Annotated in this window: 164 protein-coding genes and 1 pseudogene (1 of these 165 only partly in view); 44 read left to right on the forward strand and 121 right to left on the reverse strand. The window is 53.8% G+C overall.

Annotation, left to right across the window (positions count from 1 at the left end):
• On the reverse strand, positions 1 to 2,000 hold the 5' portion of the coding sequence (locus tag ABIC80_RS16630; RefSeq protein ID WP_429177990.1) for a Tex family protein. It extends 337 nt beyond the left edge of the window; only the first 2,000 of its 2,337 coding nucleotides appear in the window; the start codon lies at positions 1,998 to 2,000; its stop codon lies off the left edge, out of view.
• A gap of 101 nt (positions 2,001 to 2,101) precedes the next feature.
• Entirely contained in the window at positions 2,102 to 2,575 is a 474-nt protein-coding gene (gene greB / locus ABIC80_RS16635) for a transcription elongation factor GreB (protein ID WP_023482054.1), read from the reverse strand.
• 217 nt (positions 2,576 to 2,792) lie between these two features.
• Here greB and ompR point away from each other — a divergent pair, with 217 nt between their 5' ends.
• Positions 2,793 to 3,512: a two-component system response regulator OmpR gene (gene ompR, locus ABIC80_RS16640; protein ID WP_006177890.1), complete on the forward strand. Its 720-nt coding sequence runs from the start codon at positions 2,793 to 2,795 to the stop codon at positions 3,510 to 3,512.
• A complete protein-coding gene (gene envZ, locus ABIC80_RS16645; RefSeq protein WP_054802631.1) occupies positions 3,509 to 4,861 on the forward strand; it encodes a two-component system sensor histidine kinase EnvZ in 1,353 nt (450 codons plus the stop codon). The genes ompR and envZ overlap by 4 nt, the downstream gene beginning before the upstream one ends.
• Before the next feature lie 42 nt (positions 4,862 to 4,903).
• Here envZ and bioH read toward each other — a convergent pair whose 3' ends face one another.
• Positions 4,904 to 5,674 (reverse strand): pimeloyl-ACP methyl ester esterase BioH, encoded by a 771-nt coding sequence (gene bioH, locus ABIC80_RS16650; protein WP_429177864.1) that lies wholly within the window; start codon positions 5,672 to 5,674, stop codon positions 4,904 to 4,906.
• Positions 5,675 to 5,712: 38 nt separating this feature from the next.
• Between bioH and gntX the strand changes: the two genes are divergently transcribed.
• The 3 genes from gntX to gntT all read left to right on the forward strand — a co-directional run bounded on the left by gntX (position 5,713) and on the right by gntT (position 8,890).
• Positions 5,713 to 6,396, forward strand: coding sequence for a DNA utilization protein GntX (gene gntX, locus ABIC80_RS16655; protein WP_429177865.1), 684 nt, complete (start codon positions 5,713 to 5,715; stop codon positions 6,394 to 6,396).
• Between the two features lie 58 nt (positions 6,397 to 6,454).
• A complete protein-coding gene (gene nfuA / locus ABIC80_RS16660; RefSeq protein WP_023481993.1) occupies positions 6,455 to 7,030 on the forward strand; it encodes a Fe-S biogenesis protein NfuA in 576 nt (191 codons plus the stop codon).
• Between the two features lie 543 nt (positions 7,031 to 7,573).
• Positions 7,574 to 8,890, forward strand: coding sequence for a gluconate transporter (gene gntT, locus ABIC80_RS16665; protein ID WP_042712874.1), 1,317 nt, complete (start codon positions 7,574 to 7,576; stop codon positions 8,888 to 8,890).
• 313 nt (positions 8,891 to 9,203) lie between these two features.
• On the opposite strand, the gene malQ is transcribed toward gntT, so the two are convergent.
• Entirely contained in the window at positions 9,204 to 11,285 is a 2,082-nt protein-coding gene (malQ, locus tag ABIC80_RS16670; protein WP_429177866.1) for a 4-alpha-glucanotransferase, read from the reverse strand.
• A 9-nt stretch (positions 11,286 to 11,294) separates the two neighbouring features.
• On the reverse strand, positions 11,295 to 13,688 hold the full coding sequence (gene malP, locus ABIC80_RS16675) for a maltodextrin phosphorylase (RefSeq protein ID WP_429177867.1): 2,394 nt from the start codon (positions 13,686 to 13,688) through the stop codon (positions 11,295 to 11,297).
• Positions 13,689 to 14,202: 514 nt separating this feature from the next.
• On the opposite strand from malP, the gene malT reads away from it, so the two are divergent.
• Positions 14,203 to 16,908 carry an HTH-type transcriptional regulator MalT gene (gene malT / locus ABIC80_RS16680; RefSeq protein WP_429177868.1) on the forward strand — a complete coding sequence of 902 codons (2,706 nt, stop codon included), beginning with the start codon at positions 14,203 to 14,205 and terminating at the stop codon, positions 16,906 to 16,908.
• Positions 16,909 to 16,911: 3 nt separating this feature from the next.
• On the opposite strand, the gene ABIC80_RS16685 is transcribed toward malT, so the two are convergent.
• From ABIC80_RS16685 to glpE, 3 genes are read right to left on the reverse strand one after another with little or no spacing between them, the layout of a single operon-like run.
• A complete protein-coding gene (locus ABIC80_RS16685; RefSeq protein ID WP_023482097.1) occupies positions 16,912 to 17,670 on the reverse strand; it encodes a DeoR/GlpR family transcriptional regulator in 759 nt (252 codons plus the stop codon).
• A gap of 17 nt (positions 17,671 to 17,687) precedes the next feature.
• On the reverse strand, positions 17,688 to 18,518 hold the full coding sequence (gene glpG, locus ABIC80_RS16690) for a rhomboid family intramembrane serine protease GlpG (RefSeq protein ID WP_200135364.1): 831 nt from the start codon (positions 18,516 to 18,518) through the stop codon (positions 17,688 to 17,690).
• A gap of 58 nt (positions 18,519 to 18,576) precedes the next feature.
• Complete coding sequence (gene glpE / locus ABIC80_RS16695) at positions 18,577 to 18,906, reverse strand: thiosulfate sulfurtransferase GlpE (protein ID WP_054802635.1); 330 nt, start codon at positions 18,904 to 18,906, stop codon at positions 18,577 to 18,579.
• A gap of 188 nt (positions 18,907 to 19,094) precedes the next feature.
• On the opposite strand from glpE, the gene glpD reads away from it, so the two are divergent.
• On the forward strand, positions 19,095 to 20,600 hold the full coding sequence (glpD, locus tag ABIC80_RS16700; RefSeq protein ID WP_263753805.1) for a glycerol-3-phosphate dehydrogenase: 1,506 nt from the start codon (positions 19,095 to 19,097) through the stop codon (positions 20,598 to 20,600).
• A gap of 51 nt (positions 20,601 to 20,651) precedes the next feature.
• Here glpD and gntU read toward each other — a convergent pair whose 3' ends face one another.
• From gntU to ABIC80_RS16725, 5 genes are all read right to left on the reverse strand, one after another.
• Complete coding sequence (gntU, locus tag ABIC80_RS16705; RefSeq protein ID WP_367164805.1) at positions 20,652 to 21,992, reverse strand: gluconate transporter; 1,341 nt, start codon at positions 21,990 to 21,992, stop codon at positions 20,652 to 20,654.
• Positions 21,989 to 22,522 carry a gluconokinase gene (gntK, locus tag ABIC80_RS16710; protein ID WP_054802636.1) on the reverse strand — a complete coding sequence of 178 codons (534 nt, stop codon included), beginning with the start codon at positions 22,520 to 22,522 and terminating at the stop codon, positions 21,989 to 21,991. Before gntK ends, gntU begins: the two co-directional genes overlap by 4 nt.
• Before the next feature lie 136 nt (positions 22,523 to 22,658).
• Positions 22,659 to 23,654, reverse strand: a complete 996-nt coding sequence (gene gntR, locus ABIC80_RS16715; protein ID WP_042712859.1) for a gluconate operon transcriptional repressor GntR — start codon at positions 23,652 to 23,654, stop codon at positions 22,659 to 22,661.
• 104 nt (positions 23,655 to 23,758) lie between these two features.
• Positions 23,759 to 24,454: a pirin family protein gene (locus ABIC80_RS16720; protein ID WP_023482050.1), complete on the reverse strand. Its 696-nt coding sequence runs from the start codon at positions 24,452 to 24,454 to the stop codon at positions 23,759 to 23,761.
• Positions 24,455 to 24,576: 122 nt separating this feature from the next.
• The gene (locus ABIC80_RS16725) at positions 24,577 to 25,614 is read right to left on the reverse strand and encodes an oxidoreductase (protein ID WP_312424310.1); all 1,038 of its coding nucleotides are present in this window, start codon (positions 25,612 to 25,614) and stop codon (positions 24,577 to 24,579) included.
• A 237-nt stretch (positions 25,615 to 25,851) separates the two neighbouring features.
• Between ABIC80_RS16725 and ABIC80_RS16730 the strand changes: the two genes are divergently transcribed.
• Positions 25,852 to 26,460, forward strand: a complete 609-nt coding sequence (locus ABIC80_RS16730; protein WP_200580542.1) for a bactofilin family protein — start codon at positions 25,852 to 25,854, stop codon at positions 26,458 to 26,460.
• Positions 26,461 to 26,677: 217 nt separating this feature from the next.
• Entirely contained in the window at positions 26,678 to 27,169 is a 492-nt protein-coding gene (gene yhhY, locus ABIC80_RS16735; protein ID WP_429177869.1) for an N-acetyltransferase, read from the forward strand.
• Positions 27,170 to 27,204: 35 nt separating this feature from the next.
• Here yhhY and ggt read toward each other — a convergent pair whose 3' ends face one another.
• Positions 27,205 to 28,965, reverse strand: coding sequence for a gamma-glutamyltransferase (ggt, locus tag ABIC80_RS16740; RefSeq protein WP_305207321.1), 1,761 nt, complete (start codon positions 28,963 to 28,965; stop codon positions 27,205 to 27,207).
• Between the two features lie 123 nt (positions 28,966 to 29,088).
• On the opposite strand from ggt, the gene ABIC80_RS16745 reads away from it, so the two are divergent.
• Positions 29,089 to 29,643, forward strand: coding sequence for a DUF2756 family protein (locus ABIC80_RS16745; protein ID WP_429177871.1), 555 nt, complete (start codon positions 29,089 to 29,091; stop codon positions 29,641 to 29,643).
• Here ABIC80_RS16745 and ugpQ read toward each other — a convergent pair.
• The 12 genes and pseudogenes from ugpQ to ABIC80_RS16805 form a co-directional block, all read right to left on the reverse strand.
• The gene (gene ugpQ, locus ABIC80_RS16750; protein WP_200580546.1) at positions 29,640 to 30,380 is read right to left on the reverse strand and encodes a glycerophosphodiester phosphodiesterase; all 741 of its coding nucleotides are present in this window, start codon (positions 30,378 to 30,380) and stop codon (positions 29,640 to 29,642) included. The genes ABIC80_RS16745 and ugpQ overlap by 4 nt on opposite strands.
• The gene (locus tag ABIC80_RS16755) at positions 30,377 to 31,450 is read right to left on the reverse strand and encodes a sn-glycerol-3-phosphate import ATP-binding protein UgpC (RefSeq protein ID WP_076769382.1); all 1,074 of its coding nucleotides are present in this window, start codon (positions 31,448 to 31,450) and stop codon (positions 30,377 to 30,379) included. The genes ugpQ and ABIC80_RS16755 overlap by 4 nt, the downstream gene beginning before the upstream one ends.
• Position 31,451: 1 nt before the next feature.
• On the reverse strand, positions 31,452 to 32,297 hold the full coding sequence (ugpE, locus tag ABIC80_RS16760; protein ID WP_200135357.1) for a sn-glycerol-3-phosphate ABC transporter permease UgpE: 846 nt from the start codon (positions 32,295 to 32,297) through the stop codon (positions 31,452 to 31,454).
• On the reverse strand, positions 32,294 to 33,181 hold the full coding sequence (ugpA, locus tag ABIC80_RS16765) for a sn-glycerol-3-phosphate ABC transporter permease UgpA (protein WP_042717163.1): 888 nt from the start codon (positions 33,179 to 33,181) through the stop codon (positions 32,294 to 32,296). The genes ugpE and ugpA overlap by 4 nt, the downstream gene beginning before the upstream one ends.
• Before the next feature lie 97 nt (positions 33,182 to 33,278).
• Positions 33,279 to 34,595 (reverse strand): sn-glycerol-3-phosphate ABC transporter substrate-binding protein UgpB, encoded by a 1,317-nt coding sequence (gene ugpB / locus ABIC80_RS16770; RefSeq protein WP_305207318.1) that lies wholly within the window; start codon positions 34,593 to 34,595, stop codon positions 33,279 to 33,281.
• Between the two features lie 282 nt (positions 34,596 to 34,877).
• Entirely contained in the window at positions 34,878 to 35,033 is a 156-nt protein-coding gene (locus ABIC80_RS16775; RefSeq protein WP_023482078.1) for a type I toxin-antitoxin system Hok family toxin, read from the reverse strand.
• 377 nt (positions 35,034 to 35,410) lie between these two features.
• Positions 35,411 to 35,566, reverse strand: coding sequence for a type I toxin-antitoxin system Hok family toxin (locus ABIC80_RS16780; RefSeq protein ID WP_023482078.1), 156 nt, complete (start codon positions 35,564 to 35,566; stop codon positions 35,411 to 35,413).
• Positions 35,567 to 36,151: 585 nt separating this feature from the next.
• Positions 36,152 to 36,865: a high-affinity branched-chain amino acid ABC transporter ATP-binding protein LivF gene (livF, locus tag ABIC80_RS16785; RefSeq protein ID WP_023482055.1), complete on the reverse strand. Its 714-nt coding sequence runs from the start codon at positions 36,863 to 36,865 to the stop codon at positions 36,152 to 36,154.
• A gap of 1 nt (position 36,866) precedes the next feature.
• A complete protein-coding gene (gene livG / locus ABIC80_RS16790; RefSeq protein WP_023482112.1) occupies positions 36,867 to 37,634 on the reverse strand; it encodes a high-affinity branched-chain amino acid ABC transporter ATP-binding protein LivG in 768 nt (255 codons plus the stop codon).
• Positions 37,631 to 38,908: a high-affinity branched-chain amino acid ABC transporter permease LivM gene (locus ABIC80_RS16795; protein WP_023482077.1), complete on the reverse strand. Its 1,278-nt coding sequence runs from the start codon at positions 38,906 to 38,908 to the stop codon at positions 37,631 to 37,633. Before ABIC80_RS16795 ends, livG begins: the two co-directional genes overlap by 4 nt.
• Positions 38,905 to 39,831, reverse strand: coding sequence for a high-affinity branched-chain amino acid ABC transporter permease LivH (gene livH / locus ABIC80_RS16800; protein WP_023482039.1), 927 nt, complete (start codon positions 39,829 to 39,831; stop codon positions 38,905 to 38,907). Before livH ends, ABIC80_RS16795 begins: the two co-directional genes overlap by 4 nt.
• Positions 39,832 to 39,917: 86 nt before the next feature.
• A pseudogene (locus ABIC80_RS16805) lies at positions 39,918 to 40,198 on the reverse strand (hypothetical protein); the annotation flags it as partial.
• 463 nt (positions 40,199 to 40,661) lie between these two features.
• On the opposite strand from ABIC80_RS16805, the gene panM reads away from it, so the two are divergent.
• Complete coding sequence (gene panM, locus ABIC80_RS16810; RefSeq protein ID WP_094422424.1) at positions 40,662 to 41,045, forward strand: aspartate 1-decarboxylase autocleavage activator PanM; 384 nt, start codon at positions 40,662 to 40,664, stop codon at positions 41,043 to 41,045.
• 142 nt (positions 41,046 to 41,187) lie between these two features.
• On the opposite strand, the gene ABIC80_RS16815 is transcribed toward panM, so the two are convergent.
• The 6 genes from ABIC80_RS16815 to ftsY form a co-directional block, all read right to left on the reverse strand.
• The gene (locus ABIC80_RS16815) at positions 41,188 to 42,291 is read right to left on the reverse strand and encodes a branched-chain amino acid ABC transporter substrate-binding protein (RefSeq protein WP_139569052.1); all 1,104 of its coding nucleotides are present in this window, start codon (positions 42,289 to 42,291) and stop codon (positions 41,188 to 41,190) included.
• Between the two features lie 241 nt (positions 42,292 to 42,532).
• A complete protein-coding gene (locus ABIC80_RS16820; RefSeq protein WP_429177873.1) occupies positions 42,533 to 43,798 on the reverse strand; it encodes a 4-aminobutyrate--2-oxoglutarate transaminase in 1,266 nt (421 codons plus the stop codon).
• Positions 43,799 to 43,946: 148 nt separating this feature from the next.
• Positions 43,947 to 44,804 (reverse strand): RNA polymerase sigma factor RpoH, encoded by an 858-nt coding sequence (gene rpoH, locus ABIC80_RS16825; RefSeq protein ID WP_023482062.1) that lies wholly within the window; start codon positions 44,802 to 44,804, stop codon positions 43,947 to 43,949.
• Between the two features lie 266 nt (positions 44,805 to 45,070).
• Entirely contained in the window at positions 45,071 to 46,129 is a 1,059-nt protein-coding gene (gene ftsX, locus ABIC80_RS16830) for a permease-like cell division protein FtsX (protein WP_429177875.1), read from the reverse strand.
• Entirely contained in the window at positions 46,122 to 46,790 is a 669-nt protein-coding gene (gene ftsE / locus ABIC80_RS16835) for a cell division ATP-binding protein FtsE (protein ID WP_023482101.1), read from the reverse strand. Before ftsE ends, ftsX begins: the two co-directional genes overlap by 8 nt.
• A 2-nt stretch (positions 46,791 to 46,792) precedes the next feature.
• The gene (ftsY, locus tag ABIC80_RS16840) at positions 46,793 to 48,283 is read right to left on the reverse strand and encodes a signal recognition particle-docking protein FtsY (RefSeq protein WP_429177876.1); all 1,491 of its coding nucleotides are present in this window, start codon (positions 48,281 to 48,283) and stop codon (positions 46,793 to 46,795) included.
• A gap of 190 nt (positions 48,284 to 48,473) precedes the next feature.
• Here ftsY and rsmD point away from each other — a divergent pair, with 190 nt between their 5' ends.
• The 4 genes from rsmD to zntA all read left to right on the forward strand — a co-directional run bounded on the left by rsmD (position 48,474) and on the right by zntA (position 52,367).
• Positions 48,474 to 49,076 (forward strand): 16S rRNA (guanine(966)-N(2))-methyltransferase, encoded by a 603-nt coding sequence (rsmD, locus tag ABIC80_RS16845; RefSeq protein ID WP_094423010.1) that lies wholly within the window; start codon positions 48,474 to 48,476, stop codon positions 49,074 to 49,076.
• A complete protein-coding gene (locus tag ABIC80_RS16850; RefSeq protein ID WP_223284346.1) occupies positions 49,066 to 49,335 on the forward strand; it encodes a DUF1145 family protein in 270 nt (89 codons plus the stop codon). The genes rsmD and ABIC80_RS16850 overlap by 11 nt, the downstream gene beginning before the upstream one ends.
• Positions 49,336 to 49,457: 122 nt before the next feature.
• Complete coding sequence (locus ABIC80_RS16855) at positions 49,458 to 50,084, forward strand: lysoplasmalogenase (RefSeq protein ID WP_023482129.1); 627 nt, start codon at positions 49,458 to 49,460, stop codon at positions 50,082 to 50,084.
• 75 nt (positions 50,085 to 50,159) lie between these two features.
• Positions 50,160 to 52,367 (forward strand): Zn(II)/Cd(II)/Pb(II) translocating P-type ATPase ZntA, encoded by a 2,208-nt coding sequence (zntA, locus tag ABIC80_RS16860; RefSeq protein ID WP_429177877.1) that lies wholly within the window; start codon positions 50,160 to 50,162, stop codon positions 52,365 to 52,367.
• On the opposite strand, the gene tusA is transcribed toward zntA, so the two are convergent.
• Positions 52,364 to 52,609 (reverse strand): sulfurtransferase TusA, encoded by a 246-nt coding sequence (gene tusA / locus ABIC80_RS16865; RefSeq protein WP_042713262.1) that lies wholly within the window; start codon positions 52,607 to 52,609, stop codon positions 52,364 to 52,366. The two genes, zntA and tusA, sit on opposite strands and share 4 nt — an antisense overlap.
• Before the next feature lie 188 nt (positions 52,610 to 52,797).
• Here tusA and ABIC80_RS16870 point away from each other — a divergent pair, with 188 nt between their 5' ends.
• Positions 52,798 to 53,463, forward strand: a complete 666-nt coding sequence (locus ABIC80_RS16870; protein WP_042713185.1) for a 7-cyano-7-deazaguanine/7-aminomethyl-7-deazaguanine transporter — start codon at positions 52,798 to 52,800, stop codon at positions 53,461 to 53,463.
• 72 nt (positions 53,464 to 53,535) lie between these two features.
• The gene (locus ABIC80_RS16875) at positions 53,536 to 54,093 is read left to right on the forward strand and encodes a DcrB family lipoprotein (RefSeq protein ID WP_042713186.1); all 558 of its coding nucleotides are present in this window, start codon (positions 53,536 to 53,538) and stop codon (positions 54,091 to 54,093) included.
• 68 nt (positions 54,094 to 54,161) lie between these two features.
• Here the strand turns inward: ABIC80_RS16875 and ABIC80_RS16880 are convergent, their stop codons facing one another.
• Entirely contained in the window at positions 54,162 to 55,352 is a 1,191-nt protein-coding gene (locus ABIC80_RS16880) for an MFS transporter (RefSeq protein ID WP_429177878.1), read from the reverse strand.
• A gap of 147 nt (positions 55,353 to 55,499) precedes the next feature.
• Here ABIC80_RS16880 and ABIC80_RS16885 point away from each other — a divergent pair, with 147 nt between their 5' ends.
• Positions 55,500 to 56,549: an AI-2E family transporter gene (locus ABIC80_RS16885; RefSeq protein ID WP_200580559.1), complete on the forward strand. Its 1,050-nt coding sequence runs from the start codon at positions 55,500 to 55,502 to the stop codon at positions 56,547 to 56,549.
• On the opposite strand, the gene arnF is transcribed toward ABIC80_RS16885, so the two are convergent.
• The 8 genes from arnF to ABIC80_RS16925 all read right to left on the reverse strand — a co-directional run bounded on the left by arnF (position 56,546) and on the right by ABIC80_RS16925 (position 64,823).
• A complete protein-coding gene (gene arnF / locus ABIC80_RS16890) occupies positions 56,546 to 56,932 on the reverse strand; it encodes a 4-amino-4-deoxy-L-arabinose-phosphoundecaprenol flippase subunit ArnF (RefSeq protein WP_429177879.1) in 387 nt (128 codons plus the stop codon). The two genes, ABIC80_RS16885 and arnF, sit on opposite strands and share 4 nt — an antisense overlap.
• On the reverse strand, positions 56,929 to 57,267 hold the full coding sequence (gene arnE / locus ABIC80_RS16895; RefSeq protein ID WP_429177881.1) for a 4-amino-4-deoxy-L-arabinose-phosphoundecaprenol flippase subunit ArnE: 339 nt from the start codon (positions 57,265 to 57,267) through the stop codon (positions 56,929 to 56,931). The genes arnF and arnE overlap by 4 nt, the downstream gene beginning before the upstream one ends.
• The gene (gene arnT / locus ABIC80_RS16900) at positions 57,264 to 58,904 is read right to left on the reverse strand and encodes a lipid IV(A) 4-amino-4-deoxy-L-arabinosyltransferase (RefSeq protein WP_429177883.1); all 1,641 of its coding nucleotides are present in this window, start codon (positions 58,902 to 58,904) and stop codon (positions 57,264 to 57,266) included. Before arnT ends, arnE begins: the two co-directional genes overlap by 4 nt.
• Positions 58,901 to 59,803, reverse strand: a complete 903-nt coding sequence (gene arnD / locus ABIC80_RS16905) for a 4-deoxy-4-formamido-L-arabinose-phosphoundecaprenol deformylase (RefSeq protein ID WP_429177885.1) — start codon at positions 59,801 to 59,803, stop codon at positions 58,901 to 58,903. Before arnD ends, arnT begins: the two co-directional genes overlap by 4 nt.
• A gap of 2 nt (positions 59,804 to 59,805) precedes the next feature.
• Positions 59,806 to 61,785, reverse strand: coding sequence for a bifunctional UDP-4-amino-4-deoxy-L-arabinose formyltransferase/UDP-glucuronic acid oxidase ArnA (arnA, locus tag ABIC80_RS16910; protein ID WP_429177887.1), 1,980 nt, complete (start codon positions 61,783 to 61,785; stop codon positions 59,806 to 59,808).
• Positions 61,782 to 62,765 carry an undecaprenyl-phosphate 4-deoxy-4-formamido-L-arabinose transferase gene (arnC, locus tag ABIC80_RS16915; protein ID WP_094422440.1) on the reverse strand — a complete coding sequence of 328 codons (984 nt, stop codon included), beginning with the start codon at positions 62,763 to 62,765 and terminating at the stop codon, positions 61,782 to 61,784. The genes arnA and arnC overlap by 4 nt, the downstream gene beginning before the upstream one ends.
• Before the next feature lies 1 nt (position 62,766).
• The gene (gene arnB, locus ABIC80_RS16920) at positions 62,767 to 63,903 is read right to left on the reverse strand and encodes a UDP-4-amino-4-deoxy-L-arabinose aminotransferase (protein ID WP_312424327.1); all 1,137 of its coding nucleotides are present in this window, start codon (positions 63,901 to 63,903) and stop codon (positions 62,767 to 62,769) included.
• Positions 63,904 to 64,313: 410 nt separating this feature from the next.
• Positions 64,314 to 64,823, reverse strand: a complete 510-nt coding sequence (locus ABIC80_RS16925; protein ID WP_042713196.1) for a phenolic acid decarboxylase — start codon at positions 64,821 to 64,823, stop codon at positions 64,314 to 64,316.
• 98 nt (positions 64,824 to 64,921) lie between these two features.
• Here ABIC80_RS16925 and ABIC80_RS16930 point away from each other — a divergent pair, with 98 nt between their 5' ends.
• The 9 genes from ABIC80_RS16930 (at position 64,922) to ABIC80_RS16970 (ending at position 73,146) form a co-directional block, all read left to right on the forward strand.
• A complete protein-coding gene (locus ABIC80_RS16930; protein ID WP_023482027.1) occupies positions 64,922 to 65,782 on the forward strand; it encodes a LysR family transcriptional regulator in 861 nt (286 codons plus the stop codon).
• A 195-nt stretch (positions 65,783 to 65,977) separates the two neighbouring features.
• Positions 65,978 to 67,549 carry a nickel ABC transporter substrate-binding protein gene (gene nikA, locus ABIC80_RS16935; RefSeq protein WP_429177889.1) on the forward strand — a complete coding sequence of 524 codons (1,572 nt, stop codon included), beginning with the start codon at positions 65,978 to 65,980 and terminating at the stop codon, positions 67,547 to 67,549.
• Positions 67,546 to 68,487 (forward strand): nickel ABC transporter permease subunit NikB, encoded by a 942-nt coding sequence (gene nikB / locus ABIC80_RS16940; protein WP_042713198.1) that lies wholly within the window; start codon positions 67,546 to 67,548, stop codon positions 68,485 to 68,487. Before nikA ends, nikB begins: the two co-directional genes overlap by 4 nt.
• Complete coding sequence (gene nikC / locus ABIC80_RS16945) at positions 68,487 to 69,320, forward strand: nickel ABC transporter permease subunit NikC (RefSeq protein ID WP_288879899.1); 834 nt, start codon at positions 68,487 to 68,489, stop codon at positions 69,318 to 69,320. Before nikB ends, nikC begins: the two co-directional genes overlap by 1 nt.
• Positions 69,320 to 70,084, forward strand: coding sequence for a nickel import ATP-binding protein NikD (nikD, locus tag ABIC80_RS16950; protein WP_429177890.1), 765 nt, complete (start codon positions 69,320 to 69,322; stop codon positions 70,082 to 70,084). Before nikC ends, nikD begins: the two co-directional genes overlap by 1 nt.
• On the forward strand, positions 70,081 to 70,872 hold the full coding sequence (gene nikE, locus ABIC80_RS16955) for a nickel import ATP-binding protein NikE (protein WP_429177891.1): 792 nt from the start codon (positions 70,081 to 70,083) through the stop codon (positions 70,870 to 70,872). The genes nikD and nikE overlap by 4 nt, the downstream gene beginning before the upstream one ends.
• Positions 70,854 to 71,267 (forward strand): nickel-responsive transcriptional regulator NikR, encoded by a 414-nt coding sequence (gene nikR / locus ABIC80_RS16960; RefSeq protein WP_429177892.1) that lies wholly within the window; start codon positions 70,854 to 70,856, stop codon positions 71,265 to 71,267. Before nikE ends, nikR begins: the two co-directional genes overlap by 19 nt.
• Before the next feature lie 74 nt (positions 71,268 to 71,341).
• Positions 71,342 to 72,136, forward strand: coding sequence for an SDR family NAD(P)-dependent oxidoreductase (locus ABIC80_RS16965; RefSeq protein ID WP_429177991.1), 795 nt, complete (start codon positions 71,342 to 71,344; stop codon positions 72,134 to 72,136).
• Between the two features lie 17 nt (positions 72,137 to 72,153).
• Positions 72,154 to 73,146, forward strand: a complete 993-nt coding sequence (locus tag ABIC80_RS16970) for an alpha/beta fold hydrolase (RefSeq protein ID WP_076769375.1) — start codon at positions 72,154 to 72,156, stop codon at positions 73,144 to 73,146.
• Between the two features lie 40 nt (positions 73,147 to 73,186).
• Here the strand turns inward: ABIC80_RS16970 and ABIC80_RS16975 are convergent, their stop codons facing one another.
• From ABIC80_RS16975 to ssb1, 41 genes are all read right to left on the reverse strand, one after another.
• A complete protein-coding gene (locus ABIC80_RS16975; RefSeq protein ID WP_429177893.1) occupies positions 73,187 to 75,079 on the reverse strand; it encodes a methyl-accepting chemotaxis protein in 1,893 nt (630 codons plus the stop codon).
• 318 nt (positions 75,080 to 75,397) lie between these two features.
• Positions 75,398 to 75,898 (reverse strand): hypothetical protein, encoded by a 501-nt coding sequence (locus ABIC80_RS16980; protein ID WP_429177895.1) that lies wholly within the window; start codon positions 75,896 to 75,898, stop codon positions 75,398 to 75,400.
• Positions 75,899 to 76,002: 104 nt separating this feature from the next.
• Positions 76,003 to 76,305, reverse strand: a complete 303-nt coding sequence (locus ABIC80_RS16985) for a hypothetical protein (RefSeq protein WP_326899443.1) — start codon at positions 76,303 to 76,305, stop codon at positions 76,003 to 76,005.
• A 221-nt stretch (positions 76,306 to 76,526) separates the two neighbouring features.
• A complete protein-coding gene (locus tag ABIC80_RS16990) occupies positions 76,527 to 76,847 on the reverse strand; it encodes a hypothetical protein (RefSeq protein ID WP_326899441.1) in 321 nt (106 codons plus the stop codon).
• Between the two features lie 421 nt (positions 76,848 to 77,268).
• Positions 77,269 to 77,664, reverse strand: a complete 396-nt coding sequence (locus ABIC80_RS16995; RefSeq protein WP_429177897.1) for an Imm50 family immunity protein — start codon at positions 77,662 to 77,664, stop codon at positions 77,269 to 77,271.
• Between the two features lie 196 nt (positions 77,665 to 77,860).
• Positions 77,861 to 78,313 (reverse strand): hypothetical protein, encoded by a 453-nt coding sequence (locus ABIC80_RS17000; protein WP_429177899.1) that lies wholly within the window; start codon positions 78,311 to 78,313, stop codon positions 77,861 to 77,863.
• Between the two features lie 88 nt (positions 78,314 to 78,401).
• On the reverse strand, positions 78,402 to 79,013 hold the full coding sequence (locus ABIC80_RS17005; RefSeq protein ID WP_429177901.1) for a hypothetical protein: 612 nt from the start codon (positions 79,011 to 79,013) through the stop codon (positions 78,402 to 78,404).
• A 240-nt stretch (positions 79,014 to 79,253) separates the two neighbouring features.
• The gene (locus tag ABIC80_RS17010) at positions 79,254 to 79,949 is read right to left on the reverse strand and encodes a hypothetical protein (protein ID WP_429177903.1); all 696 of its coding nucleotides are present in this window, start codon (positions 79,947 to 79,949) and stop codon (positions 79,254 to 79,256) included.
• 527 nt (positions 79,950 to 80,476) lie between these two features.
• The gene (locus tag ABIC80_RS17015) at positions 80,477 to 80,893 is read right to left on the reverse strand and encodes a hypothetical protein (protein ID WP_429177905.1); all 417 of its coding nucleotides are present in this window, start codon (positions 80,891 to 80,893) and stop codon (positions 80,477 to 80,479) included.
• Between the two features lie 78 nt (positions 80,894 to 80,971).
• Positions 80,972 to 81,346 carry a hypothetical protein gene (locus ABIC80_RS17020; RefSeq protein WP_429177907.1) on the reverse strand — a complete coding sequence of 125 codons (375 nt, stop codon included), beginning with the start codon at positions 81,344 to 81,346 and terminating at the stop codon, positions 80,972 to 80,974.
• A gap of 143 nt (positions 81,347 to 81,489) precedes the next feature.
• A complete protein-coding gene (locus tag ABIC80_RS17025; RefSeq protein WP_429177909.1) occupies positions 81,490 to 82,008 on the reverse strand; it encodes a hypothetical protein in 519 nt (172 codons plus the stop codon).
• 33 nt (positions 82,009 to 82,041) lie between these two features.
• A complete protein-coding gene (locus tag ABIC80_RS17030) occupies positions 82,042 to 82,482 on the reverse strand; it encodes a hypothetical protein (protein ID WP_429177911.1) in 441 nt (146 codons plus the stop codon).
• Positions 82,483 to 82,660: 178 nt separating this feature from the next.
• The gene (locus ABIC80_RS17035; protein WP_429177913.1) at positions 82,661 to 83,017 is read right to left on the reverse strand and encodes a hypothetical protein; all 357 of its coding nucleotides are present in this window, start codon (positions 83,015 to 83,017) and stop codon (positions 82,661 to 82,663) included.
• A 142-nt stretch (positions 83,018 to 83,159) separates the two neighbouring features.
• The gene (locus tag ABIC80_RS17040) at positions 83,160 to 83,516 is read right to left on the reverse strand and encodes a hypothetical protein (protein ID WP_429177914.1); all 357 of its coding nucleotides are present in this window, start codon (positions 83,514 to 83,516) and stop codon (positions 83,160 to 83,162) included.
• 96 nt (positions 83,517 to 83,612) lie between these two features.
• Positions 83,613 to 84,110 carry a hypothetical protein gene (locus ABIC80_RS17045; RefSeq protein WP_429177916.1) on the reverse strand — a complete coding sequence of 166 codons (498 nt, stop codon included), beginning with the start codon at positions 84,108 to 84,110 and terminating at the stop codon, positions 83,613 to 83,615.
• A gap of 113 nt (positions 84,111 to 84,223) precedes the next feature.
• The gene (locus tag ABIC80_RS17050; protein ID WP_429177917.1) at positions 84,224 to 84,517 is read right to left on the reverse strand and encodes a hypothetical protein; all 294 of its coding nucleotides are present in this window, start codon (positions 84,515 to 84,517) and stop codon (positions 84,224 to 84,226) included.
• A gap of 626 nt (positions 84,518 to 85,143) precedes the next feature.
• Positions 85,144 to 85,467 (reverse strand): hypothetical protein, encoded by a 324-nt coding sequence (locus ABIC80_RS17055; protein ID WP_429177918.1) that lies wholly within the window; start codon positions 85,465 to 85,467, stop codon positions 85,144 to 85,146.
• A gap of 63 nt (positions 85,468 to 85,530) precedes the next feature.
• On the reverse strand, positions 85,531 to 85,764 hold the full coding sequence (locus ABIC80_RS17060; protein ID WP_429177920.1) for a hypothetical protein: 234 nt from the start codon (positions 85,762 to 85,764) through the stop codon (positions 85,531 to 85,533).
• Positions 85,765 to 86,016: 252 nt separating this feature from the next.
• A complete protein-coding gene (locus ABIC80_RS17065; RefSeq protein ID WP_429177922.1) occupies positions 86,017 to 86,460 on the reverse strand; it encodes a type IV secretion protein Rhs in 444 nt (147 codons plus the stop codon).
• A 104-nt stretch (positions 86,461 to 86,564) separates the two neighbouring features.
• Positions 86,565 to 86,942 (reverse strand): Imm50 family immunity protein, encoded by a 378-nt coding sequence (locus ABIC80_RS17070; RefSeq protein WP_429177924.1) that lies wholly within the window; start codon positions 86,940 to 86,942, stop codon positions 86,565 to 86,567.
• A gap of 112 nt (positions 86,943 to 87,054) precedes the next feature.
• Positions 87,055 to 87,357, reverse strand: a complete 303-nt coding sequence (locus ABIC80_RS17075; RefSeq protein ID WP_429177926.1) for a hypothetical protein — start codon at positions 87,355 to 87,357, stop codon at positions 87,055 to 87,057.
• Between the two features lie 143 nt (positions 87,358 to 87,500).
• On the reverse strand, positions 87,501 to 87,842 hold the full coding sequence (locus ABIC80_RS17080; protein WP_326899406.1) for a hypothetical protein: 342 nt from the start codon (positions 87,840 to 87,842) through the stop codon (positions 87,501 to 87,503).
• A 234-nt stretch (positions 87,843 to 88,076) separates the two neighbouring features.
• Complete coding sequence (locus ABIC80_RS17085) at positions 88,077 to 88,604, reverse strand: hypothetical protein (RefSeq protein ID WP_429177928.1); 528 nt, start codon at positions 88,602 to 88,604, stop codon at positions 88,077 to 88,079.
• A gap of 184 nt (positions 88,605 to 88,788) precedes the next feature.
• Positions 88,789 to 89,241 carry an SMI1/KNR4 family protein gene (locus tag ABIC80_RS17090; RefSeq protein WP_429177930.1) on the reverse strand — a complete coding sequence of 151 codons (453 nt, stop codon included), beginning with the start codon at positions 89,239 to 89,241 and terminating at the stop codon, positions 88,789 to 88,791.
• Positions 89,242 to 89,902: 661 nt separating this feature from the next.
• Positions 89,903 to 90,262: a hypothetical protein gene (locus tag ABIC80_RS17095; RefSeq protein WP_429177932.1), complete on the reverse strand. Its 360-nt coding sequence runs from the start codon at positions 90,260 to 90,262 to the stop codon at positions 89,903 to 89,905.
• A 131-nt stretch (positions 90,263 to 90,393) separates the two neighbouring features.
• On the reverse strand, positions 90,394 to 90,906 hold the full coding sequence (locus tag ABIC80_RS17100) for a CPCC family cysteine-rich protein (protein WP_429177934.1): 513 nt from the start codon (positions 90,904 to 90,906) through the stop codon (positions 90,394 to 90,396).
• A gap of 262 nt (positions 90,907 to 91,168) precedes the next feature.
• Positions 91,169 to 91,465 carry a colicin immunity domain-containing protein gene (locus ABIC80_RS17105; RefSeq protein WP_429177935.1) on the reverse strand — a complete coding sequence of 99 codons (297 nt, stop codon included), beginning with the start codon at positions 91,463 to 91,465 and terminating at the stop codon, positions 91,169 to 91,171.
• Positions 91,466 to 91,543: 78 nt separating this feature from the next.
• On the reverse strand, positions 91,544 to 91,864 hold the full coding sequence (locus ABIC80_RS17110; protein WP_429177936.1) for a hypothetical protein: 321 nt from the start codon (positions 91,862 to 91,864) through the stop codon (positions 91,544 to 91,546).
• 287 nt (positions 91,865 to 92,151) lie between these two features.
• On the reverse strand, positions 92,152 to 92,490 hold the full coding sequence (locus ABIC80_RS17115) for a hypothetical protein (RefSeq protein WP_326899391.1): 339 nt from the start codon (positions 92,488 to 92,490) through the stop codon (positions 92,152 to 92,154).
• 329 nt (positions 92,491 to 92,819) lie between these two features.
• Positions 92,820 to 93,200 (reverse strand): hypothetical protein, encoded by a 381-nt coding sequence (locus ABIC80_RS17120; protein WP_429177938.1) that lies wholly within the window; start codon positions 93,198 to 93,200, stop codon positions 92,820 to 92,822.
• A 265-nt stretch (positions 93,201 to 93,465) separates the two neighbouring features.
• Positions 93,466 to 93,903: a tetratricopeptide repeat protein gene (locus tag ABIC80_RS17125; protein ID WP_429177940.1), complete on the reverse strand. Its 438-nt coding sequence runs from the start codon at positions 93,901 to 93,903 to the stop codon at positions 93,466 to 93,468.
• A 140-nt stretch (positions 93,904 to 94,043) separates the two neighbouring features.
• Positions 94,044 to 94,487, reverse strand: a complete 444-nt coding sequence (locus ABIC80_RS17130; protein ID WP_429177942.1) for a hypothetical protein — start codon at positions 94,485 to 94,487, stop codon at positions 94,044 to 94,046.
• A gap of 1,731 nt (positions 94,488 to 96,218) precedes the next feature.
• Positions 96,219 to 96,635, reverse strand: a complete 417-nt coding sequence (locus ABIC80_RS17135; RefSeq protein ID WP_429177944.1) for a hypothetical protein — start codon at positions 96,633 to 96,635, stop codon at positions 96,219 to 96,221.
• A 438-nt stretch (positions 96,636 to 97,073) separates the two neighbouring features.
• Positions 97,074 to 97,793, reverse strand: coding sequence for a hypothetical protein (locus ABIC80_RS17140; RefSeq protein ID WP_326899380.1), 720 nt, complete (start codon positions 97,791 to 97,793; stop codon positions 97,074 to 97,076).
• 1,018 nt (positions 97,794 to 98,811) lie between these two features.
• Positions 98,812 to 99,240 carry a hypothetical protein gene (locus ABIC80_RS17145; protein WP_326899378.1) on the reverse strand — a complete coding sequence of 143 codons (429 nt, stop codon included), beginning with the start codon at positions 99,238 to 99,240 and terminating at the stop codon, positions 98,812 to 98,814.
• Between the two features lie 329 nt (positions 99,241 to 99,569).
• The gene (locus ABIC80_RS17150; protein ID WP_429177946.1) at positions 99,570 to 100,106 is read right to left on the reverse strand and encodes a HEAT repeat domain-containing protein; all 537 of its coding nucleotides are present in this window, start codon (positions 100,104 to 100,106) and stop codon (positions 99,570 to 99,572) included.
• 600 nt (positions 100,107 to 100,706) lie between these two features.
• Entirely contained in the window at positions 100,707 to 101,177 is a 471-nt protein-coding gene (locus ABIC80_RS17155; RefSeq protein ID WP_429177948.1) for a hypothetical protein, read from the reverse strand.
• Between the two features lie 762 nt (positions 101,178 to 101,939).
• Positions 101,940 to 102,428, reverse strand: a complete 489-nt coding sequence (locus tag ABIC80_RS17160; protein ID WP_429177950.1) for a CPCC family cysteine-rich protein — start codon at positions 102,426 to 102,428, stop codon at positions 101,940 to 101,942.
• 315 nt (positions 102,429 to 102,743) lie between these two features.
• On the reverse strand, positions 102,744 to 103,283 hold the full coding sequence (locus tag ABIC80_RS17165; RefSeq protein ID WP_429177952.1) for an SMI1/KNR4 family protein: 540 nt from the start codon (positions 103,281 to 103,283) through the stop codon (positions 102,744 to 102,746).
• A gap of 315 nt (positions 103,284 to 103,598) precedes the next feature.
• Complete coding sequence (locus tag ABIC80_RS17170; protein ID WP_429177993.1) at positions 103,599 to 103,847, reverse strand: RHS repeat-associated core domain-containing protein; 249 nt, start codon at positions 103,845 to 103,847, stop codon at positions 103,599 to 103,601.
• A gap of 716 nt (positions 103,848 to 104,563) precedes the next feature.
• Positions 104,564 to 105,097 (reverse strand): single-stranded DNA-binding protein SSB1, encoded by a 534-nt coding sequence (gene ssb1, locus ABIC80_RS17175; protein ID WP_023478365.1) that lies wholly within the window; start codon positions 105,095 to 105,097, stop codon positions 104,564 to 104,566.
• 256 nt (positions 105,098 to 105,353) lie between these two features.
• On the opposite strand from ssb1, the gene uvrA reads away from it, so the two are divergent.
• Positions 105,354 to 108,179, forward strand: coding sequence for an excinuclease ABC subunit UvrA (uvrA, locus tag ABIC80_RS17180; RefSeq protein WP_042712659.1), 2,826 nt, complete (start codon positions 105,354 to 105,356; stop codon positions 108,177 to 108,179).
• Here the strand turns inward: uvrA and ABIC80_RS17185 are convergent, their stop codons facing one another.
• The 8 genes from ABIC80_RS17185 to dnaB all read right to left on the reverse strand — a co-directional run bounded on the left by ABIC80_RS17185 (position 108,180) and on the right by dnaB (position 115,364).
• Positions 108,180 to 108,533 (reverse strand): MmcQ/YjbR family DNA-binding protein, encoded by a 354-nt coding sequence (locus ABIC80_RS17185; protein WP_263753486.1) that lies wholly within the window; start codon positions 108,531 to 108,533, stop codon positions 108,180 to 108,182.
• Between the two features lie 3 nt (positions 108,534 to 108,536).
• The gene (locus ABIC80_RS17190; RefSeq protein ID WP_263753487.1) at positions 108,537 to 108,953 is read right to left on the reverse strand and encodes a secondary thiamine-phosphate synthase enzyme YjbQ; all 417 of its coding nucleotides are present in this window, start codon (positions 108,951 to 108,953) and stop codon (positions 108,537 to 108,539) included.
• Between the two features lie 98 nt (positions 108,954 to 109,051).
• On the reverse strand, positions 109,052 to 109,762 hold the full coding sequence (aphA, locus tag ABIC80_RS17195) for an acid phosphatase AphA (protein ID WP_042712656.1): 711 nt from the start codon (positions 109,760 to 109,762) through the stop codon (positions 109,052 to 109,054).
• A gap of 174 nt (positions 109,763 to 109,936) precedes the next feature.
• The gene (gene tyrB / locus ABIC80_RS17200; protein ID WP_429177954.1) at positions 109,937 to 111,130 is read right to left on the reverse strand and encodes an aromatic amino acid transaminase; all 1,194 of its coding nucleotides are present in this window, start codon (positions 111,128 to 111,130) and stop codon (positions 109,937 to 109,939) included.
• A gap of 95 nt (positions 111,131 to 111,225) precedes the next feature.
• Entirely contained in the window at positions 111,226 to 112,230 is a 1,005-nt protein-coding gene (locus ABIC80_RS17205) for an AAA family ATPase (RefSeq protein WP_429177956.1), read from the reverse strand.
• The gene (gene pnuC / locus ABIC80_RS17210) at positions 112,227 to 112,784 is read right to left on the reverse strand and encodes a nicotinamide riboside transporter PnuC (protein ID WP_181162180.1); all 558 of its coding nucleotides are present in this window, start codon (positions 112,782 to 112,784) and stop codon (positions 112,227 to 112,229) included. Before pnuC ends, ABIC80_RS17205 begins: the two co-directional genes overlap by 4 nt.
• A gap of 12 nt (positions 112,785 to 112,796) precedes the next feature.
• Positions 112,797 to 113,876, reverse strand: a complete 1,080-nt coding sequence (gene alr, locus ABIC80_RS17215; protein WP_429177958.1) for an alanine racemase — start codon at positions 113,874 to 113,876, stop codon at positions 112,797 to 112,799.
• A gap of 81 nt (positions 113,877 to 113,957) precedes the next feature.
• The gene (gene dnaB, locus ABIC80_RS17220; RefSeq protein ID WP_023478500.1) at positions 113,958 to 115,364 is read right to left on the reverse strand and encodes a replicative DNA helicase; all 1,407 of its coding nucleotides are present in this window, start codon (positions 115,362 to 115,364) and stop codon (positions 113,958 to 113,960) included.
• A 61-nt stretch (positions 115,365 to 115,425) separates the two neighbouring features.
• Here dnaB and ABIC80_RS17225 point away from each other — a divergent pair, with 61 nt between their 5' ends.
• Positions 115,426 to 116,409: a quinone oxidoreductase gene (locus ABIC80_RS17225; RefSeq protein ID WP_242388386.1), complete on the forward strand. Its 984-nt coding sequence runs from the start codon at positions 115,426 to 115,428 to the stop codon at positions 116,407 to 116,409.
• A gap of 228 nt (positions 116,410 to 116,637) precedes the next feature.
• Here the strand turns inward: ABIC80_RS17225 and dusA are convergent, their stop codons facing one another.
• Entirely contained in the window at positions 116,638 to 117,675 is a 1,038-nt protein-coding gene (gene dusA / locus ABIC80_RS17230) for a tRNA dihydrouridine(20/20a) synthase DusA (RefSeq protein ID WP_369811773.1), read from the reverse strand.
• Positions 117,676 to 117,939: 264 nt separating this feature from the next.
• Between dusA and ycaC the strand changes: the two genes are divergently transcribed.
• Positions 117,940 to 118,563 (forward strand): isochorismate family cysteine hydrolase YcaC, encoded by a 624-nt coding sequence (gene ycaC, locus ABIC80_RS17235; protein ID WP_429177960.1) that lies wholly within the window; start codon positions 117,940 to 117,942, stop codon positions 118,561 to 118,563.
• Between the two features lie 42 nt (positions 118,564 to 118,605).
• On the opposite strand, the gene traF is transcribed toward ycaC, so the two are convergent.
• The gene (gene traF, locus ABIC80_RS17240) at positions 118,606 to 119,871 is read right to left on the reverse strand and encodes a conjugal transfer protein TraF (protein ID WP_376746627.1); all 1,266 of its coding nucleotides are present in this window, start codon (positions 119,869 to 119,871) and stop codon (positions 118,606 to 118,608) included.
• Positions 119,872 to 120,202: 331 nt separating this feature from the next.
• On the opposite strand from traF, the gene zur reads away from it, so the two are divergent.
• On the forward strand, positions 120,203 to 120,718 hold the full coding sequence (gene zur, locus ABIC80_RS17245; RefSeq protein WP_023478461.1) for a zinc uptake transcriptional repressor Zur: 516 nt from the start codon (positions 120,203 to 120,205) through the stop codon (positions 120,716 to 120,718).
• A gap of 249 nt (positions 120,719 to 120,967) precedes the next feature.
• Here the strand turns inward: zur and ABIC80_RS17250 are convergent, their stop codons facing one another.
• The 4 genes from ABIC80_RS17250 to ABIC80_RS17265 form a co-directional block, all read right to left on the reverse strand.
• Entirely contained in the window at positions 120,968 to 121,177 is a 210-nt protein-coding gene (locus ABIC80_RS17250; RefSeq protein WP_023478538.1) for a CsbD family protein, read from the reverse strand.
• A 133-nt stretch (positions 121,178 to 121,310) separates the two neighbouring features.
• Positions 121,311 to 122,645, reverse strand: a complete 1,335-nt coding sequence (gene dinF, locus ABIC80_RS17255; RefSeq protein ID WP_200134488.1) for an MATE family efflux transporter DinF — start codon at positions 122,643 to 122,645, stop codon at positions 121,311 to 121,313.
• A 75-nt stretch (positions 122,646 to 122,720) separates the two neighbouring features.
• Positions 122,721 to 123,335: a transcriptional repressor LexA gene (lexA, locus tag ABIC80_RS17260; RefSeq protein WP_023478391.1), complete on the reverse strand. Its 615-nt coding sequence runs from the start codon at positions 123,333 to 123,335 to the stop codon at positions 122,721 to 122,723.
• A 108-nt stretch (positions 123,336 to 123,443) separates the two neighbouring features.
• The gene (locus tag ABIC80_RS17265; protein WP_429177962.1) at positions 123,444 to 123,812 is read right to left on the reverse strand and encodes a diacylglycerol kinase; all 369 of its coding nucleotides are present in this window, start codon (positions 123,810 to 123,812) and stop codon (positions 123,444 to 123,446) included.
• A 132-nt stretch (positions 123,813 to 123,944) separates the two neighbouring features.
• Here ABIC80_RS17265 and plsB point away from each other — a divergent pair, with 132 nt between their 5' ends.
• Positions 123,945 to 126,365, forward strand: coding sequence for a glycerol-3-phosphate 1-O-acyltransferase PlsB (plsB, locus tag ABIC80_RS17270; protein ID WP_042712639.1), 2,421 nt, complete (start codon positions 123,945 to 123,947; stop codon positions 126,363 to 126,365).
• 343 nt (positions 126,366 to 126,708) lie between these two features.
• Here the strand turns inward: plsB and ubiA are convergent, their stop codons facing one another.
• From ubiA to malK, 5 genes are all read right to left on the reverse strand, one after another.
• Entirely contained in the window at positions 126,709 to 127,581 is an 873-nt protein-coding gene (gene ubiA / locus ABIC80_RS17275) for a 4-hydroxybenzoate octaprenyltransferase (protein WP_128483849.1), read from the reverse strand.
• A gap of 12 nt (positions 127,582 to 127,593) precedes the next feature.
• Positions 127,594 to 128,091, reverse strand: coding sequence for a chorismate lyase (gene ubiC, locus ABIC80_RS17280; protein WP_023478465.1), 498 nt, complete (start codon positions 128,089 to 128,091; stop codon positions 127,594 to 127,596).
• 181 nt (positions 128,092 to 128,272) lie between these two features.
• Complete coding sequence (gene malM, locus ABIC80_RS17285) at positions 128,273 to 129,220, reverse strand: maltose operon protein MalM (protein ID WP_429177964.1); 948 nt, start codon at positions 129,218 to 129,220, stop codon at positions 128,273 to 128,275.
• 109 nt (positions 129,221 to 129,329) lie between these two features.
• Positions 129,330 to 130,649 (reverse strand): maltoporin, encoded by a 1,320-nt coding sequence (locus ABIC80_RS17290; RefSeq protein ID WP_429177966.1) that lies wholly within the window; start codon positions 130,647 to 130,649, stop codon positions 129,330 to 129,332.
• A gap of 170 nt (positions 130,650 to 130,819) precedes the next feature.
• Positions 130,820 to 131,929 carry a maltose/maltodextrin ABC transporter ATP-binding protein MalK gene (gene malK / locus ABIC80_RS17295; RefSeq protein WP_023478364.1) on the reverse strand — a complete coding sequence of 370 codons (1,110 nt, stop codon included), beginning with the start codon at positions 131,927 to 131,929 and terminating at the stop codon, positions 130,820 to 130,822.
• Between the two features lie 370 nt (positions 131,930 to 132,299).
• On the opposite strand from malK, the gene malE reads away from it, so the two are divergent.
• From malE to malG, 3 genes are all read left to right on the forward strand, one after another.
• Positions 132,300 to 133,490, forward strand: a complete 1,191-nt coding sequence (malE, locus tag ABIC80_RS17300) for a maltose/maltodextrin ABC transporter substrate-binding protein MalE (RefSeq protein WP_124970671.1) — start codon at positions 132,300 to 132,302, stop codon at positions 133,488 to 133,490.
• Positions 133,491 to 133,614: 124 nt separating this feature from the next.
• Positions 133,615 to 135,159, forward strand: coding sequence for a maltose ABC transporter permease MalF (gene malF, locus ABIC80_RS17305; RefSeq protein ID WP_429177967.1), 1,545 nt, complete (start codon positions 133,615 to 133,617; stop codon positions 135,157 to 135,159).
• A 14-nt stretch (positions 135,160 to 135,173) separates the two neighbouring features.
• On the forward strand, positions 135,174 to 136,064 hold the full coding sequence (gene malG, locus ABIC80_RS17310) for a maltose ABC transporter permease MalG (protein ID WP_023478487.1): 891 nt from the start codon (positions 135,174 to 135,176) through the stop codon (positions 136,062 to 136,064).
• 75 nt (positions 136,065 to 136,139) lie between these two features.
• On the opposite strand, the gene psiE is transcribed toward malG, so the two are convergent.
• Complete coding sequence (gene psiE / locus ABIC80_RS17315) at positions 136,140 to 136,550, reverse strand: phosphate-starvation-inducible protein PsiE (RefSeq protein ID WP_023478361.1); 411 nt, start codon at positions 136,548 to 136,550, stop codon at positions 136,140 to 136,142.
• A 137-nt stretch (positions 136,551 to 136,687) separates the two neighbouring features.
• Here psiE and ABIC80_RS17320 point away from each other — a divergent pair, with 137 nt between their 5' ends.
• Both ABIC80_RS17320 and ABIC80_RS17325 read left to right on the forward strand, forming a co-directional pair.
• On the forward strand, positions 136,688 to 137,197 hold the full coding sequence (locus tag ABIC80_RS17320) for an N-acetyltransferase family protein (RefSeq protein ID WP_429177969.1): 510 nt from the start codon (positions 136,688 to 136,690) through the stop codon (positions 137,195 to 137,197).
• 9 nt (positions 137,198 to 137,206) lie between these two features.
• Positions 137,207 to 137,668 (forward strand): acyltransferase, encoded by a 462-nt coding sequence (locus ABIC80_RS17325; RefSeq protein ID WP_042712628.1) that lies wholly within the window; start codon positions 137,207 to 137,209, stop codon positions 137,666 to 137,668.
• Positions 137,669 to 137,703: 35 nt separating this feature from the next.
• On the opposite strand, the gene ABIC80_RS17330 is transcribed toward ABIC80_RS17325, so the two are convergent.
• From ABIC80_RS17330 to pgi, 5 genes are all read right to left on the reverse strand, one after another.
• Positions 137,704 to 139,800, reverse strand: coding sequence for a YjbH domain-containing protein (locus tag ABIC80_RS17330; protein ID WP_263753499.1), 2,097 nt, complete (start codon positions 139,798 to 139,800; stop codon positions 137,704 to 137,706).
• 2 nt (positions 139,801 to 139,802) lie between these two features.
• Positions 139,803 to 140,540, reverse strand: a complete 738-nt coding sequence (locus ABIC80_RS17335; RefSeq protein WP_429177971.1) for a capsule biosynthesis GfcC D2 domain-containing protein — start codon at positions 140,538 to 140,540, stop codon at positions 139,803 to 139,805.
• The gene (locus ABIC80_RS17340) at positions 140,537 to 141,175 is read right to left on the reverse strand and encodes a YjbF family lipoprotein (RefSeq protein ID WP_042712624.1); all 639 of its coding nucleotides are present in this window, start codon (positions 141,173 to 141,175) and stop codon (positions 140,537 to 140,539) included. The genes ABIC80_RS17335 and ABIC80_RS17340 overlap by 4 nt, the downstream gene beginning before the upstream one ends.
• Before the next feature lie 64 nt (positions 141,176 to 141,239).
• Positions 141,240 to 141,482, reverse strand: a complete 243-nt coding sequence (yjbE, locus tag ABIC80_RS17345) for an exopolysaccharide production protein YjbE (protein ID WP_071789442.1) — start codon at positions 141,480 to 141,482, stop codon at positions 141,240 to 141,242.
• Positions 141,483 to 141,926: 444 nt separating this feature from the next.
• Positions 141,927 to 143,576, reverse strand: coding sequence for a glucose-6-phosphate isomerase (pgi, locus tag ABIC80_RS17350; RefSeq protein ID WP_054804247.1), 1,650 nt, complete (start codon positions 143,574 to 143,576; stop codon positions 141,927 to 141,929).
• Positions 143,577 to 143,940: 364 nt separating this feature from the next.
• On the opposite strand from pgi, the gene lysC reads away from it, so the two are divergent.
• Positions 143,941 to 145,290: a lysine-sensitive aspartokinase 3 gene (gene lysC, locus ABIC80_RS17355; RefSeq protein ID WP_288876498.1), complete on the forward strand. Its 1,350-nt coding sequence runs from the start codon at positions 143,941 to 143,943 to the stop codon at positions 145,288 to 145,290.
• 375 nt (positions 145,291 to 145,665) lie between these two features.
• Here lysC and ABIC80_RS17360 read toward each other — a convergent pair whose 3' ends face one another.
• From ABIC80_RS17360 to ABIC80_RS17370, 3 genes are read right to left on the reverse strand one after another with little or no spacing between them, the layout of a single operon-like run.
• Positions 145,666 to 146,451 carry a nucleotidyltransferase domain-containing protein gene (locus tag ABIC80_RS17360; protein ID WP_429177973.1) on the reverse strand — a complete coding sequence of 262 codons (786 nt, stop codon included), beginning with the start codon at positions 146,449 to 146,451 and terminating at the stop codon, positions 145,666 to 145,668.
• An 11-nt stretch (positions 146,452 to 146,462) separates the two neighbouring features.
• Positions 146,463 to 147,689 carry an RtcB family protein gene (locus tag ABIC80_RS17365; protein ID WP_200134479.1) on the reverse strand — a complete coding sequence of 409 codons (1,227 nt, stop codon included), beginning with the start codon at positions 147,687 to 147,689 and terminating at the stop codon, positions 146,463 to 146,465.
• Entirely contained in the window at positions 147,679 to 148,824 is a 1,146-nt protein-coding gene (locus ABIC80_RS17370) for a slipin family protein (RefSeq protein WP_042712612.1), read from the reverse strand. Before ABIC80_RS17370 ends, ABIC80_RS17365 begins: the two co-directional genes overlap by 11 nt.
• Positions 148,825 to 149,297: 473 nt before the next feature.
• Here ABIC80_RS17370 and rtcR point away from each other — a divergent pair, with 473 nt between their 5' ends.
• The 3 genes from rtcR (at position 149,298) to ABIC80_RS17385 (ending at position 152,396) form a co-directional block, all read left to right on the forward strand.
• A complete protein-coding gene (gene rtcR, locus ABIC80_RS17375; protein ID WP_042712610.1) occupies positions 149,298 to 150,884 on the forward strand; it encodes an RNA repair transcriptional activator RtcR in 1,587 nt (528 codons plus the stop codon).
• A 149-nt stretch (positions 150,885 to 151,033) separates the two neighbouring features.
• Positions 151,034 to 151,975, forward strand: a complete 942-nt coding sequence (panS, locus tag ABIC80_RS17380; protein WP_429177975.1) for a ketopantoate/pantoate/pantothenate transporter PanS — start codon at positions 151,034 to 151,036, stop codon at positions 151,973 to 151,975.
• A gap of 148 nt (positions 151,976 to 152,123) precedes the next feature.
• Positions 152,124 to 152,396, forward strand: coding sequence for a DUF3811 domain-containing protein (locus ABIC80_RS17385; protein ID WP_042712605.1), 273 nt, complete (start codon positions 152,124 to 152,126; stop codon positions 152,394 to 152,396).
• On the opposite strand, the gene rluF is transcribed toward ABIC80_RS17385, so the two are convergent.
• Positions 152,397 to 153,266, reverse strand: coding sequence for a 23S rRNA pseudouridine(2604) synthase RluF (rluF, locus tag ABIC80_RS17390; protein WP_128483860.1), 870 nt, complete (start codon positions 153,264 to 153,266; stop codon positions 152,397 to 152,399).
• Between the two features lie 246 nt (positions 153,267 to 153,512).
• On the opposite strand from rluF, the gene ABIC80_RS17395 reads away from it, so the two are divergent.
• Positions 153,513 to 153,791, forward strand: coding sequence for an addiction module antidote protein (locus ABIC80_RS17395; RefSeq protein WP_429177977.1), 279 nt, complete (start codon positions 153,513 to 153,515; stop codon positions 153,789 to 153,791).
• 28 nt (positions 153,792 to 153,819) lie between these two features.
• Here ABIC80_RS17395 and ABIC80_RS17400 read toward each other — a convergent pair whose 3' ends face one another.
• The 4 genes from ABIC80_RS17400 to metH all read right to left on the reverse strand — a co-directional run bounded on the left by ABIC80_RS17400 (position 153,820) and on the right by metH (position 160,793).
• Positions 153,820 to 155,451: a Na/Pi cotransporter family protein gene (locus ABIC80_RS17400; protein ID WP_429177979.1), complete on the reverse strand. Its 1,632-nt coding sequence runs from the start codon at positions 155,449 to 155,451 to the stop codon at positions 153,820 to 153,822.
• Positions 155,452 to 155,622: 171 nt separating this feature from the next.
• On the reverse strand, positions 155,623 to 156,099 hold the full coding sequence (locus tag ABIC80_RS17405) for a hypothetical protein (protein ID WP_288877206.1): 477 nt from the start codon (positions 156,097 to 156,099) through the stop codon (positions 155,623 to 155,625).
• The gene (locus ABIC80_RS17410) at positions 156,074 to 156,850 is read right to left on the reverse strand and encodes a hypothetical protein (protein WP_305207073.1); all 777 of its coding nucleotides are present in this window, start codon (positions 156,848 to 156,850) and stop codon (positions 156,074 to 156,076) included. The genes ABIC80_RS17405 and ABIC80_RS17410 overlap by 26 nt, the downstream gene beginning before the upstream one ends.
• A gap of 256 nt (positions 156,851 to 157,106) precedes the next feature.
• Positions 157,107 to 160,793: a methionine synthase gene (metH, locus tag ABIC80_RS17415; protein WP_429177981.1), complete on the reverse strand. Its 3,687-nt coding sequence runs from the start codon at positions 160,791 to 160,793 to the stop codon at positions 157,107 to 157,109.
• A gap of 192 nt (positions 160,794 to 160,985) precedes the next feature.
• Here metH and iclR point away from each other — a divergent pair, with 192 nt between their 5' ends.
• Entirely contained in the window at positions 160,986 to 161,813 is an 828-nt protein-coding gene (gene iclR / locus ABIC80_RS17420) for a glyoxylate bypass operon transcriptional repressor IclR (protein WP_023478496.1), read from the forward strand.
• Between the two features lie 118 nt (positions 161,814 to 161,931).
• Positions 161,932 to 162,948 carry a hypothetical protein gene (locus tag ABIC80_RS17425; RefSeq protein ID WP_429177983.1) on the forward strand — a complete coding sequence of 339 codons (1,017 nt, stop codon included), beginning with the start codon at positions 161,932 to 161,934 and terminating at the stop codon, positions 162,946 to 162,948.
• Here the strand turns inward: ABIC80_RS17425 and aceK are convergent.
• From aceK to ABIC80_RS17450, 5 genes are all read right to left on the reverse strand, one after another.
• Complete coding sequence (gene aceK, locus ABIC80_RS17430; protein WP_429177984.1) at positions 162,945 to 164,693, reverse strand: bifunctional isocitrate dehydrogenase kinase/phosphatase; 1,749 nt, start codon at positions 164,691 to 164,693, stop codon at positions 162,945 to 162,947. The two genes, ABIC80_RS17425 and aceK, sit on opposite strands and share 4 nt — an antisense overlap.
• Before the next feature lie 84 nt (positions 164,694 to 164,777).
• On the reverse strand, positions 164,778 to 166,088 hold the full coding sequence (gene aceA / locus ABIC80_RS17435) for an isocitrate lyase (protein ID WP_042712589.1): 1,311 nt from the start codon (positions 166,086 to 166,088) through the stop codon (positions 164,778 to 164,780).
• 153 nt (positions 166,089 to 166,241) lie between these two features.
• Positions 166,242 to 167,843, reverse strand: coding sequence for a malate synthase A (gene aceB / locus ABIC80_RS17440; RefSeq protein ID WP_429177985.1), 1,602 nt, complete (start codon positions 167,841 to 167,843; stop codon positions 166,242 to 166,244).
• 246 nt (positions 167,844 to 168,089) lie between these two features.
• Positions 168,090 to 169,019: a homoserine O-acetyltransferase MetA gene (gene metA / locus ABIC80_RS17445; protein ID WP_042712586.1), complete on the reverse strand. Its 930-nt coding sequence runs from the start codon at positions 169,017 to 169,019 to the stop codon at positions 168,090 to 168,092.
• Positions 169,020 to 169,152: 133 nt separating this feature from the next.
• The gene (locus ABIC80_RS17450) at positions 169,153 to 169,581 is read right to left on the reverse strand and encodes a YjaA family stress response protein (RefSeq protein WP_429177987.1); all 429 of its coding nucleotides are present in this window, start codon (positions 169,579 to 169,581) and stop codon (positions 169,153 to 169,155) included.
• Positions 169,582 to 169,714: the final 133 nt, after the last annotated feature.

Here is a 169,714-nt window from a genome sequence, read left to right on the forward strand (position 1 = left end):
AACGCGCCGAAGTTGGTGACGTTTGTCACCGCCCCTTCCAGCACCATGCCCGGCTGGAGATCGTTGAGGGTTTCAACGCCTTCCGCAAAGGTCGCGGTTTTGAACTCCGGACGCGGATCGCGGCCCGGCTTCTCCAGCTCTTTGATGATGTCGGTCACCGTCGGCACGCCGAACTGCTCATCGGTAAACTCGGACGCTTTCAGCTTGCGCAGCTCGCTGCTGTTGCCCATCAGATCGCGCAGAGATTGCTCAGTCGCTGCCAGAATGCGCTCCACCACCGGGTAGGTTTCCGGGTGAACGGTAGAGGCATCAAGCGGGTTATCGCCATGGTTGATACGCAAAAAGCCCGCGCACTGCTCAAAGGCTTTCGGCCCAAGGCGGCTCACTTTTAACAGCTGCTGGCGGTTCTGGAACTGACCGTTTTCATCGCGCCAGGCGACAATGTTCTGCGCCATCATGCGGGTTAACCCGGCCACGCGCGTCAGCAGCGGCACGGAGGCGGTATTAAGATCGACACCGACGGCGTTCACGCAATCTTCCACCACCGCATCGAGTTTGCGCGCCAGTTGGCTCTGGCTAACGTCATGCTGATACTGGCCGACACCGATAGATTTCGGGTCAATCTTCACAAGTTCAGCCAGCGGATCCTGTAAACGACGGGCAATCGATACTGCGCCGCGCAGGGAGACGTCCAGATCCGGGAACTCCAGCGCCGCCAGCTCAGAGGCGGAGTAGACCGACGCCCCCGCTTCGCTGACAATCACCTTCTGCGCCGTCACTTTCGGGAACTGTTTCTGCACATCGAGGAAGAAGCGCTCGGTTTCACGCGAGGCGGTGCCGTTACCAATCGCCACCAGCTCAACGTTATGCTTTTCGCACAGCGCCGCCACGGCCACCGCCGCTTTTGCCGCCTGCCCGGTGTGGGGGTAGATGGTGTCGGTGGCGACCAGTTTACCGGTGCCATCGACCACCGCCACTTTTACGCCGGTACGTAAACCGGGATCGAGACCCATGGTAGCGCGCAGGCCAGCTGGCGCGGCCATCAGCAGATCGTGCAGGTTGCGGGCGAAGACGTTGATCGCCTCATCTTCTGCACGCTCACGCACGGTGCCCATCAGCTCTGTCTCCAGATGCATCAGCACTTTAATGCGCCAGGTCCAGCTCACCACGCCTTTACGCCAGCTGTCCGCCGGAGCGTTATTCAGGCGCAGGCCAAGGTGGTCGATAATAATTTGCTCGCCGTGGCTCTCTTTTGGCGGCTCATCGAACTGCGGATCGGCGTTCAGCGAAAGTTGCAGGATGCCTTCGTTACGCCCGCGGAACATCGCCAGCGCACGGTGAGAAGGGACGGTGGAGAGCGGTTCATGATGATCGAAATAGTCGCGGAACTTAGCGCCCTCCTCCTCTTTCCCGGCGACAACCGTCGAGACGAGATGGGCGTTCTTCCACAAGTAGTTACGCACTTTCGCCAGCAGCGCGGCATCTTCCGCGAAGCGCTCCATCAGGATATAGCGCGCGCCGTCGAGGGCCGCTTTGCTGTCGGCAACCCCTTTGTCAGCATCCACGAAGGTCGCTGCAAGGGCTTCAGGATCCTGCGACGGATCGTTCCATAGCGAATCGGCCAGCGGTTCGAGACCGGCTTCAATAGCGATCTGCCCGCGCGTGCGGCGTTTCGGTTTGTAGGGAAGATAGAGATCTTCGAGTTCAGTTTTGCTCAGGGTGCCGTTAATCGCCTGCGCCAGTTCATCGCTCAGTTTGCCCTGCTCGCCGATCGATTTCAGGATCGCCTGGCGGCGCTCTTCCAGCTCGCGCAGGTAGCCGAGACGGGTTTCAAGTTGACGCAGCTGCGTGTCGTCCAGACCGCCGGTCACCTCTTTACGGTAACGCGCGATAAACGGGACAGTGTTGCCTTCATCAAGCAGGCGAACGGCGGATTCCACCTGTTCGGTTCGTGCCTTAAGTTCACCCGCAATAATGCGGCAGAGCGAATCATTCATCATGGCTTTCATCATCTTCTGAACAAAAAATCAGGGGACAGTTATACGGACTGACACAGCAAAATGCCAGCCATCGGCGGGCGCTCTCAGACTCATCCGGGCACTTATTTCACGTAGACAATCTCGTTGACGTACCAGGTCGCTTCACCACCCGGTGTCTGCACCACCGCCACATCGCCGACCTCTTTTTTCAGCAGTGCGCGGGCCATCGGCGAATCGATGGAGATGTAATCTTTGCGGCCGAAAATTTCGTCGTAGCCGACGATGCGAAAACGCAGGGTGTCACCATCGTCGTTTTCAATCTCCACCCAGGCACCAAAAAAGACCTTTCCTTCCTGTTGCGGCGAATAATCGACGATTTTTAAATTTTCGAGGCATTTTGTCAGGTAGCGCACGCGACGATCGATTTCGCGCAGGCGTTTTTTGTTGTATTGATAATCAGCGTTTTCGCTGCGGTCGCCGAGGCTTGCCGCCCAGGTGACCTTTTTTGTCACTTCCGGGCGCTCCTGACGCCAGAGAAAATCGAGTTCCTGCTTCAGTTTGTCGTAACCTTCACGGGTAATCAGGGGCGTTTTCATTGATGGGCCTTATTTATGTCTTCGCTGCACTTTACAAACGGAACGCGGTAAGGTGCGGATTAATCATGCTTTATGTGATGCAATATGCATATAAGCTGCTGTTAAATATGCTTTGTAACAATTTCGACTAGAATGTATACCAGATTTCGCTGGTCGTTAACGCGCACTTTTTTAGAATACGGAAACATTATTGTCGGAACCTTTGGGAGTAAAAACAATGCAAGAGAATTATAAGATTCTGGTCGTGGATGACGATATGCGTCTGCGCGCATTGCTCGAGCGTTACCTTACTGAGCAGGGCTTCCAGGTTCGTAGCGTGGCTAACGCGGAACAAATGGATCGTTTGTTAACCCGCGAATCCTTCCATCTGATGGTGCTGGATCTGATGCTGCCGGGCGAAGATGGTCTCTCTATCTGCCGCCGTCTGCGCAGCCAGAGCAACCCGATGCCGATCATTATGGTGACGGCAAAAGGCGAAGAGGTTGACCGCATTGTCGGGCTGGAGATCGGTGCCGACGACTATATTCCCAAACCCTTCAACCCGCGTGAGCTGCTGGCACGTATCCGCGCGGTGCTGCGCCGCCAGGCTAATGAACTGCCGGGTGCCCCCTCTCAGGAAGAAGCAGTTATCGCCTTTGGTAAGTTCAAACTGAACCTCGGCACCCGCGAAATGTTCCGCGAAGATGAGCCGATGCCGCTAACCAGCGGTGAGTTTGCGGTGCTGAAAGCGCTGGTCAGCCATCCGCGCGAGCCGCTGTCGCGCGATAAGCTGATGAACCTGGCGCGCGGTCGTGAATACTCAGCGATGGAGCGTTCCATCGATGTGCAGATCTCCCGCCTGCGCCGTATGGTGGAAGAGGATCCGGCGCATCCGCGTTATATTCAGACCGTCTGGGGCCTGGGCTACGTATTTGTGCCGGACGGCGCTAAAGCATGATGCGAGTGCGTTTCTCGCCGCGAAGTTCCTTTGCCCGCACGCTGCTGCTCATCGTCACTTTGCTGTTCGTCAGCCTGGTGACGACGTACCTGGTGGTACTGAATTTCGCCATTTTGCCAAGCCTTCAGCAGTTCAATAAGGTTCTCGCCTACGAAGTTCGTATGCTGATGACCGATAAACTGCAGCTGGAGGATGGCACGCAGCTGGTGGTGCCCCCGGCATTTCGCCGCGAGATCTATCGCGAATTAGGCATCTCTCTCTACTCCAACGAGGCGGCGGAAGATGCCGGCCTGCGTTGGGCGCAGCACTATGAGTTTCTGAGCCAGCAGATGGCGCAGCAGCTCGGCGGCCCGACTGAAGTACGCGTTGAGGTGAACAAAAGCTCGCCGGTGGTGTGGCTGAAAACCTGGCTGTCGCCCAATATTTGGGTGCGCGTACCGCTCACGGAAATTCATCAGGGCGATTTCTCCCCGCTATTTCGCTATACGCTGGCGATTATGCTGTTGGCTATCGGCGGCGCGTGGCTCTTTATCCGTATTCAAAACCGACCCCTTGTTGACCTTGAACATGCCGCCCTGAAAGTGGGGAAAGGGCAGATCCCGCCGCCGCTGCGGGAGTATGGCGCATCGGAGGTGCGCTCGGTGACCCGCGCCTTTAACCAGATGGCAGCGGGCGTCAAGCAGCTGGCGGATGACCGCACGCTGCTAATGGCAGGGGTCAGCCACGATCTGCGCACGCCGTTAACGCGTATTCGTCTGGCGACGGAGATGATGGGTGAAGAGGATGGCTATCTGGCTGAATCCATCAACAAAGATATCGAAGAGTGCAACGCGATTATCGAGCAGTTTATCGACTACCTGCGCACCGGCCAGGAGATGCCGATGGAAGCGGCGGATCTTAACGCCGTGCTCGGGGAAGTGATTGCGGCGGAGAGTGGCTACGAACGTGAAATCGATACCGGTCTGCAAGAAGGTGAAATCATCGTGCGCATGCATCCGCTCTCGATTAAACGCGCGGTCGCCAATATGGTGGTCAACGCAGCGCGCTACGGCAATGGCTGGATCAAAGTCAGCAGCGGCACAGAGCTGAACCGCGCCTGGTTCCAGGTGGAAGATGATGGTCCGGGCATACAGCCTGAGCAGCGCGAGCACCTTTTCCAGCCGTTTGTACGCGGCGACAGCGCTCGCAGCACCAGCGGCACCGGTTTAGGCCTGGCGATTGTGCAGCGTATTGTTGATAACCATAACGGGCTGCTGGAGCTGGGCACCAGCGAGCGCGGCGGGCTCTGTATCCGCGCCTGGCTGCCGATCCCGGTCGTTCGCCAGAACGGACAGCTCAAAGAGGTGTAAACCTGTAGCGCTTTGCCCGGCAGGCAAAGCGCTTTTCCCCTTCTATAACTTCGCTTTCAACGCCAGTAACGCGTCGCAAAAGGCTTGAGGGTGCGACACAAACGGTGCATGCGCCGCTTTCGGGAAGATAATCGACTCGCTTGCGGGCCACATCTCATCGAGCAGCGGCACAATCTTACGCGGAACCAGACCATCAAGATGACCATACAGACGCAAAAACGGCAGCGACAGGTTCTGTAATTCCTCGCGCAGATCGACCGTCTTCAAAATCTCCAGCCCGCCGTTCAGCATCTCTGTTGTTGGCATATCCAGCGATAAGACGGCGCTTTTCAGCAGGCGCGCATCCTGACGCGCGGTGTCGCTGCCCATGGTTTGCAGCGCCAGAAAGCGCTCAACAGTGCGCTGAAAATCCTCGCTAAGCTGGTGCTGAAAACCGGCCAGCACTTCAGGTTTAATTCCCGGCCACGCGTCACGCGCGCTGAAACAGGGCGAGGAGGCGACGGTAACCAGCGCGCTCACCCGTTCCGGTGCCTGTAGCGCAACCTGGCTTGCCACCAGCCCACCGAGGCTCCAGCCGAGCCATATCGCCTTTTCCGGTGCGTGGGCTAAAACGCACTGTGCCATCTGCGCAAGGGTCTGCGCGCCAAAACCGCGGCTGCGGCCATACCCCGGTAGATCGACCAGGTGCAGCGTAAAATGCGAGCTGAGTTCCGCCGTAATGCAATCCCATACTTGTGCATTCAGTCCCCAGCCGTGCAGCAGCACAAGATGCGCATCTCCTTCGCCTTTGGTTTGCCACCAGATGTCACTCATCAGTTATCGTTCTCTTCTTTCACACAAGGAGGTGCCACATGCTAACAGTGCCGGGATTGTGCTGGCTATGCCTGATGCCATTAATGCTCAGCCACTGGGGCATCTGCTCGCGCTGTACGCGAAGCCTGCAACGACGCGAAAAAGTTTGCCCTTTGTGCGGTTTACCCGCCGCCTGCGAACGGCTTCCCTGCGGGCGCTGTTTACGCCGTGCGCCGCCCTGGCAGCGGCTGATTGCCGTTAGCCGCTATGCGCCGCCGCTCAGCCTGCTGGTGCATCAGTTTAAATTCCATCCGCGCCCGGAGATGGCCCCCGCGCTGGCGCGCCTGTTGCTGCTAACGGTACACAGTGCGCGGCGCATCAATGCGCTGCCGCCGCCGGATATGCTGATGAGCGTGCCGCTGCATGGCCGTCGCCAGTGGCGAAGAGGGTTTAACCAGAGCGATCTGCTGTGCAGAAGCCTTTCGCGCTGGCTGCGCTGCCCTTACCCGCGTGCGGCGCTCAGGCGACAGCGGGCGACGCCGGTTCAGCATCAGTTAGCGGCACGGCTACGTAAAAGGAACGTGAAAAATGCCTTCCGTCTTGAATTGCCGGTGGCGGGTCTCCATATCGTTGTTGTGGATGATGTCGTCACTACCGGCAGCACGGTCGCAGAGATCAGCCAGCTGCTTTTACGCAGCGGCGCAGCCACTGTTCAGGTCTGGTGCCTGTGTCGAACCTTGTAGACCCTCGATGATGGGCGTATTATAACCGAGTAAAATAGTCAACTATTAGGCCATTGCTATGATCCGTATTTCCGACGCTGCCCAAGCGCACTTTGTCAAACTGCTGGCGAATCAGGAAGAAGGGACACAAATCCGCGTATTTGTGATCAACCCAGGCACGCCAAACGCAGAGTGTGGTGTCTCTTACTGTCCGCCGGATGCGGTCGAAGCCACAGATACCGCGCTGAAATTTGAACAACTGGTTGCCTATGTCGATGAGCTGAGCGCGCCGTATCTGGAAGATGCGGAAATCGATTTTGTCACCGACCAGTTGGGCTCTCAGCTGACGCTGAAAGCTCCGAACGCCAAAATGCGTAAAGTCTCCGACGACGCCCCGCTGATGGAGCGCGTGGAGTATTTACTGCAATCGCAGATCAACCCACAGCTCGCAGGCCACGGCGGTCGCGTTACGCTGATGGAGATCACCGATGAAGGCTACGCCATTCTGCAGTTTGGCGGCGGCTGTAACGGGTGTTCCATGGTTGACGTAACCCTGAAAGAAGGCATCGAGAAGCAGCTGCTGAACGAGTTCCCGGAACTCGCCGGCGTGCGCGACCTCACCGAGCACCAGCGCGGCGAGCACTCCTACTACTAAGCCTGTCTGCGCTTTAAGTATATTGCCCGGTGGCGCTTCGCTTACCGGGCCTACTCCTTTATGTAAGCCCTGACGGGTTAACCTCTATCCGGTAAGCTGCTCCACCTATTCCCGTAGGCAGGATAAGGCGTAGCCGCCATCCGGCAACCAAACCGCTTCAACCCACAAGCCTGCTCCCCCGCCCCGTAGGCCGGATAAGGCGCAGCCGCCATCCGGCAATCAAACCACTCCATCCCAGTAGCTTTTTCCTCCCCCCGTAGGCCGGATAAGGCGCAGCCGCCATCCGGCAAATACCCCCCGCTTTTGCTCCGCTGTTAGTATGACGAAGCTCTCACTTCTTACATTTTGATCCGCCGGGTGATTCTCTTTATCGGGATGTTACCCGTATCATCCCGACCGGCACCGACAAGATAAAAAACATCCGACTACAATTTTCAGCAATGGATGTAAGCCGAAACGGTGCCGCAGCGCGATTTCACCTTTTGAAAACGGCTGCCCGAAAACACTGACGTTACCCATAACAAATTAAAGGCCAGGTAAATCATGCCATTAGTCATCGTTGCTATCGGTGTTGCTCTCCTACTGTTACTCATGATCCGTTTCAAAATGAACGGGTTTATCGCTCTGATCCTCGTCGCGCTTGCCGTGGGGATGATGCAGGGCATGCCGCTGGATGCGGTGATTAAATCGATCAAAGCTGGTGTTGGCGGAACGCTGGGTAGTCTTGCGCTGATCATGGGCTTCGGTGCCATGCTGGGTAAGCTGCTGGCGGACTGCGGCGGCGCGCAGCGTATTGCCACCACGCTGATTGAAAAGTTTGGTCGCAAGCATATCCAGTGGGCGATCGTGTTAACCGGTTTTACCGTCGGTTTCGCCCTGTTCTACGAAGTAGGTTTTGTACTGCTGCTGCCGCTGGTCTTTACCGTTGCGGCTTCCGCGCGCATTCCCCTGCTCTATGTCGGCGTGCCGATGGCAGCGGCGCTCTCCGTGACGCACGGCTTCCTGCCGCCGCACCCGGGCCCAACCGCTATCGCCACTATCTTCCATGCTGATATGGGTAAAACCCTGCTCTACGGCACGCTGCTCGGCATTCCGACAGTGATCCTCGCCGGCCCGGTTTACGCTCGTTTCCTGAAAAATATCGATAAACCGATCCCGGAAGGGCTCTACAACTCAAAAACCTTTAGTGAAGAAGAGATGCCGGGCTTTGGCGTCAGCGTCTGGACATCGCTGGTGCCGGTGATCCTGATGGCGCTGCGCGCCGTGGCGGAGATGGTGCTGCCAAAAGGCCACGCGCTGCTGCCCTACGCTGAGTTCTTCGGCGATCCGGTGATGGCGACAATGATTGCGGTGCTGATTGCGGTCTTCACCTTTGGCCTCAATCGCGGCCGTTCGATGGACGATATCAACGACACGCTGACCAGCTCGATCAAAATCATCGCCATGATGCTGCTGATCATCGGCGGCGGCGGCGCGTTTAAGCAGGTGCTGGTCGACAGCGGCGTGGATAAGTACATCGCCTCAATGATGCATGCCACCAACCTCTCTCCGCTGTTTATGGCCTGGTCGATTGCCGCTGTGCTGCGTATTGCGCTCGGCTCCGCGACCGTCGCGGCGATTACCGCAGGTGGTATCGCGGCACCGCTGATCGCCACAACCGGTGTTAGCCCGGAACTGATGGTGATTGCCGTTGGCTCAGGGAGCGTGATCTTTTCCCACGTTAACGATCCGGGTTTCTGGCTGTTTAAGGAGTATTTCAACCTCACCATCGGCGAAACCATGCGTTCGTGGTCCGCGCTGGAAACCATTATTTCAGTATGTGGCCTGGTGGGCTGCCTGCTGTTAGGCATGGTGGTCTGAGGCAGGGATTGCCGGATGGCGCTTCGCTTATCCGGCCTACGAATATGATTCGGTGTGGCTGAAACCACTTGCCGGATGGCGCTTCGCTTATCCGGCCTACGAAGGTGATTCGGTGCTGCTGAAATCACGTGCCGGATGGCGCTTGCGCTTATCCGGCCTACGAAGGTGATTCGGTGCTGCTGAAACCAGGTGCCGGATGGCGCTTGCGCTTATCCGGCCTACAGGTTCGCTGTTACTGAAACGGCGTAGGCCGGATAAGGCGTAGCCGCCATCCGGCAACATACCCGGCGCATCACGCGACCGGGCATTTTTATTACCGTTTTCCGGCGGCCTTACGGCGACGATCGAGATCCTTAATCAGCCTGTTCACCGTCTCATCGGCAAACATCTCCTCCAGCGAAACCGCGAGCTTACGCCGCCAGTTTTGATACTGATCGCTGGTACCGGGCACGTTAACCGGCGACGACATATCCAGCCAATCCTCCGGTTGCAGCCCCAGCAGAGCGCTGTTGCTGTCCGCAATATAGCGCTGCAAACCGCGATTGAGGATCGACGACATCGGCATGCGTAACGCCTTTTTCCCCGCGCGCTGCGGCAAGCAGCCGTGCTGATGCAGCGCCGTCAGCAGCCCCTGTTTGGCCTGCTCACGATCGTCATATAAACCGCTCAGCAGCTCCTCATCCGGATAGAGGCCCAGCGTTTTGCCAAGGGTTAAATCGCCGCTCTCCCAGTAGCCGCGCAGGGTCGGCAGATCGTGGGTGGTGGCAACCGCCATCGACTGCGCCGGCCACGCTTTGGGAGCATGGAACACCTTATCGTCATTTTCGAAATAGAGCACTTTGTAGGAGTAAACGCCGCTGCGCCGCAGCTTGCCGACGATCTCCTGCGGAACAGTACCGAGATCTTCGCCAATCACCATGCACTGGTGACGGTGACTCTCAAGGGCGAGGATCGCCAGCAGATCGTCAACCGGATAGTGAACATAGGCCCCCTGATCCGCCGTTTCGCCGTAGGGGATCCACCACAGGCGCAGCATCGACATCACATGATCGATACGCAACGCGCCGCAATTTTTCATATTTGCGCGCAGCAGATCGACAAACGGCGCATAGCCACGCGACTGCATGACGTGCGGATCCATCGGCGGTAAGCCCCAGTTTTGCCCCAGCGGCCCGAGAATATCTGGCGGTGCGCCAACGGAGGCTTTCAGGCAGTAAAGCTCACGATCGCACCAGGTCTCTGCGCCGCCTTCCGCCACGCCAACCGCGAGGTCGCGATAGAGGCCAATCGGCATCTGGTAACCCTGGCTGGTTTGCCAGCACTCAGCGAACTGGGTAAATGCCAGCCACTGCAGCCAGAGGTAGAAATTGACCTCATCGGCATGCTGCTGGCAAAAGGCTTTAACTTCCGGGCTGTCGATGGATTGATAACCCTGCGGCCAGGCTGGCCAGCCCCAGCGCAGCGGATCTTCCTGCACCTGGAACGCGTGCAGCGCATCGAACGCCGCCTGCCAGTAGAGGCTGTCCCCCTCCTGCTCCACGAATGCGCGGAAGGCGGCGAACTGCTCATCCTCCTCACCGCGCTGGCTGAAGCCTTGCCACGCCATGCGCAGTGCCGTCAGCTTGAGCGCAGTGACCGCCGAATAGTCGACCCACTCGCTCTCGCGGGCAGCGCGCAGCGCCTTCTGGGTGGCGGCTTTTTTCCACCACGCCAGCGCCGCTTTGCTCTGGGCAAAATCCTCTACCGCGCTAACGTCGATATAGATAATGTTCAGCCAGCGGCGAGAGGACGGGCTGTAAGGGCTGGCGCTCTCAGGGTAAGCGGGATAGAGGGCATGAATCGGGTTGAGCCCGATAAACGCGCCGCCGCGCTCGCCGACGCCTGTGAGCATCTGTTTCAGATCGCCGAAATCGCCGATCCCCCAGTTGTTTTCGGAGCGCAGCGTGTAGAGCTGCACGCAGGCTCCCCATAATTTTTTACCGTCACGCAGCGCCTGCGGCTCATAACAGCGGGCGGGCGCGATAATCACCCGGCACGTCCACTGCTGCTTTTTCTGCGTCAGCGTCAGAGCGTGGTAGCCCAGCGCCAGGCCGCCCGGCAGCGGCAGATCGTCACCGCCGCTTATCTCGCCCTGGTAGATTTTTCCCGCTTCGGTCGTCAGCTGCCACTGGTATTGCCCCTTGCCGGAGACCACCAGCCGCTTCTTTTTACCGTGAATAAACACCTGTACCGCTGGCACAGGCGCAGCATTTACCGTCGCCGGGACAGGGTGCATCGCATCCAGTAACCGCTGTTTGGTCTGCGCACTGATGGACTGCGGTTTACCGTGCGCATTGATGTAATTTGGGCTGATTCCTGCCGTCAGCGCGGCCTGTTCCAGACGTTTACTCTGCATTGCGCTTCCTTAACGTTTTGCCTGCCAGATGCGGGTCTGGTAATCGCGGATCGAGCGGTCAGAGCTAAACATGCCGCAGCGCGCGGTATTGAGGATCGCCGCACGCGTCCAGGCCTCCTGGTCGCGATAGAGCACATCAACCTGCTTTTGCGCCTCGACATAGGCGGCGAAATCCGCCATCACCAGGTAGGGATCGCCGCCCTGTTTGCAGATGCTGTGCAGCATCTGGTCGAAGGCATGCTTATCGCCGCCGCTATATTTTCCGCTCTCCAGCTCTTTCAGCACCGCATCCAGCAGCTTATCTTTTTTACGCCACTTGACCGGGTCGTAACCTTTCGCTTTTAACGCCTTCACCTGCTCAACGGTGTGACCGAAGATGAAGATATTCTCTTCGCCCACCTGCTCAGCAATTTCAACGTTAGCGCCATCCAGTGTGCCGACCGTTAATGCGCCGTTGAGCGCCAGCTTCATGTTGCCAGTACCGGAAGCCTCTTTGCCCGCGGTTGAGATCTGCTCGGAGACATCCGCCGCCGGGATCAGTTTTTCCGCCGCCGAGACGCAATAATCCGGCAGGAACACCACTTTCAGCTGGTCGCCAATCGACGCATCGTTGTTAATTACGTCTGCCACTTTGTTGATAGCGTAGATGATATTCTTCGCCAGGTAGTAACCCGGCGCCGCTTTTGCACCAAACAGGAAGACGCGCGGCACGCGGTTCGCCTGCGGGTTTTCGCGGATCTCCTTATAGAGCGCAATGATATGCAGCAGGCCAAGGTGCTGGCGTTTGTACTCATGCAAGCGCTTGATCTGGATATCGAAAATTGCTTCAGGGTTGATCACAATACCGGTGCGCGCTTTAACAAATTCCGCCAGCCGCACTTTGTTTTGCCGCTTAATGTCGCGATAGTGCTGGCGAAACGCCGCATCGTCGGCGTACTTCTCAAGATTGATTAATTGATCGAGATCGTTGGCCCACTCTTTTTTCAGCGTCTTATCAAGCAGCGCGGCCAGCAGCGGGTTGCACTGTTTGATCCAGCGGCGCGGCGTAATGCCGTTGGTGACGTTATGGAATTTGCCCGGCCACAGCTGGTGGTATTCCGGGAAGAGATCTTTCACCACCAGATCCGAGTGCAGCGCCGCCACGCCGTTAACGGCAAAGCCGCCGACCACGCAGAGGTTGGCCATGCGCACCTGTTTGTCATGCACCACCGCCAGTTTTGCCCACACCGCTTTATTACCCGGCCAGGTCTGCTCAACCTGCGCTTTAAAGCGCTCATTGATGCGTTTGATGATCTGCATATGGCGCGGCAGCAGCGCTTTCACCAGCGACTCATCCCAGCGCTCCAGCGCTTCCGGCATCAGCGTATGGTTGGTGTAAGCAAAAGTACGGCTGGTGATCGCCCAGGCGTCATCCCAGCTCAGCTGATGCTCATCAAGCAGCACGCGCAGCAGTTCAGGAATGGCGATGGTTGGGTGGGTGTCATTCAGTTGGATCACTTCGTAATCCGGCAGTTGCGCCAGCTTGCGTCCGGCCAGGTGATGACGACGCAGAATATCTGCCACCGAGCAGGCGCACTGGAAATATTGCTGCATCAGACGCAGCTTCTTACCGGCCTGATGGTTGTCATTCGGGTAGAGCACTTTAGTGAGCTTTTCAGCGTCGATACCCGTCTGCTCCGCGCGCAGGAAGTCGCCGTCATTGAATTTGGTGAGGTTAAACGGATGCGCGTGAGTTGCCTGCCACAGACGTAGCGGCTGGGTAATGCCGTTGCGGTAGCCAATCACCGGCAGATCCCAGGCTTCGCCTACGAGGGTAAAGGCCGGTTGCCACTGCCCCTCTTTACTCACTTTGCCGCCAATGTTGACCTGCACATCCAGCTGTTCGTTGTGGCGGAACCATGGGTAGCTGCGGCGGTGCCAGTCATCCGGTGCTTCATGCTGCTGGCCGTCGACAAAGGATTGGCGAAACAGCCCGTACTGGTAGTTGAGGCCATAACCTGTGGCGGGCTGGCCGACGGTCGCCATTGAGTCGAGGAAACAGGCCGCCAGACGCCCCAGCCCGCCGTTACCGAGCGCCGGATCGATCTCCTCTTCCAGCAGATCGGTCAGGTGGATATCGTGCGCCTGTAATACGTCGCCGACCGCCTCATACCAGCCGAGGTTAAGCAGGTTGTTGCCCGTCAGGCGACCGATCAAAAACTCCATCGAGATGTAGTTAACGTGGCGCTGCTCCTTCGCCGCTTTTGGCGCAGGCTGCGCCGCCAACAGTTCCGCCAGCGCGCCGCTCACCGCATGCCACCACTGGCGAGTTGTCATTTCCGTTGCAGAGTGAACCCCAAAACGCTGCCACTGGCGCGTCAGGGCCGCTTCAAATTGCGCTTTATCAAACGTTGGCTTTGTCATAAAAATCCGGGTCCTATGTGAAGATAATCGACATTAGCGCTAGTGTGCAGATCTACGGGAATCACTTCCTCATCCTGGCGGGGATTAGACAGGGAGGAGTAGCGGGGATGAGCGAAAAAATGTGATCGCCGCCACCTAAAATTTTTATCGCACGGTGAGCCAATAATGAAATGCCGTTTCGGTAATAAATTGTTTTACGCGCACAGAGAACGCGGCGAAATAATATTTTATGCGCGGCGAGGTTACCGTTTCGCTAATTGCACGTTGCTTTTAGGCGACCCATTAATATGGCCTATTTTTCTACGGAAAATTTGCCCGTTTTTACGCCGCCGCCCGCCCTGCCTGGGCTGAATTTATTCGGCCCATAAATAGAACTGTGACATAGTGCAAATTCACAATCGTCAGATCCGGACATAACTTGCAATATTTCCTCATCTGTCCGAACGTATTGAGATTAATTACGAAGCACAAAAAAAATCGCATCTCAGTTCTCCCTCACAGTGAAGTGATAACTATGTTGATTCCGTCCAAATTAAGTCGCCCGGTTCGACTCGACCATACGGTGGTGCGCGAACGTCTGCTGGCGAAACTTTCCGGCGCCAACAATTATCGGCTTGCGCTGGTAACCAGCCCTGCGGGCTACGGCAAAACTACCCTCGTATCGCAATGGGCGGCGGGGAAAAGCGATGTCGGCTGGTTCTCGCTCGATGAGGGAGATAATCAGCAGGAGCGCTTCGCCAGCTACTTTATCGCCGCAGTGCAGCAAGCGACCGGCGGGCATTGCGCCAGCAGCGAAGTGATGGCGCAAAAACGCCAGTACGCCAGCCTGCCTTCACTCTTCTCACAGCTGTTTGTTGAACTGACCGAATGGCAGCGCCCGCTCTACCTGGTGATTGATGATTACCATCTGATTACCAACCCGGTGATCCACGATGCGATGCGTTTCTTCCTGCGCCATCAGCCGGAAAACCTGACCCTGATTGTGCTCTCGCGTAACCTGCCGCAGCTGGGGATTGCCAACCTGCGCGTGCGCGAACAGCTGCTCGAAGTGGGCAGCCAACAGCTGGCCTTCACTCACCAGGAGGCGAAGCAGTTTTTTGACTGCCGCCTGAATGCGCCGATCGAAGCGGCTGAGAGCAGCCGGCTTTGTGATGACGTTGCCGGCTGGGCCACGGCGCTCCAGCTGATCGCCCTCTCCGCCCGGCAAAACCACAGCGCACCGCATCACTCCGCGCGCCGCCTCGCGGGCATTAACGCCAGCCATCTCTCCGATTATCTGGTCGATGAAGTGCTCGATAATGTCGATCCCGCCACCCGCCAGTTCCTGCTCAAAAGCGCTCTGCTGCGCTCGATGAACGATGCGCTGATTGTGCGCGTCACCGGCGAAGAGAACGGGCAGATGCGGCTGGAGGAGATTGAGCGTCAGGGGCTTTTTTTACAGCGCATGGATGACTCCGGCGAGTGGTTTAGCTACCACCCGCTGTTCGGCAGTTTTCTGCGTCAGCGCTGCCAGTGGGAGCTGGCGACGGAGCTACCTAATATTCACCGCGCGGCAGCCGAGAGCTGGATGGCGCAAGGTTTCCCGAGCGAAGCGATCCACCATGCTCTGGCAGCGGGCGACGGCGTGATGCTGCGCGATATTCTGCTCAATCACGCGTGGGGTCTGTTTAACCACAGCGAGCTGAGCCTGCTGGAGGAGTCGCTAAAAGCGCTGCCGTGGGAGAGCCTGCTGGAGAACCCGCGGCTGGTGCTGCTGCAGGCGTGGCTGATGCAAAGCCAGCACCGCTATAGCGAAGTGAACACCCTGCTGGCACGCGCCGAGCAGGAGATGACGACCCAGATGGATGCCTCGCTGCATGGCGATTTCAACGCCCTGCGCGCCCAGGTGGCGATTAACGATGGCGATCCGGTGGAAGCAGAACGGCTGGCGATGGTGGCGCTCGACGAACTGCCGCTGGCTAACTACTACAGTCGGATTGTCGCCACGTCGGTGCATGGCGAAGTGCTGCACTGCAAAGGCGAGCTGGCCAATTCGCTGGCGGTGATGCAGCAAACCGAGCAGATGGCGCGCCGTCACGATGTCTGGCACTACGCGCTGTGGAGCCTGATCCAGCAGAGCGAAATCCTCTTCGCGCAGGGCTTTTTGCAGGCCGCGTGGGAGATGCAGGAGAAAGCCTTCGCGCTTATCCGCGAGCAGCATCTTGAACAGCTGCCGATGCATGAATTTTTACTCCGCATTCGCGCCCAGCTTCTGTGGGCGTGGGCGCGGCTCGATGAAGCGGAAGCCGCCGCGCGTCAGGGGATGGAGGTGCTCTCTGCACTGCAACCGCAGCAGCAGTTGCAGTGCCTGGCGCTGATTGTGCAGGTCTCGCTGGCACGTGGCGATCTGGATAACGCCCGCAGCCATCTGCACCGGCTGGAGAACCTGCTCGGCAACGGTCAGTATCACAGCGACTGGGTGTCGAACGCCGATAAAGTGCGAATGATCTACTGGCAAATGACCGGCGATAAAAACGCCGCCGCGCAGTGGCTGCGCCAGACGCCAAAACCAGCCTTTGCCAATAACCACTTCCTGCAGAGCCAGTGGCGCAACATTGCCCGTGCGCAGATCCTGCTGGGGGATTTTGACCCGGCGGAGATGGTGCTTGAGGAGTTAAACGAAAACGCGCGCAGCCTGCGCCTGATGAGCGATATCAACCGCAACCTGCTGCTGCTCAACCAGCTTTACTGGCACGCCGGGCGCAAAAACGATGCCCAGCGCGTGCTGCTTGAAGCGTTGCAACTCGCCAACCGCACCGGGTTTATCAGCCACTTTGTGATTGAGGGTGAACCGATGGCGCAACAGCTGCGCCAGCTCATTCAGCTCAACACGCTGCCGGAGCTGGATCAGCACCGCGCCCAGCGCATTCTGCGCGAAATCAATCAGCATCACCGGCATAAGTTCGCCCACTTTGATGAGAGCTTTGTCGAGCGCTTACTGACGCACCCGGAAGTACCGGAGCTGATCCGCACCAGCCCGCTGACCCAGCGTGAATGGCAGGTGCTGGGGCTTATCTATTCGGGATACAGCAACGAGCAGATCGCCGGTGAACTGGCTGTCGCCGCGACGACCATCAAAACCCATATCCGCAACCTCTATCAGAAGCTGGGCGTTGCCCACCGTCAGGATGCGGTGCAGCACGCCCAGCGGCTGCTGAAAATTATGGGTTATGGGGTATAAGGGCTAGCAGAGTTCCAGCTGCACATTGTTGTGGCTGATCACCTGCATCACGCCTGCGGGCGGCATCACATCGGTGTAGACCGCATCGACAAGGCTGATGCTGCCCATATTCACCATCGCATTACGGCCAAACTTCGAGTGATCCACCACCAGCATCACATGGCGCGAGTTCTCAATGATCGCGCGCTTGGTGCGCACTTCATGGTAGTCAAACTCCAGCAGCGAGCCGTCTGCATCAATGCCGCTGATGCCCAGGATGCCGAAATCGAGGCGGAACTGGGAGATAAAATCGAGAGTCGCTTCGCCGACAATACCGCCGTCGCGGCTACGCAGTTCGCCGCCCGCCAGAATGACGCGGAAATCCGACTTCTTCATCAAAGTATTAGCGACGTTAAGGTTGTTGGTGACCACCCGCAGTTCGCTGTGGTCGAGCAGCGCATGGGCGACCGCTTCCGGCGTGGTGCCGATATCGATAAACAGCGTCGCGCCATTGGGGATCTGCTCGGCCACGCGGCGGGCAATACGCTCTTTTTCCGCCGCCAGCGTCGTTTTCCTGTCGTGCCACGAGGTGTTTTCAGAGCTGGAAGGCAGCGCCGCACCGCCGTGGTGACGCAAGATTTTGTTCTGATCGGCCAGATCGTTCAGATCGCGGCGAATTGTCTGCGGGCTGACGGAGAACTGTTCGACCAGCTCTTCGGTGCTGACATATCCCTGTTGTTTAACCAGCTCGATAATCGCGTCGTGACGCTGTGTCTGTTTCATCATGTGTCCCTGGATAATTATGTTCGTTTTCGCACATTCTGCGAGTCCACCAGCGCCATCGCCAGGCCAATAACAATCCCTGCCGTATGCGCGCCGCTGGCAATGGCGAAGCCGGTTAAGCCGAACCATTCCGCCACCATCAGTAACACCGTAAAGATAAACAGGCCGTTCGGCAGCGCTACCTTCGGTTGCGGGTCGCGTATGCCGCGCAGCCAGACATAACCGATCAGCGCATAGACCACCCCGGAGAGGCCGCCGAACCAGGGGCCGGTAAGCTGGTGCTGCACAAAACCGCTCAACAGCGCGCTTATCAGCGTGATGACTACCAGCTTGCCGCTGCCGAGCCGCTTCTCCACTGCGCCGCCAAGATACCACCACCAGAAGAGGTTAAAGAGGATGTGCAGCAGCGAAAAGTGCATGATCGCGTGGGTGAAGTAGCGCCAGGCTTCAAAGCGCAGGCTCTCATCCCATGGCCAGGCGAGCCACGCCATCACGACTTCATCACCCATCACGTTCATCAGCAGGAAGACGATAATGCAGAGCACGGAGATGGCGATAGTGAGCGGTCCGCCGCGCTCGCGCAGGGCGGCTGAAAGAGGGAAACGGCGGTAGTGCAAACCGCTGTCGGTCTGGCCGGATTGCCAGCTTGCCGCCAGATAGCGCGGATCGGCAGGGTTTTCCAGAAAGCGCGCCAGCTCTGTGCGCACGCGTTCGGCCTGGCTTTCGTCCGCCAGCCAGATGTCGGTCTGCTCATGGTGCTGGATCGTCAGGATAACGCCCTGAGTCTGCATATAGTCGACAAACGCCTGGGCGACGCGGGGGTTAGCAAAAGAGGTAATCATCAACATGACGGGCGTCGCTTAGTCCATACAAAGAGAGACAGTATAGCGGAGAGTCGCGCTTCGCCTAAAGCGTGCCGTGCTCGACTTCTGCCGGGAAGTGGCGATGCCACGCATCGAAACCACCATCAACGCTGTAGACCTCTTCATAGCCCTGCTGCAACAGATATTGCGCGGCACCTTTACTGCTGTTGCCGTGATAGCACATCACCATCACCGGCGTGTCGAAATCGTTGTCGCGCATAAACGCGCCCAGCGTGTCGTTGGTGAGGTGAAACGCGCCCGGCGTATGGCCCATCGCGAAACTCTGCGGATCGCGGATATCGACCAGCACGGCCTGTTGCTGCTGCAATTTCTGGTGGGTCTCTTCGACATTAATACATTCAAACTGATCCATGGCGTTCTCTTTATTGACACGAATTATGGCTAGGCTGCGACAAGTGTACGTCGTGACCCCGGTGATGCGCCATTATGTTATGCATATCACTCTAAATTGTTTTTTTGATGTTACCAAAAGCGCGTTCCTTTGCTATTATGAGCGATATCGAACATTTTTGAGCTTTTACGAAAGTGCGTGAGGATAGCATGGAAACCAAAGATCTGATTGTGATAGGCGGGGGCATTAACGGTGCCGGTATCGCGGTTGACGCCGCAGGGCGTGGTTTATCCGTGCTCATGCTTGAGGCTCAGGATCTCGCCTGCGCGACCTCCAGCAACAGCTCTAAATTGATTCACGGTGGCCTGCGCTACCTTGAACACTACGAATTCCGCCTGGTGAGCGAAGCGCTTGCCGAACGTGAAGTGCTGCTGAAAATGGCACCGCACATCGCCTTCCCGATGCGTTTCCGCCTGCCGCACCGCCCTCACCTGCGCCCGGCATGGATGATTCGTATTGGTCTGTTTATGTACGATCACCTGGGTAAACGCACCAGCCTGCCGGCGTCGAAAGGGTTGCGATTTGGCTCAGAATCGGTGCTGAAACCGGAAATCGTGCGCGGATTCGAATATTCCGACTGCTGGGTCGATGATGCGCGCATGGTGCTGGCGAATGCGCAGATGGTTGAGCGTAAAGGCGGGAAAGTGATGACCCGTACCCGCGCCACCAGTGCGCGTCGTGAAAACGGCCTGTGGGTGGTGGAAGCGGAAGATATCGATACCGGCGAAAAATTTAGCTGGAAAGCGCGCGGTCTGGTCAACGCCACCGGCCCGTGGGTGAAAGAGTTCTTTGATGACGGCATGAAACTGCCTTCGCCATACGGCATTCGCCTGATCAAGGGCAGCCACATCGTGGTGCCGCGCGCCCATGCGCAGAAGCAGGCCTACATCCTGCAAAACGAAGATAAACGTATTGTCTTTGTGATCCCGTGGATGGATGAGTTCTCTATTATCGGTACCACCGACGTTGAGTACCACGGCGACCCGAAAAACGTGAAGATCGACGAAGATGAGATCAACTACCTGCTCAATGTCTACAACGATCACTTTAAGAAACAGCTGACGCGTGACGACATCGCCTGGACCTACTCCGGCGTGCGCCCGCTCTGTGATGACGAATCCGATTCGCCGCAGGCGATCACCCGTGATTACACGCTCGATATTCATGATGAAAACGGCAAAGCGCCGCTGCTGTCGGTCTTCGGCGGGAAACTCACCACCTACCGTAAGCTGGCGGAGCATGCGCTGGAAAAACTGACGCCGTACTACAAAGGCATCGGTCCGGCGTGGACCAAAGAGTGCGTCTTGCCCGGCGGCGATATCAACGGCGATCGTGAGGATTATGCGGCGAAACTGCGCCGTACATACCCGTTCATCAGCGAATCGCTGGCGCGCCACTATGCCCGTACTTACGGTAGCAACAGTGAACTGATTCTGTCGGGTATCACCAGCCTTGATGGCATGGGCGAGCACTTCGGTCATGAGCTGTATGAAGCCGAACTGCGTTACCTGGTCGAGCATGAATGGGTACGTCGCCTTGACGATGCCATCTGGCGTCGTACGAAACTTGGCATGTGGCTGAGTGAAGAGGAGCAGGCGCGTGTCGCGCAGTGGCTAACGCGCAATAACAAAGCGGAACTCTCTTTAGCTTCTTAAGCGTTAACATAAAAACCCGGTGGCCTGAAACCACCGGGTTTTCTTTTGCCTTTAGCTCAGCAGCGTAAAGGCGATCATCCCGATAATCGCACCGGTGGTCCCGAGGATGGTTTCCATCATTGTCCAGGTCTTCAGGGTTTGCGCTTCTGTCGCGCCAGTAAAGCGGCCATAGAGCCAGAAACCGGCATCATTCACATGGCTCACCACAATCGAACCGCCCGCGATACAGATGGAGAGTGCCGCCATCTGCGCGCCGTTGAAGTGCAGCTGTTCAATAACCGGCATTACCAGACCGACTGCGGTCAGACAGGCGACCGTTGCGGACCCCTGGATAATGCGCACCGCCGCCGCCAGCACGAAACAGGTCAGGGCAATCGGTAGACCCATGCCGGTTAACGCTTCACCGAGCGCTGGGCCAACGCCGGAATCGACCAGCACCTGTTTGAAGACGCCGCCCGCACCAATCACCAGCAGAATAATCCCCGCCGGTTGTAGCGCCTGGCCGCAAATCTCCATCACCCGATCTTTTTCCATCCCCTGACGCACCGCCAGACCGTAAATCGCTACCAGACAGGCAACCAGAATGGCGGTGAAGGGGTGACCGATAAACTCCAACCATTGATAGAGCGTGCTGTCTTCAGCCACGAAACGCGCGGCGATGGTTTTCATCCCCACCAGCACCAGCGGCAGCAGGATCAGCGCGAGGCTGAAGCCAAACGACGGCATTTTGCCTTCGCCGAGATGCGGCTCGCTAACATCGTCCGGAATATGCAATTCAACGTGGCGGCTAATAAAGTTGCCCCACAGCGGCCCGGCGACCAGCATGCCCGGGATCGCAGCGCAGAGGCCAATCAGGATCATCCAGCCGAAATCTGCATGCATCTGCGAGGCGAGCAGCATCGGCGCAGGCCCCGGCAGCAGAAATGCCGCCGCTGCCGCAACGCCTGCGAACAGCGGGATCACCAGTTTGACCAGGTTAGTGCCGGTGTGGCGCGCCATCGAGAAGGCAACGCTTATCAGCAGGACAATCGCCACTTCGAAGAAGAGCGGCAGGGCGCAAATCAGCCCGGCGAGGCCAATCGCATAGTGCGCGCGGCTGTGTCCGAAGGAGTTAAGCATTTTGACGGCGATTTGGTCCACCGCACCGGTCTCATGCAGGATTTTGCCGAACATCGCGCCAAGCGCTACCACAATGGCGAGGAACCCGAGCGTACCGCCCATCCCCTTTTCCATGGTCTGCGCGATTTTCGTTAGCGGCATACCGGAGAAGAGCCCGGCACCAATCGACACCACCATCAGCGCAACGAAGGCGTGCATTCGCGCTTTCATCACTAAAAACAGCAGCAGTAAAACAGAACCGACGGCGGTTAATACCAGCGTTAATGTACTCACTGCTCACGGCCTTTGGTTATCACTTCAATGGTGCTGGCGACCACGCCATCAAGCGGTTGGTCAATGTTCACCACCAGCACATCGCGTTCATCTTCGCCCGGCTCCTGCAGCGTTTCGAACTGGGTGACCAGCATCTGCGTTTTGAAGAAGTGGCCTTTACGCGCTTTCAGGCGGCTTTCGATAACATCGAATTCGCCCTTCAGGTAGATAAAGGAGAGGTTAGGATTACCGGCGCGCAGCTGGTCGCGGTAGTGCTTTTTCAGCGCCGAGCAGACGATCAGCGACACTTTGTTGGTGCGCTGCATAGCGAAGGCGGCATCGTTCAGCGCCTGCAACCACGGTTTGCGGTCATCGTCGTTCAGCGGCTCGCCGGAGGCCATCTTGTTGATGTTGCTCCGCGGATGGAGAAAGTCGCCGTCGAGAAACGCGGCTTTAAGCTGATACGCGACTTCGCTGGCAACCGCTGATTTGCCGCTGCCTGAAACGCCCATCAGAACGAAAACATGGTGATCAAGGTTTGTTGTGCTCAAAGGGAAGCCCCCACGGGTGCAAGAGTGATTGTTACGGGTAACTGTTATCGGTAACATTGTCCTGTCGCGATCCCAGAGAAGCAATATCCACAGCGGTCAGAGATAAATAAGTGTGAGCTACTTCAAATTTGTCAGACTAAATAGATCCACCCGGTGACAAAGTGAAACCTAAATCTAACATCTTTGGCGTAACTGCTTCACCACGGATACGCGCCAGCAGCCGTTCCGCACCAATGCGCCCCATGCGCTCACGCGGCGTCAGCACGCTTGCCAGACGCGGCTCCATCACCTGACCAATGTCATGCCCGTGGAACCCGGCAATCGCCATATCTTGTGGGATCTTCAGCCCCAGACGCTGGCACTCAAACGCGGCGCCGACGGCAAGGTCATCGTTAGTACAGAAAATCCCATCAAGCTGCGGATACTCGCGGCGCGCCTGGCGCATTAACTCAATGCCGGCGGTATAAGAGGAGGATTGTTCCACCATCACACTGTACGGCGTCAGCCCCGCATCCAGCATCGCCTGCTCGTACCCCTTCTGTTTGATGATAGTACGTTCATCCAGACGTGCACCGAGATAGGCAACACGACGATGGCCGCGCGCAAGAATGGCGGCGGTAATTTGCCTGGCGGCCTCAAAGTTATCAAAGCCAACGGCGATATCGAGGCATGGAGATTTGCTGTCCATCAATTCCACAACCGGAATGCCCGCCACTTCGATCATTTTCAGCGTGCGCGGCGTGTGGGTGCGTTCGGTGAGGATCAGTCCATCGATGTTCCAGGAGAGCATCGACTCCAGCCGCTCCTCCTCCATTTCCGCTTTGTAGCCATAGTGCGCCAGCATGGTTTGATAACCGTGCGCGTCGGTGACGCTTTCAATGCCGCGAAGCACTTCAGCGAAGACCTGGTTCGTCAAAGAGGGGAGAAGCACGCCAATGGCGCGGCTGGTGGCGTTGGAGAGAATATCGGGTGCGCGGTTGGGGATATAACCCAGTTCATCAAGGACAGCGGCGATTTTGCCCCGTAAAGCGACGGAAACCTGTTCCGGGTTACGCAAAAAACGGCTGACCGTCATTTTGGTCACGCCTACGCGATCGGCCACATCCTGTAGTACGGGTCTTTTCTTTTTCATCGCCCTGATAATTTACGCAAAAGAGAGGGGTGCGCAGTTTATCACGGACAATGCGCAATCCTGCGGTCAAAAACCCCAGGATTGCGCGATTTATTTACGCCACATCACACCGGCGGCAGATCGAAGAGCAGGATTTCGCTATCGCTGTCGGCATGTACTGAGATCGCCTGCTCATCCCAGATAGCGAGGCCATCACTGGTGGTCGCTTTGGTGCCATTAATGGTGACTTCACCTTTTACGACCTGGATCCAGACGCGGCGTTCGGCGGCGATCTGATGTACAGACTGCTCATCTTTCAGCAGTGCCCAGCGGTAAAGCTCCATATCCTGATGCACTTTCAGCGAACCGTCGCGCGCATCCGGCGAAAGCACCAGCTGTTTGCCCTGCGTAGCGTCAAAGCGGCGCTGCTCGTAGCGCGGCTCGATGCCGTTAGTTTCCGGAATGATCCAGATTTGATACAGGCGCAGACGATCGGTTTTGCTCGGGTTGTACTCAGAGTGGCGTACCCCGGTACCGGCGCTCATGATCTGGAATTCGCCCGCCGGAACCTGCTCTTTGTTACCCATGCTGTCCTGATGCTCTACCGCACCTTCCAGTACATAAGTCAGGATTTCCATATCTTTATGCGGATGGGTCCCGAAGCCCTGCCCCGCATCGATAACATCATCGTTAATCACGCGCAGCGCTGAAAAACCCATGAAGTTCGGATCGTAATAGTTAGCAAACGAGAAGGTGTGCCAGGAGTCCAGCCAGCCATGGTTAGCGTGTCCGCGGTCATTTGCTTTGCGTAAGAAGATCATCTTGTTTACCCCGTCTGTTTTCGATGGGGTAAGTGTGGACGCAATCATTGCCCAATCATAGAGGGTGAAAATTGACTCCTCTGTTCAAAAAAAGTGAACAAGCGCAGAGGAGCCATTCAGCCTTAGTTGGCGAGGGTTATCGTGGCAGGTGACGCCTGCTCAAACGCGCGTTCCAGCAGCTCGAGGTTGGTAAGAACGTCAGTTTCCTTGACGTAATTTTCCGCGCCGTTCGTCAGCGTTTCATAGAGCGCATCGTAGACGCGCCCGTAGTCGCCTGGCTCGGGCGAAATCTCTTCACGCACCGTTTCGCCCGCCTCGTTGACGTACTCCAGAATGCCCACGCTGTCATCTGCGGCAAAGCCCGCATCGCCCGGCATGATATTCGCCTTCAGGCTGGTCTCCTGCTGATCGACGCCATATTTAACGAACGAGCCTTTACGGCCATGGACGATAAATTTCGGGTAATCGATTTTGACCAGATGGCTGGTTTTCACAATCGCTTTCAGATCGCCATAGAAGAGTTGTGTTTCAAACGTATCGTCAGGATTGGCTTTATTGCGCAGGCTGCGAATGTCGTACGCGGCATGATCCGGGCGGCCAAACAGCGAGATAATCTGATCCATGGTGTGCACGCCAAGGCCATAAAACGAGCCATCCTGCGGCAGACCCGGCTTGCTTTCCGCTTGTGGGCGGTAGTAGTCAAAATGACTTTCGATCTCGACGATTTCACCCAGTTTGCCGCTCTCAATCACCTTTTTGGTGGTGAGGAAGCAGGAGTCGAAACGGCGATTTTGATACGGCGTCACCGTCAGGCCTTTGCTTTTCGCCAGCTCAAATAGCGTGATCGCTTCAGCCATGGTCGGCGTGAAAGGCTTCTCGACCAGCACGTTTTTACCCGCTTCCAGCGCGCGTTTTGCATAGTCGAAATGGCTATCAGCATGGGTACAGACGATCACCAGTTTGACCTGCGGATCGTTAAGCACTTCATCCAGATCGCTGGTGAAGTGGATGTGCTGATAATCAGGATGTTGCTCCTCTGGCTTCGGATGGCGGCGGAAGATGTGCGCCACGTGCCAGCTGGCTTTACGGTTAAGAACATAAGGCAGGTGATAACGGGTGGTGCTTTTACCAAACCCAATAAATGCGCAATGTAGAGTCATCGTGTCGTCCTTTGCAGAATATCTCTCTTTACCTTAGACCAGGCGCGGCGAGAGCTAAAACCAGAAGCTTCTATTTATCGATTATTGTTATGTTTTTAAGCCATTTATAAATTCCGATTTTTCCTCCACGCTCTTGATCGCCACCCCTAATTCCCGCATAAAACACGCGGCAATATCCTTTTGCCCCTTTCATAAGTCAGAAGCACCCACCACGCAGGGAGTTGCGCGCAATACAGCATGGATAAGCACTACTGGTATTTAAATCTCGCTCTTGCTTTTTGGGCCTTCGCGCTGGGGAGCTGGTGCATTGACGCACGGCTCTGGGCACTGGTTGCGGCATCGCTAACGCTTCTCGGCTTCTTCTTACACTTTGTACAACATCAGGTTAACGCTATGTTTGGTAAAGAGAAAACCCCAAAAACGCCCCCACTACAACCGATTGCAGCCTCACTGATTAACGAAAAAGAGGCGCTGCGCGATGAGAAGCAGAACACGGTTGTTGCCAGCGGCACCAACTTTGTCGGCAACATTACCTCGAACGGGCAAGTGCATATTTACGGCACGCTTACCGGCAATATCGAAGCGAAAGACAACATTATCCGCATCATGCGCAACGGCGTGGTTGAAGGTAACCTCTCCTGTCGCGAACTGTTTATTGATGGCACGGTAAACGGCGAGTGCAGCAGCGACACGCTGAATATTGAGGAGAATGGCAACATCAACGGTACGCTGACCTACAGCGCGTTGACCATCAAGAAAGGTGGCACCTTCTCAGGCCAGGCGAAACTCACTGCGCCGATCGCGAAATTAAGCGTTGAGAAAGAGAAGAAGCGAGCCGCTGAATAGCAGGTAAAAAAAAGCCAGCACCCGGCTGGCTAAGAAATACTGGAAGCAATGTGAGCAATGTCGTGCTTTCAGGATTACCGTACGGTTTCCCTGAACGCATGGCAATAATAATCATTATCATTCGCACTTGTCTACCCCCTGTGACAAAAAATGGCAGTTGACGCTTCGCCTGAAAGACCGGAATGTGAAAGCTAACCCAACCAACAGGAGAAGCAGGATGAGCGAGACAGTGATACGCCACGCTGAAATGCACGATGTCGAACCGTTACGACAGATTTACGCGCAGCCCGAGGTGTATCAAAACCTACTCCAGCTACCTCATCCCTCTTCCGACCACTGGCATAAACGCCTGACGCCGCAGCCGGGACGCCGGGATCTGATTGCCACGCTTGATGAGCGGGTAGCGGGCCATCTCGGTTTAATGGTCGAGCAGAACCCGCGTCGCAGCCACGTCGCCAGCTTTGGCATTATGGTTGCGCCTCAGTTTCAAAACCGCGGCGTCGCCAGCGCGTTAATCAACGAGATGGTGCAGTTGTGTGATAACTGGCTGCGCATCGACCGCATTGAGCTGTCGGTGTATGCCGATAACGCACCCGCGCTGGCGGTCTACCGCAAATTTGGTTTTGAAGTGGAAGGCACGGCGAAACGCCACGCCCTGCGTAACGGCGAGTATGTCGATTCGTACTATATGGCGCGTATGAAGGGCTAAAAGATCCCTCTCCCGGTCGGGAGAGGGAGATTTCTTTAATATCCTGCGGTTAAATCATCTACCGAACGCGGATCGGACGCACCATACAGCGTGCCATCCGGCCCAACCATAATGCTCTGCGTACTGCCCATTGAGGCTTTCACCGCAACTTTCTGCCCCTTCTGCTCCAACAGTTTCAGGGTGTCAGGGCTGAAGCCCTTCTCTACGCGCAGTTCGTCCGGCAACCACTGATGATGGAACCGTGGCGCATTGGTCGCTTCGGCAACGTTCATTCCATAATCGATGGTATTCACTACCATTTGCAGCACGGTAGTGATAATCCGGCTGCCGCCAGGGCTACCGGTGACCAGCCAGGTTTTACCATCTTTCAACACAATAGTTGGCGACATGGATGAGAGCGGACGCTTGCCGGGCCCGATAGCATTCGCATCGCCGCCCACCAGGCCATAAACATTTGGCACGCCCGGTTTGGCGGAGAAGTCATCCATCTCGTTGTTCATCAGAATACCGGTATTACCGGCCACAATGCCGCTACCAAACACGGTATTCAGCGTATAGGTCACCGCAACGGCATTCCCCTCTTTATCCACCACCGAGAAGTGCGTGGTCTGGTTACTCTCATAAGGTTCCAGCTTGCCAGGGCGGATCTGGCTGGAGGGGCGCGCTTTATTGACATCAATCTGTTCAGCAATCGATTTGGCGTACGCTTTGTTGGTTAGCGCCTGCCACGGCACTTTGACAAAATCGGGGTCGCCGAGGTATTCAGAGCGGTCGGCGTAGGCATATTTTTCCGCTTCCGCCATTACCTGCATCGCATCGGCGCTGCCGAAGCCATATTTCGCGAGGTCGAAATTCTCCAGGATGTTGAGGATCTGAATGATATGGATCCCGCCAGAGGATGGCGGCGGCATAGAGTAGACCTGATAACCGCGGTAGTCGCCGCTCACCGGCGTACGCTCAACGGCTTTATAATTCGCCAGATCCTCTTTGGTGATCAGCCCGCCGTTTTTGCTCATCTCCTGGGCGATCTGCTCTGCCGTTGTGCCTTTATAGAAACCATCCGGCCCCTTTTCAGCAATCAGCTCAAGGCTCTTCGCGAGGTTGGCTTGCACCAGCTTGTCACCCTTCTTCAGCGGCTGGCCCTCTTTCCAGAAGATCGCCTTGCTGGTGTCGTGATTTGGCAGCACTTCACTGCCGTAGGTTTTGAGATCGTCCGCCAGCGCATCGTTAACCGTAAAGCCCTGCTTCGCCAGTTTGATGGCAGGCTGCACCACCTTTTTCAGCGGCAGCGAGCCGTACTTCTCCAGCGCCAGCGAGAAGCCGGCGACCGTGCCGGGCGTACCGGAAGCGAGATGGGAGGTCAGGGATTTTTTGCTGTCCGGGTTGCCCTGCTCATCAAGAAACATATCGCGCGTGGCGGCTGCGGGTGCCATTTCGCGGAAATCGATCGCCGTGACCTTGCCCTCTTTGGTGCGGATCATCATAAACCCGCCACCGCCCAGATTGCCCGCCTGCGGATGGGTCACCGCCAGCGCATAGCCGACCGCGACCGCCGCATCGACCGCATTACCGCCCTCTTTGAGGATCTCCACACCCACGCGGGTCGCGGCTTCATCCACAGAGGCCACCATCCCCTGATGGGCTACTACCGGATGAAAGACATCGGCTTCTACCCCATACGAAACGGGGGCTGGCGCGGGTGCCTGAGCAGGCGGCGGCGCAGCGCCGACACTGAAACATGCTCCCGCCGTCAGCGCGGCGATTGCCGCCCAACGCGCAAACTGCTGTTTGATCATCGTCGTTCTCCACAAAGAAGGGCTACAGTTCCCGCTTAAGTCTGGTTCACAATGCGCAAAAAATCATGGTCATGCAGGAATGCGACTAAACTTAGGGGCAGGCCTCAACGGGAGGAGATGAGAATGAAACGCCTTGTAATTGTGGCAGCACTGCTGCCGTTTACCGCTTTCGCACAGCCGCTTAACCCGACAAATAACCCGAATCAACCGGGGTATGTCGTGCCAAGCCAGCAGCGGATGCAGACGCAAATGCTCAACCAGCAACAGCAGCAGCAAGGGTTACTGAAACAGCAGCAGCAGACTCAGAGCCGCCAGCAGCAACAGAACCTGCAAATGCAGATGAACGATAATTCACAGCGAATAAGGCAGGCTCAGCCGGGGGAGCTCGACCCCGCCCACCAGCAAGTGCTCCCCAACAGCAACGGCGGGATGTTAAGCCAGGGCAGCAGTAGCGGTGGCGGGATGCTCAGTCAACAGAGTAGTAACAACGCAGGAGCGTTGAACCAGAGCAGCAGTAACGGGGGCGAAATGCTAAGCCAGGAAAGCGGCGGCGGCGGAATGTTACATCCGCAAAACAGCGCCAGCGGTTCGACCCTGCAGCAGCCGCATATGCTGCCGCAGACCCAAACGCAAAGTGGCGGCATGCTGCACAGCACACCGCAAACCACTACGCCTTAAGCGCCAAAGTGGGGCCCGATAGCGTCAATATTATCCGTACAGATGCAATCGACGCCCCACGCCAGCAACTCCGCCGCACGCGCCGGTTGATTCACCGTATAAACCAGGATGCGCAGACCGGCGTCGCGTAGCATGCGAACGCGCGCTTCATCAAGCAATTTGTGGTTGAGATGAATAGAGGTGCAGGCCAGGCGATCGGTCACCTCCTGCCAGTCATCGCGCCAGGCATCCAGCAGCAGACCGCGCGGCAGTTCCGGTGCGGCCTGTTGCGCCGCTTCCAGCGCATCGATCTCAAACGACGAGAGCAGCGGCGGGGTCATCTCTGACCACAACTCGCGGGCAGCAAGCGCAACGGCTTTGCCCGTCAGCGGGCCGGTTCCGGTCGTCGGTTTGATTTCAATATTTGCCATCATGCCATGCTGCTGGCAGCGCTGCGCCACCTCCGACAGCAGCGGCAACGTCTCGCCTTTAAACTCGCCGCTGTACCAGCTCCCGGCATCAACTTTCAGCAGATCGCTCCACGCCAGCTCGCCCGCCACGCCCCAGCCATTGCTGGTGCGCTCCAGGTTGTCATCATGCAGCAGGAAGATCTGCCCATCTTTTGATAATTTGGCGTCAAATTCGATCATTGTGTGGCCATATCTGGCGCCGACATCGATCGCTGCCAGGGTGTTTTCCGGGGCCAGTTTTCCACCGCCGCGATGGGCGACGATGCGGGGATAGGGCCAGTTATTCATACGCGTTGTCCTGTTTCACCATCGAATAAGTGCAGGTGATGTTCCGCCAGATGCAGCCACAGCGTGCTGCCGGGTGCCGGGCGCTCCTGATGCGACAGACGCGCCACCAGTTTCTGCTCACCCCAGCGGCCATGGGCCAGATTATCCGCGCCGAGCATCTCCAGCGTATCCATCACCAGCGGTACGCCGCCTGCGGCTTGTGAGCTTAGCGCAATATGTTCCGGGCGGATACCCAGCGTCATTTTCCGCCCGGCATAACCGCGATAGTGCCAGTTAATCGGCAATGCCATGCCGCTTGCCAGTTCAAAGTGAGTGCCGGTCTGGCTGATGTGCCCATCGAGTAAATTCATCGCCGGGCTGCCGATAAAGCTCGCGACAAAACGGCTGGCGGGCTTTTCATACACCTCAACCGGCGTACCGATCTGCTCGGCGACGCCTTTATTCATCACCATCACGCGCTGTGCCAGCGTCATCGCTTCCACCTGATCGTGGGTGACATAGAGCGAGGTGGTGTTAAGGCGGCGATGCAGCTGCTGCAACTCAAGGCGCATCTGCACGCGCAGCTTGGCATCAAGGTTGGAGAGCGGTTCATCGAACAGAAAGACCGCCGGATCGCGCACAATCGCGCGGCCCATCGCCACGCGCTGGCGCTGACCGCCGGAGAGTTCGCGCGGGCGACGTTTCAGCAGGCCTTCAAGCTCCAGAATACGCGCCGCTTCCGCCACGCGTCCGGCAATATGCGCTTTGCCCATACCGCGGATTTTCAGCCCCCAGGCCATGTTCTCCTCCACGCTCATGTGCGGATAAAGGGCATAGTTCTGGAACACCATCGCGATACCGCGATCTTTCGGCTCCTTCTCCGTGACGCGCTGGCGGTCAATCCAGATATCGCCGCCGGAGACGCGCTCCAGCCCGGCAACCATGCGCAGCAGCGTCGACTTTCCGCAGCCCGACGGGCCAACCATGACAATAAATTCGCCGTCGGCCACATCCAGCGTCAGCGGCTCAATCACCTGAGTTTTGCCGCCGTCCCAACTTTTTGTCACTGCCTGTAATTTTAGAGATGACATCTTATTTCTCACTGTCGACCAGACCGCGCACAAAGGCGCGCTGCATGGTTAAAACGATAACAACCGGGGGGATCAGCGTCAGCAGCATCGCGGCCATCACCTGGTTCCACTGCGTCGTGCCCTCGCCGCTCGACATCATCCCTTTAACGCCCGCCACGGCGGTGCCAAGGTTGACGTCGCTGATGATCAACAACGGCCATAGATACTGGTTCCAGCCGTAGATAAAGGTGATGACGAACAGCGCCGCAAGATTGGTGCGCGACAGCGGCAGCACAATGTCGCGGAAAAAGCGCATGGGCGAGGCGCCATCAATGCGCGCGGCTTCGATTAGTTCATCCGGCAGCGTCATAAAGAACTGGCGGAAGAGAAAAGTCGCGGTAGCAGAGGCCATCAGTGGCAAGGTCAGGCCGGTATAGCTGTCGAGCATCTTAAGATTGGCGATCACTTCCACCGTCGGGAAGATGCGCACCTCTACTGGCAGCATCAAGGTACTGAAGATCATCCAGAAGAAGAGGTTTCGCAGCGGAAAACGAAACCAGACGATGGCGAAGGCCGAGAGGATCGAAACTGAGATTTTCCCTACGGTTATCACCAGCGCCATGATGAAACTGTTAGTCAGCATCAGCCAGAAGGGCGCGCTGTGGGGACCGACGCCGTTAATCCAAATCGCGCGCAGGTTCTCCCACAGATGGCCGCCGGGGATCAGCGTCATCGGCGTGTCGTACACCGCGTTATTATCAAGCGTGGCAGTGACAAACGCGACGTAGAGCGGAAACAGCACCACCGCAACGCCTAAGATAAGCATGATATGGCTGAACAGCGTCAGCCCTGGGCGATTCTCAATCATTGGTAGCGCACCTTACTTTCGACATAACGGAACTGCACCACCGTCAGCACAATCACCAGCACCATTAGGATCACCGACTGCGCCGCAGAGGTGGAGAGATCCAGCCCGGCAAACCCTTCGCGGTAAATCTTATAGATAAGCGTAGTGGTCGCCTGCACCGGGCCACCGGCGGTCGCCGCATCGATAACCGGGAACGTATCGAAGAAGGCGTAGACGAGGTTGACCACCAGCAGAAAGAAGCTCACGGGTGCGATCAGCGGCAGTGAAAGCTTGAAGAAACGGCGAATGGGTCCAGCGCCATCAATGGCAGCGGCTTCCACCAGCGAGCGGGGAATGGATTGCAACGCGGCGAAGAAGAAGAGGAAGTTGTAGCTGATCTGCTTCCAGACCGAGGCGAACACCACTAAAAACATCGCCTGACCACTGTTCTGCGCATGGTTCCAGTCATAGCCAAACTGCTCAAGAAAGTGCGTAATCAAGCCGCGTCCGGGATTGAACAGAAAGATCCACAATACGGCGGCAACGGCAGGTGCCACGGCATAGGGCAGCAGCATCAACGTCTGGTAGATGCGGCTGCCGCGCACCACGTTATCCACCAGCGCGGCAAAGAACAGCGAGACCAACAGGCCGCTGAAGGTGACCATCGCGCTAAAACGGATTGTTGTCCAGAAGGCGTCGAGGTAGTAGCTGTCGTGGAACAGCGCGGTAAAGTTATCCAGCCCGACAAACTGACTGGAGAGACCAAAGGGATCGACGCTCTGCACGGAGTACCACAGCGCTTCGCCCGCAGGCCAGAGAAAGAAAATCACTGTAATCGCCAGCTGCGGCGCGACGAGCAGATAGGGTAGCCAGCGTGAACGAAACACCGGACGGGATGCGGACATAGCAAGACTCTTTTTGAAAATGCCGGGGGGCGGCAACGCGATAGATTGACCGATTTACAGGCCGGACAAGCGCTGCGCTTATCCGGCCCTTAATACATTAAGACTTGGTCGACTGCTGGAAACGGCGCAGCAACTGGTTACCGCGCTCAACCGCAGAGTCAAGCGCCTGTTGCGGGGTCTTCTTACCGGTCCACACGCTCTCCAGCTCTTCATCAAGCACGGTGCGGATCTGCGGCATATTGCCCAGACGCAGCCCTTTGGTGAAGGCCAACGGCGGCTTGTTCAGCATCTGGCGCGTGGCGATATCCGCCCCCGGGTTTTTGTCATAGAAACCCTGCTGGCGCGTCAGATCGTACGCGGCCTTGGTGACAGGCAGATAACCGGTTTTCTGATGCCACTCGGCAGCGATTTCTGGTTTAGTCAGGAAGTCGAGGAACTGCGCCACGCCTTTGTAAGTCGCGTCATCTTTGCCCTTCATTACCCACAGGCTGGCACCGCCGATAATGGCGTTTTGCGGCGCGCCCTTCACGTCGGCGTCGTAGGGCATCATGCCGACCCCGTAGTTAAATTTCGCATAGTGGCGAATATCAGCCAGCGAACCGGATGAGGCGGTGGTGATGGCGCAGTCGCCGTTATAGAACTTCTCGGTGGATTCATCTTTACGGCCAAAGTAGCTGAATTCGCCTTTCTTGTTCAGCTCTTCCAGCATGGCGATATGTTTCACCTGCTCCGGCTTATTGAACTCCAGCACCGCATCGGTACCGTCAAAACCGTTGTTTTTAGTAGCGACCGGCAGACCGTGCCAGGCGCTAAAGTTCTCGATCTGGATCCAGCCCTGCCAGCCGCTGGCGTAACCGCACTTCATGCCCGCCGCTTTTAGCTTCGCGGTGTAGGCCGCCAGATCCTGCCAGGTCTTTGGCGGTTGATCCGGGTTCAGGCCTGCTTTTTTGAAGGCATCTTTATTGTAATAAAGCACCGGTGTGGAGCTGTTAAACGGTTGAGAGAGCAGATGCCCGGTTTTTGAATCGGTGTAGTAACCCGCAACGGTCGGCACAAACTGGCTTTCGTCAAAGGTGATACCGGCATCTTTAAAAACTTCGTAAACCGGCTTAATCGCTTTCGAGGCCATCATCGTCGCGGTACCAACCTCGTAAACCTGCAGCAGCGCCGGCGCATTGCCGGTGCGGAAGGCGGCAATGCCCGCGCTCAGGTTCTGCTCGTAGTTGCCTTTATAGACCGGAACGATTTTGTAGTCAGGGTGGGAATCATTAAAACGTTGCGCCAGGGAGTCGACCTCTTTGCCTAACTCGCCCTCCATGGAGTGCCAGAACGGGATAGTGGTTACGGCCATGGCATTGCCAGCAAAAACAAATCCCAGCGCCAGACCCAAAGCTGTATGTCGTAACGTCGTCATTGTGCTCTCTCTTGTTATACGGGATGCGCGATATCACGCGTTTTGTGCTCGCGAGGTAACATGACACGCTCGAATGACAGAAAAATAACTTTTTAATTACAAAAGCATGACAGCCAGGCGTCAGGCAGATGTCGTGCAAGTGATGGAAAGATGAAGGAAAAATGGCGGTTCAGACAAAGGGCTTCCCGGCGAACCAGGAAGCCCTTTAAGCGGCGCTCGAAGGCAACGCTGCAACAACATCATCGCACCTGAAAGGCAGGGATTGCTCCCTGCCCCAGGTCGCTACTTACCGGATTCGTAAGCCATCAAAGCCGCCACCTCTCTCTCCTTGTCCCGGTAGCGAAGCTCGCACAGGGATTTGCGGGTCAGATAGGTGAATATCAGCAGCGTGAAGCAGAGAATAAACACGCAGCAGATAAAAGTTTGCGGGATTTTCATCGCCTATAACTCCTTGCCTTTCAGCAGGTAAGAGGCTACGCTGACGTTGTTGATGCGTTGGTGTAGCCTCGGGTTAATTGAAAAATTGACTCGGGGCTTTCATCTTTCTGCCTCACAACATTTCTGCGTATTACTTCTAAATGCAGCCCATGAGGCAAAAAGCCTCAAGCGCCGCCCGCATCATATCCCGGCCACACGCCATACTTCATGGCTGAAATATATTTTTCAGATTTAAACCCGATCGCTTATGTTACTGTTTTCGATAATAAAAAAGGGCTTCCCGGCGAACCAGGAAGCCCTTTAAGCGGCGCTCGAAGGCAACGCTGCAACAACATCATTGCACCTGAAAGGCAGGGATTGCTCCCTGCCCCAGGTCGCTACTTACCGGATTCGTAAGCCATCAAAGCCGCCACCTCTCTCTCCTTATCCCGATAGCGAAGCTCGCACAGGGATTTGCGGGTCAGATAGGTGAATATCAGCAGCGTGAAGCAGAGAATAAACACGCAGCAGATAAAAGTTTGCGGGATTTTCATCGCCTATAACTCCTTGCCTTTCAGCAGGTAAGAGGCTACGCTGACGTTGTCTATGTGTTAGTGTAGCCTCGGGTTAATTGAAAAATTGACTCGGGGCTTTCATCTTTCTGCCTCACAACATTTCTGCATAACTTCTTAAAGCACAGCCATGAGGCAAAAAGCCTCAAGCGCCGCCCGCATCATATCCCGGTCATACGCCATACTTCCTGGCTGAAATATATTTTTCAGATTTAAACCCGATCGCTGATGTTACTGTTTTCACTAATAAAAAAGGACTTCCCGGCGAACCAGAAAGCCCCTTATTTGCGCAGCTTCACTTCCTTGCCTTTCAGCAGGTAAGAGGCTACGCTGACGTTGCTGATGCGTAAGTGTAGCCTCGGGTTAATTGAAAAATTGACTCGGGGCTTTCATCTTTCTGCCTCACACCATTTCTGCATAACTTCCTGAAGCACAGCCATGAGGCAAAAAGCCTCAAGCGCCGCCCGCATCCTGTTGCGAACCCTTTCGCTGTACATGGCGGAAGTGCATTTTTCAGAAAAAAACCGGCCCTTGCGAGGCCGGTTTTTATGTTTTTACTTCAACGTGTTAGCCGCCGAGGTAAGCACTTCTCACCGCTTCATTCGCCAGTAGCGCATCGCCGGTATCTTCAAGCACCACATGCCCGTTCTCCAGCACATAGCCGCGATCGGCGAGCTTCAGCGCCTGGTTAGCGTTTTGCTCCACGAGGAAGATAGTCATTCCCTCTTTACGCAACTGCTCAATGGTGTCGAAGATCTGTTGGATGATAATCGGTGCCAGCCCGAGGGACGGCTCATCCAGCAGCAGTAGGCGCGGCTGGCTCATCAGCGCGCGGCCTATCGCCAACATCTGCTGTTCACCACCGGACATGGTACCGGCGCGCTGTATGCGGCGTTCATGCAGACGCGGGAAGAGTTCATACACCCATTTAATACGCGTCTGGTATTGATCGCGGTGGGCGAAAAAGCCGCCCATTGCCAGGTTCTCTTCCACGGTCATACGCGAAAACACGCGGCGGCCTTCTGGCACGATCGCGACCGCTTCACGCATAATCTTCGCCGTTTGCCAGTCGGTAATATCTTTGCCGTCGAATACCACGCGGCCGCTGGTAGCGCGCGGATCGCCGCACAGCGTGCCGAGCAAAGTGGTTTTCCCCGCACCGTTGGCACCAATCAGGGTCACAATTTCCCCCTGATTAATATGCAGACTGACCTCGTGCAGCGCCTGGATTTTGCCGTAGTGGGCGCTAACTTTGTCGAAAGATAACATTGCGTTTTCCATCTTATGCCTCACCCAGATAAGCGCGGATCACGTCCGGGTTATTACGAATCTCTTCCGGCGTTCCGTTGGCCAGCGGTGTTCCCTGGTTAACGACATAAATCCGGTCGGAAATGCCCATCACCAGTTTCATATCATGCTCAATCAGCAGGATGGTGGTGTTGTGATGGTTACGCAGCTCGACGATCAGCTCATCCAGCTCTTTGGTCTCTTTCGGGTTTAACCCTGCCGCCGGTTCATCCAGCATCAGGATCTCCGGCTGTGTCACCATGCAGCGGATAATCTCCAGACGGCGCTGATCGCCGTACGCCAGGTTGCTGGCCTGGCGGTTAGCGTGGGCTAACAAACCGATCCTCTCAAGCCAGGTCGCGGCGCGATCGAGCGCTTCGCTCTGCGTGCGGCGAAATGCGGGCGTCTTCAACAGGCCAGAGAAGAGCCCGGTTTTTAACTGCTGATGCTGCGCCACCAGTAAGTTCTCAATCACCGTCATCTCACGGAACAGACGCACATGCTGGAAGGTACGCACCACGCCCATACGCGCGATTTGCTGGCCCGGCAGCCCTTCGAGATGCTGGTCGCGCAGCATAATGGTGCCGCCGGTGGGTTTATAAAACCCGGTCAGGCAGTTGAATACGGTGGTTTTCCCCGCACCGTTCGGGCCAATCAGCGAGACAATCTCCTGCGGTCGCAGCTCCAGCGAGACGTTGTTGACCGCCAGCAAACCGCCGAAGCGCATCATCAGGCCATTTACCGATAACAGTGGCTGACTCATGCCTGCTCTCCTTTTGCCTGGCCGTTTTTCAGTTTCAGCTGCGGCCGCGTCATCGGCAGCAAGCCCTGCGGACGCCAGATCATCATCAGCACCATCAAACCACCCAGCATTAACATGCTGTATTCATTGAAATCACGCATCAGTTCACGCGATACCACCAGCAAAATAGCGGCAAGGATCACCGCGAACTGCGAACCCATCCCGCCCAGTACAACTATCGCCAGTACAAAGGCCGATTCGGCAAAGGTGAAAGACTCCGGGCTAACAAAGCCCTGGCGCGCGGCGAACAGCGTCCCGGCAAAACCGGCGAACGCGGCGCTGATGGTAAATGCCGTCAGCTTGATGCGCGTCGGGTTGAGTCCCAGCGAGCGGCAGGCGATCTCATCTTCACGCAGTGCTTCCCACGCGCGGCCCAGCGGCATCCGCAGCAGGCGGTTGATAACGAACAGCGTCAGCACCACCAGCAGCAGCGCCACCAGATAGAGGAACACCACGCGGTCGCTCGGATCGTATTTCACATTGAAGAAGTTGCTGAAGGTATCCCAGCCCCCTTCGCGCGCTGTGCGGCTGAACTCAAGGCCAAACAGCGTCGGTTTCGGGATCTGGCTGATGCCGTTTGGCCCGCCGGTCACTTCGGTGTTGTTAAGCAGCAGAATGCGCACAATCTCACCGAAGCCCAGCGTCACAATCGCCAGGTAGTCGCCGCGCAGGCGCAGCACCGGGAAGCCGAGCAGGAAACCGGCAGCGGCAGAGACCAGCCCCGCCAGCGGCAGGCAGGTCCAGAAGCCAAGCCCGTAATAGTGGTTCAGCAGCGCAAAGGTGTAGGCACCGATAGCATAAAAACCGCCATAACCCAGCACCAGCAGGCCGGAAAGCCCAACCACCACGTTCAGCCCAAGACCGAGGATGATGTAGATCATCGTCATGGTGGCGATATCGATGGTGCCGCGCGAAACCATAAACGGCCACACCACGGCAATCACCAACAGCGCCAGCAGGAACAGCTTCTGCTTAGCGGTAGATCCATCGATAGCGGGCAGAACAAATTTCGGCCCGGAAACGCCTTTCAGGCTCTTCTGGAAAACAGGGCGCAGTAACTGGAAGAAAAAGACCACCGCGGTGCCGATAAAGATCCACTGCCAGCGGATATCCGCCGCGTTATCGACCACCAGTTTGGTGCCATTAAGCTCCAGCTGTACGCCCATAAAGACGCCTGCAAGAATGAAGAACATGGCGGCAGAGAGCAGCGCCATCGCAAAATGCATCGGTTTCATACTTTCTCTACCTCCGGGCGACCGAGGATACCGGTCGGCATCACCAGCAGGACGCCAATCAGCAGCGCGAAGGAGACCACATCTTTATACTCCGTGCTCAGGTAGGCTGAAGAGAGCGCTTCCGCCACCCCGAGGATCAGCCCCCCAATCATCGCGCCAGGAATGCTGCCAATACCACCCAGCACCGCGGCGGTAAATGCCTTCATACCCGCCATAAAGCCGATGTAGGGGTTTATCACGCCATAGAACTGGCCGAGCAGCACGCCAGCCACCGCCGCCATCGCCGCGCCAATCACAAAGGTCAGCGCGATCACCCGATCGGTGTTGATGCCCAGCAGGCTCGCCATTTTCAGGTCTTCAGCACAGGCGCGGCAGGCGCGTCCCATGCGCGAATAGCGGATAAAGAGCGTTAATGCGAGCATGGCGACAAAGGTGACGATCCAGATAACCAGCTGCATCGTGGTGATGGAGGCGGCGAAGTTTTCACTGCTGCCAATAGTCCACTGGCCGTTGAAGAGGCTTGGCAACGCTACGTCGCGCGAGCCTTCCGTCAGGCTGACGTAGTTTTGCAGGAAAATGGACATGCCGATGGCGGAGATAAGCGCAATCAGACGCTTGGAGCTGCGCACAGGGCGGTAAGCAACGCGCTCGATACTCCAGCCGTAGGCACTGGCGATAATAATCGCGCCGACGAAACCGGCCCCGACCAGCAGCCAGCTTGAGTCGATGCCCATCATCATCAGCGCGGCGATAATCATAAAGGAGACGTAGCTGCCGATCATGTAGACCTCGCCATGGGCGAAGTTAATCATGCCGATAATGCCGTACACCATGGTGTAACCAATAGCGATCAGGGCGTAAGTGCTGCCCAGCGTGACGCCGTTGAACATCTGCTGCAAGAAATAGAGAAACTGCTCAGACATAACTTAACCTTCTTAAATCTCTCAAGATTTTCGTCCAAAGAGAGGGATGACTGTGACTTCGCCACACAAGACGAACCATCGGCGTGTCACTGGAAGACACTCAACTCAAATCCCTTCAGATCGCCTTTTTCATCCCAGTTCAGCGGCCCTGTTTCGGTTTTAGCCCCGTTGGCTTTTAACGCGTTAATCAGGTCAGCGGCTTGTTTCAGCGCGCCCGGCGCAGCATCTCTCCACTATCCGGTTAATAACCACCGTAGTAGACAAAGACGATATTTTCTTTTTTTAGATGAGCGTTAAGCGCAGAAAAAACTACTTCCCCGACGGTAATACCTTTAAACAAGACCGCGTTGTCATGACCGGCTTTCAATCATTCCCGCGACAAATGCTTGCGCGTGCCTTTTCATGCCTGCTACCCCGTTCGTGATGTTGTGTGAAAATTTTGTTTTTATATGGTTAAAAAGCATTCTGTACTTTTAATGCACAATGCTATTTTTACCAGCGCCTTTAATGAGTTAGCGTGGTTTTTATAGATAAACCATACTAAATACTCTATTTTTCAGGCGATTAAGCAGAGATAATATTCTGTATTCAGCGCGAGATAAACATCTAAAAACGCGCCTTCCAGCATAAAATAACGGCAGTATACGCGGGAGAAAGCGCCATCAGTCAGGTTAAAATCCTGTCTCTTTTTCGATCTCTGATGTTTCCGGCTATACCAGTCGCTGCGCTAAAACTATTCACCTGTTGTATTAAAATTAAAAAAGTCTCCAGCCCCGGTAAGTGAAATTGTTTACACTCACACCCTGTTTCACCTTTTGGACAAACGGTAGATGAAATTAACCATTATCCGGCTGACCAGTTTCAGCGAGCAGGATCAGATTGATTTAGCGAAAATCTGGCCGGAATACTCCCCCGCCTCTCTCGATATTGACGATACGCACCGTATTTATGCCGCGCGGTTTAATGACCGCCTGCTGGCCGCCGTACGTGTGACGCTGCGCGGCACCGAAGGTGCGCTGGATTCGCTGCGTGTACGGGATGTCACTCGCCGTCGCGGCGTCGGGCAATACCTGGTGGAAGAGGTGATGCGCGATAACCCGGCGATGACCAGCTGGTGGATCGCAGATATCGGCGTTGAAGATCGCGCCGTGATGGCCGCCTTTGCACAAGCGCTCGGCTTTACCGCGCAGCAAGATGGCTGGGAAAAGCGCTAAAAATAGCGGGCAAGGTAAGCCATGCCTGAGCGCAATTTCATGTCGCAGGAAGTTGTTAATCCCCGGAAGCTTACAGGCGTAAGCAACCGGGGCGAATACAGCCAACGCACCTGCGGCGCGAAAGGCGACTAGCAAATATTCATCACTTCGCGTCGGTCGCGGTACCGTTCGCATGCCAGGTAAAGACGCCGAACTCAAAGCCCTTCAGATCGCCCTTCTCATCCCACGTCAGCGGCCCCATCACGGTTTCAACGGAGTGACCTTTCAGATAGGTGGCGATTTCAGCCGGATCGTCAGACTGGTTCAGGCCCGCAGCCAGCGACTGCAGCGCGGCGTAGGTGGTCCAGACAAACGCGCCGCTCGGATCCTGTTTCTTGCCTTTGATGGCATCCACAATCGGTTTGTTGGCCGGTACCTGATCGTAGTTCTTCGGCTTGGTGACTAACATCCCTTCGGCAGACTCACCGGCAATGTTAGAGAGTGAGACGTTCGCCACGCCTTCCGGTCCCATAAACTGGGTTTTCAGACCTGCCGCACGTGCCTGGCGCAGGATCTGCCCCATTTCCGGGTGGTAACCGCCGTAGTAAACAAAGTCGATATTCTCTTTCTTCAGACGCGCCACCAGCGTGGAGAAATCTTTTTCACCAGCGGTGATGCCGTCGAAGAAGACCACGTTGGCATTGCCTTTTTTCAGGCCATCCTGCACGGCGCGCGCCAGGCCTTCGCCATACTGCTGCTTATCATGAATGATAGCGATGCGTTTCGGCTTCACCTTATCGAGAATGTATTTCGCCGCCGTTGGGCCCTGGTCAGAGTCGAGGCCGGTGGTACGCAGCGTCAGTTTGTAACCGCGCGCGGTCAGCTCAGGGGCAGTAGCCGCAGGCGTGATCATCAGGATGCCTTCGTCTTCATAAATGTCGGACGCTGGCTGAGTGGAAGAGGAGCAGAGGTGGCCGATAACATATTTGATGCCGTCGTTAACCACTTTGTTGGCTACCGCTACCGCTTGTTTCGGGTCGCAGGCATCGTCATATTTCACCACGACCAGTTTGTCGCCTTTGACGCCGCCTTTTGCGTTGATATCGGCAACAGCCTGCTCAGCACCGGTAAATTCCTGATCGCCATACTGCGCAACCGGACCGGACATCGCACCGACAACGGCAACTTTGATATCTTTGGCGAATGCCACGTTGCTCATTGCTAACGCAATACATCCTGCCAGTAACGCTTTGCCCTTCATTTTCATCCTGAGTTTCCCCATTGTTATGGTTTTTGCAATTGTTGTGATGTTGTTATCTGGAATACTGCTTCGCTTATTACCCTAAGCAAAGAATATGATATTTGTTATTGTGCAGAATAGTGCCCTGTAAGCAGCATACTCTGCTAAAACATACCCCATTTTATGGAATAAGGAATAGCAATTTTGCAGGTTGTGCGGCAGAGCGATGCGAGAACGTGACCAAGCCGCCCATAAGGCGGCTGAATAATTACGACATTAGCGACCGCTGGATAATATCCAGTGCTTTTCGGAACTGCTCATCAGGAATGGTCAGCGGATAGAGGAAGCGGATAACGTTGCCATAGACGCCGCAGCTCAGCAGCAGCAACCCGGCCTGAAGCGCTTTATCCTGCACCTGTTTGGTGAATTCCGGCGACGGCGCGCCGGTTTGCGGATTCTGAAATTCGACCGCCACCATCGAGCCCTGTGCACGGATATCGGCAATATGCGGGCAGTGCGCTTTCGCATGGGTCAGCACTTCGACCAGATCTTTGCCCAGCTGGTTCGCGCGTTCGCACAATTTCTCCTCTTCAATCACATCCAGCACCGCATGCGCTGCCGCCACCGCCAGCGGGTTACCGGCATAGGTTCCGCCAAGGCCGCCAGGCGCAGGAGCATCCATCACTTCGGCACGTCCGGCAACTGCCGAGAGCGGTAAACCGCCGGCAAGGCTTTTCGCCATAGTCATGAGGTCGGGTTTGATGGCGTAGTACTCGCTGGCGAAGAGTTTGCCGGTGCGGGCAAAACCGCTCTGCACCTCGTCGATGATCAGCAGAATGCCGTGGCTGTCGCACAGGGCGCGCAGCGCCTGCATAAACTCTGGCGGAGCAATATTAAAGCCCCCTTCGCCCTGCACCGGCTCTAACAGGATTGCGGCGACCTGATCGGGCGCGATATCGGCTTTGAAGAGATGCGTCAGGCTTTGCAGCGCCTGTTCAGTGCTGACGCCGTGCAATTCATTTGGATAGTGGGCGTGATAAACCGAACCGGGAAACGGCCCGAAGCCGATTTTATAAGGCGCAACTTTTCCCGTCAGCGCCATGGTCATAAAGGTACGACCGTGAAAGCCGCCGCCGAAGGCGATAATGCCCGGACGTTTGGTATAAGCGCGGGCGATTTTCACCGCGTTTTCAACCGCTTCGGCGCCGGTAGAGAAGAAGGCGGTTTTCGCCGGGCCATCAATGGGAACCAGCGCGTTGATACGCTCGGCAAGCGAGACATAGCTTTCGTAAGGAACGATTTGGTACGCGGTGTGCGTAAAGGCCTGGAGCTGTTTTTCGACTGCTGCCATTACTTTTGGATGTCGATGGCCGGTGTTTAGCACCGCGATCCCGGCGGCAAAATCAATCACCTCGTTGCCTTCCACATCCCACAGCGTGGCGTTTTCTGCTTTCTCAGCGTAGAAGCCGCACATCACGCCAACCCCGCGCGGCGTCGCGGCTACACGCCGCTGATGTAATTCACTATTCTTCACCTTTTTCCCCTCTCTATGCCAACCCACAGAGTAAGTATATAGCGCCTTCGTTAAGACGACGTTTTAACCAGCGCCGGGAGTGAGAGGAAATTCAGATAATAAAAAACCGGGTGAGCTTTCGCTGACCCGGTCTGTTTGCGGCTGCCGCTTACGCTTCGATAGCGGCGCGCAGTTTTTTCATCGCGTTCTTTTCAAGCTGGCGTACGCGTTCAGCGGAAACACCGTAACGGTCGGCCAGCTCCTGCAGCGTGGACTTGTTATCTTCGTCCAGCCAGCGGGCGCGGATGATCTGCTGACTACGTTCGTCGAGACCCTGCATCGCATCGGTCAGCTTGTTGGCTGCCTGCTCTTCCCAGTTATCATCTTCAATGCCGTCAGCAAAGTTAGATGTTTTGTCCTGTAAGTAGAGCACTGGTGCCATCGGCTGGCCGTCCTGCGCATCGTCATCGGAAGACATATCAAACGTCATGTCCTGGGCCGCCATACGCGACTCCATTTCACGCACGTCTTTGCTGGTCACACCCAGTTCGCGGGCGACCATTTCGACTTCGTCCTGGTTAAACCAGCCGAGACGCTGTTTAGCCTTACGCAGGTTAAAGAACAGCTTCCGCTGTGCTTTGGTGGTCGCGACTTTCACGATACGCCAGTTGCGCAGCACATACTCGTGGATCTCAGCTTTGATCCAGTGCACGGCGAAAGAGACCAGACGCACACCGACTTCAGGATTGAAGCGGCGTACCGCTTTCATCAGGCCGATATTTCCTTCCTGGATCAGATCCGCCTGCGGCAGACCATAGCCCGAGTAGTTACGAGCAATATGAACAACAAAGCGCAGGTGAGACAGGATCAGCTTTTTCGCTGCTTCCAGATCGCCCTGGTAATGCAGCTTTTCAGCCAGCGCCCGCTCTTCATCAGCCGTCAACATCGGCCATGCGTTAGCGGCCCGGACGTAAGATTCCAGGTTGCCAACAGGGGCTAAAGCTAAAGTTTGCATTTCTTTGGTCATTCAAATCCTCTCAATTCACTATCAACTGGCGGCGGTCTGTCCCCATCAGGCAACAAACATGCCAGCATTTTTGAGCAACGAGAATAGCATTCACTTTTTTATCAGACAGTGATTTTATCCACAAGTTCCTTGTAGGCGTGTGAATAAATTACGCACAAATTGTGACATCCGGATGAACAGCCGACGCGGGGAACAGCAAGATAGTTGGATACGCTCTCCCTGCAACGGTATTCGTCATTGCAGGGGAGGAGTATACCAGAGAATCGTTAGTCCGGAGTAAAGTGACGTAAATGTTGCACTGTCGCCAGCCAGGCAGCAATCCAGCCAATCATCGAGCAGACCAGCAATAGCAGCAAACATTCATCGAAAGATAAGCCACTTAACTCAAACTGCGTGCCGAAGACCTTCGCCACATCCGTCACCGCCGACGAGAGTCGCATCACCAAAATTTCAGACAAAATGAGTGATAAAAACGCGCCGGAGAAGCCAAGCAACGCGCCGCCATAAAGGAACGGACGCAGAATAAATCCATCGGTTGCGCCAATCAACTTCTGCACATTAATAGTGTCACGGCGGGCAAAGATGCTGAGCCGCACGCTGTTGCCGATCACCAGGAAGACGGCGGCGATCATCAACACGCCAATCATGGCCGAAACGCGCCCGACCAGCCCGGTCAGCGCCGACAGACGTGCAAACCAGCTATCGTCCATACGCACTTCATCAATGCCCTGCACATGCGTGATGCGATCGCGCAGCGTGTTCAGCGCCTCGGTGCTCTGGAAATCAATTTTCGGCACCACCACCGCCACTGCCGGCAGCGGGTTCTCTTCCAGCATATCTAACGCGCCGCCAAAGCCGGACCAGTTACGAAACTCGCCGAGCGCATCTTCACGGGAGAGGTAGTTCACCTTCTCAACGCCCGGTTCGGACTGAAGCTGCCCGACCACCTGCTGCGCGGCGTTATCATCCAGCGATTTATCGAAGTAGACGGTGATTTGCGGCGAAGGGTAGTACTGCGACGCCGCATGGCTGACGTTTTTGTAGACCATATAGCAGACGCTCGGCAGCGTCAGCGAAATGGCAATCACCATCACTGTCAGGAACGTTGCCAGCGGTTTACTCTTCAGATCCTGCAGCGCGCCGTGCCAGGCGTAGCGCATCTGCTCGTTAAAAACATTGGTTTTACGCGAAGGCGGTCGGGGAGCCTGCTTGCTGCGCCTCGGTGCGCTGCGGCTCCCTTCGCCCGCCGCTGAGGAGGATTTGCGAAAACGGTCGAGCTTGCTGCCGAATTGTCGAATATGATTGATTGCGTCGCGCTTATTCACCCGCCAGGCCTCCATGCAAATGGCCGTCGCTCAGGCTCAGCATGCGGTACGAACGCCGGGAAATGAGCCCCATGTCGTGCGTCGCCATCAGTACCGTCACCCCAACGCGGTTAAACTCTTCAAACAGACGTAAAATCCCTTCAGACAGGGCTTCATCCAGGTTCCCGGTCGGTTCATCCGCCAGCAATACGGCAGGTTTATTCACCACCGCGCGGGCGATGCCCACACGCTGCTGCTCACCGCCGGAGAGCTGGATCGGGAAGCTTTTCGCTTTGTCGAGCAGCCCGACTTTATCCAGCGCCGCCGACACGCGACGGCGAATATCATCCCCGCTGGCACCGGCGATAATCAGCGGGATCGCGACGTTATCAAACACCGTGCGATCCATCAGCAGATGGTGATCCTGGAAAATCATGCCGATCTGGCGGCGCAAAAACGGCACTTCGCGGCTTTTCAGCCGGGAAATATCGTGGCCGCTGAAGAAGATTTTCCCGGCGCTTGGCCGTTCAATCCCACAGATCAGCTTCAGCAGGGTACTTTTCCCCGCGCCGGAGTGCCCGGTCAGAAACGCCATCTCGCCCTGCTGCAGGTGAAAAGTCACCCCCTGCAGCGCTTGTCTCCCACCGAGATAGGCTTTGCTGACATGTTCAAAGCGAATCATTGTTAATCCTCTCGGGCAAAAAGCGCCTCAATAAAATCGCCCGCATTAAACGGACGCAAATCTTCAATACGTTCGCCAACACCGATATAGCGGATTGGAATACCGAACTGATCCGCAACCGAGAAGATCACCCCGCCTTTCGCGGTGCCGTCAAGCTTGGTCAGCGTGATGCCGGTTAAACCGACCGCTTCGTGGAACAGTTTGGCCTGGCTTACCGCATTTTGCCCGGTGCTGGCATCAATCGTGAGCATCACTTCGTGCGGCGCGTTTTCATCAAGCTTCTTCATCACGCGCACAATCTTTTTCAGCTCTTCCATCAGGTGCGATTTATTCTGCAGACGACCGGCGGTATCCGCAATCAGCACATCGACATTACGCGCCTTCGCTGCCTGAATAGCATCAAAGATAACCGAAGCGGAATCCGCGCCGGTATGCTGGGCAATCACCGGAATATCATTGCGCTGGCCCCACACCTGCAACTGTTCAACCGCCGCTGCGCGGAAGGTATCGCCCGCCGCCAGCATCACCGATTTACCCTGCTGCTCAAACTGGCGCGCCAGCTTGCCGATGGTGGTGGTTTTACCGACGCCGTTAACGCCGACCATCAGAATAACGAACGGCGTTTTGCCTTCGACATTCAGCGGCTCGTCCACCTTCGCGAGGATCTCGCTCATCTCCTCTTTCAGCAGGCCATACAGCGCTTCCGCGTCGCGTAACTGCTTGCGGCTGGCCCCTTCCGTCAGGTTAGTGATGATTTTCCGCGTGGTTTCAACGCCGACATCGGCAATCAGCAGCTGCTCTTCCAGCTCTTCGAAGAGATCATCATCGATTTTTTTACCGCGGAACAGACTGATAAATCCGGAACCGAGATTCTCTTTTGTTTTCAGCAGGCTGCGCTTCAATCGTGCGAAGAAACCCTCTTTGGTCGGCTTCTCCTGCTCCTGAACCGGCTCGTCGACCGGCACAACCATCACCGCTTCTTCCGCCGCTTCGGCCGCCGGCGCATCCAGCTCTTGCTCGCTCGGCAGCGTCTCGTCTTCTATCTCTTCAACTTCTGGCTCGTCGACTTCAACGTCCGCCGTAACCAGCGGCTCGGCTTCGGCCTGCCACTCTTCGGCGTCAATGCTCTGTTCGCTGAGTTCTTCCGGCAGCGGCAGCGCCTCATGCTCAACGGCGGCAACGGGTGCTACTTCGATAATCTCTTCGACGGGTTCTTCAACAGCCGCTTCTTCTATAACCTGTTCTTCGGCAACCGGCTCTTCTGCAACGCGCTCTTCAGCAACAGGCTGCGGTGCCTCTTCATGCGCCAGCTGCTCGCTGACCTCGACAACCTCTTCGGCGAACTTTTCGCTGTCGGCGGCAGGCTCGGCAACCGGCGTCTCTTCTACCTGTTGTTCTGCCGTTTTCTGCTCTTCAGCTTGCGCCTCATCGGCCCGCTCTTTCTGCCCAAAGCCCAGCCAGGAAAAAAAGCCACGTTTCTTTTCATTTGCCATTGGCGACTACACTCCTCGCTGTTGATTCTATAGCGCAGCCTGTCTGCTCGACCAGGACTGAAATCATTGGTGAATTAGTCGGATAGTCTAACACTTTCCTTATCTCTCATCACGGCCTGAGGATTAGGGTTTAACGCAATTCATCCGCCCGCTAGAATAGCAGGCCGAAATGATGAGCAAAGCGAAGACCATGAAGAAACCCAACCGTGCCGCCAGCGGACAAATTCGTATTATTGGCGGGCAGTGGCGGGGCCGTAAATTACCGGTTCCCGACAGCCCAGGCCTGCGCCCGACCACCGATCGCGTGCGCGAAACCCTCTTTAACTGGCTGGCACCGTCAATGGTTGACGCCCGCTGTCTCGACTGCTTCGCGGGCAGCGGCGCGCTCGGGCTGGAAGCGCTCTCCCGCTACGCCGCCAGCGCGACGTTAGTTGAGATGGAGCGCAGCGTCGCCCAGCAGCTCCAGCAAAACCTCGCTACGCTTAAAGCCACCAACGCGAAAGTCGTTAACAGCAATACGCTGAACTTTTTAGCCGCAGCCGGCACGCCGCACACCATTGTGTTTATCGATCCGCCGTTTCGCAAAGGGATGCTGGATGACACCGTGCGTTTGCTGGAGAACAACGGCTGGCTGGCGGATGACGCGCTCATTTATATCGAGAGCGAAGTGGAAAATGGTTTACCGTCAGTGCCTGCGCACTGGCATTTACACCGGGAAAAAGTCGCGGGCCAGGTGGCTTACCGTTTGTATCACCGCGAAGCACAAGGAGAGAAGCATGCCGTTGCTGATTAATCTGGGCCGTCTGATGATGCTCTGCATCTGGGCCTTTCTGATCTTCAATCTGATCCACCCCTTTCCGCGCCCGTTGAATATTTTCGTCAACGTCGCGCTGGTTTTTACCTTCTTTATGCATGCCTTGCAGGCGACGATGATGAAAACCGCGCTGCCGAAAGAGGGGCCGCAAATGACCAAAGTCGAGCAGCTGCGCATTTTTCTTTTCGGCGTCTTTGAACTGCTGGTCTGGCAGAAGAAGCTGAAAGCAAAGAGATAACTCTGTCAGATTAAGTGGAATTGCAGGGCATTGGGGGAAGTTCGCATTGTCATCCCCCTTTTTACGCCACTACACTTGAGGGGAGAGTTTTACGCAACAATAACAGTTACAGGGACTTAATTATGCTGTGGTCATTTATTGCTGTCTGCTTTTCCGGCTGGTTGTACGTCGACGCTTCCTATCGTGGCCCGGTGTGGCAACGCTGGGTGTTCAAACCCGTAACCCTTCTGCTGTTACTCCTGCTCGCCTGGCAAGCGCCCATGTTCGACGCCATCAGCTATCTGGTGCTGGCGGGTCTGTGCGCCTCGCTGGTGGGCGATGCTCTGACGCTGCTGCCGCGCCAAAAGTTACTTTACGCTATCGGCGCTTTCTTCCTGGCCCATCTGCTTTATACCATCTACTTCGCCAGCCAGATGACGCTGACCTTCTTCTGGCCGCTGCCGCTGGTGCTGCTGGTGATTGGTGCCCTGCTGCTGGCGGTGATCTGGACGCGTCTCGAAGAGCTGCGCATGGCCGTCTCCACCTTTGTCGCCATGACGCTGGTCATGGTGTGGCTGGCCGGTGAGCTGTGGTTCTTCCGTCCGACCAGCCAGGCGCTGTCGGCATTTATCGGCGCGTCGCTGCTGCTTATCGGCAATATTGTCTGGCTCGGCAGCCACTACCGTAAACGCTTTAGCGCGGATAACGCCATCTCCTCTGCCTGCTACTTCGCAGGCCACTTCCTGATCGTTCGTTCGCTCTATATCTAAAGCGCTTGACTCTGGAGTCGACTCCAGAGTGTATCCTCCGGTTAATGAGAAAATTATCATTCACCGGAGGATGCGATGTCTGCTCCCGAACTCAAGAAAACACCGCACTTTGCCGCGCTTAAACTGCGCCCCGTTGCTGAAAGCAATGCCCCCTGTTGCAGCGATACAAGCTGTGAAACTCGTTCCGCGCCGGAAATAAACGCCGCAGGCGATCGCTTTAGCTGGCAAGTAAGCGGTATGGATTGCGCCGCCTGCGCCCGTAAAGTGGAAAACGCGGTGCGCCAGATCGAGGGCATCACCCAGGTGCAGGTCGCTTTTGCCACCGAAAAGCTGATTGTCATCGCGCAGAGTGATGTGCGCGAGCGCGTCGAAAAAGCCGTTCAAAACGCGGGCTACCAGCTTCGCAGCGAAAACAGCGCTCCCGCGCCTGCGCCTTCATCCCTGCGCGAAAACCTGCCGCTGATCCTGCTCATCGTCATGATGGCGCTAAGCTGGGGGCTGGAGCAGTTCAATCACCCCTTCGGCCAGGCAGCCTTTGTTCTCACCACGCTGGTCGGTTTGTGGCCGATTGCCCGCCAGGCCGTGCGCCTGATGAGAAGCGGCAGCTGGTTCGCCATCGAAACCTTAATGAGCGTGGCGGCGATTGGCGCGCTGTTTATCGGCGCAACCGCCGAAGCGGCGATGGTGCTGCTGCTGTTTTTAATTGGCGAACGGCTTGAAGGCTGGGCCGCCAGCCGCGCGCGCAAAGGCGTAAGCGCACTGATGGCGTTAAAACCTGACAGCGCCATTCGCATGCGTAACGGCGTGCGTGAAACTATCCCTGCCAGACAGCTGCAACCCGGCGATACTATTGAAGTCCCGGCGGGCGGGCGTTTACCGGCAGATGGCCGCCTTATCTCGCCGTTCGCCAGTTTTGATGAGAGTGCCTTAACCGGCGAGTCACTGCCCGTCGAGCGCAGCGCGGGCGAAAGCGTGCCCGCAGGTGCTACCAGCGTCGATCGGCTGATTACCCTCGAAGTCGTGTCAAAAGCGGGCGAAAGCGCTATCGACCGCATCCTGAAACTGATTGAGGAGGCGGAAGAGCGCCGCGCGCCCATTGAGCGCTTTATCGATCGCTTCAGCCGTATTTATACGCCGACAATTATGGCCGTGGCGCTGCTGGTGGCGGTGGTTCCCCCCCTGCTCTTTTCCGCTCCGTGGCTGGAGTGGGTCTATAAAGGGCTGGCGCTGCTGCTGATTGGCTGCCCCTGCGCGCTGGTGATCTCTACCCCCGCGGCCATCACCTCCGGGCTGGCCGCCGCCGCGCGTTGCGGCGCGCTGATCAAAGGCGGCGCGGCGCTGGAGCAGCTCGGCACCCTGCGTCAGGTGGCGTTTGATAAGACCGGTACCCTGACCCTCGGCAAACCGCAGCTGGTCGCCATTCAGGCATTTCCGGCTACAGAGGAGCAGGAACTGCTGGCGCTCAGCGCCGGGGTTGAGCAGGGCTCGACGCACCCGCTGGCGCTGGCGATTGTGCAGGAGGCGCAGCGTCGTGGCATCGCTATTCCGCAGGCCGACGGGCAGCGCGCGCTGGCCGGGAAGGGTATTGAAGCGCGTATCGGCGCGCATGACATTCACATCTGCGCACCGGAAAAGGTGCCAGCGGGCCTGCTTAATGACGCCGGGCGCAAGCAGATTGAGCAGCAGGAAGCACAAGGGCAAACGGTGGTAGTGGTTCTGCGCGATAACGTCGTCATCGGTACGCTGGCGCTACAGGACACCCTGCGCGACGATGCAAAAGCCGCGGTGGCGGAACTGCATGCCCTTGGCATCACGGGGGTGATCCTCACCGGCGATAACCCGCGGGCAGCGGCAGCGATTGCCGGAGAACTGGGGCTGGAGTTTCGCGCCGGGCTGTTGCCGGAAGATAAAGTCAGCGCCGTGCGCGCGCTGAATGAAGCGGCTCCGCTGGCGATGGTCGGCGACGGCATCAACGATGCCCCGGCGATGAAGGCGGCAACAATTGGCATTGCAATGGGCAGCGGTACCGATGTCGCGCTGGAGAGCGCCGATGCGGCGTTAACCCATAACCGGCTCTCCGGACTTGGGCAGATGATCCGCCTGGCGCGCGCCACGCACCGTAATATTCGTCAGAACATCGCCATTGCGCTGGGGCTGAAGGGGATCTTCCTGGTCACCACGCTTTTGGGGATCACCGGATTATGGCTGGCGGTGCTGGCGGATACCGGCGCAACGGTGCTGGTGACAGCCAACGCGCTGCGCCTGTTACGTCGCAAAGATTAGTGGCTTTTACGCACTAAATAGCGGTAGGGCAGCGTGTCGGTTTGATCGGCAACCAGCTCATGTTCCATAAAACGGCAGAAGCCGGGAATATCGCGGGTGGTTGCCGGATCGTCGGCGATAATCAGTACAGTTTCGCCAACCTGCATGTTACGCACGGTTTTGCGCACCATCATTACCGGCTCCGGGCAGCGCAGGCCAAGGGCATCAAGAGTGTGGTCGGCGGTAGAAAACGGATCGCTCATCTTCATCTCACAAGTGAAAAAACCGCCCTAGTTTACGCTGCCATTTTCCGGGCGCAAGGGAGGTTAACGATTGCGTTAAAATTAGCCGTTGCATCGCGCGATGATTGCAGTATCATGCGGCGGCTTCTGCCTGGCAGAGCATAAATTGAACTGGGTTCCCTCACCCCATTTACCAAAAAGGTCACAATATGACGCACTTTTCCAACGCACAGCGCATGAAGGCGCTGGTTTGGCTATCGCTTTTCCACCTGCTGGTGATTATCTCCAGCAACTATCTGGTGCAGCTCCCGGTCGCCATTTTCGGCTTCCACACCACATGGGGCGCATTCAGTTTTCCGTTTATCTTTCTGGCAACGGATCTCACCGTGCGCATCTTCGGCGCGCCTTTAGCACGGCGGATTATTTTTGCCGTGATGGTGCCCGCCCTGCTCGCCTCTTACGTTATCTCATCGCTGTTTTATATGGGCAGCTGGCAAGGTTTCGGCGCACTCGCCCACTTTAACCTGTTTGTGGCGCGTATCGCCGCCGCCAGCTTTATGGCCTATGCGCTGGGGCAGATCCTTGATGTACACGTCTTTAACCGCCTGCGCCAGAGCCGCCGCTGGTGGCTTGCGCCAACGGCCTCGACCATTTTTGGTAACGCCAGCGATACGGTGGCCTTCTTCTTTATCGCCTTCTGGCGCAGCCCGGATCCCTTTATGGCGCAGCACTGGACCGAAATCGCGCTGGTGGATTACAGCTTCAAGGTACTTATCAGCATCGCCTTCTTCCTGCCGATGTACGGCGTGCTGTTGAATATGTTGCTGAAAAGACTGGCAGACAAATCTGAAATCTCGGCATTACAGGCAGGTTAAAGGTACGACTTATCAGTTGTGATAATATGGAACAACAAGCCATTATGGCTGTTTATTGAAAGGATGAAGTCAATGCGCAATCTGGTGAAATATGTCGGTATTGGCCTGCTGGTGATGGGGCTGGCTGCCTGTGATAACAGCGACAGCAAGAAGCCCGTACAGGGTGCCGCCGCAGAGAGTAACGCCTCCGGCCAGCCGGTGACCCTGCTCGACGGTAAACTCAGCTTCTCGCTGCCTGCGGATATGACCGATCAGAGCGGCAAGCTGGGTACGCAATCCAACAACATGCACGTCTACTCTGACGCCACTGGCCAGAAAGCGGTGATTGTGATTGTTGGTGATAACACGCAGGAAGATCTGAGCGTGCTGGCGAAACGTCTGGAAGATCAGCAGCGCAGCCGCGACCCGCAGTTGCAGGTCGTGACCAACCGTGCGATTGAGCTGAAAGGGCAGACTCTGCAACAGCTCGACAGCGTGATCTCCGCCAAAGGCCAGACCGCATGGTCCTCCGTGGTGCTGGGGAAAATTGATAACCACCTGGTTACCCTTCAGGTGACGCTGCCGGCGGAAAATCAGCAGCAGGCGCAAACTGCTGCCGAGAACATTATCAACACCATCGTGGTGAAATAACGCCGCAACACTCGAAAAGAGAAAGGGAACCTGCGGGTTCCCTTTTTTATGCCAGCCCGGATAAGCGTTTACGCGTTATCCGGTACTCTCTGCTTTAACCGCCACGCCAACAGCAGCGCAACCGCCACCAGCCCGGCGGCAGCAAGATAAATAGATGAGACGCCCGCCCAGGCCATCAGCAGCCCTGCCAGCGGGCCGGTCACACCTAGCGAGAGATCCATAAACACTGTATAGGTCGCCAGCGCCGAGCCCTGATTGTGCCGCGGCACCGCTTTTACCGCCACCACCCCCAGCGCCGGGAAGACCAGTGAGAAACCGGCCCCGGTCAGGAAAACGCCCAGTTTCACCATCCACGGATCGACCGCCAGGCCCACCAGCAGCAGCCCGCAGGTCTCCACCGCAAAGCAGATCAGCGCCACATTGAGGCCGCCAAAGCGGTTGATACCATTGGGAAACAGCAGCCGTGCGCCAACAAACGCCACGCTGAAGAGCGTCAGAGCGAACGCCGCCCCATCCCAGCCTCTGGCATCGTAATAGAGGGTAATAAAGGTAGCGATCACGCCAAAACCGGCCGAACCGAGGGCCAGCGCCATCCCGTAGAGCCAGACGCGCCCGAGCACGGCGCGAAACGGCAGCGGTTTGCCTTTGCTGGCTTTCACCGCCGCGCGCGGTAGCGCAAGCAGCACCGCCAGCAGCGCGACAGCCATAATCGTCAGCGCCAGCCCGTGCAGGCCGCCATAGTGATAGCAGAGCACGCCGAGCGGTGCGCCAATCGCCATCGCCCCGTAGGTGGCAATACCGTTCCACGAGATCACGCGCCCGATATGCACTGAACCGACCACGCCGACGCCCCACAGCGTCGCGCCGGTACCGGCAAAACTCTGGCCGATGCCTAAAATCACCCGCCCAAGGCAGAGCAGTACCAGGCTCAACACGCCAGACTGCATTCCCGCCAGCAGATAGCACAGCCCGCTGAGAAACGCGCCGCAGAGGCCGAAAATCACCACTTTTTTTGGCCCCAGCAGATCGGCATAGCGCCCGGCATGCGGGCGGCTGAGCAGCGTGGCGAAGTACTGAAGACTTATCACCAGCCCCGCCCAGAAGGCGCTGTAGCCCATCACGTCATGGACAAACCCGGGCAACACCGCCAGCGGTAAACCGATGGTGAGATAGCTGGCGAAGTTAAAAATTACGACGGACAAAATCCGCAGATTGAGGCGCAATCCGCTCGGCGCCGGTTCAGCGCGGTGTTCAGGCATCAGAATTTACTCAGATTTTTTACAACAGTATTTCACTATTACCACGACACAAGGTAGAAAGCAGCACGACTTTAAGATTATCTCTGTCAGGCGAAGGTGGCGCGGCGCACTACACTTACTGGCAATAAGAAAAAAAAGGAATTAATCATGATGCAACCTCAGCCAGACCGGGCGGGCCTCCACATTCTTCTCAAACTGGCGTCACTGGTGGTAATACTCGCCGGTATCCACGCCGCAGCCGATATTATTGTGCAACTCCTGCTGGCGCTCTTCTTCGCCATTGTTCTCAACCCGCTAGTGACCTGGTTTCTGCGACGCGGCATCAAGCGCCCGGCCGCCATTGCCATTGTGGTAGTAGTGATGCTGGTCTTTCTGACCGCGTTACTCGCCGTGCTTGCCGCGTCGATGAACGACTTTATGACCCTGCTGCCGAAGTACAACCGCGAGCTGACACGCAAGTTTTTGCAGCTGCAGGACGCGCTGCCGTTCCTGCATCTGCATCTCTCCCCGGAGCGCATGCTGCAACGCATGGACTCGGACCGCATGATGTCTTTCGCCACTACCATGGCGACACAGTTATCGAATGCGATGGCAAGCGTCGTGCTGCTGGTGATGACAGTGGTGTTTATGCTGTTTGAAGTGCGCCACGTGCCCTACAAAATGCGCTTCGCCCTGAATAATCCACAGATCCATATCGCTGGCCTGCACCGCGCGCTGAAAGGGGTGTCGCACTACCTGGCGCTGAAAACGCTGCTCAGCGTCTGGACCGGGCTGATTGTCTGGGTCGGGCTGGTGGCGCTGGATGTGCAGTTTGCGCTGATGTGGGGCGTGCTCGCCTTCTTGCTGAACTACGTGCCGAATATCGGGTCGGTGATCTCCGCCATTCCGCCAATGATCCAGGCCCTGCTGTTCAACGGCACTTATGAGTGCCTGTTAGTCGGTGCCCTCTTCCTGGTGGTGCACATGCTGATTGGCAACATCCTTGAACCGCGCATGATGGGCCACCGCCTCGGCATGTCGACGCTGGTGGTGTTCCTCTCGTTATTAATCTGGGGATGGCTGCTCGGCCCGGTGGGGATGCTACTCTCGGTGCCGCTCACCAGCGTGTGCAAAATCTGGATGGAGACCACCACCGGCGGCAGCAAGCTGGCGATTATGCTTGGCCCAGGCCGACCGAAATCGCGATTACCCGGTTAAGCTCTACTGCGGGCGGGCAGGAAGATAACCAGCACGCCCGCCACAATCAGCGCCACGCCAAACGCACCGCGCAGCGTGAAGGGTTCATGCCAGCCAGGCAGCCAGATGGCGGCGGCCCACACCAGAATGTAACTCAGGCTGAGCAGAGCATACGCTTTGCTCAGCGCCATCCGGTGCAGGGCCAGATACCAACAGCCCATTGACGCTACATAGCCCATCAACCCCAACAGCAGCGCCAGCGTGCCAGCCTGTGTGTGCAGCAGCGCCAGCAAAAAGCCGCGCAGATCGGTTAACGGCGGCAGCGACAGCATGCCATCACGCAGTAACAGTTGCGCCCCGCTCACCAGCAGCACGCTAAGAAGCGCCCAGTGTAGCCCCTTCATAATGAACTCCCGAGCAGCGCCACACCGGCAATAATCAACATCAGGCCAAAGGCATGGCGCAACGTAATGCGCTCATGCCAGATCGCCCTCGCCGCCAGGGTCACCCAGACAAAATTGAGGCTCAGCATCGGGTAGGCGACGCCGACCGGAATGCGCTGCAACACCAGCAGCCACAGCACCATTCCCGCACCCAGCGCCAGCAGTGCCAGCGCCAGCCACAGACCAACGTGCCTGCCGCGCGATGCCCCGCTCGCCGGGCGCGTCGCCTGCTTCTGGCACAGCTGCCCAAGGCAGCTCAACAGGCTGGCCGCGCCGAGCCAGATCCAGCTACTCATTGCGGAAAGTACTGCAATAACACCATCCGCCCCTGCTGATAGACGTTATCCGGCTTTGGAATGGGTAGACGCATAAACTCATCGGCCTGCGACTGATGCAGCACCAGGGAAACAATTCCCTGCTGGCGATGCCCGGCCAGCCAGTCGGTGAAATCACGCTCGGCGACAAAGCGCCCTTTCGCATCAGGATAATCCAGGCCATAAGCCAGCTCACCGCGCGAACCGAACAGCAGAATATCGCTGCGCTTCAGCTCCCAGGCGAGTCCGGAGGCGACGCCAGGATTATCCGACAGCACATAGCGGCTCTCCGCCAGCGCATCATCAATACAGGCGATCAGGAACTGCGGCTGTTTGGAATCCATCACTTTATCCGGAATGGCAAACCCCACCAGCAGCGCCAGCGTCAGTGGCGAAAGCGCGGCGAAGAACCAACGCTCGGCGCTGGCCCTGAAGGTAAACAGCCCGACCAGCGCCCACATCAGGAAGATAAAGGCAGCGAGCGCGGCTTTATAATCTTCGATCGGCAGCCAGACGGGATGCTTCAACATCCCCCATGGCGACACCACCAGCGCGGCGATCGCGCCAGTGACCCCGAAAGCGATATTGATCCCGGCGTTGATGCGCAGCACTTTCACGCTCGCGGCGGTGCGCGCATAACGCGCCATCAATATCGCCAGCGGCGCAAAGCAGGGCAGAATATAGGTCAGCAATTTTCCCTGGGCGATGCTGAAGAAGATCAGCGGCATCACCACCCAGCCGAGCAGGTAGAAAGCATCACTGCGCGCCCGCCAGCCGGTTTTCAGCGCACCGGGCAGTAGCCCAAGCCACGGCAGCGAACCGGCAAGCAAACAGGGAATGTAGTACCAGAACGGCGCTTTATGCTGCGCGTCATCCTGGGCAAAGCGCTGAATATGCTCCACCCAGAAGAAGTAGCGCCAGAAATCAGGCTCGCGCGCCGCAATGGTCAGCCCCCACGGCAGCACCGTCAGCACGCACGCCAGCACCGCAAGCCAGCCCCAGATCAGCACCTCTTTCCAGCGCCGCTGCGCAATTACCCACGGCAACACGCCGATAACCGGCAGCGCCAGCGCCAGGAACCCTTTGGTCATCACCCCCATGCCGCAGGCGATACCGAGCAGCAGATAGCCGCCCGCTTTCCCGCGTCTGCTGGTGGCCTGCGCCGCCAGCCAGAAGCTGAACATCGCCAGCGTCATCCACAAGGCGATCATCGGATCCAGCACGGCATAGGTACCGACACCGTACACCAGCAATACGGTCAGGTAGATCACGCCCGAGAGCAGCGCCGTCGCTTTGTCGCGCCACATTTTCCACGCTAACGCACCAACCAGAAGAGCGGAAACGGCGGTGGAGAAGACCGCGCCAAAGCGTACCGCGAAGTTGTTGTGACCAAATACCCACTGCGCAAGGGTGTTGATCCAGTACCCGGCGATCGGTTTTTCAAAATAGCGCAGCCCGAGGAAATGGGGCACCATCCAGTCGCCGCTTTGCAACATCTCGCGGCTGATCTCCGCATAGCGGGTCTCGTCCGGTTGCCAGAGCAGGCGATACTCCAGCGGCGCAAGGTAATAAAGGGCAAACAGCGCCAGCAGCGCTAAACCATAATGAACAGGTTTCATCGTTGTGCACTCAACAGTTTTTGGCATCCCAGCCACCCTTCGCGGCCAACCACTTCGCCGCGTACCACTTTGCCGGGCGGCAGTGTCGTGACATCGTCCGGTAGCAACTGCCCCAGCGGGCAAAAGGTAATCTCCTCCTGCACTGCCAGCGTCAGCAGCTGATCAAACGCATCGGCGCCGATAATCCCCTCCACTTCGGCATGGATGGTGTAGACCGGCGTACCCTGGGCGCGATGCATGCGATCGAGGATAAAGCGGTTGAAGCCCTCGGCGCTCACCGAAGAGCCAACGACCTCATCCCAGGTGGGTAACGAAACGGGGATTTGTGGCGCGGCGTAGACATTTTCCGCCAGTTGCGGGCGAAAAGGCTGGCTACCGCGACAGTCGCTGTTATAGCGGAACGGGAAGACCGCTTTCGCCTTGACTACCCGCTGATCCGCCCGCCAGCCCGCCGCCGCCGAGCAGGTAACCGGCTGGCCGATAATCCGCTCCAGCGCCGAGAGACCGCGTGCAATCTCCGTCTCCAGCCGCGCCTGATCCCAGACGCCGCTCCAGCTTTGCCAGGCGTGGTGATCCCAGGCGTGCAGCCCCACTTCATGCATACGCGCCGTCTGGCGAATGATCTCTGCATTGGCATCGCCAATAATGCGCCCCGGCCAGGCGGTACCCGCCAGCAGAATATCCCAGCCATATAGCGACGCCGCGCGCGAGCGCAGCATCTTCCAGAAAAATTTCGGCTTCAGCAGACGCCAGATATGCCGCCCCATATTGTCCGGGCCGACGCTAAAAAAGACGCTCGCCTGGATCTGGTGCTTCTCCAGCAGCTGTAGCAGACGCGGCATGCCCTGCTGCGTGCCGCGAAAGGTATCGACATCAATACGTAAGCCGATTTTTTTCATGCTTATTGCTCATCCGTCAGTTCGACCGTACGCAGGAAGAAGTCGAGCGTCTCGTCAACCGTCTGGCGCATTGCCACCGTCGGCTCCCACTGCAGGCAGCGTTTGGCGTTGCGAATGCTCGGTTTGCGGTGCTCAACATCCTGGTATCCTTTACCGTAATAGCTGCTGCTCTCGACGTCACGGAAACCGGCAAAAGGCGGGAAGCGGTGGCGCAGCGGATGCTGCTCAAAGCTCTCCAGCAGCATCTCGGCAAGCTCCTTGATACTGGCTTCGTTCTCCGGGTTGCCGATATTGATAATCTCCCCGTCGCAGCGGCCGTCGCGGTTTTCAATAATGCGGAACAGCGCTTCGATACCATCGCTGATATCAGTAAAGCAGCGCTTCTGTTTTCCGCCCTCAACCAGCTTGATCGGCGAGCCTTCCACCAGGTTGAGGATCAACTGAGTGATGGCGCGGGAGCTGCCGATGCGCGCGGCATTGAGGTTATCCAGACGCGGGCCCATCCAGTTAAACGGACGGAAGAGCGTAAACCGCAGCCCCTCTTTCTCGCCGTATGCCCAAATTACACGGTCAAGAAGCTGTTTCGACACCGAGTAGATCCAGCGCTGTTTGCTTACCGGCCCGACCACCAGGTTCGAGTTATCCTCATCAAACACTTTGTCGGTGCACATGCCGTACACTTCCGAGGTCGACGGGAAGATGATGCGTTTGTTGTACTTCACGCAGTCGCGGATGATCTTCAGGTTCTCTTCAAAATCGAGCTCGAAGACGCGCAGCGGGTTACGGGTGTACTCAATCGGCGTGGCGATCGCCACCAGCGGCAGCACCACGTCGCATTTTTTAATGTGGTACTCGATCCATTCGGAATGGATGCTGATATCACCTTCGACAAAGTGAAAACGCGGGCAGTCGAGAAAACGACCGATGGCGTCGGAACCGATGTCGAGGCCGTAAATCTCGTAGTTATCGTCGCGCAGCAGGCGCTCGGTCAGGTGGTTGCCGATAAAACCGTTTACCCCAAGGATCAGCACGCGGGTGCGGCGTTTTACTGCAACTACCGGTTTGCTGCTCAACAGCGCTCCGGCCACCAGCCCCAGCGACTGCGCCAGCTGCGCGCCCTGCATATAAACGCCTTTCTCAGTCTGGCCGGTCATCACCTCCAGCGCCCCCTCGCCGCAGGCGATAATCAGCGGCGCGACGGAGATAACGGTTCCCGCTCGCGCTGGCGCCACGTCGCTGCGCACGCGGGATTTCCAGACGATAAATTTGTGCGTGCCAACAAAGCTGAACGCGCCCGGCCACGGATCGCTCACCGCGCGCACCAGGTTGTGCAGGGTTTGTGCCGGTTTTTCCCACTCCAGCCGCCCATCTTCTGGCGTGCGGCGGCCAACATAGCTCGCTTTGCTCTCATCCTGCGCGGTTTCGCTGAAGGTGCCGTTTTTCAGCGTCGGTAAAGCGCCTTCCAGCAGATGTTTGGCGCTCTCGGTCAGTTTACGGTGCAGCGACAGCGCGTCATCGGCGTCGGCAATCTCGACCGCGCGCTGGGCGATGATCGCTCCGGCATCCGCGCGGGAGATCATCCGGTGCAGCGTGACGCCGGTTTGCGTTTCGCCATTCACCAGCACCCAGTTCAGCGGTGCGCGTCCGCGATAGGCGGGCAGCAGTGAACCGTGCAGGTTAAACGCGCCGATGCGCGCGCTGTTCAAAATCGCTTCGCCGAGCAGGTTACGGTAGTAGAACGAGAAAATAACCTCCGGCTTCATCTCGGCAATGCGGTCAACCCACAGCGGATGGTTAACGTCATCCGGGGCATAAACCGGAATACCGCGCTCGGCGGCAAGGCGTGCTACCGAGCTAAAAAAGGCGTTTTCCTGTGCGTTGTCGGCATGGGTAAAAATGGCCGCAATATCAAACCCGGCGTCCAGTAAGGCCTGTACGCCGACGCATCCCATATCGTGATAAGCAAAAACAACGGCTTTCATTGGTTCTTTTCCTCTTGCGAAACGTCATGATCCTGGCGGACAACACGTTGAATAAAGTAGCGGGGACGGGCGCGCACATCGTTATAGATGCGCCCGATATACTCCCCAAGCAGGCCCATGCCGATAAACTGTGCGCCGATAAAGGTGAAGAGAATGGCGAAGAGCGTGAATACCCCTTCTCCCGCCCACTGCGCGCCAAACGCCAGCCGCAAAATGACCAGCAGCAGTGACAGCGAAAAGCCAAACAGGGCAATGGCGCTGCCAAACACGCTGAGCAGGCGCAGCGGCGTGGTGGTCAGGCAGGTCACCAGGTCGTACATCAGGTTAATCAGGCGCATAAAGCTGTATTTCGAGTCGCCAAATTCGCGCTCGGCGTGCTGCACCGGGATCTCAACCGCCCGGCGGGCAAAGGTATTGGCGAGGATCGGGATAAAGGTGCTGCGCTCGTGGCAGCGCAGCATCGCGTCAACGATATGGCGGCGATAGGCGCGCAGCATGCAGCCGTAGTCGCCCATCGCTTTCCCGGTAGCGCGCTGGATCAGGTGGTTAACGCCGCGCGACGCCAGCTTGCGAAACAGGCTGTCCTGGCGGTTTTGCCGCACGGTGCCCACCACGTCATACCCTTCGTTGGCTTTCGCCACCAGCCGCGGGATCTCTTCCGGCGGGTTTTGCAGATCCGCATCCAGAGTAATAACCAGATCGCCGGTAACATGGCTGAAACCGGCCATGATCGCCGAGTGCTGGCCGTAGTTGCGGTTGAGCAGCACCGCGACGATATGGCTGTCGGGCTGCTCTGCCGCGTCGGTCAGCATACGCGCAGAGTCATCGCTGCTGCCGTCATCCACCAGCAGGATTTCGTAATCGATACCGATTTGCGCGCAGCTGGTGGTGGTGCGGCGGATCAGCTCCGGCAGGCTCTCCTGTTCGTTATAAACCGGGATCACCACCGAGACTTTTTCAATAATCGGGAGGGTGAACATATCAGCAGCCTGCGATCTGTTTAAGCGCGTCAATGACGCGGGTTGTGTCGTCATGGGTCATATCCGGAAAAAGCGGCAGGGAACAGATACGCGCGCTGTTCCACTCCGTGTTGGGAAGATCGATCGGGAAGTTTTCGCGGTAGTACTTCTGGGTATGCGCCGCACGAAAATGGAGGCCGGTGCCAATACCCTGCGCTTTTAGCCGCTCCATCAATGCGTCGCGGGAGAGGCCGCAGCGCTGCTCGTCGACGCGAATAATAAACAGATGCCAGGCGTGCTGATGCGGCCACGACGGCAGCGCCAGCGGCTGAAACGGCGTCGCTGCCAGTTCAGTCAGATAACGGTGGGCAATTTCCTGACGGCGGGCGTTGGCGGCAGGCAGTTTGTCGAGCTGCACCAGTGCAATAGCGGCGTTGATATCCGCCAGGTTGTATTTAAAGCCCGGCGAAATCACCTCAGCCTGCGGCGCACGGCCGTGGGTCTGGCGGTCATAGGCATCAACGCCGAGGCCATGAAACTTCAGGCTGCGAATGCGGTTTGCCAGCGCTTCGTCATCGGTCACCACCAGCCCGCCTTCGGCGCAGGTCATATTTTTGATGGCGTGAAAGGAGAAGATTGCGCAACCGCGCGCGCCAACGTGGTGGCCTTTGTAGTAGGTGCCCGCCGCATGCGCCGCATCTTCAATCACCGGAATGCCGTACTTTTCACCGAGGGCGTGGATGGCATCGATATCCACCGGCGCGCCGGCGTAGTGCACTGGCACAATTGCTTTGGTACGCGGCGTGATTGCCGCTTCGATCGCCTCGGGTGTCACCATCAGCGTGTCGCGATCGACATCGATCATCACCGGCGTCGCGCCGAGCAGCACGATCATGTTGAGGGTGGAGACCCAGGTCATTGAGGGAGTAATCACTTCATCGCCCGCACCAATACCCAGCGCCATTAACGTGACATGCATCCCCGCCGTGGCGGAGCTGACGGCAATGGCGTGCTGGTTGCCGGTCAGTGTGCAAAACGCGGCTTCAAGTGCCTGATTCTTCGGCCCGGTGGTGATCCAGCCCGACGCCAGCACGTGCTGAATGGCGGCAAGTTCATCCTCTCCCATCGATGGGCGTGAAAAGGGTAAAAATTCACTCATCATTTTTTCCTGGCATCAACGGCATATTAAAAAACTGCCACAGTGAAACATGTAATGGGAATAAAATGGCGCACAAAACTTAAATGAAAATAGAATGAACCTACGATTTCAGTGTTTTTTACCGAAAAGGTGATAATGGTGAGGGTAGCAATAAAAGATTAGGAGAAGATTAAGAAAATAACCTTCAGATAAAAATATAAAAACCTTTAAAAACATAACGATATATAATACAGCAGGTTTGTTATACTGTGATTCCTGTCAAAAAAGTGCAATAAAAAACGCCCATTCAGTCAATGAACGGGCGTTATCTTAATTATTTAAACGGAATGACAACAAAGCAAAAATAGTCTTATTTTTCTGCAAACAATTATTTCATTAGCCACAACGTTAATAGCGTCATAAATGTGAAACTATTCTGATAAGTTTCGCGGGAAATTAGCCGGTAATTCACTGGCCGGGCAGGCAATCACCTGCTCATTATTCTCGCCGCAGTCGCGCACAAAGGTGATGGTGGCAAACTCATCAATCACTTCTGTCGGGTAAGCGGGGCCTGCCTCGCGCAGGGATTCCATCAGCGCAATATGCTCGTTCTGGAAGCAGACGGTTTTCTCCGGATTGTTGATCACCCAGCGCGGGAAGAAGATGGTGCCGTGGAACAGGCGATCGCCGAGGTTGGCAATCAGGCTGACGTCGGTACCGGTCGGCTCAGTCCAGGAAATTTTATAGATACTCTCACCGACGCGAACGATATAGACCCGCTGATCTTTCACCCAGCGGTTCGCCACGATCCCGCTGTGAATGCGGTAATCAATGGTGTTGGCATTTTTAACATACAGCTCGTAGTTCCAGCCATTATCGTAGGTGTAGACCAGATGTTTACCGACAAAGCCACTCAAATCATGTTTATCAAAGCTGCTCATATCTCATCTCCTCTTGTTGTTGAGGAGATCGTACCTCTGCAAAAAACCAATGAATAACGCTATATTTGCATCAAATTCATTCAAAAATTAGATGAGTCATGCACAAGAGCACGCTGGAACAATGGTCGCTGCTGCAAAAAGTGGTCGAACTGGGCAGCTTTGCTAAAGCGGCGGAAGAGACACACCGCAGCCAGTCTTCGGTCAGCTATAACCTGGCGCTCCTGCAGGAGCGGCTCGGCGTTGCGCTGCTGGTGCCGGAGGGGCGACGGGCGGTGCTGACACCTGCGGGCGAACTGCTGCTCAGCCAGGTGAAGCCGCTGCTGAAAGCGTTTGAGTGGGTAGAGACCCGCGCCGCCACGCTGCGAAATGGCATGCGCACCCGGCTGGATCTGGTGGTCGATAGCATCTTTCCGCGCGCGCGGCTGTTCGCCATCCTGCGCCAGTTCCAGCACTGTTACCCGCAAACCCAGGTACGCCTAACCGAAGTGCTGGAGACCGCTCCGGACGATGCGCCAAGCTACGCGCAGGCGGATGTGATGGTGCTGACCCGCCGCCAGGATATGACCGGGCGCGGCGAGTGGCTGATGAATATCGATTTTGTTTGCGTGGCGCACCGCGATCACCCTCTCAGCGCGGCGCAGCAGGTGAGCGAAGCGATGCTCGCCGCCTGGCCGCAGATCCGCATCGCCGAAAGCGACGCCCGCCAGACGCCTGTTGCGCAGGAGGCGTGGACCTTTTCCACCATTGATGCCGCCATTGAGGCGGTGCAGTATCAGGTCGGTTACGGCTGGCTGCCGCAGGAGCGTATTGCGCCGCTGCTGGCAAGCGGGCAGTTGAAAGCGCTGCCGCTTAACCACGGCGCGCGGCGCGCCACGCCGCTGCATCTGATCGTCAAAAAGGATCTCGCCCCGCTCGATGAGCAGGTAGAGATGTTGTTGCAACTGTTTAAAGCGCAGTAAGGGAAGATGCCCGGTGGCGCTGCGCTTACCGGGCCTACGTATTCCGCGCGCGTATCCATCCGGCAATCCTCATCCGCCTGCCCAAAATTAATCCCGCGCAACCGCCCGCCGTTTGATCTAAAACATCTCATTCGTATGATGAATAATTAAAATCGTCATACTTTCCCGCCAATGACGTTTCGTCAGGACGCTTACGTGTTTTTCTACCGTTATGCTGGCGCTCTGCTGCTGCTCTGCGCATCGTTTGCCCTTTTCGCGGCAACGGATACTCTCACCACCGCCTGGCCGGTGAATGTCGGCCCGCTCAACCCTCACCTCTACACCCCGAACCAGATGTTCGCGCAAAGCATGGTTTATGAACCACTGGTGAAATATGAGGCCGACGGCACGGTGCGGCCGTGGCTGGCGACAGGCTGGCACCATTCGGACGATGGCAAAACCTGGGTCTTCACCCTGCGCGATGGCGTGACCTTCTCCAACGGTGAGCCCTTTAACGCCGAAGCGGCAGCGGAGAACTTCCGCGCGGTGCTGGATAATCGCTCGCGCCACGCCTGGCTGGAGTTGGTGAACCAGATCAGCGAAGTGAAAGCCTTAAGCCCCAATCAGTTACAAATCACGCTCAAAAGTGCCTATTACCCCTTCTTGCAAGAGCTTGCCCTGCCCCGCCCGTTTCGCTTTATCGCCCCGTCGCAATTTAAAAACCATGAAACCCTGAACGGCATTGTCGCGCCTATCGGCACCGGGCCGTGGATCTTGCAGGAGTCACGCTTAAATCAATATGACGTGATGGTGCGCAACGAGCGCTACTGGGGCGCGAAACCGGCGCTGGCGAAAGTGGTGATTAAGGTGATCCCCGATGCCACCAGCCGCGCCGTGGCGTTTGAAACCGGCGAGATTGACCTGTTGTATGGCAACGAAGGGTTGCTGACGCTCGATACCTTCGCCCGCTATCGCCAGAACCCGCAGTGGCGCACCCAACTCTCTGCACCAGTGGAAACGGTGATGCTGGCGCTTAACTCCGCCCGTGCGCCAACCAACGAGCTGGCGGTGCGCGAAGCGCTGAACTATGCGGTGGATAAAAAAAACCTTATCGACGGCGCGCTGTACGGTACGCAGCAGGTCGCCGACACGCTTTTCGCTCCGGGCGTGCCCTACGCCAATATTGGCCTTAAAGCGCGTCAGTACGATCCCGCCCGGGCGAATGCGCTGCTGGAAAACGCGGGCTGGTTACTACCCGCCGGGAAAGCCATTCGCGAAAAAGCGGGCCAGCCGCTGCATATCGAACTGGCCTTTACCGGCACCGACGCGCTGAGCAAATCGATGGCGGAAATCATTCAGGCCAATCTGCGCCAGGTGGGCGTGGATATCGCGCTGATCGGGGAAGAGGAGAGCAGCATCTACGCCCGCCAGCGCGACGGCCGTTTCGGCATGATCTTCAACCGCAGTTGGGGCGCACCCTACGATCCCCACGCGTTTATCAGTTCGATGCGTGTGCCCTCGCACGCCGATTACCAGGCGCAGCAGGGTTTGCCTGACAAGCCATTGATCGACAAAGAGATTGGCGAAGTGCTCACCGCCCGCGATGAGGCCACGCGGCAGGCACTCTATCGCGATATTCTCACCCGCTTGCATAACGATGCCGTCTATCTGCCCATCAGCTATGTGTCGACAATGGTGGTGGCGAAGCCGGAGCTGGGGGCGATCCCGTTTGCGCCCGTTGCAGCCGAGATCCCGTTTGATCAGATCAAACCGGGCAGCGCGCAATGAGCCGCTACGTGATAAAGCGTTTGCTGCTACTGATCCCGATGATCCTTGCCGCCTCGGTGGTGATTTTCCTGCTGCTGCGCCTCGGCACCGGCGACCCGGCGCTCGATTACCTGCGCTTGTCGAACCTGCCGCCGACGCCGGAGATGATTGCCGCCACGCGCGTGGCGCTCGGGCTGGATCAGCCGTTAGCCGATCAGTACGCCCACTGGTTATGGCGCGCGCTGCATCTCGATTTTGGCCTCTCCTATGCCACCCAGCGCCCGGTGCTGGAGGATGTGCTGCGCTTTCTGCCCGCCACCTTGCAACTGGCGGGCGCGGCGCTGGTGCTGATCCTGCTGACCTCGCTGCCGCTCGGTATCTGGGCAGCGCGACACCGCGATAAGTGGCCCGATTTTGTTGTCCGCGCGGTGGCGTTTCTTGGCGTCTCAATGCCCAACTTCTGGCTCGCCTTTCTGCTGGTGATGCTCTTTTCCGTGCATCTGCACTGGCTGCCCGCGCTCGGTTATGGCGGCTGGCAGCACCTGATTCTGCCTGCCGTCTCCATCGCGCTGATGTCGCTGGCCATCAACGCGCGTCTGCTGCGCGCCAGCCTGCTGGAGGCCGCCGGGCAGCGCCACGTCACCTGGGCACGGCTACGCGGGTTAAGCGAGAAGCAGACCGAGCGGCGGCATATTTTACGCAACGCGTCGCTGCCGGTGATCACCGCGCTGGGGATGCACATTGGCGAGCTGATTGGTGGCACGATGATTATTGAGAGCATCTTCGCCTGGCCCGGTATTGGCCGCTACGCTGTCTCGGCGATCTTCAACCGCGACTACCCGGTGATCCAGTGCTTTACGCTGGTGATGGTGATGGTTTTTGCCCTCTGCAACCTGGCGGTGGATCTGCTGAGCGCCGCGCTCGATCCGCGCGTGCGTCATCATGAAGGAGCGCGCTGATGCACTTTCTCCACACCGCGCGCTGGCCGGTGCGCCTCGCCCTGCTGATACTGGCGTTGCTGTTTATCATAGCCCTTAGCTGCCAGTGGTGGCTGCCCTTCGATCCGCAGGCTATCGACCTGCCTGCGCGGCTGCTGCCGCCCGATAGCCAGCACTGGCTCGGCACGGATCATCTCGGGCGCGATATCTTCTCCCGGCTGCTGGCCGCCACCCGCGTGTCGCTCGGATCGGTGCTCTGCTGCCTGCTGCTGGTGCTGATCCTCGGGCTTGGCGCCGGCGGCTGCGCCGGGCTGCTTGGCGGACGCGTGGATCAGCTGATTATGCGTGTTGCCGATCTCTTTATGACCTTTCCCACCTCGATCCTGTCGTTTTTTATGGTGGGTGTGCTTGGCACCGGCCTGACCAATGTGATTATCGCCATCGCGCTCTCTCACTGGGCCTGGTATGCGCGCATGGTGCGCAGCCTGGTGCTGTCGCTGCGCAGCCGTGAATATGTGCTGGCAGCGCGGCTCAGCGGAGCGGGTTATCTGCATCTTTTTCGCGACCACCTGGCGGGCGCGATTGTGCCGTCGCTGCTGGTGCTGGCGACTTTGGATATCGGCCATATGATGCTGCATGTCGCCGGGATGTCCTTTCTCGGCCTCGGGGTCAGCGCGCCGACGCCGGAGTGGGGAGTGATGATCAATGACGCGCGGCAGTTTATCTGGACGCAGCCGCTGCAAATGCTGTGGCCGGGGCTGGCGCTGTTTCTCAGCGTCATGGCCTTCAACCTGGTGGGCGACGCGCTGCGCGACCATCTCGACCCACATCTGGTTACGGAGCACGCCCACTGATGGCTACGCAATTGAGCCTGCAACATCTCACGCTTTCCGCAGCGCGATCGCTGGTTGCCGATCTCTCTCTTACCCTACGCCGCGGCCAGGTGCTGGCGCTGGTCGGTGCCAGCGGCAGCGGCAAATCCCTCACCTGCGCGGCAGCGCTTGGCGTATTGCCCGCAGGCGTTCGACAAACGGCGGGCGCGGTGCTGATCGACGGCCAGCCGGTTTCTCCCCAGGCGCTGCGCGGCGTGACGGTGGCAACGGTGATGCAAAACCCACGCAGCGCGTTCAACCCGCTGCGAACCATGGCTGACCACGCGCGGGAGAGCTGCCTGGCGCTGGGCAAACCGTTCAGTGAAGCGCACGCTATCGCCGCGCTGAAGCAGGTGGGCCTGCGCGATGCGCGCCGCGTTCTCGCCCTTCACGCTTTTGAAATGAGCGGCGGCATGCTGCAACGGGTGATGATTGCGCTGGCGCTGCTGGCCGAGGCGCCCTTTCTTATCGCCGATGAGCCGACCACCGATCTCGACGCCATCGCCCAGGCCAGTATCCTCGACCTGCTCGACTCCCTGATGCAGCAACGCCAGCCGGGCATGCTGCTGGTAACGCACGATATGGGCGTGGTGGCGCGCCTCGCTGACGAGGTAGCGGTGATGGATAACGGGCGCATCATCGAGCGCGGCGCGGTCGGGGCTATTTTTCACGCGCCGCAGCATCCGCTGACCCGCCAGTTAGTCAGCGCGCACCTGGCGCTCTACGGCATGGAGCTTGCGCAATGACGATTCTTAGCGTTAACCAACTCTCCCACGCTTACTGCCACCAACAGGTGCTGAGTAATATCTCCCTGATGCTGAAGCAGGGTGAAACCGTCGCCCTGCTCGGACGCAGTGGCTGCGGCAAGAGCACGCTGGCGCGCCTGCTGGTCGGGCTGGAAGCACCTGAGCAAGGCCACATTTGCTGGCGTGAAACGCCACTTCAGAAGCTTACCGCCGCCGCACGGCGTGATTTTCGCCGCGATGTGCAGATGGTGTTTCAGGATCCGATTAGCGCGGTCAACCCGCGCATGACGGTGCGCGACATTGTGCGTGAACCGCTACGCCACCTGGCAAAGCTCAGTAAAGCGCAGCAGCTCCAGCGCATCACGCAGTTGCTGGCAGAGGTCGAGCTGGAAGCGGATCTGCTGGAGAAACGCCCTATGCAGCTGAGCGGCGGTCAGTTGCAACGAGTCTGCCTCGCCCGGGCGCTGGCGGTCGCGCCGGGGTTACTGATTCTGGATGAAGCGGTCTCCAGCCTCGATCGCGTGGTGCAAAGCGGCATCATCGCCCTGCTGCAACGCTTGCAACAGCGCTCCGGCGCGGCGTGCCTGTTTATCACCCACGATCTGCGCCTGGTGGAGCGCTTCTGCCAGCGGGTGCTGGTGATGGAGGCCGGGCAGATCGTCGAAAACGTCACCGTCAGTGCGCCGCTGCGCTTTAGCTCCCTTGCGGGCCGGGCGCTACAACAGGCGGTGTTACCCGCCCTCCCTTCACTTCGCCCGAGGAACCCGCTATGCAACGCGTTACCCTAACGCTCGATGACGATCTGCTCGCCGCCCTGGACGCGCTAAGCCAGCGGCACGGCTACCACAACCGCTCAGAAGCCGCACGCGATCTGCTGCGCGGCGCGCTGGCGCAGGAGGCTCCGGCGGATCAGGAGAAGCAGGGCTTTGCTGTGTTGACCTACGTGTATGAACATGAGAAGCGCGAGCTGGCAAGCCGGCTGGTCGCCACTCAGCACCACCATCACGATCTCTCAGTGGCCACCCTGCACGTGCATATCAGCCATGACGACTGCCTTGAGATCGCCGTCCTAAAAGGCAAGCGCGCCGAGATTGAGCATTTCGCCGATGAGGTGATCGCCCAGCGCGGCGTGCGCCACGGCCATCTACAGTGTCTGGCGCAGGAACCCCATCCCCACAGCTGATGCTTTTTCGCCCGCACCGCGCCACATGTGCCAGGCTTATTTATTTGCCAAATCCACGTGATAAGGAGCGAATGATGAAGATTGATCTGAGCGGAAAAGTGGCGCTGGTCACCGCCTCGACGGGCGGGATTGGTTTCGCGATTGCGACCGGACTTGCGCAGAGCGGCGCAGAAGTGATCCTCAACGGGCGCAGCGACGAGTCGGTCAACAAGGCCAAAGCGGCGTTAACCGAGCAAGTGAGCGGTGCTCGCGTGCGTACCGCCGTTGCCGATCTTGGCTCGGCGGACGGCGTGGCTTCCCTGCTTGAGGCGGCCTCCGGCGTCGATATCCTGGTCAATAATGCCGGTATTTATGGCCCGCAGGATTTCTACGCCACTGATGATGAGACCTGGGAGAGTTACTGGCAGACCAACGTCATGTCCGGCGTGCGGCTGGCGCGCGCGCTGCTGCCCGCGATGGTTGATAAGGGCTGGGGCCGCGTGGTGTTTATCTCCTCCGAGTCCGCCCTAAATATTCCGGCAGATATGATCCACTACGGCGTGACCAAAACGGCGCAGCTGTCGCTGGCGCGCGGGCTGGCGAAGTTTGTTGCCGGTAGCGGCGTCACGGTTAACAGCGTATTACCGGGGCCGACGATGTCCGACGGTTTCGCCGCCATGATGCAGGAAGAGATGGAGAGAACCGGTAAGTCTCTGGAGACGCTGGCGAAAGAGTTTGTGATGGCGAATCGCCCCTCATCGGTTATCCAGCGCGCCGCCACCGTTGAAGAGGTGGCGAATATGGTGGTTTATGTCTGCTCAACGCAGGCATCGGCGACCTCCGGCGCAGCGCTGCGCGTCGATGGCGGCGTGGTGGACGATATCGTTTAAACGAGCCAGGAGGTTGTATGCGACGTTTCCCCCGCCGCGCGCTACTGCTCGCGTTGCTCTTCACCGGTGCGGCGCAGTCTGCGGAGTATGGTGGTCAGCTTGAAGGGTTCACCTACCCGTGGCCGCTGATGCACTTTGAGTTTCAGTCCCAGCGCCAGCCCTTAAGCATGGGGTATATGGATATCTCCGCCGATAAACCGAATGGCGAAACCGTGGTATTGCTGCACGGCAAAAACTTTTGCGCCGCCACCTGGGAGAGCACCATTACCGCGCTGCATGAGGCCGGTTACCGGGTGATTGCTCCCGACCAGATTGGCTTCTGTACCTCCACTAAACCTGCCAATTATCAGTACAGCTTCCAGCAACTGGCGGAGAATACCCATCAGCTGCTGGCGAAGCTGGGGGTAAAAAAAGCGGTGATTATCGGCCACTCCACCGGCGGCATGCTGGCGACGCGCTATGCGCTGATGTACCCGCAAGAGACGCAGAAGCTGGTGATGGTTAACCCGATTGGCCTTGAGGACTGGAAGGCGAAGGGCGTGCCCTATCGCAGCGTGGACGCGTGGTATCAGCGCGAGCTGAAAAGCACCGCGCAGAGCATTAAAGCCTACGAGCAGAAGACCTATTACATGGGTGAATGGAAGCCGGAATACAATAAATGGGTTGAGATGCTGGCGGGGTTAAACAACGGACCGGGCAAGACGCGCGTGGCGTGGAACTCGGCGCTGATCTACGACATGATCTACACCCAGCCGGTGTTCTATGAGTTCAAGGATTTACGCGTGCCCACTACGCTGTTTATCGGCACTGGCGATACAACCGCGCCCGGCAGCGATGATGCGCCGCCGGAGGTGAAAAAGGCGGTCGGCAACTACAAGGTATTGGGCAAAGAGGCGGCGGAGCTGATCCCCAATGCCCGACTGGTGGAGTTTGATGGCTTAGGTCACGCGCCGCAGATGCAGGACCCGGCGACCTTTCACCGGGCGCTGCTCGACGATCTGGCAAAGTGACGCATTAAAGAGAAAGGCCCGCGCCAGGCGGGCCTTTGCATTACACCTGACGCGCGGCAAAGAAGGCCAGCGTCTCTTCCAGTGATTTCGCCTGCTCCTCCAGCGACATGGCGGCAGCGGAGATCTGCTGCACCAGCGAGGCGTTTTGCTGGGTGGCGCTATCCATCTGGTTTACCGCCACGCTGACCTGGTTGATGCCCTTGGTCTGCTCATCCAGCGCCTGCACGATTTCGTTGATCACCAGGTGGACATTAGTAACCGCCTCGATGATCTGCTTCATCATCGCGCCGGTTTCATTCACCAGCGCTACGCCTTTGCTGACGCGCCCGGTCGACTCATCAATCAGCGTTGAGATCTCTTTCGCCGCATTAGCGCTGCGCTGCGCCAGGCTGCGCACTTCGCCCGCAACCACCGCAAAGCCACGCCCCTGCTCCCCGGCACGCGCCGCTTCCACGGCGGCATTCAGCGCAAGGATATTGGTCTGGAAAGCGATACCGTCGATGATGCTGTTGATATCGCCGATCTTCTGCGCGCTTTCGTCGATTTTATTGATGACATCGACCACTTCGTCGACCAGCGCTTCGCCCTGCCCGGCAATCTCCGTCGCCTGCTCGGTAAGACGCGTCGCTTTGTGGGCGTTATCGGCGTTATTTTTCACCGTAACGGCAATCTGCTCCATGCTCGCCGCGGTTTGCACAATCGCCGCCGCCTGCTCTTCGGTACGTGAAGCGAGATCGAGGTTACCGGCGGCAATTTCGCTACTGCCCGCACGCACCGAGTTGCTGGCATCGGTGATGGTGCTGACAATGCGGTGCAACTGCCCCTGCATGGCGTGCAGTGCGTAGAAGATGCTGCTGCTGTCACCCCTCTGCACGGGGATGGTACTGCTAAGATCGCCCTGCGCAACCGAGAGAGCGATCTCCGCCGCTTCGGATGGCTCACCGCCCACCGGGCGCGCGACTTTGCGGGTAAAGACCAGCGCCACCACCAGGCTGACGATAATAATGCTCAGCACCATCATCACAATCGCGTTCATCAGGAAGTGCCAGGCTTCCGCCATCACCACGCTGACCGGGGTGATAATCGCCAGCTTCCACGGCGTGCCGCTGTTGCCGACCGCAATGGTGCGCCAGGTGATGAATGCCGGTTCGCCGAGCTGCGGATCGTCAAAACGCACCACCTCGCTGCCCGTGATGGTGCCTTTGTAGGGCTTGCCGATGGCCGCTTTGTCCGGGCTGGAGACGACGTTATTCTCCGCCGACAGCAGCACGGCATAGCCGACGCCGTCCCACGGTTTGATGGCACCAATCCGTTTTTGCAGCGTCGCCAGTGAGAAGTCGGACGTGACCGAGCCCTGGAATTTACCGTTGCGCATAATCGGCGCGGCGATGGAGGTAAGCATCACATCGACCCCGTTGTAGGGGTAGATATAGGGCTCGATAATCACCTCTTTTTGCCGCTGGCGCGGCAACACGTAGTAGTTGCCGCTGCCCGGCGTTTCGTAATCGAGCAAGTTGTGCAGAGACGGGTTGCCTGCCGAGTCACGATCGACATAACGGGCGTAGCGACCGGCAGGATCTTGCTCCGGTTTGCCGGCAAATTCGGCATCTTTGCCGTCGAAAGCGTTGGGTTCAAACGCCAGCGACATTGAGAGAAAATCGCTGTGCGCATGCAGGTAGTCACGCAGGAGCTGATCCAGCCCTTTGCGATCCGCAAGGCCCGCTTCACGCAGTGACCAGGCGCTGTTGCCGACATCGCGCGCCGCAACCAGCGCGGAATCGAGCTGCTGGCTCACTTGCAGGGTTTCGGTCTGGGCAATCTGTTGCAGATGTTTCTTTGCTACCGCCTCCTGTTGCGCCATCGCTTGCCATATCAGCAGGCCAATGGTCACAAGAAAACCGGCGGTTATCGTGACAAAGATGGATATCAACATCAGCGTCCTGGCTTTGAGCTTTTTCCCGGTGTTTCTTTTGACTGACATAACTTCTCCGATATGGCGTGGCGCGGGGCGCATGACGGATATATCGGAAGAATGTGCGCAAAAGTTATACCGGCTTTAAATTAAATTTTTGTGTGATGCGCGGGCGGGCAGTTCTGGAAAGGGCTTTGTGAGGAAAATCAAAGGCAAAACGCTCAGGCGAGCAGTTGGTCGATACTCTCAGCGGCAGGCTCCATCGGCAGCGCGCCGAGAAAGCGCATGTAACGTTCGGGGAAAGTCAGATGATGGAGGCTTTGAACGCGAGGCTGTTATTCATCTTTTTTCACGTCCTTTGCGTGAAGCTTGTGGTGCCCAGGAAGAGTGGTCGCTGACGACAATCTCATTGAGTTGCAGATCGCCGGGGATGTGCTGGAGATGATCGGCAATTTCGTCATAGGGCGAAGGGAGAGAGAAAGCGAGCCCGTAATCACCATCAACAATCAGAGCGCCGTTAATCAGCAGGACGCTTTTGCTGAGAAGCGTAAGCCGCTCCATGGTGATACCGGCAAAGAGCTTATTCTGGTATCTCCCGTGGTAGTTCTGGTTACAGACGACGGAGACGATGATGTCGTTCGCATCGGTAAAGATCGATACCGTGTTGTCATCAAGAAAATAGCCGTGCATATCGCCGCCCAAGGGCGATGAAGAGGGGTACTCTTTCGTCTCGACAGTAAAGCGGGTAAGCATCTCCTCAAGGTAAATATCCACAGAATGCCCGAGCCGGATATTGGCAAGTGAGGTGAAGCTAATAATGTCGGCGTTAAAATCAATCATGGTTTAACAGGTCGTGAGGTTTTAAGGGAGCTAATATGGAATGTTTTAAAATTGCTTACCATAGCCATCGACTTGTAAATTTTAAGAAAAGTAAGGATATAAAATCAAAAAGGCAGCACACCCTTAAAAAAAGAAAAGCACTCTATTTTCACGTCCTTACTCTGAAAATAATACAACGCATCAGTAATGCTATTATGCGCAACTATCTCTTCACTACCATAATCTTCAACCATTTCTATCTTATCTTCAGGTATGCAAAATTGATAAGACAAATAGCTACCCGCCTCTTTTTTGATCGCATATTGAAAGAAAAACAACCGCCCATCAACCTCTTTAATTTCACTGAAGCCTCTAACCTTACCGTTATTTACAGCTGTAATGATCAGCGAAACCATTGAATCGTTCATTTAGAGCAATCCTCATTATAAATACTTCAGCAAACTAATTATTGATAGTGAGTATATTCACTCACTCCTCTTATGTTGAAGCATAGGTTACCTTAAGACGGGCGTTGAAACTCTAAAATGAAGTTCCTCAGGAATTGGGAACATAGATACTCCTCCCAGCCTGTTGAGCCGTTATTAGCAGACTGATTTTATCGCCTCGGTAATAGTATAGAAGCGTATATCTATAAACTCTCAGATTTTAATAACTTAAAGCTACCGCATGCTGATAGTATGTGCTTAAAAAATTCAGGCCTCTGTGTACAATTTATATAGAGAAGGAACTTATGATCCGGGTGGTCTATTTCATCAGGCTCACCATCAAGGAGATCGATATTTTCTTTTAGCACGAGGTGCTCGTTCCCTTTATCTCCAGCGATATAATACACGCCTCCTTGATAGGCGCTATCGTGCTCGTGGAAAATAATATCAGATTCCCTTTCAAGCCAATCACGTGCCTGATTTAAACTCTCTCCGGAAAATGCATATAAATCATAAAAAATCATATCAAATATCTCTGTTCGCAGGAAGAGTTCAGGCCTGCTTGCGCTCTCGGTTGTTAATATTAATCGCTACTTACTCTTATGTACTCAATTTTGTTTAACACTACAGACGTTTTGAGTTCTTCAAGTGTACCTATTGAGAGATTATGTAATTCACTAATCTTCAGTAATTCATTAATAAAACTGATAGCGTCGTTCTTTCTCAACAAGCAGTCAGCACGATAATAATCCTTTATTTTTCGTAGATATTTATATGAACTCCATCTTATTGAATTCGCGAAGATAGATTGATGTAAAGCCTCGCTAATCTCGAAATGGAGCATTTTGCTTTCGTATTTTATATCTAAGTCTAGCGGCATGAGTACCTTAAAATTATTATCTATACATTATGGAATATAGTAAATTTATCGTATGGGTGACAGCCCTATTTCCAACGGTGATCTAAATAAGGCTCGATAGAGTCAATAACCATCGCTTCCGCAGACAGAGTCATGAACAGAATACCCTTCTCATCCTCAATTCTCAACGAGGTAATATCGTCCGAGTAAGAGAACTTAGGTGTACACTCAAAACCAATACGGTCACCCTCCAAACTTAATCGCCTTAAACCGACAAAAACAAGATCAATAGAAATGGCGTTAAAGTAATTTTTCTTCCATTTATCAGGCACTGTGGTAGGAATATTTTTTGAATTAAATCGAATTTTTACTTTTGAAAGGTCATAGACAAGAATATTTTCAAACTCGACTCTCTCTATGCTTAACTCATTATTGAACATGAATTTAATTTTTTCATTACCACTGGCATGATCAAACCACATATTCCCTCGCTAACCTAAATGGAACTTAACTTTCGTGTCATCTAATTGCTAACTCGCGTTACACTTCAAATATCACAGCGGAAATGATGTCAAAACTCTATCTAAACAAAACAAGAGCTAATGAAGTAAGCCCTCGATTAATTATTGATATGAGTGTGGAACAGATTTTCTAACCGAGAGTTGATGCTGGAAAATTCTATCTATTCGTTCTGGCCAGAAAAAACGTTTCTTCATAGGAAAAAATTATTTTTTTAAAATTTGGTATATATATTAAGCTTGCCTCATCACTGGGGTAGAAAAAATCATCCCATGCTTTCGCTATAATTGCAGGTGAAGATATTAATGCTGATGACCTTCGCCCCCAAAAGAATATGACCTCATCGCACGCATCTAATTTATCCTGAAAGAAAAGCCTACCCGCGTCGACATCATCAAAATCGAGCACTTTTTTATCAAGGATCTCACAATGCGAACTATCTATCTGCATTAAGATCTCAAATGGAAAAAAAGCATCCCATAAACGCTCAGAATCATCCTCGCCGAGCATGATTATTTTTTTCTTATCCTCAACTGATAGCTGGCAATCTTTTGAATTGAAACGCCACGCCATAGTATACTTTTTTTCATCCATCACAAAACTTGTCTTCATAACGCTCCCCGTTCTGTTGGCTGAAACTATCCGTTATATCCATATCAGCGGAATGCACCAGGTGAAATGCTTTTCGGCGATTGAAGCTTTACCATGAAGTAAGTTCATTAACTGAATCAGCTTCGAAAACCTGAATCCCACTTTGCTGGCAAAAGGACTTAGCCTTTTCCCATATAGCATTATCAAAAAGAATAAATGTTTGACCTGCCATCGGAGTTAAGAAACAACTAAAGAAAAAGGAATAATTATTTTTAACAAGATGGGTTAAAAAAACCGCACTGACCTTATCTTTTTTATAGATATTAATAATCTCTGACGCTTCAATAGACAAGCCAGGTAGCTGCGGTAGCTCAGACTTTAGCTTTCTTTTCAATTTTTCTTTTTTATACTCAACTACCCGACGGTTAAACTCCTCTACACTCTCCCCATAAAAATAAAGGCCACTATTTCCTGGAGTTAAAACGGGTTGTAGAGAGAGACTATTTTGATTGTAGAAATGTAGCTCATGAAATAAAAAACTTAACAGCTTTTTTGATGAGGCGGAGGTAAAACCATAAGGCCCATAGTTAGCTTCATTCCAGTCATATTGATAGCAGATACAATATGCGCAAGTTGGCAGGTGAGCTGGAAATTTATTGATACCTGCAATCCAGTCTGAAAGTGGGAACTTGATTAATCTCTCTTTTGTCTGGTTTGTCATTTAAAAGGGCTCATGGATTGGGTTACGGATAGTGAATAACAGCACTCAATTCGTTTGAGTGGGCTCGACACGACACAATGGGTTCACAAAACTTACCAGAACGATCCTGTGAGTATGACTGAGGTCGATTCGCACAAGCCTTCCCAGACTAACTGCATACTAATTATGTGCTTGCATAAAGAGGTGCTCTGGCCTGGACGATTTTTCACGTACCCGTTGGTTCAACTTACTTTTGAAAGATTACTCGCTTTTCCTTGCAATCAAGCACGCCATCTTTGTTTTAAAATTTACTGGGTAGAAATGCACTATGCTTTCAGACAAGTAATCGATAAAGTCCTCATTTCTATTACACACATCTTCACATCTGAAATGAGCATCGGAACCATTTAAGCAGGCAGCAATGGCAAAGCGCGCTCCATTTCTCAAATCCCCAAACAAAAACCTGCAACCATCAATCCCTTTAATGGCTTCTTTCTCCAGTAAAATAGACTCAGCGCTTATAGAGTTATAGGTGCCATCACTGGATACAAAAAGATCGATAGAAAGTCCGCTGTATATTTTATCAAGTACATTAGTAATCACAGATTTATCGATGCATTCGTTGATGATAATGTCATCAATATACACCCGGCTTCCATCATGCGCGATAAAATCATTTTTATTGACTAAAAAACGCTTAAGTTCGTATAAACCAACGCCTCCTAACGCACGCTGAAGCACCTTGATTTGGGGTTTTGAAAAAATCGGATAGTAACCATCATCGAAGACGATCAATCTTTTTGAGTGGAATTGATTAATGAACATCAAGAAGTCATTAACAAATAATTCTTTCTCATTACTATTAAACACCCAGGCCATGCAAACAGCAGGCTCAACATTGACAATACCGTGTTTCTCAGAAAAATTTTCAGAAGTAGAAAATAGAGTTTTCTTCATCAAAATCCTATTAGATAGTTTATCTTTATGTTTAACAGCATCTCACATTTCAATAAAGAGGTTTTTTACACCCTTTCACGATTATGAAACAGTGCCCGTGGGGAATAAACAGACTTACGCTTAAAAAAGTACACCATAGCATTTCTTCTATCAAAGTCTCAAAATTATTTATGACTACTTGTCAGTCGCAAAAGATATGATCTCACATTCTAAAATTTATTTTGTCGCTAGTGGTAAAAAACGTCTCTGACTCCCCAAATGCCGCAAAGAGATCGGCGGAACATAATACAACCCACACTCTAACTCCTGAAATTCAAGATCCAAAACGCATCGTACTCGAACATTAGCAGTCATCCCTTGAGATTGATTTATTTAAATTGCGATAAGCGTATTTTCCTCGAAGCATAGTTTATCCTCTTGAGCAGGACAAAAACGATGTTGGCATTCAAGAAGAGTGCGTGGAACAAGTTCTATTATCAGCAAGCAATTATGAATTTTTAGAAAGCTATAAACTGCAACTGGATAAACTATTTAATACCAAAGGTGATATCAGAAAGACTTTTCACAGGGAATGTCAAAAGGCTTTTAAAACCCACAAATGATATACAATATGCAAAAGAGATATCTCTCCCATATAAGAAAGATAACTTTCTCCACTTCATTATGTCATTAAAATTTTTGCATGGCATGTAGTATCCATTTTCAATCTCAAGTGTGCCTTTTAAATTTATGATTTCAATGCGGCATGTATTCAAAAAAGCCTTTTCGCTCATGGCTTCTGAAATAACAGTATCAGTTGAAGCCGTCAAGACAATTTCATCGTCATTGTAAGATGTTAAATGAATTTCGAGAGACTGATTTTTATAGCACCATGAGATTAAAATAGCCTCAGATAACATCTCCATCACTTCGTGGCTTTCATTAGAAAAGTTATTTGATTTCATTCTATTGTCTTTTATAAATAAAAATTTGTTCGCTACCAGTCCTGAGCCTTGGTAGCAAGAGTTAAAATGCAAGATCGATCAACTTTCTTTTAGCCGTCTTATCTCCGGAGTCAATGCGAAGCAATCTTCTGGAGAATCAGCACCGCATTCCCAATAAGTAATAAGATCACTGTGAACAGGATAATTTTCGAAAAGCAAGCCGAGCGTCTTAACCACATGTTCATCAGCCGTACTCAATCCAGATGCTAATAAATCGTTTATGATGTCAAGAGACAGCGCCATCAACTCTCGCCTTGCCTCTAAAGAGTCACTATAATTTAAATAAGCTACGATATACTTCGCTAGCCACTCTTTTGTGCGGTATTCATCAGGAAGCTCGTACGCCCAGTCTTGAGTATAACCATCGCCGGTGGGTAAACCGAGGTCATGACATATCTTTGATATTACGTCCATTCGCGTCCTCGTAAAAGATATATGCCTACAGACCATCAAAGGAAGACTCATTAGAGTTAATTTAACACTCTCGCTATGTGGTTGGGCGGTGAAGAAGTGCCATAATCGACCACCTTATGACTTAAAACCAGATGATACCAGTATCAAGTTCGCGTCATAATCATTGCCCTGTAATTGAGGCCATTCTTTATCCAATAACATTCATGGATGTCAAGAAAACGAGTATCACAGAAATCAATTCTCTGCCCCTTCCACCCTTTCGGTACATACCTTTCATAATGCATACTTTCAACATATTGCGAATAAAGTGCTTTGCTATCAAAATCGATAAACAAATCAGGCATAAGATCGTCAATATTCCACCATGTTGTGTCTGTTGTTAATCTTTTATAAAACTCATTAGCTATCTCATCACGATTGTAGATAGTGTGGTCTCTTTTCAGGAGGGAAATAAATTCATCAACATTCCTTTCACTTAGGATAGGAATATTATATCTTTCCTCATGAACCCCCTCAATTATGGCCTCAATTCCATTTTGAATAAAGTCCGCCACCCATTTAACTCTATCCATTATCCACATTTCTTTAAACGCGGCGAACCAGTAAAAAAGTTGATCTTTTTTTATTATAACCAGCACGTCCTCGGGTTTATTGATGAACATATAACCTCACGCTAACCAGTACTCATCAATAAATCAACTCTGACAACTTTTGACGAGTAATACTTTCCACCAGGAGCTTGAACTTTCCGTCACAGGAGGTAAGACTAATTTTCGCCGCGCTAACATACCGATAATTATAGTTTCCAAATCATCTGGTACGCTATCCCCGCCTTCGGCACCTAAATAAAGCAAAATATTTATCGATTCATACAATTTTAAAATTTTTTCCTTTTCCTCTCCTATCAATGAATGTTCATACTGCGCCAGTCTCTTAAAATAGTCATAAGTAATATTAACGATGTCACTATATTGAGAAGCATTGATACTCTCTATGAAATCATTTATTAATGTTTTATCAGTCACTCCCCCCTTCTTCTCTAAATTGTATATGGCTGATGCTACCGACTCAATATCATGTGGATACCGATATCCTTTTCCAATATTCTCTCTTATCCTTTTCTCTGATTTATTCACACCTTCTCCATCTTATTATTTATGAAAAAACATGCCTGCACCGTCTCATTAAATAGCTTAAGCATGAATTAAACGGAAAAAGATCTTACTTGTAGGATTGTTATCGTGAAGGTATTTGAACAACAATGAAAGATAACGGTATAAAGATATTTACCTAACGCCATACGCAAACTTAGCTCTATGTATATGTGACAAGGTATTTACCAACAATATCGAATACCTGATCGTACGTGCTAAGAACGATTCTCTCATTTTCATTTTTGCATTCCCCTATAACCATATCAAAACATGATGAAGTATATTTTTCATAAGGGTAATCATCTGTTTTAAAAATGCTTAAACTCTCGATATCCCGAAATATAAAACCCACTATTACATTATCCCGGTTCATGATTGCCGGCTTGCAGGCTGACAAAGATAAGGATGTAGTTAATCTCAGCTCCCAAGGATAGAAAGTAAGTTTTGCATCGGTTAAGATTAGAGCGTTCCTTCCATACAGAACACCATATTTTGTTTGTATTGCGCTCATTTTCATCTAGAAGAAAATCCTGCGTAAAGCATAGCCGCCATGCAGCATGAGTGATGAATTGATCCCACCGGGGACCTATGCGTGTCATTTACGTAACGTTGTAAGCACACCTTCTGATGCAGCTCTGATGTGCTCCATATAACAGCCTTTACTCACAATATGATAAAACCTTAAAATCGATATTCACCGCGGCGAAATAGAGGTCGGAAGCTCTAAAATCATCTACATTCTCCATGATTTCTGAGTACGGAGAAAAATCTATATAATGTAGACCGCTAAAATTGTCATAAGCTATTCCATTAGAGATTACAACGTTGGAGTAATGCAGCTTTTGCCTGACGGTAAACTCTTTCACTTCACTCAGCATAAATTTAATATTAACCCATCTTTTTTCCGGATATTTTATTGCAGATATAGTTATGCTGGCAGTATCAAATGAGTTGAATTTAATCCCCCTTATAATTCCATCGCTCCCACTATTTATACTAATTAATAAATCATTCATAGCTGATCGCATTACCAAAAGCCCTAAATATGATAGATAGATGCAGGTTTAACCAACTCTACGACATGTATATTTCACGCGGCCATCATAAGAATGTCATGCCGTTATATCGCCCATAGAAAATTCAAAATTATTTAATAGTATAAGCCCGTAAGCTTGATTCCAGTGCAATGCGTCTACCAGGTTATCTGAGCAAAGAAAAGGCTTATTGACACGCTTGACGACATCTATTTTTTCATCGTCGAAAGATAATATCAAACACCAGCCTTCCACATTTGCGGACAGGGTATTTATAAATTCCATTACTGGATTCCCATGTATGTCGCCCCCCTTATTCACTACCCATTCCAGCTCAGATAATGGATTGCCTTTAAGCGTTAAAGCATCATACTGTGCGGCATTAATATAATCATCCAGCATTCGCGTATAAATCAGAGGCAATGCACAATTCTCTAATTTAAGGTTATTACGCCATTTATAAACAGCAGGATTTCGAGAGTAACGCTCTGCTCCCCACTCAATTAAGTCTTCATCTATATCAATATCTTTTAGTTTGAATGAACGGGGTAAAATGACATCTAAATTATAATCCATATGGTTTCAATTCTGTAGAGATAGAAAATAACAGATCATATTATTATCAATAATTTGAGATGAATGTGTGGATATAAGGCCTGCGACCCTCACTTTATCAAATATGGTAACCATCACTTCATTTTTATCAATAAATCACCAGAATTTACTCTGACCCTTCCGTTCTTATATTCGATCCACAAATCCCTGTTATCCGTTTCACAGTCATTTAAAATTCTGTACTCCGAATAGCCAGTTCTTTCGTTTTCTATCTGAATGACACTGTCAATCTTCAATGAAATATCCCGTGTCATCAAATAGACGGCCAATTTTCTTAATAAAAACAAATTATTGATTTGATTAAGCGAAGATTGTTCTAAATGTGATTTCTTAATTGCTTCATCAATAGACTTAAGCACATCCTGCATGTGTCACCTTTTTGAAATAGTCTGTAGGTATTCGCTCTGTCGTCATCCACTAGGTGTAAGCCCGCTCCTACTCAAGTGAGTTATGTTAGCGAAGAGTATTGTACCTCTTCCCCTTACGAACCGGAGTAAGCTGCAGGCATAGATAGTGCGACATGTTGTGCCTCAGTGACAGGCTCTTACGCAGCCGGGTTCTTGCATCTGAGAATTGGCGCAAAATAATGCAGCCGTTGCTGTGGCTTAAGCGGCTCGGCATGACATCCGGCTTTAGGAGGAGAGTAACTTCAGTAGCAGCTATGCCGCTCAGGGGGAGCCGGGTACTAATCGATGCCCAACCTTCAGTAAGGGCTCCCTCTCATGTTAGGTGTCACCAGGACTCCTCAATGCCTAGCATTAACTATCATTCTGACTGGTATGGTTATTCTCGCCTCTGCCACACGCTCTGACACCGCACAGCCACGTTATAGAGTGGAATGAGCATGTTCCTGCGCTATAGTCATAGCAGGCGTGCTATCAGTTGAATCAGAAGCAGATAGACAACTGTTTATGTTATTCCAGCGTTCAAAGTACCATGTATAAAGGGTGCTTTTACGCTCAATATTAAATCTAAATCCTTATTGATTTTTTTATCAAAGCTCATATGGATGAAGACTATAGTTGATGACCCGTTGCCTGGTTTCTTCATCTAATGCTTGTTCCTCATTCATCTCAGAAAGCTTTATTTTATCGAGCACTGTTTGCTTATTAGACTCAGGCAGCGTGACAAAAACTTTATCCCAATCAGCTTTATGACCATGCATTTCAAAAAGCTTATCAAGAGCAGAGTTTATTAATGGGCTTCTAGAATAGAGCAGTGAATCAGGTTCATGGCATGTAAACTTGATATAAAGAATCGCTTTAATTAACGCATTTGCCTCTTCTCTTGAGAAAGCACCACTCTCATAAATCATCATAACTGATATCCTTTCGGAATTGTTTAATTATTCGAAACAGCACAGGAATTATAAACAGTACGCTCAGGCAGGCGCTTTTTCTGTAAACATGAAGGTTTCGATTTGGGTTATAAAGTCAGATTTAGAACGGGTTTCAGTGGTACCTAAAAAAATTTCCGCCTTACCATCCTGAGGGAGTTGTATGAAGTCAAGGACAAACGCCCCATCAGGATCACCCTCAGGCTCATATCTTGAGTCGAAACATAAACCTTTTTGATTATGTCCACTTATCAATATGGAGCCATAAAACCATCTCATATTTTCTGCATTAGGTTCGAATGCATAAAAATTGTTAACATCGATACACCAACCGCTAGCTATACGTAGAGGCTGGAGTTTAGTCTAGGTGTCATTCATTCTTTTTCTCTGCTCAAATTCTTACGCGTGTGGGATACTTTGTGATGGAATAAAGGTTATAACAGGACGAGTTTACTTTATAATACTCGTCCTATGAAAGTTACTAGATTTTAAAAGCGTTAAAAATGAGTAAACAAAACTCACGAAAAGAATTTATAAGTTTTTATTTGAATAACCAAAATCAATATAACCTTCCGAGCTTATTACTAAGCACCATCGTTTCTTTTCATCAGTAAAATAATGATGCTGAGGAATAGAGTTAATCACATAATCGAGGAAGCTGTAAAAATGAGATGTCTCCATAAGTACAGCAAAATCTAGCGAAGAATCATTTACATAGTAAAAAAGACCACTGGTGTTAATGGCGTCGCTGGCAGCGCCGCCTGAAATAAAAGCATTGATTTGCATCAGCCAGTCGCCATATCTGCCGTCTAATTTCCGGAATTCATGTCCAGATACCGTAGACCACTGTATTTTAGATCCCGACCACTGAAAGGATTTAGATAAATAATCAACAATGTAGCCCCAATCTTCAACAATTACCTCTGCTCCGTAATGATCAGTTATTTTATTTTTAACTTCTTTACTTAACGTCATTATATCTCACCAGGTTTAGAACAGTTAAAAACTATTATGTGCAGACGGCAAAATAAAGGCTATTGGTTTAAACAAATAAAAAAACTCATAGTATTTGATTGGTATTATTGACCAGTTAAATAGACAGAAGGGCCAGATAAATGCATGTAGATACACTCCAGTTCTAAACTGAAGCCAAGGCCTTTCATAATGAGCTTGCTATTGTCCTGGATACTTACATCTACTTCCATATTAGTAGCTATACCGGATATTTGCATTGTCTTCACCCCTGCGCAGATAAGACCACACCTACACTTGTTATAATTGGACTGCCAGCGAGGTAATGGATTATCTGGCAATGCCTCCAGTAAATCAAATTCGATGAGCACCGAAGGCCCGTCCCGTTCAATTTTAACCGAGAAAAGATCGACTTTGTCTATAGATATAGGCTTTGAAAAGACTTTATTAAAAAGATAAGCACCTTCAAGTTCGTTCCAAAACATATTAACCCCTCAAAATTTTGGTTCTGTCATCTCTGAACTGAACATCTGGGGAGACTTTTGTAAGAATTTAGAGTGTATTGAAGATGGATTCAAGGCTATTGAAAGGCTGCATTTACTTAATAGTATAAACAAATTCTTTCAATCTGGAATTCCACTCTTTCCTGTTATCTTCTATATAGAGCCTGAATTTATCCTTAACACGCATAACATAAAAGAGATCCGATATTTTATCTGTTCTTCTCCCAAGATCATCAAATAAAAAAAATATTAAAGACTCTTTGCCTGACGTATATTCATTATGTAATTCCCATTCTATCTTGTCATCTGCTACTGAGAAAGTTTCTGATTCATTCTTAATTTTCCAACCAGCACACTCCAGCTCAAATTTTAATTCTACAAGCTTATCTCTAATCATGTATTCCTCATCAGCTTAGGCAATATCAACCCCCTCTATTCTTTCAATCAAGCTGTCTATAGTTCCGTGGAAGAGCTCCGCCTGTCTGACCAGATATAAATGCAATTAATATCAATGGTCTTTCGGCAGAATTCCCCATTAAACTAATGAGTGGATAGGGGATGCGGAGCCCAAATTGAACGTTCCCATTTGATAGCGTGTCTACGAAGAATATATTTTATCATTCCCTCAAAAGATGCATTGAAATATCCGTCAGAATTTATAACAACATCCAGCGTATAATGATCATCGCATAACATTTCACTCAATCTATCAACTTTATCCACAACTATAACTTTGTAATTATTGCAATCAGCTTCTGCAATATAACGCCCTTTATCGTCACGCATCAGGAATTGTTGATTAAAAGCAATGGATAATTTAATAAGTAAATCAGCGAAAGAACAATCTACAAGTAACACAAACCTTAACCATCTTCTTTTCATAACTACCCGCCTTGTAGTAAATTTCTTATTATATTTCAACGAAATAACTCTTATTGCTTAAGAATTATTGATTTCGTTTTTTTAACTATAGTTACCAATCTTCTGCTGTCCAGAAGGCCACTTTACCGGTAAACATTAACAGGGGACCCTCTTAGATTCATCGGCTTCATTTGTTGTGCACTTTACCAATATCTACATAGCCTGAACCTTTGTTCATTGGGGATCATCTCTCGGCTACAATTCAGTTAACACCGAGGGATTAAAGACGATCAGTTGCTGACCTTTAACACCGCATGGCCAGCCACCGCGCTTGTAACATGCAAAGATCTTCTCCAGTAGTCCGTTACGTAAGCAATCACCCAATAACCGGTTTATAGCTACTGTTGAAAGAACAAAGTAGGCATCTTCTCGCGCATCAGAGAATACAAAATCATCGTATTGGGTATTATTTTTTCTAATTCTTTTCTTTCTGTATTCAATCAATTGGCCAGCGTGTTGGGCTTGTTGTTCTCCCAGATACTCATTAATAACTTTCTCTGCATCATCGAACTTGTCATCAGCCCTCAACTGATTTCGGAAGTATTCGATAATATCGTTCCAAACTGTATAAGGAGGAGGCAGATCTTGCCCAAATGCAAATCGATAAGCGTCCGTCAATGTATCTAATAATAAAATATCTTCGGCTGCCCCTACAGAAAAGCCTTTAAAAAGAGAGCCGGCAAATAAAAAATCAATTGGTTCAAAAATATAGCTGTTATTCATTACCTTCCTCTTTAATTAAGAGATTGGCATATGCGACGCCAAGGTTATATTTTTTGATAGTTTTATAGTTTACATCCGTACTCTCGCGCATAAATAGAGCATTTCAAATAGAACATGAGCTAATAGCGCATAAAAATATAATCTAACTTTTCTAACTTTTCTAACTTTTCTAACTTTTCTAACTTCACAATTCTATCTCATGAAGATTGTTAAGGAAGTCCGTAAATGACTGACTAATAGTATAAACATTCGACATGTCAGGAACTTCTCCCTCCTCAGCTTCAAACTCGTGATCCCAAAAATAGATGCCCTGCTTCTCGTTAACACCAATCAGAACAAGGTTACCACCAGCATCGTGCGCAATAGGTATCATCTCTTCAGGCAGTCTGCCTTTATACCTCTCATAATATTCTCTCAAGTTGCTATACCTGTCTTTCCCTAGACTAAGAAACCAATCAATTGCAGAGCCATCTTCTTGTTTAGAGAGAAAGCTAAATGCGCTCGGTATGGGTTGACCTCCATTATACGCCTTCAGAAACGACTTATAATCTTCAGGAAAGAAAACACCCGTTTCTTTCTCAAAAGTTATAATTTCTTCGTTGCTGGCAGGATTGTTATAATTAATGATATCAACCATTATGTTTTCCTTTTAAATTGCGCCATCATTATTATCATGACAGCCATTCATGTGACTCGATGCTCGGTGATATTATTTAGCTCAGGAAGAGCTATATACCCAGCAGGTGTTCGGTACAGTAACGCGGCATATTCTTACTACCCAGACATTCGTGAGAATAGTACGATGAGGTTACAGCGTCTCCTGCAGAAAATAGTTTGCGATGGGCAACCAATAAAAAAGAAGGATCCAATGACAAAGGTTTGAAGTAGGATTTATTAGCAACGAATCTTTGATGTCAGGACTTCTTTACAGTGCAATGCGCATAGGTGCGACCGTTTTAAGTGCGTTGCTCTCATATCACCTACTGAATTTAGTAGTCTGAAAATTGTTGAATTGCGTATGAAAGTTGAGCAAGAGTGTTCAGCCTTCAAGAAAGTTGCTCTGAAAGCACAACTATTGAGAAGTGTCTCAACCATCAACATCTTTTCGCGCAGGCTACCGCACCAGCGATGTTGCTAACGCTGGAAGAAGTTACCTTCCTTGCCCGTCATGCAGCCCGGAAAGGCATAGTATTGCTATGGTATCAGTAAAGTTGAACACGCTCACCGTGGCTGCTAACTCGCAATGCCCTTTAACCGGTATGAACGGTGTAGAGATAGTGCATCAACGCTCTATACCATCAAGACTTCCACTTTCCACCTCTTACATACGCAACCGAGTCATCCTGGTTTTGTGGCTCATCCGGTATCTTCATAAAACTCTCCCAGCAGCAATGACCTATAATAGAAGACTCTACATCACCTAAATAATCAAAAGCCTCTTTTGATATTCCATAATAATCCGAATCTGATAATTTATCTTTTGTATAAATGAAAACAAATTTGTATATCCGATTCCTGTCCCATTTTGAATTAACTAACGCAGTAAATAAATCGTCTACTTCTTTCCGTGCTTTATCAGGACCTTTCGCACTCCATGCTCGGAGTCTCTTATTTAACTCTTCGAATGCCTCGCTTTCATCGATTATAGATCCTCTCATTAATATTATCCTCTTGTGAGACCCGTTATATTGCTGTGTTAGGGAATGCTCCTTATTGTGTAGCAAGATGTGTTAACAAACCCATGCGTCCTCGTAATAGCCGATTTTTCTAATCAATTGAATATCAAAATTCATCTCTTTTCGTCGTCTTGGCCTGAATGGGGCACATACCTTAATTTCCCATTCCTAACTCTCGCTTCGAATTCATCAGTACGTTTATAATCATCCAGCGTACAATGGTTACAACCGCTGAATTGCCCACCCTTCGTGCCATCATTTTGCCACAAACATACTGGACATATCTCAAAAAGAGCATCGTCCTGACTTTCGAAAACAATATAACTGCAAGCCTCGCAGCACACGCCCCTTATCTCAAGATCAGAATGATCAATTATGATAATATCGCTATCGCATATTTCTTTTACGACTGCCTCCCAAAACGAATTTTTTATTAACCTGGAGTAAGTAATATTGCTACGGATGTATTTATTGTAGGTTTGTTTTAATGCCTCTAAGGGTATATTGTTCTCAATAATACCGTTTTCAACCAGAGCATCGACCCGTTCTTCCACACTCTTTGAAAATAATGTATGAAGCCTTATAAAATCCATTACTTCCTTATAAGTAAATTCAATCTTCATCATCCCTCCTGCAAGGTTTATCGCTGCTGTAGAAGCGTTATTGCCAAATCAATTAGTAGTATAATACATTCTTAAATCAAACCGCACACAGTAAGGCCTGCTTTTAGAGTAGTTATAATCAGCAAGCCCAAAGGGATAATTTTCTAAAAAATAAAACCCCATTCCTGATATATAATGTCTGGATTAGGTCATACATGGAAAGATGACTCTCTTATACATAGGATGGGAAATTGGTATCCTGTAGCTGTCTATTTCTTAATTAACTCTAATACAGATTTCTTTTCCATGCGTTACTTAATCTAACCACCTCGGTAAACAACCCCTCATCATCCAAATCGTTAGCCTCACTTAACTCAGACTCAGCGCAGTAGGCATCTAGAGTCGTAAATATCCTATCGAAGAAAATTTGTTGCGCTTCATTAAGCTTACTGTAGCCATCACTGTCTCTAAGGTTTCGCCATGTGGACATATATATTTTTTCAAATTCACATGCGGAAATATCACCACTGATAAACTTGTCTATTACCTTAAGCAACATTTTTGCATTTGCATCGACATTCACTGGCTCGCTCCATAAAAATCTACGACTCTATTTTATGTCGTATTATCCGCTTGTTCACCATAAAACAGCCTTGCTGATTTAAATACGACTATCTATCGAAGTGATAACCCCATCACCGATTATCTTCCCATCTCGTATAGAGAATCTTGTTCCAACCTGGATGTATGGAAATATTTTTTCTGGCGATAAAAAAGCTATAGGCACATTATCTATCTTTTCCCCAGGATCAACTCCTTTTACACATTCCTCAAAAAATATACGACAATCATATGGGTATGCAGATAATTCTTTTACTCCTGCAAATAACAATAAGCAGCGAAACTGTACCGGTGGTATAGGGCTAGCCCTCCCATCATTTTCCTTATCCAGGAGTTTAATAGAAGTGTATATTTTTCTCACATTTCCCGCCCGATGATGATTCTGGTCCAAAGTCATTAATCTTATTCATTCCAACATATCATAGCCAAAACCTATGAAAGCACGTTCCGACTATGCTCTCTTTAGAACAGAGAGTTAGAAAAACTTTCTATCATGCTTAACGTACTCCCGTATCCCAGCGGGTTAATCGCCAGACAGATTGAGTTGTACTCCGCCTTTAAAAATACTTTTATCCAAAAAAGATCGGGTTCAAGATCTTAGGAAAGTAGCATTCTGTTTATTTATAAAGATAAAATTTATCCTTCGCTCTATATAATCCTTGGTCCATGACACCTTTGGTCTTCGACGGTTTTTCCATCTATGATTAGATTAAAGCATTTTAACAACCTTGCTGAAACCTCTGATAAAAATTCATTTTTGAAGTATTCGTTGTCGCCAGCAATAGCTCCTGACGCCAAATATATTTCCAGTAGCAGTTTTTTTGGGACCAAATCATCATCCTTTAATAACTTTGTAGCTTCCTCTGCTACCAATAAAAGCTCATTGAATGCTTTCTCATCAATGTGTCCTCCCATTTTTAATGGATAAATAGAGTCGGTGACCTTTTCTTTAAATAATTCTAAAAGCTTATCTTTTTCAATATTCATTTATATCCCCATGGAAGCTAAGATATTCCTGCGCGTGAAGTGCTTGTTATTAAGCACTTTTATTGCTTCGATTTTATTTAGATTACTAACGACTGCAATTTAATAACATTTTTAATTATAAAGTGGCGCAATTGACTTAAAGCGATAATGTTTTGTAGAGCCATCTGTCAATGTTGAACATTCGTTAATGTTCAGTATGGATGACAAACACACCTATCTCTTATTTCCCGTTGCTCCCCTCAGTTAATCGTCCAGAATTTTAAGATTCAATTGCATCTTCCTGTCTATAGCATCCGTATCAATTAGATACAGGCACTGTTTTGCAGTGATTACAATGGATACGCTGTATCTTGCGACGAGTCTACAAATTCTTCCAGATTTATATTAAGGTTGCTCAACCTGGTTTTCAGTTCATCGATAGAAGAAATTTCTTCATATCTCCCAACATATTTATATGAGGGGTCATACTCATTTTCTATGTCAGAAGATAAAAATGATGATATTCGGATTTTGAATTTAGAATCTTCTTTATTACTTTGATTAAAGTAAGGGGAGTGCCCGACCATAGCATAGGCATCAACTCTGAGTGGATAGGATGGCTTTAGTTCATCTTTCAATGAAACTTCCACCCATGTTCTGTACTCGGGCATTAAAGGACTAACTTCTCTAAGCAATGTTTTCCCGCTTAATAATTTATCGATATTTTTCATGATGAGGTCTCTGATGCGAAGAACAGACGTATGACATTACTTGCCCGTGGATCAGCCCACCCAGCAATCCAATCCGCTTTACCGGGTTTAGCACTCATGCGCCTCTTTTCAGTAGCATACAGTGTGAAGCATAGAGTAGTTTCCGGCTTCAGATCATGACTTTGAAGAGGCAACTTCAACATCGTCGCCAGCTTAAAGCATTGTTCTCAAATCCAGTAAGTTACTATGTCTCGCTCATGCTGCCAGGCTAACGTGCAAAATGTAATCATTGCTCTATTCTTTTTTTAAGATAGTAATCTAAATATTTCTTAGGCCTTCCCTGAAATGCTCTATTTTTTCCGAAATTATAAGCCTCATCAAAATAATTTATAGCTTCATCGTATTGACCAAGCTCATAACAAACCATGCCAAGATCGATCATTGGGGAGGTATCAATATCTGAACTACACGTTTTAAGAGCGATCTCACCCCACCTTTTCGCTGTTGTGTAACGTTCCAAATCAAAATAAACACTATACAAACAGGCTGCTACCCAATTCGAAATATCCCATTCTAACTTTGGTTCTGGAATTAAAGACCAAGCATAGAGATACAAGGCCAACGCTTCATTTAAATTCTCGTTATCATGTTCGATATTACCACTTTCAACGACAGAAATAATTTTACCTTCGATTTCCCCATCAAATTTATATAAGTCATTCATGAGTTTCATCCAGAGTCATTAAATACCCGATTTCACACTTACTCTATAGCCCATCAATACTTATATCTTAAGATAAAAGAAACTACACGTAGTAAAGGGCGTGAGTAGAGTGTAGTTTGGGTCGCAAAAAAATGCATGATCTAACCCTTACCCAATAAAGATAATAACTCGTCATACTTTCTATTAAATGATAAATCTTTTTTCCTAAGGTAATCAAAAAAAACAATTACATGTTTTGATATTTCATTCACAAACTCTTTTTTAGCAACTTTAACTTTCATTTCTTTATCACAGGTTACGCTCACAGACACACCTTCTTTTATTGGCATAAAACTAACTTTGATCGGCTGACCTGGAAAATATGTTTCAAATGGTTGATTATCCTGGATGCATATAATGCCATCGGCAATATATGACCATAGCTGATCTATATAGTCCCACATTTCTTTATCGAATATAACCACACCATTAATTGTTAATTCAATAGCTCCTTCAATATAGAAAGAATCCTTGAACGCTTCTGTATAATGGCTAAACTCTACAAATTCATTATTATTCTTAATATATGTTTTTACTGAAATCATAATTTCTTCCTGTAATGGATAAAATTGACCTATGCGCTCGCTCATTACCTAAAAGACACTTGGCTTCCTTATGTGCAACTGTTACGGCTGTTATGAAGGTAACCTTATTTTTAATTTTGATAGATGAGCTTACTTCAGCTATAACAGCAAGAATCTTAAACAATTAACTGAAAAATATAAACCTAAGCAGTTGCATATTCAGTTTAGCATACGGCTAAAGATTATGACGCCCACTCTTCCTGTTCTGGCAGGCTTCCTTGTCGCCAGCAAGTTAATATTTTAAAACTTGCTCTCATGTAATAATTATTTTTCACATCGGTAGTCACGCCTTTCAAAAGAGTTATCTCGCCTGTTTTTGTATTTATCTCAAAAAGCCCATGATCGTATGAATGATAGTTGGAAGATATGGGTCCGAATTTATACTTTACACTTCCCCCACTGTTCTCAACTTTAATTATACTGATATGATATGCCATTTTTATATACTCTTCTGATGCGTATGATAATGCTTATATTGCTCTGCGACTTTTACGAACAATTATTCGAGCAAATCGCGGTATAAGTGATTTAAAACAAACCAGAATGAGCTCGTACCTCGGGCAGCTTGAGACATTGACCTTTCGCATTCTGAATCAAACCCTGAAAGCCAGCTATTTAATGGCCGCCGCCATAAGGGGTACACCACTTACACCCGACCAGGAGCCAAATGGGACTCATCTGCCTATGGCCCCTAGCAGCCGGGTTATAGCAGCGGAAGATGTCGCTGTGCAGACCCTATTCACCGTCTGTGTACAGATTCAGGAAATGCAGGTATTGCGGGGTGCCGAAGTGACCGGCGTGCTTACGCGCAGGCTACCGCCTCTGGCATCAGACGACGGGTGCCAGACGGTGTTGACGTTGATGTCGGCCACGCCTCCGTCAGGCCGCATGAGTCCGTGTGATACCAGATGGTTTACGCGTGCTCACTGTCGACGCGCGTCAAAAGCTCATAGCTATTTCGGTGTAAATATACTTCACCGTCGCATACAGGCTTTGGTTGCTGGTTTATCCCATCCTCTGCAGACTGGACCATCAGGGAGGAGTTACACCGCGGGAAAAGTAACATCGCTAATTTGAAACTGACGCGCTTGCGCCGTTTCAGCCCGCTACCCCTATCCAACCCCCAGAGGGAGTTAATTGTGGGTGGCTCGATATTATGCCAGAAGTTACATGTTCCAAAACCTGATGTAGCTTCAAAGCCAGCTATCCAGACATCTCTCACGTCGAGCATAAACAAACTTCCTGCATCATATTTGCGCCCTGCAGGCATACTTCTTGAAGGCAACTGAATTTAAAAGGCAGAGTTCAAGACCGGATGTGGCGGGACTAAGATATTGCTTTCATCTTTATTTTTGGTGTCAGAGACAATAACCCAAAACTGTCATCCATAGGTTGTTATATGCATTTATGCTTTTACTCTATTCATCAAAAAAAAAGTTACCGGAAGGTGCGAGTGTGCTGCCTCTCCCTGACACCTGAGGCCCCACCCCAAACGTCGTAAACAATGCCGTCAGACGCTCTGTCTGGCAGACGATAGAGGCCCGGATGATACCAAAAGATTTACGCCTGCTTACCGTGGACGTTAAGACGCCCTGGCGGCTGGAAGCGATTTAATATATGGCTTTGACAGCAGGTTTCACTCACCAAATACAGGACAATCAAACGTGAGAACGCTCCTTCAAATCAACCCGGTTATATATTACCAGCCTTATATAAATAGATGGGTTTCATCGTTCCTCTTTCTCCACTCTCACAAAGGCAAAAAACTAATGTATTGTTAATAAAGTAAACGGCCGGGAACAAACCACCCTCTCGACTTTCAAGGTATTTGATAAAATCTATGAGAGTAGAATTATAAATAAAAACTTCTTTACTTTTGCACTCTGCAAATATATATCCAGAAATGTTTTCATGTAGTTTTATATCACAAACGGTAATTACTTCCTGCGGACAGGCGTATTGGCTCCATAAGGGACCATGAGAATTCATATCTTTTTTTATATACGGCAGCCTAAAATTATCCATGATATCCTTTCTGATTTTCCGCCCCTGCACCTGTTCTATTGCCGGACCAAAAAAATCTTTGAGTGTAGAAATTTGCGTTCTCATTGAGCAATCCTATACATTTTAGAATCAATGTCCGCTTGCACTTTTTTTCGTCCTTCAGCAATACCATTCCGTGTGCTGAAAAACCTTATCAACCGGAACCGCAGATTATAATGGTCTTTAAAGCTGATACTCACTGTTAACGGTTTTTAAGCTCTATCCCTTCACCATCCGGGGTAGATGCTCCATTTATCGCTTTTCAAGGCATTACCTTGCGTAGTTACTTACAGATTCTGATTATTATTGCATGTACTCTTTTAGCATTCCAACTTGCAGATTTTGTTTTTTCAAACGACTCTTTTCATGCTTTCATACCCATTCTCGTAAAGTGAAATACAGATATTATCAAAGGCCATCATTATACCTAGCTGAGTTAATATTATTCAAAATGTACTTCTGCCCGCGTATATTCACCTATGTAAGCCTCAAGCTAAATAAATTTCAGTAATGAATTACGCATCCATTTTCAGTTAGTATATTTATAAAAACATCATAATAGTCTGTATCTGCTGGGCTAATACTTTTCAAAAAATGCGCTATTCGCTCAACATCTTTTAACGTTACGTTGACATTATTAATCACCAATTCAGAGAGGCAATCATAAAAACTATCAAACCCTTTTCCCATATAGCCTCTAAATCCGAAAAATGACTCGCCAAGCATACAGAAAAAATCTTCATAACAATAAACATCCTTTATGGATAAAGTAGCCTCAATGATGCCATCTCCCGAAGGAGGAAAAACACCCTGCCAATAAAGACATGAATTAAGCCATAACTCTTTCATTTCTTTTGCCCTAGTCTTCTTCCAGTTAAGAATTTCATGTTCCCGGACCCAACTATTCAAGACCATGATAAGAGGTAAATCTGGCATTTCAATTGTTCTAATAACCAAATTAATATTTTGCTTATTATTATCTTGTGTAATGTCACTCAGCAAATCACCTTCAAACTCGTACACATATATGTCATTAATAAAGTACCCTATGGAAATTGAATCTCCTTTTTTTGCATCAAACCCATTTTCCCAAGAGGTAGAAATATCACTTACTCTGATCAAAACAAAATTATCACTCGCCCCTTCTAAGCAAGAGGCCATCACAGAAGAGGCCTGTAGTGAAAGCTCATCGTTGATGTAAATCTTATATTTGTCATCCATCATTAATAATCTCTTTAGTTGCTTTATACCCTTGATAATTCACTATTCCCAAGGCATCAGGAGTGCGTCTGTTTATAGTACCCCTTATTCAGCACGTACCATAAAATCGCCCTGGCAGCATGATCTTGTGCCATCGCGCCTGAACTTTTCTGCACGTTGCGCGGTTGTCAGATGGGGTAAGGCAGAAGCTGCCGGAATATTCTCAGCAGTCCAAAGGTGGTGCATTGTGCTGATGGTGACTGCAACGAGGTATGGGAGCTGCTCTATCAGCTTTAGCAGCGAAACAGATGGTTCAAGGTGTCAAGAACTTGACGTTTAGCGTACTGCCCCAGAGTTGCATAATAAAAAGCCGCCACGATTAAATTCCTTATCCTGCTATTGCTTAAATATTTAAAATAATTCCCAGACCCTTTTATATTTCAGCAGCTTCGCTTCTATCGACTTTAATGTTGATTGTTTTTAGATTTATCCCGATAAAAAATGCTTTCATCAATAAGGGCTAATGGCAATATATCATTGCCGATTAAATATTTTTTCAGCCTTAAGCACAAGCATCTGAGCATCTGAGCATCTGAGCATCTGAGCATCTGAGCATCTGCTTCTATATAAAAAAGTGAGGCTCTCTTATTTTTATCGCGACACAACCCCGGGTGAAAGGAATGATTTTATCATAATAAAAACAGACCTTAACAAGAAAAAGTCATCATCGTTATCTTCATTGCCAATGTCAATTCTGACAGGTATATACACTTCCTTCATTTCATCTTATTCCCTTTAAATTCTTTATCTCCTTTACGAACAGGAATCAAAACGTCAACTTGAAACCTATAAGTAGGACCAGTAAATTTTCATAAAGAATAAAACCTCCTGTCTCCAAATGCTTAGCCGTATTTTCAATGCTATCTTTACAGATAGTCACATACAGGCAGACGTGCAATAGTAAAAAGATTATACCATAATCTCTGGGCGCAGTTCTGTCCGATTTGAGCCAGTAGAGATTTCACTATCATATAGTTGTTTTTTATAAAGAGGTAAAATATTCAGTGAAATACCCACCTTTTATGGATACGAATAGATCGTGCCCTATAATTACATAACCGACCTTATCTTTTCTTCCGTCTATATCCTCATAAAAACCGGGAGTCATAGCGGAACTTTTCTCATAGACAGATAAACCTGATAAGTTATCAGAGAAGTAGAACTCACTAACAGAACGAAAATTAATATGCACAATTCTATACCCAGCATTATTATAATTTTCATCAGAAATATCATCCTGAGAAACCAACTTATTTTTGGAAACATATTCATTTAAGTCTTTATTTCTAGCTTCTTCACCCATGAAAACCATAAAGTAAACCTCTAACCCATTATCATCATAATTGAAAAACGGCTCAGTAACGCTTTCCATTTTCCAGGATGATTTTACCATCTTAAGAGTATTTTTCATTGTACCAGCCTTATAATATCTCAAATGCTGCTATTTTCTGCCCCAGGTAGTGGGAATAGAAGATCCCAGTATAAAATACACTTCATCCTGATCGTATTGGGTTTGCACTAAGCGATCTAATAAAGTATTGGTGAGGGGCAGTTCATGTAAAATTGTTGCCGTCTCATCCGCAGTAGAAAGTACAGCCAGCTTTCTATGACTTTCAATTACTTCCTGAACTTTTTCTGAAGAGATAACGTGGCGAGCGTGGTTATCAAACTGGCTGACCAGGAGGAATATGTAAAGTCGTTAGAAGCGCGAGATGTTATGGATAGCGCGCCTTAACGCGTTTAAGTTGAACCGTTCCAATGACCTTTTTCTTCCTGGCGTCTGACCCTATTTAAGTGTTTTTGTGCATATTGGCGGATTAACTCATTATCAGCGTTGGCTAATAATTCCATTTTTTCAATAGCATTTTGGTCTTTTATTTTCTCTAGCGCCCTTATGCATTTATTCGCCAGTACAAAATCCTCGTCGTAATCCCTGTAATCAAGATTGAGCAACGCAGCTTCATAAAGATGGTTCACGCTGGAAGGCTGCTTATAATGGGCTAACAATCTTACGACCTCTTCATGTTTCTGATGCCAGGAGTCATTCACAAGCTGGTTTAATATGTCGACATCGTAGTAACAAAAATTCATTACTGCGCTGAGATAAAGAAGATGGTCAACCAACTCTGCATCTTCGGTTTCTCGCGCAATGGTTAACTCTTTGCATAAATCTACGTTTCCAGAGAAATCACCAAACTGGCACATAAAATCAGAGATATTAAGTTGATTCATCATTAACTTTAGAATCAAACTTTTTTTGACTTCCAGCAACTCCATCGCTCCTCATCCTTATATACCAAACTATGAGTTTTGAGGTTATGATCTTTTATATAGTTGCTTTCCCACTCATCGTAACCATTCGGTACAGCATAACTAAAGCCCTTTTCAAAATACCGTTCACCATGAGCAGTAATCATAACCCAATAATATTCCTCTTCGTGTACCAGCAAGCAAGCTGCAAGGTCATTCTTGGGTGGAACGGTAAGCATAGGCGAGCTATTAGTTATAGACCTCGCCTCATTTTCTGATATTTTACCATAAGCGATAATTATTTCTTTGATAAACAAATGTAGAAATTAACTATTATGGATTATCTTCTTTTATGAAAAGCAAGCCATCTCTCAAGTTTTCTTATCCGTTTTATATATCACTTTTAATTAGCAAAGATGATACGCAATACCTTTCTAAAACATCCCGTAAGACATTATATTCTAAATATCAAACCCATCTTTTATTACTACGGCATGGCTTATCTTTTACTTATCTTGCCGGAAATTTTCTTCAATATGTTACATGAAAAATGCCCCATTGGTAACCAACAGCAAAAATGATAAATCCGAGTACCCCCCCATTAATCAATGGCATTGCGGATTTTATTTATGAACTATGGAATTGACGTTTCACCCATAAGACCCCAGCCCAGCAATTAGATGAATCAGATATAAGATTGACAATTTCCTTTCCATTTGAAAAATAAGTTACAGGACAACACTCATCGCCACTTAATGGTTTAAAACTCGTCAAAACATCACACTGTAACTGTAGAGAAAGCACTTGGGAAATAAAATCAATGTATGCAGGAAAATAATTACTTTCAACAGAAGTGACAGATGTTCCAAAGTCAACTTCATAAATAAAAACCACATTACTTAATATTTCAATATATTTTGAATTTTCATCGGGGCTTATCCCGCTTGCCTCAATACGCTTTTTATATTCATTAACATCAAAATAATTATACTCCATAACAGTAAAATCAACATCATTCCCACCTAATAAATTAGCTATTTTTCCTCTCAACACTTCTATATTTTTATAACTGATAAGAATGCTTGATTTAGTGATCACGCTTAAATTCTCCAAAAAGTATCCAATACTGTTTGCTTTATTACCTCTATACGAACATCACTGTTATAGAGTTTAAGGCCGTCAAAGAAGTCATAAAATTGTTAGAGCGTATTTTTAGAATTAAACTCTCTATTACCTGGACAATATTATTTTCACAACTTGACGTATGCCTTTATTGACATTTTTTGCAGCATTTCCACCAATTTCATTTATCTGCCGAGCTTTCGCGCAGGCTACCGCCGCTGTCAACGCGCGCCAGAAGGTCATGGCGGTTTTCTATGCAGAAATTCCGCACCGACGCTTTCGCGTTCTGGTCGCCCGTTTCCACCAATATCTTGAGGCCCGTCCATGCTTACTGCAGGCCACAACCTGCTTTCAGGCGGTTAGTGGCTGAACATAATTTTACGCCAAGTCAACCTTTCCAAAACACAGCACCGACTTAAAGTCTGCTATGTCGGCATCTTCCACATTAACCGGAAGACCAAGGCCTCTACCAGATATTCTCACAGCACCAGCCTGCAACTTAGGGTGGCTGGCTGAAAGGGCGGGATTTGAGATCGGCCATGGCGTGACGGTGAAGATTTTGGAAGGATGCCTAGCCATCATCCCTGTCAATAATGAGATGCAGGAATTGCGCGAAAATCTATGCCGGGCTTATGAAGTAAATGAGGCACATGTTGGTTTAGTAGATTAAATGGAGAGTATATAATAAAAAACCAGGAAAAATTAATTGTATTCCCTCCTTTTATTGCAAGATAGTAACTACCCTTTCCTGTAAAAAATATCTTCTTTTGATATCTCACCCAATTTTAACAATCTGTAATCTTTTAATGAGGAATGATTAGCTGTGCTGTATGAATCTATCCATTCCTCCGAACGTCCATCATCTTCCCATAAACAAACTGGACATACATCATATTGCCCTCGTTCTGGTAGAGTGAAATAACCACAGCAGGGACACTTATTAAGTTCGGGCTCATCACCTAAAATTACAAACTCGCAATTAAAGCGTTTGTTCAAAAAAGAAATTAGATATTCATTTGATATACCAAAGAGGATAACATCAGCATGGAAATCAATAAGAAAATCCTGGACTTCATCATCATATATACTTTCATATATAATAGGCTCGCCAGATTCCTCATCATTATACCCTGCAAATAAAAGGCTATCTATGGCCATCCTAGACAATAAAGCCACTTTGTATATAGAGAATATTTTGAGTGCTGATCTTCTTGTCATTACAGTCATTTGTACACCACATCAGATGGAGATAGACCTTTTTTATAAAGCCATATCAATTATATTAGTAAATGGATTTTTTACAAATTCAGGTCATGCCTTATAGATAGGAAATGTTTCTCTATTTTTAGCATCTCCAACAAGAATTATGCAGAGCCTCCCGCTCGACCAGTGTGCTCACATGCAGGCTGCGGCCTCAGGCACTTGATTCGCCGCGCCAGACAACGTCGAATCCCCTAAATGACTGGCGGTCCTTTTCTGCCGGGATGGAGGGTGCGCGGTCGGGACTATCTGAACACTTTTTAAGTACGGAAGATTCCGGCCTTATTGTATATTTTCCCAAAAGTCTTGATTAGTTGCACCTGTGAGCTTAATCGCATCCTGCGAGGAGATTTTCTTTAGGAATAAAGAGCCGGCCACTCTAATAAATAATTCAAAATTGTCTGCGACTGACTTTTCATCATTGATGCCAGGCTCGCTGGTGATTGCATATATCTTTCCTGTCACTGTATTCAAGAGAATAGTGTATGGATCTGATAAAGCAATAATAATCATTGATTTTGGCCTTGACTGCCCATTCCACCAATTATTAAAGCCATTGCTTTCATTTAAATAAATTAATTTCTCAAAATAATCACCACCTGATCCAAATGATATATTCCCAAGAGAGAAATTATCTAAATTGTATTCCATAACGAATGACAAAAAAGTGTCTTTCAGTTCTACATCGAGGTTCTGCTCAAGTTTTGATAAGTTATTTAAAGGCACTCCTCTTTCCCTCAAAATTAAATCATCCATCTCCCCTTGAAAAGGAGAAAACTTGTTATCCAACTCAAACTCAATTTCTTTAATGCTTGATAACATTACTCCTCCTGGCATTTTGTATGTCAAACACTGCTGCAACCTACATGTGTTTTACCCAGTACACGTATAGCATGTGGAAAAAAATAAACATGATGATGGCTAATTAAATTAAATTAAATTTATAATTTATAGATTTTGGGAAACGATTAATCCAAGCACTACTTATTTTTGATGATAGCCCCGATTTTTGTATCTTACAAAGATTATTTTTACTTGATGAGTCTGATTGTAAATAAAACCTTTGCTGCCAAAACTTTTTTATTCCGGATGCCGCCTTTTTGCTTCGAATGCCGCTATTAAACGTACGAGAATTTATCAAGAAAATAGTGGATCGAATCTTTCTGTGAAATGAAGAGCTATCCTACTTTGATAAGAAATATTATCTCTGCATATATTACAGAAGCTTAATTCCTGCGGCTTCACCACATATATATAGGTATTCAGCCCATCTATTAGCCCTGGTGGGCTCACCTGCTTGTAACGCCTGTCCGCCGGGTCTTGATAGCGGTATGTGCTGTAGTGTTGGCCTGTTTCGCGGTCCAGGTACCGGCCCTGAAAGTGCAGGTTGTGTGTGGAGTCTCAGTAACCGGCATGCTTTCACGCAGGCTACCGCAGGGCGGCGGAGGCTCCGCGCCAGACGGTGTTGCCGTTATATCGATCACGCTGTCCGGTAAACCGTGCAGCTCCATGTGACGAAAGATTTTCGCGGGCTCGCCCTCGCTGTAGACGCGCCAGCTGCTTGTAGCGCTATTTGGCTCTGATGTATTCCCTTTCAACTTCGATTTTACAAGACCTGGGCGGGTTTGCTCATTTTTGCTGAATCTCTTGCCACACCTCAGACTGCCGTCACAACCTCCTGTCAGGAGCTGTTAATCATGGCTGAAGGAATATTACGCCTAAAGTCGACTATGTCACAGCCCGCAACCGGGGCCGCACAGCTACGTACAGACAGGTGTTATTACCCTTTAAACTGAGCGTGGCTGAATTGAAAAAGCATCCCCCTCTGTTGCGGATTTGAGTTATTAAAAAAGAGTGACCAAGAAAACAGAAGGCGGGAAGAGCGATCCATCACCATGCAGTATCGCTCTCTACTATCGGTGACAAAAATTGTAGCCATGTATTTATCCTTAATTCGCCCATACTCCATACACTTAACGTAAGTGCTAAATATGCAATATGCGAAGGGTTTATTAAGACTTAATTTTAGGGCGAGGAAAACAAAAAGCCCCTGTATTAACAGAGGCCTGATAGATAATTATTACAAACAGTACAGCTAAATCCTAGAACGGGATATCGTCGTCGAAATCCATCGGCGGTTCGTTGTTAGACTGTGCCGGGGCAGACTGCTGCTGCGGACGAGACTGCGCGCCGCCGCTGAACTGGTTGTTGTTGCCCTGCGGCTGCTGAGGCTGACCCCAACCGCCCTGCTGCTGACCGCCACCTGCCGGTGCACCGCCGCCGCCCTGGCGACCGCCCAGCATCTGCATGGTGCCACCAACGTTCACCACCACTTCGGTCGTGTACTTTTCCTGGCCGGACTGATCGGTCCATTTGCGGGTGCGCAGCTGGCCTTCGATGTAGACCTGAGAACCTTTACGCAGATACTCACCGGCAACTTCCGCCAGCTTGCCGAACAGCACAACGCGGTGCCACTCGGTCTGCTCTTTCATCTCGCCAGTCGCCTTGTCACGCCACGATTCGGACGTAGCCAGCGTAATGTTGGCAACTGCGCCACCACTCGGCATATAGCGTACTTCCGGGTCCTGGCCCAGATTACCGACGAGAATAACCTTGTTTACGCCTCTGCTGGCCATGATCGTGTCTCCTGAAATCGTTTCGTAGTAGTGTAAACGCGCGAGTGTACCATTTCCACGTAGCATTTTGATAGCTGCGAAGCAGGTTCCAGACATCGTCCGCGAAGTGCGTATTTTACACACTTACGCGGAAGTTGCATTCCTATACTGTATATTCATTCAGGTTAATTTGTGTCATAATTAGCCGTTTGTGATCGCCGGTTGTCCTTCAAACACACCGGGCATTACGTGTTCCACCGGGTAAAAGGTGAATGGATTGGATAAGATAGAAGTTCGGGGCGCGCGCACCCATAATCTCAAAAACATCAACCTCGTCATCCCTCGCGACAAACTGATTGTTGTCACCGGGCTGTCGGGTTCGGGCAAATCCTCGCTGGCTTTCGATACGCTCTATGCAGAAGGGCAGCGTCGCTACGTCGAATCGCTCTCAGCGTATGCCCGCCAGTTCCTGTCGTTGATGGAAAAACCGGACGTTGACCACATTGAAGGTCTCTCGCCTGCCATCTCTATTGAACAGAAGTCGACATCGCATAACCCGCGTTCCACCGTCGGCACCATAACCGAAATTCACGACTATCTGCGCCTGCTCTATGCACGCGTTGGCGAGCCGCGCTGCCCGGATCACGGCGTGCCGCTGGCGGCGCAAACCGTCAGCCAGATGGTAGATAACGTGCTGTCGCAGCCGGAAGGTAAGCGCCTTATGCTGCTGGCACCGGTGATCAAAGAGCGTAAAGGCGAGCACACCAAAACTCTCGAAAACCTGGCAGGCCAGGGCTATATTCGCGCCCGTATCGACGGCGAAGTGTGCGATCTCTCCGATCCGCCGAGCCTCGAACTGCAAAAGAAACACACCATTGAAGTGGTGATTGACCGCTTCAAAGTGCGCGACGATCTCACGCAGCGCCTGGCGGAGTCCTTTGAAACCGCGCTGGAGCTCTCCGGCGGTACGGCCATCGTTGCCGATATGGACGATCCTAAAGCCGAAGAACTGCTCTTCTCGGCAAACTTCGCCTGCCCGATTTGCGGCTACAGCATGCGCGAACTGGAGCCGCGTCTCTTCTCGTTCAATAACCCGGCGGGCGCCTGTCCGACCTGCGACGGTCTGGGCGTTCAGCAATATTTCGACCCTGACCGCGTGATCCAGAACCCGGAGCTGTCGCTGGCTGGCGGCGCTATCCGCGGCTGGGATCGCCGTAACTTCTACTATTTCCAGATGCTGAAGTCGCTCTCTGAGCACTACAAATTCGACGTCGAAGCACCGTGGGAAAGCCTCAGCGCCAATGTGCAGAAAGTGATTCTGGCAGGTTCCGGCAAAGAGTCGATTGAGTTCAAATATATGAACGATCGCGGCGACACCTCCGTGCGCCGTCATCCGTTTGAAGGCGTGCTGCACAATATGGAGCGCCGCTACAAAGAGACCGAATCAAGCGCGGTGCGCGAAGAGCTGGCGAAATTCATCAGCAACCGCCCTTGCGCCACCTGCGAAGGGACGCGTCTGCGTCGCGAAGCGCGCCATGTTTATGTTGAAGATACGCCGCTGCCGACCATCTCCGATATGAGCATCGGTCATGCGATGGACTTCTTCACCAATCTCAAACTTTCCGGTCAGCGTGCAAAAATCGCTGAAAAAGTGCTCAAAGAGATTGGCGATCGTCTGAAATTCCTCGTTAACGTCGGCCTGAACTACCTGACGCTTTCCCGCTCGGCAGAGACTCTCTCCGGCGGTGAAGCGCAGCGTATTCGTCTGGCCAGCCAGATTGGCGCAGGCCTGGTCGGCGTCATGTACGTGCTGGATGAGCCTTCTATCGGCTTGCACCAGCGCGATAACGAACGTCTGCTTGGCACTCTTGTGCACCTGCGCAACCTCGGTAACACGGTGATTGTGGTTGAGCATGACGAAGATGCTATCCGCGCAGCGGATCACGTGATCGATATCGGCCCGGGTGCCGGTGTGCACGGCGGCCAGGTGGTCGCGGAAGGCCCGCTGGAAGCAATCATGGCGGTGCCGGAATCGCTGACCGGCCAGTTCATGAGCGGCAAACGCAAAATTGAAGTGCCGAAAGAGCGTGTGAAAGCCGATCCGCAGCGCGTGCTGAAGCTGAGTGGCGCGCGCGGCAACAACCTGAAGGATGTGACGCTGACGCTGCCGGTCGGCCTCTTTACCTGTATCACCGGCGTTTCCGGCTCCGGCAAGTCGACGCTGATTAACGATACGCTCTTCCCGCTCGCTCAGCGCCAGCTTAACGGCGCGACGATTGCCGAGCCTGCGCCTTACCGCGATATTCAGGGGCTGGAGCACTTCGACAAAGTGATCGATATCGACCAGAGCCCGATTGGCCGTACACCGCGCTCCAACCCAGCAACCTACACCGGCGTCTTTACGCCCGTGCGTGAACTCTTCGCCGGCGTGCCGGAGTCCCGTTCACGCGGCTATACGCCGGGTCGCTTCAGCTTTAACGTCCGCGGCGGGCGCTGTGAAGCGTGCCAGGGCGATGGCGTGATCAAAGTCGAAATGCACTTCCTGCCGGATATCTACGTGCCGTGCGACCAGTGCAAAGGCAAGCGCTATAACCGCGAAACGCTGGAGATTAAATACAAGGGCAAGACCATCCACGAAGTGCTGGATATGACCATTGAAGAAGCGCGTGAGTTCTTCGACGCGGTTCCGGCGCTGGCGCGTAAGCTGCAAACGCTGATGGATGTCGGCCTGACCTATATTCGTCTCGGCCAGTCGGCCACCACCCTTTCCGGTGGTGAAGCGCAGCGCGTGAAACTGGCGCGCGAGCTGTCGAAACGCGGTACCGGGCAGACGCTCTATATCCTTGATGAGCCGACCACCGGTCTGCACTTCGCCGATATTCAGCAACTGCTTGAGGTGCTGCATCAGCTGCGCGATCAGGGCAACACCATCGTGGTGATTGAGCACAACCTCGACGTGGTGAAAACCGCAGACTGGATTGTAGACCTGGGGCCGGAAGGCGGCAGCGGCGGCGGCGAGATCCTCGTCTCCGGCACGCCGGAAACCGTCGCCGAATGCGAAGCATCGCATACGGCACGGTTCCTGAAACCGCTGCTCAGCTAGTCAGACGGAGAGCTGTTGCCGGATCCCCTCCGGCACCAGCTCCATCGCCTGCTGATACGAGGCATCTACCAGGTAGTAGATTTGCGAATCTGGCAGGGTGCCGTCCAGATAGACCGTGCTCCAGTGCGCTTTATTCAGATGGCTGCTGGGGCGCACATCGCTGTGCTGCTCGCGCAGCAGCTCCGCCAGCGCCGGGCTGGTTTTCAGTGAGACCGCCGGGCGGTCCTCAATCTCTTTCACCATCGCAAACAGCACGTCGGCGACCTTAATCTGCGTCGCTTTCCAGTCGCTGTGCACGCTCTGCTCCGCGCCAGGCTTGGCCATGCAATATTGCAGTAACTCCGAAATTGTCATCGTTTATTCCCCTTGTAGTGTCGCGATAATCCGCCGCGAACCGCCGTGGATGCGATGCTCTCCCAGCCAGATCCCCTGCCATGTCCCCAGCAATACGCGTCCATTCTGCACGGGCAGCATCAGCGACACGCCAAGCGTCGATGATTTGATATGCGCAGGCATATCATCCGGCCCTTCATAATCATGCTCATAGGGCGCGTTGTCCGGCACAGCACGTAAAAAGTGGCGCTCCATATCCTGGCGCACCGTGGGATCGCAATTTTCATTCAGGGTGAGAGAAGCGGACGTGTGCTGAAGCAGCAGGTGCAACAAACCGGTTTTCACGCTCTTAAGCACAGTAATTTGCCCGAGCACCTCATCAGTGATCAGGTGAAAGCCGCGCGATTTTTGGCTAAGCGTAAGCGTCTGTTGATGCCACATAAACTGCTCCTTATCAAAAATGAACCTCTGTAAGTGTGCAGCATGTGGCCAAAAGGGGAAACCCGAGGCCCTTTTTTTCTCTAAAAAAGGGCGATCGATTAATAGTCGGAGTCGACAATCACCTCTTCACCAAACGCACCGGCCTGCGGCAGCGGTTGGTAGGTTGAGTTCGCGGCGCGCAGCACGCGGATCGGGCGCGCTTCGCTTTCGCGCGCGGCTGTGATGTCGCCGTCAGAGTCGCCGTAGTAGATGCGGATCTTTTTATCTTTCAGCCACTGCACCTTGTTGTTCTGGCCCGGCTGATCGCCGGCAAAAATTACCGGGTTCATATTGGCAGCGGGAATATGAAAATCATCCTGCAGAGTTTTGCTCACCGTCTCGGTTTTGGTCTGGCTACGGCCGGTGATAAAGAAAATGGTGTCGCCGCGTTTTACGTGCATGGCGATCAGCTGACGCGCAACCTCTTTGGGAATGCTGAACTCATCCCAGCCGTTATTCATCTTTTCCCAGAATTCCGGGTTGTGCAGATAGGCATCGCTATCCGGAGACCAGGTTTTCTTGCCGCGCCAGAAGCCGGGGCTGGAGAAGAGCACGGTATCGTCGATATCAAACCCCACCGCCATCGGCGGGCGTTCAACCAGCGAGCTTTCGATTTGCGCCACGGAAACCCAGTGTACCGCCGCCTGCTCAGAGAGTTTTGCAACGTTAGTGCCCGTTGAAACCGGCGTCGGCGCCGAGGCGTAAACCGCCGCGCTGCTAAAGGCCGCCCACAGGCAAAGCGCGCCGAGCGCGTGTCTGAACTTTTGCATAATTTTCCCTGCTTCTTAATGCTTTAGTTTTTATAAATGAGGTGAATAGTCTTAAACCTGAGTGACCATAACCGCAGGGCGAAGTGAAACAAAGTCTTTTCTGGAAAATCCGCCAGCATTGGTGGGTCACCCTCTGCCGCTTCGCAGAGGGTGAAAAGAGAAGTAAGTGAATACTTACATCACTGCCGCGAAGGCCTGTGCCACGCGTTGAACGTTGCGGTTGTTAAGCCCGGCGACGCAGATGCGGCCGCTGGAAACAAGGTAGATGCCAAACTCTTCGCGCAGACGATCCACCTGCGCAGCACTCAGCCCGGTATAACTAAACATGCCGCGCTGCTTCAGCAGGTAGGTGAAATCCCCGGTCGGCATCGCCGCGTTTAGCGCATCAACCAGCGTCTGGCGCATCGCCTGAATGCGGGTGCGCATCGCCTCAACTTCTGCCAGCCACGACGCTTTCAGTCCGGCATTGTTCAGCACGGTTGCCACCAGCTGCGCGCCGAAGTTCGGCGGGCTGGAGTAGTTGCGGCGTACTGTGGCTTTTAACTGCCCGAGCACGCGCCCGGCGGCATCGGCATCTTCACACACCACCGAGAGCCCGCCGACACGTTCACCGTAGAGGGAGAAGATTTTAGAGAAGGAGTTGCTGACCAGTGCAGGCAGCCCGGCGTGGGCAATCGCGCGGATCGCATAGGCATCCTCTTCCATCCCTGCGCCGAAGCCCTGATAGGCGATATCGAGGAACGGGATTAGCGTGCGGGCTTTCAGCACCTCAACCACCTCATCCCACTGCGCAGGCGTTAAGTCGGCACCGGTCGGGTTATGGCAGCACGGGTGCAGCAGAACAATGCTCTGCTCAGGCAAACTGTTTAATTTTTCGAGGAATGCCGCGAAACGCACGCCGTTGGTTTCGTTGTCATACCACGGGTAGGTAGAGACCTCAAAGCCCGCGCCTTCGAAAATTGCAATGTGGTTTTCCCAAGTCGGATCGCTGACCCAAACGCCGGAGTTGGGGAAGTAACGTTTCAGAAAATCTGCGCCGACTTTCAGCGCGCCTGAGCCGCCGAGCGTCTGGATGGTGGCGACACGCTGCTGCTCCAGCACCACATGCCCGGCACCAAACAGCAGCGGCGCGATGGCGTGACGGTAGCTGTTAAGCCCTTCCATCGGCAGATAGAGCGACGCGCCATGCGGCTGCGCGTTGAGGCGCGCTTCGGCTTCCGCCACCGCCTGCAAACGCGGAATTGTGCTCTCTTCGTCGTAATAGAGCCCGATGCTGAGGTTAACTTTGTCGCTGCGGGGATCCTCTTTGAACCGCTCCATCAATGAGAGGATCGGGTCGCCGGCATAGGCGTCAACTTTCTGAAACACGCGTGTATTCTCCAGGTTTACAGTGGGCGAAACACCACAATAAACCGGAAGCCGGACAAGGTCGAGGGGGCAGTAAAGCGGAAACGAAATAAGGATTAACAGCCCAGCACTGCGCGCACTTGCGCGATGCGCTCAGCCACCGACCCGCTGACGCGAATAAACGGCACGCCGCGTTCGGTCAACTGTTCGAGATACCAGGCCTGCTGGCGCTGGCGGAAGGTTTCATCCTGGCGGGTGCCATCCTGCACAAACGGGAAATCATCCTCGCACAACACCACCAGCTGATAGTGCCGCTCCGCCAGTGCGTAGAGCGCCGCTGGCGCTTTGCCAAACATTGTCAGCGTATAAAAGAGCGTGGTCAGCGGCGAGGTATCGCATACCAGCCAGCGCACCGCAGGCGTACTCTCTTCCCGTTGCACCTGGGTTTGTGCAATCGCCAGCATATCGTCATACACCAGCTCGCCGCCCTGCTGCTCCCAGCGCTCGCGACCATACTCGGCCACATACGCCGTTCCCAGCGCCTCTGCCAGCGCGGCGCTGAGGGTGCTTTTGCCCGTCGATTCACCGCCCAGCAGGCAGATGCGCTGAACAAAATCGTGATAGACGGGCGCGGCCAGCATCTGCCGCCAGCGGTGGACATCGCTGCGGATCAGCGTCCCGGATGGCGCATCCTCACCCTGCCCGCGCGTCAGCCGCACATGCGTCACCGGGCGGGAAAAACGTTCGCTCAGCACGCGGGCGAAGCCGTCGCCGTACGCTTCTGCCGTGAAGACCGCGTCAGGATGGCAGCCCAGCACCTGCAAACAGATATCCGCAACATAGTGACGATGCCGATCGCCATCGGCGTCGTTATGCGGTAACGGGCCTAAACCCAGCGCCGCCACGCGCGCCGGTGTCAGAACGAGGATCTCACACTGCGGAAACCGCGCCCGCAGCCAGCGCTCGCGCTTCTCCGGCTCGCAGCCGGGCAGTTCTGGCACGGAGTAGCTGATGAGCCACAGGCGTTCGCACTGCGCCAGCGCGGTGTTGATTAACCGTTCATGACCACAGTGCAGCGGCGCGAATTTGCCAACAATCAGCCCGCTGGCGAAGCGTTTCATGGCTTAACCAGCGCCTTACGCCACTGGTAAAGCCCGTGCCAGGCATTACACCAGAAGATCAGGTAAAGCCCGGCGGTCAGCCACAGATCGCGCGCGGCATAGAGCGGCACGGCGATAGTGTTGACCAGCAGCCAGAAGTACCAGCTCTCCAGCCGCCGCCCCATCAGCATAAACTGCGCGAGAATGCTGAAGACCATAATCGCCGAGTCCAGCCACGGCGACCAGGCGTTGGTAAAACGGTGCAGTAGCCAGGCATAGCCGCCCGCGACAATCAGCGCGCCGACCAGCAGGAAAGCAATATGTTGCAGCGGCGTTTTGCGCACCGCCAGTTGCTGACCGTGATTGCCCTTCAGCCAGTTGAGCCACCCGGCAATACTGCTGACGATAAAGAAGAGTTGCAGGGTGACATCCGCGTAAAGCTGAACGGAGTAGAAGACCCAGCCGTAGAGCACGCAGCCGATAATGCCCGTCCACCACGTATGCACATTGTTGCGCGCGGCAAGCCACACGGAGAGGGCGTAAGCCAGGCAGGCGGCGATTTCCATCGGCGACACGGGGCGTTCCTTTTAGTCGATATAGATAAGGGTCGCCCTTGAGGTCAGGCGTGTAATAAGTTCGTAAGCACTCACATTTGTTGCCTGCGCGATTCGCTCGACGGGTAAACCTTCCCCCCACAGCACCACGCGATCGCCGGGTTTATCCTGCGCTTCTGGCCCCAGATCGACGCAAATCATATCCATTGCCACGCGCCCAACAATCGGCACTTCGCGCCCGTTGACCAGCACCGGTGTGCCGGAGGGTGCTGCGCGCGGGTAGCCGTCACCATAGCCCATCGCCACCACCCCTAAACGGGTATCGCGCGCGCTCTGCCAGGTGCCGCCATAGCCGACCGGTTCACCCGCCGCATGCTGGCGCACGGCAATCAGCTGCGAGGTAAGCGTCATCACCGGCTGGAAGCCAAAATCGCTGCCCCACGGTTTATGGTCGAGCGGCGAAACGCCGTAGAGGATAATGCCGGGGCGCACCCAGTCGAAGTGGGATTGCGGCCACAGCAGCGTGCCGCCCGAAGCGGCAATCGAACGCATGCCCGGCTTGCCTTCGGTGAAGGTAGTAAAGAGATCGATCTGGCGCTCGGTCGCGCCGCAGTCGGGCTCATCAGCGCGGGCAAAGTGGCTGACGATGTTCACCGGCTGGCGCACATTCTTGCACTGGCTCAGGCGGGCGTAGAAGGCTTCCGCTTCGTGAGGGTGTACGCCAAGGCGATGCATACCGGTGTCGAGCTTCATCCAGACATCCACCGGTGCGCTCAGGGTGGCGGCTTCCAGGGCTTCAAGCTGTTCGACGCTGTGGATCACCGTATGCAGCTGATGCTCAGCCACCAACGTTAAATCACTGGCGGCAAAGAAGCCTTCGAGTAACAGAATCGGTTGAGTAATGCCCCCTGCGCGCAGGTGCAGGGCCTCTTCAAGACGGGAGACGCCGAAAGCATCGGCATCGGGGAGCGTTCGCGCGGTCTCGAGAAGACCGTGTCCATAAGCGTTCGCTTTCACGACCGCAACCAGTCGGCTGGCGGGAGCCAGTTCGCGCAGGCGTTGCAGATTGTGTCGCAGAGCGCGGCGGTTAACTACTACGGTTGCCGCTTGCATGTTTTTCCTCAAAAACAATTTTGTCGATCGTTCGTGTGCAGGCGCGTTGAGTGCACCTGCGGCGCGAAGAGTAACGAAACGTTATTCGTCGTCGTATTGTGGCCCGGCATAGTTATCGAAGCGTGACCACTGCCCATTGAATGTCAGACGTACCGTGCCGATAGGGCCGTTACGCTGCTTACCAATAATGATTTCAGCGATGCCTTTTAAGTCGCTGTTTTCGTGATAAACCTCATCACGATAGATAAACATGATTAAGTCGGCATCCTGTTCGATAGAGCCCGATTCACGCAGGTCGGAGTTGACCGGGCGCTTATCGGCGCGCTGCTCCAGCGAGCGGTTAAGCTGCGACAGCGCCACCACCGGCACCTGCAACTCTTTCGCCAGCGCTTTCAGCGAGCGGGAGATCTCGGCAATTTCCAGCGTACGGTTATCCGACAGCGACGGCACGCGCATCAGCTGGAGGTAGTCGATCATGATCAGGCCAATGCCACCGTGCTCGCGGGCGATACGCCGCGCACGAGAGCGCACTTCCGTCGGCGTCAGGCCGGAGGAGTCATCGATATAGATATTACGTTTTTCCAGCAGAATGCCCATCGTGCCGGAGATGCGCGCCCAGTCCTCATCGTCGAGCTGACCGGTACGGATGCGGGTCTGATCGACGCGCGACAGCGACGCGAGTGAACGCATCATAATCTGTTCGGAGGGCATCTCGAGACTGAAGATGAGCACCGGCTTATCCTGCAACATCGCCGCATTTTCGACGAGGTTCATCGCAAACGTCGTTTTACCCATCGAGGGACGCGCCGCAACAATAATCAGATCCGACGGCTGTAAACCGGCGGTCTTTTTGTTCAGATCGTCATAGCCGGTATTCACGCCGGTCACGCCGTCATGGGGCTGCTGGAACAGCAGCTCAATACGCGCCACCGTCGCCTCAAGCACATCGGCGATGTTCTTCGGCCCTTCATCTTTATTGGCGCGGCTTTCGGCGATTTTAAACACGCGCGACTCGGCCAGATCGAGCAGATCTTCACTGCTGCGGCCCTGCGGATCGAAACCGGCGTTGGCGATCTCATTCGCCACCGCGATCATCTCGCGCACTACCGCACGTTCACGCACGATATCGGCGTACGCACTGATGTTCGCCGCACTTGGCGTATTTTTTGACAGTTCAGCCAGATAAGCGAAGCCGCCGACAATATCAAGCTGGCCCTGTTGCTCCAGCGATTCGGCAAGGGTAATCAGGTCGATGGGTTTGCCCATCTCCTGCAGGCGGTGCATTTCCGTAAAGATATGGCGATGCTGGCGAGTATAAAAATCCTCGGAGACCACGCGTTCGGCAACGTCGTCCCAGCGCTCATTATCCAGCATTAAACCGCCCAACACCGACTGCTCCGCTTCGATCGAATGCGGAGGCACTTTCATCCCCTCAAGCTTGTGGTCGCGGGGCTCAGTCTGTTTGTTGAAGGGTTTATTTCCTGCCATAGTGAATGGAGTTATCCGGGTAATGAATGGGTTGAGAGATTATCACAGATCAGGAGGAAGCATGGCGACAAGAATCGAGTTTCAACAGCACGGCGGCCCTGAAGTCTTAAAGGCTGTGGAGTTTACGCCCGTCGATCCGGCAGAAAATGAGGTGCAGGTCGAGAATAAAGCCATCGGTATTAACTATATCGACACCTACATTCGCAGCGGCCTTTATCCGCCGCCGGGCTTACCAAGCGGGCTGGGAACCGAGGCCGCCGGGGTGGTCAGTAAAGTGGGTTCCGGCGTCACGGATGTGAAAGTTGGCGACCGCGTGGTCTACGCCCAATCGGGACTTGGCGCATACAGTTCTGTGCACAATGTGCCTGCCGATAAAGTCGCCGTCCTGCCCAACGCCATCTCCTTTGAACAAGCCGCCGCCTCCTTCCTCAAAGGGTTGACCGTCTTCTATCTGCTGCGCAAAACCTATGAAGTGAAGCCCAATGAGATGTTCCTGTTTCACGCTGCGGCGGGCGGCGTTGGCCTGATCGCCTGCCAGTGGGCAAAAGCGCTCGGCGCGAAACTGATTGGCACCGTTGGCTCGGCGCAAAAAGCGCAGCGCGCTCAGCAGGCGGGCGCCTGGCAGGTGATCAACTACAGCGAAGAGAGCGTGGTTGAGCGGGTAAAAGAGCTGACCGGCGGTAAAAAAGTGAGCGTCGTATACGATTCCGTTGGTAAAGACACCTGGGAAACCTCCCTCGACTGCCTGCGCCGCCGCGGCCTGATGGTCAGCTTCGGCAACTCCTCCGGGCCGGTGACCGGCGTCAATCTGGGCATTCTCAACCAGAAGGGATCGCTCTACGCCACCCGCCCTTCGCTGAACGGTTACATCACCACGCGCGACGAGTTGCAGGAAGCGAGCAATGAGCTCTTCTCGCTGATCGCCAGTGGCGTCATCAAAGTGGAAGTGGCTGAGAGCCAGAAGTTTGCGCTCGCCGATGCGCAGCGCGCCCATGAAGCGCTGGAGAGCCGGGCCACCCAGGGATCGAGCCTGCTGATTCCGTAAGTGATTGTGCAGAAAGAATTAGGGCTTCCCGCAGGAAGCCCTTTCTTTTTTTGTTCGGCTGTATTGTAGGGTACAGCGCGATGAATTCGTTACGCCGGAATAGTGACAGATTTACGCGCTAAATCCTATTTGCTTCACCGGGCTGCACGGGGAAATGTTTCAAGGATGTGACGAAGCGCTCACTCCTTTCGTAACCGATCCCACGATTGCGCAATAAATCTGCACGCTTTAGCGTTTCGACGCCACCAGATTGAGGGCGTGCTCCACCACATTGATATCCGCCCCCGCTTTGTGCGCGTTTTCACTCAGGTAACGACGCCACTGACGCGCGCCCGGCACGCCCTGGAACAGGCCCAGCATATGGCGAGTGATATGGCCGAGATAGGCCCCCTGGCTCAGTTCGCGCTCAATATAGGGGTACATTGCGCGCACCACCGCCACCGGGTCGGCATCCGGCGTATCGACGCCGAAAATCTCTCTGTCTACCGACGCGAGAATGCCGGGGTTTTGATAAGCTTCGCGCCCGACCATCACGCCATCCATATGTTCGAGATGCGCTTTCGCCTCTTCCAGCGATTTGATTCCGCCGTTGATCGACATCATCAGGTGCGGGAAATCGCGCTTTAGCTGGTAGACGCGCGGGTAATCGAGCGGCGGAATTTCGCGGTTCTCTTTCGGGCTAAGGCCAGAGAGCCAGGCTTTGCGGGCGTGGATCGTGAAGCTTTCGCACTCGCCTTTACCGGCTACGGTGCCAATAAAGTCGCAGAGGAATTCATAGCTGTCCTGCTCATCAATGCCGATACGGGTTTTGACCGTGACCGGAATGGAGACGACATCGCGCATCGCTTTAATGCAGTCCGCCACCAGCTGCGCTTCGCCCATCAGACAGGCACCGAAACGGCCATTCTGCACGCGATCGGAGGGGCAGCCGACGTTAAGGTTGATTTCGTCATAGCCGCGCGCTTCGGCAAGCTTCGCACAGTGAGCCAGCTGCGCCGGATCGCTGCCCCCCAGCTGCAACGCCACCGGATGCTCCTCGTCGCTGTACGCCAGGTAATCACCTTTGCCATGAATAATCGCCCCGGTAGTCACCATCTCGGTATAGAGCAGCGTGTGGCGCGACAGCAGACGCAGGAAGTAGCGGCAGTGCCTGTCCGTCCAGTCGAGCATCGGGGCAACCGAGAATCGGCCGGGCCAGTGAGAAGCCGAATCGGCGGACGTTACGCAGGTTTGAGGGGTGTTTGTCATATCAGGATTACCGTGCATTTTTTGGGCAATTAAAATCAATCTCTCGTCATCGCTCCCACCTCAGGCGCGGGCAAAAAAACCGGCTCCAGAAATCGCGGGCCGCCATTCTAGCACAGAGAAATGCGTTAAATCCGACGGCGTGCAGCCCGCATCCGCAAACAGGTCCGCGCCGTCACGCTGGTCAAAACTTAACCATGACCTATTATTTTTGTTAGTCATCGTAGTTCTATTCCAATAAATCGCACTATTCACTTCACCTCTGCGGGTGACAGGAGCTGAAACATGACCATACCTTATGTTCGCCTTGATAAAGATAATGCTGCGGTACTGCTTGTTGATCATCAGGCAGGTTTACTCTCTCTGGTGCGGGATATCGATCCCGACAAATTCAAAAATAACGTGCTGGCGCTGGGCGATCTCGCAAAATACTTTAATCTTCCCACCATCCTGACCACCAGTTTTGAAACCGGCCCAAATGGCCCGCTCGTCCCTGAGTTAAAGGAGCAGTTTCCCGATGCGCCTTATATCGCGCGCCCGGGTAATATCAATGCCTGGGATAACGAGGATTTTGTGAATGCCGTTAAAGCCACAGGTAAAAAACAGCTGATTATTGCCGGCGTGGTGACGGAAGTGTGCGTCGCCTTTCCGGCTTTATCAGCCATTGAGGAGGGTTTTGAGGTGTTTGTGGTGACCGATGCATCAGGAACATTCAACGAAATCACGCGGCATTCGGCATGGGATCGCATGTCGCAGGCCGGTGCGCAGTTGATGACCTGGTTTGGTATCGCCTGTGAATTACACCGCGACTGGCGTAATGATATTGAAGGCCTCGGGACGCTCTTCTCTAACCATATTCCGGATTACCGCAACCTGATGACCAGTTTTAACACCCTTAACAAGCCATAACCGAAATCAAAAAACCGGAGGCGCAGAGCCTCCGGTTACTCCTTAGAATGTCAGGCTAAGCTGCGCGCCAGCACCCCAGGTTTCGTCTTCGCCCACCAGCCCCATCAGATCAAGATGAACGCGGTTGAACGGCGAGAAGCCAACACCGGCGGTGAAGACATCTTTGTCATCGCCCTTCACATCAGCGCGGTAACCAGCACGCACTGCCAGCCAGTTAAGCGGACGGACTTCAGCCCCGACGCCAACATACTGCGAGTTCTTCTCGCTCTTAAAGCCTTTGGTTTCAGTCAGATCGCCATCAGCGCTCAGCGTTACCAGCTCGTTATGCCATGCGGCACCGGCGGTGACGATCGGGCTAATCTGGTAGGTATCTTTGTAGTTGCGCACTTCGCCCGTTCTGCCGTTACGAATAATGGCATCCTGGGTGTCGATATTACGCGAGATGAGGTTCTGACCGGTTAAACCGAGCGTCACGTTTTCATTGAGGTCGGCGGCGAGGCCAACGTCAACGTTGAAGCCGGTGTCATCACGGCGGTAGCGGCTGCTGTTCCAGTCACTGCTGTCGTAGTCATAAATCGACGCGGTGTAATTGTAGACCCACACTTTTTGCAGCTTCGGCGTTACGCCAACGGAGAGCGGAATGCCGCCCGCGTCAAACTGATGTGCCAGCGCCACGCCAAAGTCGGTGACAATCGCGCCACGTCCGGAAGCGGTGGAGTTCAGGTTACGGGTGATCTCATCGCTGCCGTTTGGCGACAGCGCCGCACCCAGTGCTTCACGCACCGCAACGGCATCGCTGTTCTGAATGCTGCGCAGGTAATCAATATCCTGCTGATCGATATTGGAGCTAACGCGCGCGTGGGCGTAGGCTTTGGTGACGAAAGCCGCAGAGAGCACATCGTTAGGGATGCTGACCGCAATACCGGCTGCCGCTTTAGCCTGCGCAGTTTTGCCACGCAGTTTAACCAGCTCGTCACCCAAATCTTTGGCCGCGTTCTGGAACTGATCGACGGTGCCGAAAGGGTTAGTAATAATCTCTATCGGCGTCAGATTATTGACGACATCTTTATACTGATCGACTTTGTCATTGATGTAGTCAATTTCGTCGCGCAGGTTATCCTTATCTGAAATTTGTGCCTGTACGCTTGGCAGGATCACGGTGACATCATCTTCCGGCTGACCTTTCGCCAGCAACGCCGGGTTGATTAATGCTCCACTGCCATAATTTGCCGATGCGACGCCCGTTCCACCCATTGCATCGTTACGCGCTTCTGCCCATGTATTGGCTGCTCCCGCCTGATTTGCCATAAAAAAGGAGACACCAATAGCGACCACCGAAAGTTTCGCATTTATTTTCACAGTATGTTCTCGTAGCCAGATGAGTATTTAAGCCTGTTAGTTTGCGCACAAACAGGAATTTATATTGCTGTGAATAACAGTAGAAAAAGGCACTACCTCTTCCGAACGCTCCAGGGCGGCCGGTTCATATTTATAGTGATGGCACTCACTATTTATAGAAGAGGAAAATCATTTCGGGAAGGAAAGTTCCGAAAGTGTGTTTAAAGTTGGCGGTCTCGGCGTTTCCGGCAGGACATGGTAAAGTGTGAAGCTTCATCTTTTCACCAACCCGAGAGCGCCTATGGATAAGACCACTTCGCAAGAGATGTTAGTGCAGGCTGAAAAGCTGTGCGCGCAGCGCAACGTGCGCCTGACTCCACAGCGTCTGGAAGTTTTACGTTTGCTGAGCCTGCAAAAGAGCGCCATCAGCGCCTACGATCTGCTCGACCTGCTGCGGGAGAGCGAACCGCAGGCGAAGCCGCCCACGGTTTATCGCGCGCTCGATTTTCTGCTGGAGCAGGGTTTTGTGCATAAGGTGGAGTCCACCAACAGCTATGTGCTGTGCCATCTCTTTGATCAGCCGACGCACACCTCTGCGATGTTTATCTGCGACCGCTGCGGTGCGGTTAAAGAGGAGCAGGCGGAAGGGGTGGAAGATATCATGCATGCGCTGGCGGCGAAGATGGGCTTTGCCCTGCGCCATAATGTGATTGAAGCCCACGGCTTATGCGCGGCCTGCGTGGAAGTCGAAGCCTGTCGTCATCACGACCATTGCCAGCACGATCACAGCCTGCAGGTGAAGAAGAAACCACGTTAAAATTTCTGTTTCTGTTTCTGTTTCTGTTTCTGTTTCTGTTTCAGAAAGTAATCCCAAAAGATTTCGCGTTTTAGCAAGGCGGCAAATGAGTGAATCATAGGGAGCATACATAAGTATGTGACCTATGTGAGCGAGTGCAGCCAACGCGGATAAAACGTGAAAGATGAAGGGATTATTAGGGAGGTACATCCTTGTACCTACGGGCAGGGTAGCCTGTGAGGGTTAATACACTTGAGGGGGAAGTGTTGGCTACCAGCGGTATTCGTTACGAGTTTCCCAATCCGTAACTTCCTTCTCCGCTTCGTCTTTCGCGTAACCGTAACGCTCCTGGATTTTACCTACCAGCTGGTCACGTTTACCTTCAATGACGGTCATATCGTCATCGGTCAATTTGCCCCATTTCTCTTTAACAGTGCCTTTAAACTGTTTCCAGTTACCGCCGACTTCGTCTTTGTTCATAATTGACTCCTTATCGTTCGGTTAAAATGACGTTCTTGCGTGCTGAACGTACTAATTATTGTAGATAAGGATTCGGCGTTCGGTTTTTTATTCGGAATCTTTAACCATACACGCCAGACGAAGCCGCAGATCCTCATGCATTGTCGGCATTGGCAAACCAGCTGCCATTGCGCCAGTGATGACGCCAGATCAGCGCCAGCGTAATACCGCGCAGCGCAAGGAAAACCGCCAGAGAGAGCCATAAACCGTGGTTGCCCAACCACGGCACCGTCAGCAGAGTCAGGCCAAAACCGGCAGCGGCAACCGCCATACTGTTACGCATTTCAGCCGCGCGCGTCGCACCCACAAACATGCCGTCGAGCAAATAGCACCACACCCCCACCAGCGGCAATACCACCTGCCAGATGAGATAGTGCCCGGCAACCGCCTGCAGTTCAGGAATGGAGGTCAGCAGCGTAATAAGCGTGCTTCCTGCCAGCGCATAGACAAGGGCAAAGGCGAGCGCCACAAACCCTGCCTGCCTGCAGGCCGCGCGCCAGACGTGCAGCAGCTGGCTACCATCACGCGCACCGTAAGCCTGACCGGAGTGGGCTTCGACGGCATAGGCAAAGCCGTCCAGCGCGTAGGCGGTAAAAGTGAGGAACATCATCAGCACCGCGTTGGCGGCGACCGTTTCGCTGCCGAGACGCGCGCCCAGCACGGTGATGGAGCCAAAGCAGAGTTGCAGCAGCAGGGAGCGCAGCATGATATCGCGATTGAGCGCCAGCAAACGGCGAACGCCGCCGCGCCACGCGGATTTCAGCATCGAAAGAGAGATAGCCTGCCGGCGTAAAACCTGCCACACCATCAGCAAGCCGATAAAAAAGGTGACATATTCCGCGATAACCGTCGCGAGCGCAGCGCCCTGCACATTCATATGCAGGCCCATCACCAGCCAGAGGTCGAGCACGATATTAAAGAGGTTGCCGACCACCAGCAGTATCACCGGTGCGCGGGCATACTGCACGCCGAGCAGCCAGCCAAGCAGCACCATATTGCCCAGCGAGGCGGGCGCGCTAAGCCAGCGAATGGCAAGAAAGCGCCGCGCCTGCTCCAGCACCGCCTCGCTGCCGCCGGTAATATGCAGCGCCAGATCGATAAGCGGCGTACGCAGCAGCGCAATGACGATACCTGCGCCGAGCGCCAACAGCAGAGGCTGGACAAGCGCACGTGAGAGTGCAGAGGGATTTTTTGCACCGAATGCCTGGGCGGTCAGCCCGGTGGTGCTCATACGCAAAAACAGCAGCAGCATAAAGAGGAAGCTGGTTGCCGTTGCGCCAATCGCCACGCCGCCAAGGTAGACGGGGCTATCCAGATGACCAATCACCGCTGTATCAACTAAGCCCAGCAGCGGAACGGTGATATTCGATAAAATCATCGGCAGCGCAAGCCGCCACAAAGCTTTGTCGGATGCGGTTAACAGCGGCATAGCGTAAGCGTCGTTAAAGAGGAGAAGCGTGGCGCTGCGGCGCTAAACGGGGCGCCACAGCAGAGAAAAGAGGCGTTACAGCCATTCACCGTTACGGATCACGCCAACTGCCAGCCCTTCAATGGTGAAGTTCTGTTTGCGCAGATCGACCACAATCGGGGAGAAGTCGCTGTTTTCCGCCAGCAGTTCAACGGTGTTGCCATGTTTTTTCAGGCGCTTCACCGTCACTTCATCTTCGATACGGGCGACGATCACCTGGCCGTTACGCGCATCCTGGGTTTTATGCACCGCCAGCAGATCGCCGTCCATAATACCGATATCTTTCATCGACATCCCGCTAACGCGCAGCAGGAAGTCCGCATGCGGTTTGAAGAGATTCGGATCGACCTGATAGTGGCTTTCGATATGCTGTTGCGCCAGCAGCGGCTCACCCGCAGCGACGCGACCAATCAGCGGCAGACCAATATCGTTCTCTTCTTCCAGCAGCAGGCGCAGACCGCGCGATGCACCAGATACGATTTCGATCACCCCTTTGCGCGCCAGCGCTTTAAGGTGTTCTTCGGCTGCATTTGGGGAACGGAACCCCAATTGCTGTGCGATTTCCGCACGCGTCGGTGGCATACCGGTTTGGGTGATGCGATCGCGAATCAGATCGAACACCTCTTGCTGCCTGGCCGTTAATGCTTTCATCCCGCCCCCTGGGTGTATATACAGTTATGCTGTGAGTATATACAGTCAACGGCGATTTTGAAACCACATTTAAGCAAAAATCCAGAGTGTTATAGAATTATGGAAACGCTATCGAAAATGTGACCAAAGAAGCGAGATCCAGGTAAAGAGCGCCAGTAAGATTGTCATCAGCACCGCCGCCGAGCCCATATCTTTTGCCCGGCCGGAAAGCTCATGGAATTCAGACCCGATACGGTCTACAACCGCTTCGATAGCGCTGTTGAGGATTTCGACAATCATCACCAGCGTGACCGAGCCAATAAGCAGGACGCGCGTGATGACATCAATATCCAAAAATGCAGCGATAATAATAGCCAGAACAACGGCTACGCCCTCCTGGCGAAATGCAGCTTCATTAATCCAGGCTGCGCGTACACCTTTCCACGAATATCCTGCGGCTTTAATGATCCGGGTAAAACCGGTGGTATTATTGGTCATGAAAAGAACCTTTTTAACTATTAAGCGTCAATGAGTAGTGGTACACGCAGCGGTACCACAGAAATTATGCGTGCTTTCTGATATTCTTGCGGCGCAATGGCACTATTAATAACCAGAGGCTTTACACCCTTTATGTCCGGCTGGCCACGAATTTACTACAAATTACTGAACTTACCATTAAGCGTGCTGGTAAAAAGTAAATCGATCCCCGCAGAACCTGCACAGGAACTGGGGCTCGACACATCACGTCCTATTATGTACGTGCTGCCTTACAACTCAAAGGCAGACTTAATGACCTTGCGCGAGCAGTGCCTGGCGCATGAATTACCCGATCCCCTCGAACCGCTGGAGATCGATGGCGCGCTGCTGCCACGCTACGTGTTTATTCACGGTGGCCCGCGCGTATTTACCTATTACACGCCGAAAGAAGAGTCGATCAAACTGTTCCACGACTACCTGGATTTACACCGCAGCCATCCCGATCTGGATGTACAGATGGTGCCGGTATCGGTGATGTTTGGCCGCTCGCCGGGGCGTGAAAAGGGTGAGGTCAACCCGCCGTTGCGCATGCTCAACGGTATTCAAAAATTCTTCGCTGTTTCGTGGCTTGGCCGCGACAGCTTTGTGCGCTTCTCCCCGCCGGTTTCGCTGCGCCGCATGGCGACCGAACACGGCACGGATAAGATCATCGCGCAGAAACTGGCGCGCGTGGCGCGTATGCACTTCGCCCGCCAGCGTCTGGCCGCCGTTGGCCCACGCCTGCCGGCGCGTCAGGATCTCTTCAATAAGCTGCTGTCGTCAAAAGCGATTGCCCGTGCGGTGGAAGATGAAGCGCGCAGCAAAAAGATCTCCCACGATAAGGCGCAGCAGAACGCTATCGCGCTGATGGAAGAGATTGCCGCTAACTTCTCTTACGAGATGATTCGCCTGACCGACCGTATCCTCGGCTTTACGTGGAACCGGCTCTATCAGGGGATCAACGTGCACAACGCCGAGCGCGTACGCCAGCTGGCGCACGAGGGCCATGAAATTGTCTATGTGCCCTGCCACCGCAGCCACATGGACTATCTGCTGCTCTCCTACGTGCTTTACCACCAGGGCCTGGTGCCGCCGCATATTGCGGCCGGGATCAACCTCAACTTCTGGCCCGCCGGTCCGATTTTCCGTCGCCTTGGCGCCTTCTTTATTCGCCGTACCTTTAAAGGCAACAAGCTCTACTCGACGGTGTTCCGTGAATACCTGGGCGAGCTTTTCAGCCGCGGTTACTCGGTAGAGTATTTCGTTGAGGGCGGCCGCTCGCGCACCGGGCGTCTGCTCGATCCGAAAACCGGTACCCTGTCGATGACCATCCAGGCGATGCTGCGCGGCGGCACGCGCCCGATCACGCTGGTACCGATCTATATTGGTTACGAGCATGTGATGGAGGTCGGCACCTACGCCAAAGAGCTGCGCGGCGCGACGAAAGAGAAAGAGAGCCTGCTGCAGATGGTGCGCGGCCTCAGCAAGCTGCGTAACCTTGGTCAGGGCTATGTGAACTTTGGCGAGCCAATCCCGCTGATGAACTACCTGAACCACCATGTGCCGGAGTGGCGCGAATCGATCGATCCGATTGAAGCGATCCGTCCGGCATGGCTGACGCCGACGGTTAACAGCATCGCCGCCGATCTGATGGTTCGCATCAATAATGCCGGTGCGGCAAACGCCATGAACCTCTGCTGTACGGCGCTGCTGGCTTCGCGCCAGCGCTCGCTGACGCGCGAGCAGCTCACCGAGCAGCTTAACTGCTACCTTGAGCTGATGCGCAATGTGCCCTACTCCCCGGACTCTACCGCACCATCCGCCAGCGCCGCTGAGCTTATCGCTCACGCGCTGCAGATGAACAAGTTTGAGGTCGAGAAGGACACCATCGGCGATATCATCATCCTGCCGCGCGAGCAGGCGGTGCTGATGACCTATTACCGCAACAACATTGCGCACATGCTGATGCTGCCGTCGCTGATCGCGGCGATTGTGACCCAGCATCGCGCCATCTCACGCGGTGAAATTCTGCGTCATGTGGAACTGCTCTACCCGATGCTGAAAGCCGAGCTGTTCCTGCGCTGGGAAAATGCAGAGCTGGCGGAAGTGCTGGATAAGCTGATTCAGGAGCTGGTGCGCCAGGGGCTGATTACCCTGAAAGAGGATCTTCTCAGCATCAATCCTGCACACTCACGCACTCTGCAGCTGCTGGCCGCAGGTGCGCGCGAGACGCTGCAGCGTTATGCCATCACCTTCTGGCTGCTGAGCGCCAACCCGGCGATGAACCGCAGTACGCTTGAGAAAGAGAGCCGTACGCTGGCGCAGCGTCTGTCGGTGTTGCACGGCATCAACGCACCGGAGTTCTTCGATAAAGCAGTCTTCAGCACACTGGTGCTGACGCTGCGCGACGAGGGTTATATCAGTGATACCGGCGACGCCGATCCGGCGCGCACGCTTGGCGTTTATCAGATGCTGGCGGAGCTGATGACATCGGATGTGCGTTTAACGATCGAGAGCGCGACGCAAGCGGAGTGACGGAAGTGCCGGATGGCGCGTAAACGCTTATCCGGCCTACGTGATAATGCTAAACGGTATGCTCATTGCCGGATGGCGCGTAAACGCTTATCCGGCCTGGGTGATAATGCTGAACGGTATGCTCATTGCCGGATGGCGCGTAAACGCTTATCCGGCCTGGGTGATAATGCTGAGCGGTATGCTCATTGCCGGATGCCGCGCTAACGCTTATCCGGCCTGGGCGGTTTCAGCGGCAGCGAACCCGTAGGCCGGAGCGTAGCCGCCATCCGGCAACTCAGCGCATGAGCGCAGCAAATTAGCGCACGAGCCCGTCGATTCAGCGCACAACCCCGACAAACCCGCGCTATAGGTGCAGATAACTCACCGCCAGCCCCAGAAACAGCACCAGACCAACGTAGTTATTATTCAGAAAGGCTTTAAAACAGGCATCGCGCTCGCGGCCTGCAATCAACACCTGCTGATAGACAAACAGCGCCCCGGCAACCAGCACGGTGGCGTAATAGATCCACCCCAGCCCGTTCAGCCAGCCGACTGCCGCCATCATCGCCATCACCAGCACCTGCAAAATGCCGATAATCAGCTTGTCGTGACGCCCAAAGAGGATCGCCGTCGACTTGATACCAATCTTCACATCATCGTCGCGATCGACCATCGCATATTCAGTGTCATAGGCCACCGCCCACAGGATGTTGGCGAAGAACATAATCCAGCAGCTCAGCGGTACGGACTCGCTCACAGCGGCAAACGCCATCGGTATCGACCAGCCAAACGCTGCGCCCAGCACCACCTGCGGCAGATGCGTATAGCGCTTCATAAACGGGTAGATCCAGGCCAGGCCCAGCGCCGCGACCGAGAGCAGAATGGTCATCAGATTGAGGGTAAGCACCAGCGCAAAAGCCAGCAGCACAAGGATGATAAACAGCCCGCGCGCCTCATTTTCCGTCACCGCGCCGCTCGGTAACGGACGATTTGCAGTACGCTTGACGTGCCCATCAAACTTACGATCGGCGTAATCATTCACCACACAGCCAGCCGCGCGCATCAGCCAGACGCCAGCGACAAACACTAACAAAATCCACAGCGGCGGTACGCCAGGTGTCGCCACCCACAGCGCCCACAGCGTCGGCCACAACAGTAACAGCGCACCAATTGGTTTGTCCGTACGCATCAGCCGATGAAAGGCCAACAGTTTAGTTGGCGTGAGACTCCACTCCATTTTCAGTTCCTCTTAGTACAGCGGTGACGCGGGCAGAAACAGTTCGGTCAACATCAGCGGTTTACCGCCGAGACGCAGGCGGGAGCGCCGCCCCCATAACTGCTCGTGGCGTCCAATATCAATAAAGTCACGCGTAAGTGTAGAAGAGGTGAAAAGATATCGCCCCAGCGGCGTATTCCCCAGCTTCTGCAGCGCCAGTTCGGGGCCGCTCAGGGTTGACTCGGGCACCACGGTGCGACCGGCAAGCCAGGGCTCTCCGTCGGCGCAGAGCAGAATTTCCCGCAGCCAGTAACGGGCTTCATCGGGCAGATGATCGCGCTCTTCGGCGATCTCATCAGGCGTGACAAACCCCTCGCGGATCAGCGTAACCGTGACCTTTTTGCCCTGTTGTTCAAAACGTTTGGTCATGGAATCTTCCAGCAACAGCCACTCGAGCAGTTGTGGTTCCAGCGCGGGGATTGCGTCCAGGTAGCGCAGCGCACGCAATTGCGTAAGCGCAGGATGTGACATGCCATACTCTCCGGTACATAACGTCGCAGTAGTGTATCGCAGAACCGATTAGGGAGTGGCGGGAAAGTTTATTCGCTTTTCATCCGTGCAACAGTTACGCAACAGCGCGCCCGCACGGCGGAAAAAAAGGTGCGTCTGGCGACGCACCAGTTACTGCAAGTATCAACAACGTGGGGAGAGTTTACCCCTTGCCTTTTACACTGCTGATAAAAGTGGCACGGGCAGTTTTCGACCCGAGACGCTCCGCTTCATTCAATAATTTTAGGGCCTTATCGATATCACCCTTCTCAGCCGCCTGTTTGATCGCCCGGTTAAAGTAGCTCTCGGTATCATTGAGCATCGGCTCGCTTTTCGCCGCAGGTGCTGGCGCAGGAGCCGGTGCAGCCACCGGCGCTGGTGCAGGCTGCGTGTTATAGGCTGGTGCGGCGGTGTTGCCGACCGTCACCGCACTCGGTGCCGAGGAGCCAAACAGCGGGCCGACAAGAATGCTGGACGCGGAAGAGGTGCTGGCTTTCAGCGCCAGTGTGCCGCTGGTGGCATGGCGGGCGATGGGATCCGGAATATCCGGCACCGCGTTACCGTTTCCTTTGGCGTAAGCTTTCGCCGGGTCAACCATTTGCGTGGTCTGACGCAGATCTTTTTCCGTGGTGAACACTAATAAATAGAGCTTTTGCTGACCCAGCGCAGGCGTCAGTTTCATGGTGCCTTCGAGGCGGTTATCGGACATCACGCCCGGCTCCTGGTAGGCAAAAAAGCTGGAGGGGAAAAAGGCTGCTGGCGATAGATTCTGGTCCAGCACCAACACGTTCGGCGCGAAGACGCTTTCATCTTTGACTTTGCTGCTTAACGTAATATTCAGTTCGCCGATATTCGCCGGCACGCTATAGGCCATCACCGGGCCGCTGATGCCGCTGACATTCAGACGCTGTCCTGCAACAGAGATATCGTTAGTGACGGTTTGTGACGCATTCACCGGCGTCCACTGCAGCTGCTGAAGCGCGGAGGCAGGAATAGCAGGCGCGGCGGAGAGATCCTGTGGCACGATGTTAATCGCTGCGAAGCTGGTCATGGGCGCAGCCAGCAGGCCAGCTGTGAGGCACAATGCGAGAAGACTCTTTTTCATTTTCATTGTTATCACCTTAATTTCGTTGTGAGCGGTAGCCAGGCAATAGCGCGCTTCACCTAAAATTGAGGGGCTTACGCCCCTCTTTTCATGCATTACAGCGGGTAAAACTCGATTACCACCAGATTTCCATCTGCGCACCGAAGGTCCACTCGTCGTTGTCACCACGGCTGGTGGTGCCAAACGGTGTTACCGTGCCATTGCTGGCTGCAAACGAAGAAGTGCTACCGTCAGCATCGGTCTTCACGTAACCCCATTTTTCATCCCACTTGGCGTAGGTGGCGAACACACGGATCGCCGGGCGGGACCAGATGCTGTCGCCAGCCTGCCACTGTTGCGCGAGGGTGATTTTGTACTGGTTGTTGCGATCGCCCGTTTCCTGAGACTTCACATTGTCGTAGCCCACTTCCATCAGGGTGCTCATGATCGGCGTCCATTTGTACATCGGACGCACGCCCACGGTGTACCAGGTGTTGCCGCGGTTGTTATCGCGATCGGTATCCTGATACATACCGACATACATCAGGTCCCACTTCTCAGCGAGGTTGATAGCACCGTGGTCCAGCACGCGGATCAGGTGACCGTCGTTATCCACTGAGCCGCCACGCGCCTGGCCTTTACCCTGAGAAATCATCGAGTCGGTGGCGTATTGCACCACGAACTTGTTGTAGCCCTTCATCATGCTCTGGGTATGTTCTGCGGTGAACATCCAGCCATCTTTCGATGCGCCCGGCTCGAGGTAGTAGTTGTCCGGAATGTTGGTATGGCCATAATCCACGCCCAGTTCCAGCACGCCGTCCGGGTTAGTTTGCAGACCGGCTAAGCGCACATCGAACACATCGTTAGGCACGTCGTTGTTATAGGTTCTGATACCCGTCGTTGTGTCACGATCGCCGAAAGCTGAAGAACCGCCGGTTTCAGAGGAGCGGGTCGCGGCCAGAGAGAGTTTACCGATGCCAACGTCAATATTTTCAAGACCTGCGCCCGGGCCGGAGATATCCCAGTAGTAGAAGTCGATCATGTGCACATCATGGCGCTGATAGAAACGTTTACCGGCCCACATATTGGCACCCGGCAGCGCGTCAATCAGGTTTTTACCCACAACGTTAAATTCACGCACGGCTGGCGTATTGGTGTTTTCAAAGTCATTCAACTGAGCCGTTTTATAGGCGATGTTGGAGTCGAAATAGAAGCTTTTATCAGCGTCTTTCCACACTTCCTGACCTAATTTAATTTCAGCATAGGTTTCGCATTCGTTACCGAGACGGTATTTGGCATCTGCACCGGTGGCCTGGAAGCACTGCTGCTCGCCGCCGCTGCCGGTCCAGCCAATGCCGGAACGTGCATAACCTTTAAAATCAACAGCGCCCGCCTGAGCAGACAAAATGCCTGCCGTAATGGCGATTGCCAGAGGAACTTTGCGCAGAGTAATCATCGTTCTATCTCCTGAGAGCTTGCTTTTCTTTTTTTACACGCCCCCGTCCGGCTAACGCTTTGTTGGCTGCCGTATTCACCCGTGCGCCTACCTTTGTAGGCTCACAAGTGCATGCCGTTGCCGCCTCGACATCATGCGAATGGCTTTGTGTAATCTCTTTGTGGGGTAGCTTAAACGCCAGGTTCTTTATGCAACCGGCGGCAGGCGGTGCCATCTTCACGGAACAGATGGCAACGCTCCGGCGGTAAGCCGATGGCGAATGTGGCACCCTCTTCTACCAGCACCACGTCGTTCTGGCGGTAGACCAGGTTCTGACGTATTGCGGGGATCTGGATATGAATCTGTGTTTCGTGACCAAGCTGTTCGACGACCTGAACCGTGCCGGAGAGCGTGACATCGGCAATATCGCTGGGCAGCAGATGCTCCGGGCGAATGCCGAGCGACATATTGGCGCCGACCTGCACGTTCGCGCTGTCGACCGGCAGCCATACCTGCTGGCGGTTGGGCAGCTCAACCTGCACCTGCTCAATCGCCGTGGCGGTCACTTTTACCGGCAGGAAGTTCATCTTCGGCGAGCCGATAAAGCCGGCGACAAAGCGATCTGCCGGGTAGTGATAAAGCTCGAGCGGCTTGCCGACCTGCGCCACGCGCCCGGCGTCCAGCACCACGATTTTGTCGGCCAGCGTCATCGCTTCGACCTGATCGTGGGTGACGTAAATCATCGTGCGGCGCAGGCGCTTGTGCAGACGGGAGATCTCAATACGCATCTGCACGCGCAGCGCGGCATCAAGGTTAGAGAGGGGTTCATCGAGCAGAAAAACGCGCGGCTCGGCCACCAGCGTACGGCCAATTGCCACGCGCTGACGCTGGCCACCGGAGAGCGCCTTCGGTTTACGCTCCAGCAGATGCCCCAGTTGCAGCACTTCGGAAACCTGGGTGACGCGCGATTTGATTAAATCTTTCTTCGCGCCCGCGAGCGTGAGGCCGAATGACATATTGTCCGCCACCGACAGGTGCGGATAGAGCGCATAGGACTGGAACACCATGCCGATACCACGCTCAGCGGGCGGCACGTCATTCATGCGGGTATCGCCAATCAGCAGATCCCCGCTGGTAATCGTCTCCAGCCCGGCAATCATGCGCAGCAGCGTTGACTTACCGCAGCCTGACGGGCCGACAAACACGACGAACTCACCTTCGTGAATGTCCAGACTGATATCTCTCGATACCACCACATCGCCCCAGGCTTTCGTGACATTTCGCAGCTGTACGCTCGCCATCCCCATCTCCCTTCGTTACAACCTGATACCAACGGATACATTCAAAGTGGCCTGACTATGGCGTAAGGATTTTTCCAGCGAATCCTCCACCCCCTGCGTTTTTTATGGGGGAGGAGATGGGAGGATGAGACGCGCTGCTCTGCCCCCCCGGCGAGCGGGCGGCGGGTAAATTCGTGACCGGCTTTGCAAAAAACGGCGCATTTTTATGTGCGCTGCGACACATAACGAAAATCCCTGTAACAGAGATCACACAAATCACCCCAGGGGCGTAGGGGTGGGGATGATGAGAAGCGCTTGCCAAAAAAGGAGACTACTCCCGTCAAAACACCTTATGCGTATTTATGAGCACATCATCTAAAGGACGGGATATATGAAAATCAAAACAGGCGCACGCATCCTCGCATTGTCCGCAGTGGCAACGATGATGTTCTCCGCCTCTGCCCTTGCCAAAATCGAAGAAGGTAAGCTGGTTATCTGGATCAACGGCGACAAAGGCTATAACGGCCTGGCCGAAGTGGGTAAAAAATTCGAGAAAGATACCGGCATCAAAGTGACCGTTGAACACCCGGACAAGCTGGAAGAGAAGTTCCCGCAGGTTGCGGCGACCGGCGACGGCCCGGATATCATCTTCTGGGCGCATGACCGTTTCGGTGGCTACGCACAATCTGGTCTGCTGGCAGAAGTGACGCCAGACAAAGCCTTCCAGGACAAACTGGTTCCCTTCACCTGGGACGCGGTGCGCTACAACGGCAAGCTGATCGCCTACCCGGTTTCTGTAGAATCCCTGTCGCTGATTTATAACAAAGACTTAGTGCCGAACCCGCCGAAAACCTGGGAAGAGATCCCGGCGCTGGATAAAGAACTGAAGGCGAAAGGCAAGAGCGCGCTGATGTTCAACCTGCAAGAGCCCTACTTCACCTGGCCGCTGATTGCCGCCGATGGCGGTTACGCCTTTAAGTATGAAAACGGCAAATATGATGTGAAAGATGTTGGTGTCGATAACGCGGGCGCGAAAGCCGGTCTCAGCTTCCTGGTGAAACTGATCAAAGACAAACACATGAATGCCGACACCGACTACTCGATTGCCGAAGCCGCGTTTAACAAAGGCGAAACGGCGATGACCATCAACGGGCCGTGGGCGTGGACCAATATCGACAAGAGTAAGATTAACTACGGCGTCGCGCAGCTGCCGACCTTCAACGGTAAACCGTCGAAAACCTTCGTTGGCGTGCTGAGCGCAGGCATCAACGCCGCCAGCCCGAACAAAGAGCTGGCGAAAGAGTTCCTTGAAAACTACCTGCTGACCGATGAAGGCCTGGCGGAAGTGAATAAAGACAAACCGCTCGGTGCGGTAGCGCTGAAATCCTATCAGGATCAGTTAGCGAAAGATCCGCGCATCGCCGCCACCATGGCGAACGCCAAAACCGGCGAAATCATGCCGAATATCCCGCAAATGTCCGCCTTCTGGTACGCCACCCGTACCGCGGTGATCAATGCCGTGACCGGTCGCCAGACCGTAGATGCGGCGCTGAAAGATGCGCAGGGCCGCATCACCAAGTAAGAACGTAACGGCCCTGTTCCTCCCGGAGCAGGGCTAACTGGACAGGCTGTATACACGCCAGATTTCACGCTGCCTCGCCAATAACGAAGCGGCGTGGAAAATGGTGTGTAGAGAGGACACTCCCATGGATGTTGTAAGAAAACGCCACTGGTGGCAAAGCTCGCAGGTTGCATGGGCCGCCATCGCCGTGATCGGGCTGCTGGTGGCTTACCTTGTCGTCATGATGTATGCCCAGGGGGAATACCTTTTTGCCATCACCACGCTCGTGCTGAGTTCGGCGGGCCTCTACATTTTTGCCAATCGTAAGGCGTATGCCTGGCGCTATGTCTACCCGGGTCTTGCGGGGATGGGGCTGTTCGTCCTCTTCCCGCTGATTTGCACCATCGCCATCGCCTTTACCAACTACAGCAGCACTAACCAGCTCACCCAGGAGCGCGCGCAGCAGGTGCTGCTCGACCGCTCATATCAGGCGGGCAAAGCCTATAACTTCGGCCTCTATCCGGACGGGGATAAGTGGCAATTAGCGCTGACGGATGGCGAGAGCGGCAAACACTATCTCTCCGACGCTTTTAAACCCGGCGGCGAACAGCAGCTGAAGGTTAAAGAGGTCGATGCGCTGCCTGCGGGCGAGCGCGCCAATCTGCGTGTGATTACGCAAAACCGCCAGGGGCTGAACCAGCTCACCGCGGTACTGCCGGATGAGAGCAAAGTAGCGATGAGCTCGCTGCGCCAGTTCTCCGGCACCCGCCCGCTCTATCAGGTTGAGCAGGACGGCACGCTGCTCAATAACCAGAGCGGCATCAAGTATCGCCCGAACAACCAGACCGGCTTCTACCAGGCGCTTAACGCTGACGGCAGCTGGGGCAGTGAGAAACTGAGCCCCGGTTATACCGTCACTATCGGCTGGGATAACTTCACCCGCGTCTTTACCGATGAAGGTATTCAGAAACCGTTTATCGAGATTTTTATCTGGACGGTGATCTTCTCCATTCTCACCGTGATGCTGACGGTGGCGGTCGGCATGGTGCTGGCCTGCGTCGTGCAGTGGGAGTCGTTAAAGGGTAAGGCTGTCTACCGGCTGTTGCTGATCCTGCCTTACGCCGTGCCGTCGTTTATCTCGATCCTGATCTTTAAAGGGCTGTTCAACCAGAGCTTTGGTGAGATCAATATGATGCTGAGCGCGCTGTTCGGCATTAAACCGGCGTGGTTTAGCGATCCGAATACCGCCCGCGCGATGGTGGTGATCGTTAACACCTGGCTCGGCTACCCCTACATGATGATCCTCTGCATGGGTCTGCTGAAAGCGATCCCGGAAGATCTCTATGAAGCCTCGGCAATGGATGGCGCCGGGCCGTTACAGAACTTTTTCCGCATCACCTTCCCGCTGCTGATCAAGCCCCTGACGCCGCTGATGATCGCCAGCTTTGCCTTTAACTTTAACAACTTCGTGCTGATCCAGCTGCTGACCAACGGCGGGCCGGATCGCATCGGCACCACCACTCCGGCGGGCTATACCGACCTGCTGGTGAGCTACACCTACCGCATCGCCTTTGAAGGCGGCGGCGGCCAGGACTTCGGTCTTGCGGCGGCTATTGCCACGCTGATCTTCCTGCTGGTGGGCGCGCTGGCCATCGTCAATCTGAAAGCCACGCGCATGAAATTCGATTAAGGAGGAGGAAAACTATGGCTATGGTGCAGGCGAAATCGCAAAAGCTGCGGCTCTTTTTCACCCATGCGTTACTGCTGCTGTTTATCGCCGCGATTATGTTCCCGCTGCTGATGGTGATCGCCATTTCACTGCGTGAAGGCAACTTCGCCACCGGCAGCCTGATCCCGGAGCGCATCTCCTGGGAGCACTGGCGGCTGGCGCTGGGCTTTAGCGTTGAGCATGCCGATGGGCGCGTCACCCCGCCCCCCTTCCCGGTGCTGTTATGGCTGTGGAACTCGGTGAAGATCGCCGTGATTACCGCCATCGGCATTGTCGCGCTCTCTACCACCTGCGCCTACGCCTTTGCCCGTATGCGCTTTCGCGGTAAAGCGACGCTGCTGAAAGGGATGCTGATTTTCCAGATGTTCCCGGCGGTGCTGTCGCTGGTGGCGCTCTATGCCCTGTTCGATCGTTTAGGCCAGTACATTCCGTTTATTGGACTGAATACGCACGGTGGGGTGATCTTCGCCTATCTTGGTGGGATCGCACTGCATGTCTGGACGATCAAGGGGTATTTCGAAACGATCGACAGCTCGCTGGAGGAGGCCGCCTCGCTGGATGGCGCGACCCCATGGCAGGCGTTCCGCCTGGTGCTGCTGCCGCTGTCGGTGCCGATTCTGGCGGTGGTGTTTATTCTGTCGTTTATTGCGGCCATTACCGAAGTGCCGGTCGCCTCGCTGCTGCTGCGCGATGTCGATAGCTACACGCTGGCGGTGGGGATGCAGCAGTATCTCAACCCGCAGAACTACTTATGGGGCGATTTCGCCGCCGCGGCGGTGCTCTCCGCCATCCCGATTACCCTGGTGTTCCTGCTGGCGCAGCGCTGGCTGGTCAATGGCCTGACGGCCGGCGGGGTGAAGGGCTAAATTTCATCGTTGTCATACCCTTGTTGTTATTGCCACTGCACCCTCAATTTCGGCGGCCTGTACAGGCCGCCTTTTTTATTCGCGGCGCAGGCGCTGGGAGTTACAGATCCACAGCGTGATCACCAGCAGCAGGATCGCCGCCGAGTAGATCAGCACATCCATCGGCGACTGATGATCGATGATGATCAACCGCACAATCGCCGTAATACCGATATAGACAAAGTAGCGCAGCGGGAAGTGAAGCCCGGACTGAAAATACTTCACAATCAAGGCGATAAATTCGAAGTAGAGGAAGTAGACCACCAGCCCTTCGACCAGCTCATATTTGCTGGTTTGTACCGGCGCGAAGAGCGCAATGGCCAGATGCAGCGTCTCTTTGCCCAAAAAAACAATCAGGATAATACCCAGCGCCAGCAGACCCAGGCTGAGTATGCCCTGCAAAATAGTTGAAACAAACGCCACCCGCGGGTGATTAAGCGACGACATAACTGCACCTCATTATTGTTAGAAGATCCTCTGTATATCGCGTAAATGTGATCTTGATCTACTTTTTTTACTTAGATTATGTGACAGCCCGTGATGAGATGTATCGCTGAGCCAGCGAAGCGGGAGAGTAATAAGCGATGATGACGATACGTAAAGCGAGCGTGGAAGATGCCGCGCTGTTGAGCGAGATGGGCTATGCCAGTTATACCCACCATTTCGCGCACTTATGGCAGGAGAAGAGTGAACTGGAGGCATTTCTGCACCAGGAGTACGCTGTGCCATCCCTGCAACAGAGCCTGCAAAGCGAAGCAGGAAACTGGTTTATCCTCTGCGATCCCAGTCCGGTGGGTTTTGCTAAAGTCACGTGGCATTGCGCCAGCGACGACAACGGCCCGGCTGGCACACTGCTACATAAGCTCTATCTCTTACCTGGCGAAACGGGAAAAGGCTACGGCGAGCATCTCATTAATGAGATAGCGCGTGAGGCGCAACGCCGTGGCGAGAACTTTTTCTGGCTGGAGGTGCTGGATGCCAACCCGCACGCGCAGCGTTTCTATCAGCGCCAGGGGTTCGCGTTTATCAAGAGCGCCCTCTTCACCACACCTTCGCAACAAAGCACGCTGCATATTCTCGGCAAAGCGCTTTAAGGAGCCATTATGCACACCGCCTCTCTTCGCCACGCCGCCGTTCGCAACGTGACCTGCGGTGAAAATGTGGTGATTTATGAGCCCGCCAATCTGTATGACTGCACGCTGGCGGATGAGGTTTTTGTCGGCCCGTTTGTGGAAATTCAGGGCAATACGCAGATAGGCAAAGGCACGAAGATCCAGTCCCACACCTTTATTTGCGAGTACGTCACCATTGGCGAAGGCTGCTTTATTGGTCATGGCGTGATGTTCGCCAACGATCTGTTTCGCGACGGCAAACCCGATCCAAATCGCGAAAACTGGGGGCGGATCACGATTGGCGATGGGGTATCTATTGGCAGCGGTGCGACGATTCTGGCGGTGTCGATTTGTGATGGTTGCGTAATTGGCGCGGGTAGCGTGGTGACAAAGTCGATTACGCTGAAAGGGGTTTATGCGGGCAACCCGGCGCGACTGCTGCGCCGGTTGTAGAACAGCGCCCTTCTCAGCGCGAGAAGGGCATTTGCTTACTGGAAGTTAACCGACTTATCGCTGGTCAGGCTGTAGAGATCGAACTTACGGCCCAGTTTCTGGCCGCCGTCACGCGTCAGCGGTGTCCAGCCGATGGCGGCACGGCTGCGGGTTGGGCTGGCGCTGAACAGATCCAGCGGTACGGAGACATACACCCCTTTGGTGAAATCACCTTCGCCGTACTGCGCGGCGGAAACGTTGGTTTTCGTCGCATACGCCCCGACCACGATACCGCTGTCGAAGTGTTTCGACACTTCCAGCGTCACCCCTTTATCGCCTGCCAGATACTGCCCGGCGCTTGCTTTCACCAACACATCCTGGGCGAACCACGGTGTCCAGTAGGCGGTGAAGTGCCCGGTTTTCACGCTGTAATCGGTGAACTTCATCATGTCCTGGGCGCTGCGCCAGTCACGCTGCTTCACGTAGTTGGCGTCAATCCCGAAGGCGAGCGGCCCGTCAACCGGACGCCACAGCACCTCTGCACCCGCACCGCCGTACATGGTCTCCAGATAACCGCCATAGACCTGGCCATAGAAGTTATTGCCGAGGTACTGGAGGTAGTTGGCCTGCAGGTTGTTCACATAGACATCGTTCTGCACATATTCACGCACGCGGGTACGCACACGCGGCAGCGCGGAGTCTTTCGGCGGGTTAGTGTAGTTAAACTTGTCATAGTTATTGGAGATGTTGCCGAACAGGCTGCCGGTGGTCAGCAGATGGTCAGTCACCCACCAGTCGGCGGTCGCCATTATCCCCAGCTGATACATGTAGAAGCCTTCCGGCCCGCCGAGTGACTGGTTAAGCACCGGATCGAGATGGAAGTCGAACGCCGTGCGGTCGATATACCAGCCCTGCTCGGTTTTATCCGGCACGATTGGCGTGACGCGTTTTTGCACCAGCTCCGTATCCTGTCCCAGCGGTTCGCCCTCAAGGTGGCGTTTCAGGCTGGCGACATCCGTTTCGGTGGTCACGGCTGGCATACGCAGACGATTTTCGGTCACCCGGATGGTGCGAATACCGTCCGGCAAATCATTCATGATGATACGGTTTGCGCGCTCAACCCCTTCCTGGTTATGACGATATTTCACCTGCTCGCCGGTGACATAGAGCGTATCGCCCTTGACCTGAATTTGCGGATCCGCAAGACCGGCGTTGTACTTCAGCAACGTAAGCTGGTTCGCCACCACCGAGTGTTGCAGGATCGCATCCTGCGGCTGCGGTTGATACTTCGGCCGTGGGTTATCGTTATACGCCGGGCGCAAGTTATTGAAGTTATTACGCAGGGTGAAGCCGAACATCCAGGTGTTGCCGCGCTCGTAGCTCAGGTTGATGTCTGCCCAGTCCGACACGCGATAGATCGCGCCGACGTTCACTTTGCTGCGCTGCGGCAGTTTGCCAGCGAAATCCTGCTGGTAGTTGTTGCCGTCATACTCCAGCTTCAGGCGCAGCGGGTTCCACGGCGTCTGGTACTCCACGCCGCCGAACAGCGCGCTCGGGCCGCGGAACATCTGGCTGGTATCCGTTGAACCGGCCTGTTTATAGCGGTTGTCACGCACGCAATAGGCTGACTTGTAGCTACAGAGCGGGTTTTTAATATTTCCATTGGTGCCGAGATAGCCCCAGCCAATACCGAGGGAGAAATCAAACGGTCCCCAGGCTTTGTTCGCCACCAGATATTCGCCATCGAACAGCCCTGTCCCGCCGATATCGCGCGCGCCGACGGAGACCTGCGGCAGCCAGTAGCCCTCTTCCCAGAGGCGTAATTTCAGATCGAACGCTTTATCTTTATAGGTCTGATTGCCGGAGAACGCTTCGACCGAGCTGTATTTGCGCGTGCGCACGTCGGTGTAACGCAGTGTAGTTTCCAGCCACGGGAAGAGCTGCACCGAGCCAGAGTAGTAACGATACTGGTCGTTATCGCGGTAGTTCAGGCTCAGCTCGCCCTCGGGCGCCATGCGCGCGGTGGGCGTTTGCAACAGACCAACGCCGCCGAAATCTGACTGCGAAGGCCCGATCGGGTCCGGCCAGGACTCCGCGTGACAAGCGGCGCTCACGCCAAGCGCCAATATGCTAATAACAAACGATTTTTTCATTATTATTCCGGTATCCGATGCGTCAGGGACTGGAGAATGTCGGCATTGAGCTTGTCATTCTCATCGCTCCACAAACCCGGTGCGAAACCGACGAAAATCACGCTGCCGGGCATCGGCTCGACGTGACGACGGTTCCAGTAAGCCACCGGTACCTTTTGCGTTTTACCGTTGGGATAGACCACCCATGCATAGCTGCGATCCGCGCCGCTCAACAGATCCATCTCGTCGAGGTAGCTCACCACATCGCGCTCTGGCGTAAAGGGTTTCTTGCCCGGCCGGCTCACCAGCCCAACGACGGTAATGGTGGTCGGCTGGGTTCCCACCCACAGGGTGTAGTCGCCTTCCAGCGGCCGGTTAGCGCGGCGATGCGTGCGCAAAAAGTCGGGATCGAGTTCGACAAGCTGCCTGCCGGTGACCTTGATTCCTTGCAACTGCTGACGCAAGCCGTTAATAGCAGCAGCGCTGTCACCGCCCTCTTCTGACGCGAGCGTAGTGAGCCGCGACAGCAGCGCCTGATGGCGCGCCTGCTCGGTGATCGTCGCTCTGCGCTCGCTGACCACCGCGCCCGGCCACCAGCTGTTCGCCAGCCGCGGCTGGCCCACCAGATCGACCAGATGTTCGGCATTGGTTAAAGTTTTCGGTTTGCTGTCGCCGGGGGTGTAGACATCAACGGTGCCGGTCGCCAGCGCCAGCGGGGAGGCGAGGCTTGAAAGCATCAAAAGGAGCGCGCGTGTTTTCATTGTTTGCCCGCCTTAATCAGCGTGGTTTTCACCGGGAACCAGTCCGCGCCAAGATACTGTTCAGACTGGCGGATCACCCCGTCCTCATCCACCCAGTAGCGGTTGCGCCAGCTTTTTTGATCCGTTGTGACCTCTTCGTCCAGCACGCGGACGCGGGTTTCGTCGCTGCCCAGCTGCACGGTGTCGGTGCCATTCCAGTGGAACACCGAGCGGGCAGTGGCATAGCGCACCTGTTTGTATTCGGTCCAGCCCATCATGCGCGTCCAGCGGGTGCCATCGATAATTTGGTTAGGTTTCGCCAGCGGGTCTGCCGCCAGGTTGGTGACATCAAGCAGGTTATCGGTGCCAAGGTGGGTTTTTACGATGCGATAGTTTTGCGTCACGATGACGGCCTGATCTTGCGTCACCCATTTTTGCTGGCCGTTTTCGGCAAATGCCAGCACCACAAACAGCTGAGGGCCGTTATTAAGCCGCATATATTGGCTGGCGTAGGGCATATTACGGATATCTTCATCGGTAAGCTGCACGCCCGGCGTGCCAAATACGCTATTCCAGAGTGAATTCCCGAGGCCTTTGATCGGGCCAGAACATGCCTGAAGGAGCAGGCAAATCAAAATGATACCAGGTCGCTTCACGACTCTTCTCCGAAAGGGACGAAATAACCACACCGAAGTGTGGTTATAGTTAATGCACTCGCTATTACTGAGTACTTGTCGTGGTGGTGGTTGTGGTCCCCGTATTGGAACCATCACCGCCACCGGTTGCCGCCAGAGCGACACCTACCGCTGACCCTACGGTGCTCGCACTCGTTGCCGCAGAGCTGCCTGCAGAAACAGAGGTCGCTGCCGAGCCTGCTGCGTCACCGGTTTGCACCGGTGCAGCGAAAGCAGACGTCGCCGCAAGCGCGGTTATGGCAAAAATGCCATAAAGAGCTTTTTTCATATCAATTTCCCTTCATTGAATGAATGGAGATTTGCCTGAAAAAATTCAGGCGATAGGGAGTATACACAACTAAAGCAAATGAATTACGCCTCAGGAAATAGCGGGGAACCTTTTCGGAACATTAGCCGGAGCGTATATTTAGCAAACAGCTATCTTTATAAATACTTTAAAAAACATAGACATAAATAATCACATATTATTCATACAATAAGGCTAGTCCTAAAATAGATAGCAAGCGTTACGCTATGCGCCCTGATTTTCGGATAAACCTGATGAATGATATTACGCGTGTTAAAGAAGGCTATTCCGCCCGGATTAGCCCTAACGGAAATAACATTATTGGAATTACTTATATATTGATTGGCACTGAAGGCGGATATTTAAGGTGCGGCGGGAATAATTGCGCAGACAAAAAAAAGCGCCGCCGAAGCGACGCTTTCTCTGTTAACCGCGCCAGGATTTGTAGCGGTTAATCAGCCCGTTTGTCGAGCTGTCATGGCTGGAGATGGAGCGATCGTCGCCCAGCTCTGGCAGGATACGGTTCGCCAGCTGTTTACCCAGCTCAACGCCCCACTGGTCAAATGTGAAGATGTTGAGGATGGCGCCCTGGGTGAAGATTTTGTGCTCATAGAGCGCAATCAGCGCGCCGAGGCTAAACGGCGTAATTTCACGCAGCAGGATGGAGTTGGTCGGGCGGTTGCCTTCAAACACTTTGAACGGCACCACGTGATCCAGCGTCGCCGGATCTTTACCCTGATCGCGATACTCCTGCTCAACCACCTCACGGGATTTGCCGAACGCCAGCGCTTCAGTCTGAGCGAAGAAGTTGGAGAGCAGCTTCTGGTGGTGATCGGAAAGCGCGTTATGGGTGATGGCCGGAGCGATAAAATCGCACGGCACCATTTTGGTTCCCTGGTGAATCAGCTGGTAAAACGCATGCTGACCGTTGGTGCCCGGCTCACCCCAGATGATTGGGCCAGTCTGGTAATCCACGGCGTTGCCATTACGGTCAACGTATTTACCGTTGGACTCCATGTTGCCCTGCTGGAAGTAAGCGGCAAAGCGGTGCATGTACTGGTCATACGGCAGGATCGCTTCGGTTTCAGCGCCGAAGAAGTTGTTGTACCAGATACCGATCAGCGCCAGCAGCACCGGCAGGTTCTTATCCAGCTCGGTGGAGGCGAAGTGCTTGTCCATCGCATGCGCGCCGGAAAGCAGCTCAACAAAGTTGTCGAAGCCAACCGAGAGGATGATCGACAGGCCAATCGCCGACCACAGGGAGTAACGACCGCCCACCCAGTCCCAGAACTCAAACATATTAGCGGTATCAATCCCGAACTCACCCACCGCTTTCGCGTTGGTCGAGAGCGCGGCAAAGTGCTTCGCCACATGCTTTTCATCACCGGCGGTTTTCAGGAACCAATCGCGCGCGCTGTGGGCGTTGGTCATGGTTTCCTGGGTGGTGAAGGTTTTCGATGCCACGAGGAACAGGGTGCTTTCCGGGTTCACTTTCTTCAGCACTTCGGCGATGTGGGTACCATCGACGTTAGAGACAAAGTGCATGTTGAGGTGATTTTTATACGGGCGCAGCGCTTCGGTGACCATAAACGGGCCGAGATCCGAGCCGCCAATGCCGATGTTGACCACGTCGGTGATCGGCTTGCCGGTGTAGCCTTTCCAGCTACCTGAAATGATCGCTTCAGAGAAGCTTTTCATCTTCTCCAGCACCGCGTTCACTTCCGGCATCACATCTTTGCCATCGACCATAATCGGCGTATTGCTACGGTTGCGCAGCGCGACATGCAGCACGGCGCGATCTTCGGTGCGGTTGATTTTCTCACCGGAGAACATCGATTTGATGGCACCAGCCAGATCGGTTTCTTTCGCCAGCGCCAGCAGCGCGTCGAGGGTCTCTTGCGTGATGCGGTTTTTGGAGTAATCCACCAGCATCAGATCGTCGAAGGTGGCGGAGAATTTGGTAAAGCGGTCACCGTCTTTTGCGAAGAGATCCGCAAGAGTGACGTCCTTCATTTCAGCGTAGTGTTTCTGTAGTGCCTGCCAGGCAGAAGTCTGCGTTGGATTGATGTTTTTCATAGCAATACTCTTCTGATTTGAGAAGTGAGACTGCCGTCGATTGTAGCGCCTGCGAAGGGAAGGTGTGATGGTTTTTATGTCAAAGGTTCGGTCGATGTGCGCAAAAGCCAGGCAAAAAACAGCGAAAACCAGCACAACATAAGTCATTTTACTAACAGCAAAAGCAGCATGAAAAATCCGCATAATCCCGACGTTGACACTATGCCCGCCCAGCCTTTATTTATAAATACACTGTTTTGCGAATGTTTTTTGCAGGAAAACTGCACGCTTCAGTTTCATCTACCCAGGCCACCGCTGTGGGGTGAAAGGCGAAGGGTCAACCTTGTGCCATGGCTGAAATGATATCCCCTGACACGAGGTAGTTATGTCAAGTTTCGTTGTCGCTAAATTTGGCGGCACCAGCGTTGCCGATTACGATGCCATGAACCGCAGTGCGGACGTGGTGCTCTCCGATAACAGTGTCCGTCTGGTGGTGCTCTCCGCTTCCGCAGGCGTGACCAACTTACTGGTTGCGCTGGCCGAAGGCCTTGAAGCGACCGAGCGTTTCGTCAAGCTCGACGCCATCCGCAAAATTCAGTTCGATATTCTGGAGCGTATGGGCAGCCAGGCGGTGATCCGCGAAGAGATCGAACGCCTGCTGGAAAATATTACTACCCTCGCTGAAGCTGCTTCGCTGGCGACCTCGGCGGCGCTGACGGATGAACTGGTCAGCCACGGCGAACTGATGTCGACCCTGCTGTTTGTGGAAGTGCTGCGCGAGCGCAGCGTGCAGGCGCAGTGGTTTGATATTCGCAAAGTGATGCGCACCAGCGACCGTTTTGGCCGCGCCGAGCCGGACGTGGACGCCCTCTCAACGCTTGCCACGCAGCAACTTGCCCCGCGCATCAACGAAGGCCTGGTGATCACCCAGGGCTTTATCGGCAGCGAAGCGAAAGGCCGCACCACTACGCTGGGCCGCGGCGGCAGCGATTACACCGCCGCGTTACTGGCTGAAGCGCTGAGCGCGTCGCGCGTCGATATCTGGACCGATGTCCCGGGCATTTACACCACCGATCCGCGCGTGGTGCCGGCAGCAAAACGCATTGATGAAATCGCCTTTGAAGAGGCGGCAGAGATGGCGACCTTCGGCGCGAAAGTGCTCCATCCAGCGACGCTGTTACCGGCGGTACGCAGCGATATTCCGGTGTTTGTCGGCTCGAGCAAAGATCCGCAGGCGGGCGGTACGCTGGTGTGCAATAACACCACCAATCCGCCGCTGTTCCGCGCGCTGGCGCTGCGTCGTAAGCAGACGCTGTTAACGCTGCACAGCCTGAATATGCTCCACTCGCGCGGCTTCCTCGCCGAAGTGTTCGGCATTCTGGCGCGGCACAATATTTCGGTCGATCTGATTACCACCTCGGAAGTGAGCGTGGCGCTAACGCTGGATACCACCGGTTCCACCTCCACGGGCGATACGCTACTGACGCAGGGGCTGCTGATGGAGCTTTCGGCGCTCTGTCGGGTGGAAGTGGAAGAGGATCTGGCGCTGGTGGCGCTGATTGGCAACGATTTGTCGAAAGCGTGCGGCGTGGGCAAAGAGGTGTTCGGCGTGCTCGAACCCTTCAATATCCGCATGATCTGTTACGGCGCGTCGAGCCATAACCTCTGTTTCCTCGTCCCCGGAAAAGAGGCCGAACAGGTGGTGCAGAAGTTACATCACAACCTGTTCGAGTGAGATTTTGCCTGATGGCGGCTGCGCCTTATCAGGCCTACGGGAATGATGTCGTTTGTAGTTTGTAGGCCGGGTAAGCGCAGCGCCACCCGGCAAGCAGCCTCCGCAAGCCAAAACCAGCCACAATATCGTGGTTCTGCCTGATGGCGGCTGCGCCTTATCAGGCCTACGTAAACCATGCATATTTCAATTGCATGGCCGTTTGTAGGCCGGGTAAGCGTAGCGCCACCCGGCAAGCAGCCTCCGCAAACCAAAACCAGCAGCAATATCGTGGTTCTGCCTGATGGCGGCTGCGCCTTATCAGGCCTACGTAAACCATGCATATTTTAACTGCATGGCCGTTTGTAGGCCGGGTAAGCGCAGCGCCACCCGGCAGGATTACGCCATCACCGTTTCAAACAGCAACTGGTCGAGATCGTGAACATTGCCGCTGCGGCTCTCGGGCAACGCATCGGCCACTTCACCGCGCGCCAGCTCCTGGCTTATAAAATCATGCATCAACGGCCGACGCGCGCCGTACTGCGCTTCACCTGCGCGCTGCTTCACCTCCAGCAGCTCATCGATTTCAGCCCGCAGCGGCGCGCCGAGATCGCTCCCTGCCAGCAGGGTGGCGAAACGCATCGGCGGCATCCCTTTCCCCGCCTCTATCCAGCGCACCGCCAGTAGCGGGCGCAGCACATAGAAGTATTTTTTCAGCCGCACCTGCTCATCCTGCAAGTAGCTGCGAAAGTTCTTCTTCGCCATCGCGTAGTAGTGCCAGCGCGCGCGAACCGGTGAAAACCAGTGCGGCACCTGATCGCGCAACGCCGCCAGCACGCCCTCATCCTGCTGATAGACCACCGGCGAATCGAGCCACTCGATAAGCGTCGGGTTTGCGGACTTCAATAACCCCAGCGCTTTGCGCCACTCCCAGCCGCAAACATCCAGCTCCGCGTCTATCGGCAGCTCGATCACATCGCGCTGCGGTTCAACGCGCAGATACCACTGCGGCTTGTGCACATACAAAAAACGCACATCATAATCGCTGTCCGGCGAGGCAAAGCCCCAGCCACGACTGCCTGATTCGCAGGAGTAGAGCACTCTCACATCATATTTGCGCTCTACTGCCTCTAACTCGAGCCGCACGCGTTCACGCATGGCGGCATCAACTCCGTGCTGTTCCATTTCTGACTCCTTTATCCTTTTACGCACACCACCTGACGCAGGGTATGCACCACTTCCACCAGCGAGGCCTGCGCCGCCATCACGGCGTCGATATCTTTATAGGCCATCGGGATCTCATCGATCACCTCGCTGTCTTTACGGCACTCCACATGCGCGGTAGCGCGGATCTGATCCTCAACGGTAAAGCGCTTTTTCGCCGCGGTACGGCTCATGGTGCGCCCGGCACCGTGGCTGCATGAACAGAAGCTCTCTTCATTTCCCAGCCCGCGCACGATAAAGCTTTTCGCACCCATTGAGCCGGGAATAATCCCCATCTGCCCCTTTTGCGCCGACACTGCACCTTTACGCGTTACCAGCACCTCTTCACCAAAGTGCGTCTCTTTTTGCACATAGTTATGGTGGCAATTCACCGCTTCCTGCTGGGTCATAAAGGGTTTAGTGATAATACTCGACAGCGCTGCCAACACGCGCGACATCATCACTTCCCGGTTATGACGGGCGAAATCCTGCGCCCACTCGACCGCTTCCAGATAGTCGTCATAGTGCTTGCTCCCCTCGCGGAAATAGGCGAGGTTTCGGTCCGGCAGATTGGCGATATGCTGCTGCATATCCTGCTGGGCCAGGGTGATAAAGACGTTGCCGATGGCGTTACCCACGCCGCGCGAACCGCTGTGCAACATCACCCAGACCCGCTGCTGCTCATCCAGACACACTTCAATAAAGTGGTTACCGGTGCCCAATGTTCCCAGATGCTGATAATTGTTAGTTTTCAGCAAGCGCGGATATTTATCCGTCAGCCGCTTAAAGCGCGGCGCAAGCGACGCCCAGTGCACATCCACCTCTTCCGGCGGTCTTGACCATGAGCCTTTATCCCGCTTCGATCGGTTTACCGAGCGCCCGTGCGGCACAGCTTGCTCAATGGCGCTGCGCAGCCCGCTCAGGTTATCCGGCAGATCGCTTGCCAGCAGCGAGGTGCGCACGGCAATCATGCCGCAACCGATATCCACGCCGACCGCCGCCGGGATAATCGCCCCTTTGGTCGGGATGACGCTACCAATGGTGGAACCTTTCCCGAGGTGCACATCCGGCATCACCGCCAGATGTTTGAAGATAAACGGCATTTTGGCGGTATTAAGCAACTGCTCACGCGCTTCTGGCTCGACCGGCACGCCGTGGGTCCACATCTTCACCGGCGCGCTGTTTTCACGCGCCAGCAGGTTGTAATCGTTATGCTGCATTATCTTTTCCTTTAATGTTTACAAGGCCGTGCAATACCTGGTCGAGACCACCGAAGACCGAGATCTTATCGATGCGCTCTGCGACACGCTCCAGCGTTTCCAGCTCTTTCAGGCGCAATGCCACCGGGTTGCTCTCCATCACTTTTGCCGTGTTCAGCAACGAACGGGTGGCGGCGGTCTCTTCGCGGCGGCGGATCACATTCGCCTGCGCCGACTTTTCTGCCTCCACTAAGCGCGACAGAATGGTTTTCATCTCGCCCGGCAGGATGATGTCTTTGACGCCAAGCGATGCCACTTCGATGCCGAAGGCCGCCATGCGGTTCGCCACCTGTACGCTAACCACATCAGCAATAATCTGCTTATCTTCCAGCAGTTCATCCAGCGTGCGGGTACCGATCGCTTCACGCAGGGCAAACTGCAATTCGCGGTAGAGGTGATCCAGCGGTTTGCTCAACTGGGCAAACGCGCTCAGCACATCGCTGTAACGCCAGTTCGCCGCCAGGTTGAGGCGCAGGGTCACTTTATCTTTGGTCAGGATCTCCTGGCCGCTTACTTCCAGCACCTGCAGGCGCAGATCGACCACTTCCGCTTCCACCAGGTGGTTCACTTTCCAGTAACCGCTGATACCCGCCGGTAACAGCGCCTGGGTTTCACCATCGATTTTCAGCACGCCCGCATGCCAGGCAGGAACCTGCACCACCAGGATTGCGTCGCGCCCTTTCACCGCTGCGCCGCGTTTCGGCTGTAATACGGCGTTCAGAATATCGGCCGGGACGCTCACCTCATCGGTATTAATACGCACCAGCGTCAGGGTGTCGTCCGCTTTCCAGTAAAGACGGCGCGTGGCGGGCGGCAAAATCTCCAGCAGCATGCCGTTCAGGTAGAGCGCGCCCGCTTCGTTATCGCCCAGATCGGCTGCCAGGCAATACTTTTCCACCCACTCCGGCTGGAAACGGCGCAAATACTCGGCAAGCCCGGCTGGCACTTCGCTGCCGTCACGGTTAACAATCAGCACATCCGGTTTTTTGCCAAACCATGGCAGACGGTGCTCTCCGGTTTCCAGAACCTGGTAGTAGTCGCCCTCTTTTGCCAGTAACGCTAACTGACCTTTTCGAATTGTGATTTTGTTGGTCATCTCTATTCCCTCTTATTTTTGTTGTTACGACCGCGGATGCAGGGGCGAAGCGACAGGGGAAACACTGTTTTGCCTGCCGCCCGGCGCCATTATCGGCGGTCGTCTCATGTCACCGTAAACTGCGTGATGACGGGGTACTGCATCATGATTATCTGGAGAGATAATGGTTGCGAACTCGGGAGTCGAACCCGATCAATAACCGATTTTTCGCAGATGTCTCTGCACTGACGGAACGCCTCCGGGAAAACGGCGCTTGCCGCTCCTGATGCGCCGGCGGGGTGAATAACCCCAGCGAACTCAGCGTGTTGACGAGATAACTATTGCGAGAGGCGTGCCAAAAAGAGGAAAACAAACAAATAATTTTTTATCTTATTGAAAATTAATATTTTATTTTTTTATCCTGATGCCAGGCATTGTGCCAGCCTACGAGATTTCTTATCTTTATATATCGCCTTTTATTATTCAGGATAAAGATGAAACGTCGGGTTGTGATTGGGGTGCTGGGAACAGTGCTGGATAAACGCGGAAAACGGCATAACCGCTTTCGCAAATGGCGACCGACGGTGGCACTCTGCCAGCAAGCGGATTTTCCTGTTGACCGGCTGGAGTTGATCCACCAGCCGCGCGATGAGGGGCTGGCGGCGCACACCGCAGAGGATATCGCTGTGCTCTCGCCGCGCACCGAGGTGCGCACCCACCCAGTGGAGATCAAAAACCCGTGGGATTTCGAAGAGGTCTACGCCGCGTTTCTCGATTTCGCCACTCACTACCCTTTCGACACCGACAATGAAGAGTACCTGGTGCATATCACCACCGGGACGCACGTGGCGCAGATCTGCTGGTTCCTGCTCACCGAAGCGCGCTACCTTCCCGCCAGCCTGTTGCAGACCGGCCCGGCGGCGAGAGGCGCGAACGATAAAGAGATCTCAGCGGGCGTCTGTTCGATTATCGATCTCGATTTAAGCCGCTATGCCACGCTGACCAGCCGTTTTCAGCGCGAGCAGCAGCAGTCGGTCTCGTTCCTGAAATCGGGTATTGATACGCGCAACGCTACCTTTAACCGCCTGATCGATCAGATTGAGCGCGTGGCGCTGCGCTCGTCTGCGCCGATTCTGCTTACCGGCCCGACCGGGGCAGGAAAATCGTTTCTGGCAAAACGCATCTTTCAGCTACGCCACTCCCGCCATCTCGTTGCCGGGCGGCTGGTGGCAGTGAACTGCGCCACCCTGCGCGGCGATAACGCCATGTCGACGCTGTTTGGTCACGTTAAGGGAGCGTTTACCGGCGCACAGCAGGCGCGAACCGGGCTGCTGCGCGAAGCGGACGGCGGGGTACTGTTCCTTGATGAGATCGCTGAGCTGGGGCTGGATGAGCAGGCGATGCTGTTAAAAGCAATTGAAGAGAAGACCTTTTTCCCTTTCGGCTCAGATAAAGAGGTGCAGAGTGACTTCCAGCTGATTGCCGGTACCCATCGCAATATGCAGCAGTGGGTGGATGAGGGGCGATTCAGGGAGGATCTCTACGCGCGTATCAATATGTGGACCTTTGAACTGCCGGGGCTGGCGCAGCGGCGGGAGGATATCGCTCCCAATATCGAGTATGAGTTGCAGCGTTTTGGCCTTGAGCAGCAGACGCAGATCCGCTTCGACAAAGGGGCGCGCGAGCGTTACCTGGCCTTCGCCTGCTCGGCGCAGGCGGCGTGGCGCGGCAATTTCCGCGAGCTGAGCACCTCGATTGCCCGCATGGCAACGCTGGCGGAACAGGGCCGCATCACCGATACGCTGGTGTCAGAGGAGATCGCCCGCCTGGAATACAACTGGCGCGGTGCGCCATCAACGGGCGATCTTCCGGTCGACCTTGAGACGCTGGATCTCTTCGACAGACGCCAGCTGGAGAGCGTGGTGGAGGTGTGTCGCCGCACGCAGAGCCTCTCTGAAGCGGGCCGTGAACTGTTTGCGGTCTCGCGGCAGAAAAAAGCCACCCCCAATGATGCTGACCGGCTGCGTAAATATCTTGCGCGCTTTGGCCTCAGTTGGGAGAGCGTGCGTGGCGCAACATAAACGATCTTCATCATAATTCGTTTGAATATTAATCCTTAGCACGATAAACATTGGCTATGGCCGGGCTTGAACCCGGCCGTTAATAAACCCCCGAATCGTTGACGAGAACGGGGAATAACACAACACAATGTCATCGCAAGGAAATCCCCATGCTCGCAACCTTCACGCGGCTGTTCCCGCTCTGGGCCGTGCTGCTCTCCGTTCTCGCCTACTTCTTCCCGCCGACATTTGTCGCTATCGGCCCGTGGGTCACCACGCTACTGATGCTGATTATGTTCGGCATGGGCGTACATCTGACCCTCGACGACTTTAAGCGCGTGCTCTCCCGACCGGCCCCCGTCGCGGCGGGTACCTTTCTTCACTACCTGGTGATGCCGCTGGCGGCGTGGTTGCTGGCAATGATTTTCAAGATGCCACCTGATCTCTCGGCCGGAATGGTGCTGGTCGGCAGCGTCGCCAGCGGAACCGCATCCAACGTGATGATCTATCTTGCTAAAGGCGATGTCGCGCTGTCGGTGACCATCTCTTCGGTCTCAACGCTGGTGGGGGTTATTGCCACGCCGCTGCTGACGCGCCTCTATGTCGATGCCCATATTCAGGTCGATGTGATGGGGATGCTGCTGAGTATCCTGCAAATCGTGGTGATCCCGATTGGGCTGGGATTGATTGTTCATTACCTCCTCCCGCGCGTGGTGAAAGCGGTAGAACCCTGGCTGCCCGCCTTTTCGATGGTCTGTATTCTGGCCATCATCAGCGCAGTGGTCGCCGGTTCCGCGTCGCATATTGCTTCTGTTGGGCTGATGGTGATTGTGGCGGTGATCCTGCATAACGCGATTGGTCTGCTCAGCGGTTACTGGGGCGGGCGTCTGTTTGGTTTTGATGAGTCCACCTGCCGGACGCTGGCTATCGAAGTGGGAATGCAGAACTCGGGGCTGGCTGCCGCGCTCGGCAAGCTCTACTTCTCACCGCTCGCCGCCCTGCCCGGCGCGCTCTTCTCGGTGTGGCATAATCTTTCCGGCTCGCTGCTGGCGGGCTACTGGTCGGGTAAACCGGTAGAGAGCCGTCAGACAGAAAAGCGTAAAGCGAGTTAACTGAAAAGGGGATACCGGGCGCAGCGCGTCGTTCCGGTTATCCTCACTGAACGATAACCTGCGAGCCAATTTCCAGTTATGGCGTTCTTGCCTGCGCTTTTGACGCGTTATCGCGTAGACTCGTGACACTTCCTTAGGAGAACATGCCATGGCCGTGACCAGACTGACGCAGAAAGAGATGACCGAAAGTGAACAGCGGGAGCTTAAAACGCTGCTCGATCGCGCCCGCATTGCGCATGGACGCCCGCTGAGCAACTCTGAGGCGAACCATGTTAAGAAAGAGTACATCGATAAGCTGATGGCGCAGCGTGAAGCGACTGCGAAGAAAGCCCGCCAGGTGAAAAAGCAGCAGGCTTACAAACCTGATGAGAACAGCACCTTTTCGTGGTCGGCAACCACGCAAACGCGCGGACGCCGCTGATTAGCGCCCTTTCTTTTTCCTGCCCGGCTGGGTAAAGCGCTTACCGGCCGGTTTCGCCCGGCTTTTCTCTTCCGGCTTCGCCGCTTTCACCGCGGGCTTTTTCGCCGCCTGCGGTTTCGCGTTGCTCTTCGCTTTCGGTTTGGCTTCCGAGGTGGAGTTCTCAATCAGCTTAAACAGCGCAATCAGCTCATCACCGGTGAGATCGCGCCACTCGCCGGGCGGCAATCCGGTCAGGCTGACGTTCATAATGCGCGTGCGCTCAAGCTTGGTCACCTCATAGCCAAAGTGTTCGCACATGCGGCGAATCTGGCGGTTAAGCCCCTGCACCAGCGTGATGCGGAAGGTAAAAGGCGCTTCCCTCTTCACTTTGCACTTTTTAGTTACCGTACCGAGGATCGGCACACCTGCGCCCATCCCGCGAACAAACTCGTCGGTAACCGGCTTGTTGACCGTGACAAGATACTCTTTTTCATGGTCATTTCCCGCGCGCAGGATCTTGTTCACCAGATCGCCGTGGTTGGTCAGGAAAATCAGCCCCTGCGAATCTTTATCGAGCCGGCCAATGGGGAAGATGCGGCTACTGTGGTTAACGAAATCGACAATATTGTCCTTTTCGCCCTCTTCGGTGGTACTGACGATGCCAACGGGTTTATTCAGCGCGATAAACACCAGATCCTCTTCGCTTCGCGGTTCGATAAGTTGCCCGTTCACTTTCACCACGTCTCCGGCAACCACCTGGTCGCCAATCCCGGCACGTTTGCCGTTGATAAAGACGTTGCCCTGTTCGATGTAACGGTCAGCCTCGCGGCGTGAGCAGATTCCGCTTTCGCTAATGTATTTGTTTAAACGTGTTGATTGGGTTGGCAGCATAAGTTCTCCTCTGAAAGCGGAATATAACGTTGTTGAGCAGAAGAGAAAAATGGATTTTTGCCCCAACGGCAAAGAAATGTGCGCTAACTCGTTAAAATATATGCACTATGTGAAAGCGAGCAAAGTAGTCTGCGAGACGCTTTCCAGAAGGAGAATGGGGGACTTCTTTCCGTACCAGTGGAAGAGTATTTTTGCTCAACAGTACAAAATACCAGGCAAAATGTGTTTAACCATCAGGTGATTACCATGAATAAATTAACCCCTTACGATCCCGCAGCGGCACTGGTTAACGATGAGGCGATAGCACTCTTCATGGCGGATGCGCTCGAAACCGGCGATGCGGCTTATATCGCCCGAGCATTAGGGATGATTGCTCGGGCCAAAGGGATGAGCGACATCGCTGCAGAAACCGGTTTGTCACGCGAGCAGCTCTATCGCTCTTTCAGCGAAAAAGGGAATCCGACACTGAAGACGACACTCTCCGTAATGAAAGCGCTGGGCATTGAACTGACAGTCAAACGCTAAACTGCCGTGCCCGCAGGCACGGCGTGGATTAATACTCTTCGCGGGATTCGTCTTCGTCGGGCTGCTCCAGCACGCTGTAGGCCACCGAGCAGAAGAGCGAGTTGAGGCGCTTCATATCGCCGAGCAGGCCGAGGTGCAGCGAGCTGGTTTCAATACTCTGCACGTTTTGCTGATGCAGACGATCGACGTGCGCATGGGAGTAACGGCGGTTCAGAATGCGGAAGCGGTGCTTGCTGCGGCGCAACCGACGCGCGCTGGTGACATCGCGGGAGAAAAAGACCGACATCGCCAGCTTCAGGTTGTTAAGCAGCTGTTCATGCAGGGCATCCAGCTCTTTCAGCCCTTCAAAGGAGAACGCGCGCCGCGCGGCGAGGGATTTATCGGCGATTTCACTGCCCATGCGCTCAATAATGTCGGAGGCCTGCTCAAGGTTGAGGGACATCTCAATCACCTCGCCCCAGCGTTTAGACTCCTCTTCCGCCAGCTCATCTTTCGGCATGCGCGCCAGGTAGAGTTTGATAGCTGTGTAGAGCACATTCACATCGTCAGCCTGCTTACGCAGCTCCTTCTCCTGACGCGGTTCGCCATGCATCACTTTGTGCAGCCCTTCCAGCATCTGCTCCATCGCATCGCCCATGCGCAGTGTTTCGCGTGCGGCATTGGCCAGCGCCAGCGTTGGCGTATCGAGCGCGGAGCTGTCGAGGTGCTTAGGCTTGAGACGCGCCTCCAGTTCAGGCTCTTCGTGAATAATACGTTTACAGAATCGCGCCATCGGGCTGGCAAACGGCACCATCGCCAGGCAGCGAATAACGTTATAGAAGACATGGAAATAGATCACCAGCTCCGATTCCGGCAGCGGCAGTTTCTGCATCCCGTCAGCAAGAAGGTGAACGAAAGGCAGGATAAGCAGGCTACCCACCAGTTTGAAGAGCAGGCTGCCGAGCGCAACGCGGCGGGCGGCGGCATTGGCCCCACTGTTATTCAGCATCGCCAGCAGACCGGATCCGAGGTTGGCACCAATCACCAGGCAGAGCGCCACCGGGAACGAGATAATGCCGGCCGCGGTTAACGTCGCGGTCAGCAACACTGCGGCAAGGCTGGAGTAGCTGATAATGGCAAACACCGCGCCAATCAGCGCGTCGAGCATGATATCGCCAGTCAGCGAGGCGAAAATCACCTGCACGCCATTCGCCTGGGTAATCGGCGTCACGGCCTGCACAATCAACTCCAGCGCCAGCAGGAACAGCCCAAGGCCGATGCTGACGCGGCCAAGCTGCCCTTCGCGGGTCTGTTTACGCCCAAGAAAGAAGATCACGCCGACAAAGATCAGCAGCGGCGAAAGCCATGAGAGATCGAAGGTCAGCACACGCGCCATCAGCGCGGTACCCACATCCGCACCGAGTACGATCACCAGTGCCGGGGTCAGCGCCACCAGATCCTGGGCGACAAAGGAGGCCACCAGCATGGTGGTGGCATTACTGCTCTGCACCAGCGCGGTCACGCCAATACCGGCGCAGAAGGCGAGCGGTTTTTTCTCTACGCTGCGGCTAAGCACCGTGCGTAAACGCGCGCCGAACACGCGCATGACGCCAGTTCGTACAATGTGTGTGCCCCACACCAGCAGGGCGACAGCAGAAAGAAGATGTAGCAAAGTTAACACGGAATCAGCTTCTCCTTATCGTTATGCGCTGCCTGTTATCCACATGGATACGGCAACTTTATGAAGTAAGTATAAGGCGTTAAACCTGAGACGGGCGCAGGGCGCGCAATCCGCGCCCTGTGAGTTGTAAGAATAGATGACAGTTATGTGACAGAAGCGAGGCGTTGGCGGTTAACGCATTAATGCGGCATCCGCGCGCGGGGTGCCGTTACGTTTCGCCCAGACCACCGAGCCAATTTTTAACGCTTCCGACAACATAAACAACACAACCGCGCCCCATGCTGAGCTAAATCCACTCAGATGCATCATCATCGGGATCAGCGCAACAGAGCATTTTAATGAGAATACACGGGCAATTTCCTGCACCACAAAGAAAATCATATTGATATTTTTCTTCGCCAGAAACGACCACGCGGAAAATATTAATGAAACAATTAATACAATATTAATAAAGAACATCAACTGCATTAATCCGCCCGTCACACCGCTGACGCCTAAGCGGCCATAGTTGGAATAAAACGCGCTGATGTCAGAATAAAAAGGTACGTTACCGCTCTGCATCGAAAAAAAGAGATATCCGAGCAGCGCCAGCACGTCCATCACGCCCCAAAAGATAAATATTTTATTTCTTAAATTCATAATCTTCATCCCTTACGCCTGGAATCCAGTGCCATGATTTACCTGACACCGCCCAGGCATCATCACCCTCAAGATATTTCTGGTAGATCGTCCGTTTTTCGCCGTAGCGGCGGATCACCGAACGATTATAGAGGAACTCGCGCGTATCGGACGCCAGGTCTGCTGGCAGCGGCGTCCACAGCTGAATTTTATCGCGCGAGGTGTTCATATAATCTTTGCCGTCAGAGCCAAAAACGCGCCCCTCATCGCCCATACTGGTCGCGCGGTTAAGCAGCATCACTGCCGCATTTTTCACGCCGTGGAAGTCCGTTTCGCTGGTTTTCCAGTAGCCGGGGCCAAACTCATCCGTTACTGGCGCAAAATCGCTGCGGGTCGGTGCCGGATGCCCGTGCACCGCCACGCTATCTTTAAAGCCGTTGATAATCGTGCGCACAAAGACGGCGTTGAACGACAGGCTCTGCACGCAAAACAGCTCAGCGCTTTCGGAAATAAAGAACGGATAGTAGAAGCGGTTGCGCGCGCTGACGTTCGGCCGGACCACCACCACAATGCCTTTATCAATCAGGCTATCGATATAGTTCTCTTTTTGATGGCCCAGCGGATCGTGCGGTAAACCATATTTAAAACCGTGATGAGGTTTAATGGTGTAGCCATCAATACTGCCTAAAAGATTATTGGGGCTGCTTTCAATAAAGTACTCTTTTTTAATGATGTTTTTTGCAATATCTGGCGCAAGGATATTCTCATAATCCTTCGGCAATAAATTTCTTTTCCTGATATCATAAATATCCATTTTATAATACTCACGTTTAATTGATGTCAGCCAAAAGCAGCGCAAAAAAGAGAGCAACTTTACTTTTTAATCTGCCTCCATCATACGCATGAAGCGGAATGAGGGCCTAAGAAAATATCATACTTTAAGAATGTTCTTAGTTCAAATTTGTATTATGTCTGCTTCACGATAGTTTCGTGAAAATGAAATGAAAAAACGGGGCAATTAACCTGCCCCGTATAATTTAATCCGCATCGTAACCTAAATGGGACGCCAGCCAGCGTTCCACTTCCGGCACGCTCATCCCCTTGCGACGCGCGTAATCTTCCACCTGGTCACGCTGGATTTGCGCCACGGCGAAGTATTTACTCTCCGGATGGCTGAAGTACCAGCCGGAGACCGAGGCTCCAGGCCACATGGCGAAGGACTCCGTCAGCTTCATGCCGGTATGTTTCTCCACATCCAGCAACTGCCAGATGGTCCCTTTTTCCGTGTGCTCCGGGCAGGCAGGGTAACCCGGAGCCGGGCGGATCCCCTGGTAATTCTCGCGGATCAGCGCCTCGTTGCTGAGATTTTCATATGGCGCATAGCCCCAGTAGACTTTGCGTACCCGCTCATGGAGATACTCGGCGAAGGCTTCCGCCAGCCTGTCGGCTATCGCCTTGACCATGATTTTGTTGTAGTCGTCGTGCGCGGCGTCATACGCATCTGCCAGCGCATCCTCTTCCAGTCCGCCGGTCACAGCGAAAGCACCGATGTAGTCCGCTTTACCGCTCTGTTTCGGCGCGACAAAATCGGCGAGGCAGTAGTTAGCAAAGCCGATTTTTTCCGTCTGCTGGCGCAGATGGCAGCCCAGCGCCAGCAGCTCTGTGCGGGTTTCATCCTGGTAAATCTCGACGTCATCGCCGACGCGGTTCGCCGGGAATAAGCCAACCACGCCGCGCGGGTTGAGCCGCTTTTCTGCGCCGAGCATATCGAGCATCTCGTTGGCATCGGCGAAGAGCCGTTTTGCCTCTTCACCCACCACCTCATCTTCGAGGATACGCGGATATTTGCCCGCCAGCGACCAGGTCATAAAGAAGGGCGTCCAGTCGATGTAGTTACGCAGCGTCTCAATACTGGCCGTAACTTCCTGCACACCTAACCGATGCGCGACCGGCGGCGTGTAGCTCGCCCAGTCGAATGCGAGATCGTTTTCGCGCGCAGCCTGCAGCGTTACGGGCGGCGTACGCGGTTTTTTACGCGCGTGCTGAATGCGAACCGTTTCATACTCTTTGCGGGTGCGGGCGACAAAATCATCGTGCTGCGTGGCAGAGAGCAGCGCAGAGACCACGCCGACGGTGCGCGAGGCGTTCTGCACATAGACCGTCGGCCCGCTGTAGTTCTGTTCGATTTTGACCGCCGTATGGGCTTTCGAGGTGGTCGCGCCGCCAATCAGTAGCGGAATGGTGAAGCCCTGACGCTCCATCTCTTTCGCCACGTTGACCATCTCATCGAGCGAAGGAGTGATAAGGCCGGAAAGACCAATCAGATCGGCATTCACTTCGCGGGCGGTTTTGAGGATTTTATCCGCCGGCACCATCACGCCAAGATCGATAATTTCGTAGTTGTTGCATTGAAGCACTACGCCAACGATGTTCTTGCCGATATCGTGTACATCGCCTTTTACCGTGGCGATCACCATCTTGCCGTTGCTGCTGCTCTTCTCTTTACTGGCTTCGATGTAGGGCTCCAGATAGGCCACCGCCTGCTTCATCACGCGGGCGGATTTCACCACCTGCGGCAGAAACATTTTGCCCTCGCCAAACAGATCGCCGACCACGTTCATGCCATCCATCAGCGGCCCTTCGATCACTTCGATCGGGCGTGCGGCCAGCTGGCGGGCCTCTTCGGTATCCTGCTCAATAAATTCGGTGATGCCCTTTACCAGCGAATATTCGAGGCGCTTTTTCACCTCCCAACTGCGCCACTCCGCCTGCTGGGCGGCGGCACCCTCATCGGCACCTTTACTGCCGCGATACTTCTCCGCCAGATCCAGCATGCGCTCGGTGGCATCGTCGCGGCGGTTAAGGATCACATCTTCTACCCCATCGCGCAGCTCGGCGGGCAGATCGTCATAAATCGCCAGCTGACCGGCGTTGACGATGCCCATATCCATACCGTTACGAATGGCGTAATAGAGGAACACGGCGTGAATCGCTTCACGCACCGGGTCGTTACCGCGAAACGAGAAGGAGACGTTCGACACGCCGCCGGAGATCAGCGCATGGGGTAGCTCGCGTTTGATATCTTCGCAGGCGCCGATAAAGTCCTGCGCATAGTTGTTGTGCTCTTCGATCCCCGTCGCCACGGCGAAAATGTTGGGGTCGAAAATAATATCTTCCGGCGGGAAACCCACTTCCTGAGTCAAAATCTGGTATGCGCGACGGCAAATCTCAATCTTGCGCGCGCGGGTATCCGCCTGGCCCACTTCATCAAAGGCCATCACCACTACCGCTGCGCCATAGCGGCGCACCAGCTTCGCGTGATGAATAAAGGCGTCAACGCCCTCTTTCATTGAGATGGAGTTAACAATGCCCTTGCCCTGGATGCACTTCAGCCCTTTTTCAATCACCTCCCATTTGGAGGAGTCGATCATGATGGGCACGCGGGCAATATCCGGCTCACCGGCAATCAGGTTGAGGAAACGCACCATCGCCGCTTCGGCATCGAGCATCCCTTCATCCATATTGATATCGATGATCTGCGCGCCGCTCTCCACCTGTTGGCGGGCGACATCGAGCGCTTCGTTGTACTTCTCTTCTTTAATCAGGCGTTTGAATTTGGCTGAGCCGGTGACGTTTGTGCGTTCGCCGACGTTCACAAACAGGCTTTCATCGCCAATATTGAGCGGCTCAAGACCGGCGAGACGGCAGGCAACGGGCAGTTCCGGCAGCTTGCGCGGCGGCACACCGGCAACCGCGCGGCTCATCGCCGCAATATGTTCCGGCGTGGTGCCGCAGCAGCCGCCGACAATGTTGAGGAAACCGGCCTGCGCCCATTCACCGATTTGCGCCGCCATGGTGTCGGCGTCAAGATCGTATTCGCCAAACGCATTCGGTAAACCGGCGTTCGGGTGCGCGGTGACGTAACACTCGGCAATGCGCGACAGCTCCTGCACATACTGGCGCAGCTCGTCCGGCCCCAGCGCACAGTTGAGCCCGAAGGTGAGCGCATCGGCATGGCGCAAAGAGTTATAGAATGCTTCGGTGGTCTGCCCGGAGAGCGTACGCCCGGAAGCGTCGGTAATGGTGCCGGAGATCATGATCGGTAGATCGATGCCCAGCGCGTCGAACTCCTCTTTTACCGCGAAGATCGCCGCTTTGGCGTTGAGGGTATCGAACACCGTTTCGATCATGATCAGATCGGCTCCCCCCTCCACCAGCGCGCGGGTTGATTCGCGATAGGCAGTAACCAGCTGATCGAAGGAGATATTACGAAACGCCGGGTCGTTAACGTCTGGCGAAATGGAGGCGGTGCGGTTGGTTGGGCCGAGGACGCCGGCTACATAGCGCGGTTTATCCGGCGTCTGCGCGGTCCACTTATCGGCGCTGGCACGCGCCAGCTTCGCGGCAGCAAAGTTGATCTCCGCCGACAGGGATTCCATCTGGTAATCCGCCATGGCGATGGTGGTGGAGTTAAAGGTGTTGGTTTCAATGATATCCGCGCCGGCTGCAAAATAGGCATCGTGAATATCAGCAATCACCTGCGGTTTGCTGAGAACCAGCAGGTCATTGTTACCTTTCAGATCGCAGGGCCAGTCGGCGAAGCGTTCGCCGCGGAAATCCTGTTCACTTAAACGATAGCTCTGGATCATGGTGCCCATGCCCCCATCCAGAACCAGAATACGTTCACTTAACTGCTGTTTCAGTTGCTCAACGTTGCTGCTCACACTCACTCCCGACGGCGCCAGATCAGGCCAAAAGGCCAGCAGGACATACTGGCATAAAGTCACTGGGCGGAAAAGCAACACGGGGGGAATATGAGAGAAGTTCACCATCACTCATCCGATCAGTAGAGTGAAGAGTTACGTTATACTCTGGCAAAACGAAAATCATTTCCACGATACAGAAAAGGAGCTCCTATGGTCGCTTCCGTCCCCGCAAAACGTGGCAGAAAAGCCGCCGCTCCCGCCGCGCCCGCTGGCGGGCAGGTGCAATCCTTAACGCGCGGCCTCAAATTGCTCGAGTGGATTGCCGAATCACACAGTAGCGTCGCGCTGACCGAACTGGCGCAGCAGGCCGGTTTACCCAACTCCACCACCCACCGTCTATTGACCACCATGCAGCAGCTGGGTTTTGTCCGCCAGGTCGGCGAGCTGGGGCACTGGGCGATTGGCGCGCACGCCTTTATCGTCGGCAGCAGCTTCCTGCAAAGCCGCAACCTGATGGCAATTGTGCACCCGATTCTGCGCAAGCTGATGGAGGAGTCCGGCGAGACGGTGAACCTGGCGGTGCTGGATAAGAGCGATCATCAGGCGATCATTATCGATCAGGTGCAGTGTACGCAGTTGATGCGCATGTCGGCGCCGATTGGCGGCAAATTGCCGATGCACGCCTCCGGCGCGGGAAAAGCGTTTCTTTCCCGGCTGGATGATGAGCAGGTTGGTAATCTGTTGCATCGCCAGGGGCTGCACGCTTATACCCACGCCACGCTGGTGTCGCCGCTGCATCTGAAAGAGGATCTCGCCCAGACGCGTAAACGCGGCTACTCCTTTGATGATGAAGAGCATGCGCTCGGCCTGCGCTGCGTCGCCGCCTGCATCTTTGACGAGCACGGCGAGCCGTTCGCCGCCATCTCTATCTCCGGGCCGATTTCGCGCATCACCGACGATCGCGTCACGGAGTTGGGCGCGATGGTAATCCGCGCGGCAAAAGAGGTGACGCTGGCTTACGGCGGCATTCGCACCTAAACAAGAGTGTTCTCTATGGGCGCGAGCACTCTCGCAGGCGACAGAAGGGATCTCTGATTGTTGTTCCCCCTCAGGCAGTGGCACTTTGGCAAAAATGCCCTTTCTGAGGTTCTGTTGTATGAAGTGTAATAGTCGTACGCTTGCCGCCCTCCTGCTGGCACTCCCTGTTCCGGTGTGGGCGCATGTGAAATGGTTTGTGGATTATGACGTCAAACTCGCCCCGGCCTCGCTGACAGCGATTGCCGGTTCGCTCAGCTTTTGGGCGCTGCTGGTTTTCGCCACGCTGGTGATTTTCGCCACCTCGCTGGCCGACCGCCGCCTCCCCTCATTCCCTGAGATCCCGCGCTTTCGCCCGCCGCTTCTGCGCGCCCATCGCTGGGTTCCGGTGATTATGCGTGTGGGAACCGGCCTCTTTTTTCTTATCCTCGGCCTCTTCTACCCGCAGGTGATCCTCACGCCAGAGCTGATCGTGGCCAACCCATGGTTGACCTTCATTCACTTCGCCATTGCCATCACCGCCGTGACGCGGAAAACCAGCTTTATCGCCGGGCTGCTGATGCTGCTTCTTTATAGCTATGCGGTGCAGCTTTACGGCGCGTTCCATATGCTCGATTACCTGCTGTTTATCGGCCTTGGTATCTATCTCCTCAGCCAGACCTTTCTGCTGGCGGAAAACGACGAACGCGTGATTGCCCTGGTGCGGCTGGTTCTCTGCTACTCCTTTTTATGGGGCGCCGTGGAGAAATTTATGCAGCCGAATCTCTATTTCCAGTTGCTGGACGCGCACCCGTGGCTGGCGATGGGGCTGGACTGGGATTTCTTTGTGCGCGGCTGCGGGTTTGTGGAGCTGTGCCTGATTTGGCATATCTACAGCGGCAAGCTGGCAAGCTACGCCTGCATCACTCTCTTCGCGCTGATTGCGGTGCTGGCCTTTATTCCCTTTGGCATCACGGATGTGGTCGGTCACCTGGCTTTTATTGTGCCGTTGATTGCGATCCTGCTTACGCCAAGGGAAACCGTGCTGTTTCGCAGCGCCGCAGCCAATACCGCCGCCTTTTTGGCGATGCTGCTGACGCTGTTACTGTTTGGCTCACTGAGCTACTCGGTGTTGCAGTACAACACCCATCTGCATTAACCCGCCTGCCGCAGCGTGCTTTGGGCGAAGCGAATGCAGAAGCGCTGGCGTTTGCGGTAGGCGTAGACATCCTCGACGTGCCCCTGGCGAATGCGCTCCTGCAAACCACGCCAGTAGTCGGCGCGAAAGAGATCGGCGTGCATCTCTTCAAACAGCGGGCCGATCTCCGGGTCGGCGCAGAGCCAGTGGCGAAACTCTTCAGGAAAGACATCGCCCGGCGCGACGCTGTACCACGGCTCGGCGCTCAGCTCATCTTCCGGGTAACGCGGGGCGGGAATATCGCGGAAATTCACTTCCGTCATGTAGCAGATTTCGTCGTAGTCATAAAAGACCACCCGGCCGTGGCGCGTCACGCCGAAGTTTTTAAACAGCATATCGCCGGGGAAAATATTGGCGGCGGCAAGCTGGCGAATGGCATTGCCATACTCTTCCACCGCGTCGCGCAGTTGCTGGCCTTTCACCTGCTCGAACCAGAGATTGAGCGGCACCATGCGCCGTTCGATATAGAGATGGCTGATGGCAATCCGATCGCCAAGATCGGTGATTTTGCCCGGCGCCTGCTCCAGCAGCAGCGCCATTAACGGCGGCGCAATCTGCCGCTTCTCCAGCACAAAATTTTCAAACTCCTGGGTGTCTGCCATGCGCCCGACGCGATCGTGCTCCTTTACCAGTTGGTAGCAGGCGCGAACGTGGGCGGCGCTCATCTCTTTTTGCGGCGGGAAGATATCCTTGATCACTTTGAAGACGCGATCGAACCCCGGCAGGGTAAACACCAGCATCACCATGCCGCGAATGCCAGGCGCTTCGATAAACTGCTCATCACTGTTAGTGACGTAGTGGAGATATTCGCGGTAACTCTCTGTTTTCGCATGCTTCTGGCAGCCAATCGCCATATAAAGCTCGGCGGTGGTTTTGCCCGGCAGGATCTCGCGCAGCCACTCGACGATGGCCGCCGGGAGCGGCGCATAGACCATAAAGTAGGAGCGGGCGAAGCCAAACACGATGCTCGCTTCAGCGTGCGTGGTGAGGCAGGTATCGACAAAAAGCTCCCCCTCCTCGCTGCGATGGATCGGCAGCAGAAACGGCAGCGTTCCCGCCGGGGTGATGAGTTTGCCCACCAGCCAGGCGGCCTTATTGCGATAGAAAAGCTCGTTCGCCACCTGTAAATGCGCGTGGTTGAGCGCATCCATGCCAAACGCTTCCAGCAGGTGAGCGCTGATATAACACACGTCACGCGCTTTGTCCTGCCACGGCAGCCGCAGCGGCAGATCCGATAACACTTTTGTCAGCAGCGCTTCCCAGCCGCGCTCCGGCCAGAAGGCTTTCGCCAGCGGACGCGGAATGGTGCGAAAACGGCGTTCGGGCTGTGAACTGAAGATGAAAAGCCGCTCGGGCGACAGGGAGCGATGATCGAACAAGCGGCAATAGACCGAGTTAAAGAAGCTTTCGGCAATTTCAAAACGGGGATAGTCGGGCAGCAGTTGCGTGTAGTGCGCTTTCACCTCTTGCAAAAATTCTACGTCCGGATGCTGGCTGTCGGTGATACAGCGCAGCTGCTCCACCACCAGACCGACGTGGTGATCGTAGAGGTGGATACGCTGTTTCATCGCCTGCTGCACGGCGTGCCAGTCCGCCTGCTCAAAGCGCTGCTGCGCCCCGGCGGTCACTTCCAGAAAGCGCCCATACTGCGCGTCAAAACCCTGCAGGATGGTTTGTGCAATTAACAACGCCAGGCCACGCGACATGTGCACCTCCAGGTGACGGCCGGATTAGTGTGTAAGCCGGAGACGCGCCCGCGCCATCCGGCAGCCACAATGCAGTCGGGCGCATTAGACGCCGAACTGCGCCTCTTCTGTCGATCCGGTTAATGCCGTGACCGACGAGGCTCCGCCCTGAATAATGGTGGTCACTTTGTCGAAGTAACCGGTGCCCACTTCCTGCTGGTGCGAGACGAAGGTGTAGCCCTCTTTCCCGGCGGCAAACTCCGGCTGCTGCACCTTCTCAACGTAGTGCTTCATCCCCTCGCCCTGCGCGTAGGCGTGCGCAAGGTCGAACATGTTGAACCACATGCTGTGAATACCCGCGAGGGTGATGAACTGGAATTTATAGCCCATATCCGACAGCTCCTGCTGGAAGCGCGCGATGGTGTCGTCGTCGAGGTTCTTTTTCCAGTTAAAGGAGGGCGAGCAGTTGTAGGCCAGTAGCTTGCCGGGGAATTTCGCGTGGATAGCATCAGCAAAGCGGCGTGCCAGCGCCAGATCGGGCGTCGAGGTTTCGCACCACACCAGGTCAGCGTAAGGGGCATAAGCGAGGCCACGGCTGATCGCCTGTTCGATACCGGCATGCGTACGGTAGAACCCTTCGCTGGTGCGCTCTCCGGTAATAAAGGCGCTGTCATAAGGATCGCAGTCGGAGGTGATCAAGTCGGCGGCATCCGCATCGGTACGCGCGACCACTAAGGTCGGCACGCCAAGCACGTCAGCGGCCAAACGCGCGGCAACCAGTTTTTGCACCGCTTCCTGGGTCGGAACCAGCACTTTACCGCCCATATGGCCGCACTTTTTCACCGAGGCGAGCTGATCTTCGAAGTGAACCGCCGCTGCACCGGCTTCGATCATCGATTTCATCAGTTCAAAGGCGTTAAGCACGCCGCCAAACCCCGCTTCCGCATCGGCAACGATCGGCAGGAAATAGTCGACATAACGTGGGTCGCCAGGCTCAATGCCGCTCGACCACTGGATCTGATCCGCGCGGCGGAAGGTGTTATTGATGCGCTCAACCACCGCTGGCACCGAGTTCGCCGGGTAGAGGGATTGATCCGGGTACATGCTGGCGGCAAGGTTGGCGTCCGCCGCTACTTGCCAGCCGGAGAGATAAACCGCCTCAATGCCCGCTTTCGCCTGCTGCAACGCCTGCCCGCCGGTTAATGCACCAAGGCTGTTCACGTAACCCTTTTTCGACTCACCGTTCAGCAGACGCCAGATTTTGGCCGCGCCAAGCTGCGCCAGCGTGCACTCCGGGTTGACCGAGCCGCGTAACTTCACCACCTCTTCCGCGCTATACGGGCGGCGAATGCCTTCCCAGCGTGATTGTGTCCATTCCTGTTGCAGCGCTTCAATTTGTTGGGTACGGGTTTTCATATGCAGATGCTCCCTATTCTTCTCCTGGCGTACCAGGCGTTATTGATGAAGGCCGTTTGCTCAGGGTCAGCACATCCACCGCAGCCTGTTTGTCATAAGCGGGGATGGTGAACGCTGCCCTGGCCAACGTGGCGAACAAATTAGCCCGGGTAGTTACGCCAGCAGGCGGTAGCCCGGCAGGGTTAAGAAATCAATCAACTCATCGGAAGTGGTGATCTGCTCCATCAGCCGTGCGGCATCGTCGAAACGCCCGCTGCTGTAACGGTGCTCACCCAGCTCTTCCTGGATGACCTGCATCTCTTCAGCCAGCATCTGGCGGAACAGCGCTTTGGTCACCGGTTTGCCGTTGCTCAGCGTCTTCTGGTGGTGGATCCACTGCCAGATAGAGGTTCGGGAGATTTCCGCGGTGGCGGCATCTTCCATCAGACCGTAAATGGGCACGCAGCCGTTGCCGGTGATCCACGCTTCGATGTACTGCACCGCCACGCGGATATTGGCGCGCATCCCCTCTTCCGTGCGCTCCCCTTCACAGGGGGCCAGCAGCTCTTCCGCGCGGATTGGTGCATCCTCTTCGCGGGTGACGAAAAGCTGGTTTTTGTGTTCGCCCAGCGCCGCGTTGAAAATCTCCATCACGCTGTCGCCAAGGCCAGGGTGCGCAATCCATGTGCCATCGTGTCCGTTATCCGCTTCCAGCTGCTTGTCGGCTTTTACTTTGTTCAGCACCCAGTTATTGCGTTCGACATCTTTGCTGGGGATGAACGCCGCCATGCCGCCCATGGCAAACGCGCCGCGACGATGACAGGTTTTGATCAGCAGGCGGGAGTAGGCGCTGAGGAAGGGTTTATCCATCGTCACCACCTGGCGATCCGGCAGTACGCGGTCCGGATAGTTTTTCAGGGTTTTGATGTAGCTGAAGATGTAATCCCAGCGCCCGCAGTTCAGCCCGACAATGTGGTCACGCAGCGCGTGGAGGATCTCATCCATCTGGAAGACGGCAGGCAGCGTTTCAATCAGCAGCGTCGCTTTGATGGTGCCGCGCGGCAGGTTGAAGCGATCCTCCGTGAAGCTGAAGACTTCGCTCCACCAGGCAGCCTCTTGCCAGGCTTGTGTTTTCGGCAGATAGAAGTAGGGACCGCTGCCTTTAGCCAGCAGACTTTTATGGTTGTGGAAGAAGTAGAGCGCGAAGTCAAAGAGGCTGCCTGGGATCGCCTCTCCACGCCAGGTGACATGTTTCTCCGGCAGGTGTAAGCCGCGCACGCGACACACCAGTACCGCCGGGTCGGGCTTCAACTGATAAATTTTTCCCGCTTCATTGGTGTAGCTGATGGTGCCATTGACCGCATCGCGCAGGTTGATCTGCCCATCGATCACTTTTCCCCAGTTTGGCGCCAGCGAATCTTCAAAGTCCGCCATGAACACTTTCACGTTTGCGTTCAGCGCGTTGATGACCATTTTGCGCTCAACGGGCCCAGTGATCTCTACCCGACGGTCCAGAAGATCGTCAGGAATACCGCGGATCGTCCAGTCGCTTTCACGGATGGAAGCGGTTTCCGAAATAAAGCCTGGCAGCTTGCCGTTATCAATCTCTTGCTGCTGCTGAATGCGCGCGGCCAGCAGTTGATTGCGTTTAGGCGTGAAGCGCGCGACCAGGTCGCTCAGGAATTCTACCGCCGCCGGCGTCAGGATCTGCTTCTCCTGCGCGCCAAGGGGCTGGGTAAAGGCCAGTTCTTCAGTTGTGGTCGCCTGTTGTGTCATGGTGCGGTCTCCTCTTTTGGCAGCGAACTCATTTTCCAGGGCAAACGACGATCGGTTGTGCAGTTTTCGTGCAGCAGGATCAATCCTGGACAATAAATTTTCCAAAATCAAAAACAATTTCCATTTTAATTACTAATTGATGGTAAGTAGTTGATTAGAGAGGAGATAAATTTTAATTGGCGCGTGAAGTGATTTTCGCAAACAAAAAAGGCACCCGAAGGTGCCTGTCGTCTGATGCTGAAACGCTTAATCCAGCGTCGGATTCATATGACGCAGATCGTATGGCGTGATCTGGTAGACGTAGTAGTTGAGCCAGTTGATGAACAGCAAATTACCGTGGCTGCGCCAGGAAGCGCGCGGTTTGTTTTGCGGATCGTTTTGTGGGAAATAGTTGTGCGGCAGTTCAGGTTGCAGGCCCGCTTCCACATCACGGAAATATTCGCTCGCCAGCGTGTCGGGATCGTATTCCGGATGGCCGGTAACAAACGCAATGCGCTTATCTTTGCTGGCGAAGAGGTAGGCATCGCCATCTGCCGTTTCCGCCAGGATATCGAGATCGGTGTAATCACGGATCAGCGCAGCGGGGAAATCAGCATAGCGCGAGTGCGGTGCGAGGAAATAGTCATCGAAGCCGCGCGTCAGCAGGGCATGAGGCTGCAGGAGGTGATGCTCATAAACGCCGGAAAGTTTATCGCTGCGGGTCTGTTTCGGAATGCCGTAGAGGATATTGAGTGCTGCCTGCACGGCCCAACAGACAAAGAGCGTTGAGGTGACGTGATCTTTAGCCCATGCCAGCACCTGCTCGATCTGCGGCCAGTAGGCAACATCGTTAAACTCGACCAGTCCTAACGGCGCGCCGGTGACGATCAGGCCATCGAAATTCTCGTCGCACACTTCATCGAAGTTACAGTAGAAGGTGTTGAGGTGCTCAGCGGGGGTGTTACGCGACTCGCGTGAATCGATTCGCAACAGGCGGACATCAACCTGCAGCGGGGAGTTGGAGAGTAAACGCAGGAACTGGTTTTCCGTCTCGATCTTTTTCGGCATCAGGTTGAGGATAAGCACCTTCAGGGGACGAATTTCCTGCACTGTCGCGCGTGAAGTCGTCATCACAAAGACGTTTTCATCCCGGAGAAGATTGACGGCCGGCAGCTCGTCCTGCACCCGAATCGGCATAACTTATATCCTCACAACATACGTTTATACGTTTAGACATCCAGACAGCTGACAATACCCATAAATGGTCTGAATGTCGAGCCTGCCGGTGGAAGGTGAGAAAGTTTCACATCACGGTTTGCGGCGTAACGTCTTAACTGATGATAGTGGGATGGTTATTGCCTGGCGGTTTTGGCTTTTTAGCCTGCTGCAGCGCGTCTAAAACCTGCGGATCGCTAAGTGGGGCGGGATTGGCGATGACATAAGGCGCGCGGCACCGGCCATATGCTGCACCGAAAGTCATTTCCATGATGGCACGCTCCTCTACCGCCGATAAACCGCCTTCGTTCATCTCCAGCGCATGGGTGAGAATGGCCAGCTTACCGGCTCCGGGCAGGGCATGCCAGAAAGAGCGGGGGGCGACTTTTAGGATCAGATCCCGGAGCAATTTCTCTGCCAGGAAGAAGTCGGCAACAATGATGCGCTGGTTACTGAAGGGCTGGTTGCCGGAAGCCTGCTGCTGAGTAGCGAGATTGCGCACAATCATGCGGTTTTTATAAAGCTGAACGTAAAGCGTGACCATGGCTACTTCCTTTAGCGACGAAGGGGGGATTAAAACGCGTGGAAAAAGAATAGCAAAAAGCCTCATGCTTTCGCATGAGGCTTTCGCTTTGTTTGATGCCTGGCAGTTCCCTACTCTCGCATGGGGAGACCCC

It is taken from the genome of Kosakonia sp. 1610, from assembly GCF_050435845.1.
Classification (GTDB): Bacteria; Pseudomonadota; Gammaproteobacteria; order Enterobacterales; family Enterobacteriaceae; genus Kosakonia; species Kosakonia cowanii.

Bases quoted from the DNA above. Each gene is read 5' to 3' on its own strand.
- greB (WP_023482054.1), bottom strand. From the start codon at position 2,575: ATGAAAACGCCCCTGATTACCCGTGAAGGTTACGACAAACTGAAGCAG.
- ompR (WP_006177890.1), top strand. From the start codon at position 2,793: ATGCAAGAGAATTATAAGATTCTGGTCGTGGATGACGATATGCGTCTG.
- envZ (WP_054802631.1), top strand. From the start codon at position 3,509: ATGATGCGAGTGCGTTTCTCGCCGCGAAGTTCCTTTGCCCGCACGCTG.
- bioH (WP_429177864.1), bottom strand. From the start codon at position 5,674: ATGAGTGACATCTGGTGGCAAACCAAAGGCGAAGGAGATGCGCATCTT.
- gntX (WP_429177865.1), top strand. From the start codon at position 5,713: ATGCTAACAGTGCCGGGATTGTGCTGGCTATGCCTGATGCCATTAATG.
- nfuA (WP_023481993.1), top strand. From the start codon at position 6,455: ATGATCCGTATTTCCGACGCTGCCCAAGCGCACTTTGTCAAACTGCTG.
- gntT (WP_042712874.1), top strand. From the start codon at position 7,574: ATGCCATTAGTCATCGTTGCTATCGGTGTTGCTCTCCTACTGTTACTC.
- malQ (WP_429177866.1), bottom strand. From the start codon at position 11,285: ATGCAGAGTAAACGTCTGGAACAGGCCGCGCTGACGGCAGGAATCAGC.
- malP (WP_429177867.1), bottom strand. From the start codon at position 13,688: ATGACAAAGCCAACGTTTGATAAAGCGCAATTTGAAGCGGCCCTGACG.
- malT (WP_429177868.1), top strand. From the start codon at position 14,203: ATGTTGATTCCGTCCAAATTAAGTCGCCCGGTTCGACTCGACCATACG.
- ABIC80_RS16685 (WP_023482097.1), bottom strand. From the start codon at position 17,670: ATGAAACAGACACAGCGTCACGACGCGATTATCGAGCTGGTTAAACAA.
- glpG (WP_200135364.1), bottom strand. From the start codon at position 18,518: ATGTTGATGATTACCTCTTTTGCTAACCCCCGCGTCGCCCAGGCGTTT.
- glpE (WP_054802635.1), bottom strand. From the start codon at position 18,906: ATGGATCAGTTTGAATGTATTAATGTCGAAGAGACCCACCAGAAATTG.
- glpD (WP_263753805.1), top strand. From the start codon at position 19,095: ATGGAAACCAAAGATCTGATTGTGATAGGCGGGGGCATTAACGGTGCC.
- gntR (WP_042712859.1), bottom strand. From the start codon at position 23,654: ATGAAAAAGAAAAGACCCGTACTACAGGATGTGGCCGATCGCGTAGGC.
- ABIC80_RS16720 (WP_023482050.1), bottom strand. From the start codon at position 24,454: ATGATCTTCTTACGCAAAGCAAATGACCGCGGACACGCTAACCATGGC.
- ABIC80_RS16725 (WP_312424310.1), bottom strand. From the start codon at position 25,614: ATGACTCTACATTGCGCATTTATTGGGTTTGGTAAAAGCACCACCCGT.
- ABIC80_RS16730 (WP_200580542.1), top strand. From the start codon at position 25,852: ATGGATAAGCACTACTGGTATTTAAATCTCGCTCTTGCTTTTTGGGCC.
- yhhY (WP_429177869.1), top strand. From the start codon at position 26,678: ATGAGCGAGACAGTGATACGCCACGCTGAAATGCACGATGTCGAACCG.
- ggt (WP_305207321.1), bottom strand. From the start codon at position 28,965: ATGATCAAACAGCAGTTTGCGCGTTGGGCGGCAATCGCCGCGCTGACG.
- ABIC80_RS16745 (WP_429177871.1), top strand. From the start codon at position 29,089: ATGAAACGCCTTGTAATTGTGGCAGCACTGCTGCCGTTTACCGCTTTC.
- ugpQ (WP_200580546.1), bottom strand. From the start codon at position 30,380: ATGAATAACTGGCCCTATCCCCGCATCGTCGCCCATCGCGGCGGTGGA.
- ABIC80_RS16755 (WP_076769382.1), bottom strand. From the start codon at position 31,450: ATGTCATCTCTAAAATTACAGGCAGTGACAAAAAGTTGGGACGGCGGC.
- ugpE (WP_200135357.1), bottom strand. From the start codon at position 32,297: ATGATTGAGAATCGCCCAGGGCTGACGCTGTTCAGCCATATCATGCTT.
- ugpA (WP_042717163.1), bottom strand. From the start codon at position 33,181: ATGTCCGCATCCCGTCCGGTGTTTCGTTCACGCTGGCTACCCTATCTG.
- ugpB (WP_305207318.1), bottom strand. From the start codon at position 34,595: ATGACGACGTTACGACATACAGCTTTGGGTCTGGCGCTGGGATTTGTT.
- ABIC80_RS16775 (WP_023482078.1), bottom strand. From the start codon at position 35,033: ATGAAAATCCCGCAAACTTTTATCTGCTGCGTGTTTATTCTCTGCTTC.
- ABIC80_RS16780 (WP_023482078.1), bottom strand. From the start codon at position 35,566: ATGAAAATCCCGCAAACTTTTATCTGCTGCGTGTTTATTCTCTGCTTC.
- livF (WP_023482055.1), bottom strand. From the start codon at position 36,865: ATGGAAAACGCAATGTTATCTTTCGACAAAGTTAGCGCCCACTACGGC.
- livG (WP_023482112.1), bottom strand. From the start codon at position 37,634: ATGAGTCAGCCACTGTTATCGGTAAATGGCCTGATGATGCGCTTCGGC.
- ABIC80_RS16795 (WP_023482077.1), bottom strand. From the start codon at position 38,908: ATGAAACCGATGCATTTTGCGATGGCGCTGCTCTCTGCCGCCATGTTC.
- livH (WP_023482039.1), bottom strand. From the start codon at position 39,831: ATGTCTGAGCAGTTTCTCTATTTCTTGCAGCAGATGTTCAACGGCGTC.
- panM (WP_094422424.1), top strand. From the start codon at position 40,662: ATGAAATTAACCATTATCCGGCTGACCAGTTTCAGCGAGCAGGATCAG.
- ABIC80_RS16815 (WP_139569052.1), bottom strand. From the start codon at position 42,291: ATGAAAATGAAGGGCAAAGCGTTACTGGCAGGATGTATTGCGTTAGCA.
- rpoH (WP_023482062.1), bottom strand. From the start codon at position 44,804: ATGACCAAAGAAATGCAAACTTTAGCTTTAGCCCCTGTTGGCAACCTG.
- ftsE (WP_023482101.1), bottom strand. From the start codon at position 46,790: ATGATTCGCTTTGAACATGTCAGCAAAGCCTATCTCGGTGGGAGACAA.
- ftsY (WP_429177876.1), bottom strand. From the start codon at position 48,283: ATGGCAAATGAAAAGAAACGTGGCTTTTTTTCCTGGCTGGGCTTTGGG.
- rsmD (WP_094423010.1), top strand. From the start codon at position 48,474: ATGAAGAAACCCAACCGTGCCGCCAGCGGACAAATTCGTATTATTGGC.
- ABIC80_RS16855 (WP_023482129.1), top strand. From the start codon at position 49,458: ATGCTGTGGTCATTTATTGCTGTCTGCTTTTCCGGCTGGTTGTACGTC.
- zntA (WP_429177877.1), top strand. From the start codon at position 50,160: ATGTCTGCTCCCGAACTCAAGAAAACACCGCACTTTGCCGCGCTTAAA.
- tusA (WP_042713262.1), bottom strand. From the start codon at position 52,609: ATGAGCGATCCGTTTTCTACCGCCGACCACACTCTTGATGCCCTTGGC.
- ABIC80_RS16870 (WP_042713185.1), top strand. From the start codon at position 52,798: ATGACGCACTTTTCCAACGCACAGCGCATGAAGGCGCTGGTTTGGCTA.
- ABIC80_RS16875 (WP_042713186.1), top strand. From the start codon at position 53,536: ATGCGCAATCTGGTGAAATATGTCGGTATTGGCCTGCTGGTGATGGGG.
- ABIC80_RS16880 (WP_429177878.1), bottom strand. From the start codon at position 55,352: ATGCCTGAACACCGCGCTGAACCGGCGCCGAGCGGATTGCGCCTCAAT.
- ABIC80_RS16885 (WP_200580559.1), top strand. From the start codon at position 55,500: ATGATGCAACCTCAGCCAGACCGGGCGGGCCTCCACATTCTTCTCAAA.
- arnF (WP_429177879.1), bottom strand. From the start codon at position 56,932: ATGAAGGGGCTACACTGGGCGCTTCTTAGCGTGCTGCTGGTGAGCGGG.
- arnE (WP_429177881.1), bottom strand. From the start codon at position 57,267: ATGAGTAGCTGGATCTGGCTCGGCGCGGCCAGCCTGTTGAGCTGCCTT.
- arnT (WP_429177883.1), bottom strand. From the start codon at position 58,904: ATGAAACCTGTTCATTATGGTTTAGCGCTGCTGGCGCTGTTTGCCCTT.
- arnD (WP_429177885.1), bottom strand. From the start codon at position 59,803: ATGAAAAAAATCGGCTTACGTATTGATGTCGATACCTTTCGCGGCACG.
- arnA (WP_429177887.1), bottom strand. From the start codon at position 61,785: ATGAAAGCCGTTGTTTTTGCTTATCACGATATGGGATGCGTCGGCGTA.
- arnC (WP_094422440.1), bottom strand. From the start codon at position 62,765: ATGTTCACCCTCCCGATTATTGAAAAAGTCTCGGTGGTGATCCCGGTT.
- arnB (WP_312424327.1), bottom strand. From the start codon at position 63,903: ATGAGTGAATTTTTACCCTTTTCACGCCCATCGATGGGAGAGGATGAA.
- ABIC80_RS16925 (WP_042713196.1), bottom strand. From the start codon at position 64,823: ATGAGCAGCTTTGATAAACATGATTTGAGTGGCTTTGTCGGTAAACAT.
- ABIC80_RS16930 (WP_023482027.1), top strand. From the start codon at position 64,922: ATGCACAAGAGCACGCTGGAACAATGGTCGCTGCTGCAAAAAGTGGTC.
- nikB (WP_042713198.1), top strand. From the start codon at position 67,546: ATGAGCCGCTACGTGATAAAGCGTTTGCTGCTACTGATCCCGATGATC.
- nikC (WP_288879899.1), top strand. From the start codon at position 68,487: ATGCACTTTCTCCACACCGCGCGCTGGCCGGTGCGCCTCGCCCTGCTG.
- nikD (WP_429177890.1), top strand. From the start codon at position 69,320: ATGGCTACGCAATTGAGCCTGCAACATCTCACGCTTTCCGCAGCGCGA.
- nikE (WP_429177891.1), top strand. From the start codon at position 70,081: ATGACGATTCTTAGCGTTAACCAACTCTCCCACGCTTACTGCCACCAA.
- nikR (WP_429177892.1), top strand. From the start codon at position 70,854: ATGCAACGCGTTACCCTAACGCTCGATGACGATCTGCTCGCCGCCCTG.
- ABIC80_RS16965 (WP_429177991.1), top strand. From the start codon at position 71,342: ATGAAGATTGATCTGAGCGGAAAAGTGGCGCTGGTCACCGCCTCGACG.
- ABIC80_RS16970 (WP_076769375.1), top strand. From the start codon at position 72,154: ATGCGACGTTTCCCCCGCCGCGCGCTACTGCTCGCGTTGCTCTTCACC.
- ABIC80_RS16975 (WP_429177893.1), bottom strand. From the start codon at position 75,079: ATGTTGATATCCATCTTTGTCACGATAACCGCCGGTTTTCTTGTGACC.
- ABIC80_RS16980 (WP_429177895.1), bottom strand. From the start codon at position 75,898: ATGATTGATTTTAACGCCGACATTATTAGCTTCACCTCACTTGCCAAT.
- ABIC80_RS16985 (WP_326899443.1), bottom strand. From the start codon at position 76,305: ATGAACGATTCAATGGTTTCGCTGATCATTACAGCTGTAAATAACGGT.
- ABIC80_RS16990 (WP_326899441.1), bottom strand. From the start codon at position 76,847: ATGATTTTTTATGATTTATATGCATTTTCCGGAGAGAGTTTAAATCAG.
- ABIC80_RS16995 (WP_429177897.1), bottom strand. From the start codon at position 77,664: ATGTGGTTTGATCATGCCAGTGGTAATGAAAAAATTAAATTCATGTTC.
- ABIC80_RS17000 (WP_429177899.1), bottom strand. From the start codon at position 78,313: ATGAAGACAAGTTTTGTGATGGATGAAAAAAAGTATACTATGGCGTGG.
- ABIC80_RS17005 (WP_429177901.1), bottom strand. From the start codon at position 79,013: ATGACAAACCAGACAAAAGAGAGATTAATCAAGTTCCCACTTTCAGAC.
- ABIC80_RS17010 (WP_429177903.1), bottom strand. From the start codon at position 79,949: ATGAAGAAAACTCTATTTTCTACTTCTGAAAATTTTTCTGAGAAACAC.
- ABIC80_RS17015 (WP_429177905.1), bottom strand. From the start codon at position 80,893: ATGAAATCAAATAACTTTTCTAATGAAAGCCACGAAGTGATGGAGATG.
- ABIC80_RS17020 (WP_429177907.1), bottom strand. From the start codon at position 81,346: ATGGACGTAATATCAAAGATATGTCATGACCTCGGTTTACCCACCGGC.
- ABIC80_RS17025 (WP_429177909.1), bottom strand. From the start codon at position 82,008: ATGTTCATCAATAAACCCGAGGACGTGCTGGTTATAATAAAAAAAGAT.
- ABIC80_RS17035 (WP_429177913.1), bottom strand. From the start codon at position 83,017: ATGAAAATGAGCGCAATACAAACAAAATATGGTGTTCTGTATGGAAGG.
- ABIC80_RS17040 (WP_429177914.1), bottom strand. From the start codon at position 83,516: ATGAATGATTTATTAATTAGTATAAATAGTGGGAGCGATGGAATTATA.
- ABIC80_RS17045 (WP_429177916.1), bottom strand. From the start codon at position 84,110: ATGGATTATAATTTAGATGTCATTTTACCCCGTTCATTCAAACTAAAA.
- ABIC80_RS17050 (WP_429177917.1), bottom strand. From the start codon at position 84,517: ATGCAGGATGTGCTTAAGTCTATTGATGAAGCAATTAAGAAATCACAT.
- ABIC80_RS17055 (WP_429177918.1), bottom strand. From the start codon at position 85,467: ATGATGATTTATGAGAGTGGTGCTTTCTCAAGAGAAGAGGCAAATGCG.
- ABIC80_RS17060 (WP_429177920.1), bottom strand. From the start codon at position 85,764: ATGAGATGGTTTTATGGCTCCATATTGATAAGTGGACATAATCAAAAA.
- ABIC80_RS17065 (WP_429177922.1), bottom strand. From the start codon at position 86,460: ATGACGTTAAGTAAAGAAGTTAAAAATAAAATAACTGATCATTACGGA.
- ABIC80_RS17070 (WP_429177924.1), bottom strand. From the start codon at position 86,942: ATGTTTTGGAACGAACTTGAAGGTGCTTATCTTTTTAATAAAGTCTTT.
- ABIC80_RS17075 (WP_429177926.1), bottom strand. From the start codon at position 87,357: ATGATTAGAGATAAGCTTGTAGAATTAAAATTTGAGCTGGAGTGTGCT.
- ABIC80_RS17080 (WP_326899406.1), bottom strand. From the start codon at position 87,842: ATGAAAAGAAGATGGTTAAGGTTTGTGTTACTTGTAGATTGTTCTTTC.
- ABIC80_RS17085 (WP_429177928.1), bottom strand. From the start codon at position 88,604: ATGAATAACAGCTATATTTTTGAACCAATTGATTTTTTATTTGCCGGC.
- ABIC80_RS17090 (WP_429177930.1), bottom strand. From the start codon at position 89,241: ATGGTTGATATCATTAATTATAACAATCCTGCCAGCAACGAAGAAATT.
- ABIC80_RS17095 (WP_429177932.1), bottom strand. From the start codon at position 90,262: ATGAGAGGATCTATAATCGATGAAAGCGAGGCATTCGAAGAGTTAAAT.
- ABIC80_RS17100 (WP_429177934.1), bottom strand. From the start codon at position 90,906: ATGATGAAGATTGAATTTACTTATAAGGAAGTAATGGATTTTATAAGG.
- ABIC80_RS17115 (WP_326899391.1), bottom strand. From the start codon at position 92,490: ATGAATATTGAAAAAGATAAGCTTTTAGAATTATTTAAAGAAAAGGTC.
- ABIC80_RS17120 (WP_429177938.1), bottom strand. From the start codon at position 93,200: ATGAAAAATATCGATAAATTATTAAGCGGGAAAACATTGCTTAGAGAA.
- ABIC80_RS17125 (WP_429177940.1), bottom strand. From the start codon at position 93,903: ATGAATGACTTATATAAATTTGATGGGGAAATCGAAGGTAAAATTATT.
- ABIC80_RS17130 (WP_429177942.1), bottom strand. From the start codon at position 94,487: ATGATTTCAGTAAAAACATATATTAAGAATAATAATGAATTTGTAGAG.
- ABIC80_RS17135 (WP_429177944.1), bottom strand. From the start codon at position 96,635: ATGAGAACGCAAATTTCTACACTCAAAGATTTTTTTGGTCCGGCAATA.
- ABIC80_RS17140 (WP_326899380.1), bottom strand. From the start codon at position 97,793: ATGATGGATGACAAATATAAGATTTACATCAACGATGAGCTTTCACTA.
- ABIC80_RS17145 (WP_326899378.1), bottom strand. From the start codon at position 99,240: ATGAAAAATACTCTTAAGATGGTAAAATCATCCTGGAAAATGGAAAGC.
- ABIC80_RS17150 (WP_429177946.1), bottom strand. From the start codon at position 100,106: ATGGAGTTGCTGGAAGTCAAAAAAAGTTTGATTCTAAAGTTAATGATG.
- ABIC80_RS17160 (WP_429177950.1), bottom strand. From the start codon at position 102,428: ATGACTGTAATGACAAGAAGATCAGCACTCAAAATATTCTCTATATAC.
- ABIC80_RS17165 (WP_429177952.1), bottom strand. From the start codon at position 103,283: ATGTTATCAAGCATTAAAGAAATTGAGTTTGAGTTGGATAACAAGTTT.
- ssb1 (WP_023478365.1), bottom strand. From the start codon at position 105,097: ATGGCCAGCAGAGGCGTAAACAAGGTTATTCTCGTCGGTAATCTGGGC.
- ABIC80_RS17185 (WP_263753486.1), bottom strand. From the start codon at position 108,533: ATGACAATTTCGGAGTTACTGCAATATTGCATGGCCAAGCCTGGCGCG.
- ABIC80_RS17190 (WP_263753487.1), bottom strand. From the start codon at position 108,953: ATGTGGCATCAACAGACGCTTACGCTTAGCCAAAAATCGCGCGGCTTT.
- aphA (WP_042712656.1), bottom strand. From the start codon at position 109,762: ATGCAAAAGTTCAGACACGCGCTCGGCGCGCTTTGCCTGTGGGCGGCC.
- ABIC80_RS17205 (WP_429177956.1), bottom strand. From the start codon at position 112,230: ATGAAACGCTTCGCCAGCGGGCTGATTGTTGGCAAATTCGCGCCGCTG.
- alr (WP_429177958.1), bottom strand. From the start codon at position 113,876: ATGCAAGCGGCAACCGTAGTAGTTAACCGCCGCGCTCTGCGACACAAT.
- dnaB (WP_023478500.1), bottom strand. From the start codon at position 115,364: ATGGCAGGAAATAAACCCTTCAACAAACAGACTGAGCCCCGCGACCAC.
- ABIC80_RS17225 (WP_242388386.1), top strand. From the start codon at position 115,426: ATGGCGACAAGAATCGAGTTTCAACAGCACGGCGGCCCTGAAGTCTTA.
- dusA (WP_369811773.1), bottom strand. From the start codon at position 117,675: ATGCACGGTAATCCTGATATGACAAACACCCCTCAAACCTGCGTAACG.
- ycaC (WP_429177960.1), top strand. From the start codon at position 117,940: ATGACCATACCTTATGTTCGCCTTGATAAAGATAATGCTGCGGTACTG.
- traF (WP_376746627.1), bottom strand. From the start codon at position 119,871: ATGGCAAATCAGGCGGGAGCAGCCAATACATGGGCAGAAGCGCGTAAC.
- zur (WP_023478461.1), top strand. From the start codon at position 120,203: ATGGATAAGACCACTTCGCAAGAGATGTTAGTGCAGGCTGAAAAGCTG.
- ABIC80_RS17250 (WP_023478538.1), bottom strand. From the start codon at position 121,177: ATGAACAAAGACGAAGTCGGCGGTAACTGGAAACAGTTTAAAGGCACT.
- dinF (WP_200134488.1), bottom strand. From the start codon at position 122,645: ATGCCGCTGTTAACCGCATCCGACAAAGCTTTGTGGCGGCTTGCGCTG.
- lexA (WP_023478391.1), bottom strand. From the start codon at position 123,335: ATGAAAGCATTAACGGCCAGGCAGCAAGAGGTGTTCGATCTGATTCGC.
- ABIC80_RS17265 (WP_429177962.1), bottom strand. From the start codon at position 123,812: ATGACCAATAATACCACCGGTTTTACCCGGATCATTAAAGCCGCAGGA.
- plsB (WP_042712639.1), top strand. From the start codon at position 123,945: ATGTCCGGCTGGCCACGAATTTACTACAAATTACTGAACTTACCATTA.
- ubiA (WP_128483849.1), bottom strand. From the start codon at position 127,581: ATGGAGTGGAGTCTCACGCCAACTAAACTGTTGGCCTTTCATCGGCTG.
- ubiC (WP_023478465.1), bottom strand. From the start codon at position 128,091: ATGTCACATCCTGCGCTTACGCAATTGCGTGCGCTGCGCTACCTGGAC.
- malM (WP_429177964.1), bottom strand. From the start codon at position 129,220: ATGAAAATGAAAAAGAGTCTTCTCGCATTGTGCCTCACAGCTGGCCTG.
- ABIC80_RS17290 (WP_429177966.1), bottom strand. From the start codon at position 130,649: ATGATTACTCTGCGCAAAGTTCCTCTGGCAATCGCCATTACGGCAGGC.
- malK (WP_023478364.1), bottom strand. From the start codon at position 131,929: ATGGCGAGCGTACAGCTGCGAAATGTCACGAAAGCCTGGGGCGATGTG.
- malE (WP_124970671.1), top strand. From the start codon at position 132,300: ATGAAAATCAAAACAGGCGCACGCATCCTCGCATTGTCCGCAGTGGCA.
- malF (WP_429177967.1), top strand. From the start codon at position 133,615: ATGGATGTTGTAAGAAAACGCCACTGGTGGCAAAGCTCGCAGGTTGCA.
- malG (WP_023478487.1), top strand. From the start codon at position 135,174: ATGGCTATGGTGCAGGCGAAATCGCAAAAGCTGCGGCTCTTTTTCACC.
- psiE (WP_023478361.1), bottom strand. From the start codon at position 136,550: ATGTCGTCGCTTAATCACCCGCGGGTGGCGTTTGTTTCAACTATTTTG.
- ABIC80_RS17320 (WP_429177969.1), top strand. From the start codon at position 136,688: ATGATGACGATACGTAAAGCGAGCGTGGAAGATGCCGCGCTGTTGAGC.
- ABIC80_RS17325 (WP_042712628.1), top strand. From the start codon at position 137,207: ATGCACACCGCCTCTCTTCGCCACGCCGCCGTTCGCAACGTGACCTGC.
- ABIC80_RS17330 (WP_263753499.1), bottom strand. From the start codon at position 139,800: ATGAAAAAATCGTTTGTTATTAGCATATTGGCGCTTGGCGTGAGCGCC.
- ABIC80_RS17335 (WP_429177971.1), bottom strand. From the start codon at position 140,540: ATGAAAACACGCGCGCTCCTTTTGATGCTTTCAAGCCTCGCCTCCCCG.
- yjbE (WP_071789442.1), bottom strand. From the start codon at position 141,482: ATGAAAAAAGCTCTTTATGGCATTTTTGCCATAACCGCGCTTGCGGCG.
- pgi (WP_054804247.1), bottom strand. From the start codon at position 143,576: ATGAAAAACATCAATCCAACGCAGACTTCTGCCTGGCAGGCACTACAG.
- lysC (WP_288876498.1), top strand. From the start codon at position 143,941: ATGTCAAGTTTCGTTGTCGCTAAATTTGGCGGCACCAGCGTTGCCGAT.
- ABIC80_RS17360 (WP_429177973.1), bottom strand. From the start codon at position 146,451: ATGGAACAGCACGGAGTTGATGCCGCCATGCGTGAACGCGTGCGGCTC.
- ABIC80_RS17365 (WP_200134479.1), bottom strand. From the start codon at position 147,689: ATGCAGCATAACGATTACAACCTGCTGGCGCGTGAAAACAGCGCGCCG.
- ABIC80_RS17370 (WP_042712612.1), bottom strand. From the start codon at position 148,824: ATGACCAACAAAATCACAATTCGAAAAGGTCAGTTAGCGTTACTGGCA.
- rtcR (WP_042712610.1), top strand. From the start codon at position 149,298: ATGAAACGTCGGGTTGTGATTGGGGTGCTGGGAACAGTGCTGGATAAA.
- panS (WP_429177975.1), top strand. From the start codon at position 151,034: ATGCTCGCAACCTTCACGCGGCTGTTCCCGCTCTGGGCCGTGCTGCTC.
- ABIC80_RS17385 (WP_042712605.1), top strand. From the start codon at position 152,124: ATGGCCGTGACCAGACTGACGCAGAAAGAGATGACCGAAAGTGAACAG.
- rluF (WP_128483860.1), bottom strand. From the start codon at position 153,266: ATGCTGCCAACCCAATCAACACGTTTAAACAAATACATTAGCGAAAGC.
- ABIC80_RS17395 (WP_429177977.1), top strand. From the start codon at position 153,513: ATGAATAAATTAACCCCTTACGATCCCGCAGCGGCACTGGTTAACGAT.
- ABIC80_RS17405 (WP_288877206.1), bottom strand. From the start codon at position 156,099: ATGAAGATTATGAATTTAAGAAATAAAATATTTATCTTTTGGGGCGTG.
- iclR (WP_023478496.1), top strand. From the start codon at position 160,986: ATGGTCGCTTCCGTCCCCGCAAAACGTGGCAGAAAAGCCGCCGCTCCC.
- ABIC80_RS17425 (WP_429177983.1), top strand. From the start codon at position 161,932: ATGAAGTGTAATAGTCGTACGCTTGCCGCCCTCCTGCTGGCACTCCCT.
- aceK (WP_429177984.1), bottom strand. From the start codon at position 164,693: ATGTCGCGTGGCCTGGCGTTGTTAATTGCACAAACCATCCTGCAGGGT.
- aceA (WP_042712589.1), bottom strand. From the start codon at position 166,088: ATGAAAACCCGTACCCAACAAATTGAAGCGCTGCAACAGGAATGGACA.
- aceB (WP_429177985.1), bottom strand. From the start codon at position 167,843: ATGACACAACAGGCGACCACAACTGAAGAACTGGCCTTTACCCAGCCC.
- metA (WP_042712586.1), bottom strand. From the start codon at position 169,019: ATGCCGATTCGGGTGCAGGACGAGCTGCCGGCCGTCAATCTTCTCCGG.
- ABIC80_RS17450 (WP_429177987.1), bottom strand. From the start codon at position 169,581: ATGGTCACGCTTTACGTTCAGCTTTATAAAAACCGCATGATTGTGCGC.